The following is a 230686-nucleotide window of genomic DNA, read 5'->3' on the forward strand; positions in this document are numbered from 1 at the left end:
GACCGAGTATCTCGATAAAAACAAGGATGGGACGTTTTTCCTGCTCCACGCTGAGGCGGACAGCCATAGCCATGGACAGGTATGGGTATGGACCGCTGATCCCGTTTCAAAAACCCTAAAAAAATGCCTGGGGTGCAGCTCCGGGGATAAGGCAAGCGGGGAAGGACAGAGTTTTCAGAAAGGGCCCGACAATGGCCAGGCTTTAATACTGCGGTACCACCATTGGATCTGTTTTAATTTTGAAAAAGAGGATTTGATTACCGATGATGAAGGTTTCGCGTATTTCGCCATTGCGTGCACCAATGCGCTGACCTATATCAGCGGCTGGGCAATCGCGAACCGCAATACGGAGTTCTTCTGGACGCCGGTAATTAATCCTGCTTCAAAGCGTTACAGCAACATCGGCGCAATAACATATGAAAACAGCAACTACGCCGGCGTAGGCTTATCCCATCAGGCCCCCGCGACAACCCAGCAATATTATATTCCATATAATAAATCCCGGGAGTTGTATCTTGTTTTTATTGATAACACGATAATGCACAAACCAACCGCAACAATCGAAAATCCCAATTGGGGAGGAGAAGCGCCGGAAATATTAATCAGGAACAGTGTGGGAAATTTTTCCAGCCTGATCACTTATAATGGGCAGCCCTATGTTTTCAAATATTTTAAGCTGACACAGGACTTTGTTGAAAATAACACAGTGGTAAAACAGGGATTAAAGTTGCTTGAAATCAATCTGAAAATTCTCAAATCAGAAAGGGTCTTTCATTTTTCAGGTATTTATACGGAAAATGCATAAGGAACACACTATGGCAGTAATAGATTTAACGTTACGTAATTTTTCTATTCCCAATTTTCCTTCATTAATCCCACCCTTCGGGACAAAAAAACCCGAAGAAGGCGAAGGCCTTTCTTCCATAGAAACCCACCGCAATATTGCCATGGGGTTCCAGCGGCAGCGGCCGGTGACGATTTCGGAAAACTCCGAAACAACGGCTGTTGAAGCGGACGCGACCATTGTTCTGGCCGGCGCCGTATCGGAACTGGCTTTAGGTAACGGCGCGTTCATCGGCTGCAGAGTAATCCTCATAAACAAGTCCGGACACAAAGTAAAACTGATTGGCGGTGATTCTGCACAGTATATATATGCCAATAAAACCCTGGAATTGTTCTGGATGGAATCATCCTGGGAAAGCCTGATACATAGCATTGTCGGCAGCCATGTGTTCACCGCTATATCCGACCCGGTGGAATTATCCCGGCGGCGCTGGCTCCTGCTTGACGGCCGGGTCCTTCCCATTCTTCCTGATTACGATGAACTGGTGGATGTGATCTGGCGCGGCGTGGAGAGCAACGGAACGGTGGAAACCTATTACAGATGCGACGAAGACGGAACACGGAACGCCGGAGGTGGTTATTTTAAATTCCCTGACGGCCGGGGAAGGGTTATACGCTCCGCCGGCCGGGGTGATCCGGTGCCGGATAAGGACGGATTGCCAATTGATATCGCAAATGTTTTGTATGACGGAAAAGACGTGGGAGATCGTATTGATGATGGGATACGAAATATAAAGGCAGGGTTCGGCGGATTGCCTACCATGCATGTGTCGGCAGCTTCCCTTGTAAGCGGGTCAGGAACATTTTCACTTGGGGGTGGTGTGGGATATTCCGGTGTGGATCCCTTTCTATGGGGATTTTTTGGAATTGATACTTCGTTAACATTACCAACCTCTCCCTGGAACCGTGACGCCTCCTTATCGGCGAATATGTGTTTGGTGTATTAATCCGGCAGGGATATCCTGATTCTTATTTTTATTTTATCGAGGTATATATGGCTATTATTGACTTAACCCTTAACAATTTTCTCATTCCGAATTTTCCTTCCCTCAGTCCGTCTTTTGGTACGAAAAAAACAAAAAACGATGAAGGGCTGTCCTCGGTTGAAATTCACCATAACATCGCCATGGCATTCCAGCGCCAGCGGCCTGTGGTGGTTTCAGAGAATTCAGAAACCACCGAGATCGGCGCTGACGCAACCCTTGTTTTTAACGGAACCGTATCGGAAGTATCCCTAGGCTCAGGGACGTTTATGGGCTGCAGGCTGATATTGATTAACAACACCGGACACAAAGTAACAGTACACAGCAGCGATGAAATAAAATACATCTACCGGGATACAATGACGGAACTCTTCTGGTATGGATCATGGGTATCCCTGGTAAAAACAAATGTCGGCAATATTGTCCATACCTCGATTTCCGATGAGGCCGAGCTTGCCCGGCGGCGGTATTTGAAGCTGGATGGAAAATGTATTCCTGTTTCCGATTATGAAGAACTGGTGGACACGGTCTGGCGCGGCTCGGAAACCAACGACGCTGTCCAGGCATTTTTTAAATGTGATGGGGATGGAACCAAAAACGCCGCTGGGGACCATTTTAAATTACCCAATGTTATGGGCAAGGTGCTGAGAGCGGCAGGAAAGGGGGATCCAATCCCGGACAGATTGGGAGCTCCCTCCACAAACAGGTATGACGGAAAAGAAATAGGCGACAGCATTACTGACGCGATACGGAATCTCTACGGCTCCATAAGTTTTAAACCCGATTCGGGTAACTCACCATCAGGGGCTTTTTATGCGGCCGGAGAAGGCAACTGCAGTGGGGACAGCGGCCCTAAGTATGTCCGTTATGTCAACTTTGATGTATCCCGCATTGTCCCCACCGCCCCCTGGAACCGCGACGCCTCCGTATCCGCCAATGTCTGTATTATTTACTAAAAGAGAGCACCACGGTTATATACGAGTATTTATTCTCATGTTTAGAAGTACCCCCTCCGGCGGAAATGACCGGAGGGGAGAAAAAACTTGACAAATCAGCGATAATGAGGTTATCGTATAGAAAACGTTTTCTATTGGAGTTCGGAGTGGCTAAGAAAAACGGGACCATCAAGGATGTGGCCGAAAAAGCGGGGGTTTCAATTTCCACGGTTTCCCGGGTAATCAACGGCAATTATCCCGTTCACGCGGAAACAAAGAAACGGGTCCTCGAGATTATTGACTCGGTAAACTACAAACCCAATTCCATCGCGAAAAATCTCCGCAGCAGCAAATCCAACATGATCGCCCTCATCGTCGCCGATATCAGCAACTATTTTTTCATGCACCTGGCAAAGGGCTTGGAGAAGGTCGTCGCCGAGCATGGTTTTAATATCCTCATCGCCAGCAGTGATGGGGACGTGAACAAAGAACGGGTGCTCCTCAAATCCATGCACCAGGAACGGCCCGCCGCGCTGGTGATTACCTCCTTTGATTCCGACGGAACCCATATCAGGGATTTTACCGACAGCGGTATTCCCGTGGTGATGGCGGACCGTTTTATCGGAGGCATCGACTGCGATTGTGTGTATATGGATGATTTTAACGCGTCCTACATGCTCACAAAACACCTTCTCGATCTGGGCCACCGGAAAATCGCCATCGCAAATGTCCTGCTTTCCATCAGTTCCGGGAGGAGCCGGTATAAGGGCTATCTCAAAGCCCTTTCGGAAAAAGGCCTTAAGCCCCAAAGCCCTTACGTAAGCAGCGGTAATTTCGACGCCGAAAGCAGCCAGGCCTGGGTCCGCGGTTTGTTTAAACAGAAATCTCCAGCCACCGCTTTGGTCTGCGCCAACAATATCATGACCGTGGGAGCCCTTATGGCGTTCCGGGAACTTTCACTGGAAATCCCCAGGGATGTTTCCCTGGTTTCCATCGGGGAAATTCCCCTCCAGGAGCTGATTCATCCGAAGGTAACAAGCTGCCTCCACGACGGGTTCCGGATGGGGGAACTTGCCGGGGGCATGGTTACGGACCGGCTCATCCAGGGATACAGCAGTCCCGGCCGGAAGAAAATCCTGCGGAGTGAATTCATCGACTACGGCTCAACCGCCAAGGTTGGGAGGTAGATATATTTTGCGCTGATAGAAAACGATTTCTATCGGGATTGTTTTCTATAGAAAACGTTGTCTATAGACGGCGTATAGTTTCTATGAAAAGGAGAAACCTATGAAAAAGGTTTGTTTGTTCATGAGCTGCTGTATACTGACCTCGATGATGCTCATTTCCTGCGGCGGCGGATCGGAAAAGGCGTCCGGCGGCGGTTCCGGGGCCGTAACCATGAAGGAGATCACCCTTCCCGAGGGACCGGTCACCATCAATATGATGGGGGGCGCCCACCTGATCACCACCACCCAGGCGGCCCTTAAAAAGTACATGGCCGACCACCCCAATGTGACCATAAACTTCGAGAAATACTCCTACGCCGAATATCCGGTCAAAATGCGGCTCCAGCTTTCCAACGGCGACGCGGTTCCCGATGTCGTCCTGGTGCACGATATTTTTATTCCCCAGTTTGTTAAGTCCGGCTGGCTTCTGGATCTTACGGACATGATTCCCATGGACCAGGTTCTTCCCACCATGGACAACGCCAGCGCCGGCGGAAGGATATACGGACTTCCGAACCAGGCGTCGACGGTATTCGCCTTTATGTACCGCGGCGATGTGTACGATCAGCTGGGACTCGAACCACCGGAAACCTGGGACGAATATTTTGAGCAGGCCCTCAAACTGAAGGACGCGGGATACTACGCGGGAGCCATGGATCCTGCGAATCCCAACGATTATTTCCTCTGGTACATGGGTATGCTCGGGGGAAGTCTCTTTGACCGCCAGGGGAAGGTATCGCTGTACAAGGCGGAGGAAGCTCTGGAAATGCTCAAGAAAGCCTACGACGCCGGGGTCTTCCTCAAGAGCGGCCAGACCTCCACCGAAGGTGATTACTGGACTGTTTTCAACGAAGGCAAAATAGCCGCCTTCCCGGGGATGTCCTACGAAGCGTCCCGGTACCTGACCAACATGGATCCCAAGAGTCCCGCCTACGGAAACCTCAGGCTCGCTCCGGCGATGCGGTTCTCCCAGGACGGGCCCCTCAATTTTTCCGTGGACACCACCTTCTTTTCGGTGAACAAAAATTCAAAGAATCTTGAAGCCGCCCTGCACCTGGTGCAGTACCTCACCCTTTCGGAGGAAGGCTGCCTCGCTTTCGCGAATGTGGACGGCGAGGGGATCAACGCGACCTATACCACCGCGTACATTCCGGGAATCCGGAAAGTGGTTGAGCAGGGAACCACCCCGTGGCCCCAGTTCGGCGGCCAGCGGGTCATCTCCGATGTGGCGAAAATCCTTCTCGATACGCTGCCCTCCATTCCTTACAAGGACGCCCGGTCACCCGAAGCGGAGGACATTGCAAAACGGATTGTGGGGGACATGTTCGTCAACGGTAAAATGACTCCCGCGGAAACCGTCGCCAAACTGAGAACCGAACTGGAACGGCTGTAGCGGGATTCAACGGGAAGAAGCAGTGGTCCCAGGGAACCAAAGGGAGAACAGGGGTATGAAAAATACAATACAGAAAATCGCGAAGAACAAACACTGCTATATCTGGATTTCTCCGTTCTACATCGTGTTCGCGGTATTTACGGTATATCCCATGCTGTATGGCCTCTGGGTCAGTCTGACCAATTCCAACGGGTTCGACGCGCCCCGGTTTATCGGGTTCACAAATTACCTGCGGCTTTTCCAGGATCCCCTGTTCTGGAAATCCCTCTGGAACACCCTGGTCCTCTGGGCTCTCATCGTTCCCCTGCGTACCCTGCTGGCCCTGGTTTTCGCGGCGGTACTCAATTCACCCCATACCGTGGGGCGGCGGGTTTATTCGGTTATTATGCTGCTTCCCTATGTGACCGCGGTTCTCGTTATCGCGAATATTTTCCGGATGCTTTTTACCACCCAGGGCGGGCTTATAAATGTCCTCCTGGGTCACATAGGAATTCCGCCCGTGGGCTGGCTCGATACGGTGCAGATGTCGAAGATATCTATCGCCATAATGAACATCTGGCGGATGACCGGGTACTTTACCATCGTCATGCTCGCGGGGATGCAGAAGATTTCATCCTCCGTAAATGAAGCCGCCAGCCTCGACGGCGCGGGACCGTTCAGAAAGTTTTTCTCCGTAACCGTTCCTTTGATGAAGCCGGAAATATTTTTTGTATTGCTCATCTCCACCATCTGGGTCCTCCAGAACATGGGGGATGTCATGGTGCTCACCCGGGGCGGCCCCCTCAATTCATCCCTGAATCTGGTGTATTACATTTACCAGAACGCGTTCCTGTATTCCAAAGTCGGTTACTCCTCGGCCATGTCCTATGTATTGTTTCTGCTGCTCATGGGATTCAGCGTGCTTTCGGTTAAGCGGAATGTTTCCGGGGACGGCGCAAAATGAAAATCCGGAGGGTAAAAAAATATATCGGAACATTTTTTTCGCTGGCGGCCCTGGCGGTTGTGGCGGTAATAACCTGTTATCCCTTTCTTATGATGATCATGGGGAGCTTTAAGGAAGACTACGAAATATTTACCATGAACCCGTCGTTTTTCCCCAGGGACGGATTCAACTTAAAATTTTACCGGAAGCTTCTGGCGGAGTGGCCCTTTATACGGAACCTGCTCAACAGTGTCATTGTCACCGCCTCGGTAACCGCCATAGGATGTTTCTTCTGTACCCTGGCGGGGTTTACCTTCGCCAAGTACCGGTTCCCCTTTAAAAACGGGCTCTTCCTGGTGATGCTTTCGTCCATGATGATTCCGAGCATCTCCCTGATTGTGCCCACCTATCTCGTGGTCCGGGGCATGGGCGGCCTCAACCAGTACTGGTCGCTGATTCTTCCCGGAAGCATTCCCGCCTTCGGTATTTTTATGATCCGGCAGTTCGCCGTTTCCGGGGTGCCCGACGAGTCCCTGGAATACGCCCGGGTGGAAGGCGCCTCGGAATGGAAGATCCTGATGAAGATCGCCTTTCCCATGCTGTCGCCGGCCATATTTTCCCTGGCGATTCTGACCTTTATGAACACCTGGAACGATTTTCTCTGGCCGATCATCATCACCACGAAAAAGGAAATGCTCACCGTCACCGCGCTGCTGCGTTCCATCGGGGACGCGTCCCTGGCGGGCGGCTTCGGGGTGCTGCTGGCGGCCACCACCCTGAGCACCATACCCATGATCGTCCTGTATCTCCTGTTTCACAAAAAACTGATCCAGGGAATTCTCGACGGCATGGGAAAGGAATAACTGCCGGCGGAAAGCCGGATTGCTGTAAATAAACTGAAAAGGAAAGGCCATGTTGGTACAGGCACGGGAACTATTTCACCATTCCCTCGAGAACAAGTATATGACCGGGGCGTTTAATGTTTTTAATTTCGATACGTTGACGGCGGTTGTCGCCGCCGCCGAAGCGGAGCGGTCTCCGGTAATTATCCAGGTATCCATGGGCGCCAGAAAATACGCCGAGGATTTTCGCTTGTTCCTGGAATGTATACACAAAGTCATCGAAACCTGTGCGGTACCGGTTCTCCTCCAGCATGACCACTGCTCAACCTTTGAAGCCTGCCGGGAAGCAATCGAATGGGGAATCCCCGCGGTGATGTTTGACGGTTCCCATCTGAGGTTTGAGGAAAACATCGAGCGGACCCGGGAGCTTGCCGGTTACGCCCATGCCCGGGGTGTCTGGGTGGAGGCTGAACTGGGTTCCCTCCCGGGATTTGAGGATGAAGTTTTTTCCGCCGAAAACAAATACACCGAACCGGATCAGGCGGCCCGTTTTATAGAAGAAAGCGGCTGCGACGCCCTGGCGGTGGCGGTGGGCACATCCCACGGCGGGGTCCTGTCGGACGAGAGCCTGCCCCTCGCTTTTGACCGGCTCGCGGAAATCCACGCGGCGCTGCCGGACTTTCCCCTGGTGCTCCACGGCGGGGCTTCCCTGGAAAAGGACCTCATCGACGCCGTCAACGCCGCGGGCGCCCGGGTTCCGTATCTGCGCAACGCTTCGGAAGCGGATGTTTCCGAATGCCGCAGGTACGGCGTATGCAAAGTGAATATGGATGTGGACAACTTCATGGCCTACACAACGGCGGTGCTGGAGACCCTCAGGGAAAAACCGGACAAGTACGACCCCCGGGTGTACCTGCGTCCGGCCAGGGATGCCTTTAAAAATCAGGTGCGGCATAAGATGAGAAATGTCCTCCGCAGTTCGGACAAAGCCGGGTTGTTCGCGGGGAGTAAAATTGTATGATACGGGCGCTGTGTCTCAATCCCGCGGTGGACAGGTTTTACAACATCGATAATTTTACCCACGGGTTCCAGTTTAAAAATAATATTCCCCACATCGCGGCGGGCGGCAAAGGCATCAATGTCGCCCGGGCCGCGGCGGGATTGGGCGCGGAGGTTGAAGTCCGGGGATTTATCGGCGGTCCCAACGGAGAATTTATCCGGGATGAAATGGAGCGCTGCGGCTGCCGGTCCGACTGGATAACGGTTCCGGACAATACCAGGGTAACCATCAACATCATCGATAACGCCGGAAAGAAGGAAAGTGAAATTGTAGAAGCCGGTTTTACGGTGCCGGAGGATCTGGCGGAGGAATTCCTGTTCCGCCTCCGCGGGGATACCGTGAAGGGTGATGTCATTATCTGTTCGGGGCTGTCCCTGCCGGGACTGCGGGACAGCATCTACCGGGAAATCAGCGGCCTCTGCGCCGAGGCCGGGGCGTACTGTTTCCTCGATACCAGCGGCGATCTTCTGACCGCCTCCATAGGCGGGAGATACCTGTTCGCGAAACCGAACATGCATGAGCTGCTTGCCCTGTACGGGGAAACGGAATACCGGGATGAGGAACAGCTTGCCGCCCTGGGCCGCCGGATGCGGGACAGCGGCATTGAACAGCTCATGGTATCCATGGGGAGCCGGGGCGCGCTGCTTCTTCTCAATGATAAAACCTACATGGCCGCGGTACCGAAGGTTAAGGCTGAAAAAACCATCGGCTGCGGCGACGCCGCGGTCGCGGGCTACGCCGTGTCGTTCATACACGGAAATGACCCCCCGCGTTCATTGGCCTTTTCCATGGCCTGCGCGGTGGCCAATTCCATGAATCGGGAACTGAAAAGTCTCGATGGGGATATTATCAGGGATTTGCTCCCGCAGATCCACATTACGGAGTTACCATGAAACATGAAGAGCTGAGAAGGGTAAAGCAGGTCTGGACCGGAACCGAGGGGCTGCCGGCGGATAACAACCATGATCCCTCAAATATTCTGTACGTCGGCGGAAAGTACTATCTCTGGATAACCCAGCACGAACACGGAAAACCCTACTGTCCGTTTAAGAACTGTAAAATCATGTATACCACATCCCCGGACGGGTACCGCTGGGAACCGCTTAGGGACGCGCTGCTCCCTTCGGCGAAGGGCTGGGATTCCGCCGGGGTCCTGACCGCGAACGTTCTCTTCTATAATAATACCTACTATATGTTTTATACCGGGGTGGACGCGGGCTACGATGTCAGCCATACCGACCGGTATGTGGGTATTGCCCGGGCGGATTCTCCCGGCGGACCCTGGACCCGGGCCGGAGACACTCCTGTCCTGGGGCCCAGCAGGACAGGTTTCGACGCTGACTCCGCGGACGATGTCACGGTTATTCCCCGGGACGGGAAATTCTGGATGTACTACAAAGGTATGTATCCGGGGCTGGACGGTAATTATTCGGAGGTGGGGATCGCCATGGCCGATTCCATTACCGGACCGTACACACGGTACGGACACAACCCTGTCATGGTAGGCCACGCCTTTGCGGTCTGGCCGTATAAGGACGGGTACCTCTATCTTTCGGGACGGAAGGACACCAATGAAGGAACCGTGTACAACAGCAGTCCCGACTGGCATGACCCAAGGGGAACTCAGAGCCTTTTCTGGAGCGGCGATGGGATCCATTTTGAAGCCTGCTGTCCCTTCGAAAACCGGGCTCCGGGAATCTTTGTCGGTTCCGAGAGCGATATAACGAAATGCTGGGGCGTCAGTGTCAAAACCCGGAACCGCGACCAGGGCCGGTATATAGAACGGTTTGATTTCATTCTTGAGTAAAATACAGCCCTCCGGATAAACCTGTCTTACATCAGCGGAGCTGTTCCGGCTTCGGACCCTCGGCGGTCCGGGGCTTTTTTTATTAACCGGTCTTATTTTTATTGTCCGCTGTTTTTTAGTACATTCCTTCTGCGGATCTAGTCTCCGGGCGCAGCCCGGGACCGGATTCCGTACGGAGGAATTATGATTCCATGTTTGACCCTGCAGGAAACCGCCCGATACCTTGGCGTCGAGGAACGGCACGTTTATTACCTTGCAGAGATGGGTTACCTTGAGGGCTGGAAAATACGGTCGGAATGGCGTTTTTACAAAGGGGCGGTGGAACGGTATGCTGGAGGAACGGACATTAAGCGAATTAACGGAAAATCTTCCCGCTATTCTGACGATAAAGGATACGGCTTCTTTTCTTAACTGCTCATCCCTGACCGTACGGCGGCTGATCAGGGAAAACGCACTCAGGGCATACCAGATTCCCGAAGACCGTAATCAGTGGAATATCAGCCGCCATGATTTTCTTGATTACCTGTCCCGTCATTCCAATTTGTGACAGCTGCGCCGCCCGGATGCCGGACGCATCCTCCCAACCCCTGGACCTGTTTTAACCATGCTTCCGGGGTCAGGAAGTAATTATAATGCGGCTGCCTGACTGCGATACTGTACTTTATCGGGATTTTCTAGTATCACTGTTCCGGTGGGTAATGTATGAAAGAAAACAAGTACGATGACGATACTTTTTTTGCGCAGTATAAGAAAATGCCCCGTTCCGTGGATGGCCTCAACGCCGCCGGGGAATGGCACGAGCTGAAGAAGATGCTCCCGGATTTGCGGGGTAAACGGGTGCTCGATCTCGGCTGCGGATTCGGGTGGCATTGCCGCTACGCCGCCGACCAGGGGGCGTTTTCGGTGGTCGGTGTGGATATCTCCGAAAAAATGCTCGCCGAAGCCCGGGAAAAAACCACCTCTCCCAAAGTTACCTACATCAACAAAGCCATAGAAGACGCGTATTTCGATTCAAATTCCTTCGATGTGGTGCTCAGTTCCCTGGCGTTCCATTACCTTGAATCCTTTGAGGAAATCGCCGGCAGGGTTTCTTCCTGGCTCGACGAAGGCGGCTCCTTTATTTTTTCCGCCGAGCATCCTGTATTTACCGCCCAGGGAAAACAGGCCTGGTACTACGACGATGCGGGGAATATCCTGCACTGGCCGGTGGACCGGTATTTTTCCGAAGGAAGCAGGAAAGCGGTTTTTCTCGGCGAGGAAATCACGAAATACCATAAAACACTCACCACCTACATAACGACGCTTCTGGATCAGGGGTTTACAATTACCGGATTTGCGGAGCCTAAGCCGGAACCGGCGATGCTTAAGCAGATTCCGGAAATGAAAAATGAACTCCGCCGTCCCATGATGTTCCTCGTTTCCGCCAAAATATAACCAATGACCTTTGTAAATATGACATACCGCCGTCAGCTTTGATCTATTATAGTTAATGGTATATATGTCCTGATGGAGGAATACCTAGGGCAATCGTATGCCCCTTCATCTGCGGCAGGGTAACCGCAGTATACTGGGCAGCGGCACAGCAGCATGGTGGAAAAAGGTAGCGTGGGGTGTCTGAGGTAAGGGGAAAGGCGCGACTTTCGAGACCTTTAGGTCGACGAGGAGCCCTTCCACCTTACCTCAGACGGGCCCCCTGGCATTGGTATTTCCATACTGCTGTGGAGAATTCTAACGAAATGCAGTTACCCTGGAGGAAAAAACCATGCTCGAAATTCCCGAAAGCCATACCCTGGCGGCGCAGCTTAACGAAACTGTCGGCGGTAAAACCATTACCCGGGTCATTGCCGCCGCCGCTCCCCACGGATTCGCCTTTTATTTCGGCGACCCCGGAAATTACCCAAAACTGCTGGAGGGTGAAAAAATCCGGAATGCCGCCGCTTACGCGGGCCTGACGGAAATAAGCGCCGGCGGGAAACGGATTCTCTTCGGCGACGGGACCAATGTCCGGTACCTTGAGCCCGGAGCTGAGCCGCCGAAGAAACACCAGCTCCTGGTCACCTTCGGCGACGGTTCCTCGATTGTCTGCACCATCCAGATGTACGGCGGTATATGGGCGTTTCCCGACGGGAAAAACGACAGTCCTTACTATAAGGTTGCCAAAGAAAAGCCCAGCCCCTTGTCCGACGCCTTTGATGAAGGGTACTTCATGACCATCTGCGGCGAAGCGAAACCAACCCTCAGCGCCAAGGCGCTGCTCGCCACGGAGCAGCGTATTCCCGGACTCGGCAACGGTGTGCTCCAGGATATCCTTTTCACCGCGGGGATAAATCCCAAAAACAAAATTAATACCCTGACACAGAAGGATCTCAAGGGGCTGTACAAAAGCATCAGGAAAACCCTCAAAGCCATGACCGACAAAGGCGGCAGGGATACGGAAAAAGATCTCTTCGGAAAAAACGGCGGATACAAAACCATTCTGTCAAACAACACCCTCAAAGATCCGTGCCCGGTCTGCGGCGGGACTATTATCAGGCAGGCGTATCTCGGTGGCAATGTGTATTACTGCCCCGTATGCCAGCCCCTTAAAAAGCAGCCGTAATTCCGGATGGGAGAATAAAAGCGGATGAAGGATTCGGATATAACCATTGTTCATCAGGAGGAAGACCGTACCATCTACGGTCTCTGGATGAAATCCAGCGACCGCCGGATAGCCCGGGATATTCCCGAGCTGTCGAAAAAGTACTCCCTTATTACTGGCCGGCCGGGGCAGGTGCCGTTTTTCGTGGTAACCAAAGGGTACAATCCCGGGGACGGCAGTTTCCAGCTTTTTATCGGCGGCCAAGACGCGGCTCCGAAACTGGAAGTCGCCCTGCTTCCCGGGGGTGACTACGGTATTACCACTGTACGGCCGCTGCTGGGATTTTTATGGGGGGCCGCCATCGGAAGGGCAAAACAATATTTCTATACCCGGTGGCTTCCTGCCAGCGGGTATTCTTCCCATAATATGGAGTTTGAATTCCACAGCAGTAAATCCCTGGGGAGCCATCCTTCGGTGGATTTATATTTCCATATCGGCCCGAAACAATAAGGGGCTGCCATAGCCGGCCTCAAAGCAAACCTCATGGAACCGGCGGGGAATAAAAAAGCCCCGGATCAGGTCCGGGGCTGTGCGGCGGCTATGTCAGTCTTCGTCCTTGATGACCGCCCGGCTTTTGGGGAAAACCAGGTTCAGAACAATACCCACCACCGTGGCAAGGGCCACGCCGGCAAGTTCAAACTCAACACCTCCGGTGATGTTGAACGCCAGCCGTCCGCCGCCGATTCCGATGACGAAAATTACCGAGGAAATAGTTAGGTTCCGTTTGTCCTTGTAATCGACTCCGCTCTCCACAATGGTCCGCAGTCCGCTGGAAGCGATGATACCGAAGAGCAGCATGGAGATTCCGCCCATGACCGCCGTGGGGATAGTCTGTATCAGGGCGCCGAATTTCTGGACACACGACAGGATTACCGCGATGACCGCGGCGCCGCCGATAACCCAGACCGAGTACACATGGGTTATCGCCATGACGCCGATATTTTCACCGTAGGTTGTGTTGGGAGGGCCGCCCCAGAGTGCAGCCCACGCGGTGGCCAGGCCGTCTCCGGCGAGGGTCCGGTGGAGCCCGGGGTTCTTGTAAAAATCCTGGCCCACGACTTTACTCGTTACCAGAGTATCCCCCAGGTGCTCACAGATAGTGGCCAGGGACACAATAACAAAGGTCAGGATCGGCACAAGACTGAACTTGGGTATGCCGAAGCGGGGGAATCCGAACCACGGCGCGTCCCGTACCACCTGAAAATCAATGATGTGATAGGCGGGGAAAAAGAGTCCCATTATCAGGGTAAACAGGTACCCCGACACCAGTCCGATAAGAATGGGAATGGTGCTGAAGAATCCCTTAAGGAAGATGTTGGACACCACGGTTACGCCCAGGGTTACGGTGGCGATGGAAAGCATAACCAGGCTGTAGTTTCCCGCTCCGTCGTACATGGCCATGTTCATGGCGGTGGGCGCCAGGTTGAGCCCGATTACCACGATAACAGAACCGATTACCACAGGGGGCAGGGCTTTATCCAGCCAGGCCGTTCCGGCGAATTTAATTATCAGCCCGACGAGACAGTAAAATATACCCGCCACAAAGGCGCCTCCCAGGGCATAAGCCATCCCGTGGGACGCGCTTATGGCAATGATCGCCGGAATAAACGCGAAGGATGAACCCAGAAACGCCGGGACTTTGGCACCGGTGACAAGAATGTAAATAAGTGTTCCCGTTCCCGCGGTAAAAAGCGCTGTTGAGGGACTCAGTCCGGTCAGCAGCGGCACCAGGATGGTCGCCCCGAACATAGCAAATACATGCTGGATGCTCAAGGGTATCCAGTAACCCAAACGCGGCCTGTCCTGGGGCCCCAAGATTTCATGGTGACTCATGTGCTATAATCCTCCTTAACCGTTTCTGCATAACAGTATAAAGTTTTTTTGATCCGTGTATAGGCCGGCAGGAAAAAACGCCCGGCGGGTCTATGATTTTTGCCGGCCCTTGGATATGATTTTACCGGGTCTGACAGCGGATACTGTACCGCTTAAAAATGGAAAAAACGATTGAAGGAATGCTGCCATGATTTTCCGCGGAACTATATATTCGGAAGTGCTTGCCATGGATACGGCTGTAACCGTGGTGCTGCCGGATGCTTTCGGCAGTACCACTCCTGCCGGGACCGTGTATCTGCTGCACGGGCTCCACGGCAGCAGCGGGAGCTGGCCGGATAATACCATGCTTCCGGTTTTTGTCCGGGAGTACAATGCCGTTTTTATCATGCCCGAAGCGGGCCGGAGTTTTTACACTGATATGAAGTACGGGCCTAAGTTCTTTTCTTATGTGAGCGAAGAACTTCCGGAAATCTGCGCCCGGGTTTTCAGGATATCTCCGGAGCCAGAAAACACCGCGGTTATGGGCGCGTCCATGGGCGGGTACGGTGCCCTCAAATTCGCTTTGTCGAAACCCGGCCGTTACGGGTACTGCGCGGCTTTTTCCTCCGCCAGTCTCGATCTGAAAGAAACCCTTGCGGCAATGAAGGATGATCCCGTCAAAGCCGCCGCCCGTATTCATCAGGGAGAGGAACTGGTCCGGGATTTTTATTCGATTCTGGGACCGGACCTGGAATGGAATGCCGCCGACGATATTACCGAACTGGCTCTTGCGGCGGCTTCGGCCCCCGCAAAGCCCAAGATTTTCTGCGCCTGCGGTACCGAGGATTACCTGTATAAGTCCAATGTCCGTTTCTGGGAAAAAATGAAAAATCTGCCCTTTGATTTTACCTGCGAAGAATGGTCCGGCAGGCATGACTGGTATTTTTTTAATGACGCCCTGAAGAAAGCCCTGGACTGGTGCTTCGGATTCCGGGAATCATAGGAACGGGGTTTGGTATGGCGGACAACAGAACATTCCGGGGCCGCCCGGTACAATGGAGATATTTCTTTCAATATATATATTTCTGCTGGCTCCTCGCGGCCGCGTCCGCCGTCTTTGCCGCGGGTGTGCCCGAAACCGGTGACGGGGTGTTTTTGCCGGATATTCGGATATACGTTACCAATGATATTCATTATCTGGCCCAAAGCCTCCATGACAGCGGACCGCTTTTCCGGCGGATGTCCGGGGAAGGGGACGGGAAAAATCTTGAGGCGGTGGATCCTGTCCTGAGGGCACTCGCCTTTTCTATGGAGAACGATCCGCCGGATATTCTCCTGCTTAACGGGGATCTGACCTACAACGGCGAGCGGGAAAGCCACAGGGAGCTTGCCCAGTATCTCTCCCGGATCGAATCCTTCGGAACAAAGGTATTTGTAATTCCCGGAAACCACGATATCGCGAATCCCTGGGCAAGGGCTTTTTTCAGGGACAATGCCTACCGGACCGATTCCGTTACATCCAAAGAATTTGCCGGAATTTACGATGAATTCGGGTATGGCGAGGCGCTTTCCCGGGACCGGGATACCCTCAGCTATGTAGCGGAACCCTTTCCCGGGCTCCGTCTCCTGATGATTGATACGAATAAGTATTCCCGCAATACGCAGCTGGGGATACCTCAGGCCGACGGCGCGGTTCCGGCCAGTACCAGAAAGTGGATACGGCGCGCGGCCGAGTCCGCGAAAAGGGACGGAGCCGTGCTGGTGACCAGTATGCACCACAGCCTTATGGACCACCATCCCATGGTAAACCAGGGCTTTACGGTGGATGATTCCCGGACGCTGGCGGAGTTATTTTCCGGACTGGGTATTAATTTCGTCCTTACCGGACATATTCACGCCCAGGATATCTCCCAATACGCGGCGCCGTCGGGGGTTGTATACGATATCGCCACCAGCGCCTTGTCGGTCTATCCCCACCAGCACGGGGTGCTTCAGTTTGTTCCGGAAAAGAGCGGCTGGCAGTATTCGGTGCAGTCCGTGGATGTGGAACACTGGGCCGCCGCGACCGGACGGCAGGAAGAGACCCTGCTTAATTTTTCCCGGAATGCCGAGGATTTTTTCAAGAAACGTTCCGAAGGAATGGTCCGGCGCCGCGGTCCGGATGGGGTCCTGACTCAGGAGCAGTTTGACGCTGTGGTTGAGACCGTGGGTACCCTGAACGCCCGGTATTTTGCGGGAACCGAGTACCTCAACGCCGGAGACATCTTCCAGTCTCCGGGATACAGGATCATAGACGAATACCGCCTGGATTTTCTCGCGGATTATCTCCGGTTTATAATGGAAGATACCCCTCCCTGCAACATCGATCTGTTTATTCCGCTCCGGTAGGGATAGAACCGAATCTTTCAAGCCGGAACGCACCGGTGAATTACCGGCACTGCGGGCCCTGGCTTTACCAGTACGGTCCGGGTACATTCCTGTTTAACCGGCTCGGCGCTGCCCTTAAAAGAAGGCTACTTATATCCGAAGGACATGAGCTCTCGTTCCGGCCCCGCTTCGCGCGGCTTCCGCTGCCATGTAAAATGCAGGTGCTCTATTGCGGCGGGGGCCGGGTATGGGAGAAGGCTTCTCCGATCCGGTGCCGGCGGTTGCCGGAGGTTCTGCCCATAGGGTATGATGGCAGCGGAGGCTGAAGGTGTATTATATTCTGGCTATTTTACCCTATTTGATTCAGCTGGCCTGTGTCATCCATGTCTTCAGGACAGGCCGGAACACAACGTGGATCTGGGTTATAATTTTTCTTCCATACATTGGAGGCATCGCCTACCTGCTGGCCGAAATTCTGCCGGATCTCCGCACAAGAAAATCACTCCATGAAATCAGTGACATTGTGGTTTCCACAATAATGCCTTCCCGTAAAATCGATAAGCTCAAAAGTGAAGCCGAATTTACTCCTTCATTCCAGAACCGCAAAGCCCTGGCGGATGAGTACCTTGCTTCGGGATATTTTGAGGAGGCGGTACGGCTCTACGACGCACTGCTTACGGGTCACGAAAAAAATAACCCCTCATGCCTGCTTATGAAGGCAAAAGCCCTGTACGGTCTCAAACGGTATGAAGAAGCCGCCGGTACCGTCAAGGTTCTGGAGGAAACCGGATTTGTTTACAGCCGGGAATCGGAAGTCCTCATAAAACTCAAAATAGCGGAACACATCCAGGACAAGGCATCGGCGGACCTTCTGTATGAGCAGTTCAGAAAGAAATTCAGCAGTTTTGAAATTAATTATTATTACGCTGAATATCTGATAGAACAGGGCGAAACCGGCAAGGCCGAATCCATCATAAACGAAGCGGCGGAAACCAGGGACCACCTGAGGAAAAGCCGGATCAAATTTGAGCGGAAATGGGCGGACAAAACCGTCGCCTTAAGAAGGAAAATAAAAAAATAGTGGCTGTATTGGAAACCCCGCGGCTTTTCCTCAGGGAAATGGTGCCCGGAGACAAAGCCGCGCTCTGCCGGGTCCTGTCGGACGAAGAATCGATGCGGCATTATCCCCACGCTTACAGCGAAGCGGAAGTGGAAAACTGGATCCGGGAAAATACCGAACGCTACCGGGTCAACGGTTTCGGTTTGTGGGCTGTGGTCCTGAAAAGCGACGGGTCCTGCCTGGGGGACTGCGGCATTACCCTTCAGAATATCGACGGGGAAACCCTGCCGGAAATAGGGTTCCATATTATCAGGGAATACTGCGGCCGGGGATACGCCAGCGAAGCCGCGGCCGTGTGCCTTGAATACGCGGTGAAGACCCTGGGGTTTCCGGCGGTCTATTCCTACTCACGGTCTGGTAACGTCGCGTCCCAGCGGGTTTCCGAAAAAATCGGCATGAAAAAAATAAAAACGTACCGCAGAAACGATATAGAATATACCGTGATGGCGAGACTCCCATTGACCTTCCCTTAAGGGGAGGGTCTACAATATCGTATATGAAAAAAGAAACCGTTTGTCCTGAATGTTACTCCGGCGGTCCCCGGGCAACCCCGGTAAAGGGCGCCCGGGAGTGTCTTGAAAAACACCGGCAGTACCGCTGTTCCCGGTGCGGCCGGCTTATCTGTATCGATGTCCGGGGCGAGAAAAAGGCCCGGTGTTTTATGCCCTTCGGTTCCGCGGAGACGGCGCTGCTTTACCTCCGGGCCGCGGAGGTCCTGTCCGGAAAATCCTGCGGTATCTATGAGCTTATCTACAGCCGCGGGGACAAACGGTACCGCATATTTGAAAACGCGGAGGAGCGTGATACTTTTCTGCGGAAAAATCCCCGGGTACGGTGCCTCCGGGATACGCCGGTATTTACCGGGGCCCGGTATAAACCGCCGAAACCGGAACAGCTGATGTATCCCGGCCTGGAACAGATAAACCAATATCTTTTGGAAAAGGATAATCAGGGAGACTGACCGTGCCGCGGCGGGGAAAATCCCTGAATATTGAATTTTTGTGCTTTGCGGGATTTGCGGTCAGCGTATACCGTCAGCCGCCTAGAACGTTTTCCAGCTGAAGCGCCAGGTACAGGGCGCTGAGTTCTTCCTGGAGCAGGGCAACGCGCTGGGCGTACCAGTCCAGTTCCTGGATAAGCACTTCCCGTTCTCCGCCGTACCCGGCGTTCCATTCGTTTTCGGCCTGTTCTTTTTTTGACAGGGCCGCATGCATCTTTAATTCCAGGTATTCCTGCTTGCGTTTCGATACTTCCAGCTGAAGCAGTGTCCGGTCGAGGAATTCCTCCATGTCCCGCCAGCCCTTTTCCTCCTCCAGCCGTGCCTGGATCAGTTCCTCTTCGGTTCCGGCGATGCTGTGGTATATACTGCCGCCGTCAAACAGCAGGCTCCGGATCCCCAGGGTAGCGGTAAAATTTCCGTTGTTGTCCTTCCGCCAGTCATCTTCTATAAAGGGAAACCGCGGCCCAGCGTAGGAAAGCTGGAGGAACACCCCAAGCTCCGGTTTTCCGTAAAACTGGCCTTTCGCGGCGGCGAGTTTTTTTTCATGCGCCTGGGTCTGCAGGGACAGCAGTCTGAGGCCCGGGTTCTGGGCGTGAATCCTGGATAACAGTTCGTCCTTGTGTTCCCGGGTATAGCCAAGGCTTTCCCGGACCGCCGCCGCCTCGGGCAGCCGTACCCCGGAAAGGTCAAGGCCGGGCAGTCCAGCCAGGGTTTTCAGGGCAAGGAAATTCCGGCCCTGGTTTTCCAGAAGGCTGTATTCTCCCAGGGTCACTTCGGCGGCCAGCATCCGGGCTTCCAGAAGATCCGTCCGGAGCAGGAAACCCCCGGCATAGCTTTCTTCTGAAATATGAATGAGACGGTCGGCGCAGATACGCTGCTCTCCGAGGATTGCCTGCATTTCCCGGAGATACGCCAGACCATAGAGATACACGTCCAGCATGGTCTCAAGGCTGCGCCTTTCATATTCAACCTGGATCAACGCCGCCCGGCTTCCCAGTTCCGCGGCCTTGATGGAATTGCTGATCCTGCCCCAGGTAAAAACAGGCTGCTCCAGGGTCACCCCGAATTCGTAATAGGTATTTTCGGTAAGACGGATTTTAAAATCCTCCAGGGGAAGGGCCGGAATATCAATGGGTATGGTCGTTCCCGGCAGGCTGGGTATTGTTACGGGGATTGTGCCTCCGGGGAAAATGGATCCCTGGTCAATGGTAAAGGTCTGGGGATTGGTCATGTAGCTCAGATTTGACATTAAGCGGATGTCCGGCAGCCGGGAGGCTTTTGCCGCGGAATGGAGAGATTGGGCAGCCCGGCTTTTGCTTTCCGCGGAAAGTATCCCGGTGTTACCCCGGAGGGCCGCCTGCAGCAGGCTTTCCCGGTCCCACAGGGAAACCTCGTCCGCCGCGGTTTGGCCCGAGAGATTCATGGAACACAATAAAACAGAAAATACCGCGCAGAAGACGGCTTTTTTCCCGAAGGATTTTTTCTTTTTCATAATCGTTATTTTCCGAAAATAATCCCCCTTACTCCTTCATTTCCGGAGCAATATTCTGTACTATGTACAATAATATATAATAATCCCGCGGAGGAGAAGTGTATTTCTGATTTTTCACCAGAGACGGCGCGGACCCGGTCGGGATAAAGGTACAAAAAGATGAAATCCGGTAAAAACCTGAAGCGTTCTCCGGTTAAAATTGTGATTTTCGCGGTCCTGGCTGTGCTGTTTGCCGCCGCAGTGTGGTCGATACTCCGCAAGGACCGGGAAACAACCCAGGAGTTTCTTGCTCCCGTTATTACCATAAACCCAGTGCTGGGCAGCATTGAAAAAACCATACACATCAGCAGCCAGGTTGAAACCGGCCGGCTCATTACATTGGTCCCCCGGGTCGCGGGAACACTGGTTTTTCTGGACGCCAATCCCGGCGCCCAGGTAACGGCGGATCAGCTCCTTGCCCGCATCGATTCCGCTCCGTACGATCTTACGTTTCTCCAGGCCAAGGCGGCGTATACCACGTCAAAGTCAACCTACGACCGGATAAACGGCTTATACCAGAACCAGGCCGCTACCCGGCAGAATTTTGAGGAAGCCCGGGCGGCCTATGAGGCGGCTAAGGCTCAGTTCGAACTGGCGGAACTCAACCTCGACTATACGAACGTCCGTGCCCCCATGGACGGCATCGTGCTTATGCGTCACGGTACCGAAGGCGGGCTGGTGGACACCGGTATGCCTCTGGTAACCATCGGCGATCTGGGCGACCTCAGGATCAAAGCCGCGGTGCCGGAAATTCACTACCGCTTTTTCGCGGAGAACTGGGAATCCATGGAAGTGCGACTCACCGTCCGGGCCCTGGAAGGGGAGACCTTCATCCTGGAGCCCCTGAGCCTCGCGCCGTACATATCCCCGGAAAACCGGAGTTTCCTGGTGGAGTACGTGATTCCCGAAGGGGCGGAGCGGGGGCTGCGGCCCGGAATGTTCGCCAATGTCTCATTTATCCTGGAACGCCGGGAGGATGTGTATTATCTGCCCTTCCGGGTTCTCGGCTCCCGGGACCGCCTCTGGTACGCGGATGAAAACGGCGAGGCCCAATTCGTCCAGTACAGTCCGGCCTTTTTTAATGAGGATGTTTTTGAAATACCCCGGGAGTTAAGCCGCCGCAGCTATATCCTTGAAGGCCAGCATTTTATTACTCCGGGCCAGAAGCTCAACATCCTTTCCGAAAACCCCGGGGTTTCCGTTCAATGAAAATCGCCGATTTTTCCATAAAGCATCCGAAGATCATTCTTATGGTCCTTATTGTTCTTCTGGTATTCGGCGTTCTGGCCGCGTTCAGCCTCAACAGGAATCTCATCGCCAATCTCAGCCTGCCTACGGTGGTGGTGGTTACCACCTGGCCCGGGGTCGGCCCGGCGGATATTGAGCGTGAAGTCACGGACCCTCTGGAAGATGCCCTGGGCACCTTAACGGGTCTTAAGCAGATGACTTCTGTTTCCAGGAATTCGGTGTCCATCATCACCCTGGAACTCGATTACAATGAGGAGACAGACCGCAGGATTCCGGAAATCCGGGAAAAAATAAACGGCGTCACGGACCAGCTTCCTTCCGATATTCCCGCGCCGCCCAGTATTCTCCAGTACTCCACGGATCTTCTGCCGGTTATGACAATCCTTGTGGAAGGTGAGGGCAGCCGGAGCGAATTGTCGAAGTACTGCAAAGATGAATTGATCCCGACCCTTTCCCGGGTCCCCGGGGTTGCCCAGGTAAATATGAACGGCGACAGCCGCGATGTGGTTGAAATCACCGCGGATATGGACCGGATCAGGGCGCTCCGGCTTTCCCTGCCGGATATCTCCCGGACCATAAGCGCTTCCAATGTATCACTCCCCGGAGGCGACGGGATTTACCACGGGTACAGTCTCAATATCCGTACCGAAGGACGGTACGAATCCCTCCGGGACATCGAGGACCAGGTTCTCGCGTTCAGGGACGGCCAGTATATCCGGCTCAAAGACGCGGCGGAAGTTGCCGTCCGGGAAGACCGGCGGACGAATTACGTTATCGCCGACGGAAACGATTCCCTGGTACTTTCGGTGATTAAGCAGAGCGACGGCGACAGTATCGCCATCAGCGGGAATATCCGCGAGGCCCTCGGTAAGATCGAAGCGGAACACGCCGGCGGGCTTTCCTTTGTGTACCTTAAGGACGACAGTGAAAATATTTCCATGTCCATAAATTCCGTTATTGAATCGGCCGTTATGGGAGCGATTCTCGCGGTGGTTATCCTTTTTATATTTCTCCACAACCGGAATACCACATTCATCGTTGGGCTATCCATACCCCTGTGTATTCTGTTTGCCCTTATCGGGCTGTGGGCGAAAGGTTCGAGTCTCGACCTCATGACATTGGGGGGCCTTACCGCCGCCATCGGTATGATCGTGGACTGTTCCATTGTGGTTCTCGAAAATGTCCAGCGCCATTTTGACGCGGGGATGGACCGGAAGAAAGCGGCTTCCCTGGGGACCGATGAGGTGGGTATGGCCGTGGTCGCGTCAACCACAACGACCCTGGCGGCGTTTTTTCCTTTGCTGTTTATCACCGGCCTGGCGGGGCTCATCCTCAAGGATGTGGCCTGGACCATTATCTTCGCGCTGTTCAGTTCCATGCTGGTGGCCATCATCGCGGTGCCCTTCCTCTGTTCGCTCTTCCTCAAAAAGGATACTAAAAAAACCGTGGGAACCAGAATCGCCCGGCGGGTCGAAGGGTTTATGAGCTCCCTTACCCAGGGATACCAGAATCTTCTCCGGGGCGCCCTGGCCAACAGAAGATCCTTTCTTCTGGGGACCTTTGCGCTGCTGGTCCTGAGCATCCTCTCTTTCCGCCTCCTGGGATTTGAATTCCTCGCCCAGACGGATATGGCGGAACTGGAAATCGATATTGAAACCCCCGGCGGATATACCCTGGAAATGACCAGAGATAAAGTGCTCCGCCTTGATGAGGAAATAAAAAGAATTCTTCCTGATGAAGTTGAATCGTCGTATTTTGTGGTGGGGCAGAGCGGTTCCTTCGGGTCGGGGGTTGAGCATAACCGGGCATACGGTACCCTTAAGCTCACCGGTGTAGGGCAGCGGAAACGCCACGTTACCGAAATCATAAACCAGCTGCAGCATGAGATTCCCCGGATCATCCCGGATATCAACGCGTCGTTCAGGAACGGCGGTGTTTCTAACCTGCTGTCCATGGCTACCGGCGGCGAGGGGTTTGTGGTCAACGTTTACGGGAACAGTATGGATACGGTAATCGCCGCGGCGGAGCAGGTGCAGGAATACATGGCCCGGGATCCAAATGTGGTTGATACGGATATTAACATCCGGTTCAATCAGCAGGAAATGACGGCGAAACTTCTGCATCAGTATCTGGGGACCATGGGCCTTTCATCCTACGAAGCGGCTATGACAAACCGGATCGTTTTCAACGGCGTAAATTTGGGGACCTTTTACGGTGAGGATGATAACTATCCCATTGAGCTCAGGACGAGCCTCTCCAACGGGGAGATTCCCCAGGATGTACTCTACGGTCTCAGTCTGGGTTCCCCGGAAGGAAGCAGCATTTCCTACGCCACCTTCGCCGAGCTCAGGACCGGGGAAACCATGTCCAGCATCAGCCACAGGAACAAATCCCGGTCCCTCACGGTGAGCGCCGCCCTCCGGGACCCCAACGTCAGGGAAACCTCCCGGCGGGTACAGGATCTGCTCAGCACCAGGGGCCTCGTTCCCGGGGCAAGCTGGGAAATCGGCGGGACCACGGCGGAAATGCTGTCATCCTTCCAGTCCCTGGCGGTGGTCCTGTCCATAGCGGTGTTCCTGGTTTACACGGTAATGGTTATCCAGTTTGAACGTTTTACCCAGCCGCTGCTGGTTATGTCTTCGATTCCCTTTACCATGATCGGTGTCAGCGCGGGGCTGCTTATCTTCGGTTCGTCCCTGAGCATTGTGTCGCTCCTGGGCATCGTTGCCCTTGCGGGAGTTGTGGTAAACAACGGTATTGTGCTTATCGATTACATAAACCTGCTCAGGGACCGGGATAAGATGCCTCTGGAAGAAGCGGTCCTTACCGGCGCCGCTTCCAGGCTCAAACCAATCCTTATGACCACCCTGACCACCCTTCTCGGAATAATTCCCCTGGCCATCGGTACCGGGGAAGGGTCGGAGATTTACTCCCCCCTGGGGCAGAGCATTTTCGGGGGACTCTTCAGTTCAACATTCATAACCCTGTTTTTTATCCCCGTGATTTATCTGATCACCGAAAAAAGACGGGAACGGAAACAGCTGGAAAAATCGCGGGAAACCGGGGAAAGCGGCGGCGGGATACAGAGCGATCCGGAGCCCAATCCGGAATGATCGATCGGCGGCCGGGAGCGGCTGCGGTTATTCCTGGGGCTGTTTCGTTTTATATATTGTTATTGCGTCCAGGCTGCCGCGGTATTTAATAAGATCCTTCATGGGAAAAGGCGCTCCGTGGCCTGGGTAAATAGTAACGGCGCCGCTGCCGGTCATTTTGTCCCAGGAATCCCGGTACGCGTCCGGGTCCTCAATCCAGATTATTTTCCGCTTAACACTCGGAACGCCGTTCATTGCCGCGTCACCGCAGAACAATCTGCCGTCAGGAGTTATAAAGCCGATGGAATCCCCGGTGTGTCCTGGCAGGGACAGGATGGTGAAGGGAATCCCCATTTCCCGCAGATGCTGGGTTTTTCCGTCCCAGAGCAATGCTCTGTCCCCGGCGGATACCGCCGGAAACTCGTGGCCGCCGCTGCCCGTCAAAGCCATGGCTCCGACGAAAAACCTGGCAGCCAGGCCCGGGCATCCGCCCCGGTTTTTGTTGTGTCCCAGGAGCAGCCGTTCCGGAGTTTCTTCATGCATGATTACGGGAACGTCCGTGTCCGCCAGGAGATCCCCGAGAAATCCCACATGGTCGTCATGGGCATGGGTTACAAAAATAACCCGAATATCATCCAGGGCTATTCCGGCGTTTATAAGCTTGCGCCGGAACCGGCTATAACCGCCCGGGTACCCCGTGTCTATGATAAGGTATCCGCGGGGCGTTTCGATAATATAATTATTCGCAATTATGTTTCCGAGGTTCAGTATCTTCACGTTCTCTTTTTTCCTTTGATTTTATCCCCATAATTATTTTTTATGAATGTTACCAAACTGTCATATTCTTCTTCGTCCCTCAGGAATCGTTTTTTTATGGCTTTGGCGGTATTGGTTCCCATAAAAAGATAAATAGAATCCTTATCAAATACTATTTTATATATGTTCCCATGATTTAATATGGAGCTGCCGCTTTCCGAAGTAACAAGGATTTGCTCTTCATTGATCGTATACTCACATTCTTCGGCTATCAATTTATTTGTCTCAAAGGATTTTCTGTATATTCTTTTTGAATTAAACATCACCAGCAAGACAATTAATAGAGCCGCAAAACCGACTATCACAACTAATGTTGTCGTGTCTCTCAGAGAAATACCTTTTGTAAAATACTTTAAATAAAAAGTAAAAATGAATAGGATCAGGCAAAAATTAATAATTATTTTTCTCGTGAAAAAAACACTTTTTAACGCAACCCTTTGGGCCTGGACAAAATCATCAAAGTTTAATGCTCCGGTAAATTTATATTCCATAAATCCGCTACTTCATGTATTCTGATTTTCTTATCTGCTCTAAAAGCAAATTGAGATTCATCTCAAGAACTTCAACATCAGACTCTATTATTTGATTGGATTGCCCGTTGTAAATTTTCTCCAGATCCCGTATTTGCTGATTCACCCGTAATGCCATATTAAAATATGCGTCTGTCTGAATGTTTCTGTTGCGGAAATACGATAATTGTTTCAGAATTTCCCCGGTCTTCTGCAGAACGGCATAGTCCTGTATTACCGTATTCATTCCGGCAGCGTATTCTCCGTAATCATCGGTTGAGGCGATTTCAAGGGGAAATGTTTTATAGACGGTTTTTTCTTCATTTAATGAATAATACTGTATTATGCACATGCCGATTGGTATAATTCCCGTTTCGAATATTTCTTTTATCTCATCATTTTCTTCCGGGTTATTTCTGTTGGTTTGAGGATATTGTAATTTTAAGGTTATGGGATGCAGAAACATTCTGTGTTCGTCATAATCCATGTTTTTTATTTCAGCATTATTAATTCTTGGGCTTATCCATGGTTTTAAGATCACGCTGATTTTAATATCCCTGACCGCAGGGTAAATGAATTTATTATAGTCATCGGTAATTATTTCTTTTAATTCCGACGGTGACTGGGCGAAATATGAATTGCCGCCGTATTTTACGAGGGCGCTGTTTATCGCTTCCCAGTTCGGCATGTCGTTATACCGTTTCCGCTCTCTCCGCAGTACGCGCCTGTCATTCAGGTTTCCGTAATCCGGTGTTTCTCCGTAAATAAGATATGAAAAACTGATATTGTTCTGGGAACTAAGTTCCATAAAAAAATTAATCATCTGCCGCTCGCCGGCATCCTTAAACGGGTCACTGTTTGAAATCCAAACTATCCGCGTGAGAAAATCATTGGGCACGCCGCTTCTGTAGTTTATAATCCGGTCAATTATTGCGCTGGTGGTGCTCTGTTTTTTACTTTCCTTCAGCTCCGATATAATATTGCGGACGGATGAAACGGAACTGATTTCTTTAATTCCGGTATCCTCCTCGGTAAATATCCCCAGTACGCCTTCGGCGGGCTGTGACCGCCGGAGTTCGGTTAAAACATCAATAAGGCTGTTTTTCAGTCCGTCATCCCGGAGTAACTCCGGGCTTTGCAGGAAGATTATGTAATTTACAGTTTCTTTCGCGAAGAAATTTTTTTCGTTAACCCGCAGGCCGATAAACAAATTCAGGTTCTCATTGAAGAGGTTGTTTTCTGTTTTTAAGGTCCTGTTCTTTTCTAATTGAACGAAAACAGATACGTCTTCCTGCGGATTAATTTCATACGGAAAGTCATAATCGTTTATCGCCGCTGCCGTATCAATTTGGGAAGACTCGGCGAATTGATTTGTCTCAGCCGCGTTATAACTGGCGCTTCTCCCTGATTCCGCCTGGCCCGCGGAAAATAGATTTGAACAGCAAAAAATCATGACTAAAAATGGGGTTAGAAATTTCAATGTATTCCTCCTCTGTCCGGCCTGTCTCAGCCGGTGTTTATCAGGCGAAGCAAGATATCCGTACATCGTTTTTATTCTTTAATAAATTTATACCAGATGTTTATTAGAAGTAATATTGAAAACAGGGCCACAATGACCGGCGCGGAATAATAGAACGCGGCTTTTTCTTTGAAAAAATTCCGGACGGATGTTCCCAGGGTCAGAACCAGCCCAATTATTATCCCGACAATTCCGCCGATCAATCCGTAGAAAAGCGAGTCGTATCCGTTATTGGCCTGGATATTCACTATCAGAATTATAAAAAACAGCGCCGCTCCGGAAACGAGCGATACCGTAATAATGCTGTTCAGTGTTCCCATCCAGTTGTTGAGAAAATTATCTCTGTGTTTTTCTCTGAGATATACGCATACACAGAAATAACCCGCCGGTATCACAACGGGCATAACTGATTTTTGTATAGCCTCCAGAAGGGCGTAACTCTTTTCCGCCGTCATATTGTTCTACCTGTCCGCGGGAGCTTTAACCGAACAGGGGAGGCCGACCAGGCATTTCCCGCAGACTCCGGCGTCTCCCAGATCCTTATACCGGATCCCGTTTTCTTTGCATGCCGTGCTGCACCGGAACCGGTCAAAGGTGTCCGCGGGATATGCGTCGGCGACACAGCGGCCGCGGCATATCCCGCAGCGGCCGGTTGTTTTATAGATGCACCGTTCCGGCAGAGCCGCCGATTGCTCCGGGATTTTACAGTCCGTCACAATACTGCCGAGCCTTCCGCAGCAGCCGTATTCCGTTATCAGCATATTGTTGATGCCGAATGTCCCGATCCCCGCGATAAAAGCGATATGGCGCTGGGACCAGCTGCTGATGAGTTTTTCCTTGTCATACCCGTGGGCTCCCGGACTTTTTACCCCGCGGTATCCGCCGGCTTCCATGGCTTCGACCAAGCGGTCGTTTATTTCCACGATAACGTTATTCGTGTGGATATACGCCAGAGCCCATTCCTTTGACGCGGCGGCTCCCGCTATATTGCTTTTGGGAATGTACTCTTTGAATGGAAGGAAATAGCTGATAATGGTTTTTGCTTCGGGAAGAAGGTCGCCGGGCAGATAATGGTTTTCGCCGACCAGTGTTTTAAGTTCCCGGAGCCGGGGGTTGTCCGCGGAAACAAAACCGGCGATGGGTTCGCGCCATATATTTCCCAGATCAATACGGCTGCCGTAGTCCGCCATGGTTTCTCTGATAACCTGGATGATTGTTTCTTTCATAATTGTTCTTCCTGGGATAGCCGCATCCCGCAGTACAGGTCTTCACGGATTGAAAAAACGGCGCTCCCCGCATCCTTGACGGCCGTTCAGTTCCGTGATACGATAACTATATCACATCTTTAAGGAGGCTGCTATGAATATATTAAAAACCATTTACCTAACCGCGGCGGCCTCTGCCTGCCGGTAACGGATCCGGTATCTTTTAATATTCCATAAAAATTTATCCGGATACATACCTCCGTAATACTCAGAGGCCGCCGCCTGTTTTTTCCGCGCCGTATTTCTATGACGGCACAGCTGCAACAGGAATTATTATTTTGACGACACTTTGGCTGCATATCAGCTCCGGGACAGGACCGGAGGAATGCGCGTACGCGGCGGCCCGTACAGTCGAGGCCATACTCGCGGAAGCCGCGGCGAAAAAGATCCCGGTTCATATTCTCGAAACCGAAGCCTCGGAAAAAAAGGGAAACTGCCGTTCGGCGCTTCTTGCCCTGGAAGGGCAGGGGGCGGAAACCTTTGCCCGGTCATGGACCGGTACCGTCCAATGGGTTTGGAAAAGTACTTACCGGCCGGACCACAAACGGAAAAACTGGTTCACGGGGGTTGAGTGCATCAGACCGCATCCGGAAGAAACGGTGTGCAGTCTCCGGGATATCCGGTTCGAAACTTTCCGGGCGTCGGGACCCGGAGGACAGAACATCAACAAAACCGAAAGCGCTGTCCGGGCTGTCCACATCCCCACGGGGAAAAGCGCGGTAGCCCGGGAGGAACGCTCTCAGATACTCAACCGCAGGCTCGCCCTGGCCCGGCTTTTTTTGGTTTTTGAAAAAGACCGGGAGGCCGGCCACGCCAAAACCCGGGAAGAACTCCGCCGTTCCCATTACCGGCTGGAACGGGGAAATCCGGTCCGCGTTTTTTACGCCGATACGGTACAATACCGGGAGGTCTCCCATGGCTGAACCTCTCCGTATCCGCGGCCTCCATAATGAAGCCCTGGTTTTCGCCAGGGCGGTGGAAATGAAATGCGAGGACCAGATTCTCCAGTACCTCAACCACGAAGCGTTCGCCGATACCACCGTCCGGATTATGCCCGATGTGCATGCGGGAAAAGGCGCTGTTGTGGGGTTTACCGCGACCAGCAATGAATTCGCGGTTCCTTCCTTGGTCGGCGCCGACATCGGCTGCGGCGTCTGCGCCTACAAACTCGGACGGATACAGCTCCGGGCGGAAAAACTCGACGCTTTTATCCGAAGGCATATTCCTTCGGGGACCGGTATCCGGCCGGCCATGCACGGGCGCGTGGAAGACGCCTGGAACTGCCTGCCGTCCCCGGCGCCGTTTTCCTTCGGCGAATTCAAAGGGAGCCTCCGGGAAATCTGCAAGACCCTGGATCTGTCACTGCCGCGGGTTTTCTGTTCCCTGGGAACCCTGGGCGGGGGAAATCATTTTATCGAAATTGACCGGGACGACCGCCGGGATTATTGGCTCCTTATCCACAGCGGAAGCCGCGGATTCGGGCTCCGGACCGCGAAGTACCACGAGGCCGCGGCGGCGGAAAAAACCGGTCCGGACAGTCCCATAAAGTACCTCACCGATGAAGCCCGGGAGGCGTACATACAGGATACGCGGACAGCCCAGGAATTCGCCCGCCTCAACCGGACCCTTATGGCGCTTCTTATTATAGAAGGGTTTTTCCGGAAACCCATGGATGAAATCGAATGTATCGAAAGTATCCACAATTATATCGATTTTTCCGACGGGATTGTGCGCAAGGGCGCCATCGCCGCCCGGAAAGACCAGCCCGTGGTTATCCCTTTTTCCATGGCCGACGGTGCCGTACTTGGCACGGGCAGGGGTAATGCTGACTGGAACTGTTCGGCGCCCCACGGGGCGGGGCGGAAAATGTCGCGGTCCCAGGCCCGGGGCGGGTTATCCATGGATGAATACCGGAAGCGGATGCGGGGTATCTGGACGAGCTGCGTCAGCGAGAAAACCCTTGACGAGAGTCCCATGGCCTACAAGAAAACCGGGGATGTCCTGGCTTTCCTCGGAGAAACCGTGGACGTAAGCCGGCGGCTTCTTCCGGAATACAATTTTAAGGCAGCCGAGTAATGTAATGGGATCCGGTTTTCGGCGTGACAAAAGTGTTTTTTTCTTGGTTATTTCGATGTTTCCTTCGTATCCTATACAATAAAGGAGAATAATGGAATGAAAAATATTCTTTGGCGTATAGCATGGATTCTTGTGGGGTTAGCCCTGATCGGAATCGGTGTATTCTTTATTTCCAGCCCCAACGCGAATCTCGTGACTCTCTCGGTTCTTATCGGGATCGTTATGCTGATAAACGGAATTATCGATATCGTCGCCTATGCGCGGTACCGTAAGATCATGATCAGTCCCGGGTGGGAATTGGCGGAAGGGATAATTACGGTGATTGTCGCCCTGGTAATTCTGTTCAATTACTGGGTCGCCGCGGCAATACTTCCCTTTATAATCAGTGTATGGGTTCTCTTTGCGGGTATTACCCGGACCGTAACTTCCTTTGATCTGAGGCGGGTAGGCATCAGCAGCTGGGGATGGTCGCTGTTTCTCGGTATCGCCGAAATAGTGTTCGCGGTTCTTTCATTCTTTAACCCCTTTGTTACAGCCCTTACCATCGGACTGCTGGTGGGTATCTTTTTTATTTTCCAGGGAGTTACCGCGATTCTCAAGGGTATCTTCTCCGATAAAATGGTGCTTTGACCCGTCCGGAACTGCTTGTTTTTGATACGGTCTTTTTGTTATAGTGAATCGCTGTCCGGTGAAGTTTTTCCGGACAGCTGAGACAAACGGTAGGTGAGGCTACCCCAGGGATATGGATTGCTGCCGCAAAATAGTGGAGACACTATGCGCTGGCTAACAGGCTGTGTCGGAAACAAGGCATAACCTAACGCAGTTCCAAGGCGGATTTCCGCCGCGCCCTGGGAGGCTAAAGCTTGAACGGCTTGACGAATGAGTTCCCATCCGCTCCGCGGAATCAGTGCTCCCCGCCAAAGCCCAGGCTTCAGCGGGGATTTTTTTGCCCGCCGCAGGTTTCAATGCATATTCCGAAAAAATATAAGGAGGTAATGGAATGGGTTTACGGTGCTCAAGCAGCGGTGAAGCTGATCCGTACAGTAGACGGAAAGAATCCGGGGATGCGCGGCGCCCGTTTCGGAACCTCCGTCTGTAGCCGGCGTTTTGTATCCTTCGCATTAGTACAATCGGGAGGATCACAGCATGATAAGAAAAAAAACAACCAAACAGAACCAGACTCAGGAAAAAATCCGCAGGGACGCGGTTAAGCAGCGCCTCATGGACGCTTCAAAAAAAGAAACCCCGGAACTTATGAATGATATGGGCATATCATTCATAGGATTGACCGAAGATCAGGCCGAAAAACAGCGGGAAGAATACGGGGACAACAAGGTTTCCCATGAAAAAAGAAAACCCCTCTTCGTAAAATTCGTTCAGTCCTTTATCGATCCCTTTACGGGAATCCTTTTTATCCTCGCGGGAGTTTCCTTTGTAACCGACATTGTTCTTCCCGCGGCGGGTGAAAAAAACTATATGACCGTAATTATTATTATGGCCATGGTCCTGATCAGCGGCCTCCTGCGGTTTATCCAGGAAACCCGTTCGGGAAACGCCGCCCGGCGGCTCAGCGATATGGTCAAAACCACAATTACCGTGGAGCGTCAGGGAGAAGGTAAAATTGAAATTCCCCTGGAAGAAGCGGTGGTGGGGGACATCGTGTATCTTTCCGCCGGAGACATGGTCCCCGCGGATCTGCGCATTGTCAAGGCGAAGGATCTTTTTATCAGCCAGTCGGCCCTGACCGGTGAGAGTGATCCCGTGGAACGGATTTCCGGTACCGCGCCGGACGCGGAATACGCCAGCCTCACGGATTATCCCAACCTCGCGTTCATGGGCAGCAACGTAATCAGCGGGGCGGCGGTCTGCATCGTCATTGCCGCGGGGAATGATACCCTTTTCGGTTCCATCGCCCATACCCTGGAAAAAACCCCGGTCCGGACCAGTTTTGAAAAAGGGATTAATTCGGTTTCCTGGATTCTGATCCGGTTCATGCTCATCATGGTTCCGGTGGTGTTTTTTATCAACGGTTTCCATGACGGCGACTGGCTCGAAGCGTTCCTTTTTGCCATCTCCATCGCCGTGGGGCTGACCCCGGAAATGCTGCCCATGATTATTACAACCTGCCTTGCCAAGGGCGCCGTGGCCATGTCGAAAAAGAAAACGATAATTAAGAATCTCAACTCCATGCAGAATTTCGGAGCCATGGATATTCTCTGCACCGACAAAACCGGAACCCTGACCCAGGATAAGGTCGTTCTTGAATACCACATGGATGTCAGCGGAAAGGAAGATATCCAGGTTCTGCGCTACGCCTTCCTGAACAGTTATTACCAGACAGGATTAAAGAACCTCATCGATCTGGCCATCATCGAACGGACCCATGAGGAGGAAACCGAAAAAAACCTTCCCCATATTTCCGGGTTGTACGAAAAGGTTGATGAAGTCCCTTTTGATTTTAACCGCCGCCGTATGAGCGTGGTGGTCGCCGGCCGGGACGGAAATACCTTTATGATTACCAAAGGCGCCGTTGAGGAAATGCTCAAGGTTTGTTCCTATGTTGAATCCGGCGGCACCATAGAGCCCATCACCGAGAAGCTCAAAACGGAAATACTCAGTACCGTTGACGGCCTGAACGGAGACGGCCTGCGGGTGATCGCCCTGGCCCGGAAAACCGACCATGCTCCGGTGGGGACTTTTTCCGTAGCGGATGAATCCGATATGGTGCTCATGGGATATCTGGCGTTTCTGGATCCTCCCAAGGAAACCGCCAAAGACGCCATCGCCGCGCTCCATGAATACGGAGTGGATGTTAAAATCCTTACGGGCGACAACGACCGGGTGACCCGTTCTGTCTGCCGCCAGGTCGGAATCGAGGTAACCAGCCTGCTGCTCGGAGCGGATATTGAAAACATGGACGACAAGGCGCTCCAGAAGGCTGTTGAAAAAACGAATGTCTTTGCCAAGCTTTCCCCGGACCAGAAATCCAGGATCGTAAAACTTCTCAGAGCCAACGGCCATACCGTCGGGTTTATGGGGGACGGGATCAATGATGCCGCCGCAATGAAGGAAGCGGATGTGGGTATTTCCGTGGATACCGCGGTGGATATCGCCAAGGAATCGGCCCATGTGATTCTGCTCCAGAAGGACCTTATGGTTCTGGAGAACGGGATTATCGAAGGCCGGAAAACCTACGCCAACATGATCAAGTACATCAAAATGACCGCGAGCTCGAATTTCGGAAACGTATTCTCCGTGCTCTGCGCCAGTACATTCCTGCCGTTCCTTCCGATGGCACCGATCCACCTGATTCTCCTCAACCTAATCTATGACATATCCTGTACATCCATACCCTGGGACAATGTGGACGCGGATTTTCTCAAGGTTCCCCGGAACTGGGACGCGTCCTCCGTGGGGAGTTTTATGCTTTGGCTGGGACCGGCAAGTTCGGTCTTTGACATTACCACCTATCTGCTTATGTATTTTATAATCTGCCCTGCCATGTGCGGCGGCCTGCGTTACCATGAAATCACCGATCCCGATACCCGGACGTATTTTATTTCTCTTTTCCGGTCGGGATGGTTTGTCGAATCCATGTGGACCCAGACCCTGGTTATACACATGATTCGAACACCGAAGATTCCATTTATCCAGAGCCGGGCCTCCTTTCCGGTGGTTTCCGTTACATTTACCGGTATCACCGTATTGACGGTTATCCCCTTTACTTCATTGGGCAGGGCTATCGGCCTGGCGCCGCTCCCGGGTTTTTATTTTCCCTGGCTGGGTCTCACGGTACTGCTGTATATGGTCCTGGCCACAATACTGAAAAACGTGTATATCCGGCGGTACGGAAGTCTTCTCTGACAGGCCGGCCGCCGTATACCATGCGTATGCGGACAGCGGCGTTTGGTATGCGGCGGCTCTGTCTTTTCCGGTTTTTGGGATTGTTTTTTTCCGGCGTAAATTTGTATGATTACCGGAGAAGCCCCGCCAATGTATTCCGCGCGGGCTGATTATTTTAAAAATTGTAACGGAGCTTTTCAATGTACACACTAGACAACCGGGTTTGCACAAGCCACACCGACGCGGAGGGGCGGCTCAAGCTTGTTTCCGCCATTGATATGATGCAGGACTGTTCCCAGATGTGGATGGAATCAGAACCGGTCCTGGAGCTGTATTTCCGGGATAACCGCATCAGCCAGATGCTGGTCTCCCGGCAGATTGATGTGATCCGTCTGCCTTTGTACGGCGAAAAGCTGCGGGTAAGTACAAGTGTGTATGAGTGCCGGGATTTTTACGGATACCGGAATACCGTAATATACGATGAAAACGGGGAGCCCTGCGTGGTGAGCTGGAGTACCGGTGTTTTTGTCAGTCTTGAGCAGGAAAAAATTGTCAGAATTCCCGGAACAGTGTTTGACCAGGTAGTGATGGATGAAAAGGTTGAAATGGAATATTTAGGGAAGAAAATTTCCCTTCCCGATGTTCCCGCGGAAAACCATCCCCCGGTGCATGTGCGGCGCCACGATATTGATTTCAACCGGCACATGAACAACGCGAAATACGTACAGATTGCCTGGGAATACCTTCCCCGTGATTTTACCGTTTCCCGCATGCGGATTGAGTATAAAACCGCGGCGAAGTACGGCGATGTTCTCCATCCCCGGATGGTGACGGGAATACCGGGGAAAATATTCGTTGTTCTTACGAACAGTGAAGAGTCTCCCTACGCGGTAATGGAATTCTGCGGCGGCTGAAATCCGCTTATTTTGATGACAGCAACATAAATCGTAAAAAAAACAAAAATATTAAAAATATTAAACTTGACAACTCAAAAAAGTAGCCGAATACTGGAACTGCTCTTTCTGTATTGACCGGGTACGTAAAATTTCATCTCCCGCCGGCATCCGCTGCTCCGCCGGTCATGAATATGGTACTTCCCGGTATTTTCCAGGGGAGCATATTCATCTTGTCAGGGGGTGTTTCAAATGGGAAAAAATTCGGCTGCACCGCAGTTAGGAAAAAAGAAATGGGCCTTTCCCAACGCTTTCGTAATTCTGATCATATTCTGCCTCGTTGCCATGGTCATGACCTGGGTTGTCCCGGCGGGACGGTTTGACCGTGTCACCGAAGGATCCATAACCAAGGTCGTTCCGGATTCGTTCCATTTGGTTGATTCAAAACCCCAGAATCCCTGGGATCTTTTCCGGGCAATAGTCACCGGATTCAAACGCCAGGCGAGCCTGATTTACATGACCCTCTTTGTGGGCGCGGCGATTTTTATGCTGGAATCGACCAAGGCCATTGATATTGCCTTCAGAAAACTCGCACGGGCGATGAAAGGCAAAGAAGCCCTGGCGATCTTTGTGGTGATGGCGGTCATGTCCCTGGGGGGCGCCACCGGCGTGTTCGGCAGCGTTACCCTGGTGCTTATCCCTATCGGAATATTCCTATCCCGGGCCATGGGATTTGACAACGGCCTCGGTTTCGCCATGATCTTTTTCGGGTCCTTCTCCGGGTTTAATGTGGGCTGGGCGAATTTCAGTACCATCGGTATCGCCCAGACCATCGCCGAGCTCCCGATTTTTTCGGGATTCGGAGTCCGGGTAATCCTCCATATCTGCAACTTCATCCTGTCGTATTTCTTTGTGCTCATGTACTTCAATAAAATCAAAAAGGATCCCACCAGGAGTCTCAACTATGAAACGGGCATGGCGCTCGGCGATTACATGGGCAGCACCGGTGAAAACGAAGATGTGAGTAAAGTGAAACTCACCGTCAGCCAGATCGTTTCCCTGCTGGCCCTGGTTCTGGGTATTGTCACCGTGGTCATCGGCGCGCTGAAATTCAAATGGGGGGCGGACCACATCTCCGCGACCTTCCTGGTGGTTTCCCTCGTTATCGGACTGGTCAGCAGATTCGGGGCCAACGGTACCGCCGACGGTTTTATCAAGGGCTGCTCCAACGTGGTGTACGCGGCGTTTATCATCGGTTTCGCCAACGCCATTTCGGTGATTATGGAGAGCGGGCTCATTCTCGACACCATCGTGTATTACCTTTCCATTCCGATTAATTACTTCGGGCCTGTGGCGGGGGCGAACTTTATGCTCATCGCCAACAGCATCATAAATATTTTTATCTCCTCCGGTTCCGGCCAGGCCACGGCGGTCATGCCCATCATGGTTCCCATCGCCGATATTACCGGGATCACCCGGCAGGTCGCTGTCCAGGCTTTCCAGTTCGGTGACGGTTTTACCAACTGCCTTATTCCGACCATCGGCTCCCTCATGGGCGGACTCGGATTCGCGAAGGTTCAGTACGGCCGGTACCTCAAATGGGCGACCCCCTTTGTTCTTCTTCAGATTGTCCTTGCCTGTGTAGCCATTACCATTCTCCAGAGCATAGGCTGGACCGGTCTTTAAGGCCCGCATAACGAATTGGAATGCGCCGCTGAATCCTCCGTGGTTTCGGCGGTGTGTTTAGCAGCGCGGAAAACGGAAGGAAAATATGCCTGATATAAAAAAAATGGTATCGGAGATAACCCCGGAAATTACGGAACTCTGCAACCATATCCATGAGAATCCCGAGCTGAGCCTCAAGGAAATTGAGACCTCCCGGCTGCTCGAGGAATATATAGAAAAGAATGTTGTGTATGAACGGAAAAAACGGGTGGCTGAAACCGGTTTGTTTGTGGAAATAAAAGGCACCAAGCCCGGATCCGGCAAGGTGCTCGCCTTCCGGGGTGATATTGACGCTCTGCCGATCCAGGAAGCGGAAGGCATGCCCCATCGTTCGAAGGTTCCCGGGGTTATGCATGCCTGCGGCCATGATGTCCACGGCACCATTAACGCCGGAGCCGCCAGGATTCTCAGTGACTGCCGGGACCAGTTTTCCGGTTCGGTGTATTTCTTTTTCCAGCCGGCGGAGGAAATCCTCAAAGGAGCCATGCTCTTTCTGAATGATCCGGACATCGATATGTCCAGAATCGACGCCGCCGCCGCGGTGCACAGTTCCCCGGAATTCCACGCCGGCGCCATTGGCGTGCGCTACGGCGCCATCCTTGCCAGCGCCGACGAGATACGGATAACCGTCCGGGGCAAAGGCGGCCACGGCGCCCACCCGCATACCTTTATCGATCCTGTGCTTACGGCCTCGAGTATCATTATGAATCTGCAGACCCTGGTTGCCCGGGAAACTTCCCCGGCGGACTCGGCGGTGGTTTCGATCTGTTCAATCCACGGCGGGAACGCCCATAATATTGTACCCGACGAAGTGGTGCTTACCGGAACCTGCAGGACCATCAATCCCGAAACCAGAAACCGGATGGAAGAAAGCATCAAGCGGATCGCGAAAAGTACCGCCGAGGCGCTCCGCGCGTCCGCCGATGTGGAATACATCCGGGGCGTTCCGCCCCTGCTCAGCGAGGACGAATGGGTTGACCGGGCTGTCCGGGTAGGGACCAGACTCCTGGGCGAGGAGAATGTGGTGATGCTTCCCCATCCCTCCATGGGGGGCGATGATTTCGCCTTCATCAAGGAGAACCGGCCCGGTGTTTTTGTCCGGCTCGGCGCCAGAACCCCGGGAGGACCCTACGGGTCGCTCCATTCTTCAACTTTTTACAGTGATCCCGCGGCAATACCCGCGGGGATGCTGACAATTGTCGGTCTTGCCCTGGATTTTTTCGGGGCGGAATACTAAAAATTACAAAAGAGGAACAAAATGCTTAGACCGGTAGGTTCGTGGGTGGCCATGCCCACTCCGTTCACAAAAGATGATGCCATAGATTATCCGGGGTTTGAAATTCTGATAAACCGCCAGATTGAATTCGGGACCAGTGAGCTCTTTGTGCTCGGCTCCGCGGGGGAGACGACCCTGCTTACGCTGGATGAAAAAAAACAGATCGTTAAGGAAGTCATCGCCATGACCCGGGGAAAAATCCCGGTCTTCTTTAACGCGTCGGCGATGACCACCGAGGCGAGCGCCGATTTCGCGCGGTACTGTGAACAGGAAGGCGCCGACGGAGTGATCTTCACTATCCCTCCGTATGTGCTGATTCCCCAGACCTCAGTGATGGAGCATCTGGATTACTGTATGGGGGCGGTGGGGATTCCCTGCGGAATTTACAACAACCCCGCCCGGCTCGGCGTCAATGTGGAGCCCGAAACCATCGCGAAGCTGGTGGAGAAGCATCCCAACTTTGTGGCCGATAAGGAAGCCATGGCTAATGTCCGGCAGCTGGTCCAGATAAAGCGGCTCTGCGGGGACGCTCTTAACATGCTGTGCTGCGACTTCCCGAAATATTCAATCGTCATTCCCACCCTTGCCCTGGGCGGCAACGGCACCGCCAATATCGGCGGCAACATTATCCCCGCGGAAGCGGCGCGGTATTCCCGTCCCTGGACGGATATGAAGATCATGGAGGAATGCCGGGAGGAATACTGCAAATGGTTCCCCCTGCTGGAAATGCTCTACGCCCTTTCCAATCCCATTGTCATCAAAGCCGCCCTTAAGATCCTCGGACTTCCCGGGGGACACCTCCGCAGACCCTACCAGGAGTTTACCGGTCCGAAATACGAACAGCTTGAGCAGATGATGGATGAGATGGGAGTTATAAAGAAGTACGGCAAAAAATGAACCTTCCCGCGGCCTGCCGCGGGGAAGTATGCCGGACTTTCGATTGAATTCTCTTGCCGTCAGGCTTAAGGGGGATATTTATGTCAGAACGTCTTGTGGTTATCGGCGGTACCGCCGCCGGGCTGAGCGCTGCCTCAAAGGCAAAACGGTCATACCCGGATCTGGCGGTGACGGTCTTTGAGAAGACCGGCTATACCAGCTACGGTTCCTGCGGGCTTCCGTATTTTATCGGCGGAATCATACAGAACCCGGGTGATCTGGTAACACTGACCCCCGAGGCGCTGCGGACCGAACGGGGTATCGAAACTTTTATCCGCCACGAAGCCCTTTCCATTGACCGTAACGCCAAAACAGTAACCGTAAAAAACCTCGAGGACCAGACGATCCGTTTAGTTTCCTACGATTATCTTGTCATTGCCACCGGAGCGTATCCGGTAATGCCGAGTATTCCCGGCATTGACAGTACCGGAGTATTCCATCTCCGGTCCGTGGAGGACGGCATAGCCTTCAAGGCAAAAGCCGGTGTATCCAAAGAAGCCCTCATCATAGGCGGCGGGCTGATCGGGCTCGAAGTCGCCGAACAGCTTTCATTAAAAGGCCTTTCGGTAACGGTTCTGGAGGCGGCTCCCCGGATCCTGCCCCACCTCGCGGATGAACTGGCCGCTGATGTTACAGCGGAAATGGAAAAACACGGCGTCGCCATCCGCTGTTCCGCGCAGGTTACGGAGGTGCTCCGGGAAAATGGGGAGGCAAAGGGGGTTCGGACCGGGGACGGTGAAATCTACCGCGCGGACTGCATTCTCGTTTCCGTTGGCGTACGGCCGAACAGCAGTCTCGCGGCGGATGCCGGGATCGAAACGGGATTTTTGGACGGCATTGCAGTGGACCGGTATATGAAAACCAGCGATCCGTCGGTATGGGCCTGCGGTGACTGTGTGGAGATGAGAAACCTCATCACCGGAGAACCGGTCTACGTGCCGGCGGGCACCACCGCGAATAAACAGGGCCGCATCGCCGGGTCCAATATCGCGGGAGAAAACGCTGAATTTAAAGGGGTGCTTGGCTCCCAGGTAACGAAGCTGTTCGGTCTCACCGTTGCTTCCGCCGGCCTCACCGAGGACCAGGCCCGGAAAGCCGGTTTCGCGCCGGTATCGTCGATGATCACAAAGTCCGACCGCGCCTCCTATTATCCCGGAAGCCGGGACGCCAAGCTCCGCCTTACTTTCGATGAAAATACCGGAGTCCTCCTTGCCGCCCAGGGTGCGGGCAGCGAAAGTATTGCCGGACGGATAAATGTCCTTGTGGCGGCGATTACCGCGGGTATGACGGTGATGCAGCTTGAGGAACTCGATCTTGTATACGCTCCCCCGGTCGCTCCGGTGTACGATCCGATTCTGATCGCGGCGTCCCAGGGGATCAAACTGGTAAAACCAAAACAATAGGAGATACCCATGAAAGCAGCTGAAAAACGGGTGCAGGTTCTGCGTAACTATATGGCCGATAAAGGGTTGGATCTCTGTGTTCTTTCCAGTCCGGAGAATATGCAGTATTTCAGCGGGTTCCAGGCGATCACCTATACCCGCCCCATTTTGTTTGTGGTTACCGGTACCGAGACCCATCTCATTGTTCCCGCCCTTGAGGAAGACCACGCCAGCCTCGGTTCCACGGTGGTGGAACATCTCCATGTGTATTACGAACATCCGGAAAAAGCCATCGGAAATCCGTCGGCTTTTGAGATCCTCAAAAGCCTGGGTGCCAAAAAAGCGAATCCTTCGGTGGGCGCGGAGTTTTCCGCCCTGAGCCTTAAGAACGCGGGGATGTACGAAAGCTGGGGCTGGAAACTTCAGGATATTTCCCCCCAGGTCACGGTATGGCGGGCGGTAAAGGATGAGCTTGAAAAAGAATATATCCGGGAGGCGGGAAAGCTATGCCAATTCGCCTTTGGTGTTTCCCTGGATAACGGCAGGGCGGGAATAACGGAACTGGAATTCGAGCAGTTCGGCACCACGGCGCTGTACAATAAGATCTCCGGCAATTATCCCTATGTCTTTTCTTCACCAAACTGCTTTACCCCTTCCGGGGTGGAGCGGACAAATATGCCCCATGTGTTTTCCGGCAACCGTAAATTCGAAAAAGGCGACATGGTGATTCACGTCCGGAAGCCCGCCATCAACGGATACCACGGCGAGCTGGAACGGTCTTTCTTTATCGGAAAACCCAACCCCAAAGCCGAACACGCGTTCCTGGCGATGCTCGAAGCCCAGACCGCGGTCATGGACGCGATCCGGCCGGGGGTTACCTGTTCCCAGATGGACAAGGTCGGCCGGGATGTGCTCCGCAGGCACGGATACGCCGACTACGCCATCCACCGTATCGGCCACGGCCAGGGGCTGGGCCGCCACGAGGAACCCTACCTTATCTACAATTCCGATCTCGTTCTCCAGGAGGGAATGGTATTCACCGTGGAACCGGGAATTTATATCCCCGGAGTCGGCGGGTTCCGGCACTCCGATACCCTGATCATAACCAAAGACGGATACGAGAACACCACGGAATTCAAACGGGAGCTCAGGGATCTTATTCTGGACTGATCACGTACCATCCCATGTCCGTAACTTCCTGCCGGCGCTGTCCGGCAGGTTTTTTATGCCCAGGCAAACCGCCGCCGGGAGAAACCTCCCGGGACGGTTTTTTCATTTTTCCTCAAAATAATTAAAAAAAATCTTGGACTAATCGGTTTAACGGATATATAATATTCTGTCATTGAATGAATTTATTCGGGGGTTATATGGAATTCCTGATAAAGGCGGATCTTAAAACCGGGCGGATGGCCGCCTTTGACAGGGATATCCCCATATCCTGTATGGTACGGAATGAACTCAATCATGAGCGGAAAAGCCATGAACTGGTATACTCCATTCCGGACAAGCATCCCATCCAGCCGCGTCCCTTTCCTCCGGGGAAATGGCGGATCACGGAGCCCAGGGAACGGACCGATCCGTATCTGGCGCCGTTTTACATTCCCTCCGACGCATACCAGATGCTCCCGGTCTGGGAAGTTGAAAACGGCCTGTACAAGGCGCCGACAGACAGTTTTACCAGAGACTGCGCGTATGGTCTGCACTACTCAACGTCCCGGTCAACCCAGGGCTGCATAAAAATTCTTGACCGGGAACACCTGCTGTTCCTGGCAGATACGATCAGTGACCTTCTCAGGGCCGGAAACGAAATATATATAGAGGTAAATTCCTGAAGGCCGCTCTTAAAGGTGATGTAACGGGATAACTGTGTTCCGTTTTGTATACTTCTCAAAAGGATGGTGTAACTATGGCTGATAACATCGTTAATAACTTCAAGGGAATCCCCATGGGGGAACTGATCGGCGCGCCCCTGACCGCCGCGTGCGAAGCACAGATCCGGCTGGCCCAGGCGACCTTCAATTTCGTCAAGCAGATTGCCTTTGAGGATGAAAAAGGAACCCAGACCCGGCTGGTAAAATTCAAACTCCAGCGGCCCACCGAAACTCCCACGGGGTATGATAAGGTGGATATTGAAGTTCAGGCTCCGTTCCTTGGACTTGTACCGATACCCGCATTGCTTATCGAGGATGTCAATGTGGAATTCCAGATGGAAGTTGCCGCCACGGAACAGAGCAAAACCAATACCGCCGCGGAGGTAAACACCACCGCCAAGGCCAGCTGGGGGCTTTTTTCCAAGGCTTCGATAGAAGTCCAGGGCAAGGTTACTTCCAGCAGGGAAAACACCCGTTCCACAAACCAGACCGCGAAGTACCAGGTCAGGGTGAACGCCCGGCAGCAGGTTCCCACCGAAGGGCTGAGCCGGCTCATGGATGTAATGGCCCAGTGCACCGCGCCTTTGCCGAGTTCAAACACGCCGGCAGCACCTGAAAAGAAATAACTAAACCATGGCTGAAAAAAACAGCAGCCGGGCGGAACAGACTTTTTCGGATATTATCCGGGGCATGCAGTACGCGGTCAACACGGCTCAGGAAACTCTCCAGGATCACCAGTTCCGGCTGATGGAACAGTACTTCGACAGCGACGGCAATCCGCACATGATGTACATCATCCTGCCCGACGGCAGGCGGGTGGACTTCCCGAAGATTGCCCTCATTCCTCAGTGCCTTCTGGGCATTGAGGAACTGGAAATGTCTTTTTCGGTGGCGGTGGCCCGTGCGGAGGTTAAGACTTTTGTAAACAAGGCCGAGGAGGTGCTGCCCCCGGAAACGTCCCGGTCGAGTTTCCTGGTCGCCTTTGCCCGTCGAAAACCGTCCCCGGAGCCGGAGAAGAATTCTTCAAAAGGAAAAACGGAGGAGCCCGCGGATACGGACACCATCGAGGTGAAGATCAAATTCAAATCTATCCCCCTGCCGGAAGGGGCCTCCCGGATACAGGATATGCTTAACCTGGGAATCGGAGGGTGAATGGATGGCAATTAAGGCCAGTACTTTTCACCAAGGAGATTACCGGGGAATTGTCAGTGCCATGAGGGACAATTCCCGGGCCAATCAGGTTTACGCTATCGCTCTCCGGGATGGCACAAAAAACATTTCGTTATCAGTAAACTGCGGAACAAATTATTTATTCAACACGTATACTGTAGACCAAACAGTAATAAATAATTTTCAGTACAACTATTCAGAAGGTTATAAAGAAGCGCGTCCTCTTAAAGAAATGTATTCGGTTTTTAATACCCTTTATGCCAGCACGGACGCCGGTAAACGGGTTGGGGCGGAGTATGAAGCCGCCAAAGGCACGGTTATTTTTTATTTCTGCGAGGCTGCCCGGTCAGCAATTATTTATGAATACTGCAAGACATTGAAATTCGACCGGTCCTCTGTAATTCCACCGGATATTTTTTTTCTGGTCAATGATTACGATAAGACCTTATCTCATCGCGATACGGGCCATGCAAAGAATTACGATATACCGTTAAAACCATCGGACTATTACAACTATTATTCTACTTTGGCACAGGCTATACGGGATGGCAGTCTCGCACGGTTAAAAATTGCCTGTGATACCGCCTCGCTCACGTATCCCGCCAGATAGAATCATGAACCGTACTGTTGGACTTCTGTATGCTGCAGCTGTTTTTTTCTTCCTGGCTCAGACGCTTTATTCCCAGCAACCATTGCCGGCCACCGTCAAAGCCGGAGTCCACCTCGATCCGCCTTTTGTCATGGCCGGTGAGGACGGCCGCCTGTACGGGATGGCCGTCGAACTGTGGGAGGAAGCTGCCGCGGCGCTTGGTGTGGAAACCCGCTATGTCCGCTACCGCACAATGCAGGATATGCTCGCTGCCGCCGAAGCCGGAAACATTGATATGGTGATAACGAACCTGACGGTCACCCACGACCGTACCCGGTATCTTAAATATTCCTTCCCCTGGTTTGATTCGGGGCTCAGGATTATGGTGAGCGCCGACAGCGGGATCTCAGTGATCGCCGAGCTGATCCGGACCGGACAATTCAAGACCTACCTGCTGCTCTTTGGTGTCCTTATCCTGCTTGCCGTTCTGGTAACCCTGATCCGGCGGCGTTTTGATCCCGAATTTCCCCGGGGCTGGAAGGAAGGGATAACCTGTTCCTTCCACGATCTTGTCGCCATGGCAAAGTCGGGAAGTATCCCGAAAAGTTCCGATGATACCGATGTAAAGGTTCTGAAAAAACTGAAGGACCGGGAATCGTTTACCGTTTCCGAATTAGCCGGCGCCGTTATTGAAGTCCGGGAAAAGAAAAACCGCTACGGCTGGATCGGTTATGTCCTGTCCGCGGTATGGATGCTTTTCGGAGTCGGTCTTGTCGCCTATGTGACATCCACCGTGACCGCCACGATGACGACGCTGTCCCTCGTATATGAGGAGATCAATTCATTTTACGATCTCCCGGGAAAGCGGACCGGCGTATTTGCCGGAACGGCTTCTGAATACGATCTTCGGTATCTTGGGACGAACATGGTTCCCCTGGCGGACATCGAAGAGGCGGCGGAAGCGCTCAGCGCGGGCAGCATCCAGGCGGTGGTGGCGGACGCGCCTGTTCTCGAATATTATGTGCTCACCCACCCGGAATTCAATTTTACCGTCACGGGGGAGCTTTTCCGCCCGGATAAATACGCCTTTGCCGCCGCGGGGAACGGCGCCGGATTGATCGATACAATTTCCGTGGAACTAATCAAGCTCCACGAAAACGGATATATCCGGTCACTGAAATTAAAATACTTCGGAACCGCGGAATAGTTCGTTTATAAATCAAACATCGCCTTAGCTCCCAATGTTAGGCGTATCCCCGGCATGGGGTAATCGACCACCGTAACATAGGATGTGTTGAGGGCGTTTTTAAGAGCCGCGAATACGGTAACGTTTTTTCCTATCCGCTGGTTTACCGTCAGATTAAGAATGAAAAACGGATCGAGCTTGATGATGTTCTGCGTCTCGGTGTACCGTGTGCTTTCAAAATGTCCGGAGACAATACAGGACCCGCTTTTCCACGGGATTTCCAGGGACACTCCGAAGGTATGCATGGGCTGATAGGGCATCCGGATGTCTGAGGAAAATGACAGTTCCCCGGTCAGCACGTAGGTTAACAGAAAATTATAGGAGAGTTTCAGCACCAGATTTTTGCTGGTATTAAGAAACGGAAACGCAGCATCCACGCTCGTATCCAGCCCGAAGTACGCGGCCTCTCCGACATTTACCGGTTTCCACACTCCATCCGAATTCCGCCAGTGTATGGAATCCCGCATCCAGGTCGTGTACAAGGTTCCCTGGGCTGTCAGGAAATTTTTCCGCCGGTATTCCGCGGTGATATCCGCGCCGATGCCATCCTCGGGCCTGAGGTCGGGATTGCCCTGGGCGGTGGCGTCCCCTGACCAGTACAGATCATTGAAGGCCGGCAGTTTATAGCTTCTGTAGTAATTGTTTTTAAGGCTGAATGAATCCGACCCATGCCATACAAAGCCGAGTTTCGGAACCGGCACCGCGGTGTTTTCACTTAATACCATTTTTACCGAGGGAACAATAAGAACTTTTTTATGTGGCAGAAATTCCGCGGTAAGGTAAATCCCTCCGTCGTGGCGGGTTCTGCCGCCGATATTGGTTGAATCGAGATAGGAGAACCGGTAATCCCCGCCGACGTTGAGGGTTACCTGCGGAATGATGTACCAGGCCCACCGGTTTACCGCCGTTACGGTGTGCATATCGTGAAGGGAATCGGAACCGGCGTCCTCGTAATCCAGGATCGTCCAGTTGTGGTTAACCGCGGTTTCGGTTCCGAATTTTCCGCTTACCGCGAAGGGCATGTCCAGCATAATACCCTGACGGGTGGAAAAATCCTTTTGCTTGCCCACGTTCTGCGAAGTACCCGGACCGGGAATGTTTTTGTCGCCGTAGTAGGCGTCCCCCGTCAGGATGAGTTTTGAGTCCTGGGGCAGGGTCCAGGCAAACGAAGCGTTTGCCCCGGTGTCGTACACTTCATTGTTTTCCCTGCGCCGCGTTACGCCGTAGTAATCCTCGAAAAGAAAATGGTTTGCGGCGCGGTTGGCGAAGAGATTTGCGGACCAGGAAAAATCGCGGAGTCCCTGGCCGGCGAAAACCGAAAGCTTCTGGGCATCGGCCAAATCCTGATATGCCGGTTTTTTCTCGATACCGCCCCGGGCGTTATAGGTCCCCGGCAGGGCGGATGTATTCGAGATGCTTCCGCCTATCCTGAGTCCCGGCTTCTGTTCCTTTACGGTAATAATGTTTATGATTCCGCCCACGGCGCCGCTCACGTTGAACTTTGTATCCGATCCGCCGTACACGACTTCGATTTTCTCAATAGAATTGACATCGATCATGCTGATCTCGAATTCCCCGGATTGGGGGGAATTGACCGGAACCCCGTCTATGAGAATGGCGACCCTGCCGGAACCGAACCCCCGCATGTTGATGCTGGCGGCATTGCCGTACGCGCCGTACCGGGTCACCGGCAGGTTCAGCGTCTGTTCCAGCAGCGCCGCAAGATCCGGGGCATGGGCTTTTTCGATTTCTTCTTTGGTCACGGTTTTTATCTGCTGTGTCGTCTCCGGTATGGATGGGGCGGTAAAAGTCAGGCCTTCGCCTTCCATGACAAAGGGGTACTCATCGCAGAAATCATCTTCATCAATGGTGTCCGCCCGCAGGGAGAAACCCGCGCAGAACAGAAACAGCATACCGGCCAGGAACAGTATCCGGGCCGGCGGGGCCGCAGCAGGTCCCCGGAAAATCTTCATCAGTCAATCTTTCCCAGAGGTGCTATATTACTCCAGTTAACAAAATCATCAATGTTATCAATGGTGAATTTGGCCAACGCTTCTTCCAAAGTTGCGGTCTCTACTGGCTCCCGGTAATTATCCAAGTTAGCAGCATTTGCCATGGATACGCTTGTTTCGGTTAGACCGCGCCAGTAGGTGCCGGAAAATTTTAACGATGGGTCACTGGGCGCCAGATATTCAATAATAATTACACCATAATCATTGGTAAAATCGGGATTATTTTTAATACTGCCTGTAAAAGTATAATCCCACACAGAACCTTCCTCGTATGAATACGTTAATGTATCATTAGTTATGGTGTACACTTCCGTAAAACTCGTTTTATTTCCTTCTTCACCGTAGCTGCCATTTGCCTGCCAGCTTCCGATCAGGGTAGCTCCCTCGCTGGTGGTGCCGTTGTCGCAGGCGGTGAAGAATGAAAGTCCGGCGGCAAGTAACAGGACAAACAGAAGGGCGGGTAATTTTTTGAAAAGGGAACGCGCTGTGTACATGGACTGCTCCTTTCCGAAGAAAAGAGGCCGCGGGAAAAAACACCGGTACGGAAGGTAAACGGCGGTTTTTCCGGACCTTATCCTCGAAGTCCAGAAAAAAATTGATTCGGATCCCGGACGGGACCTTCCGCATACCAAAGTCTCCTGGCTTCCGGGTATTGCCCATGGGGCTTTTCCGTTCCCGCCTGCCTTCCCGGCTTTCTGGGCCAGTGGCTGGACGTTTCCTGCTGGAAACGCCGTATGGCGGGATTGTTCCCGGTTACAGTTACGGGATAGCGGGGGATTTTCACCCCACTTCCTTTGAAATACGCGGATTTTAGTATAAGTCCGGTTTATTGATCCGTCAATATGCGGGGAAGCGCCGAGTATGGCAAGCCGGCAAGTACCCGGGGTACGGTTCTGCGGATCCTGTCATGGAAAAGGGAGAATGGCGGCGCGTCGGCCTGCGGCCTCGAAAGCCGTTTTATACGAAAGACCCGGCGTTACTATCTTAACCGGCTCTGTGCTGTCTGAGATTTGAGTTTTCATGATAGATGTAAAAATACCTATAAAATACCTATTTTTTATTTGACAAATTTTATAAACCGGGCGTATAGTGGGTGAATACCTATTATTCAGGAGGAGTATTTTATGAGGAATCTTAAAAACATCTATGTTTTACTTATTTCCTGTCTTCTCGCCCTGGCCATGACGGCATCCGTTTTTGCGGGCGGTTCAAAGGATTCCGGCACCACGGAAACCTTTGTATACGAAACTAAGGGCCCCAGCGGCGAGTCCCCCACGAGCTACGACGATGTGGTACTTTCCGATGCCGACATGGCCGCGGTCAGACAAAACCGGTACAAAGCCGCGATTCTTATGCATGAATCCACAGACTGGGTCAACGCGGTTATCGCCGGCGCCCGGGATATGTTCGGAAAACTCGGCATCGATGTGGTGGCCGTAACCGACGCCCAGATGGATTCCAACAAACAGCGGACCGATATCGAGACAGCCCTTGCCCTTAAACCGGATATTATTGTGACCCTGGTGGTGGATCCCGTCAGCGGCGCCGTGGCCCTGCGCCAGGCAATCAACCAGGGCGTCAAGGTTGTGCTTATCAGTAATCTTCCTTCGGGCTTTGTCCACGGGAAAGATTACGCGGGGATTGTTACGGATGATCTTTTTGCCATGGGCAAGTCCGTGGCGGAAATGATCGGTGATTCCCTGGGCGGCAAAGGTGAAGTGGCCCTCATGTTCCATGACGCGGACTACTACGTTACCAACCAGCGGGACAAGGCCGTTGAGGCGGTCCTCCGCCGGGATTATCCTGAGATCAAGATCGTTACGAAGCAGGGCATCGTAAATCCCAGCGACGGCGATACTATTACGTCGGCTATTCTTACCCAGTATCCCAGAGTTAACGCGGTGTACGCGCCCTGGGACAGCATCGCCGAAGGCACCGTGGCCGCGGTCCGCGCTTCCGGCCGGAAGGATGTAGGGGTTTTTACCATTGACCTCGGGGCGAACAGCGCCATGGATCTGGTCAAAGGCGGCAGCATGAAGGGCATGGTGGCGGACCTTCCCTACGTACTCGGTGAAACCCTGGCAAAGATGGGCGCTCTCAGCGCCCTGGGCAAGGATACCCCGGCGTTCGTAACCGTACCGGCTATTAAGGTAACCAAGGACAACATCAGAACCGAATGGCAGCGCTCCCTTAACCGGCCCCTGCCGCCGGAAGTACAGCAGGCCATGCAGTAAAAACCAATTGAACTGTAATAGCGCGCTTTTCCGGAGGTATCAGCCGCCGGAAAAGCGCGGAGAAACCTGGGGCGTGTTGTGTCCCGGGTTTCCAAGGAGCGGACATGAGTGAATATTCAATTGAAGCCGAAGGACTGAACATAAGTTTTAACGGCGTACAGGTACTGCACAATGTGGACTTCCGGGTTAAGGAAGGGGAAGTCCATGCCCTGGTGGGAACCAACGGGGCGGGTAAATCAACCCTGGTAAAAATCATCAACGGTGTATATAAACGTGATTCCGGAACCATCGCCATCCACGGAAAACCGGTTAATTATGAAAATCCCGAAGGCGCACTGGAGGCGGGCATCGCCATGGTGTTCCAGGATCTCAGCCTCATCCCCAGCATGACCGTGGCGGAAAATATTTTCCTTAAGACCAACCCCTACCGCAAAGGCCCGCTCATCGATGACCGGGAAAACTCCCGCCGGGCCCGGGAACTGCTGGAGCTTATCGGTGTGGACGCCGAAATCCGGCCCCAGGATCTGGTGGAAGATATGAGTATCGGCCAGCAGCAGCTGGTGGAAATCGCTAAGGCTCTTTCCAACAATCCCAGTATTCTTATTCTCGACGAACCCACGGCCTCTCTATCCAATACGGAAATCGAGCGGCTGTTCACGGTAATCGAAACCCTTAAAAGCAAGGGGATTTCGATTATTTATATAACCCATTACCTGCAGGATATCTTCAAGATCTGCGACGCCATCACCCTTATCCGGGACGGCCGGATTATTTTCCGCAAGGAAACCAATGAGATCGATATGAATTTCCTGATCGATTCCATGACCGGCTCGGAGAGTGAAGCCGTACAGTGGATCCGGAAGCAGGATCTCCGCAAGGGAACACCCCTTCTGGAAATCAAAAACCTGAGTACCGCCAAGGTCACCGGGATCTCCCTCAGCATCTATCCCGGTGAAATCGTTGGCGTCGCCGGACTTCTGGGCAGCGGCCGGACGGAACTGCTCAAGGCGCTTTTCGGAATCGATAAAATCATTTCGGGTGATATTTTTATAAACGGAGAGAAGGTTTCGATTCCTTCCACCACGGAAGCCATCAGTCACGGTATCGCCCTGATACCGGAAAACCGGCGGGAGCAGGGGCTGGTGCTGGATTTCCCCGTAGGGGAGAACATGGTGCTCTCCATATTCAACCGGCTCCGGAAATTCCTTATGATCGACGATAAAAAACGGAACGACCTGGCCAACCATTACATTAAAACCCTCAACGTAAAGACCCGGGGGCCGAACCAGATTGTCCGCTACCTTTCCGGGGGCAACCAGCAGAAGGTGGTGGTAGCCAAGAGTCTGGCCAGCGATTCAAAAATCCTGCTCCTGGATGATCCTACCTTCGGTGTGGACGTCCATGCCAAGCGGGAGATTATGAAGATAATCCACGATTACGCCGCCCAGGGAAACGGAGTGCTTATGGTTTCCTCGGAGTTCAACGAGATCGTGGATTTCTGCGATTCAATTTACGTTATGAAGAAAGGCCAGGTGACGGATTTTCTGGCGGATCATATCAGCGAAGACGACCTGCTGTACAAGGTTCAGTAGACTTGTGAGATAACCCGGTTGGTTATCTCACAAGTCTTGCAGTTTTACAGCCTAAAGGCCATAAAACATGCCTTTTTCAGCGGTAGTTATTCGATAACTGAAGTTATCGAATAACTCTAATAGCACACCGGATATCCAGGAGGAATAAATGAATAGAGTTACCGCAAAACTAAAGGAAGTGCAGTGGCGCAATCACGTAATATATTTTATTTTCGCCGGCATTATCCTTCTTTTTTCCGTACTGCTTTTTGATAAAGGATTCCTGTCGGGTTCCAACCTGATGAATATCGCCCGCCAGACCGCCATGATTTCCATTATGGCTGTGGGCATGACCTTTGTGCTGGCGGCGGAGGAAATAGACCTTGCCTTCGGATCGGTGGTGGCATTATCCGCGATTATTACCGCCCTCCTGCTGCGGTCTACCGGAAACATAGCCCTGGCGGTTCTCTGCGGACTTGGGTCCGGGGCCGTGGTTGGTTTTATCAACGGAATTTTCGTGGCCAAAGTGGGTATCCCCTCATTCCTGGTTACCCTGGGCATGAGCGGCATTATCCTGGGACTGGCCCGGTGGATCAGCAACCTCCAGTCCATCGCCATCAACAACGATACCTTTACGTTTATTTTCGGGTCCGGCGACATCGGCCCGATCCCGGTTCTCTTTATCTGGACCGTGGTGGCTGCCTTCGTCGGCCACCTGGTGCTCAAGAAAACCCCCTTCGGCCGGAAGGTGCTCGCCGCCGGGGGAAACAAAATTTCGGCGCTGTATTCCGGCATCAATGTTCCCCGGATGAAGATCGCCGTAATGGTCATCAATTCCGTGCTGGCCGCCCTGGCGGGTATCCTCTACGCCGGCCGGCTCCACGGAGCCCGGTATTCCCTGGGGGAAAACGACGTGATGATCGTTATCGCCGCGGTCATCATCGGCGGTACCTCCATGTTCGGCGGCAAAGGTTCGGTCATCGGTTCCGTACTGGGCGCCCTGATCATGGGTATCCTCAACAACGGACTCATTCTGTTAGGCCTGTCGGTGGATCAGCAGATGATTTTCAGGGGCCTCATCATAATCGTATCCGTATCCCTGACGATGCGGGAAAAAAGGATATAAACCATGGCAGACAAAACTGAAATCCAGGCAATCATTGACGGAATGAGCGCCGCCCAGAAAGCGGGCCAATTCTTCCTTCTGGCGTATCCGGGCAAGGATCCCAAGGTTATCCAGCCCCTCTTAGAGCAGTACGGCCTGTGCGGCTGCTACATCAGCCAGGATAACGCCGACACCTTCGCGGAGGCGGAGAATTTCACCGCGGAAATCCAGGCCATGAGCATGAAATTCCAGAACCTTCCGCTTCTCCTTGGGGTGGACCAGGAAGGCGCCTGGGGCGTTCTGATTCCCGAGTCCCACCCCGGCCCGGGCAACCTCGCCCTGGGCGCGGTCAGGGATACCGGTCTTGTAAGCGGCATGTACCGCGCACTGGGAGAAGAGATGCTCTCCGTCGGGTACAACTGTCTCCTGGGCCCCTGCGCCGACGTAAACAGCGATCCCCGGTCTCCGATCATCGGGACCCGGTCCTTCGGGGAGTTCCCGGAGCGGGTGGCGGCCTGCGTTGACACCGCGGTAAAGGGCGCGCTTCTCACGGGAACGGTAACCACGGTAAAGCATTTTCCCGGCCATGGCGCCACCGAAGGCGATACCCACCGGGTGATTCCGGAGGTGAACAAATCTCTCGATGAGCTGCGCAAGACGGATCTCCTGCCGTTCCTGGCGGGAATCAAAGCCGGTGTCCATATCGTTATGACCTCCCACATCCGGTATCCCCAGGTTGACAAGGACCATCCGGCGACACTTTCAAAAACCATCCTCCAGGATCTCCTCCGTATGGAGATGGGCTTCCGGGGAATCATTCTGTCGGACAGCATGAACATGGGGGCGATCCGCAAATTCTATGATCCCGCGGAATCGACCCTGCTGGCTCTCAAGGCCGGGGTCGACGTGGTTATGCTTGCGGAGGAGCATTACGACCACAGCGGCGAGTATCTGCCCAAGCAGATCGCTTCTATAGAAATTGTGAAGAAAGCAATTGAATCCGGCGTTCTCAGCGCGGAAGAGGTAAACGAAAAGCTCCACCGTATCCTGGATCTCAAACTCAACCGCATGAAGGTCCGGGGCCCGGCGCTCACCGCCCCACAGAAACAGGCGATTGCCGGCGCGGAGGAAAAAGCCGCCCGGGCGGCCTTTGTGCTGATCCAGAAAAACCTCTGGCCGCTGCCAGCGGAGGGTTCCATTGTCTGTATCAACGCGAACCCCCGGGAGAGCTATAAAAACATCGTGAATCCCCGGGGTATCGGCCCCAACCAGGAAAAACCAGCCTTCGATACATTCAGGGAAAGCTTCGGTGCTATCGAAAAAAATGCCCTCTTTGTCGATTACGAGGATGTCAAAGAAAAAACCGCGGAGATCGAAAAGGCCGCGGCTCTGGTTGTTGTTACCGAGGATTACCCCCTGCCCGGGGAGGATTTCGACAAGGAAAAACAGCAGGCCCTGGCGGCGGACCTCTGCAGACAATATGGCGCAAAGACGGTGATTCTCGGGCTGCGGAGTTCTTATGAATTATCGAACTATCCCGAAACCGTGACCTACCTGTGCGCCTATTCGAGCCGGACCTGTTCCGCCAAAGAGGCGGCAAAAATCCTTGCCGCCCGGGAAAAATCCCCGGAAGGAATGGGAAACCCGCCGGTAAGCGTCAGGATTTAATTCAGTACGAAGCCCTTCGGTCCTGCTGGACCGGAGGCCCCTTGCTGTGTTACAGGAAAAGCCCTCTGCGTCTGCGGCAGATCACCTGCAGGGCAATCGCAGTATACCGGCAATGGCACAGAAGCATGGTGTGTACCGGTAACGCGGGGTGTCCGGGCACTGGGGATATGAGCGGTTTTCTAGGCCGCAGGCCGACGCACCGCCATATCCCCAGTGCCCGGACAGGACCCCTATCTTCGGTATCTCTATGCTTCAGTGCTTAGATCCATTTATACCGTGGTTGCCGTGAGCGTTCCTGTCCACGGTGTTTGCCAAGAGGGACTTTCCTGATAAAATGGATACCATGGAAAAAAACCGGGAAGAACAGCTTAAAGACCTGTTTCAGGAACTCAATCAGGAACAGGAGGAAACCCGGCGGAAAGTTTCCTTCCTGGAATACCTCGTTGCCCGGAACAGCCTGTATTTCCTGGTTTTTCGCGGGGACGAGCGCATCCTGTACCATAATCTTCCCAATCGGAAAAACCTCGATACCCTTTCGGATGCCGAATATATACTGCAGCGGGATACCATAGACCAGATACGGAAATACATATCCGTTACTCCCGCGGGGAATTTTGAGATTACCCTTAAGAGTACGGTCCTGGAATTTATTCTTTTTTCCCAGGAGAATTTCAGCGGGCTCTACTTTCTGCAGATTACATTGTTTAACCAACAGAAACCGGTGCAGCTGGCCCGGGAAGAACAGGAGTATACCCGTACGGAGATCGGTGTGGAAGATCTCAGCGCAGCCCTCCGCCTCCTGGACGAAATCCGGGGTATAGAATCCCTGGAGCAGAAAAAACAGCTCTACCAGGAAATACAGGAAAAATATCTCCCCGCCCTGGAGGAACTTCAGCGCAGCGTCAGCGATCCCATCATCGGGATATGCCTCGATATTATTCACCACAACCTGGAGGAAGTCCTCGCTCCGGCGGGCAGTTTTTCAGCCCTCTACAAGGTTCTCACCCCATCGGAAATAAAAGTCGCCGAATTCATCCGTATGGGCAAAAGCTCCCAGGACATTGCCGAAGCCCTGGACATTGCCAAGAAAACAGTGGAAAATCACCGTAACAGTCTCCGGGATAAACTGGGGATTAAAAACAAAGGGGTTAATCTCCGTTCATACCTGTTAAATCTGGATTCGTAGATGAAAAAAAAACTGCTGATCAAAGGCGCGGTATTTTTCCTGGTCGGGACCGGTCTCATTGTTTTTTTTCTTTTCCGCCCGGTTAAGGGTTTCGGTAATTTCCTGGTGGGTTTCGGCGGCGCTTCCATGGTGGTTGGAATCCTGAATATTTCCAGGGCTCTCAGGATGCGGGAAAACGGGGATTCTTCGGGCTGACTGATATCCCCGGCCGCGGAAAATATCTTTTATTTTCCCGTATAACATTCTTATATTTCCGGTTGTCCGTACTGCTGATAATACCAGGTGCATTTTTTTCGCAGAAAAAATCCCGTAACGCCAATAAAATCATTTTTCACCCTGAATTTTCGCATATTTGGTGTTAGTTTGATGTTGTTATACTTGCATAATACACAAGATATGCCGCCTATTGTGGTATTATAAACAGGAACATCAGCATGAAAGGAGGAGCAGATGAACTGCATCGCGGTTGACGATGAACTATTCGCTCTGAAGGACCTGACTGAGGCGATCACTTCCGCCGCGCCGGATGTATCAATCCGTCAGTTTCTTACACCCATGCAGGCTGTTGAGTATTCGGTACAAAATACGGTGGATGTGGCTTTTCTGGATATCGAGATGGACCGGCTGAACGGTCTTGAGCTCGCGAAAAGATTAAAAGATATTTCCCCTAAAACCAACATTGTCTTTGTGACCGGTTATTCCGAATACGCACTGGACGCTTTTTCCATATTTGCCAGCGGTTATATTCTTAAACCCGTATCCCCGGAGGCGATCGCCAGCGTCATGGATAATCTCCGGAATCCGGTGCCGGTACGGGATGATCCCAGGGTGCGGGTCCAGACCTTCGGCAATTTCGAAGTATTTGCCGGGGACAGGACCGTTCACTTTTCCCGGAGCAAATCCAAGGAACTGTTCGCGTATCTTATTCATAAACGCGGAACGGGATGTACCTCAAAGGAAATAGCCTCCGTCCTTTTTGAAAACCAGCCCTACAGTATTTCCATCCAAAAGCAGGTCCAGACGTGCCTGTCTTCCATGTTAAAGGATTTTAAAGATGCCGGAATTCAGAATATAATTCACAGGTCCTATAACTGTACCTCCGTGGATATATCCATGATCAACTGTGATTATTACCGGTTTATCGGCGGTGATCCTCAGGCGGTGAACGAATACACCGGAGAATACATGTCGAATTACAGCTGGGCTGATTTCATCATCGGGTATCTGGACAGCAAGGTATTGTGAAAATGTTGACTGCGGTTCATTTTGGATGGGCCGTTCCGGCGGAGGTCAGAGGTGAACACCATTGGCAGTATCAATATTTCACTGGAAATATTCAGCAGTATCCTTTCACTGATAATTATCGTCTGCCTGTCGATCAGTGAGAACAGGAATACCCGGTTGAACCGTCTTTTCATAATAATGCTGGCCTTTAATATTGGAGTTCTTCTCAGTGACGCCGTCACCTGGATTCTGGACAGCAATACCCAGTGGTACAGTTATTACCTGATCCGGATCGCTAATTTCTGCGTGTACAGCTTCGGATATATTATTCTGGCGTTTTTTAATGATTATCTTATTACCTACCTTGCGGGAAAAACAAAAATATCACGGATTCCGGTATACGTGATATCCGGACTCTGCGCGGCCGCGGTGCTGCTGGTTTTTATTTCCCAGTTCAACCACATGTATTATTATTTTGATGAAAACAATGTGTATCACCGGAGTGAATGGTATTGGCTGTCCCAGGTGTGGGCCATCATTATCATGCTCACCGATACCGCCATCATCATCCTGTACCGCAAGGCCATGAACCGGCGTGAGTTCATTTCCTTTCTGTCTTATGGCGTACTTCCCGTGGCGGCGATGATTATCCAGATACTTGTTTACGGGCTGACCCTGCTCTATATCGGTACTACCCTTTCTTTGCTGATAATTTATGTCAGTATCCAGGTTGAGCAGACAAAACTGCTTAAAGCAAAAGATCAGGAACTGGCGGAAAGCAGAATCTCGATTATGCTCAGTCAGATCCAGCCTCACTTTTTGTATAACGTCCTGGTGGTGATCAAGCAGCTGTGCGATATTGACCCGCCAAAGGCGAAAGAGGCGGTCATGGAATTTGCCGAGTACCTCCGGGGGAATCTCGATTCCCTGCAGCTGAAGACACCTATTCCCTTTGACAAAGAACTGCGCCACGTAGAAAACTACCTTTCCCTGGAAAAAAAACGGTTCGGTGATCTGGTCTCGCTGGAACTGGATATCCACGTCAGGGATTTCCTGATTCCCTCCCTGACACTCCAGCCGCTGGTGGAAAACGCTGTCCGGTACGGGGTCTCCCGGACGCAGGGCGGTACAATCCGTATCACCGCGGCTGAGGCTGATGAACAGATTGTTATTACCGTCGCCGATGACGGAGCCGGTTTCGATCCTTCCCATACCGGGAGGGACGGCCGCTCCCATGTGGGTATTGAAAACGTAAGAAACCGGCTCGCCGCGATGTGCTGCGGCACCCTGACCGTAAACAGCGCCCCGGGAAAAGGCACAATAGTTACGATAACGCTGCCAAGAAAAAACCTACAAGCCGTCAAAGCGGGAATTCGCCGGTAGTTTGCCGCCCGGCGCCGGCCCGGCTTGACTTCACCGGAAAAAGTAAGTATCTTATATACAGAAGTAAAAGCTGTATATGTACGTATACGGCCATTGTTTTTTATTTTCCTTTAATCGGGAATCCAACAGTCCGCCGGGACTTAATATCGCATGATAGGCCTTAAGCAATGCGCGCTTAAGGCCTTTTTTTGTGCCCCGGGAATTGTGGTTTGGTTTCCGGGGCCGTAAGGAGAAGGAAGTATGAAAATCACGGAAACCAAAACGAGTTTTACCATCCTCCGCTACGTCATCCCCCAGATGATCGGCCTCGTGTTTAACTCAATCTATTTTATTGTGGATGGAATTTTTATCGGGAACCGGCTGGGCAGTACCGCCCTGGCCGCGGCGGGTGTGGCGGTTCCGGTGGTGGAGATCACCATCGCCCTTTCCATGCTTATTTCCGTGGGAACGGGAATTATAATCTCCACCCGGCTCGGGCAGGGTGACGAAAACGGCGCCGTGGCGGTATTCAATTTTTCCAATGTCATAGCCCTGGCCGTGGGCGCCGCCTTCGCGGTTCTGGGAAATATTTTTATTGTTCCCCTTGCCCGGTTCCTCGGCGCCACCGATGTGCTGCTGGGCGATACGGTCACGTATCTCCGGTATTTTATTTCATTCTCGCCGTTCCTTATTTTCAGTTTTGCCCTGGGTACCTACGCCAGGAACGACCAGCGGCCGACCCTCGCCATGGCGGCGCTTACCATCGGTTCACTCTCAAACATCCTCCTGGACTACGTGTTTATGTATCCTCTGAACATGGGTATGGCCGGTGCTGCCCTGGCCACCGGGCTCGGCCCCGTATTCAGCGTACTCATACTGCTTCCCCACTTCCTCCGGAAAAAAGGCAAACTCTTTTTCAGGAGGCCCTCATTCTCCATGAGTACCCTTGTTAAGATCGGGCAGAACGGGACGCCGGCGTTTGTGGCGGAATTCTCCCTGGGGTTTGTGACCCTGATGTACAATATTTTTATTATCCGGAACGGCCTTGGCGAAGACGGCTTGGCCGCGTACATGGTCATCGGATACGCCGCGCTCATTTGTCTGACCGCCTTTCTCGGCGCGTCCCAGGGGGTTCAGCCCGCGGTGAGTTTTTTCTCCGGCGCCGGCGAAAAAGGGAAGATCAGGGAACTCTTCAAAGCGATGCTGCTGTTTACCGCTGCGCTTGGGATTGTATTCTACGGACTGCTGTTTTTCTTCGGGAAAAACTTCTTCAGTATTTTTATCAGGGATAATCCTCCGCTGCTGCAGTTTGCCGCTGACAATGCCAGGATATATTTTCTTAACCTCCTGCCGGCGGGAATCAATATCCTGATGATTTCGTTTCTGCAGTCCATGGAACGGTCCGCCGAATCCCTGGTGATCTCCCTGTCCCGGAGTACCGTTCCGGTGGTGCTGGGGCTGATAGTGCTTCCTCTGCTGTTCCCGGATACCGGCCTCTGGCTCGCGGTGACTTTTGCGGAAGTGCTGACCTTCGCTCTCGGTATCATAGTATGGAAGAAATGGCCCCTCAGAAAACAGCCGGCGCAAAACCGGAAAGCCGCGGCGAAAATGGACGAGGTTTTGCTGTAGCCGCCGCCGTATCCATAGGGTATACTTTACTCCTATGGATACGGTTGAATCGGTCCTAACCAATCTGCGGAAAAACCGGATTCCCGGCAAATGTTTTAAAACTTCCCGGGAGCTTTTCGGATACCTCGGGAGTTTTCTGTTTCCCGGCTGCACCGCCGGGGCCGGGGACTCGGTAACCCTGGAACAGCTCGGGGTCTACGATTATCTCCGTTCCGGAAATTGTGTCTTCCTTGACAAATACACCGAAGGAATTACAAAGAATGAAAAACGGGCGCTGTATCTCGCTAATTTCAGCGCCGATTTTTTCTTTTCCGGAATCAATGCCCTTTCTCAAACAGGAAAAATATTTAATCTCGACGGAAACGGGAGCCGGGCCGCTCCCATTATTTACGGACCGAAAAAAGTATTCCTCCTCTGCGGAACAAATAAAATTGTTCCCGATGATGAGGCGGCGGTCCTCCGCGTCCGGAACACCGCCGCGCCGATGGATGCCCGAAGGCTCGGACGGAAAACACCCTGCGCAAAAACCGGCCGGTGTATGGACTGCGCCGGCCCGGAAAGAATATGCAATTACATGACGGTAATCCAGGGACAGTTCGACGAGAACCGGATTGAGGTTCTCATCGTTGAACAGGATCTGGGTTACTGACCGCCGGACGGGGACGGAATTATGGATATAAAAGAATACAAATATATTCTGACGGTCATCCAATGCGGCAGTATTTCCGGCGCCGCGAAAAAGCTTAATATTTCCCAGCCGTCGTTAAGCATGTACATCCGGGGACTGGAAGACAAATCGGGAATAAAATTTTTCTACAAGGTTGAAGGAAATCTGCGCTTAACTTCCGCGGGGAAACTGTACATTGACTACGCGCAGAAGATTGTTGATCTTGACGCCGCGCTGTCCAGGGACCTGCGGAATATTCAGAACCTGGACGGCGGAGAGGTTACCATCGGAGTTACCGCCACAAGAGGGACTTTCTGCCTGCACGAAATTCTGCCCCTTCTCAAAAAACATTATCCGGCGATAACGGTAAAACTTATCGAGACCGCTTCGGCCCATCAGCTGGAAGAGCTCGTCCACCACCGGCACGTTGACTTCGGTCTGGCGAATTTCCCTTTCCGGCATTTTGCCTTCGATTACGATGAATTGTTCCCCGAAGAAATAGTTATGGCGGTTCCGGCGGATTCTCCGGTTCTGGAACAAACACAGTCCAGGCCGGAATGCTCCCTTCCCTGGATAGATCTGAGAATTCTCAAGGATGAAAATTTTATTCTGCTGAAACAGGGGCAGCGGATGCGCCAGGCGGCGAACGATCTTTTTGCCGCCGCCCGGTATGAACCGAAGATCCGGCTCGAGACCAGCAGCGCGATTACGGCGTGCAACCTGGCTGCCGCGGGGATGGGACTCGCGTTTATTACATCGACGTATTTGACTATCAATCCCGGATCGGGATTAAAACTGCTGTCGGTCGGAGAGCCCCCAATAATCTACAAATTTACCGCCGCCTATGAATCAAAGGAAACGTTATCGCCCTCGGCCCAGGCGCTGATCAATGTGATTAAAGAATTTTATAAACCTGAACGTATGGGCTTGTTATAGGTTTTATCTATATTTTTTATATATTATTAATATTTTACTTATGATATGAGGGGTGCTATGGTTGAATAACGCTATAGCATCCCTTTTTTATGCAAAAAAGGGCAAACCGTCGGAACGGATTATTCAAAATACGAAGGTGGCTGAAATGAACGTATGTAAGGTATTTGTGCCATTCGGTGCCATGGGAACCGGAATAAGCAAGGACGCTTTTGACGGCGGCATCCAGCTTGGCCCTGACATCATTGCCTGTGACGCGGGATCCACGGATTCGGGGCCGTATTACCTGGGGACCGGTCTGGGAAAATACGCCCGGGAATCGGTGAAGGAGGATCTGCGGATGATGGTCCTCGCGGGGCACAGGCTTGGTGTCCCGGTGGCCGTGGGCAGCTGCGGAACCTGCGGCAGCAATATCGGTGTCGATGACATCGCGGCAATGTGCGCGGAAATATGTGAAGAAGAAGGAATTTCACTGCGGGTCGCGAAAATTTATTCCGAACAGAATCCGGAAGTTCTCAGGGAAAAATTCAATAAGGGTAAAATCACCCCTCTGCAGGCCGCACCGGAAATTACCGCAAAAACCTTTGATGAATGTTCCCATATTGTCGCCCTGGCCGGAGCGGAACCTTTTATCCGGGCGCTGGAAGAAAAGGCCGATGTCATTCTCTGCGGAAGGGCAACGGACACCGCGATTATTGCGGCCATGCCCATTCTGCGGGGATGCGATGAAGCCGCCGCCTGGCACGGCGCGAAAATCGCCGAGTGCGGCGCGCTGTGCTGCGTTGACCCCATGGGCGGTGTTTTCCTCACCTTCGATGAGGAAGGGGTCACCGTTGAGGCGACGGCGCCGGGCAATCGCTGCACCGCGTATTCCACGTCGGCTCATATGCTCTATGAGAATTCCGACCCCTTCATCCTGACCGAACCGGGAGTGGCGGTTGCTGTTGAGCACGCCCGCTACACAGAGATTGAAGGAACCAAAGTCCGGATCACCGGCGCCTCCATCGAGAAGAAACCCTACACCATGAAGCTGGAAGGCGCTTCGCCGTCGGGCTACCAGACCGTATCCCTGGTGGGAATCGCGGACCGGCGGATCATGTCGGATCCCTGGCGCTGGATAAACAGCATGAAGGACCATGTCCAGAAGCGGCTCGACCGGATCGGTCTGTCCGGCGGATACAGCTACGCCTTTAAGCCCTACGGATTCAACGCCGTCACCGGCGAGGATCTCGCGCCGGGGAGTTTCGTACCCAAGGAGATTGGGCTTATCTTCATCGTTACCGCGGATACCCAGGAACTCGCCACAAAGGTCGCCAAAGTTTTTAATCCGATGCTGCTGCATTATCCCGTAAACCAGGATGAACAGCTTCCGTCTTTCGCGTTTCCATTCTCCCCGGCGGAAATTGAACGGGGCCTGATTTATGAGTTCAGGCTTAACCATGTGGTGCACCTCGCTGATCCGCTTGAGCTGGTAACCATCGAATATACCGATATCGGGAAAAGAGGGTAAGGGTATGGCAACAATTTATCAGACCGCAAAATACATCCGCTCAAAAAGCGCGGGACCGTTCTGGTTCACCATCGATATTTTCTGTGACGGTCCGGAGCGTTTCGCGGAATTCAAGAACTCAAAAAATATCCGCGCCGAAACCTTCGCCCGGATATACGGCGCGGAACCGGACCAGGTCAAACTGTTTTTCGTTCCCGATATCAACGTAATCAAAATATCGATTCCCCGGAAAAATCCCCAGGGATACCGGTATGAGAAGGACATGCACGGAGGGCAGCAGTATACCCTCATTCTCGATGTGGAACTGTAATCTTTTATTTTTAGGGGGATTCCTATGTTAGCCATTGTCGGATTTATCATGATCGTTGTTATGATCATTCTGCTGACAAAATTTAAAATGCTGCCGGTGACGGTATTCGTAACACTGCCGATTATTTTTTCCCTGATCCTCGGAAAAGGATTTATGCAAACTATGGAATTCGCCGCCTCGGGCATCGGCAAGGTTCTGCCCATCGCGGCGCTGTTTATCGGTTCCATAACCTATTTCGGCATTATGGGAGACGCGGGCCTTTTTGACGGACTTATCAAATGGCTTACGGGAAAAATTAAAAACAACCTGGCAAGCGTCCTGCTGATTACCGCTTTAATCAGTCTGGTCACCCACCTGGACGGCTCCGGAACCACCACCCTGCTGATTACCATTCCGGCAATGCTTCCGGTAATCGACGCGCTCAAAATCCGTCGGGTCACTTTATGGTTCACCGTAACTTCCGTGGTAGCGGTGATGAATATCCTTCCCTGGGCCGGCCCCATGGGCAGGATCGGAACCGTGGTCGGCCAGGATCCGGTAACCCTCTGGAAATCCGTCATACCCCTTCAGATTCTCGGTCTCGTACTGGTCGCGGCCAACTGCGTGCTCATAGCCCGCCAGGAAACGAAACGCGGGTACTTCGACGCGTCCGGCACCGCTTCGGTAAACCTCAGGGAATTTACCGAAGAGGAAAAGTCCCATAAACGGCCGAAACTGATCTGGTTTAATCTGCTGTTAACTGTTGGTGTGCTGGTTCTGCTGTTCCTGGGTGTTCCCTCATACCTTCCCTTCGTCCTCGGCGCCGGTCTCGCTCTGATCGTAAACTACGGCAAAGGCGGCTCAAAGGCACAGACTGCCCGGATCAAAGCCCAGGCTGCGAATATACTACCCATGATTTTTACCATCATCGGCGCGGGTATATTCATGGGTATCCTGGGCGGCACCGGCATGGTAAAGGCCATGGCGGAGGTTATTATTTCCGCGATCCCGAACGCTTTCGGAAGGATCATTCACATTGTTATGGGAATAATCTCGATTCCCCTGGGAATCGTATTCGATACGGACACCAAAATTTTCGGCATCCTTCCGGTACTGATTGAAATCGGTTCACACTTCGGCGTGGATCCCGTAAAGGCGGGGCTCACCATGTCCCTGGCCCACAACTACGGCGTGGGCCTGTGCATGACCAGCGCGACGGTTTATTTCGGCATGGGCCTCTGCGGCATTGAATACGGTGAAGGTCTTAAATACGGTTTTATCCGGCTCTTCGCGATAGGAACAATCGTTATCCTCGCCGGAGCGCTTGTCGGAATATTGTAACTCTAAAGCGGCGGCGGCATGCCGCCGCTTCCTGTCTCACGGCCGCTGCATGGACCCGTCGGGCCGCCGCATCTCGAGCCACGGTGTGAGGATATTCTCGGCGGGATACTTCAGGGCAAGTTTTTCATTGAATTCAATGCCAAGGCCGGGTTTGTCATTGGCGCAGACATACGCGCCTTTCAGTACCGGTGTGCCGGGAAAGATCTCAAAGAGAATTTCCTCCAGATCGGGCCATTCCTGAATCCCGAAATTGTACACAGCCGTATCAAGATGGACGTTGACCGTATGGCCGACCGGAGACATATCGGGGGAGCCATGCCAGGCTGTCCGGATTCCGAACTGTTCGCAGAATGCCGCCGCTTTCCGGGCCGGTGTTATACCGCCGACCTGTGATATGTGTATCCTGATAAAATCAATAAGCCGGTCTTTGACGAGCTCTTCCCATTCCACTGGGTTGGTGAACAGCTCTCCCATGGCCAGGGGGACCGATGACTGGCTCCGGATATGGCGGAACCAGCCGGCCTGATCCGGCGGAAAGATATCTTCCAGAAAAAACGGCCGGTACTGTTCGAGGGTCTTTACCAGCCACGGCGCGGATGAAACGGGTATCCGCTCGTGCACATCGTGGCACAGCTCCACGGTATCCCCCAATTCCTTCCGGACCGCCTCGAACATGGCCGCCGCGTCATAGCCGTACTGAACCGGGTCAAAATAAAATCCCGGCGCGGCGTTTTCCGGGGCCCGGTCACGGGTTTCCTTTTTATTGAAATTGTCCCACTGAATACGGATATACTGGGTTCCTTCCTCTTTGAGGGCCGCCGCCTTTTCGACAACATCCCCAAGGACACTGCCCTGGGCGTAGCGGTAAACCGGAACAGCGTTCCGGGCCTTTCCTCCCAGCAGATCGTACAGCGGCATACCCGCCATTTTGCCTTTTATATCCCACAGGGCAATGTCGATACCGGCGATGGCGTTGTTTGTTACCGGGCCGGTCCGCCAGTAGGACGCGGTGCACAGCATTTGCCAGGTATCCTCGATTTTTGAAACATCCCTGCCGATCAGGAGCGGCTTGTAGTATTCCTCAATAACCGAAGCCACCGCGTTGTACTGGTAAGTAAAAGTGGCGCATCCCAGCCCATACAGTTCCGGTTCCGAAGTGTCGATCCGGACAATTATCAGATTAAAGCCCGCCGGCCGGGTGGTTACTACCCGGACATCCCGTATTGTTACAGCCATGGTTTGTTCCTTTAAGTTTTTACTGCGCCTGACGTAAGGCCGCTGACGAAATATTTCTGCAGGCAGACGAACAGGACAATCAGGGGCACACTGGCTATCAGGGACGCCGCCATCATATCGTTCCACAGTATCTGCTGAAACCCGTTCAGTTCCGCGATCCCCACGGAAATGGTCCGCATCTCCGCCGAATTGGTCAGGATAAACGCGAACATATATTCATTCCACGAGGTAATGAACGAATAAAGTGAAGTCGACGCGATGCCCGGAAGGGTGAGGGGCAGGATAACTTTATAGAAAGTCTGCCACGCGTTGCATCCGTCAATGGTCGCCGCTTCGTCCAGGTCCAAAGGCAGGGATTTGAAGAATCCCATCATCATCCAGGTGCAGAACGGTGTGGTGAATGAAATATACACCAGGATGAGTCCCATGTGTGTATTGATCAGCCCCAGGGAATTGATGACGCTGTAAAACGGAACCAGGAGCATCACCGACGGAAACATCTGGGTTATCAGCACAAAGGCCATCAGGGAATTGCGTCCCCGGAATTTGAACCGGGTCACGCCGTATCCGGCGAGGCATGAGCAGAACACGCAGATGATCATGGAAGCCAGCACGACAATGATGCTGTTTTTGAAAAAAGTCGCGAAGGGGTAGGCGATCCACAGCCGTTTAAAGGAGTTGAAGTCAATATGCTTTGGTATCCATACCGGCGGTACGGTCATGGTTTCGGCATTGCTCTTGAAAGCCGTGGAAACCATCCAGAGGACCGGTATGAGTACCAGCGCCGAGAACGCCAGCAGAACTGCGTAAACCCCAATGTCCCCGATTTTTCTGCGGAGCAGGGCTTTTTGGTTGTTATTCACGGTCGAGTATTCTCCTGTACAGATATCCGAGGATATAGCAGATAAAGAAAACGATAACCGACATTGCCGCGGCTCTGCCGAATTCAAAATTATCGAACGCTTCCTTATAAATAGCGATACTTACAATGGAGGTATCATTTCCGGGGCCGCCGCCGGTCAGCACCCAGACCAGGGTATAATGTTTGAACCACCAGATGGTATCCAGCACCAAAGTGACCATAAGCACCGGCCGCAGGCTGGGGATAACTATTTTAAAAAATGTAGCGCTCCGGGAAGCGCCGTCTATTTTAGCGGCATCGTAGAGGTCCGCCGGAATTGCCTGGAGCCCCGCCAAAATCATCAGCATGATCATGGGGTACCCTTTCCAGATACAGACCGCCGCCACCAGAGGAAAAGCGGTCCCCGATGTCCCGAGCCACGAAGTCGGCCCGTCAATGACGCCGATAAATTCCATAAAATGCGTAAAAATTCCGTACAGGGGATTGAATATCCATTTGAACAGCAGGGCAATGACACTCTCGGGAAAAAGCCAGGGAAGCAGCAGGATAATTCTGAACAGTGTTCTTCCCTTAAACTGCCGGTTCAGCAGGACCGCCAGGATCATGCCGATGGAAAAATGGCCGAGGACGACCCAGAACGTAAACCGGACCGTGGTACCCAGCTGCTGCATAAAATCCGAGCTGGTGAACGCCTCGATATAGTATTTGAGGCCCACAAAATCCCATCGCTGGATAAGATTGGTTTTAAAGAAACTGATATAAAAACCGTAGAGCAGCGGGTACACCACCAGCAGCGCCAGAATGGCTACGGTGGGAAAAATAAAAATATACCCGGTCAGTTCTTTGTTTGAAAGAATCTGTCGTTTCCGGTTCGCCGGTAAAACCGTACCGGCGGAAATGTTCCTGTTTGCCACGCGCCGCTCTCTTTGCCGCTGATAAAATATCCTGCCGCCGCTTTTAAAAAACGGCGGCAGGCGGCTCCCGGAAAAACTTATTCCGGGAGCTCCCCGCAGATGCTAATTATTCTCTTCAAGAATCCTGGTCGTTTTTGTGGTCAGCTTGCTGTATGCGCTGTCCAGGGTTTCGCTTCCCGCCAGAATCGTTGAATACGCTTCCCCTATGGCGTCCAGGAGCGCCGGATACGCGGGGAACGTCTCCATTTCAACACAGTAATCCATGGCTTCCAGGAATCCCGAGAACAGGGGCGAACTGAAGAAGGGATCACTGGCCGCGTCGGTCCGGGTGGGCATCCGGCCGGTCTTTCTGCCGAAATCAATGGCATTCTGCCTGTTAGTGATGAACTTCATATAATCCGCCGCCACATCCTGGTGCTGGCTGGTCTTGGTGATAGTGTAGCCGCCGATACCGGAAATGGAAATATGCTCCTTGTCCCTTGGAATGACGAAGCTTCCCAGTTTCCCGTCAAGGCTTGGATTCTGTTTTGTGATGAAGCCCAGGGAATGGGGGCCGGACAAAATCATGCCGGTCTGTTCCGTTGTAAAGAGGGTCATGGAGCCGGCGTAGTCAACTTCCACCGGACCCGGAGGAACGACGCCGTGTTTGGTATACAGTTCGGTGAACAGTCTGAGGCCGTTTTTAAAGGCCGGGGTGCTGATATCCGAAACCCATTTGCCGCCGGCGCCCTGGTAAATTTCATCCGCGCCGAAGGATTTGCTGATCAGCACAAAGCGCTGCTCGCCGGAATTGTTCCGGGTACCCACCATGCTGAAGGCCCATTTATCGGTGCGGTTGTCGCCGTTGGTATCCCGGGTCATCTTCTTGGCGACTTCAATGAACTGATCCCAGGTTTCCGGAATGGCGAGCCCCAGTTCCTGGAACCAGTCCAGGCGGTAGATTACGGCGTAGGGCGAGGCGTACCAGGGAATGGTCATCATCTTTCCGTTGATTTTCGCGTCCCGCAGAAGGTTCTGGTTGTATCCGTCCAGCCATTCCTTCCCTAAAAGACCTTCCAGGTCGGCCACAATGTCCATGGTGTACAGCTGCGGCATAAAATCATTGGGCACAAAGAACATGTCCGGCAAGTCGTTGCTCGCCGCCAGGGTAACCATGCGCTTTGAGATTTCCGGCGCCGGTGTGGAAATAAACTTAATCGTCACATTGGGGTTGAGCCGCATATACTCATCCGCCAGGGCCTGTTCCAGTCCGCCTTCGGGGTCCTCGGTTACCATGGCGGACGCGATGGTAAGGGTGATCTTGCCATCGGTATCCGCTTTTTTGTTATTTCCGCAGCTGAGCAGACTGACTATACAGAGCATGCCGCAGAGCAACCATAGAGGTCTTTTTTTCATCTCCGTCTCCTTTGTACAATGAATAATAGCCGTATCTGTAAGTCTTAAGACGTAACACATAATACGACTTATGATTTAGCAGAATAAACCAGGAAGACAATTTTGTCAAATTTATTTATACCCCGGATGCATAAATCCTGAATATTATTTGACAAAGGGGATTAAGGAAATTACTATAGCTGTATGCCGTATTACAGGTAAAGGAAAAAAAATGGAAGCTATCCCGAAGCAGCGCATTGACGATATCGTGTATGACCGCCTGCTCGCAAACATACAAGCCGGGACCTGGAAGAGCGGGGAAAAAATCCCCTCAGAGCCGGAGCTCTGCAGAATGCTTAATGTCAGCCGTATCTCCGTGCGCAGCGCCATCCAGCGTCTCAGGGCTATCGGCCTGGTGGAAGTCAAACAGGGAAAGGGTACCTACGTTATCAGCCCGGAGGAAATATTTAGCTTCTCCGATTCAACCCAGGTTCTGGACCTGACGGAAAAGGAATTCAACGAGATCAACGACCTCCGTGAGGCGATCGAAACAAAATCCATTCAGCTCGTTATTGAGCAGAACGGAAAGGCAAACCTGAGCGGCGTTGAGACCGCGTACATGAACATGAAAGAAGCCCTCAGGAACCGCGACTACGAGGAATACACCCGGAACGACTATTTGTTTCATCTGTCCATTGTTATTGCGGCGAACAATGACATTTTCATCCAGATAATGAATATCGTTAAAAAGCAGTACTACAAGTACTTCAGGGAACTGAATAAATTCATGTTCGACGATTCCAAATCAGCGGAGGCGCTGATTAAAAATTCCGGCGGCCCTTCGGACTCCCATACAATTCTGTATAATTACCTCACCGGAAAGCAGGAAGTGGATGGAAAGGATCTGGTAAAGACTTTTACCTCAGGCAACAAGAAGCGGTTCGCCGCGTATCTGCGGAAACGCGGCCAGACCGAAGGGTAAATTCTTTCCGCGGCCACAGGAGCAGGTTATGAAAAAGACGGCAGGATACCTCGGGGCGTATACCGAAGATTCCTACAGCGGCAAAGCCGAAGGAATTTACACCTTCACCTTTGATACGGATACCGGAGAAGCCGGTTCATTTTCCCTGGCCGCCCGGAGCGTTAATCCTTCGTATTTGTGTCTCCATCCGTCGGGAAATTTCCTCTACGCGGTAAACGAACTGGGCGGTCCCGGCTCCGGCGAGGTCAGTGCCTACGCGGTCGGTCCCGGGGCTCAGGAGCTTTCATTTTTAAACCGGGTTCCCAGTGAGGGAGACGATCCGTGCCATTGTATCTGCACCTCCGCCGGGGACCGGCTTCTGGCGGCGAATTATTCCAGCGGCAGTGCGGCTGTATTTCCGGTTAATGCCGGCGGCTCCCTCGGAAAAGCCCTGCAGGTGCTGCGGTTTTCCGGATCGGGTCCGAATAAAAAAAGGCAGGAAACGCCCCACGCCCATTCGGTCTTTTTCGATGCTGAAGGCAGGTTCGCCTTTGTCTGCGATCTGGGAACCGACCGGATCATGGCATATTCCTGTGTTCCCGGACCGCGGCTGACGGCGGCGGAAGTACCGTGGTTCTCCGCGGCTCCCGGCGCCGGCCCCAGGCATGCCGCGTTCCACGGTTCGGGAAAATTCTGTTACCTGTTCAACGAGCTCGATTCAACTATTTACGTTTTGGGATACGAACCTTCCGCCGGAAGCTTCGCGAAGATACAGGAAATTTCCGCTCTCCCGGCGGGCTCCGCCGCGGAAAGCCTCGGCGCGGCCATCGCCGTCTCTCCGGACGGCCGCTTCCTGTACGCCAGCAACCGGGGCCACAACAGTATCGCCGTCTTCAGAATCGATCCCGGCGCCGGAACGCTTTCCGCGGTTGACTGGGTCGCGTCCGGCGGTTTATTTCCCCGGGATTTTACCCTGGACAGTACAGGCCGGTTCCTGCTGTGCTGCAACCGGCACAGCCATAACCTGACGGTCTTCCGGATAAACAGCGGAACCGGTGTGCCTGGGATGCTGAAGTCTTATGAGGTGCCGTCGCCGGTCTGCGTTAAGCTGGGGTAACGCGGTAGTTCTTTTTCAGATACTCGATCGCCTGGGTTTCATGTTCACGGAGGGAACGCAGCAGGTTTTCATCCAGTTCCGCATCGGATGCGCCGGAGAAATCCAGAGTGACGCCGCTGTCCGCGAAAACTTTTTCCGCGATATACCGCGCCCGGGGTACATGGAATTCCGATGTCACAATGATGATGTTTCTGATACCGTATTTAAGAATCAGCGGCCGGGATATTTCCAGATCCTCCACAGTGTTGCCGCTCTCCGCGGCCTCAGGCAGAAACGCTTCCTCCGGAACCGACCGTTCCCGGAGAAGGAAATCCCGGGCGTATTTCCAATGGGGCTGATTGGTTTCGTTGAAATGTTTTCCGAAGCCGCCGGTCAGGAGAATCCGGAATCCGGGATGGCGGTTCAGTTCCCCGGCTCCCCGGGTCAGCCTGGATTCCGCGATCGGAGAAAGGTTTCCTTCATTATCATTGGGAGAACCAAGTATGATAATACAGCCGCGGGCTGTGTTTCCCGCCGGCGTACCGCTTCCGGTATCCGTATCGTGTTCCATGCCGGGTACTGTACCATATCCGCCGGATTTGATGTATCCGATCCGTGAGTGATCTGCCGCTGTCCCGCTTCAAATGCACGGATTGTTTCCCGCGCCGCAGTTTGCATCTCTAGACCCATAGACCGGGAGCTTAAATCATGATATAATTATATATCAGTTAAACAGTTACCCTCCTGACGCAGTTTATTATGTTGCATGAATAAACAATATAGTTTATAATTTGCAGAATATTGTTAGATTAGTAAATGATATTCTGCAGTTTCGCTGCATAAAACCGCAGAATTCGGGGGGCTTATGATCAATAAACAGGAAAAGAATTCCGATCTCGCTGTTTTTTCCCTCCTGTCCCTGATCAAGGAACACGGCTCTATCTCCCAGGTCCGGCTGAGTGAGCTCAGCGGGTATTCCCGGTCTACCGTCTCCATAAACTGCGACAAGCTTCTTTCCGCGGGCTACATAATCAGCGATTCCTCCAGCACCACGAATAAACGGAAAAATATTGAGTTCAGGCTGAATAAAAATCTGGGTTACGTGGTCGGCCTTGGCCTGGGGGGATCAAGCTGCCGGATAGCGCTCTTTGATATTGAAGGAACCATGATTGAATCGAACCGGATCCCCGTGGATCTTATGTGCGGTCCGGAACCGGTTCTCGAAGGTATCTGCGCCGATATTGACGCCATGCTCAGGAAGCACAAAAAAAAGAACACCCCCCTTCTGGGAATCGGCATGGGGCTGCCGTCGCCGGTTCAGTACGAAGAAGGGGTTGCCTTCCATCCGGCGTTTATGCCGGGATGGCATCTTTTTCCGGTAAAAAAATTCCTGAGCGACCGCTACGGCTGCCACGTTTTTATCGATAACGAAGTCAACACCCTTGCCCTGGGGGAATTCGCCGAACTAAAAGACCGGAAGCTTAAAACCCTCCTGTGCGTAAAAGTCGGAACCGGAATCGGCGCGGGTATAATTATTGACGGTAATATCTACCGGGGCGAAAAAGGCGGCGGCGGAAACATTGGCCACATCCATGTTGACCATGACAACACCCCCTGTTCCTGCGGAAAAACCGGATGTATCGAAGCCATCGCGAGCCTGCCGGCGGTGGAGCGGCGGGCGGAACAGCTGGCTGAACGCCATCCCGAATCCCTGCTGGCGGAGGTTCTCCGGAAGCAGAAAAAAATAACCATCACCGACATCCGCCAGGCGGCGGATAAGGGCGACCGGCTTTCTTTGCGGCTCATCCGGGACGCGGGTACTACCCTGGGAAACCTTCTGGGGAAGCTGATAATTTTTATTGATCCCGCCATGCTGATCATTGCCGGCCGCCTGACTGTCCTTGGGCCGACCTACCTGGATTACGTCCGCAAGGCGACCCTCAATGAGGCTGCCCCCTGGGTTGGTGCCGCCTTTGCCATCGAATTCTCAAAACTAAAGGAAGACAGCTCCGCCTCGGGGGCGGCGCTTCTGTGTATCAGCGAACTCTTCGGCCGCCAGCTGATTACGAAAATCGCCGGACGGCCCGTGGGCGCCTGAAAAACGGACACAAAAAAAGGGGCCTCTGGCCCCTTTTTAATTACCTGCTTTCCTTAAATTGTCACCGCATCCATATTCCGGCAGAGTTCCGTTACGGTGTACACCGCGAGGCGGGCTTCTTCCACGCTGATCGGGAAGGGGTCGCCGCTCCGCAGGCAGCCGGTAAAAACGGAAAGTTCCACTTCGTAGGGATCCCGGGAGGCATTCCCGAAGAGATCCGCCACGGGGATGTCCGTTTTTTCACCGGCGGTGCAGAGGAAGACACAGCCCGGTTTGCAGTTGACCGTATTCCATTCCAGGGCGGCCTGTTCAAAAACCAGCCGGTAACTGGCGGTCAGTGGGTAGCCGGTGGGCATCAGATGGTCCGCGACGATGTTGGCGTGGGCGTTCGACGGATAGGATAATACAGAGGTTATGTGGGTAGAGCCGGGATGTTTGACGGAGCTCGTTTCAAATGCCTTAAACGAAACCGGTGTTCCCAGAAACCAGTTAGCCAGATCAATGTCATGAATAGACAGGTCGAGGATCGTCCCGCCGCTCGCCTTTTTGTTGTGCAGCCAGTTGTTCCAGCTCCACTGGGGTGTTTCCGATTCCCTGCATAAACCCGCGGCCAGGAGTTTGCCGTATTTTCCGGATTCGATTGCATTTTTGGCGTAGATATACTGGGGCATAAAACGGCAGGTATGGGCAACCATGAGCCGCCGGCCGCTGTTCTTTTCAGCCTGGATCATGGCGTCGATATCTTCCAGTTCAACGGCGAAGGGTTTTTCCACAAGCACGTCGCAGCCCTGCCCGAGGGCCGTGACAGCCGCGTCTCTGTGGAGGTTGCTCGGAAGGCAGACGTCAACGAAGTCCGGTTTGTTCTGGGCAAAACAGTCCTCCAGCGTTTTAAACCAAGCGCAGCCTCCCTGGCCAGCCAGGGCTTTGCCTTTTTCTTCACTGAGATCAACAATTCCGGTTACATTGACGGAATCAATATTACCGTAGCATTCAAGATGTTTTTTACCCATATACCCGGCGCCGACAATTACGGCAGACAATGTTTCCTTACCCATGATTATCCCTCACTATGTCCGCGTTTTGTGTAAGACTCCGGCAAATCCCCGCGGGAATTTGCCGGCAATTCCAGCAATTACCTATGCGCGTTCAGGTAATCCACCATCCTGCGTATAGCCTCATCCGCCGTCATCTCGCCGGTCCTCCGGTCAAGTTCAATCTCAATGGTCAGAGGTTCGGTATAGCCGATTTCCTTGAGCTTGGCGAGCAGCGCCGGCATATTGACGTGGCCTTCGCCCAGGGTGACTTCGATGCCCAGTTCTTTGCCGTCGGTGGGGTATTTCCCGTCCTTGACGTGGACACCCTTGAGGTACGAGCCGAGTACGATGAGTGAATCCACGGCGCTGCCTTTGCCGTACATGACGAGGTTCGCCGGATCAAGGTTGATCCCCAGGTTGTCCGTTCCGATATCCTGGATGGTCCTGAGAAGCGTTACGGGTGTTTCCTGCCCGGTCTCAAAACAGAAGAACTGGTTGTTTGCCTTGCAGTGCAGGGCAACATCCTTCAGATCTGTAATGAGACCGGTGTACAGCGGATCTTTCATGTTTTCGGGAATGAATCCCGCGTGGGTGGCAATGCGGTCCACATTGATCATCGCGGCGAAGTCCGAAGCCTTCTTCATGATATCGCAGCGTTCCCTGCGGTACTGGAGCGGCACCAGGCCGACCGTATCGGGGCCGCCCACGAAATTCCATTCGCACTTCCCCGGCCATCCGGCCCAGAGCATGGTTACCCGGAGATCGTTCTTGGCGCAGAAATCGTTTATGATGTCCGCCACTTCCCGGGTGTACAGTTCGGGAACGTAGGTTGAAATCTGGCAGGTTTTGAAGTTAAAGGATTTGATCCGTTCCAGCAGGGGAACGATCCCGTCCTTTTCGGTCATTTTGATCAGCAGTCCAAGTTCATTCATACATTCACTCCTTAAAGCAATATTGGTATCGGTTGCTAACGTCTCGTCAATTTATCCCTTGACCGCACCCATGGTCATACCCCGGACGAGGCCTTTCTGCACAATGCTGTAGAAAATCAGGATCGGTACCAGGGCAAGCACCGCGGTCGCGGTAAGGCCGCCCCAGTTTATTTCCTCGTAGCTCACCCAGTTGTAAACCCCCAGCGGAACGGTCTTGGTTTTTATTCCCGTCAGGATCAGCGCGTAGAGGAATTCATTCCATGAATAATTGAAGGAGAAAATCGCCGTTGTCGCCAGGCCGGGGCCGGCCAGGGGCAGAACGATTCTCCTGAAGGCGCCGAAATAGCTGCACCCGTCGATCAGGGCGGATTCTTCCAGCTCAAAGGGAATATCCTGGAAATAACTCCGCATCATCCAGATTCCGAATCCCAGAATAATGGTGAGGTGCATGATGATAATCGAGATATGGGTGTCGATGAGGCGCAGCCGCCGAAAGAAGATGAAGAACGGAATCATAAAGGTTATCTGGGGAACGACCCGGGTACTCAGAACACCGAAGAGCAGGAATTTTGAACCCTTGGGACTGTACTGTCTCCGCGAAAGGATGTACGCCGCGGGGGTCCCCAGGAGCAGGCCGATAACCGTGGCGGATACCGCGATGATGATGCTGTTGAGGCAGTACTGCAGGAAATTGCTGTTGTTCCAGACTTCATAATAGTTCTGGGCTGTCAGCTTTGAGAAAAACTTGGGGGGATAACTGAGGGCATCCACCTGGGTTTTAAAGGACAGCAGAATGGTCCAGATCAGCGGGAACAGGTAAATGAATACGAACACCCAGATTATCAGGGTCCGCAGTATATATAAAAACCGTCTCGCGGCGGGGTTATTTGCTGTCATCGAAGTTAATCCCTCCCGTTTTTATGATCAGAACCGCCGTCAGCGCGATGAAGGCGGACATAACAATCGCCGAAGCGGATCCGTACCCCATTTTGAGGAAGGTAAACGAATTGGTGTACGTGTACACGCTCAGGGTTTCCGATGCCGTTCCGGGGCCGCCCCGGGTGAGGATAAAGGACAGGTCAAATTCCTTGGCCGAGTCGATGGCCTGGAACAGTATCGCCACAAAGAAGAGCGGTTTTATCAGCGGCAGTTTGACTTTCCAGAACTGCTGCCACGCGTTGGCACCGTCAATTTTTGAAGCGTCGATAACATCATCGGAAACCGCCAGAAGGCCGGTATAGAACATCATGATCATGAAGGGCGACTTGCACCATATCAGGACCAGGGCGACCGACATCAGCGCCTGGGTTTCCGAATACACCCAGGTCTGCGGCGGGATGTTTACAAGACTGAGGAAATAATTGAGCACCCCCAGGGTCGGGCTGTACATGATCCGCCACATAAAAGCTGTGGCGATGGGGGTAAGAATAATCGGCAGCAGGAACATAGCCCGGAGGAATTTCGACCCTTTTATTTTGCTGGTCAGGTAGATGGCGATGATCAGGCCGAATACGGTTTCCGCCGCCACCACGGTGACCATAAAAATGATGGTCCGCAAAAACGCCAGCAGGAACCGCTGGTCCCTGAACAGGGCAATGTAATTCCCGAGGCCGATAAAATGGCGCTTGTCCGGCGCGGGGAGATAGTAATCGTACAGACTTGTCCGTAGGGTGTCGAGGATAGGCAGCAGGTTTATGGAAAAGAGCACGATGATTCCCGGGGCAAGCATGGCCCAGCGGAACCTTCGTATTTCCTTGTCCTTAAGTGATAACCCGTTAGTATTGCTTTTTTGTAAGAACATCGGAGCCTCTCAATGGGTAACCGCGGAGCCGGAATCCCGCGCAGCGGTGACTGCAGGCGCAGGGTTCCGGTTCCGCATTCCGAAAGAACTGCCCGGACAGCCGGACAGTTCCCGAAGGTTGTTACTGTTTGCTTTCCTGGAAAAGGATGGTGACCTTTGCCGCCGCGTCATCCAGGACGGGTTTTACATCCCGCTTGCGCAGAATAAGGGAATTGAAAGCGGTCCCGATGGTGTCCAGGTACTCTTCATTCTTGGAAATAATCGGGAAGGTCGTTTCCGGAACTTCCGCCGCGAGACCGTGCTGGTACGCCGCGAGCCAGTCGGCGGGGTATTTGTTAACCAGTTCGGGGTCATTGAGGAACGATCCCCGGGCCGCGATGCCGCCTTCCAGGGCGAGCTGCTTTGAAACTTCGGGTCCGGTTATCCAGGACAGGAACAGGAACGCCGCGTCCTTGTGCTTGGAAGCGGTGCTCATGCTCACCGCCCAGGCGCCGCCGGTGGGTTTGCTTCCCGCGGGGCCGGCGGGCATGGGAGCGTAGCCGACTTTGCCGGCAACCTGCGAGCTGGAAGGATCTTCAAACTGGGACATGAATACGCTCATGTCCAGGTACATGGCGGCTTTGCCCTGCTGGAAATCGGATACACATTCATACCAGGTATAGTTGCCGATCCCGGGGGGGCCGAATTCGCGGGCGAGGGTGGTGTACATGTCCGCTCCGCGGATACCTTCTGGACTGTTGAATACGGCCCGGTTGTACTGGGTCGGATCATCGGCGATTTTTCCGCCGTAGGACCAGATAACGCCGGTGCAGTTGCTCACGGTATGGATCTTCTGTCCCCGGAGCAGGATGCCCGCGGGATATTCCTGTTTCAGCAGTTTCGCGGTTTCGTACAGTTCATCGAATGTCGCGGGAACCTTGAGGCCCTTCTGCTGGAAAACATCCTTGCGGTAAAAGAGAATCTGTTTTTCCCCGGATACGGGAATCGCGTAGAGGCTGCCGTTTACGGTAAAAGCCTGTTTAAAGGACGGGCTGATATCGTTGACGTTATACGCCGCTTTGTCTACCAGGTCACGCCGGTTGAACCAGGGCTCCAGGTTCTCAATCCATCCGGCCAGGGCAGCCTGGGTACAGATTGAATCCATCATGACGATGTCGAAGGTGCCGGCCCCTGAGGAAAGGTCCACGAGCCGTTTCGTCATGAACTCGTCCTGGGCATATTCATCAATGATGATTCTGATGCCCGTCTTCTGTTCAAACTCATTGATAACCGAACGGATTGTGGTGGTATAAATGTGTTTATTCATACCGAGATGCAGGGTCGTGCCGGAGTACTTTTTCCAGGCAATACCGTCTGCGGAGACCGCATTCCGTTCATCATCCGAAATCCCGGAACCTTTGGAATCCTGATTCCCGCCAGCAAAAAGCGGGAACGCCATAATCAAACAAACAAGCAGGATTGGTAAGCGACGCATATGCTCCTCCTAATGATTATTACAAATCATCGTAAATCCATTATCTCTATTTGTCAAACAATTTAATTCATTTTATAAATAATATTATTCAATCATAAAATCTATTGAAATGTGATACAGGCCGGTATCCTTAAGCTTTACCGCCGGCCAGGCGTTTGGGTAAGTTCTTGGATATATGCGCCGTAAAGCCGTGACGCAGTATTGCCGGGAATTCCGAACGGAGATGAACGTATGGGAAAATGGTTATTTTGCTGTAGCGTACGGGAATGAAGTCTGCCGGTTATGCGGGCTCGAGGTTTTCCAGCGGTACCCAGCCCTGACCGGGGGCGTTTTTTTTCTCAGCCCAGACCCAGCCGTTGAGTATCCGCGTTCCCCGGAGGATTTCGCCGGGGTCAACATTCAATTCGGCGGCGGAGTAATCCTCGGCCGCTGCCGCGGTATTTCCCTCACGGCGGATGATCTGGGCCGGCAGCCATCCGGCGTTCGAGCCGTCAAGCTTCGTGCAGAAAACCCAGCCGGGCCAATTCCCGTTTTCATCGGATTTCTCCCCGGGGATGATTTCTTCCCCCGCGGTGACGGTTATCGGATCGGGATACTCCGTGCGGTGGGGTTTTACGGCAATGTACTCCATGGCGGTTCTAATTCCTTTTCAGGGTTTCCAGGAACGCGAAGGACGCGGTCAGGGCTTCCTGGGCCGCGCCGGTGCCGAGTTTAAACTGGTACTCATGGCCGGCCGGCGGTTTCTGGTTTCCGCTGAAGAACAGTGTTTCCACCGCCGCGCCCTGCCGTTCCAGTGTATCCGCTAATACGTATGAATGAACAGCCAGAGGATCACGGTTGCCCGCGGTAATTAAGCTCGGCGGAAAATCGGCGGTCACATGGTTTGTCACGGATAACGCGGCAAAGAAATCAGGATCGCTGCTGAAGTCCCTGGTCCCCAGGTATGCCCAGAGTACTTTTCTGGTCATGCCCGCCAGAAATCCCCCGGGTTCGATCAATGTAAAATCGTAGGCGCCGCAGTGGAGGATCATTCCCGCAATCTGTTCCCGGCGGACCAGCGGGCTGATTCCCAGCAGTTCCGCGTAGGCAGGGTTTGTCAGGATACAGGCGAACTGCGCGCCGATCTGGGCACCCGCCGAATCCCCGGCAATCACGATAAATTCCGGGTCGATATGGAATTCCTCCGCGAATTCCGTCAGAAAAGCGAGAGCCGCATTCAGCTGCTTTACCGGAGTCGGGTAGGATGCCTCCGGGGCAGTGGAGTAGCCCACCGCCGCGACGGTGTATCCCCGTGCCGCGAACAGTTTCGCGTAATTGGATACCGTATTCTTGCTTCCGGAAATCCACGCGCCGCCGTGGACCCAGACAACGGCGGGATACGCGCCGCCGGCGGCTTCCGCCCCGGGAGGGAAATAAACATCAAGGATTGTATCCTCGCAGCCCGGTTCGTACCGGATATTCCTCCGGACCGGAATGTTTCCGGGAACGTATTTTTCCTGGGCGTCTGCCCTGCGCCGGGAATTCCGGTCAAGGTAAAACCGCATCACCATGACCGCCGGCCGGGGGCTCATGCTCAGCAGCGCGAGGCCCGCGGCTACGGCTATGAATATAAGGATCAAAATAGCGGCGGCTTTTTTCAGAATCCTTTTCCGGGGATTTTTTGAATCCTGGAAATTTGTATACATGGAAGAACCTTTTTTAAATTAGCTGCTTATAGTATCGGCCGTTTTACGGATTATCGGGATTTCATATTACAAATAGCAGCGGGCCGGCGGCGCCGTTATTCGCTGTTTTCGTTCCCCAGGCGGTCCAGAAAATCCAGGGATTTTTCCAGAGCCCGCTGTCCGGCGCCGGTGTCCAGATTGAACTGGTATTCATGGCCGGCCGGCGGTGTGAAATCGGCGGCGAAGAACAGTGTTTCCGCGGTGACGCCGAGGCCTGTGAGTTTTTCGGCAAAAGCGTATGAATGGGGCGCCAGGGGATCTCCGTTTCCCGCGGAGATAAAGCTCGGGGGAAAATCCGGGGTCACGTATCCGATCACCGAAGCCGCGGCGAACCGCGGGTCGCTGAGGAAGTCCTTGTTGCCCATATACGCCCAGAGCAGGGTCCGCAGGAAACCCGACATGGGTCCCGAAAAATCGACCATGGATGTATCATAGGTGCCGCAGTACAGGATCGTTCCCGCGAGGGCGGAGGGCTTTATCAGCGGAACAATGCCGAGTTCCTCCGCGTAGGCCGGGGATGTGATTACGCAGGCAACCTGGGCGGCGATATGGGCCCCGGCGGAATCTCCCGCAAGGATAAGAAAATCCGGATCAGCATGGAGGTCCGGCCCCGCTTCCGCCAGAAAAGCCAGGGCCTTGTTTATCTGGATCAGGGGAGTAGGGTAGACCGCTTCGGGGGCAATCGAGTACCCTGCCGCCGCTACGGTGTATCCCGCGGCCGCCAGGATTTGCGCGTAGTTGGATATCTGACCTTTATTCCCCGAAAGCCAGCCGCCGCCGTGGACCCATACAATAGTAGGGTATGTCCGGCGGGTTCCTTCGGCTTCCGAAGGGTAATATACATCCAGGAACGTATCCGTTCCTTCGGGATCATAGCGCAGGTTCAATACCGACGAGACCCCGGCGGGAACGTGTTTCGCCAGGGCTGCCGCGGTCTTATCCGATCCCCGGTCAAAGGACACACGGATCAGCAGCGCCGCGGGCCAGGGACTGACCGAGAACGCGGTTATTCCCGCGGCGATGAGCGCCGCCAAAGTCAGCAGTATGACGGCGGCTCTTTTTTTTTCCGATCGTTTTTTTGTTATTGATTTCTTTTTACTCATCGAATCGTATTTCAAACGCCTGTTTTGAATTTCCGTCGAAGCCGAGGGCTTCGTAAAATTTGTGCGCTTCCTTCCTGCCGCTGCCGCTTTGCAGGACCGCTTTGTAGCAGCCTTTTTCCCGCGCCCTGGCCACGGCGGCCTCGATAACCCGCCGGCCGAGTCCCTTCCTGCGGTAGTTTTCGTCGGTTACCACATTTTCAATAAACCCTATGGACCTGCCGTTTCTGGTAAGGTTGGGAATTATGCAGATGTAGCAGGCGGAAACAATCTTTCCGCTGTCGGCGGCGACGAAATACGTGATGTCCCTTTTTTCCAGGACATCCCAGACAGCCGCCGCGCCGGACAAGGTCAGCGCCTCGTCTCCGGGATTAAGCTGGCGGTACAATTCCAGCAGTGAAGGCAGATCATTCCGTGACGCTTCCCGGAGTTCAATCATTACCGTCCCCGTTTCTTCCACCGGATATACACCTGGCGGCCGGAGCCGTTTTCCTGGGGCCGTTCCTCAATTTCAAACTGGGGTATGGCGCGGAAGAGGTCTCCCAATTTTTTAAAGCCGTAGTTCCGGGGATCGAATTCGCTGGACCGGTTGGTGATCTTCTGGCCCACGCCGCCGAGATACGCCCAGCCCGATTCATCGGCAAGGTCATCCACGGCATCCCGGAGCAGCTTAAGCAGCCGCCGGTCGACCTTGAAGTCCTTCCGGATTTTCGAGATGGGTTTGGAATCGTCGTCGTCGTTTTCCTCGGGGATGTCCCGGAGAATTTCGGTATAAATGAATTTATCGCAGGCCGAGACAAAGGCCTTGGGGGTTTTCTTTTCGCCGAAGCCGTAGACCGTCCGGCCGCTTTCCCTGATCCGGGCGGCAAGCCGCGTAAAATCGGAATCACTGGAAACGATGCAGAATCCGTTGAGGTTTTCCGTGTAGAGCAGATCCATGGCATCGATTATCAGCGCGGAGTCGGTGGCGTTTTTTCCGGTGGTGTAGGAAAACTGCTGAATCGGCTGGATCGCGTATTCCAGGAGCCGGTCCTTCCATGATCTGAGATTCGTACTGGTCCAGTCGCCGTAGATCCGTTTGACACTGGCGATACCGTACTTCGCTACTTCGTTCAGAAGTCCTTCGATTATGGCCGGCTGGGTATTGTCGGCGTCTATGAGTACCGCTAGTTTAGCCTGGCTGGACTCGCTCTGGGGGCTTGAAAATGGCAATAATGGCATAGTTATTCTCCAAAAATAGATTGTTTGATCCGCCTGGCATGGCTTATTTTACCCAGGGGCAGGCGGACCGTTTCGCCCTCCGGGACAGGATTGAGAACCAGAATGGTTTCTCCTTCAGATTTTTCCAGCGCCGCGGGAATACCGATGGCCTGGGTTCGTGTTCCTCCCGATGTGTAGACAATTTCCATGAGGGCTCCCGAAGCGATGGCCTGTTTTACCAGGGTTTGTTTGCCGACATAGTCGAGGCCGGTGGCTTCGAGCTTTTCGTATTTTACCGTTGCCCCCGCCAGCTGCGCGTCACTCAGGATCATCCGCCGCTCAATTCTGGCGGCCAGTTCGTCCCGCTGGTCCTTGGGCAGTTTCATCTTCGCCAGCTGACCGCGGAAATGTTCCCGGTATTGTTCCGCCGCGGCGGCATCCGCTGCGGTCCGGGTCTCGGCGGGGCTGTCCGGAAATTCCGGATGATTCGCCTGACGGCGGTGCCGCCCGGAGGATTCCAGGCTGGGATACGGCGAATGCCGGGTTTCGTTTTTTTTCTCTTCCTCTCCGTCGAATCCCGGCGGCTGGGCGATAATATCGACCCCCGCTTTTTCAAGGGCCTGAACCGCGCCGGATTTACCGTCCGCCTTAAGCAGGTATACCCCGGGCGCCAGAGTTCTGTGGATCAGGGCTTTTATGGCCTCTGTTTCCGCCAGATAGCGCCGGTCCCCGGAAAGGGTCAGGACAATACCCCGGTGCACCGCAATTTCCTGGTACCGGTGCTCCCAGTCGTTGAGGGTCCATTCCAGATTTTTATCCACCCCGGTGCCCGACAGCGCCGCAAGAAGCTCCGTCATGAACTGTACACTGATTCCCCGGTCAAAACCCCGTACCACTGAGCTCCTGGTCAATTCAAAACGGATCGCCGTACCGGCTTCCCGGACGTCGGTAAATTTCGCCAGGGAAAGGGCTTCTTTGAAGGGGATTTCCGGGTACAGGATACATGAAAACGCTGAATCCATGGCAATGCAGCCGGCGGCCGCGGAACCGGCGCTGTCCGCGGGAACAGTTCCGGCGGTATCCGGGGTGCGCTGCCAGAATCCGCTTTTCCGTTCTTCCAGAATACCGGAAAGTTCCAGCGCCTTAAGCAGAGGGTCCAGGGAAACCCCATACTGTCCGGTCTCGGTCTGAGCCTTGTAGCCGGACGGGTCAGGCCCCCATCCGGCTCCGGTGTTTTTCTGAATGATATCCAGAATCCGGCCCAGGGTTGTTCTGGGATACATCCGGTCCGGGGCCAGGGCCGCGGAAAAACCGTGGATGATCCGGGTGATTGTCTGGATCCGTATTCGCTGGAAGTAGCGGGCCGAATTCTCAATGCCCGAAAGAATACCCGCCGCGATATAGTGCTGCCGTTCCTGGGGAGAAAGTTCCGCGAAGAAAGTCAGTTTTACGTCATCCGGCCGGTTTTTTCCGCTGTCGTCCCGCTGGATCAATCCCAGGGCAAGAAAAGCCTCCAGAAATATTTCCACTTTCAGCCCCGGAAAAATCCGTTTGCCGTCGTCGGCCGCTTTTTTCCGGAGACTTCCTTCAGCCTTGAATAATTCATCCTGGCTGCAGGCGAATGAAATCAGGGCCGCTAAAAGCGGATCCGTCAGCCGGGGACCCTGCCGCGGTTTGGCTGTCTGGGCTGGCGCGGAAGGAAAGAGAATATTCCGGTCGCCGATGAAAGATTCCAGCACCGGCGCCAGTACGGGATTCAGCGCCAGCCGGTGGAGATTCCCGTCCTGGAAGCGGTACACAATGAGCCGTTCCTCCAGGTTGAGGAGCATGCCGTGAAGTTCCGCGTAGGAATACTCCCCCCCGAAAAAGCTTTCCAGTTCTCCCAGCGCCGGGGCGCCGAGAACCGCTATGGCCGCGATGATCCGGCGGTCGCCGTCGTCTATGTACGCCCGGATTGTTTCCCGGATTTCCTTTTTCGAAAGCAAGCCTTCGAGGTCATCCAGGAGACGCTGTTTGTTGAAAGGGGTTTTTATGTTCCCGAATATACTCCGCATGAGCTCAAAATAGGAATTGTCCGGAAGGGTCATCAGGGCTGATTTCCATTCCTCCCTGGACCGGAAAAAGTCCTGCTTCATCCCGGGCACCCTCTCAGTCCGCCGGCGAGAGGAGCGTCCCGGAGGATTTCATCCAGGGACCAGTGCTGAATGGAATACTTATACCCCTGTTCCGCCAGGAACTTCTGGCGGTTCGCGGCGAATTCCTCCTCAACGGTATACCGGGACACGACAGTGTAAAAGTACGAATTCCGCCCTTTGGGCCGGAGTATCCGTCCCAGGCGCTGGGCCTCTTCCTGGCGGGACCCGAATGAGCCGGATATCTGGATGGCCATGGAAGCGTCGGGAAGGTCGATAGCGAAGTTCGCTACCTTGGATACCACTATGATCCGGATTTGTCCGGATTTGAAGGCCCGGTAAATTTCCTCCCGCTTGGCGTTGGGTGTTTTGCCGGTAATCAGCGGAGCTCCAAGCATTTTCGCCAGGGATTCGAGCTGGCTGATGTACTGCCCGATAACCAGGATGTAGTCCTGGGGATGGTTCTCGATAAGCTCCCGGACAATGATTTCCTTGAGGGGATTCTCGCTGGCCAGACGGTATTTTTCCCGCTGGGGCGCCACGGCGTAGGGAATTCGCAGGTCCTCGGGCATGTCCAGGCGTATCTCCGTGCACAGTGCCTCGGCTATCCAGCCTTTCGTCTCGAGATCCTTCCAGGGGACATCGTAGCGTTTCGGCCCCACCAGGCTGAAAACCGCGTCCTCGGCGCCGTCTTCCCTGACCAGGGTCGCGGTCAGCCCGAGGCGGCGGACCGCCTGGAGTTCCGCGGTGACCCTGAACACCGGCGCGGGAAGCAGGTGGACTTCATCGTAAATTATGAGCCCCCAGGGCCGCTCCCGGAAAAGCTTGAAATGGGGAAAGTCCGATTCCCGGTCGGGGCGCCAGGTGAGTATCTGGTACGTCGCTATGGTCACCGGGGCGACGGATTTGGAATCCCCGGTGTATTCGGCGATTTCATCCGGCGACAGTTCCGTTTTGTCCAGGAGTTCTTCCATCCACTGATGTACCGCGGCCACATTGGTGGTCAGGATCAGGGTATTGGTATTGAGCAGGGACATGACCGTCATGCCCACCACGGTTTTTCCGGAACCGCAGGGAAGCACCACCACGCCGTATCCCGTACCCGGGCCGTTGTTTCCCAGAACCGACCGGGCGGCTTCGATCTGGTAGTCCCTGGGCGCAAAGGGCCTTCCTGACCGCGTAGTGGTGCGGAAATTTACCGCCAGGGGTTCCCCGGAAATGAGGGGCGCGTCGTCCTGGACAGGCCAGCCAAGCCGGATAAGTTCCTGTTTGACGCTCCCCCGGTCAGTAAACCGGACCCGGAAACCAAGGGCGGTTTTCTGCAGGTATTTTGCCAGTGCCTTTGAGGCGCCGATCTCCGCCAGTATGGCCGGGTCATCGGCAATCAGGAACAGCTCATCCGGAAGCTGCGTGACCGTACCGGCGCCGTTCCCGGAACCAGGAACCAGCTGATCTTCGGCGACCAGACGGATTTTTCCGTACCGGGACATTACATCGGAAAATCCCGCCAGAATGCCCGGCGGAACGGGATAGCGGGAATAATTTTCCAGAATTTCCGCAATGTCTCCGGGCCGCAGGCCGACGCTGGCAGCGTTCCACAGGGACAAGGGGGTTATTTGGTATGTATGTATGTGTTCGGGGGATTTCTCCAGTTCCGCAAAGGGCATTACCGCGGCCCGGGCTTCCTCCGCGAGGGGCGCATGGACATCCAGAAGCAAGGTGCGGTCACTCTGTACAATCAACGGATTTGCAGGATTAATCGGCATATTCTTCAATTGTATAGTAAATATTTTGCCTCTTCAATGATAAGGGGGAGCACCGAGTCTTTCAAGCCGGCAAGCACCCGGGAGTACCGGTTCCGCGGGTCCTGTCATAGAGAAAAGGGTTTGGCTCCTCAGCGGCCTTACGGCCTCGAAAGTCGTTTCATACAAAAGACCCGGCGTTACCATCATGCCCGAGTACTTTCCGGCTTAACCGGCTCGGTGCTACCCCGGTTAAGGAGGGCGGCTCCCCCTGGCTCCAAACCTTCGGTTTTCCGCCACCCCCACTTCTGGTTCCCCGGTGAGTGAAGAAGTTTCCGGGTGATAAAGCACATCCGCACCCCGTATTATCGGTTCGGTATAAGCTACCTGTTCTGCCAAAGGCAAAGAAGCATGGCTGAAAAGACAGCCAAACCGGGGAACCCGAAGTGGGGGTAGTGGAAGACCCGCAAAGCGGGGCTGGAACGAGGGGGAGCAGCCCTCTTTTTGGGGCAGTATCGAGCCGGTTAAGGCGGCAAGCACCCAAGCCGTACTGGCAGCGCCGGGTGTCGGAGAAAAACGGTGTTGAGCGACTTTCGAGGCCACAGGCCGACACGGAGCCAACACCGTTTTTCTCCGACGGGCCCCGCGGCCCCGGTATACACGGGTGCTTGCCGGCTTGTCAGACTCGGTGCTCCCCCTTAATCTTGACCCCGCAGGCTCATTGCCGTATCATCAAAGTGTGGCAACCGGAAAAACTACCGCAAAAAAGAAAACCTCAGGCTCCCCGCAGCGCGGCGGAAGCCGGAAACCTGCCGCTTCAGGGAAAAAAAACCTGGGCTGCCTCTTCTGGATCGCCTTTGTCATTGTGGTAGCGGGTCTTTTTGTCGTTAACTGGGAGCTTATCCAGAAAACGGTCAGGGATTCCCATGTGTTTGACCGTTTTTCCGGCGAGCCGGCCCAGACGCCGCCCCGGGAAGAGGATATTCCGGAGCTTCAGCCCGTGCCGGAGCCTGTCCGGGAAAATCCCACCGCGGGAAATAATCCCCCGGAAACGCCGGCTCCCGGTCCCGCAGAAACCAACCAGCCGGCTCAGCCTTCGGGAACCGGCGGGCAGCCGGCGGTCCGGCCCCCGGAAGGAACTAATCCCCCGGCGGCGGGAACCAATCAGCCGGCTCAGCCTTCCGTGAAACCCCAGGATCCGCCTGCCGCGCCGCCGGCGGAGCAGCTCCGCAGCCGTACTATGTACTTTATGCGGGTTGACGGTGACGGGACCATTGTCAGGACCAAGTCTGAACGAAAACTGCCCGCTTCGGATTCTCCCATGGTTGACACTCTGCAGGCCCTTCTCGCGGGTCCCTCCGCGGAGGAGCAGCGCCGGGGACTGGTTTCCCTGATACCCCAGGGGACCCGCATCCTTTCGGCCACGATCCGGGGCAGCACCGCGTATATAAGTTTCAGTGAGGAATTTCAGTTCAACACCTTCGGGGCGGAGGGATATACGGCGCAGCTCAGGCAGATCGTCTGGACCGTCACGGAATTCCCGAACATCAATGATGTGCAGATCCTGCTGGAAGGCCGGAGGCTCGATTATCTGGGTGAGGGAATCTGGATCGGAAGTCCCCTCAGCCGGGATATGCTTTAGTTAGCCGGCACAGATCTGCCGGGTTTCAGGCCAGCCTGCCGCCGATATAATCGCTGATAAGTTTTTCCGACACAAAAATATCGGCGGGCGACACCCGGTAGCTGTTCAGCTCCGGAATCTGTATCCATTCCGACGCGTCGTGGACCCGCAGCTCAATCCTATGGTCAAGCAGTTCCGATCGTATGGCTATAAGATTAATCGCGCCGGCGCCGTACCGGTGTACGTGTTTGCAGTATATTTCCAGCGCTTTGCAGGGTACGTTGAATTCCTCACGGATTTCCCGTTCAAGGCATTCGAATATGGTTTCCCGCTCTTCCTGTTTGCCTCCGGGGAATTCCCAGAATCCGGCCATCCGCTGGCCGGGGGCTCTTCGGGCGAGCAGCACGGATCCATCCCTGATAAAAACAGCGGCGGCCACGTTTTTCATGTACTATGTAAAAATCCTGATACGTTCTATTGAAACCGGTTTTCCGGTGGAGCTGTCAATTCTGGCGGCTATTCCGTGGATAGCCGCGGGGCCCTTGGCGCATTCCATACGGAAAGGAACCTGGGTGCGGGCACGGTCGAGACATACGGCGATATCCATGCCGATGATGCTTTCCTCCGCGCCAGTCATGCCCAGGTCGGTTATGTACGCGGTTCCTTTGGGGAGCAGGCGTTCATCCGCGGTCTGCACATGGGTATGGGTGCCCGCGACAAGGCTGACCCTGCCGTCGAGGTACAGTGCCAGGGCTTCCTTTTCCTGGGTTGATTCCGCGTGGAAATCCACGAGAATTACGGGGTTATCCTCACCGGCAAAATCCGGGCTTTCCAGGAGTCTGTCCATTGCCGTGAAGGGGCAGTCGATGCTGCCCATAAATTCCCGGCCCTGAATATTTACTGCAATAAAGGTTTTTCCGTTTTTCCGGGTTTTCGCGTAGCCCTTTCCGGGGTTGCCCGGGGGATAATTTGCCGGCCGTATGACCTGCGGATTGGTCTCCAGGGTCGGCCAGAATTCCCTTTTTTCCCATACGTGGTTGCCCGAGGTTACGGTATCCGCGCCGGCATCGAGGATCTTCTGGAAAACCGTGTCGGTCATTCCGAAACCGTCGGCGGCGTTTTCACCGTTTACCGCGATAAAATCGGCATTGTATGTTTTGATGAGATTGGGAAGATGTTGTGCCAGGGCTTCCAGTCCGGGATCGCCGACCACATCCCCGATCATCATCACGGTCAGTGTGTTCATGGTGTACATCCAGGGCACCCGCAGTATAACGATACTGCAATCTCGCAGCATGGATATACCATTACCGCGGGGCCCGTCATATGAAAAAAATCAGCCTGTGGCTGGTTCTGTAAGGTATTGATATAAGGCCGCTCCCGCGGCCTGCGAATCCCGCTAGGGCGAGATTTCTTTTCATCCAAACCTCTGGTTTGAAGACACCCCATGTTACCGTTTTTTTCCCATGTTGCGGGACCAATCTCTTTGAAATACTGCGGGTGCCCTGCCATTGCCAGGTTCTGGGTATGGCAGGACGCTTCCGGCAATCGGCGGGGTCGGATCCCGGGGAGTGGTGCTATACCGCGGTTAAATACTTTTTGTATCGGCACGATTCCTCCAGTTATTCCTACTATGCCTTACAATTTATTCTGTTTCGTTGTAATTATTTGAAAATACCACACTAAAAAAGCTGTCCGAAAAAATATTTCATACTTTTCGGACAGCCCTGGTGTTTTGTTTAGCGGGCGTATTCCACAATCCGGGTTTCCCTGATTATGGTAACCTTGATCCGTCCGGGGTACCGGAGGTCGTCTTCTATCTTCTTGGCGATCTGTTTGGCCAGATCCTTGGACTGGTCCTCACTTACCGCTTCGTTGTTAACGATAATGCGGAGTTCCCGGCCGGCCTGGATGGCAAAAGCCTTATCCACACCGGAGAAACTCTCGGCGATATTTTCGAGGTTTTCCAGCCGCTTGATGTAGTTGTCCAGGGTTTCCCGCCGGGCGCCGGGCCGTGCCGCGGAAATGGCGTCCGCGATCTGAACCAGCACCGATTCGATACAGGATGGCTCCACATCGTTGTGGTGGCTCCCGATGGCGTTGATAACCCGGGCGTCTTCGCCCATCTTGCGGGCCATATCCATGCCGATTTCCGCGTGGTTGAGGTCGGAATCCGATTCAACACCTTTGCCGATGTCGTGGAGCAGGGCACCGCGTTTTGCCAGTTCCCGGTTAGCGCCGATTTCGGCGGCCAGGATGCCGGCGATTATGGCGACTTCCTTGGAATGGTACAGCACGTTCTGGCCGTAGCTCGTCCTGAAGTAGAGCCTACCCAGGGCGCGGATCGCGTCCTGGCTGATGTTGTGGATACCCAGGTCAAAGAGGACTTTTTCGCCTTCCTCAAAAATTTTCTGGGAAATTTCCTTGGTGACCTTGGTAACCACCTCTTCGATCCGGGCCGGATGTATCCGGCCGTCGGTGATGAGCCGTTCCATGGCGACTTTGGCGATTTCCCGGCGGACCGGGTCAAAGCACGAGATCACCACCGCTTCCGGAGTATCGTCAATAATGACGTCCACACCGGTGAGGGTTTCCAGGGTGCGGATATTGCGCCCTTCCCGGCCGATGATGCGGCCTTTCATTTCGTCGTTCGGCAGGGTAACCGTGGATACCGATACTTCACCGGTTACGTCAGTGGCCACCCGCTGGATGGTCGTAACCAGGATATCCCTGGCCTTTTTCTCCGCCGAGAGATTGGCTTCCTGCTCAATCTTGTTGATCAGGGCCTGGGCGTCGTGTTTTGCCTCATTTTCCAGGTCCCGGATGATCAGCGCCTTGGCTTCTTCCTGGCTCAGCCCGGAAATCCGCTCCAGCTCCGACCGGTACCGTTCTTCCTCCCGGTCCAGTTCGTTTTCCCGTTCGGTGATGGCCTTTTCTTTCTGTCCAAGGGCCTGTTCCGTCTGTTCAATCTGAGCCGTCTTTTTTTCTATACCTTCTTCTTTCTGCAAGACACGCCGTTCGTATCTCTGCAGTTCAGCCCTGCGTTCCCGAGTCTCCCTCTCCTGCTGGTTTCTTTCGCGGATAACTTGTTCTTTTGCTTCAAGAAGAATTTCCTTCTTTTTAGCTTCAGCTTCTTTTATCGCATCCTGTTTTATGCGTTCGGCGCGCTGCTCCGACGCGGAAAGTTGGAATCTGGCATACAGCCATCTAATCGTCCAGCCTAAGGTTAACCCGGCAAGAGGGAGGATTATCCAAAGCAATATATGCATCGCTCTACCCCTTACCGTGAATAGTTTACTTACCATTGTAAGGGTATAACGAAGGCTTATCACTTGTCAAGCAAAAAAGCGGCCGGTGGAGCTATAAAATCATGTAGAATATAAAAATAGAGGATGGCATCCCGGTTCCGGAACTATGCCCGGCACCGGATTTCCGGGTATTCTACGGCAGCCTGAAGAGCCGCCGGGCGTTTCCGCTGAGAATAAGGGTTTTTTCCGTGTCTCCGAGGTTCAGGGAATCCAGGATGCCGAGCTGTTCCCGGAGAATCGCGGTCCTGTAGCCCTGGGAAAGCATCCGGGAATCGGAGCCGAAAATGATCCGTTCGGGGCCGAAAGCGAAGAGAGCCTTCTTAAAAACCCAATCGAGCCCGAAGCTGTCCGGGGTGTAATCGAGCCACCGGTTGGTGCCGGAGGTATCGACGTTGATATTGGGGAGGTGATACGCCAGGAAAAGGAGTTCCCGGAGGTATCCCGCGGCAAAATGGGGAATAATAAACTGCAGTTTCGGGAAATCCCGGCCCGGGGCGTGGATCTGGATGGGATTGGCGTAGGCCAGATCCGCGTCATAGGAAAGGGTAATCCCCAGGTGCGCGGTTACCGGAACTCCCAGAGACTGGGCCTCTTCGTAGAGGGGATACACCATGGGATCGGAAAGGAGGTATTTTCCCGTGGTGGGATACAGTTTAAGGCCCCGGTAGCCTTCGTCCTTAACGCGGCGCCGGAATTTTATGGCGCATTCCGGGTCACGGGGGTCCGCCGTGGCAATGGCGAAGAATTTGTCCGGCCGCCGGGCGGTAAATTCCGTCAGATCGTCGCTGTCTGGGTTGACCGCCAGGAAACATCCCCGGGAAACTCCGGCTTCGGCCATGAGTTTTTCCCAGGCCGCGGCCAGGGCTTCGGTATCATCGCCGGGATCTTCCGCAAATGAAGAATTAAACCGGGTTTTAAAACCTTCCTTCCAGACCGCGTGGCCCTCGCGGTAGGATTGATCCGCCCGGGCCAGCCGTTCCTCTTCCGCCCGGTACACCGCCTGTGAATAGAAATGCATGTGGCCGTCTGTAATCGCAATTTCTGCTGCCATGGGGAACCTCTTTTCCTTATAATGACCCTGTCCCGCGGTTTTGTTCAATACGGGAAAGGATGGTATCCGCCGCCTTGAGATTGTCCGCCACAAACTGTTTCCGGGAAGCCGCGGTTATATGTTTCCCGGGTTTCCATTCCGGCTGCCAGTCCCCGATCCGGCCGTCGGAATTATGGGAAAGAAGTATATGTTCCCAGGCGCGGTCCAGGAGGAACCGGTTTTCCGAGTCCAGGGCGGTCCGGTCCAGCGACAGCAGACGCTCCCTGACCGCCAAGGTTTTTTCCCACAGTTCCCGGGACGGGCCATGGGTGAAAGTTTCCAGTTTTGTGATGCCCGGAAAATCCGGCATCCGCAGTTTTTTTCTCTTTTGCGGGATTTTGAGGTAATCTTCTATGGTGGTTAAGGCGAATCCTTCCCGGGGCGCGTTTCGGGTGACCAGTTCGAGAAATTCCTCCAGCCGTTCTTTGGTATGGGTCACGCCGGAGCTGAGCTCATCAATATAAATCGTTTCCGCGTCCCGCTCGAGGATAACAAAGATATCGTCGTACCGGGTTACGAAGGCGAAAAGGGCTTCCGCGGCTTTTGCCGGGGTCAGCTCACCGAGCAGCATCCGTTTGAAGAAGCGCCTGCCCGCGGTGGGCAGATCCGGGGAAATCGGAACCGCCGTCAGGGATTTTCCGCCGCCCAGGTCTATGTCGTAGGGCGCGTACCGTTCCGCTTCGGGCAGTTCCGGATGAGCCTGTTCCAGAAAATTGCTCAGCACAATAGTATATTCCAGACCGCAGTCCAGGAGAATGCGGGACAGTTCATTGGTGCGGGCAAATTCCGGCGGAAAGAAACCCTTCGGGCTGAGTCCGTAATTATTCCGGTCTAAGGTGATGCCCCGCATCACCTGGCGCCGCATTTCCTCCGGGGCCAGTATCTGGGGAATCGGGTGGGTATAGGTATAGGTTCCCAGGGCCAGGCCTTTTCCGAGACGGGCCCGGATAAAATCCGCCAGGGACCGGTCAATGGTATTGATCAGTCCCGTGGAGTAGCCCGTTATGTACAGATCCGCGGGAACGCGGTACGTATCCAGTGTCCTGAGCAGCGGCCAGTATCCCTGTTCCACAATGGGCGCTTCGTCGCCGACTTCAACTTCGCACCGCTGTATGTTGAAGCTGAAGGAAAATCCTATGTATCTCATTGTATGCGGTCCTGTATGGCGGAATTTTTGTCCCTGAGCATCCGGCTGGTTATCAGGGTCACGATGAATATGAGCCCTATCTGGAGTACCCCGTAGGCGCGGTCCTGACCAAAGTTAAACTGGTCCATATTTCCTCCTGTATATGAGCCCTTTTGAATAAAGGGCTATTTACAAACAAGGCAAACTCCGTGGGGGTTTGCCTTTTCTTATGATGGGGAAAATCTATAAAATTTAAAATATGTCTAATATTGATATAGTCTGAATCTGAAACAGGCAATTGTCAATTAAATTCTCCGCGGCGCCTCAGTGGCCCTTCCGGTGTAAAAAGGATATACTTCGGGCACAAAGAAAATGATTCAGGAAACATGAAATGGTCGACGCTGTTTTTTTTGATATTGACGGAACTCTGCTGAGTTTTGAAACCCATAAAATCCCGGATTCAACCTTGGACGCGCTCCATAGCCTGCGGGAAAAAGGGATAAAACTCTTTATCGCCACGGGCCGGCATAAGCTGCAGATGGAACTTATCCCGGATCTCTTCGACTTCGACGGATACGTAACCTTAAACGGCCAGTACTGCTTCAACCGGGAAGGGGTTTTCCGGCGGCACAGCATCAACCGTGAGGATATAGCCGTGGTGGTGGAACAGACAAAAAAGAACCGCTATGCCTGCCATTTTGTCGAAGAAGACAGAATGTACGTAAACACGATTAATGAAACCGTGGAGGCTATCTGCCGGGCCGTTGATTCTCCCCTGCCGCCGGTGGGCGACCCTTCGGATGCGCTCAACGCCGACATTTACCAGCTTTCGGTGTTCCTCGAGAAAGGCCGCCAGAACATGCTCCTGGACAGTCTCCGCCACGTTGAGGCCACCTGGTGGCACCCGCTTTTTTTCGACGCCATCCCTCTGGGCGGCGGCAAGGAAAAAGGTATCGAAGCGGTCCTCGGCCATTACGGTATTCCCCGGGAGCGTACCATGGCCTTCGGGGACGGTGAAAACGACGTCACCATGCTGGAATATGTCCAAACCGGTATCGCCATGGGCAATGCCGGCGACGCGGCGAAACGGGCGGCGGACTACGTCACCGATGATGTGGACAGCAGCGGTATTTACAACGCGCTGAAGCACTTCGGCATTCTCTGAAATATCAGGAGGAATTCCATGGAACTTATACGCTGCCCCTGGTGCGGAACCGATCCGGATTATATTAAGTACCACGACCGGGAGTGGGGCAATCCCCTTAAAAACAACAAGAAACTTTTCGAACTGCTCATTCTTGAGGGCGCCCAGGCGGGGCTTTCGTGGATAACCATATTGAAGCGCCGGGAAGGTTACCGGAGGGCTTTCGACGGCATGGACCCCGAAAAAATTGCCCGGTACACCGAGAAGGATGTCGCCCGGCTCATGGAGGATTCCGGAATTATCCGGAACCGCCGGAAAATTCAATCGGCCATTGAAAACGCCCGGGTCTACCTTACCATGATGGAGGGACCGGGTTCTTTTTCGAAATGGCTCTGGAACTGGGTGGACGGCGTCCCCATAATTAACCGGTATAAAACCATGGAAGAGATTCCCGCCTCAACGGAACTGTCGGAGCGTATTTCCCGGGAACTGAAAAAGAAGGGGTTTTCCTTTGTGGGGCCTACTATTATCTACGCGTACATGCAGTCCGCGGGTCTGGTGAATGACCACCTGACGGACTGCCACCGCCACCCGGACTTTTCGGAAGCATGAACCGGCTCAGCCGGAAGCACCCGGTGACGCCATTACGCCCGGGTGCTTTCCGATCCGGTTAGGGTATGTTTTAGTTCCCGGTGCTGTGTGTTCAGAATAGTCCTTCTCGTTTCAATAGATATTGTCGCCAAAGTTGTCTTTCGCGTCACCTTTTTTGTATTCATTCAGCAAGGCATTAAACTCACCCAGATGAAAAGTGTTGTGCCTGATGATAAAGATAACAACGCTTTCCATGTCAGGCCCTGTCCATGGAAACTCCGTTTGAGGCGCTTTGAAATCAATTTCATGTATCCATTTTTCCATTGCCGCTTTTTGAAGGGTAATATTTTTTAAAATGTCGGCCCGCGATATTTTCTGAGCCGGGACCGGTCCCTCCACGGTAATTGTTTCTCCGTTTTCAAGCTCAAAGGCGCTGTCATCCCGCAGATAGAACTTTGTAGAATCTATAATATGGAACGCCAGTATATATGCGGTCGTTTTTTTATGGCCCATGGTATACCATGCTTCATCGTCATAATCATTCACCATGCAGGTAAACATCCTGTAAAATTGTTCAAATTGCTTCAGCGCAAGTTCTTTCATAAAAACTCCTTTGTTGTCTAACAGTCTGCCGCCGGCTTATATATTCCTGTTTCGCTCTTTTGATGATAGTTCTGTTTTAACTGTTTTGGGAAGTTGATTTTTTTCACCTAAGCACACACTATGCGGCGCAGCGTATGGTGTGTGTTAGATCCCGTGCCCGCTTACCACTGCCGAGGTTTTGTTTCAGAACCTAACCAGATCTGTTCCGTTGGTTTAGTAGAAACACCATACACTATATCTTTGCCGGGTTCTAAAATATACATGTCAACCAAAATGGCACCGTCACCAAAAATAACGTACATCCTGGACCAAATATCATTGTCCGGTTTTTCAGTATTCCAGTCCACTAATTTTGTTCTGCTCCCATCGGAAACCGAAATATTGGTTAAGTCTTTAAGGGACTCTTTAAAACTGCCAATATCAAGAACAACTCCCGTTCTTTCCGTGAAGGTGGTGAGGATGCTGTCAATTTGGTTTGTATAGAATTCGCAGAAGCCTTCGATGGCGGCGTCATCGGTGGTGAAGTAATCCGGGCCAATTTGAAACCCGATTCTGGAAACCTTTACCGGTTCGGATATTTTCGAAACATCAGCTGTTATCTGATCCGGCGCGCCCGCGCATGAAGCAAGGGAAAAGAGCAAAAGACAGACAAACAAAAGATTTGTAATATTTTTCATAATACCTCCAAATTTTCCCAATGGTTCTGCTTTCTTCCGGCGGCAGCCGGATAACTAATATACCCCGATACTAACGCAGTATATACCGGAAATGACACGTACCAAATAATATTCCGAAAATGTTTGTACTTTTCATATCAACTATTCTGCTGCAAATAGAATACTTCCTCATTGCCGGCCTGCGGTATGTTTTCCGGATTGAAAGATTCTGTGTTTCCCTACTGTTTTTTCTCATTCCATGTGGTATTTTATGATGGAATGAAATTTATCAGGAAATACAGAAAGATTTCTTTGTATGCCGTTCTTTTTCTAGGGGTCTCCTTCTCCGCGGCGGCGGATAATACGGTCCGGCAGGCCATTATCGAAACCGCGAAGCAGTACCTGGGGGTTCCCTATGTGTACGGAGCCGAATCCCCCGAAGCCTTTGACTGTTCCGGTTTTGTCAGATATGTGTACCGGACCGCCGCCAATATCACCGTGCCCCGGACCTCTAAAACCATCTGGTCAGGGGGACAGTCCGTCCGGGTCGCGGCGGCCCAGCCCGGGGATATTATTGTATTCGATACCGTGGGCGGCGCCGCGAGCCATGTGGCAATCATCCTGGATAACGAAACCATGATCCACGCGGTATCCTCCGGCCCGAAAACCGGAGTTATTATTTCGCCCCTTCAGGACCGGTACTTTGCGCCGAAGGTCATGGGTGTCCGGTCGTTTATCGCGGCCGCGCCGGAACGGCCCGGAGAAACACCTTCCGTCAGCGCTCCCGCTCCGGCGGGTCCCGCCGCGGAACCGCTCCGGCAGGATCTGGCGGTGGAATCCCTGGGCTTTACCATTACCAACGAACCGGTGATTTTCAGCGATAAAATACCCGCCGCCACGGGAAGCGGGATACAGTTTGTTATAACCAACGGAACGGGCAGTGACGGTACCTTTGAGATTCTTTTTTATAAAATGGATCCGGACCCGTCAAAACACAAAACGCTCCGGCAGATTCGGGTAAGTATAAAAGCCGGCAGGATGGTCGAAATGGCGCCCTTTGTGTTTACCGAACCCGGACAGTACCGGCTGATTCTTAAAACACACAATAATCTCAAGCGGGTAGAACGCACCTGGCAGGTTGTGGAACTGTAAACCGGGATCTGTAATATTGTGTCAGTATTGGGCGGTACCTATACTGCGGGAGCTCTGAGGTTTTGTCCGGCTTCCCGGGCGGAATACATGGCAAGGGCAGTATCGAGTTTGTCCAGGAGTCCGGTATCGGCTTCCGGGAAACCGAATTCACCCATGACCACCGAAGGTTTGGTTTTTCCGTGGAAGTCGCTGCCGCCGGTGACCACCAGGCCGTACCGCTTCGCTATTTCCAGGTAAAAGTCCGATTTTTCCCGGTTATGATACGTGCTGTAGCACTCGATCCCGTCAATGCCCAGTTCAATAATGTACTCAAGCAGCTCTTCCTTTCCGCTGAGATTCTGACCGGGATGGGCCAGCACGGCAACTCCGCCGGCTTCTTTGATTATTTCCAGGGCTTTTTGCATGGAGATATACGATATCGGGATATGGGCTTCCTTTCCCTGGCTGCAGAAATCCCAGTAAAAATTGACATAGGGATTGTCGCTCCGGCTTCCGCCGGGAAGATACGGCTGGAGTAAGGAATTGGACGCGGCTTCGGGTTTGCCGAGCACGATTTCGGCGATAAGTTCTCCGGTTACAAAACATCCGTGAACCGCCCGGGACATGGCTTCTTTTTCATTTACCGGAATACCGAGGTTCCGCAGCGCCGCTATCCGCTCCCTGGCGGCGTTGAATTCCTGGCGGCTTATATCCATATTCACCACAAAGAAAGCCGGGTGGTCCGGGTTTATGCCGTACCCCAGAACATGGAAATCGGACCCCAGGAAGGTACAGTCCAGTTCTATTCCGGGGATTACCCTGATCCCCGCCGCGTATCCCGCGTGTACTGCTTCTTTGACTCCGTTTATTGAATTGTGATCGGTAACCGCTATAGCGGAAAGACCTCGGGATTTTGCCATGGCTACGATTTCACCAGGGCTTAGGTTTCCGTCTGCACTGTACGATGTGTGTATATGCAAATCGAATAATCCCATAAGCTTCCTCATTATTAATCTAATTCTTTGACAGAGAAAGTCAACAATATTATCAATATATGGTAATTTATTGTGGGTTTTTCAGATTTTTGATCAGATATTCAGAAAATAATTCGATTTACGAAGAACCGGTTTTTTTGAGCCATACCGCGAGGCAGCGGAATAATTCCAGGGAATCAATGGGTTTTGTGATATGGTCATCCATGCCCGCGCTGAGGCTTTTTTCCCGGTCATCGCTCATGGCATGGGCGGTCATGGCTATGATAGGAAGATTTTTGAACCGTTCATTTTTCCTGATGAGCTTTGTTGCGGTTAATCCGTCCATTTCCGGCATTTGTATATCCATCAAAACCAGATCGAATTCCCGGGTATCCAGGAGCTCCAGCGCTGTTTTTCCGTTTTCCGCGATGGTAACATCCATGCCGCCCTGACGGAGCAGTTCTTCGGCTACCATCTGGTTTATTTCATTATCCTCCACCAGGAGTATTCTGCTGCCGGCAAATTCCTTGACGAGGTCCATTTCGCGCTGCTGCTCCGCCGCCTGGGAGCTGAAGCTGAGGCTGTTGCCAAATGCCCGGATTATGGTTTCGTACAGGCTCGACTGGCTGACCGCGCTTTCCAGGGTGAATATGGTATCTCCCTGGGGGAGGGCGCGGTCGTCGCCGGGGTCCCGTATGATGATAATCCGGGGCGGATTTTCTCTTCCCTCCCTGATCGCCCCGACGAGTCCGTCAATCTCCATATCCCCGGGGTCGGCGGAAACAACCAGCAGGTCGAAGCGTTTTTCCGGCAAACCGTCGCCCTGCCTGAGCAGTTCCAGGGCTTTGCCGGAACTGTCGGCTGCTTCAATTCTGCGGCATCCCAGGGAATAAATAAGGTCGCAGAGGGTTTCCCTGCGGTATGTATCGGTTTCTGAAACAAGGACCCGTACGTCGTTGAAGCTCCCCGGGGCGGGTCCGTCGGCGGCGGGCGCCTCCGGGAAGACGGCGGTGAAGGTAAATACCGATCCCCGGCCGGGTTCGCTTTCGCACCATATATCTCCGCCCATAAGCAGAACCAATTTTTTGCAGAGCGCCAGACCCAGTCCTGTGCCGCCGTACCGCCGGGTGGTTGATGTATCGGCCTGGGAAAATGGGGAAAACAGTTTTTCCATCTGTTCCTTGGTCATACCGATTCCCGTATCCTGTACCTGGAACATGAACCGTACACCCCGGTCATCCCTGCCTTCAATTGCGGCCCGGATGGTCACGGTTCCTTTTACCGTAAATTTTATCGCGTTGGTACAGAGGTTTGTCAGTACCTGGGAAAGCCGCAGGGGATCACCCAGGTACCGTCCCCGTGCAGCGGGATCGAGATACAGATCCAGGATCAGGTTTTTTTCTTCCGCGCGGTGTTTCACCAGGTCAATGGTTCCCTTAACCGCGCTTTCCACCTCAAAGGGAATGCTTTCGATTTCCATCTTGCCGGCTTCAACCTTGGAAAAATCGAGGATGTCGTTGATAATCCGCAGCAGGGATTTTGCGGCGAAATCCACTTTTTCCAGATATTCCAGCTGGCTCGGTTTGAGGTCGGTCCGCATAACCAGGTGGATGAGTCCGATGATGGCGTTCATGGGAGTCCGGATTTCGTGGCTCATATTCGCGAGAAAATCACCCTTGGCGGCGCTTGCCCTGCGGGCTTCCTCGGCGAGGCTGTTGGCGATATAGACGGATTCCGCAAGCTGGGAATTGGTCTGCTCCAGTTCCTCTGAAGTCCTGCGGAGGTTTTCCTGGGCCTCGTGTATGTCGGTTACATCGTAACTCGTCCCGAAGGCATTTTTAACCGAGCCGTCGCCGTTGAAGATAAACTGGCAGGATGTGCGGATCCATTTGTAGCGGCCGTTTTTTGTGTGGAAGCGGTGTTCAAGATTTCTCCGTATGGGTTCATCCACAGTGGACCGGTTATTGAAATAATCATTTTGGTTTTCCAGGAGGTTTTTGAATTCCGTACCGATAAGCTCCTGGGGCGAATAGCCGAGTACCGCGGTTACCCGGTCGGATATATAGTCGATTTTTTCCCGGGAATCCAGGGACCAGATGACTTCCCCGGTGGCTTCTTCGACTTTTTTGAACCGGGCCTGGGACTCCCGCAGGGCTTCGTTGATACGCTGGTTGTGGATGGCCGTTCCGATAAGCATCCCCGCTGCCCGGAGAATGTTTTCCTCCGGTTCGGTCCAGATGTATTCCGAATGGCAGTCGTCAAATCCGATAAACCCCCACAGTTCCCCATGAAACATAATCGGCGCGGTCATTATGGATATGATGCCCTGGGGCGCGAGCTGCTCCTGCTCGAGCCTAGGCATGTTCCGGACCAGGTTGTTGACGCATTTTCCCGAAAGGAAGGTATCGATCCAGGTGGGGATTGCCTCGGATACGGGGCGGTTGGTGCATATATCCAGGTCCTGCTGGGGTTCCGCGCCCTGGGACCATTCGTACAGCTGGGTGGTATGGAGCTCGGGATTTATTTCCGGATGGGGACTGGGATGGATGCTCCAGACGTACACCCTGTCGACACCGGTGGCCTCCCCCAGGATGGCCAGAACATGGTTGACCGTTGCGTCGAAATCCTCCTCATCGGAGAGGAGCAGCTGGGACGCTTTGCTGGTACTCTGCAGAAGCATGTCCCGGCGGAGCAGGTCTTCTTCCATAAGATGCTGCTCGGACGGCTCCAGGGTTCCGGGGAGGTGCATGGCTATTAGTGCTTCCCCGGCGGCGGAATCCGCGAAGACAATCCGGGCCTCTATGGTTTTCTGCCGGGACGCGGCCGGCGGGGTGCCGGAAATCCAGGGGAGATCCCTTTCGGTCCCTTGCCCGCTGAGCGCCGTATATTGCTCCAGGACCTTCGCTGCCAGTTCTCTGCCGAACCCGAGTTCCCCAAAATTTTCTCCGGCGGACGGTTCTTTTCCGCAGAGCAGCGCGAAGGATTGGTTCCATTCAAGCAGGGTAAAGTCAGGGATACGCACCAGGGCAAGGCCCTGCGCGGAAAGTTCCATTAAAACCCGGTTCAAATTTATCTGATTCATATTTTTAAGGATGTATACCTGTAACTACTATACTGCAATGATCACCAAAAGAAAATAAGATTTGTTATGTATAGGTATACATAAATACATCAAACTTTCTGTTTTTGATCTATAAAAATTACCCAACCTATATCAATTTCTGAAATATTTCAGATTAATTTGTCTTAGGCATTAGCTAACTTGTATACCATAGACTATTTTTATATAATTTTCTAAACAAAGTTCAGGGGAATTTTAACAATAATGCTGTTTAATTCTTATATATTTGTTTTATTGTTTCTCCCGCTGGCTCTTATTGGGTATTTTTGTTTAAATAGATTAAATCCTTTACTATCGTCTAAATTTCCCAAGTTGATAAATCCAGGATATACATTAGGAAAAACCTATCTCCTATTAATGTCCCTTTGGTTTTATGGATATTTCAATATTAAATATTTACCTATCATAGTTCTCAGTATCCTTTTTAATTTTTTATTTAATCAGCTTATCCGGCATGGAAAGACTGTAAATATGCGTAAGATATGGCTCATATTGGCATTGTTTTCGAACTTGGCTGTATTGCTATATTTTAAATATTATGACTTTTTTTTTATAAATATCAACCGAATTTTCGGTTCCTCTTTTGCTTTAAAACATTTGCTTCTGCCTTTGGGAATCAGTTTTTTTACCTTCCAGCAATTATCATATATCATTGATAGCTACAGAGGAGAAGTTCCCGACTATAATTTTTTGGATTATGCCTTGTTTGTTACTTATTTTCCTCAGTTAATCGCAGGACCGATTGTCACTCACGATGAGATGGTCCCGCAGTTTGCCGATGAATCAAAAAAGCGGTTTCAATTTGAACAATTTTCTAAAGGACTTTATGCTTTTGCGTTCGGTTTAGCTAAGAAAGTACTCATTGCCGATACCTTTGGCAATGCGGTTACTTGGGGATATTCTAATGTGGGGCTTCTTAATAGCACTAACGGCATATTATTAATGCTTTTCTACACATTTCAGATTTATTTTGATTTCAGCGGTTATTGCGACATGGCTACTGGTATTGGAAAAATGTTTAATATTGACATCACCATGAATTTTAATTCTCCCTATCGGGCATTAACAATAGTTGATTTCTGGAAACGGTGGCACATAACACTAACGCGTTTTTTTACACGGTATGTTTATATTCCATTAGGCGGAAACCGGAAAGGCCAGGCACGAACCTATTTAAATACAATGATCGTGTTTTTAATCAGCGGGCTATGGCATGGTGCAAACTGGACATTTGTGTTATGGGGTTTTCTGCATGGGGCGTTTTCAATTATTACCCGGATTTTCAAAAATTTTTTCGATAAGCTCCACCCGGCCTTTTCCTGGATAATCACTTTTTTATTTATAAATTTGAGTTGGATTTATTTCAGGGCTGACTCCATCAGCCAGGCAAATGCAATCATTAAAATCATCGGCGGATTGAATTTTGGGAATATAAAGCCCGATTTTATACAGCCCTTTGCATCAAAGTTTGCTATAATGTTTCTATCACAAATTCCATATATTCGGCTATTTGCTAATCCGTCTTATTTAATGATTATTTTTGTCTTTTTTGCTATGACTGCTGTTTTGATTATGAAAAATACGAATGAGAGGATTGAAAGTTTTTACCCCACCAGAGGACGGTTGGTGGTAACAACGGTTTTAGTATTTTGGTGTATTGTATCTTTTGCCGGAGTAAGCGTTTTTCTATATTTTAATTTTTAAACGGACGTTAGGATGGAAAAGGAAAAGACTTATGATTTCATAGCATATAAACGCTGGTCGATATCTGCATTGATTATAATATGCAGCCTTCTTTTTCTCTGTGCTATCACCATTATTGTTGTTGATCCCTTTTTTCAATATCATGGCAGTATAAAACATATTTATTATGGCTTGGATAATCAGTCTTACCAAAATCCCGGTATTGTAAAAAATTTTACCTATGACAGCCTTATAACAGGAACTTCAATGACTGAAAATTTTAAAATTTCATGGTTTGAGAAATTAGAAAATTTAAATACTATTAAGGTTCCTTATTCTGGCGGACACTCAAAAAACTTTGCTGTTATTCTGAATATGGCTTTTAAATCCAATGCTGATATACGGCAGATATATCTGGGGCTCGATGGTCAGTATATTTTTTTTCTTGGTCCAGATACAACCGCAAATCCCCTCCCGTACTATCTATATGATGAAAATCCGTTTAATGATGTCAGTTATATATTGAACAAAACAGTCTTAATAGAAAAGGCTTTTCGTAACATCTTTTGTTCTCTTAAAAATCTTCCCTCAACGACCTTTGATGATTATTCATCTTGGCAAGAATATTATACTTTAGATTTTGATATGCATAAAGTAATAGATATCTATAATTTTAATGTATCGGCTGCAGAAAAAAATAATGATATAAATTACTATTTGATAAATGCAGAAATGAATTTAGACCAGAATTTTCTTCCAATAATTAAAACTCAAGAAAATACTAAATTTGTATTGTTTGACCCTCCATATAGCTTGTTGTATTGGTATAGATTATTACACCATGGTTACCTGAATGATTATATGGAGGCTAAGGAATATGTTGCCAGAACGTTATTGCAGTATGAGAACGTGGAATATTATTTGTTCAACGAAGAACGGATAATAACCAATCTGTACAATTATAAGGATGATACTCATTACAGTCAGGATGTAAACCATTTTATGGCGGAATGTTTTTCCTCTAAACAATACCTGCTTACAACAGAGAATTATCTGAAGGAATTTGCTAATTTGAAGGAAATTCTTGTAAATTTTGATTACAGTTTATTTGATGGAACATTAAATCTTTTCAATACATTTCATTTAGCAGACTATCTGAATTTACTCGATAACGACCAATATGTAATCTATATTGCCTCGCGGTTAAACGAACCCGTGATATTATCAGAGGATCTCAAAAATGCCTTTTCATCGCTTGGATTGACTCCTGATTTTTCTACAGGTTATATTGCCGCTGCATCTGATGGTAAGGTTATACTGGAAACTGCTGATATAAATGACATTGAGGAAATTATTTTTTCTGCATCAGGAAATATGCATTTGATAAGTTCTGTTGCTAATAATACATCATATGTTGAAATATCTATGGAAGATATTCTGCCAAGCCGGATTTCATACACAAATAACAGCCCTGGTATAAATATTGTAGTGTTTGATACAGAATTAGAACGTGTCATTGACACAGCGGTATTCGATCCTTCTAACGGTTTCATCCGAACCAATTTAAATTAATTGCAGAGCTCCGCTTCTTGATTATTTTGCCACTCTTGACATTTTTTTCTATAAAAATACAATAATTTTATGAAGATTTACGTTACCCGGTTAGACGAACTTGTTCCCCCGCGCGGCAGAGGCCGGTGCCGGGGATGGAAAATCTGATTTAATCCTTCCTTTCAAAGGCCTTTGCCTGATCCTGAATTGAATTTAGGAGGGCGACATGGGCTACATAAAAGCAAACGATATATTACCGGACCATCTTTTAAAAGCCATCCAGGAATTTGTGGACGGCCGCTGTATCTATATACCCCGCAGAGACGACTGCCGCAAAGCGTGGGGCGAAAACAGCAGCAGCAAGGAAATTACCGCCGCGCGGAACGCCGAGATTTTCAGCGGGTACACCAATGGCGTATCCGTTAAGGTCCTGGCGGAACAGTATTTTTTATCCGATAAGGCGGTTTATAAAATAATCGGCATGGAAAAACGGCGTATCCCCGGTTTCTGCAAATGATCCACAACGCGGAAACCGGGACAGGACGGTTTTGTTGACACCGGTTATCCCGTAAACTTCAATGCGAAACGAGCCTCCGCTAAAGATATCTCGAACCAAAGGTTCGATAGAGCTCTGCTCCGCAAGCCTTGATGCCGCAGGCAGCAAGGCTGGAGCTGCTCCCACGATGGGATGTTCTAGTTGTTGTTCTTCCAGCCGGCTGGGGTAGTTCCGGTTTCCCAGGTGTGCATGGGATAACCGGTATTGCCCATTTTCCAGACCGCATTGGAACCGGAAAAACTCCAGGTAAGGCTTTCGTAAAAGCTTTGAACTGGCAAAGCACCGGAAATATCCTCGCCGTTTTTGTGGGTAAGTCCTTTGTTTCCGCTGTCTTCTATTGTACTTTCGTTAACAAGCGCGGCTTTATTGGCGTAATTGTTAGTAAGGGTGGGTGTTCCACCAAAATCGCCGGCTATGCGGCCGATGGATGATGCACTGCTCGAAATCCTGCTGCCAAGGAACACTGAATTCTCAAGTTTGATTACGCACCCGGAACCAGTATTGGAAAATTCTCCGATAATACCGCCAACGGTGCCGCTTCCCGATATAGTACCGGTAGAATAGCACCCGGAAATAATGAGCTGGCATTGGTCTGTACTGCCGCTATTGTTTGCCGATCCGGCGATACCGCCTATGGCGGCACTGCTTCCCGATATTGCTCCTGTAGAATAACAGCCGGTAATAGTGCTTTTGCATTGGTCTTTACTGCTGAAATTGACCAGCGCTCCGGCGATACCGCCTATGTGACCGCCTCCCGATACCGCACTGGTGGAATAACAAGCGGAGATAATGTTCTCGCTGCGTTTAGTATAGTTTTCATTTTGTATCACACCGGTGATACCGCCGGTATAATTGCCTCCTGATATGGTTCCGGTGGTATAGCAGCCGCTGATCGTATTGGTAAGATCTTCCTTGGAAGCTGAAATTAAAACCATGCCGGCTATGCCGCCGGTATAATTGCTGCCGGAAGCGGATATATTGCCGGTAAAGGCAGAGCCGGTGATGGTGGTTCCGTCGGCCATAGTTCCAGTGATTCCTCCAACACGAAGAGTCGGTGAGGATATAATATCCAGATTCCCGGAAACCTTTACATTGTTGATAATGGCTCCGTCCGTAAGATATCCCGCCGCCGCGCCAACATAGAATGTACTTCCAGGAGAAAGCTGGGGTGTGTCCAATTCGATATTCAGATTTTTTATTCCCGTACCGCTGCCGCTGACATAGCCAAAGAGCCCGGAATGTTTAACATCGTCGGGCAGTTTTAAACCCTTGATGGTATAGCCGTTGCCGTCAAAAACACCCTTAAATGGTTTGTTATCGGTACCTATGGGAACCCAGTCCATGGCGCCCAAATCCACATCCCTTTCCAGGGTATAGGTCTTACCGCTTTCTCCGGCTTCCGCTTCCGCCCGGATACTCTCCAGGAATTCAATGGCTTCAGCATTGGTTATCTTGTTTTCGGATTCTCCCCCGGTGGGATTCGTACAGGCGATTATTCCCGCCAAGGGAATAATAAAAAAAAGAATAGGGCTTTTTCGAAACATAACCAAAAACTCCTTAGTATTTGCTGTCATAGTAGAATTTATCACATCGGAGGGTAAAAATCTGTTTTTGATAGACATCCGCTTATAGTTACCTTTGGCAGTACCGAGGGAAGAGTGTGTAAGGGAAACCTTCGGATGCCTGCCCCGGCGACTTTGTGCTTCCGCAGAACGAAATAAACGCCAACAGCCTGATTATCCGGGCGGCGAAAAAACGGGAACTCAAGGTCGTGCTCAACCCTTCACCCATGGATGAAAAAGTCCTGCAGCTCGATCTGGAACAGATAGACTACTTGATTCTGAACGAAATAGAAGGCACCATGATTACCGGAACGTAAACCTTGGAAGAAGCGGAAGCGGAACCGGTCAGGAGGTTTCCCGGAGACGCAGTCCGGCGGAGCTGCGAAGCCCAGAGAAAAATATTGTGTATGTACAGCATCAGGTGTCATTGTGAAAATAGTGCAGGAGAAAAAATATGGATTACCACAATAATAAAACTTTGCTTGAGCTGGATGAAACAGTAAATGCGTATCTGTTGTTTCTTGTACATATACAGCAAAGTGTAAATCTGACGATAAAAGAAAAATTGACCGCCTTTGATGAGGCTGACGCTGTATCCGCAGAAATGTACGCCCAGATTCAAAAGATATCATCATTAAAAGTAAATACTTTTAATGATGAAGACGCACGGAAATATTTAGAAAAAAGCGTTACCGGCATATCGGAGAGAATAAAGAATGAAATGTCATTTTATAAAAAGAAGATAGAAATAAACAACGATAGGTTATTCTATTTAAATGATATCATAGACACCGTTAGCGACAGAACCAACGAGATATTTCTCGGGCAGGACAAAATCAAAAAATTATATTCGTATACGGAATTGCTGAAAGACCCGGAAGAAGAAAATAAAATAAAAAAAATTGAGAAACAGGAAGAAGAGGTAAATCAGAAATTTAACAAGGATTTTGATGATATTAAATTCAAAACATTCCAGGGAATGATACGCGGAGTAAATCACAAGAATGAAGATTATTTTTATAAAACCAATTCTTATGTTATAGCAAATTATTTGAATAAGAAAATCGGAGTAATAACATCCGCCCTTAAACATCAGTTTAATCAAGGTGTGTTTTTTATATTAGAAAATAAAAATGAAATAGAGATATGTATAAAAGAAGGCGGTGTCTATATAAATTATTCAATAAAACTCAAAGAAATGGAAGATCTGCTGAGGCTGTTTATACAAGGATTTATACAGCATGGCGATTCAAAAATAGAGTTTTATATTGATGAAACGTATCCGGGTAATCAAATTAACGCGGTTTTAAACGGATACAATATAAAGAGACTAATTGATAAATATAATGAAATATACAGAGAATATTTTAAGGAAATTAAAGAAGAGGATTTAGACGTAAAGAGCAAGAAAACGATAGATGATTTTTTATCCGGAAAAATAATTTGAATGTAATGTATAGATGTATCTGGTACAGGTTCGGGAAAAGCCGGTCACCCCGGTTATACGGGAAAATATAGGGTTGGTATGGGCAGCACGCCGGAAATAAGAACAGAACGTTTGCTGCTCCGCAGATTTGCCGCGGAAGACGCGGAGGCCTTTTTCAGGCTTATGAGTTCCGATGAGGTAAACAGATTCCTTCCGGTATTGCCATTCAAAAAAATTCAGGAAGCGGAAAAATATTTACTGGAAAATTATATAACAACCTATGAGAATCCGGTCGGTTTCCGATACGCGGTCTGTCTGAAATCAGATAATGTGCCCATTGGCTATGCGGCCGTTAGCGATAGCGATAATTACGATTTGGGCTATGGATTAAGCCGGGAGTATTGGCATAACGGAATAATAACGGAAGCCTGCGGCGCGGTGATCGAAGAAGTCCGGAAATCAGGAATACCCTATATAACGGCAACGCATGATGTTAACAATCCAAGAAGCGGCGCTGTCATGAAAAAAATCGGAATGTCCTACCGCTATTCCTATGAGGAATTGTGGCAGCCAAAGAATATATTGGTTTTGTTCAGAATGTATCAGTTGAATCTCGATGGAAATCACGGCCGTGTTTACAGAGGTTACTGGAATAAGTATCCGGTGCATTTTGTTGAAGAAGGTGTTTAAAGTATTTCCGCGTATAAGGTTTATTGAATAACGAAGCACAATTCATATAGTAATACAGAATATCATTCAGGGTGAAGAAGTACCGGAATCGCGGCTCTTTCCGCTGGATTATGAATTAACGGATGAGCCGGAACAGTATTACTTATTCTCATAAAAATATTTCCATAACGGCGCCGCCATTAAGGATTGTTTTATTTTATTCCCTTCGAGTAATTTCAAAACCTGTTCCCGGTCCAGCAGATGCACGGTTAAGCATTCCGTTTCGTCCAGGTTCTGCTCCGAACGTTTTTCCACGCCCGTTGCCAGGTAACAATGGGTAGTGTTGGTATGTGTCCCCGGATTGGCGGAAATTTCCATGTATTTTTTCCACTTCCCGCCGCCGTATCCCGTTTCTTCCAGCAATTCCCGCTTCGCTGAAACCAGCGGGGACGTGTCTTCTTTCTCGCAGACCCCGGCGCACAATTCATAATGTATTCCGCCTATACCCGGCCGGTATTGCCGGATAAATACAAACTTATTTTCCGTGGTTACCGCTATAACATTAATCCAATCGGGGTATTCCAGTATGTAATATGAAGGGATTACACTTCCATTGGGCAGTTCGACGGAATCTTCCCGTACGGTAAGCCATGGTTTTTTAAACAAATACGTACTGTTGAGGGTTTTCCAGTTTTCTTCATGCTTTTTCATTTGCTGTCTGTATCCCGCCGCTGAATTCGCCGCTGTTATTATGGTTAATAAAAGACGCCGGTGATCCGGCGCCTTTTATTGGAATAGATTTCGCCTGTACTGATTCCCGGTACGCGGCCGCTGACGTTAACCGCCGCCGCCTGCCCGGATCCCGCTTTTCCTCAGACCGCCGCGAAGCCCGCCTTAATGGCTTCCACGTTCATGGGCACGAATTTGTGCTTATCCTCGGGGAAGAAGTTTTTGAGGATCGGCTCGACTTCGGTGAGGGCCAGGGCGCCGGTAAGTTTTGCCATGGCTCCCAGGGCCACCATGTTGGCGATCTTTCCGTTGCCGATTTTTTCCGCGATATCCTGGGCTTCGACCTTTACCACCCGGAGGTCGGAACGTTTCGGGTCGTCCTTTACCAGGGATGAATTGATCACCATGAGGCCGTTTTTTTTCACCATCTCCTCACAAAGCGGAAGTGAGTCCGGGTTCATCACCAGTACCGAATCGGGGACGGTCACCAGGGGGCTGGCGATTTCCTCATCCGAAACAATGACGCTCGCCCGGGCAATGCCGCCCCGTTTTTCCGCGCCGTAAAAAGGGAAGAACGTCACATTCTTGCCTTCCTTCATGGCGCAGTACACCCATATCTGCCCCAGAGAAATAATCCCCTGGCCGCCGAATCCGGCGAAAAACGATTTTTCGGTCATCACGAAGCTCCTTCCAGGGTGTTCTTTATTTCACCGAGCTTATAGAACGGCAGCATGTTTTCTTCCAGCCATTCGATGGATTCCCCGGCATCCATGCCCCAGTTGGTGGGACACTGGGAAACGATCTCAACCATGGTGGAGCCGATCCCGCGCAGCTGGGCTTCAAAGGCTTTTTTGATGTAGGTTTTCGTTTTCCGCACATTGGCGGCGTTGTTCACCGCGCCCCGGGCGATGTAGCGGCTGCCTTCGAGCTGGGCCACCAGTTCCGCCACCCGGATGGGATAGCCCATGCCCGCGTAGTCCGCGTCCCGTCCCAGGGGGGCGGTGGCGGCCTTCTGGCCGATAAGGGTGGTGGGGGCCATCTGTCCGCCGGTCATGCCGTAGATCGCGTTGTTCACGAAAATAGTGGTGAATTTTTCTCCCCGGTTGGCGGCGTGGATCATTTCCGCGGTTCCGATGGCGGCCATGTCGCCGTCACCCTGGTAGCAGATAACCAGATGGTCCGGCAGAACCCGTTTGACTCCGGTGGCCGCCGCGGGTGTCCGGCCGTGAGCCGGCTGGACCGAATCTAAATCGAAATAGAGGTCCGCCCATATGGCGCAGCCCACGGGGTTGGTGATCACGGTTTTTTCCCGCATTTCCAATTCGTCGATAAGCTCGGTGATGATCCGGTGGATGATGCCGTGGCCGCATCCGCCGCAGTATTTCGTCTGAACCTTCTTGAGGCTTTCAGGGTATCCGTATAATTGTTTCATGGTTAATTCCTCCCCAGGATGCGCTTCGCTTCTGCAAAGACTTCCTCTTCCGTGGGGATGACCCCGCCGGAGTGGCCCAGGAGATGTACCGGGGCTTTGCCGAGTACCGCGAGTTTTACATCCTCAACGAGCTGGCCGAGGCTCATTTCCACGGTCAGGATGGGCTTGCCTTTTTCCGCGATTTTAGCGAGTTCCCGGTCCGGGAACGGGAAGAGGGTAATGGGCCGGAACAGCCCGAGTTTGATTCCCTCTTTTTCTGCCAGCTGCTTGGCGCCCAGGGCGACCCGGGCGGAGGTGCCGTAGGCGACCATGTACAGGTCCGCGTCCTCACCGGCGAATTCAAACCGCGTTTCCTTGGCTTTCAGTTCATCATACCGCCTGAACCGGGCCCGGGTTTTTTCCTCCAGTTGGGCCGGAACCAGATCCAGGGACGTGATGTGAATCGCTTCCCGGTGGGTCGCGGCCATGCCGCCGACACTCCAGTCCCGTTTGGGGAGTTCTGAAAGTTTCCGCTCCGGGGGGAGGGTTACCCCTTCCATCATCTGGCCGATCATGCCGTCGGCCAGTACAATGGCGGGCATGCGGTACTGGTCCGCCAGGTCAAAGGCGAGATAGGTCAGATCGGCGCATTCCTGCACGCTCTTGGGCGCCAGAACGATACAGCGGTAGTCGCCGTGGCCGCCGCCCCTGGTGGACTGGAAGTAATCGCTCTGGGCCGGGGCGATTGAGCCGAGACCGGGGCCGCCCCGGACAACGTTTACGAGAACCAGGGGTATGTCCGCGCCCGCGGCGTAGGACATGCCTTCCTGTTTGAGGCTTACCCCGGGACTGGATGAACTGGTCATGGCCCGGGCACCGGCGCAGGACGCGCCGTATACCATGTTAATGGCCGCGACTTCACTTTCAGCCTGGATAAAGACCCGGCCCTTATCGATCATATGTCTTGCCATATAGGCGATAATTTCATTCTGGGGGGTAATGGGGTACCCGAAGTACGCGGTACAGCCGGCACGGATAGCCGCTTCGGCGATAGCGTCGTTCCCCTTCATGAGGCGCTTTTCGCTGTTCATGATTCATCTCCTTCCAATTCATACACCGCAATGCATACATCGGGGCATACCTGGTAGCAATTGCCGCAGGCAATGCATTTTTCCAGATGAACTGCCTTTGCCGGGTAGGTTCCGGTTGAGTTGGGTTCGGTATCCTCCGCTAAAACCTTCACCGGACAGGACGCGACGCAAAGGTAGCAGCCTTTGCACAGTTCCCGGTCGATGATTACTTTTCCTCGTCTGGCCATGGGGCCTCCTTACTTGCTAGTGGCAGTATTATATTGTACAGAATATACAAAAAAATCTCTACTGAGGGGGTCAGACAGGGCAAATGCATTTACTTAAAGATATATACACAAAAGTACGGGAAAACTTTTCGTGGGGTCCTGTCAGATGAAACCAAGACCGCGGAGCGGTATTTGTTTCATCTGACACCCCATGCTGCCGGTTCCCGCCGTACTTTTCTGCCTTTACTCTGAGGTATAATACACTTGCCCTACTTTGAAAGAGGCTGGCTTACTCGACCGTAATCGATAGTCTGGACTATTTACCGGCTTTTTTACGCTTTTTTTCCTCGTATTTCCGGCGTTCTTCCTTTGTTTCGCCCCACTGGGAATAGCATACCGCCGCGCGCTGGGCCCTGGCGGGGAATTCTTCGGATTTGTGTTTCGTCAGGTCCTCAATACAGCGGGAAATAAACTCTTCTTTTGTTTCCGTGGCTTTGTCCGGTTTCGGTAACGGCATGGCTTCCTTCCTTTTTAAATCAGATTACCTTTCAAATATACTGAGTTTCCGTCAAATGAAGAAAAAACCGGGAATTTTGCAGGAGCGGGAGCCCTATCCGGGACATGGAAATCCTATTTCCGGAACGGCAGCCGTACCGAGGGACCCGAAGTGGGAGTGATGGAAGCCCCCGGAGCGGCAAAAGAACGTTTTGCCGCGAGGAGGCTGGAATCAGGGGGAGCAGCCCTCCCGCGAAAGGCAGCACCGAGCCGGTTAAGCCGGAAAACACCTGGGTGCTTTCCGGCTTGTCAGTCCCGGTACTCCCCCGCAAGTACCGCCAGGGCAATGGATGCCTGTTTGGTTTCCGCGGAATCCGCCCGGCTGGTGAGAATTACCGGGACACGGGTACCCAGGATAAGTCCCGCGCTTTTTGCCCGGCCCAGGTTCATAAGGGCTTTATACAGAATATTTCCCGCTTCGATGGCCGGGGCTATGAGTATGTCGGCGTCCCCGCCCACGGGGCTGTCGATGCCCTTAACCGCCACAGAACCGGGGCTTACGGCGTTGTCCAGCGCCAGCGGGCCGTCCACGATGCAGCCGGGGATTGCCCCCCGCCGGTTCATCTGGGTGAGAATCGCCGCGTCGGCGGTGCAGGGCATGCGTACGGGATTTACCATTTCCAGGGCCGCCAGGAGCGCAACCTTGGGGACGGCAATGTCCAGGCTGTGGGCCAGAGCCACGGCGTTTTCGATGATCCGCTGTTTTTCCTCAACCCCCGGGGCGATATTGAGAGCCCCGTCGGTCAGAAAAAGAAGTTTATGGTAACAGGGGGACTCAATGACACTCACATGGCTGATGAGTGTCCCCTGGTTGAGACCCATATCCTTCCGGAGCACCGCCCGGAGAAAATCGGCGCTTTCCACCAGACCTTTCATTACCAGGTCCGCCGTACCCTCCCGGATCATGGAAACCGCCGTAAAGGCGGCGGCGGCTTTTTCCTCTTCCTGAATTATCTCAAACGCGGAAATATCCACGGCCCCTTTCCTGGCCGCCGCGGCTATTTTTTCCCGGTCTCCCACGAGAACCGCTTCTCCGAGGCCCAGGTTTCTGGCATCCGCCGCCGCCTTGAGCACCGCCGCGTCCTGGGCACAGGCAATGGCAATCCGGGGCGGCTTTTTGCCGGACCGCTGGACGGTTTCCCGGGCTTTTTCGATTATTTCTTGTATGGTTTTCATCTACAGGGAATTCTAACCCACCGGAAAATTATTCGCAATCAGTAAACTGTAGGGAAAATATATGCCCGGAAACGTTATTTTCCCTCAGATCGGGAAAAAATTGTGGTATGATTTCTGTTAATCATTGTATAGCAGGAAGTTAGGTTTGGGAAAAAAGCAGCATACCGCTTTTATTTTGTGTCTATTCATTACTATTGCCCTCATGTTTTCCGGGGGCTGTGAACTGTTCAACCTTTCTGCCCCAGATTATATAATAGAATACACCAACAACGCCGCGGGAATGCGCTGGGATTTTGAGACCGGGACAACCAACGCCCCACGGTCGGGGAACCTCGTGATACCGCCGGCGGACGCGGATAATCCCGCTATTATCAGGGTGCGCCTCAGAAACCCGCAATCCTATTCGATCATCCCGAACGCGGAAATTGTTTCGGCCGGAGGCCCGGGTGTAATAGATGCCGCCGCGGAATTCTTTGCCCATGATAGTGTCGTGATCTCCCTGTACGATGTACAGGTTAAGGACCGGTTCAGTGTCAGACTGCATCTGCGGACCGCGGACGGATTGAGGAATTTTGAAACCTTTGAGATTCCGCTCATAACCTGCAACACCGCGCCGGAAATGCCTTCGGGCCTTAAGGTCCCGGAAAAAACGGCCCAGGGTTATCCTGTGGCGGCCTGGGAAATGAACGTGACCGATGACCATGATGATGTCAATGAAGTAACGGTCCGGTTTAAGGAAGGCGAGTCCGAGGCTGCTGAAAAAACCTATTACCGGTCCGGAACACCCGGTGAATGGCGTGCCGGAGACGGATCAGTCCTGGAGTATACCGGCAATGCCTTCCGGGCTGTTTTCCCCATGGTACAGCTGGGCGGGACAACGCTGGATGATCATTACCATTTCCACCTTACCCTGACGGATGACGACGGGTTTTCCGAGACCGCCGCTACCGCAGGTTTCGGAGCGGACCAGTCCCCGGTGGTGCTCATCAATTTTGACCCCAATACGTCTGAAGAAACGGCGCTGATAACCATGACCGCTCCGGGCGGAACCGGCGGAACGGTACTCTGGTATACCCTGAACGGCGGTTCGAGGACGAGATATACCGGAGCGTTCCGGACGGAGAACGGCACCGTGATACGGGCGTGGAGCGAAACACCGGATCTTATGAATTCCTACAGCACCACGGTAAAGGTGGTTCTGATCCAGTCGGTATACGTTAAACCGTCCGACGGACCGGACACGGGAACCGAAGATGAAGGCTGGACCCCGGATGAACCGGTACAGACCGTTGCAAAAGCCCTGGAGATCTTCAGAAACAAGGGAATGGCCTACGGCAGAATTGTCCTGATGGAAACCATTTCTCCATCGCCGGAAATCGCCGGCAGCCAGGGCTTTTTCGATCTCAACACTTCCAGTCTGGGCAGCCTCAGCGAACTGGAAATCAGCGGTTACAATACCGGTACAAGAACCATCGTCGACGCGCAGCAGTCAAGACGGGTAATTGCCGTGGATAAGGCGGGAGTGAAGGTAACTTTAAAAAACCTTGAAATCACCGGCGGTAAACTGACGGGTTCAACCAATAACGGGAGCGGAATCCTCTTCGCCTCCGGGGCGGAGCTGGTCCTGGACAACTGCCTCATCCGGGGCAATGCCACGGACGGCGCCGGCGGGGCCCTGTATGTACAGGGAGCGGCCGTGGTTACCATGGTCAGCGGAACGGTCAGCGATAATACCGCCGGGGGATCTAACGGTTCCGCGGTTTACCTGGACGGCAGTTCGGCTCTTAAAACCGGCGGCACCGCCCGGATTCAGGGCGGCGATGTGTATCTCAAATCGGGCAATCCCGTCAGCATAATAAGTAATTTTGACGGAACTGTTCCCGCGGGAAGCATAAGCGTCACTCCGGCTCAATATTCCGTTAATACAGCCCAGCGCATCCTGGCCGCGGCCTCTCCGGCGAGCCTGAGTCCGGCAAATATCGGGAAATTCGCAATCCGGCCGGATTCGGCAAATCCGTCAACCTCCTGGAGTATAGACAGCGCGGGGTACCTGGCCGCCGGACTTTCCGTGACCTGTGAACTTGACGCCGACTTTCCGATTCTCTTTTTTCCCGCAGTAATAAGCCCCCGGACGGCAAGCAAAGGTTCTACGGTTTCCATAACCGTAACGCTGCCGGGCGGGTCCTATCTCCCGGCCGGAACGGTGTGGACGCTTTTTGCGGACGGAACCGCCGTCAGTCTGGGCTCCGCCAGCGGGGCGACGTACACCTTTACCGTTCCCAATACGTATACCGGGGATTACCGGATAGACCTGGAAGTCAAATTCAACAACCGGGCGTATTCTGGCGGATTTATGCTGAGGGTACCTAAGTGAAACATTCAAATTTTGTCATGAATATCCTGTACGCCGCTGTTCTGCCGGTGGCGGCCGCGGTTTTTCTGTTCGTTTCCGCCTGCGGAAACATTACCGCTCCCTCCGACGGCACGGGCACAATCCAGGGAGAATCCCTGACGATCCGGATCACGGGGCCCGGGGCAGACTCCAGGACCGCTATCCCCTCGGACGCCATTGGATTCACCGTGGATAAATACGAAGTGGGATTATACAAAAGTACGACCCCGGAGCTGATCGGGACGCTTGCCACCGTGGAAAATCCCGGAGCGTCCGAATCCCTGACATTATCCGTCAGGGAAGGCGGAACCAGTCTTCAGGTAATTGTCCGGGCTTACCGCGGGAGCACGGTGGCTGCCATTGGCAGGACATCTCTTACCAACGCGGACATCGCGGCGGGAAATTCCGTGACCGTTACGGTCAGTCCCGTAGGGGAAGGGACCGGGTCGGTCCGGCTGGGAGTCACGTTCCCGGCCTCCGCGGAGATCACCAAGGTCACCGCGGACCTGGACTGCGGCGGCGCCTCATTCACGCATACATTCGGGGACGGCAGTACTCTCATAAATCCCCAGAAGATTATTGTGACCTTTTCCTCCGTTGGGGTAGGAGCCGGCCGATTAAAGCTGAGTTTCTATCGATCAGGTGACGTTCCTGCGGCGGTATTTTCCGAAAGTGTCAACGTATGGCAGAACGCGGAAACCGATACCTGGATACTCCCCGGGATGAATATATCGCAGAGCCTGGATCTGTCGGCATCGGACTTTTACGATACCACCGTAAACATTACCGGGCTGACCGCCGCATTTACCAGCGGCGGGAACAATGAGATAACCTTTTCCTCTGAGCAAACAAGCTATACCATAAACAATCCCGGAAGCAGCCAGACAAATCTTTTTGTGTCCTTTGCGCTGCCCATGGAGGGACAGAATTTTACCGTAACCAGGGGCGGTACAACACAGTCTTTTACTTATTCCGGCGGACGGTATACTGGGACAATTCCCCTGACGGGCGGATATAATAATATAATCATTACCGTTACAGCCCCGAATAAGGTCAGCCTGAAAAGGTACTTCATTTATTTTGGTAATTCCGATATTTACGTATCATCAAACGGCAGTGATACTACCGGCTTGGGAACCAGTGCCTCTCCCTTTAAAACCGTGGGGAAGGCGCTGTCAATGGTATCAGGCCAGCGGTCAATTATTCCCACTGCGACAATCCATATTTCGGGGATTTTGAATACCATCGATGAATATTCTTCTTCTACGACCACACCACAAACCAATATATATATCGCGGGTCAATCTACGTATCCCGACCTGACTTTTCAGGGCGGACCTTCGCCGGGAATTATAGACGGCAGCGGAAGCGGTAAGAATATCATGATGATTGCCAACGGAGCCAATGTTACCATGGGTTCAAACCTGACCCTGCAGAACGGAACCTCCAGCACCAGCGGAGGAGGAGTGTACATCTGGGGCGGAAGTACGTTCACTATGACCGGCGGCGTTATTACCGGCAATGAAGCTACCCTGGGCAACGGCGGGGGCGTTTGCATTTCTGGGGCTGGCTCCACATTTACCATGAAGGGAAGTGCGGCAATTTATCGCAACCAATGTATCAGTTCATCCTACGGCGGCGCTGGAATATATGTTGGTTCCGGCGCTTCGTTTTCCATGAGTGAAAACGCGCAAATTTACGGGAATACCGGAGGCAAATTTGGCGGTGGGGTGTTTGTGGTGGATGAGGCTGCATTTACCATGGAGGGCGGGACCATAGGAAAAAACGTCTCTCCTAATACATCTAACAGCGGCGGCGGAGTTTGTGTATACCGAGGCAGTACTTTTACCATGAGCGGGAATGCGCTGATAGCGTATAATGAAGCTGAAACTAACGGCGGCGGCGTCTATGTGTTTTCGGGAAACCCGGATCCCATTCCTTGTGTGTTTACCATGACCGGAAGTGCCAGGATAGAAAATAATAAGGCGGTTCAATATGGCGGCGGCGTTTCTGTAGTTTCAAGGAATGCAAAAATCAGTACCTTTACCATGGCCACTACAAATAGGGTTCAGAACAACCAGGCAGCCTCCGGCGGCGGTGTCCATAATTCCTCTGGAATACTAACTGGTGTTGCTGAAGGTTCAACGGTGATAAACAACACAACCCCACAAATTTATATTGAATAGCGAACGCCGGAAGATGCTGTGCTTCAATTCTGTTTTGGACTGTTCCTCATCCCGGAGTTCCGCGTCCCGGAGGGCTCCGAGTTCAAATTATCCGGCAATCCTAATATTCCCGGGGAATCTCATCACCCCGGAGGACCCGGAGTCCAGCGTCCCGGAGGGCTTCGAGCTCAAATTCCCCGGGATAGGAAGAAACCGGGGCGATCCAGGAAACCTTGGCCCTGATTGCGGCGACGAGTTCCTTCCAGCGGGCAATGCCGCCGGTAATGAGGATCCCGTCGATCATACCGTCCCCGGCGGCGGCCATGGCTCCGATGGCCTTGGCGATATTATAGACAAAGGCCCGGTACACTAGGTCCGCGTCCCGGTCGCCGGCGGCGATCATCTCTTTTACTTTCAATAGATCATTGGATCCCAGGTGGCTCATAAAGCCGCCCTTTCCGGCGAAGAGTTTCACCGTTTCTTCCCTGGTATATTTTCCTGAAAAACACAGATCCGCCACGGCCGCGGCGGGCAGCGCGCCGGACCGTTCCGGGGTAAAGGGGCCTTCACCGTCCAGGGCATTGTTCACATCCGTTACCCGGCCCTGTTTATGGAGCCCGATGGTGATTCCGCCCCCGAGGTGCGCTGCAATGAGGTTCAGCTCCTCATAGGGGACGCCCAGGATCGCCGCGTGCTGCCGGGCAACGGCTTTCTGGTTCAGGGCGTGGAAAATGCTCCGCCGCCGGATTTCTTTGATCCCGGTTATACGGGCAATATCCTCCAGTTCATCCACCGTAACGGGATCGGCGATATATGCGGGAATACCGAGACTGTCCGCCATTTCCCCGGCGATGAGAAGCCCGAACCCCGACGCGTGGCCGCTTGCGGCCGATGCCGTGACTTCGCTGTGCATGGATTCATTGATCCGGTATATTCCCGATTCCATGGGCCGGAGCACGCCGCCCCGGGACATGATGCAGTCAAAACCGCGTAGGTCGATTCCCTGCGATTCGAGGCTGCGGGAAATGGCTTCCTTCTTAATCCGAAGGGTTTCCTCCAGCCCCGCGTTTTTTTCCTCTCCGGAAATTTCCAGTGGAATGGATTCTGAAAAGATTCTTTTCTTATCCCGGTACACCGCTATTTTCGTTGAGGTTGATCCCGGATTAATCACAAAGACGGTCTGGTCCATGGCTTTACCATTATCGCTGATTTGCCGGGTGGCCGCAAGCTGAACCGCCGCATTCACCTTTGATGCCGATTCCGGTATACTCATCCCCGGTATGGACCTTCTGCTCAAACCCTGTACGGCCTCCGATGCCGGCCTGCTCCGGCAGATCAGCCGGGAAACCTATTCCGAAACCTTCGCTCCCTGGACCGGTGCCGCGGTCTTGGCGCAATACCTCGATGAAGCCTACGCCCCGGAAAAACTTCTGCGGGAACTGGAAAATCCCGCGTCCCGGTTTTACTTTCTGTTCCGCGGCGGGGAAACCGCGGGATACCTCAAACTCAACGAGACACCGGCGCAGTCGGATGTTCATGATCCCGCTTCTCTGGAGGTGGAACGAATATACGTCCGGTCGCAATTCAAGGGAATGGGCCTCGGCCGGTATCTTATTGATTTTGCCCTGGACCAGGCGGCTGGGGCGGGCAAAATCTATGTGTGGCTCGGGGTATGGGAAAAGAACCACCCGGCTCTGGGATTTTACCGTAAGATGGGGTTCGCGGAATTCGGGACACACCCCTTCAGAATGGGCGATGAAGTCCAGACGGATCTTCTGATGCGGAAATTCCTGAACCCTTCGGACGGGGAGCCGGACCATGAAGAGCAGTGAAGCCCAGCTCCGGGGGCGCGGCCTCCCGTCCGGCCAGGACCGCGCCCGGTTCGCCGGTCTTCCGGAAGAAAAACTTCCCAGGCTGCTCCGCAGTCCGGAGGCCGCGGAACGTACCATAGCCGCCGAACGTCTCGGCGCGGCGGGCAAAGACGGATACATTCCCCTGCTGTGCGAAGCCCTCAAATCCGAAAAAAAACTCTACACCAAACTGGCGGTCTGCGATGCCCTGGCAGGGTACGGCGCCGCGGCGGTCCCCTGTCTGGTCCCTCTTCTTGGAACCATCGGCTCGAACCAGCACCGGGAACCCGCCATTGCCGACCTGGACAAAAAATGTTACCCCCTGCCGCGGGATATTGTTTCCCGGATACTCATGCGGATCGGTCCGCCGGCGCTGCCGGGGATGATAGATATAATAGAAGGAAGTGACCGGAAAAAAATATCAGAAGCCGTGGATGTGATCGGCCACATTACCTGGAATTTCCGGGATTTTTCCGCGGAGCAGGCTTTGACCGCCCTCCATGAGCGGAGCCGCGGGGATGAACTCATCTTCTGGAAAACCATCCGGGCATTCCAGTCCTTTGAATCGGAACGGGTGCGCCGGCTTCTGGAAAATGTTCTGCAAAACAGCGGGAACGCGGTTTTCGTCAGGGAAGCCCAACGGAGCCTGGCCCGGATCGCCGGGAGAAGCGCGATCTGACCAAGGCTGCCGGCCCTGACGATTCACCCTTTACCGCTGCCGGAAAATGGTGGAAAATATTCTATCGACCTGCAAGGAGCCGTCCCGTGAAAAAAATACTGACAGTATTGGTATTTGCCGCCGTTTTGTTTAATTCTTATGCCCAGGATACAAACGGTCCTTTTGAGGAAATTGACCGCCTTATCGGGGAGAAGCGGTACCTCTCCGCCATTGAAAAAGTGAACAGCCTCGATACGGCTTTATACGGACCGGAGATCCTGTATTACCGGGTTTCCATTTCTACCGGGTATTTTATTTTCAGCCTGAATCACCGGATGTTCGGTTTCCGGGATCTCGAACCCCATGAAGATATTGAGGCCGTCCGGGGCAGTGAAGGGCAATACTCTATGGTTTTCGGGGATCTGGCGGAGGATGTGGAAAAAGCCCTGGAGGAATACCCGGACAATGCCCTGGTTGCGGAGGCTGCCGGGGATTATTACGCCGATGTGATCCGGCGCTACGGTGACCGGATCGGGTATACCATCGAGGAACTGCTGGAACTTATTTTCACCAATTACGAGAAAGCCATATCCCGGGGCCGGACCAATGAGCACATTGTTTCCGAACTGGGTATGTTTTACCTGAGCAGCGGTGACGCGGAAAATGGTATCCGCTGTTACTGGGAAGCCCTGAAGTTCAATCCCGGGGACGCTTCCTACAACTACAACCTGGCCTACGCCCTGGAAATAACCGGCCGGATTGAGGAAGCCCTGGAGTATTCCCGGCGGGCGGCGGACAATTACCCGCCGGGACAGTACCGGGCGGACGCGTACATGATGAACGGTCACCTCAACCAGCAGCTCGGCAATTTTACCGCGGCCCTGGAATCCTACCAAAATGCCCTGGCCCTGGATCCCGGGTCGGACTACACCGTCCAGGGCGTCATCGAGGTGCTGCTGGAGCTGGGCCGCACCAACGAAGCCGCCGACAGGGCGGCGGATTTTCTGGGCAGGAAAGCGCCGGACTTCGGCGCCGCGGTTAAGGTCCTCTCTTTATTCCAGAGCAGGAACCTTGACAGCACCGCTCTGGAAATTCTCGGCACCGCTATTACCGGTACCGATCCGGACGATGCCGTCATTCTCGGTTCGCTTTACTACCACCGGGGTACTTTGGAGTGGGGTATCGACAACGCCGCCGCCCGAGAGGATTTTACCGCCGCCCGGGAGCTTTTCGGCACAGTGCTCCCGCCGGACCACCGGATCTTTTCCATGATCGATGAAGCCCTGGCGAATATCCAGTAGTTTATATTGATTATTCCTCAGGGTTGAGAATTATCGTTCCTTAAATACACGGTCCGCAGTAGCTGACAGACTCATCTCCTTTTGTGTAGCAATAATTTGCCAAATGATAAAAACCGGCGGTCATTTTTTGGGTAAAACCGTTCTGTGACACCATCAATATTGTTTTCAGGTTTAAATGTTGAATCTATAAAATAAATATTTCCATTATCTTCCTTAACAAATAATCCCATGTGTGACGGCTGAGAATAGTCGTCCCCCATGAAAAGTATATCACCGGGTCTGGGATCAGCAGTCGACACAGTCCAGTTAGTATAAAAATGTGTTACCGCCGCGTCCGAGAAGGGTACTATAAATTCTGTGCCCTCCACCGCGTAAACATAGCAATTAACCACAAGCCCGGAACAATCGATCTTTATAGCTCGGAGAAAATCCTGACCACCATATTCGTATTCAGTATCGGAATTTACATACATATAAGCGTATGATAAGGCATCTTCCGCAATAAAATCGGGGACTTCATACAATTCGTTTTCATCCATTTTTATCTGCATTGAGCATGATGTAAGTAACAAAATAGCTAGCAACTTACCAGCCAATATAATGCCTGAACGATACAACATTCGTATTCCCTCTTGTACATTGTACTATCGTAAGATAGTCCGCTGTCATTGTTATGATTGGAAACATATTTAATTCAATTCTATCATTATCCAGTCTTTCAATAAAGCAGAAAATACCCATTTCCCCCTTACCGGTTGTACTGTTATGTACGTTTGCTCCGCCAAAAACATTTAATCGTTTACCAATGGGGATTATGTCTGAAAATACATTAAACCATTGTGCTTGTGTTCTGTTAGTTGTGGCACCCCAATACCAAGAATTGCATATTCCTTTTGTTGTATATATGTTGCCGCTAAATTCTGCTGTTCCTCCGCTAAAGAACTGTGCAATAGGTTTCTTCCTTAATTCGTAGGAAACACTGGAAGATTTTACGGCGGTAAACTGCATGGAATCCGGCATGTTGCTTACCCCAAGAAATTTTACCGCATTGTGGTGAAATACTGTTCCAACTCCAAATATTAAGCAAAAATACCGTTTTGAGTTATACGTTGCGATACCGATTTCTACTTTTTGACTACGAGAAAACGCATGCAGGTTCGTTATTTCATAGGTCGGATTGTACACAGTTGATGAATCTATAAGAATTTCAATATAACAACCCCGTGGAGAAGCTGAAGCATTTCCTCTGTAAAAGCTATAGCGGCCCGAAATTTTAATATCACTTATTTCAGCAAGGAGTACACAGGTTTCATCTGTATTATACCAATCCCAGCCGGTCCATGGAAAAGCTTTATTGATAAACTGGCCATTAACGTTTTTTATTTCATTCCCGGCAATTATATTCCCTTCCACCTCAAAATACGCCCCGCCGTTTACTGCAGATTGTCCGTTTCCCTTCAAGGTTAACCCGTAGGGAGCCCGCTGGGTGTCGTGGTCATTCCAAATCAACTGGCCGCTCTGGGAACCGTCGTCGTTTTTAAATTCAATCTTTGGATTCTGTGAATTATATGCTTTGTTATTTGCAGTGATTCCCTGGATGGTAAGCGGAACGGGATTTTGGTTCATGCCGCCTATGAGTACCCCGGTGTCCCCGGCGGAAAATTTTCCCGCTGCCAGTTTTGAAATCCGTGTTTCTCCGTTGCTTACCTGGAATACGGTGGTTTCACCGTCGGCTGTACCGGAGGAGTTTTTCCTGACCCGGAAAGTTCCCCGTATATCGGTCGCTTCATTGCCCGGAGAGCTTCCGGGATCAATATTAAAGACCGGTGTGGCTGATTCAATTTTATCGCCGTTTTTGAATATCCGGAACCGACCGAAGATGTTTGAAGCGAAGGCGTCCACGAAAAAATGTTTCAGCTTAATCGCCATCTGCCAGACCGAGCCTTCTTTCCAGCGGCGCAGGTACGCGTCATCGGTTACAGATCCAAGCAGGAATGTGCCCCGCGGGTTTTTCATGCCCTCGGAAAATGTGAGGTTGTAATCGGGGCCGTCGCCGACTTCCCCCAGCTGTGCGGTAATCGCGGACAGGGTCGGGGTCTGAATATTCTGGGCAATGATTTTGCCGTCACCGATCCTGTATACCTGGGGATGTATTAGCCGCCACTTGGTTCCTGGGGTTGTGGCATTAAAACCTTGCCTGATCTGGCAGGTCGTATAGGGTGCCGTAAGCTGGAGGCATTTTATTCTATATATTTTATCCGTATAGGTGGGTGCGGGAACCTGGGAGATATTAACATTGTGTCCAAGTATATATGTTTTAAAATATTTTTTTGCTGGTGATTTATAATCTTCAAGAAAATATGAATTAGTGTTTATGGTTCCTCCAGTCCATTCGTTCTTGCCGAAATCATATATCCAGTTTTTGAATTTTTGATTGTATGTTAAACCAATAAATAATCCGCTGGCGGATGTATAATTGGGACACTGCAGACCAAGTTTAAATTCATATATATCATCCGGCAGAACCTCAAAGACATTTGACAAAAAACTTTGTCCCAGTGTTCCGCCCGTTAATTCGAGTACCCTGAGATTAAGTTCCGTATCCAATACCACGACGCCGTCTGTAGTCCACCCTTCTTTCGTACCGTCGATAAATGGATTAACTATATTTTTGGCTAAAACATTGAGATTGGCGGTACTTATGGTGTTCGCTTTTATTTTGTCCGCCGCAACTATGGAACCGTTTTCTATCTTTGCGTTGCTTACCGCGGCATCTTGAATTTGCACGTTGCTGATGGAATTAGCCATTATATCGGTGATCCCAGTCGCCTGGGCCATGGCCGGGCGTGAGCCGGTATAGTTGCTGCGGTACAGAACCGCGCCGCCTTCACCTTTTGTGACAGTCCGGGCGCGGTAGTAGTAGGTCGTATTTTTCGGCAGGCCCCGGCTCTGTCCTTCTAAAGGCAGGGATTGTGTCAGCTGTCCTGACGCGCTGTAAAATACGGAATCTTTAGTACCCCTCCATGCGTCCTCATTTTGATGTACGTCATTTGCTTCAAGTCTTGGCGCGTACCAGGTCGTGCCGTTGTCCCGGTTAATCTGGAACTCCGCGCCGGCAGCGCCGTACCAATCCTGCTGGTCAATGGAAATGGAGACCGTCCGTCCGGCGGACGCCATAACCATCACCGGCACACCGGGAATCCAGGTTTTGTACTCCGAAGTATCAACCGTACCGCAGTAGGTCCAGTTTTCCGAAAGGGTATTGGAAACATTGACCGCCTTTACCCGGTAACGGTAGTTGTCCAGGCTTGTCCATGTTCCGGCTCCGGTTTTTTCCGGGTATCCGTCGACATTCCGGTCGAATTTCCATAGATACTCCTTAGCCGCCGCCGGAGCAAAGCCGTCCTTTTCACCCTGGGAATCAACCCAGGTTTTTCCCTGGTCGGTTGAACGCTGGATAATGTAGGCTTTGATATTGTTCCGTTGTTCCTCCATGTAGGGAAACCGGATTGTTATCCGGATATGGCCCCTTTGCGCGTAGGCTTCAACAGTCTGGACATCATCGGGGGATAGAATGCCTTCTTCGATACATACCCATTGATTGGATCCCGAATTCCACACGTACAGCCGGGATTGGTATACACCGAGCTGTCCGTCTTTTTTTCCGATCACTTCCAGGTTCGGGAGGACCATAATATCCGGCGGGATATTGTTGATCCCTTCGTACAGTTCATCCCTGGTTGCTTTATCGGCATCTACAAGGGCCGGATATTCCCGGGGAATGTCCGTGAGATTTGACTGGTATTCAGGGATAGGTGAACCATCGTCCGCGTATATTGCTTCATTATAATCCACAAGGGTTAGTTCATAGCCGCTTTCCGTAGGATTGCAGCCGTTGATAATCATCTTATTTGTTACCCGGTGAAAGTCGCCGTTTTCCAGCAAACCTACAGATACGTAATTGCCTGTCTGGGGTGCCCGGGGGTCATTTACGGGGACAGGGGTTTCGAATTCAAGAATGTTTTGGTTCTGCCCTGTGGATTTAATCCGTTCCGACCGTACCCGGCGGCCTTCGGGATTGACGGCAAAGATAACCGCTCCGTATTCATTGTCCTGGGTAAGATCCACCGGCGCATCGATTTCTACTGCGGTAATAAAATTGTCCGATTTAATTATCCGCCGGATTTCCCCGGAGCCGATGCCGATTTTTATGGTTTCATCCTGGAGCAGTACCAATGAACCCAGAGGGTAATACGCTCCTTCCTTTCCCACAGAAACAGCCGCGGTCCGCGGGCGGAGCCGTTCCTTGGCCATCATTCTCCTGGTAAGCCAGAAAACCTGGTCTCTGTTTGTGACATAGGGCAGTTCTATTTCTGTGTATGTTGAAAGTCCTGTCTGGCCGCCGGGTCGGTCAACCTTACAAGTATCTTGACGGTACCCTTCCCGGGCGTTGACGTAGGTGACCTGGATACCGGTGGTTTTACGTCCGAAGGTTTTTGAAAATTTAATGTTTCTGCAGTTCTGGGTATTCAGAAGCGCCACCGGATTCGTCCGGTAATCGTCAAATACCACTTCGTATTTTCCGAACTGGTTGACCAGGACCGCGTCCGCGGTGGCAAGGATATCCGCAATGATAGCCGACTTCTTGGAGCCTTTAGTAATAACGCCATTGCATTCCAGCTTATGCCGCTGGCAGAATTCATAGAATTTCCCGAAGGATTCAAGGTCTATTTCTTCATCTGTATATTTTGATGCCGGATGAACTTCCGTTGTGAGCAGTTCCAAGGCTACCGCGGCGGTATTGCTGGTTTCTGATTTTGTAGCTGACCATTCACTGCCGTTCCATATCCTGGCATTCATCTGTGCGATCACATTCAGCTGATCCAGGACATCTTCGGTTTTATTGTTGGCGGCAATTTTTATACCTATCCGGCAGCATTTTTCCCGTTTATCATTTTCCAAAGGCATGACCGGAACTAATTTGTCGCTAACTTTTTCCGGATCGTAACAGGTTGTTTTCAGGGTCTGCCAGTAACAGTTGTCTACAGTATTTGAATCTGTCTGTTTGGATATGCGCTTTACCCGTATTTTGATGGTCTGTTTTCCCATTACTTCCGCTGGGGTAAACGTTTTTTTCGCGGAAAAACGCATCTGTTTCTTGTTATTCCGCGAAAGCCTGTTTGGTTTATCGCCGCCAAAATTGAAAGTAAAAGAATTCCATGTTTTACCATCATCCAGTGAATACGCCGGTTCTATCTCAATATCCGCACTATGCCGTTTGCCTTTGTCATCGTACCGGTGCAACCCACTGGGAAGGAACAGGGTGCATTCAATTTCCATAGGATGTTTTGCGGAGGAAACAATTTTTTCTGTTTGTTCTTCATCGGTGTATCTAATTTCCGTATTGATCCGTTCGGTGATAACTTTTTTGTTGAAACAGCTGTTTGAGAAATTATCACTTTGCCGTATTTCGATCAGGTTTTTTTCATTGTAATATAGCCCCGGGTCAAAACGGTACGTTCCGTTTTGAGGTTTTGAACCGGACAGCACCGCAATCCTGTCGGTGCCGATCCGGACCTCCTTAATCGTAAGATCCCTGAATCCGGTTTCCAGAACTGCGTGAAAATACTCATTTTCACCGTCAACTCCGTCGATCTCGGTATATGGCGGGGTTAGATAATAAGGGGTGAATAAATGTTTTCCCAGTACAAAGGGGAAGGAGTTGCCCGTGGCTAGCTGGTTGGAACAACCCTGGATCTGAGGCACTGTTTTGGTGTCCTCTTTGTTTCTTGAGTTTATTGATCCAAGGAGGTCATCCATTCTTTTCTTCATTTTATAGCTCTGTATAACGGAAATTCCCGCTCCTACTACGGCTGCTATGCCGATAATAATAGCCACAGCTGTCATAGCCTCAGGCAGGATCCTGATCAGTACAATGTCATCATCACCAACTTCAGAATCCCTGGAAAGGTATTCCCCGTTCCGGATAATCACACAATGGTCCCAGTCAAAAGACAAGTAATCGCCAATCCTTCCGTTAAAATTGACCGTCTCCGCGCTGCTGTTTAAATTCCTGTAAATATTAACGGTACCCATATATTCCCCTTATTTCTATCGAGCCGATTCTGTTTATCCGTACACCGGAATTAACGGCATGGATAAACTCTTTTGTATTGATGCAAATTCCGACATGCAGTCTTTCCTGGTATGCCATTTCGAGGATTGCCCCGGGAAAAACCGTATTGATCAAATTCAGATTCAAACACGTTATATAATCTTCGCTGCGGGCGGTTTCCTTGTTATAGAGCAGGTCCGGCAGAAAAAATCCGAATCGCCGGGAGACCTCAATCACAATGCCATAACAGTCGTACCCCGGATCTCCGCGGCCGTTTTCCTGATAGGGCCGGCCGATTAAATCCGATACGTCAATCATGCGTTACCCCGGTTGTTGAACTGGTTGAATACATCCGGAGGGAAAACCATATCCATTTTGTCATCCCCTTCAAGATTCCAGCTGACCACAAACCCGTCGTAATCCACAGAACCATACTGGTGGTAATAGGTGTTGATCTCCTGAATAGTACGGTCCTGGAGCTTTATGCCAGTCACGGTTACGCTGATACCTTCGTCGGAGTTTTCTATAAAACTGATGATCCGGTTGTCTCCGCAGGCAATACTGATTGAACCATTGACCAGCCGTCCATCCTGCCATTTCGGTTCAGTGTAAGAGAACGAAGTAGGGGAATAGTGTTCTCCCTGATAATCAATTCCTTCTCTGTCGTTTATGAAGCGTAATGTTCCCGCGTCAGGATGGCTTATTTTTATCAGATACGGCAATGAATACGATCCTTTGGACCTCAGCAGGGCATCGAAAATATCGCTCATTGTTCCTCCCATTCCATGGTTACGGTTTTCGGGTTTTGCCCGTCACTGGTGAGCCGGGTAATGGTATACTCTGCATAGCCGTGGCTGTTTAGTTTATTGAAATAAAATGTTTCAGTTCCGTATCGCAGATACTTTTCATACCAATCCATAAAGCGGTTGTATTCACACTCAGGAGTATTGTCGTTTGCCAGATCCAGTTTTACCGAGTAGATTCTCCGGGCTGCTGAGTTTTTTAGGTATCGTTTTATTTTACCGCTTTTCATTTCAACAGTTTCGACATTGTCAGAAAACTGAAGCGCCGCATCGTATATTTTTTTTGAAACCCCTTCCATCCACTGGATCATAAAATTCTCATCCCTCCTGTACTGGTATCCCGCCGCCGGAATGAATTGTTGTAATTTCCGTTGCCTATATTTTTCTCGACAATGGCATTGATATACAGTTCCATCTGTCCGGCTGACATAGATGGCTCTGATTCGACCAGGTTAGCCGCGTTGTTGTGGATCACCACATTCATCCCGCTGCCGTTTGTACCGCCGTTAGCCGCTTCCCACAGGGCTTTCTGCTGTTTGTTGTTCAGGACCATCTCGCCGGAATTGGCGTTGATTTCAACGTTGTCGCCGCTGTATGACCGGCCGGGGACAATACCTCCCTGGGCAAAGGATGGCTTCTTTGGTTTGTTTGCCGCGACAATGGCAACCTGGAGAGCCCCGGTTATTCCTGCCAGTATGGCTGCCGGCCAGCCGCCTTGTGCAAACTGTGTGATTACTGCCAGGGCCGCGTTGGCTGTTGCGGTAAGCAGATTGGCTCCCCACATGAACATATCGAGTTTGTATTTTTCTTCTGCGGCCACCTTGTTGAGTTCTTCGATTTTCGCCGCCCGCTCTTCGTCGGTAAGGTTCATGGTATCCAGGGCTGCAATCCGTTCCTCCAGTTCATTCTGGATGAGGGTAGTGGCTAAAGTATGGATTGAGGATAGGATGGAATTCGCTGCGTTGGCATACTCCTGGATCTTCCGGAGTTTTTCTTCATATGCCAGCTGCTCCGCTTCCTGCTCCCGCAGACGGGACTCCTGATTTATCCGTTCTTTTTCATCCGCCGTGTTCTGTATCAGCGCAAGTTCCTGGGCTGTGAATTGTTCCAGCAATGCCTGCCGCTGCATTTCGTCCGCGGCAAACTGTTCAAGTATTGCAGCCTTTTCGTCATCGTCCGATGCGTCTGCAAGAAGTGAATTTTTCAGTGCTTCACTCTGTTCCTGGGCACGGGCAAGTTCTGCCTGGGATTCCCGTATGGAATTAATTTTGGCGGCCAGAGTTTCATCCACCGCATCGAGTTCAAAGTCACGTTCCTTACGGATAGCTTCAATAACGGAAACGCTGTATTCTTCCCTGAGTAACTGCTGTTGTTCGTATTGCTTTCTTGCAAGTTCTGTGGAATCCAAATCTGCCTGATTTGTTCCGATTAGAGTTTCCGCGCCGCCGTAGGCACGTTCTATTTCCGCCCTTGTTTCGGCAGCGAACCGTTCTGCTTCTTCCAGTTTTTTCAGCGCATCAGTTTCCTGCTCAATGCGCTGGCGCCGGGTTTGGGCTACCTGGTTGTTTTCGGTCACCAGTCCGTTGGATTCCGCAATCAAAGCGATGTAAGCGTTTATGTGGGCGTTCAGAACCGCCTGCCGGTCGGCTTCTTCGCCTTTTGCGGCCGCCGCAAGCCGGATGCGCTCCAGTTCCTGCTTTAGGGCTTCTTCGTTTTTCTGAATATATGCTGCGGCCTCTTCATCCCGTTGCCGTGTCTGATTCGTCTTGGCTGCCGACACATCGTCGGCTTTGCTTTTTTTATTTGCGGCTGCCGCAGTTGCCCGATCCTGGTGCTGTTTCTGTTCATCCCATGGAGCGGAAGCGGAGTTTCTGTGAAGATCCTGGAGATCGTACTTTGCCTTGAGTTTTTCCGTTGCCTGTTTAACATCCGCCGCAAGATTTCCATGGGTCAGCAGAAGCTGTGTAACAAAGGCTGCTTGAAAACCTAGTTCCTCGGCGACACGCCGGTACTGGATATCCAGGAATTCCGCAATTGCGTCGATGTCCTTCATGTATGAAAAATCACCGTTCAGTACATCGATAAGATTTGCCTGAATGAGGCCAGTTGTTTTTTTCGCTTCATCACTGTAGTCGGCGATCAGCTCCCCGGGATTTGAAGGACCTTTTTTTGCCAGAGCTTCGAATTCCTTCTGCTTTGCCTGGGCTGTGTTCATTTTTTCTATTATTTCCGTCAACGCCTGCCGGAAGGGACTCACTACCTGTTCCCAGCCTTCGCCGATATTTTCTTTAAGGGTGGTGACAGCATTGTTGAATCTCGCCATTTCCCCTTCCCGGGTTTGAGCAAATTCTTTTCCCATGCCATCAAATTTTCCCCGGACCAGATCCGCCGCTTCCCCGGCCTTGAGCTCCTCCGCAGTCAGCTGCCCAAGCTCGGGAACGATAGCTTTCAATTCTCCGGCAGTACCGGAGAAGGTAATATTGAGGCCTGCTACGGCGGCATCAAACTCCATGGCTGCTCCGGCGGAAAGATCAATGGCTGCAGCGAGGATTTTCATTATCTCCGATTCCGACCGGCCGGCTCGGGCAAGGTTTGCCGCCTGGTCGATAATTACCTGGTCGGCTACGACGGAAATCATCTGAAGTTCATGGGCGTAATTCCTCAGTTTGACCACCGAGGTGTCGTTCAGGTAGGGGTTGTTTTTTGCCGCTGCCGCCAGCCGGTATTCCGCTGCTTCCTGGATACCGTAAAGACGGGCATATTCATTCAGCTCGGTAATTATTTTTTTGAGCCCATCAATGGCCATTTTCATGGCTTTACTTTGAAGAATATTAATGGATTCAATAGAATCCCCGGCTCCGTCGAGCTGCTTCTTTATCTGCTGTGCAAGATTTTTTGCGTCATTTTCAAGTTTTTTGATATCAACCTTCAGCCCTTTGCTGTTGAGGTTAATGTTGATTTTTATATCGCCGTTGACTGTGTCCGCCATGGTGTACCTCAGTTAAAAAGTTCGTCGAATTTCTTTATCGCTTCCGCTTCCGCCGGTGTGATCTCTTGGGGCAGTTCCCACTGAGTCCGGAGATTGCGGAGCTGCCGGTCCTTTCCGGTATACGTCCTGTATCCGATAACATCGGTGAATTTGCATTCCGGCAACGCCAGGAACAGAGCCTTGAACTGGTGCCAGTGCAGTTCCGTTCTGAAAAGATCGAAATGGTAAATCTGCATGAAGGCTGCGTAGATCAGTTCGCTGTCCGTATCGATGTCGTAGATTTTTTCTGAACTGCTCCCTGAAACCCGGGGCAGCTCATTTTTGTTTTGATAAAACGAGATGAGCTCCGCAAATCCTTCTTCCCGGTCCGCCGGGGGCACTTCCTCGTAGAGGAAGTCGAAATCCCCGGCGGTGCAGGATTTAGCAGCCATTCGTTCAAAGACGAGCCACCAGCGGAAGTTCGTCCTGATCTTATAAGCCCTGCCGGCAACGATGACCGAATCCGGCAGGGCGGTTTTGCTTAAATCAAGCATTGAAGCGATTACTACGCGGCGGTGAACACCGGTACCCCGGCGGTAACCGCAGCGGTACCCTTCTGGATTGAGCCGTTCAGGATGAGATCGAAGTTGATCACCGAATTGACCGCGTCCATATCGCTGATGGACATGATGCCTTCGCTTTTCCATGCCCGGTATTTATCGGTTTCCCCGGTTACTTCGTCGAACATAAAGACGATCATCACATCAACCTTGGCGTCGTTGCCGGTGTGGAGGTTGAAGAATTTCTCATAGACAAATTCAAAATCATCCTCACCCTTGTACATGGTCAGGGCCTGGTTGATCTGGGGTGCGTACCGCTGGAGTTCCGTGGTAGGAGCCTCATCGGCGATGTAATCGTATTCCTGGGTCTGGGGATTCATGCTGAGGGTGAGTTCGGTGGTTTTCTTGACCCGCTTCCATGCCGGGGCTTCCCCGGTGCCGGTGTTGATGAAAAGACCGATCCTGTGTTTCTTGACCATTTCTGCCATTGCTGTTGTCTCCTTGTGGGTTAATTTTCCGGCTCCGTAATCAGGTATGGCTGCCGCTGACCGGGCGTCCGGAGTTTCCGCGGAGAATATACACCGGGCTGGTTTTTCCCGCTCAAAATTAGGGTGACCGGAAACTCAATTTTCCAGGGAATTGGAGGTATTTATTAATAGCGATTAAAATATATTATTTTCATTTCTGTCGTATGGTTGTCCCGGAGTACAGAATGCTGCTTACAGTGTCGGAGACAGTCAAAAGAATTAACAACCCCGGTTTTGATGAACAGCATATCTATTATCTCATCAGGATGGGGCTTATCGAGGCGGTTAAAATACGATGGGAATGGCGGGTGTATCTGCCAGGAGGAGACGGTAATGCTCAGCCCCGAACTGGAAAATGAGCTGGAACGGCTGCCGGTGATTTTATCGGTTCCTGAGGTAATGGTTTTTTTATCCGTCTGCAGGAATACGGTCTACCGGATGATTGACGCGGAAGAATTGGCTGCCTATAAGGACGGAACCGGGACATGGAATATTAACCGGTCGGATTTGATTGCCCTGTGCCGCAGAAATTCAAATTTATAGAAAATACCAAATTTAAATAGACAGAAAGCGCGTATTTCTAGCCATATTAAACAATTCGTATTATAATGAAGCGAATTTCTGTTTTGAGAGGCGTGTATGAAAAAGGGTATAGTAACCTTGCTCCTGGTTTTCGGAGTACTTAGTGTTTTGCCGGCTCAGTCGCTGAAAAACAAAACCGTCTATATTGCGGTCAGAAGTACCAATTTAAAAAGCTCCACGGGATTTTTTGCCCGCACGACGGGAACCGCTTCCTACGGCGACACCTTTAAGGTTCTCCAGGAAAAAGGGAAATGGGTGGAAGTTCAGTCCAGCTCCAATTCTTCTCTCAAAGGCTGGGTGGCAACGACAAACGTAACGACGAAACGTATCACCTCATCAAGTTCGTCGGTTTCCGCTTCCGCCGATGAACTGGCGCTGGCCGGGAAAGGTTTTTCCGCCGAGGTGGAAAAGGAATACCGCAGCGCCGAGTCCCTCAATTACGATGCCATTGACCGTATGGAGGTTCCCGTGGTTTCGAATGAGGATGTCTACAGTTTTCTTGTTGAAGGCCATCTGGCCACGGCGGAGGAATAATATGAAAACACAGAAATTATCCGTACAGCAGGTTTGTTTTCTTTTGGCCGCGGTTTTTTCCGTTCTGTTTCTGGGTTCCTGTTCCACCCTGGCGTCGGTGACCAGCGTGGGCGCCCAGATCGCCGGCGGGCTCGGCGTAATCGACCAGAACACCGCGGATGCCATCGCCAAATCGAGCGACGCCATCGGCAAAGCCGCGGAGGAGATCAACCCCGAACAGGAATACTACATCGGCCGGGCTGTGGGAGCCAACATTCTCACCATATACAAGCCGTATACCGCCGATCCTGCCCTGACCCGGTACGTAAATCTGGTCTGCCAGGCTGTGGCGGTCAATTCCCCGAGGCCCGAACTCTTTAACGGATACCGGGTCCTGATACTGGACAGCCAGGAAATCAACGCCTTCGCGACCTCCGGCGGCCATATTTTCATAACCCGGGGCCTTCTGGACTGCGCTAAATCCGAGGATGCCCTGGCGGGGGTTATCGCCCATGAAATCGCCCATATCCAGCTTCAGCACAGCATAAAGGCGATTAAGACGAGCCGGATAACCCAGGCGATTGTGGTAACCGGGACTTCCGCTATCAGTGTCGCAGCGGACGGTACGACCCTGGGTGAGCTGACGGATATATTTGATGAGTCGGTAAATGAGATTATCACCACCTTGGTTAACAGCGGGTATTCCCAGACTCAGGAATTCGAAGCCGATACCCTGGCGCTTTCCCTGATGGCTTTGGCGGGATACCAGCCGTCCTGCCTTGAGGATATGCTTAAGGTGCTTCAGCAGAAGGAAAAAGGCCAGTCCGGCGGGTTTATCAAAACCCATCCCAGCGCGTCCAAGCGGATCGAAAATATCAATAAAACCGTCGGTACCTACCATATGGCGGATACCCGGCAGTACCGCGAAGCGCGGTTCGACGCGTTGTTTTAGTTTATAACCGGGCGGCAGTATGGGAACGAAAAAGAAGTCAAACGTCACCAGGAAAAGAATGGCAGCGGCGGTTATTATCCTTTCGGTTTTTGCCGTCACCGCGCTGCTGTACGGTTTCGGTGTTTTCGAATACCTGGAACAGAAAACCTACGACCTCCGGGTCCGGCTTCTGGCGGATTCCGCCCGGCCCAGCGATGATATCATTATCATCCTTCTCAACCAGGACAGTATCGATTGGGCATACACCCAGCGGGGCTGGTCGTGGCCCTGGCCGCGGAAGGCCTACGCGGAACTGGTGGATTATATGAATCTGTCCGGGGCGGCTTCGGTCGCCTTTGACGTTATTTTTTCCGAACCGTCGCTGTACGGCCCGGAGGATGACGCTGAATTTGCCCGGGCCAGCAGGGATTACGGCAAAGTGGTGCAGACGGTATTTTTCAGCACCCAGTCGGGAAGCGTTTCCCGGTGGCCTGGAGATCTCGATGTTCCGCTGTTTAATCCCGCCGGACTGGGAGGGCTGCTTTCCAGATACATCCTGGCCGCCGGAGACAGTGACCGTCAGATGGGGGCGCAGTTCCCGATTCCGGAACTGCTCTCCGGAGCCGGGGCGGTGGGCAATATCACCGGACGGCCCGACAGCGACGGCTTGTTCCGGCGGACCCCGCTGTTCGCCTATTTTGACGGAAAGGCTGTTCCGGGTCTCTCGGCGGCTTCTATGCTGGCCGCCGGCGAAAGTGAGGATATCCAGTATATCCCGGAAAAACGGGTCATTCTCTGGGGGGATTACACCATCCCCGTGGATGAAAACGGCGCGAGCCTGCTCCGGTTCCGGAGCAGCCTGGACCGGTATATTCCTCTCAGCGCCGGCGATGTGCTCCAGAGCGCCGAGGATTTAAAAGCCGGCCGGGAGCCGCTTCTGATTCCCGAGGATTTTGAGGGAAAGTATATCTTTTTCGGATATTACGCGCCGGGGCTCTTTGATATCTGCAGTACCCCGGTTTCCGCGGTATACCCCGGAGTCGGGATCCATATAACCATGCTGGACAATATTCTCCAGCAGGACTTTATCAGGACGGTTCCCCATTGGATAACCCTGGTGTTTGTCCTTGCGGCGGTGGTGCTTCTTACGGCGGCGGTGCTTTTTTCCGGCCGTATCGCGGCGGCGGTGGGTGTTCTGGGCGGAATGCTCGTGGTGATCGGAGGCGCTTCCTTTGCGGCCTACGCCGGCGGGTTCTGGCTGCCCATGGTAGCGCCCCTGGCGGGAACGGTATTCGCGTTTCTGGCCTCAACCCTGTACAGTTATTCCACCGAAGGCAGCCAGAAGCGGTTTATTAAGTCCGCGTTCAGCCAGTACCTGAGCCCCGCGGTAATAGACCGGCTCCTGGCGGATCCCGAACGGTTAACCCTCGGAGGCGAACGCCGGGAAATCAGCATTTACTTTTCCGATGTCCAGGGCTTTACCACCATTTCGGAAAAACTCGATCCCTCCAAACTCACGGAACTGCTCAACAATTACCTGTCCTTTATGTCGGATATTATCCTCGAATCCGGGGGAACCATCGACAAATACGAAGGCGATGCCATTATCGCCTTCTGGAACGCCCCGGTGGACCTGGAGGACCACGCCGCCCGCGCGCTGGGGGCCGCCCTGGACTGCCAGCACAAACTGGAAGAGCGGCAGGCCGATTTTGAAGCCCGGTACGGCTCCCGGCTGATCACCCGGATCGGCCTCAATACGGGATACGCCGTAGTGGGAAACATGGGTTCAGCCAAACGGTTCGACTATACCATGCTGGGGGATTCGGTCAATCTCGCGGCCCGCCTGGAAGGCCTCAACAAGCAGTTCGGGACGTATACCATGTGTACCCAGGCCACCATGGATAAGGCCAATCTTCAGGGAACGTATTTCGGCCGGGAACTTGCGAAGGTCGCGGTGGTGGGGAAAAAAGAACCCGTCGCGGTGTACGAACCCATGACCGAAGAGGATTACCGGAGACTCCAGCCGGTTCTTGAGGAATTCAGCGCCGCCCGCATATTGTTCTATGAAGGAAAGTTTTCCGAAGCCCTGCCCCGTTTTGAGAAACTGGCGGAGACGGATAAGCCTTCGTATTTCTACGCGGAACAGTGCCGGTATTACCTGAAAAATCCCGGAGAGTGGCAGGGTTTCTGGAAGGCGACAAGCAAATAAGCCGGCCCTGAAATTCGGCCCGGAGGAATATATGAAAATTCCCGTAATTATCGACTGTGACCCCGGTCTTGACGATGCCGTGGCCCTGCTGTTCGCGTTCGGCTGCGCCGGGCTGGATGTAAAAGCCGTCACCGCGGTATGCGGAAACCAGGGGCTCGAGAAGACCTTTCTCAACGCGAGAAAAATCACGGCCTTTGCCGGAATGGATATACCTGTAGCCGGAGGCGCGGTAAAGCCTCTGAGGCGAAGTCCCGTCACGGCCGCTTATGTTCACGGCAGTGACGGCCTCGGCGGTCTTGAGCTCCCCGATCCTCCGCCGGCTTCGTCTCCGGACGCGGTTACCCTCATGGGGAATATTATTGAAAAAAGCCCTGACCCGGTTTCCCTGGTGGCAATCGGACCGCTGACGAATGTGGCGCAGCTCCTTTCTTCCCGCCCCGGACTGAAACCGAATATCAAAGTAATTTCCCTTATGGGCGGCGCGGTGGAAGGCGGGAATGTCACCCCCCGGGCGGAGTTTAATATATACGCCGATCCCGACGCCGCGGCGATTGTTTTTTCCGCCGGGGTTCCCATCGTTATGGCGGGCCTGGATGTAACGAAAAAAGCCTTGATGTTTGAGGCTGACGCGGCGGAACTCCGCCGGACAGGCCGCAGGATCCCGGTCTTCGCGGCGGATATTTTTGAACGGTATTTCCGGTATTACCGGGAGCAGGGGATCGAAGGCTGTTATCTCCACGACCCCTGTTCGGTGGCGTACCTTCTGGACCCATCGCTGTTTACGTCCGGGAAAATGCATGTCTCCGTGGGAACCTCCGACGGAGAGCTTCTGGGCGCGACGGTATGTTCCGGCCCGGACAGCGCGGAAAAACAGGCAAACGCCGAAGTGCTGCTGGATATAGACCGGCCCCGCTTTATCAAAATGGTAAAGGACGCTCTGAATTCATACTGAGTTTTTCAGGGATTCCCGCATTCTCCGGTAACTTATTATCGGAAGATCCCCGCGGATAAGATTTTCGCTTAATTCTTTTTCCGAACTGTCAGGCAATTGTGTCACAACAACCCGCCTGTCCTGCCTGAGGATTTTCAGGCTGAACCGGTACATAACCAGATCCGCGAGTTTTTTAAGGACCGGAATTCTTATGAATTTCTGGTATGTCCGCAGGTAAATCCGCGTATGATTACCGTCGATGGGCGCGAATACGATGGCCACCCTCAGCGAGGGCGCGATCCAGTTCTGCCAGAGATTCGGAAAAATAAAATGAATATGCTGTGATGATTCATCGGGCGCCGGAAAGTCAGCCTGTTTTAACGGCTTCTCTCCATGGTCCTCGGTGTTGCGGGGCCAGAACAGAATTTCGTTTCCCCGTATCTGTTCAATTGGCCCATTGACCAATGTCCGGTTTCCGCGGCCGATTGTGTTGTAGTGGACAAAGGGAAGATGAACAAGATCCAGCTGGTTCTCGATGGTGCGCGAGTAATGCACCGGCCATGTGTCGGTGATGAGGGTATATGAAAACTCTTTTTCCGCCAGATTCTGAAACCGGGGAACATTGGGGTATTCTTCCCGGTGTTCCCCCCACCAGATATAGATAAAACCCTGGCTTTCCCGGGACGGATATGCTTCAACATGGAAATTCTGAGGCACCGGCGCGGTTTTTCCGTTGGCTGGTATGAGACGGCACCTGCCCGAAGAATCGTATTCAAATCCATGAAAAGGGCACTGTACGGCTTCTCTGTCGGTGCAGACTGTACCGGCGGCCAGGGAGGTACCGCGGTGGGCGCATACATCCTTCATGCAGATTATCTGCCCTTTGCTGTCCCGCCAGAATACCAGCCGTTCCCCCAGCCGTGTAACCCCCAGGGGTTTGCCTTTTTTTACTTCATCCGAATCCAGCACTCCGTACCATTGATTCCTGATCATGGTGTATCCTGTTTTTAAATATATAAACAGTATAAACTTTTTTTGACCTGCGGGCAAAAAGAAGCCGTTCCGGCCTAAGCCGGAACGGCGCCTTCCCGGTACGTCCCTGCTTACTGCAGGAGCTGGAGTACGCTTTGGCTTCTCTGATTTGCCTGAGCGAGCATCGCGGTCCCTGACTGACTGAGAATCTGGTTCTTGGTGTAGTCGACCGTTTCGTTCGCCATGTTGACATCACGGATCCGTGATTCAGAGGCCTGCAGATTTTCGGCACCGACATCGATGCCGCGAATCGCGTGTTCCAGGCGGTTTTGGTAGGCGCCAAGATCAGCACGTTGTTTGTTGATGATCTTAATCGCCTCGTCAAGGGTTCCAATGGCACGGTTGGCACTGTCCGGAGCGGACAGTGAAAGAATTGACTCGTCACCGACGTTGCGGACCCCAAGGCCCTTGGCAGTCATGGTGCCGATATATACCCGTTCCCGCTGATCCATATTGGCGCCGATGTGGAACCACATGGAAGCGGTAACAATGTTTTCGCCCACTTCCCGGCCGAAACGTCCGGTCAGCAGGTTCATGCCGTTAAACTGTGCGTGTGATGCAATGCGGTCTACTTCATCAATAAGCTGAGAAACTTCGACCTGGATCATCATCCGGTCTTCCGCTGAGTAGATACCGTTGGAAGCCTGAACCGCCAGTTCACGCATGCGCTGGATGATGTCCTGGGTTTCCTGCAGATACCCTTCCGCGGTCTGGATGAATGAGATACCATTCTGGGCGTTGGTTGACGCCTGGTTCAAACCGCGAATCTGGCTCCGCATTTTCTCGGAAACAGCGAGTCCAGATGCATCATCCCCGGCGCGGTTAATCCGATAGCCACTCGAAAGTTTCTCAATATTCTTGTCCAGATAGTTCTGGGTGACTTTGAGGGACCTGTCGGCAAACATCGCGCTTAGGTTGTGATTAATAATCATAAATATTCACTCCTTTGGCATTTTCAGTACGCTGCCGTCCCATGACGGCATTTGGCACTGCGGCATCCATGCCGTGGAAGAATTGCCAAAGCAATTCTTCCAAGCTCAGTAAAGAAATGTGCCTGAACCCTCGACCCACCCGTTCCCGGAAGGGTGAGGTTACCCGGATTATTTTATTGCCACGGAGGCCCGACGGGCGCATGACAGTAATCCGGTTTCATTATCTATATCGGATTTACCCAAAACCCCCTTTAGGGGAATCATCAAAAAATCGTCAGGACATCTGTATTATGGGTATTATCCGGCACCCGCGCGGCCTTTTCTCCGCCTTGATTCTGTGCCGCCGTTTGAGGGAGGACGCTTCCGCCGCCGGAAACCAGGAGTGGGGGTAAGGGCAGCACCGGGCCGGTTAAGCCGGGAAGCACCCGGCTGTTCCGGTAACGCCGGGTGGCGGATAAAAAGGGGATTGAGCGACTTTCGAGGCCGCAGGCCGCTGAGGAGCCAATCCCCTTTTTATCCGCCAGGACCCGCAGAACTGGTATAAACGGGTGCTTTCCGGCTTGAAAGACTTGGTGCTCCCCCGCATATCTTACAGTCCCGGATGTTTTAGTTTATAGTTTGAACCGGTTTACAATATAGCTATGACGGTGTTTGTTTTTTTTATTATCAGTTTGTCCGCCTCTGTGATCGGCGCCGTCTGCGGGATCGGCGGCGGAGTTATTATCAAACCCTGCCTGGATATTTTTAACCTTGCCGGCATCGCGACAATCAGTTTTCTTTCGAGTTCCACCGTTTTGGCCATGACTACCTATTCGGTGGCCAGGACCTTGATTTCCCGGGACGGGCATCTCAATATGAAGATTGCCACGCCCCTCGCCGCGGGGGCCGCCCTGGGCGGGGTTCTCGGGCAGGAGCTCTTCCGGATGCTCCGGGCATTTTTCGCCGGATCGGACCGGATCGGCGCGGTGCAGGCCGTCTGTCTCGGCATTATGACCCTTGGAACCCTTGTCTATACGGTTAAGAAAAAATCCATCCCCACCCATCAGGTAAAGAATGCCGGGGTCTGCATTCTTATCGGGTTTCTTCTGGGACTTGTTTCAAGCTTTCTCGGGATCGGCGGCGGCCCCATGAACCTGGTGGTTCTGTATTATTTCTTTTCCATGGACACGAAAAGCGCGGTCCACACGTCGCTGTACCTTATTTTTTTCAGTCAGCTCATGAATATACTTTCTACCGTAGTGACCGGCACTGTCCCCGATTTCGATCCCCTGGTTCTCGTTACCATGATTGCCGGCGGCATCGGCGGCGGAATAATCGGAAGGGGCCTGCATAAACGGATACGAGCGGAGGCCGTGGAACGGCTGTTTATTGGTCTTATGGCGGTGATAATCGGAATCAGTGTTTACAATGCAATCCAGTATTCGGGATTGTTCGGCGGCTGACCGCCGAACCGGCGCGCGGGCCGTAAATTTACCGTTTTGACCGGGGACCGCGGCAGCGGCTGCAGCCGATAACGTGCACATGGGACCGGCCGGGTTTGTCAAACATCCGGGCAATGAGTATTTCTTCGGGTTTCAGGGCGTGGCCGCAGACCGGGCATTTCCGCTGCCGTTCGCCTTCGAGACAGTACACGCATCCGCTGATGTGCATGAGCCGGTCCGTGCCTCCCATGGAAGGGAAGGCCGCGGATTTTACCCGCTCTCCCCGTTCCAGCCTGGCGGAACAGACCGGGCACGTCCGGGGCGCGCCGGGAACCCCTTCGCCGGATGATTTTTTCTGTGTTTTGCGCCGTTTTCCCCTGGATTTTCCGCCGGTAAGGCTCCAGAACAGGTTGTACCCGAACCACAGCAGAATAACCGCCAGGATTATAAACAGCAGCGCCTGAAAATAAGACCCCATGGTTTTAAGTATCGGCCGCAGGACCCTTTATTATTCGAAATACTTAGCAAAGCAGCATGGTGTGATACCGGGGCCGCGGGTCCTGCCGCAGGGTATGGGGTATGGCTCCCTGTCGGCCTTCGGCCTCGAAAGTCGTTTTATATGAAAGACCCGGCGTTGCCGATCCGGGCCATACTGCTTTGCCGTTTCTGTATAAATAGGGTCCTGCGGCCGGCTCCTGTTGAGAGGTTGGATGGGTCTATGAGGACGGTTTTGTTCGGGGTGGTGCCTTGGAGAGGGATGTTTTGCCGTTAACCGGACTGCTCTCAATCGCAGCCCCCCTCCCGCTGCCACACCATCACGAAAATGGCCGCCATCCGCCAACACCTCCCCACTGAAATGACACCACAACCCAGTCTCCCCGCCAGAGCAGGGCACCGCAGTATACGGAGAAACGGCACAGAAGCATGGTAGGGAAAAGCAGTGCGGGGTGTCTGATGACTGGGGGTATGGCGGCTTTCGAGGCCGCAGGCCGACGCGCCGCAGGCCGACACGCCGCAGGCCGACACGCCGCAGGCCGACACGCCGCCATACCCCCAGCCATCAGACAGGACCCCCGGACCTTCTCTCCCCATGCTTCTGTGTGTATTTGCACTTAGTACTGCGGTGCCCTGTACTGCCGGTTAAGTACCGTATATACTGTTGTGGTGTCAATTCTATACATTATTGGGACCCCCATCGGAAATTTAGGGGATTTAACGGTCCGGGCGGCGGAAATTCTCGGATCCGTGGACCTGGTGGCCAGTGAGGATACCCGCCAGACCCTTAAACTGCTCAGCCATTTGAATATTCGGGTCAGGATGGTGTCCTGCCGGTCCCAGAACGAGGGGTTTGCCTCGGAAAAAATCGTCCGCGCCCTTGATGACGGCCAGAATGTGGCATATACTAGTGATGCGGGGACCCCTGCGCTGAGCGATCCCGGCGCCGTGCTGGTCCGGGCGGCGGTTAAAGCCGGCCATGAGGTTATTCCCGTGCCGGGGCCATCCGCGTTCGCTTCGCTGGTCAGCGTTGCGGGGGGAACCGATAAAACCGTGGTTTTTGAGGGATTTCTGTCTCCCAAAGCCGGCCGCCGCCGTTCCCGGCTCAAGGAACTGCTGGATTCGGAATCAGCCTTTGTTTTGTATGAATCACCCTTCAGGATCCTTAAGCTTTTCGATGATCTTGCCGATTTAGATAACGAGCGGTATGTCTGCGTGGGGCGGGAAATGACCAAAATCCACGAGGAATACCTCCGGGGTTCGGCTGCTGAAGTCCGGGACGTTTTGGCAGGCAGAGAAAAGCAGCTTGGGGAATTTTCAGTATATATATCTGGAAAGAAAAAAGATTAACTATTACAATGAAAGTGTCGATAATGGAGTATAAGGTAGGATATCAGTATGACGATCGATAGGATAGGTTCCATAGATCCCATTCAGCCCGGCAAGAAACCAGGAAGGACCGGTGAGGTTCAGCCCAACGCAAAGCCCGATTCCATAGCTCTGTCTTCAGAGGCCATGGAGAAGGGTGAACTGTACCAGGCCATTGAATTGGTATCCGCGGCTCCGGATGTGCGGGCCGAGCGTATTGCGGAACTCCGCAGCAAAATTGACGATCCTTCATACATTAATGATACCATCATTAAAGCCACGGCGGACAAGATTATGGACGCCTTTGGTTTATAATCCAGGCATTACAAACATGGGCGGAACCGGCGGTTCCGCCTTTTTTTTCCCCGGACCGCGGGCTGGGAGGTTTCGAAACTTTCTAACGTTTGAGAAACTTTAGAAAATTTCTTTATTGCGGCATTTTTCGCACCGTTTTAATAAAACGGGAGAAAATGCGAGGTGTGTCCCTAAGTGTAACCGACACTTTAGAGACACACCCTAGGAGCGCGTATGGCAGATATTTCATTCAGACTGGACCCGGAAATTATCATTGGTACGGATACCGTCAACCGGGCGGGGGCCATTGCCGCGTCCCAGGGCGGCCGGGCACTGGTGGTTACCGAACAGGTATTGTATGAAAAACGCAGTATCGAACGGCTCGTTTCGGTGCTGGAGAATTCCGGTGTGGAAGCCATTGTCTTTGATGAAATTCCTTCCCAGGCGACCGCGGATGTGGCGGAAGCGGCGGCGGAACTGGCCCGGGGCGCCCGGTGTACCGTTATCATCGGTTTCGGGGGCCTTAAAACCCAGTCCATAGCCCGTCTGGCGGCGATGATCACCGATTCCAGGGCACAGCTCTTCGATCTCCTCGACGGGAAAAATCCCGCCTCCAATTTCCTTCCGTATATCGCGGTGCCTACTACAGGCCGGGATCCCTTTCTTTTTTCCAATTCCTTTATCGCCGTAGATCCCCGGGACCGGTCGGTTAAACTCATCAAAGCCCCACAGGGACTCTGCGTGGCGGCAATCATTGACGGCGGGCTTTCGGAATCCTTATCCGGGAAGTTCGCCTCCACCACGGCCTTTGATGGTTTCTGCGCCGCCGTGGAAGGCTACTGCTCCACCAAGGCCCATTTTCTGTCCGACGCTCTCCTGGAACACGCCATTACCCTGTATTCAAAAATTATGAATTCCTATGTGGAAAACCAGGTCTTTGACCTTGTCGGGGGATCTACCAACGCGGGGCTGCTCATGGCCATGGGCTGCGCCATCAGTGCCCCTGGGATCGGCACCGCCCTGGCTTACGCCCTGAACAGCCGGTTTCCGGTGGCTAAATCCTGGTGCTCCACGGTGGTCCTGCCCTATGTCCTGGAACGGTTCGTGACCGCCCGGCCGGAAAAGATGGCCAAAGCCGCCGCCCTTATGGGAGAGCCCGTGGAAGGCGCTTCCGTGACGGACGCGGCGAACATGGCGGTGGACAGCATCCGGCGCCGAATGGGGCTGCTTAAGGTTCCCGCGCGGCTCAAGGAATTCGACCTTTCCCTGGATAAACTGGTTCCTGTGGCGGAATCCGCCCGGAACCTGGAGTTCGTGGCCTATTCTCCCAGGACTATTTCCACGGAAGACGCCTACGATATCCTCAAGCAGGCCTATTAGCCGTGATTCCCCTGCATAAACTTGAAAAACTCCCCCGTTCGCAGCGTCTGCGCAAGATATTGAAGATCATTGCCGCTGCTGAGATGGAAATATCCCGGCCGGAAAACGGTTTTGCGGCGGATGTTCCCTATCTGACGGCGGTGCTGAGGCTGCTTGCGGAGGATACCGGTTTTTCCGGCGCTTCCGCGGCTGCTCTTTCATCGGCATGGGAGGCTTTCAGGCTGGCTGAATCCCCGGTTTCGGAACTCTCCCGGGGGGAACTCCTGCGCCGGCTGAACGGAACGCGCCATATTCTCCTCGCCGAAATAGGGAAGCATCCCGCGGACTGGGATTTTATTGACCACGGGGGCCGGCTCGACCAGTCCCAGCGCCGGGTTTTCCCGGGGGTCGCGGTATACCTTGAGGATATCCGCTCTCCTTTTAATGTGGGTGCCATGTTCCGGACCGCCGAGTCCTTCGGGGCGGAAACGCTCCTTCTGTCCCCCCTCTGCGCGGACCCCGGCCATCCCCGGGCGGAACGGACCGCCATGGGATGCATCGCGGTTCTGCCCTGGGAGCGGGTACCCCTGGAGGAACTGCCGGGGCCAGTATTCGCCCTGGAAACCGGCGGCACTCCCCTGGCGGATTTCAACTTTCCGCTGCGGGGAACCGCAATCGTCGGTTCCGAGGAACTGGGGGTCAGTCCCGGGGCGCTTGCCCTGGCGGATCAATCCCTGGGCAGGGTCTCAATCCCTGTCTACGGGGCCAAGGGTTCCCTCAACGCCGGTGTGGCTTTTGGTATTGTGATGCAGGCCTGGGCTTTCAGTTTAAGCCAAAGGCGGTCATAAACCGCAGCAGATTATCCACGGTTAGAATTAGGTCATTTTTTGAGCGTTCCCGGGCTTCCTTAAAGGGGACCGCCACACGGTTGATGCTGAAAATGCCCGAAACTCCCTCGGCGTACGCTCCTTCGATAGTGTCGCCGATGTCGCCCACAATGGCCGCGACAGGAACCTTTTGTTTTTTCGCCCGCCGGGCGACACCGATGACCACCTTTCCCCGGAGACTCTGGGAGTCGATTTTTCCCTCTCCGGTAAAAACCAGATCCGTCCCCTTGAGCAGCCCGTCGAAATCCACCGTATCCAGCACGGTCTCTATGCCCATCTGGAGGCGGGAGCCGAAAAAGGCGACCATACCGCCCCCCATGCCTCCCGCGGCTCCGGCCCCGGGCAGGGACGAAACATCCGTACCCAGTTCTTGCTTAACCATCTCCGATACGGCCCGGAGTTCCCGGTCGAGGGTTTCCACCATCTCCGGGTCAGCGCCCTTCTGGGGTGCGAAAACATAGGCGGCGCCGGTTTTGCCGTACAGGGGATTGTCGATGTCGCACATGGTGACGATTTCCATGGCCTTGAGTTCCGGGAGCAGGCCGCTTATGTCAATCCGGGCTATCCGGGAAAGGGTTCCGCCCACGGGGATGAATTCCTTTCCACCGGAATCGAGAAAACGTACCCCCGCGGCGGCGGCCGCGCCGGTCCCGAAATCATTGGTGGCGCTTCCGCCGAGGCCGACGATCATCTTTCTGCAGCCCCGCTTCGCGGCGTCCGCCATAAGCATTCCCACGCCGTAGGTGGTGGTTTTTTCGGCGTGGAGTTTGTCCCCCACCAAAGGAAGCCCGGCGGCGGCGGCCATTTCGATCACCGCGGTGGTTCCGCCGTCAATAAGGCCGTAAAATCCGGTCATGTCTTCCATGTACGGCCCCTTTACGGGGATTTCTATCTTTTCCCCGCCCAGGGCGGCGAGGAACGAGTCCACACTGCCTTCCCCGCCGTCGGCCACGGGTATGGAAATGACCTCGGCCCGGGGAAGGTATTTTTTTATACACTCTTCCATGGCGGAACATATTTCTCCGGAACTCATGGTTCCTTTAAACGAATCCGGAATGAGAATTATTTTTTTCATTATGGCCTGTCTCCTTGGCGATAAAGATTTCCGTTACGCGGCGGATGCCTTTCATCGTAATTATAGAGGTACTTTCATCAGCCGTATATGGTACCGAAACCAGTGTTACAAGGAAAATACTGGCCTTTGAACCAGGGCTGTTTAAAACTTCTTTATATCCCCGAAAAATTGTATAGCCAGATAATACAGCGCCGCGTCGGCCATGTTCCGGGGATTGAGGCCTGTCCGTTCATGCAGTTTGTTCAGGTGGTACTGGAGGGTATTTTTATGAATACACAGCCGTTCCGCGGTCCGGCTGACGGACCCGTTTGTGTCAAAGTAGACACGGAGCAGGTGTATCGGTTTTTCCATTTCCCGGTCGGTATACCCGCCGAAAATGTGGCGGATGAATTCCATTTTCGAGGCCGGGGATACTTCATCCATAAAAATTTCGAGATTTATTTCGCTGTAAAAGCGTATGTTTCCGGGGACGCCGCGGGCCGCGGCTAAAGCTTTTTGGGCTTTTTCCAGAGCCCGGCTCAGTTTTTGGCTGGGTTCGTCGATTCCCGCCGCGATGGACAAGCCGTACTGTTTTTGAATCTGATCCTGAATTTTTTCTGCGACGGACCGCAGTTTTGCGTCGTCGCAGCCCGCCAGGAGGCATATCATAGAGGACGCGGTTCTGACAAAAACACTACCGCTTATTTCTTCGGTAATCCTGCGGACGCTGCGGTTTACGCTGTCAATGATACGCTGGCCCTTAAGATTGTCGCTGTACGCGCTCAGCCCGGAAATTTCCGCCGCCAGGATCCTCCGGGGGATGGTAACGTCGATACCCATGCCCCTGCCGCGTTCAACAAAGGCCTGCTCATAGGGGACCGTTTCATTGCTGAGCCAGTCGCCGAGGAAGCGCTGCCGTATCCGGTCCTCGAGGTTTTTCAGCTCCGCGGAGTAGCTCTCCAGAAGCAGAATTTCGGTCATCCGCCGTATGATCTGGCTGTATTTGCTGACTTCGCTGTATTCCCCGGTGACACCGATGACTCCGGCTATGTCGCCGTTAAGCATCACCGGTACATTGATGCCTTTCCGGGTTCCTTCGTATTCGTCATCGTCGAATATGGTCAGCTCCTGGAGTTTCTCATCGATGATACGGTAGGCTGCGGCGTGGTACGTGCCGATGCGGGCGGCGTCGGTACTGGCAATGATGATACCCTGGTCATTCATCATATTAACGTGCTGATTTATGATGCCGCTGATATCCGATACAATCCGCAGGGCAATTTCTTTGGAAATAGTCATGATCTTTTCCTGCGTTTATCTTTATTTTCCGGCGGGATGTTTGGGGCGTGTCGTTGTAAAATGCCGGTCCCCCGCGGCGGCCGGCAATGCCGTGCGGCGGGGGTAAACCGGTTCCGCCGGATTAGTGGCTGCTTTCCTTCTTGAATCCCGTGGAGAACCGTTCCAGAAGGCTGTCGATCTGTTTTTTCGACGTTATGTGGAAGTTCTCCAGCACCGACGGTTCGAACTGGTCGAAGTAGACGTTGCCTTTTTCGTATTCGCAGAACATGTTCGCCAGGTACACCGTGTCCACGAGATCCTTGATCTCCGCGGGCGCCGCGGTGGGATCGTGATGGTACCTGATGGCAGCCACCAGGTTTTCCGGGAAGTTCCATTTTTCCGCGATCAGGGCGCCGATTTCCGCGTGGTTCATACCGGCGGCCAGGTCCTCAAAGGTGGACGCGGGAAGGTTTTTCTCAACGCAGAACTGCTTGATCTTTTCCAGAAGATCCGGGTGCACATTGGAGAAAACGATTTTCCCCATATCGTGGAGTATGCCTCCGACGTATACGTCGTCCAGAAGGTTGTTGTCCTTCCGGAAATTCTTAACCAGATTGAAGGCGTAGAACGCGGTCCGGTAGGAATGCTCCCAGAGGGATTTTTTCTCCGCCGTATCGTCCCCCAGTACCTTCTGGGTTCCGTATGAGTACAGCAGGTTCTTGATACCCCTGATCCCGACCATTTTTACCGCCTCGGAGATGCTGTCTACTTTTTTAGCCAGCATGTACTGGGCGGAGTTTACGATCTTAAGCAGGTCGGCGGTCAGGGCGGGATCCATGGAAATCTGCCGGGCAATATCGGTCATTTCCGACTTGGGATCGTTTATCAGTTTCTGCACCAGAAGGATATTTTCCGGGAACTGGGGCAGGGAGTTTACGTTTTCTACAATGGTGCTGGCCAGGATAGAAAGGTTTTCCACCCGGGTCTGATCCAGGGGAATAATAATCCGGGCGACGGTTTCCTTTTCCGTGGCCAGGATATCGAAGCAATCCTCATCCAGGCCGATCTTCTTGAGCATGAGCACCAGGATAACCAGGCCAAGCCCGGCGCCTTCGGTATCGTCCAGTACCTGTGAGAGGGCGTCCTCCAGGTTGTTGTACTGCCGGGAGCGGGCCAGTTTGTCATGGATACGGATAAGCTCCGTTTTTGTAACCGCCACATTGTTCCGGACTTCTATATGAATTATATTTTTCTTTATCTGGAGAATGAGCTTGATATAGAGGCCCTTTTCCTTCTGCATCTGCAGGTAATGGGCAATATTATTAAGGGTATCTTCCTTGAAATTGGCCATGCCGGTTTTATAGTCATCGGGGTTGCCCAGATCGAGACCCCGTTCCATAAAATATACCCGTTTCGTATTGGCTTTCTTGGCGTTAACCGCCAGTTCCTGGACACAGTAAACTATATAATCCTTTAACTTTTCCTGCCCCACATTCTTGAGGAACACCTCAAGGACCTGTTCAATATACATTTCGATCTCATGGGGAAGGGTATATGTGGTAATCGTCAGAGGAATCCCGGATTGAACGGCCTTTTTTATTTTACTTTCATCAACGACCAATTCTTGTGCAGCGGCCATAATTCTTTTCCTTCGTTAACAATACTTTATTTATCGAAACAGCTGGTCAATACCTTTGTATCCATTATATTATAACATCCTGATGCATTCACGCAAGGACCAATTGAGCAACAGCCCGCCGGGCACTGATATGCAGGTACTTATCCCTGCTATTGATAGTATGGCAGAAAAACCCGTAAATTTCTATATAATGGAGTTATTTAACCATGTGGGACCTGGTATTTCTTATAGTGATCATATCCGCGTTTGTTTTACTTGCCCTGATCCGCCCTTTCGTTAAGAATCTCCGGAAAATTGAAGGTCTGGTATTTCTGCCGTTTCTGGCGTTCTTAATAACCCTGGGTATTTTTATTGCCTACGGTTTCAGGCCCGAATGCGTGCTGCTTCTGGTATATACGGCGGTTGTTTCCCTGGTTCACATACCCCAGCTTGTTTCCGTACTAGGCGGGCTCAGAAACGGTGAATTCCTGGAACGCAGGCCGCTGCTGAATGGTATTGCCCTGGTTTTTCTCATCGTTTCCGCCGCTCCGGCCCTGATTTTCGCGCCCTACGATGAAGTTCCCATGGCTTCGGAGGGAGTCGCCGTGGTTCCGGTAAGAGATGAGGGCCTTTTTATCCGGATATACCCGGGCACCGGCGAAAATCCCCGCCCGGAGGGTCTAAAAAGGCCGGTTTTCGCGGTAATTCCCCCGATGTACGGCTCCGCCGCCGCTGTGGACCGGCTCTGTCTGGCTCTGGAGGCAAAAGGCTTTGCCGTTCTTACCTATTCCCGCCGGGATTTCGATATGCCCGCCTTTGGAGAAGGGACAAAGCAGTACAATGTTCCCTTTTTCAGGAATTTTTCCTTTTACCGGACCCTCGCCGGGGTTTCAGAATCAGGCAAAGCGGCCCTGCGGGTCAGGTCATGGGAGGAAACCCGGACCCGGGATATTGAAATACTGCTTTCCTATATCGCGGCCTTCGGCGGTTCGCCGGATTCGCCGCTGGCATCCGCCGATACCGGACGGATCATTATGGCCGGCTACGGCGCCGGCGGGGCCGCCCTGTCCCTTTTAGGGGCTTCCCCGGAGTTTGTATCCGGGAATCCCGGGGTTATTGGGTTTGTTTCTGTGGAAGGTGCTCCCGCGTCCCTGGCGGTGCTTGAGGTTTTTCCCTGGGACACGCCCCCGGATGGTTCGCTCCCCTGGTACGCGGCTCTTTGGGAATCGGTAAAACGTTTCTTCCTTAAAATACATTCCCGGGGTATTGCCGGATACGAAAGCCCAAAACCGCTGCTGCTCCCGGGATTGTTCCTTGTTTCCGACCGTGTCACGGATACCGAATACCGCGACGGACGGTACCGCAGTATTCTGGCAATGCTCCGCGCTTCCCGGGCCCCGTCGGCGCTGGCGGCGGTTCCCGGCGCGGGATACGCGGATTATTCGGATATTCCCGTTAAGTATCCCCTCTTAGGTTTTTTTCTTTCCGGGGAGGAAGCGGACGCATGGAACCGGGATTATTATATTGAAGGCACCGCATCCCTGATGGCGAATTTCGGGGATATGGTGATGGCCGGAGGGACCGGCGGTGAGCCGGAGCTTCCTGAGGCTTCAGGTGATCCGGATTTCTCCGGAGATGCTTTACCGCCGGAAACTCCTGAACCGGCCCGGCCGGAAATTACCCGAACCCGGGTGCCGGGGACTATCCATATTGAAAGCGGCGGGGCCTGGAATTTGATGCCTCCGGAGTATATACTGTCCCAATGACCAGCCGTACATTGGATACGTATTTCAGATCCCTTCTGGACATCGACGGATTCAGCTCCCTGGACAGTTCGCTCAACGGCCTCCAGGTGGACAACGACGGTTCGGAAATCACTAAGATCGCCTTTGCGGTGGACGCGAACACCGAAACTTTCCGGCGGGCAGCGGATGCCCGGGCGGGAATGCTCTTTGTCCACCACGGACTGTTCTGGGGCGCTCCGCGTTACGTTGAAGGAACCTTCCGGAACCGGATTAAATTTCTCCTGGACAGCAATATCGCCCTCTACGGGGTCCACCTTCCCCTGGACCAGCATCCCGAACTGGGAAACAACGCCGGCCTCGCCGAATTGGTGGGTATCGAAAATCCTGAACCCTTCGGCGTATACCGGGGCCGGAAGGTCGGGTTCAAGGGAACCCTGGCAAAACCATTAAGTATCGATGAGGCTGTGCGGCGTGTTTCCTTTATGGGACGTCCGCCCCTGGGTGTTTTCCCCTTCGGAAAAGAGGAAAACCGGACCGCCGCGGTAGTATCCGGCGGCGGCGCCGATGACGCTGTCCAGGCCATGGATGAAGGGATCGATCTGTTTATCACCGGGGAGGCGGCCCATCACATATACCATGAAATTCTCGAAGGCCGGCTCAACATGATCGCCGGGGGCCACTATTCGACGGAAGTCTGGGGCGTCCGCAGGGTCATGGCAAAATGCGCCGAAGAATTGGGCCTGGAAGTCGAGTTTATCGACGTGCCCACAGGATTATAGGAGCTTTAATGGGTCATACCACAAAACAGAAACTGATTCCATTCAGTCTTACCGGGCTGATTATTCTGCTGGACCAGCTTACAAAAGGAATTATCGTACATTTCTGGCCCGAAGACGGTACCTTCATAAAAGATGTATTCGGCAATGATTTCCTGTGGATAATCCATGTACGGAACAAAGCCATCGCCTTCAGCCTCGGGGATAACCTGCCGGATGTGGTCAAGCCTATCCTCTTCAGTGTGCTGCCCCTGATTCTTCTGGCCGTTTTGGTATGGTATTATATGAAATCCAGTGAGTTCACCACGCTGCAGCGCTGGGCGCTGACCGGTATCGTCGGGGGCGGAATCGGCAATCTTATCGACAGGATCTTCCGGCCCGATGGGGTGGTGGACTTTATCAGCGTTAAATTCTACGGGATTTTCGGACTTTCCCGGTGGCCTACCTTCAATATCGCCGACGCCAGCGTCGTTGTTTGCGGGGTCATTCTGCTCATAAGTATTATTTTTAATTTCAGACCCAAGGAGGCTCAGTCAAACCATGAGTAAAAAAAGCAATACCATCTGGTTTATGCTCGGGGCAACGGTTTTTAATATCCTGGTGACTATCATCAGCTTTGTGGTGCTCCTCGTTGTCTATGCCCGGTTTTTGGCTCCGCTGCTGCCCGAGGAGACCGCGGCGTGGGGATTTCCCATTATTTTCATCGGTTCCATAGTGCTTTCATTTGTGGTTTACCGCCTGGTTATTAAGCTGCTGTTTAAGAAAATCGATATGGAAAAATACTTTGATCCGATTTTCGGCCCCCGGAAACCCCCGGCCCGGAAGGATTGAGGGCGTACCGCGGCCGGCGGTAAAACCGCTGATCCGGTTATTATATTCATTTTGAATTAAAAGAATATTATTCCTCTTTAGTTTAAAAACTCAATTTGCCGTGATATAATGGTTTCATAAGATCATCCTGAAGGGACAGCTGTCCTAAAACGGAGACCGATATGATAATCAGCGGTATTTCTATTCGGCGGCTTTCCTGCGCCGCTTTTTTTGTTGCCCTATTTTTGGTGATTCTGCCGGGCTGCTCAAACCCTCTTTCTGAACAGATCACCGGCGGTGAAAAGGACCATACCCCCGAAACCGGAACGGTTCCCGGGAAACCGGATACTCCGGCGGTTATACCGGCGGACAAACAGCTGGCGGTGAGCTGGACCGCGGTCTCCGGCGCCGATACCTACGAGCTGTGGTATGCCGAAGGATCGGTTTCGGGAGAGAAAAAACTATACGCGGCGGATATTACCGCTGCTTCCGGAACCATAAAGGACCTTGCCAACGGTACGACGTATTATGTGTGGGTCAGGGCGAAGAACAGTGCCGGCACCGGCGGTTTCAGTGACGCCGCCGAAGGCACACCCTTCGAGCCGCTTACGGCGCCGGCAACCCCCGCACAGCCGGTCATCACAGCGGTTGGGATGGGTTCGCTTAAAGCCGTGTGGACCGCGGTCCCCGGCGCCGTGGTGTACACTGTTTATTATCATACTGTGAATAATTCCGGTATGGCTTCCAAGGCTGAGAATATCACCGGAACCGAAACAATTTTGGCGGGTCTCGGGAATGCCGTGTCCTACTACGTGTGGATACAGGCGGAAAACGAAAAGGGGACCAGCGGTCTCAGCGATCCGGGCCAGGGGACTACGATTCTGCCCGCGCCCGGCAATATCCAGGTCAGCGGAGCCATCGAAAAACTCCAGGTGAGTTGGAACGCCGTCAGCGGGGCCGATTCCTATGATCTGTATTACAACGCCGGCGGTTCTATCCCCGGGACCCCGGCAAAGACCGGAATAACCGGTACCAGTGTGGTAATAACAAATTTGAAAAACAGCACCTCCTACAATATTTGGGTCAAATCCCGGAAAGGCGGCGTGTACAGTACCGCCGGCAGTCCGGTTAACGGGTCAACCGCCGTCGCCGGCGCCGGAACCATGCAGTCCTTTGCCGGCGACTCGGTGGTTTTTAAGATGGCCTATGTGCCCGGGGGTATTACTTTTCCTATAAACACAAACGACTCCGGGAGCGCGGCCGTGGCGGATGCCTACTGGATCGGCGAAACCGAGATCACCTACGAACTGTACTATACTGTCAGGAAATGGGCCGAAGCCAAGGGGTATGTCTTCACCTATTTAAATGGCCTCCCTGCCAGCGGCAGTTCCGGAAGAATCGGGTCTAACGGGGCGTATTATCCCGCGGTTCCCGGTTCTTCGGGAAATCAGCCGGTGACATCCTTCAGCTGGTATGACGCGGTTATCTGGTGCAACGCATTAACCGAATGGTATAAGGAAAAAACAGGAATAGATCTGGGGACCGTATACAATAACAGCCAGGGACAGCCGATTAAAGTAGTCAGTTTGGATGGATCGAGAAAAGATTCTGTTCTGGATGCCGTACAGCCCGCGGCGGGAGCAAAGGGGTTCCGTTTGCCCTTAAACAAGGAATGGGAGCTGGCCGCCCGCTGGCGGGGCGGCGATTCCGCCAATACCGTGACGGGATTCTCAAATCCCTATTTTACAAAGGGAAATTCCACCAGCGGAGCGGTACTGCCCTTTTCTCCAGTAAACAATCCAACCGCGGCCCAAATAACGGAAGCGGACCGGGTCGCTGTATGGGGCAGCAAAACCGCCGCGGCGGATGTAAAGAGCAAGGCAGGGAATGCCCTCGGCCTCTATGATATGAGCGGAAACGTATCCGAATGGTGTTTTGATTGGTCGGCAACGCTTGCCGGCGCGCGGACGAAACGCGGGGGCGATTATTTTACCGCTTACAGAGGTTCTACGACGATCATAGTAAGCTATATAGGGGATTTTCTCCCTAATAATTGGGATTTCAAAGTCGGCTTCCGTATAGTCCGGACCGCGTATTAGTTTTTTCGGGACCCGCGGCTTCAGCCCGGCGCCATGCCGCGGTGTCCGGTTTTATACCACACAAAACATTCCCCGCCACCCAGTACTCCCCAGCCGAAGCCGGGGCATCCGCATTAACTACACAACAGCCAGCAAAGAAGCATGGTGTCCCGCCGGTAACGCGGGGTGCCGGATGAAAGGGTGTATGAGCGGCTTTCGAGGCCGCAGGCCGACGCGCCGCCATACACCCTTTCATCCGGCAGGACCCCCGGACCCGGTTCCTACCATGCTTCTTTGCTGAGTAATGGTAATAAAGTTAGTGCAGATGCCCCGGATTAATACCCGTCGGACATCGACCGGTTGATATCCCGCTGGTACAGCTCCTGGTACACGTAGCTGCGGTTCTTGAGTTTTTCCTTGATAGGCTGGGCAAAGGGAATGTAGCGCCAGAAGATACCCCGGAGTTCCTTTTCCATCCGCTGGATACCGTCGCTCTCTTTGGTAACCCAGGTTATATAATCCTGGATGAAAAATTCCTTTACATCACCTTTGAACTTCTTCGTGGTAAACCACTGGTAGTAATTGCCCGTGAGTCCTTCTTCCATCCAGTAATAGGACGCCTTTTCCTTGGCGACCTGCCAGCGGAGATCCGCCACCGCGGAGAGGACCGCAATACTGAGGTTTTTCGGGTACATGGGCATGGCTATCCGGCCCCGGCTGGTTGCCCTGTTGAAACGGTCGAAGGGTTCCCAGCAGATACCCATATCGCCGTAGGACGGGATCAATATCACGTAGGGAACGATCCGGTTGAGCTTGTTCTTGTATGATCTGCAGTACGCCTCGGGATCGATGCTTTCGACCCAGGCAAGCTGGCTGATAATATTTTCCCGGTACCCAATATCATTGGGGGTGCTGCGGAAATATTCCTTGATAAGCACCGGAAAATGGTTGCCCTGGCGGCCTATGGTCATTTTTGCCATCTGCCGGACCGTATCGAATTCCGTATCAATTGCCCGAACATCAACCTGCACGGTTCCGCCGGCTTCCTCTATTTTATCCCGCAGGGTCTGGACATCCTGTTCCGCCTGGTTGAAATCCCGCATAAAGCTGTCCAGGTCCCGGTCGGACTTGATCAGGTTTTTGATGATATCCTGAATATCCTGAAAAGCCCGTTTCTGGCTTTCGGTATAGCAGGAATAAATATCCGGAAAACCTTCCAGGGGGTAGTGCTCTTTAACCAGATCCACCTTTTCCGTGAGGTGGTTTTCGAGGATCGTCCGTTCCTCGCTTTTTGCCCGGAGCAGGTTTCTGGCTCCGTCCCGCTTCCCCTCGGCTTTGTCCAGGAGCTGCTGGAATTTGATCTGGGTGTTGTTTTTGGCGACCCGTACTTCATCGGTGCTGGAATTTCTGATCACTCCGGTCCCGACGGCTCTGAACCATTCATCAAGGTAATACACCGGCTGGGACAGATAGTTGTCGTCCACCAGCTTGGCGAAGAATTCCTTTGATTCGGGCTCCAGAAAATTGGGATGCAGGAGGCCGAACCGCAGGGTGTATTTCTGGGGGTCGGAAAGTTTGCCCGGGGTCCTCCGGGCAATACCCAGGAGAAAATCCCAGTAGGCGTTAGTCAGCTGCTGGCGGAAAACGCCGCGGTCTTTGGGGTCTTTGGCGTTTACGAATTTCTGGAGAATCGTATGGACCCGCTGGGCCGCGTCGCCTTCACCGGAAAGGACTTTCTTATAGTAGTTGGGGTCTTCAAACGCCGTATGGGGAACCGATTCAAACCGCTTGGTAATTTCCGGGAACCGCTCTTCCATAAGGTCGACTTCCGGAGTTTCGAGCTGTTCCAGTTCTTCGCCGTCTTCGAAAAGGCTTGAATAATCGGGAGGCCGGGGTTGCCCGGGATTCTGGGATGTTCCCAGCAGGGCGGCGATTTCAGGGTCCATTTCGCCCTGAAATATATCATTTTCGCTCATAATTATTGGTATGGAGAGGATATCTGGAGGTGAGGGGAATTGAACCCCTGACCTTTTGAATGCCATTCAAACGCTCTAGCCAACTGAGCTACACCCCCGGATAATGACAGGACTATAGCCTACTGTGCGGATACTGTCAATATCCGCAGGCAGGCTCCATAGGATACTGTAACAGCCGAAATAGGCCGGCTGTGTCTTTTTATTTTGCTTCTGAGTTCCAGTATATGCAAAGTTTTGCCCGGCGTAAAGCCTTGGGAAAGACTTTGGGGAATTTTGCGGCCGGACAGGGGCCGCAAAATCGGGAATCCGGTGTTTTTAGGGGTTATAAATCTGGTATTCCTCGAGTATTATATATGACAGGAATAATATGGCTGAGAGTTTCGGAAAAGACGGCGGCAGAACAAACCATACCCATGATGTCTTTGCGCTCTCGGAATCTCTGGAGCTTTTTTTCGATGCCGCTAAACTTGGGCTGTGGGAATGGCACCCGGCCACGGGCGAATTTCTGTTTTCCAGCCAAATTGAACTGCTCCTGGGATACGATGCCGGGGAACTTCCCCGGGAACCGGCGACCCGGAAAAAGCTGATCTTTCCGGAAGACGCCCCTGAGACAGACCAGAAACTCCGGGAATGCCTCGAGGGAAAAACCCAGCGGTACGAATCGGAATTCCGCTGTTTCCGGAAGGATGCATCGGTTGTCTGGCTCGAGGAAAAGGGCGCGGTCACCGAACGGGATTCCCTGGGAAAGCCCCTGCGGTTTACCGCCATCATCCAGGAAATAACCGACGTTAAACAATCCTTTGAGGAAGCGTCGAAAAACCTAGAAGAGTCCCGCCGGATGAACCGGCTTATTTTTGAAAGCAATCCCCATATCAACCTTATTTTCAATGATAAATTCCAGGCAATCGACTGTAATTCCGCGGCGCAGGAATTTTTTGCCTTCGACACCCGGGAAGCCCTTCTGAAAGGGTTTTACCAGCGGCTCGAGGAATATTTACCCCCATATCAGCCCACGGGTAAACCGACGGACAGCCTGGAAACCCGGCTGCGGTATACCGTGGAACACGGTGTCTACAGTTTTGAGCTTGAATTCGTCATCAACGGCACCGCGGTTCCTATGAATGCCACCCTGAAGAAAATCGACTTCGGGGATTCTTTTGTGATTGTTATTTCCCTGGTGGACCTCCGTCCCATGCGGGAGGCCCGGAACGAACTGCTCCGCAAGGACCGGCTTCTGCAGGCGGTTAACATCGCCGCGGAAATCCTTATGGCCAATGACCGCCCGGATTTCTTCGGCAGTGTCCGCCAGGCCCTGGAAGTTATGGGTGAAACCGTCAGGGCCGACCGGGCGTATATCTGGAAAAATTCCCTTGATGAAGGCCGGCTTGTGTGTACCCAGGTATGTGAATGGGCACGGTCCCGGGAATCGGACCATGGCATCAGCGGAAATCTGGCTATCAGCTACGATGATTTTATTCCCGATTGGCGGGTGCTTGTTTCTTCCCGGACAAGCATCAACAGCCTGGTTAAGGATATGGAAAGAAGCTTCCGGGAATTTCCCGGCATGGCCGATGTCCGTTCACTGCTGATAATCCCGATCATGCTCAACGGAGATTTCTGGGGATTCGTGGGCTTCGACGACTGTACCACGGAACGGCTCTTCCTGCCGGCGGAGGAGAAACTCCTTAAGTCCGGCGGGACCCTGATCGCGTCCGCCATTGACCGCAATGAAATTATCGGGAATCTCATCAGGGCAAAGGAGACCGCCCAGGCAAGCACCGATGCCAAGAGTGAGTTCCTCTCCCGGATGAGCCATGAAATACGGACCCCCATGAACGCGATAATCGGAATGACCGGGATCGCGAGAAAATCCGGTGACCCCGAAAAAATAACCCACTGCCTCGAACAGATTGACCTGTCATCCCGGCAGCTGCTGGGGATCATAAACGATGTTCTGGACATGTCAAAAATCGAGGCGAATAAACTCGAGATCGAATATCAGGAATTCGATTTTGAAAAAATGCTCCGGAATGTATTTAATGTGATCCAGGTAAAAGCGGAAGAAAAAAACCAGATCTTCCGGTTTAATTTTACCAATACCTTCGGCAGGATGGTGATCAGCGACGAACTGCGCCTGTCCCAGGTTCTTATCAACCTGCTGAACAACGCGGTAAAATTTACCGGTGAGGGCGGAACCGTAACCCTCGCCGTTGATGTGAAACCCTGCGGCAGCGACGAATCCACGCTCCATGTGGAAGTACGCGATACCGGTATCGGTATTTCCGGGGAGCAGCAGGCAAAACTTTTTACTTCTTTCGAACAGGCCGAAGTGGGAACCACCCGGAAATTCGGCGGCACCGGGCTCGGGCTGGCGATCTGCAAAAAAATTATCAGCCTCATGGACGGGAATATATGGGTGGAAAGTGAACTCGGCCGGGGCGCTGATTTTATTTTTGAGGTACCCATCCGGTGGGGAAGCGTTTCCGGGCAGGATGATGCGGCCCCGGCCGGCGGCCCCGAAAATTCAATGCCTTCCTGGGAAGGCAGGAATCTGCTTTTGGTTGAGGACATCGCGATTAACCGCGAAATAATAATTTCGGTCCTTGCGGAAACCAATATCGCCGTGACCTGCGCGGGCAACGGCCGGGAAGCTCTGGAATTGTTCCAGGAAAATCCCGCCGCCTTCGACCTGATCCTTATGGATATCCAGATGCCCGAAATGGACGGCCTCGAAGCCAGCCGCAGGATACGTTCCCTGGACACTCCCTATGCCCAGGAAGTCCCTATCATCGCCATGACCGCCAACGCGTTCAGCGAGGATGTGCGGAACTGTATCGAAGCGGGTATGAACAGCCACGTGGCCAAACCGATCGAGGTGGACCAGCTCATACGCACCCTGTCCCTGTACCTCGATAAGTCCGCCGCCGGCCAGCCTCCGGAAGCGCCGTAAAACCGGACCGGCCTACACCGCCCGGAACCGCCGGATTTCGAAGCATTCGATGCGGTTGCGGCCGGCATCCTTGGCAGCGTACAGCGCCTTATCCGCGTCGGCGATGAGTTCTTCCAGAATCCTGTGCCGCCCCGGGTTGATTTCCGCTATACCCATACTCAGGGTGACCCTCAGGGGGGTCCCGTTTATATGCAGGGTGGACTCTTCCGTCATCCGGCGTATTTTCTCCGCGATGGTAAAGGCTCCCTCCAGGGATGTCCCCGGCAGGATAATGCAGAATTCTTCCCCGCCGTACCGGCCCGCCGCGTCGGTATGCCGGAGCCTGTCCGTAATGATTTCGGCAATACATTTCAGAACCTTGTCGCCCGCGGGATGGCCATGGCGGTCATTGACCTGTTTGAAATGGTCTATATCGATCATTATCAGAGACGCGTACCGCTCTTCCCGGAGGGCAAGGTCAAAATCTCTCCGGGCGACTTTAAAAAAGTTTCTCCGGTTAAGCAGTCCCGTAAGATCATCGAAACTCGCCTGGCTCTCAAGCTCGGACATCAGGGTGTGCTGTTCGCTGATGTCGTAGAACAGGATACAGGTACAGACCGGTTTGTCCCGGTACGGGATCGATGTGACCGAAGCCCTGAGGTATATGTTTCCCGCGTCACCGGCAGCGGTAAATTCAAATTCCCCGCCGGATATTCCGGCGTATTCCCGGGGAAAGCCTTCTATTTCAGACACCGGTGTACCCGGCGTGACCGTTTCAATAGAGGGAAAATATTTTTTCGCTATCTGATTGGAATCAAGGTACCGGCCTTCCAGATCAAGGAGCACAAAACCGTCATGTATCTTTTCCACAATACTTTCTCTGGTGTAGGGGAGCCAATCCTGGGCCTGGAAATATACGATGTAGATCCCCAGGATCAGCAATGTAACGACCAGCGACGCGGAACCGAATTGCATGGGAATGGTTGATTTCGTAATGGTGAATATTATTACGGTTATGCTGGGAATTATGGCTGCTGATAAAAAAACGAGGCGTTTTACTTTCTCCCGGAAAACGGCGTGGGGATAATACCGGATTATCTCCGCGATGCTCAGGACAATAAAAATAAAACAGTACACACTGTGGATATAAAAAAACAATCCCCGTTCAACAATGAGATGCGGAAAGGGCTCTAAGGTAAACTCTATGCTCCGGAAGTACAGTCTCGAATAGGGAAATATACTGACCAGAAGTACCGTACAAAAGGGAAGCACCAGAAACAGGGGGCGTATAAACTTCCGGGTTATTCCGCGGTTATTGTAATCCCGTATAAAGAGGTAGAACACGACCGCAAAAAACGCAACCCCGCAGTATTGTACCCGCAGGGCTGTGTACGCCGATCCGAGACTGCGGGAATCGAGTTCCAGCAGGTAACCCCAGGAATAGAAAAACGCGGTCATTGACAGATGGAAAAAATACCGGGATTTCGGGCTGCGGTGCATACGTATAGCCCAGATCAGCAAAAACGCCGATACCAGGCACACCGCGAATTGAATTAAAAAGAATGGATTAATTCTTTCCATCTAGTCAGTATAGTTCCGGCGTATGATGATTCTGTCGAAAGTTTTGTACCTTATTAAGATAAACCGCTTATTTCCGCGGGAAATGACAGGAATACCGTGAAATTTCCAGTTGACGTTAAATTGCAGTACATTATAACCAGAAAGGATAAATGTTTCCCTGAACCCGCAGGGGACGGCGGTACATCGGTATATTTAAAAACACAGAGGAGCCCACTATGAAAAAAGAACAGGCCGATCCCGGCAATATATGTTTCGGTCCGGAAAAATCAAATCTGACTCCGCTCCAGAAAGCGGTTACCAAAGGCGCTACCGAAGAGCCCTTCAACAATGAGTACTGGGACAATTATAAACCTGGCCTCTATGTGGATGTGATTAACGGTGTTCCGTTATTCGCGTCCACCGAAAAATACGATTCCGGAAGCGGATGGCCGAGTTTCTGGCAGCCCATTGATATCGGCCGGCTGGAGCTGATCGAGGACCGGTCCCACGGGATGGTCCGCACCGAAGTCCGTTCCCGGAGTTCCGGCGCCCATTTAGGCCATGTTTTCAACGACGGGCCGGATCCCACGGGTCTCCGCTACTGCATGAACTCCGCCGCTCTCCGGTTTATTCCCGCTTCGGACCTTGAAAAAGAGGGATTATCCGAATATGCTGGTCTCTTCAAATCAGAAACCTGACGTCCCGGTAAAACCTTTGCCGGCGCGCGGGTCCTTTGTCGGCGGTTATTTATGGGAAATTACGATGTTGTATTCATTGATGCGGATGATACCCTGTTTGATTACGCCGCGGCGGAACGGTTTTCCCTGGAACAATCCTTTGGTGAGTGGGAGCTCCCGTACAGCGATTCCGTACTGGAACTCTACGCGGCGGTAAATAAAAAGCTCTGGGCCGAATATGAACAGGGAACCGTTACCCAGGAGGATCTCCGGGTCATCCGGTTTGAGAAAATTTTCGGAGAACTGGGCATCGGCGGCGACCCCGGGGTCTTCAGCAAAGTGTACCTGTCCTGGCTGGCCCGGAGTTCCTTCCTCCTGCCCGGCGCGGAAAAAATCTGCGCCTACCTCAGCGGAAAATACACCACGGCGGTTATTACCAACGGTATCCGGGATGTACAGGTTTCGCGGATCAGGGATTCCGCAATCCGCGATTATATTGGCAGCCTCATCGTTTCCGAAGAGGCGGGCTGCGCCAAACCAAACCCCGCGATATTCGAGTACGCCGCGGAAAAGCTGCGGTACAAAGACAAGGAACGGATGATCATGGTGGGGGATTCCCTTTCGTCGGATATACAGGGCGGGATCAATTACGGCATCGATACCTGCTGGATCAACGCGAAACAACTTGAAGTTCCCGGGAACATCCGGCCGACCTACTGCATCCGTTCCCTGGAAGAAATAACGGATATACTGTAAAAAGTCAGTCTTTGGCGGACCGCTTCTTTTTAAGCAGGGCGTTCAGTTTTTTCTGAAGCGGGGCTTCGTCGAGGCGTTTTATCCGGCGGCAGCAGGTGCCGCCGCTTCCGATATCTTCCAAGTACCGCGGCTCCGCTTCTTTTTCTTCGGGGCACCGGTAATAGGTTGCCGCCGGCAGATACCCCGCGGCAGGTCCCAGTTTGGCGCCGATGTTTTTCCCGCCGTCGCCGCCCTTAAGCAGAACCTCCGAATCCATGAGCACTTCGTAGCAGCAGGGATCATTGGCGATCCGGAGACCGAACTGGTTCGGTTTTTCCAGATCGTAATTGCCGCCGGCTGAGCGGTTGCTGCCGAAATACCGGAGACGGTACCCATAGTTGAAACTGTCGCCCCACCGCCAGATGGTCCTGCAGCCTCCGCCGCAGAAATACTCCCACTCATCTTCGGTGGGCAGGCGGAATCCCGCCGCCGCGGAGCTGCTGATAAGCTCTTTGTAGGAAACGGGTTTATACAGTTCCGCGGTGATTTCCCCGTCTTTTTTCCGGAGCCTGAGAGCTTTAGGGATCACCTTTTCATTCCGTTTTGAATTTATGAATTTTTCCAGGGTTTCCCGGAATACTTTGTTTTTGGAGAATTCCGGATCATCCGGAGAAACCCGATGCCAGCCTATCTCGCGGGGAACCCGTTCTACCAGCATGGGCGGAATGTCCGCGGACCGTACCGGGGACATCCTCGCGGCGAGGTACGCATGCAGGGTTCTGACGCTTTCAAAACCGAAACTTTCCAGCAGCTCCCGGGCGCTCCGGGAATCGATACCTTCGGAAATACTGTTCCACCCCAGGACAACCCTGCCGCCGGGAACAAACACAAACTCATCGCCGTTGTTGAGGTATACCGCGGTTTCGGTGGAGAGACCAAAGCATTCGAATTTCCTGCAGTCCAGGAAAGTAAAGTCGGTGTAATGTCCGGAAAGCGATTCTAGGACGGCCCTGCGGCCGTTTTCGTTAAGGTTATCGTAATCAGGTTTTTTTAGAATCGTCATAGCATACATAAGTATATCATTCATTCATCAAGCAAACAATGAATTCGCGGAGTACCCGCAGTATGGGTAATCCGGCACAGCAGCATGGTGTTACCAGGTCCTGGGGGCCCGTCAGATGAAAAAAATCCCACAGGGCGGTATTTCTTTTCATCTGACACCCCGCGCAGCCGGGGTGTGCCCTGCTGCTATGCCGGCTTTTCTGAAATAATGCGGTTACCCGGCTCTACTTCCGCTGGCGCGTGGTTTCGTAGAACAGTATGCCCGCGGCCACGGAGACGTTAAGGGAATCAATTTTACCCTTGGACGGAACCGCGATAAGCCCGTCGCAGGCTTCCCTGAGGAGCCGGGAAATCCCGGAACCTTCGCCGCCCAGGATAATGGCGATTCTGCCCCTGAGGTCCTTTTTAAAGACCGGCTCCCCGGCCATATCGGCGCCGTAAATCCAGAAGCCCGCTTCCTTGAGATCCTCCACCGCCCGGGGCAGGTTTGCCACCTCGGCGGCGGGCACCCAGGAAACCGCTCCCGCGGATGTCCGGGCGATAATCTCCGCGTGTTTGGCGGTCCGCCGGTTCCGGGTGATTACCAGATCCACCCCGAATTGGTCGCAGGACCGCAGGATGGCGCCGAAATTGTGGGGATCGGTGATTTCATCAAGGATTACCACCAGGGCATCGGAGGTTTCCTCCAGGCCCGCGATAAAATCGCCCACCGTAATCTCCGGTGATTTTCCGGAATCCTCAATTGTCAGTGCGATCCCCCGGTGGTCCGGGGCAATCCGGTCCAGGTCATGGGTCCCGACCCGGTCGATCCGCACCTTGTGCTGGTTCGCCAGATTCATGATTTCCCGGGCCCGGGGGCCGGCCTTGGCCACCAGGAGCGGGCCTTCAGCCCGGCCCGATCTGATCCGTTCTTCTATCGCGTGAAATCCCGTGAGATAGTTCATGGTTATTCCGTCTCGTAGGTCTGTCCGTACCGGACAACTTCCGTATTGGAATACCCGTTTTCCCCAAGGTATTTCTTAAACGCGGTCTGGGCTTTGGGTTCACCGTGGACCAGGAATATTTTCTTGAGCCGCGACGTGTCGATGGCGTCGAGCCATTCCTTGCATTCGGTGTAATCCGCGTGGGCGCTGAAGGCGTTGATTTCCTCCACCGCGGCGTTCCGCTTGTACCACTGGCCGTGGATTTTGACCTCCGGCTCCTTGTCCCTGATCCGGCGGCCGAGGGTATTCTGGGCCATGTACCCCACGGTAAGAACCGTCGTATTCGGGTCCTCAATGCTGTTGATCAGGTGGTGCTGGATCCGGCCGGCTTCGCACATACCGTCTGCGGAAATGATAATCAGCGGCCCGGGATGGTCGTTGAGCGCCTTTGACTCATTGACGCTGGTAGTAAAATGGAGTGAATTGAATCCGAAGGGATTCTTATGGTGTTTGATGAAAGCCTCGTGAATTTCTTCATCATAGCATTCCGGATGAACCTGGAAAATGGTGGTGGCGTTGGTGGCCATAGGGGAATCCACGTAAATCGGGATTTCCGGGATGATCCCCTGGTCCACCAGCATATGGAAGTAGTACACCAGTTCCTGGGTCCGTTCGATGGCAAAGGCGGGAATGAGTATCCGGCCTTTGTTTTTTATCGCCCGTTTGGCAACCTCCGCCAGCCGCTCCATAGCGTCATGGGTGGAATCGTGCCGCCGGTCGCCGTAGGTGCTTTCCATGACAATATAGTCCGCCGCCGGAATCAGGGCGGGGTCCCGGATTATGGGTTTATTCTTGCGGCCCAGATCCCCGGTATAGGCTATTTTTATTTCCTTGTCTCCGTCCTGTATTGTGACGAACGCGATGGCCGAGCCGAGAATATGGCCGGCGTCGTAAAACTCCAGGGTTATACCGTCGCCGATGGTCATGGGGCGGTTGTATGAAATTCCCACAATCTGGTTGGTCGCCTGAATAGCGTCTTTTTCGTTGTACAGAGGTTCCCAGTCGAATATTTCGCCTTTCTTCTGGGCCTGTTTTTTAAGGTACACCGCGTCCCTGGCCTGAATATTGGCGGAATCCATCATAATGAGATTGGCGATGTCCCTGGTGGCGGAGGTGGCGAAAATATTGCCTTTGTAGCCGTTTTTCGGAAGCATGGGAAGCATCCCGCTGTGGTCATAGTGCCCATGGGTCAGAATGGCCGCTTCGATACGGTCGGTTTCGATCCCGAAATTCCGGTTTTTCCGGTCCGCTTCGGCCCGTTTCCCCTGGAACGCGCCGCAGTCGACGAGATATGATTTGCCGTTGACTTCAAATATGTGTTTCGAACCGGTGACTTCCTCGGCAGCGCCGAGGGAATAGAGTGTTACTGCCATATACTATAGGATACCGTATTTTTCAGGGGAAAAGAAGGAAAAAGTACCGTGAATTGGCGTAATCGCATTATATATTGCTCCTTATACGTACATGATGCGATTACACTGGCTTGCATGCGGCCGCCGGGTATGGGAGACCGATTCCGGGCTTTACTCCCCAACAGCGGGCGCCTGGAGGGCGGCTTCTGTTACGGCGCCCTTTTCCGCGGGCCGATCGGTTTTTCCGTAAAGGCCCGGACTGATTTCGGTTTGCACAGGCAGGCTAATACTTCATTCATGCGCCGTTCCTTTTAACAAATAAAATCGGTATGCCGCTGTCCGGAATGCGCAATTCCCCCGGAATCCGCCGGACTTTTCCGGATTCTTAGAATAACCTGTTGGTATAAAAATGATTCCGTTAGTATATTCTATTATAGACAGTGAATTACAGGCTATACGTAACCTTTTTCGTTTTCCGGGAGTTATTTCAATATGTACCGAAACAAAAAAAAACATCTCTTAAACAACTTCGTATTTGCCGCGGTCCTGACTGCCGCGGTTTTTGGTGTCTTTGCATGCGCCTCCGGGGCAAAAACCGGCTCCGACCAGTACGGCGGGCTGGGCAAGGCTTCGGATCCGATGCCGTTTATGACGGAAGCCCGGACCGGGACGCTGCCCAACGGCCTCCGCTATTATATTCTGGAAAACTCCCGGCCGGAAAACCGGGCGTACCTGACCCTGGCGGTCAACGCCGGCTCGGTGCTTGAGGAAGAGAATGAACGGGGCCTGGCCCACTTTGTGGAGCACATGGCTTTTAACGGGACAACCCGTTTCCCCGAGGCGGACCTTATCAATTACCTCCGTTCCCTGGGTATGCGCTTCGGCCCGGAGGTTAACGCCTACACGTCCTATGACGAAACCGTCTACGGCATTGAGGTTCCGGTGGAGCTTGACGCCGCCGGCCGGAAAACCATCCCCGAAAAAGCCCTGGCGGTGATTGACGACTGGACCTATGCCATCACCTTTGACCCCAAGGATGTGGATGATGAACGGCTGGTTATAATGGAAGAATACCGCACCCGGCTCGGCGCCAACGAGCGTGTCCGGCGGCAGATGCTTCCGGTTCTGTTCGAAGGCTCACCCTACGCGGACCGGATGCCCATCGGCCTCCCCGAGGTCATCCAGAACGCCCCGGCGTCACGTCTGGAAGGCTTCTATAAAAAGTGGTACCGGGCGGACAATATGGCGCTTGTTTTTGTGGGGGACTTTGACGGAGCCGCTCTGGAAGCAAGCCTGGCGGCAAATTTTACCGCGCCGTCCCCGGCGGATACGCTGGACCGTCCCTATTACGATCTCCCCTCGCCGCAGAAAGGTAAATTCCGGGCCGAAATTATAACCGATCCGGAGCTTTCCTATACCAGGATCGATATGTACTACAAACGGGCGCCTCAGCCCGTAGAGAATACCCTTGCTGCCTACCGCCAGGGAATAATCGAGAACCTCATCAGCCGAATGCTTTCCCTGCGCTTCGACGAAGCGTCGTATAAACAGGAAACCCCCTATGCCGCGGCCGCCGCCGGCAGTGTCCGGTACGGCTGGTCATCCCGGTTCTATATTTTCTCCGTGGTATCCAAAACCGGGACCGCGGAGGCTTCCCTGGAAGCGGTGCTCCGGGAAAAGGAATCCATGGTCCGGTACGGATTTACCGATGATGAAATTGACCGGGCAAAACGGTCGATGCTTTCGGATCTGGAACGGATGGTTTCCGAGAAGGACCGCCAGCAGTCGAGTTCCTTTGTGGATGAATTTACCTCCCATTTTCTCAGTGATCAGGCGGTGGTTGATATTGAATGGGAACTGGACGCGGTCCGCCGGATTCTGCCGGGCATAAGCTCAAAGGAAATAACCGCCGCGGCGAAGAACTTTTTTGCCGCCGATGATCTTACGGTCTTTGCCGTTGCCCCGGATTCCGAAGCCGCAAGTCTCCCGTCCCCCGAAAAAATACAAACCATGGTAACCCAGGTCCGGAAGGCGAAAATTGATCCCCCGCAGCCGTCGGTTATTGGTACGGATCTTTTGGATAAAAAGCCCTCCCCGGGAACCATCATCTCCGAGCGGCAGGATCCCGCCACGGGAACGATTGTTTGGGAACTGAGCAACGGGAGCAGGGTGATCCTCAAGGAAACCGCCAATAAAAATGATGAAATCGTCCTTTACAGCCTGGCCCGGGGCGGTACCACCAGCTCCCCGGAATCGGAGGATGTGTCCGCGTCCCTGGCGGCGGACATGCTCAGTGTGTCCGGTATGGGACCGTATTCCCGGACGGACCTGACGAAGATGCTGGCGGACAAGCAGGTTTCGGTAGGCTTCTGGCTGTCCAGTTACCTCCGTGGGTTCCAGGGCATGGCCGCGGGAAAGGACGCGGAAACCCTCTTTGAGCTTCTCTACCTCAGGTTTACCCAGCCCCGGATCGACGAAGACGCGGTGGGAGCTATGATGGACCAGTACCGGACATCCCTGGCCCAGCGGAGCGAAAACCCGGAGGCGGTCTTTAATGATGAAATCCAGCGGGTGGTATACGGGGGGAATTCCCGGTTCGCTCCTCTGACACTGGGCGATCTGGAAAAAGCCTCTATTGACGACGCTTTCGGATTCATCCGGAAATCCCTTAATCCCGGGGATTATACTTTTGTATTCATCGGGAACCTCGACATTCCGCTGTTCCGTTCGCTGACCGAAACGTACATCGCCTCCATTCCCCGGGGACAGACCTGGGATCAGTGGGATACGGTTGATTTCAAACGGCCGGGAAAAACCGAGTCTGCTGTCCGTAAAGGCCGGGAGGAAAAAAGTATTGTCTTTATGGGCTGGTACGTTCCCAAGGTGTATACCGAACGGGAAGGTATTGTGGCCGGAGCCCTGAGCGAATATCTCGACATCAGGCTTACCGAGGAAATACGGGAAAAGCTCGGTGGTGTCTATTCCGTCTCGGTCAGCGTCTCCCTGACCCCGATTCCCGTGGGCGAACTTTCCATGGGTGTTTCATTCTACTGTGATCCCGGCCGGGCGGATGAACTCAGCGCCGCCATCGAGGCGGAACTCCGGCTCGTCGCGGACGGTTCAATTAATACGGATACCCTTATCAAAACCACCGAAGCCATGAAGAAAACATACGAGCAGTCCATGCAGAGCAATTCCTACATTGCCCGGAATTACGCCAATTTCTCGGTGCTTCTGGACCTGCCCTTCGGGCGGCTCGACGCGCGGCCGGAACTGTACGAATCGGTTACGGCGGCGGATATTCAGAAAACAGCCCGGGAGCTCCTGTCAGGCGGGCCTGCCCGGGTAACATTATATCCCGAAGGGAGGTAGCGTCAAATAATATAGATTATTTGACTCTTTCCTATTGTAAGTTTTTCTGATGTAAAGAATTCTTTACATCAGAAACTCAAAGTTAAGGAGTATAGTTCATGTACATTGACCCCCTGTATATCATCCTGGTTGTTCCGACACTCATTTTGTCCCTGGTTGCCCAGGTTCTGGTAAAGTCCACTTTTTCCAAGTATTCCCATGTGCAGAGCTCAAAACATATTACCGGACGGGACGCGGCGGCCTTGCTTATGCAGGTTAATAAAATCGGGGATGTTAAAATTGAAGGAGTCAGGGGGTCCCTTACGGACCACTACGATCCGTCAGCCAAGGTGCTCCGCCTTTCGGAACCTGTGTACGACCAAACCTCCATCGCGGCCATCGGAGTCGCCGCCCACGAGACCGGCCACGCCATTCAGCACGCCGTATCCTACGGCCCCCTGAAGCTGCGGAGTGCCCTGGTGCCGGTGGCGAATATCGGTTCATCCTTCGGGCCGTGGCTCGCCATCCTCGGCCTGATTCTTTCGTTTCCGGTACTCTTCGATCTGGGAATTATCCTTTTCAGCGCGGCGGTATTGTTTTACGTGGTTACCCTGCCGGTGGAGTTCAACGCGTCCTCCCGGGCCATACAGATTCTGCGGAGCAACAACGTTCTTACCGAAGAGGAACTCGGGGGTGTTAAGAAGGTTCTCACCGCCGCGGCGCTGACCTATGTGGCATCGGCCCTGACGGCGATTGCCAACCTGGTACGGTTCATCCTGCTCCGGGGCAGCCGCAGAAGGTAAATCCCACCGGCGGCGGTTCCGGTTCGGTTTTATTCCCAGGGAAAATCGCTGCCCCCGGCGACCCAGTCCACGTACTGGACCGCGGTCCGGGGGGATCTCCCGTTGAACCACCGCTCCCAGCGCAGGGCATTCTCCCTGAAACGTTTCCGTTCATCCCCGGACTCGCCGGTTTCCTCCGGCAGCAGTCCCCGGTGTTCCGCGAGGAATTCCGCGATCCGCAGATATTCATCCTGGTCCGGTGCCGTGAATACCACCGTAACCCCGAAACGGTCCGCCAGTGATAGCTGTTCCTGCATGGTATCAAAGGCCCGGACATCGCCGGTGGCATGGGCTTCCGCCGCAGCCGCCATGCTTGGCCGGTCGGAAAACCGTTCCTTGACCAGGTGGCGCCGGTTGCTGGTGGCGTAGACCACCACGTTCCCGGGTTTGGCCTCGATGCCGCCTTCCAGAAGGGCCTTTAGGGTGGTGAAGGAATCATCGGTTTGCTCAAAAGAAAGGTCATCAATAAACAGAACAAAGCGAAGCGCCCGGACCGCCAGGGTGTCCAGTATGGCCGGCAGTTCCAGGAGATCCCGTTTGCGTACTTCCACGAGCCGCAGCCCACGGCGGGTATATTCATTGCAGACCGCTTTGACCGTAGCGGATTTCCCGGTTCCCCGGTCGCCGTAGAGCAGCAGATTGCCCGCGGGTTTTCCCTCAAGAAAACGCAGAGTGTTGGAAACGACCATCGAACGCTGATCCTCATATCCGGAAAGGTCCGCCGGCCGTATCGGGTCGGGGTTCAGCACCGGTATGAGACCGGATTTTCCTGTTTTGTCTTTCTGCCAGTAAAACGCGCCGCCGGCTCCCAGGATCCCGGCGCCGTTGCTGCGGAGGTACTCGGCGAACGCGGGCAGGGCGGCGCCCCAGTCCCGGCCGGGAACAAAAATGTACATGGCCGGATGTTTTTCCCGGGCTGTCTGGAGATTCGCCGCCAGCGCGGCACAGGTTTCATCCGCGGCGTTTTTCTGATCCGCCAGGCCTGCGCTGCCGAGCATCTCCGCGATCCTGCGTCCCAGGGCGGGAATGTCCGCCTGGGCTATTCTGCCCAGGCGCTGGAGGTCGGTCCTTGCGGCGGCGTAGAGAATATTGCTTGAGCAGTCCCGGCCGCAGAGTTCCGCGGTGCGGGTAAATTCATTGTCGTCCGCTGCGGTAAGCAGAACAGTCTTTTCGTAAAAAGACGCTTCCCGGCTGCTGCGGCTGTACTCCCGGATAAAGGCCGCCCAGGAAGCGGATATTTCCAGCACATATTCCCCGGAAAGAATCTCCGGCTCGTCCAGAACTCCGCGGAGAAGTTTCCGCAGTTTCCGTATGAGGATATGTTCTTTAAGAGCGGTAAAGACCGTAAGGCCCTCAAGGTCCGCCAGCAGGGGGAAAAATGGATCCGCAGTATTCATGGTTTCATATTAAAGAAGCTTATGAGGCTTGGGTAGGGGGTCCTGCCGGAGGAGTATGACGCGTGTCCTCCGGGACATCCGGAATTTGCGCCTCACGCTTCTTTGTTTGATAATACATAATATAAAACAGGTACCCTGCGGAGGCTCCCATGAATACCGTAATCCGTCATCTGTACACCCACCTAACCATTTCCTTTGATATGCTCATGGATGAAATCGACCACTGTCCGGATGATCTGTGGAATACGGAAGCCGGCGGCTTCGTCTTTTTCCAGCAGGTTTACCATACCGTTATGGGAATGCTTTTCTGGACCAGAACGGAGAAGACCATTCCGTTTGAAGATCCTTTCAAGGAGCGGAACCTCTATCCGGAATTTGAGCGTAAGCCCCATGGGAGTATTTCCAAAGAAGAAATGAAAAACCTTGGGGAGCGTCTCCGGGGGCTGCTGGAGAAATTCTTTGCCGAAAAGGATGATGCCTGGCTTTTGCTTCCCAATGCGCTTTTCGATAAGATCCTCAATATGGATGTTATCCTCGCGCAGATCCGGCACATCCAGTACCATGCGGGCCACTGCGACAGTATACTCAGGGAGCGGAACCTTAAAGTACCGGAGTACCGCGATTACTTCGGGGACGAACCTTCGGCCTGAAAAGACTTTCCCGGATCAGGGGATACGGTTGACGGGAAAGTATTCCTTGAGGGGCCGTTCCGTTTCCAGGGGTTCCACGGGATTTCCCAGCGCCACCGAAGCGGCGGGATAAAAGTTTTCCGGTATGCCTAATTCCTGGAGCCAGTTGTCTTTGCTCTGGAAAGCCAGTACGGTTCCCAGGATATAGACGCTGCCGATATTGATATCCGTCGCCATAAGCATCATATTCTCCGCGATGCACGCGGCGTTGGCCACTTCAATATGGACCGACTTCGTCTGCCGTGAAGAAATAATAATCAGTGTGGGCGCCCCGTAGAGCAGGTCCTCATCCGTACCGCCCACTGCCTGGGCAATAGCTTTCCGTATGGTGCCCAGGATCCTTTCATTCTGAATCACCGTAATATGTACCGATGTGTAATCGCTTTTCGCCACCGGCGCGGCGCAGCCCGCGTTTATTATCATATTCAGGGCATGGTCGGGAATCTGTCCCGGTTTAAAACTGCGGGTTGACCGCCGCCGCGCGATTGTGCGTAATGTATCCATGGGGCATTTCCTTTTTTCTATTACAAAGTCTAGTATATTATCGGAAAAAATAAAGGTTTCTGAAAAACTGAGGATTTAGGCGGAAACTTTACTATACTATTGAATATGTACAAGTATCTTCTGATAGCAGTCATTCCCCTGTGTGTATCCTGCGGCAATAAAAAGACACAGGAACGGGCCGCTCCGCCGCTCCCTTCTTCGGGGTACAGCGTACCCGCGGATCCGGTACTCCCCGAAATGCCTCCCCGGGCGGGGTTTACCGGGGAAATCAACGACTTTATGCGGAACATGGTTTTTACCAATGCCGTTCCCACGGGATACTATTCGGTTCCTCCGATACGCAACATCATTACCGGTATAGAGGACAGTGAAATTCCCTGGACCGGCATAGAGGAAAATGCCGTGGAACAGATTTGGGGCGGTATCCAGATTCTGCTCCGGGCGGATTCGGATCCGGGCGGCGCGGTCAGCATAACCGCGGAAAACGGCGGCAGAATCTACACGGAAACGGTTGAGCTCACGGAAGCAGTGGATTACAGTAACCCCGATACGGTCCTGGGATTTTACGCGAATATTCCCTTTGAAAATAAATTCTGGCTGGGGACCGGACGGGAATGGAAATTTTCTGTTCGGGCGCGGGACTCTGTTCTGGCGGAAAATACCATCGGGCTTGCGCCCCTGGAGGAGATTTTCTGCGAAACCATTGATGACACACCTTTCAGAATTAACACAATTAAAAACGCGCAGATCGGACGGGATTACATCTTCCGATGTTCCGGGGACATGGCGGATATCGTTGTGGTGTATTACAGCCCGGATTACTCGTTGTATGAACCGGTGGTATACCTTATTCCGGAAACAAAAAAAGAAATAACCGATATCGGGTTCCGCTGGAACAGTGCCGCCGTCTCCGGAGTGTATATAATCAAAGCCTATCCCCTGGAGAAGCTTCCCGCGGAGGAGCAGGTCTATCCTGTTTTTGAGTATATTGCCGTGGGTATGCCGTAAAAAATGTGGCATTGCCGGCGGAGAGATAGTATATTTTAAGTATAGCCGTACGCAAGAAACGGGTAAGAAACCCGAATACATATAAAGGAACCATGTATGTCCAGAACTACCGTTATCATGTGCGCTGTTTTTGTGCTCCTCGGCCTGGTGATGCTCTTCTCTCCTTCGGGCTTTGTGTCCGCTCTGGTGGTGGGGATCGGTATCGCCGCTGTTATCAACGGCATACTCAATCTGGTTAATGTCCGTACCCTGGTAAATGACAAAGCCTTTCAGCGGGCCATTATCATCAGGGCGGTTGTCAGCATTATCGTCGGCCTGATCGCGATCATCGCGCCCCTGGCTTTTGCGGGAACCGTGTGGACCGTGGTCATTTATATTATTGCCGCGGAACTCGTTATTTCCGCGGGGCTCGAATTATACGGAGTCTGGAAAATGCGGAACGCCGGTGTGGCCTTCGGCCCTTACGTAATTGAAGCAATCATCACCATACTTCTGGCGGTGGTGCTTTTTATTATCCCGGCCACCATCGGCCTTACGGTGGTGCGGATCCTCGGCGGGATAATCATCGCCGCGGGTATCGTGGGATTTATCTGGGCTCTCCGGACCCCAAAAGATCCGGTCCCTCCGGGAGTGTGAACCGATCAGGACAACTGTATTTATTCTGGGATATATCAAAGAAGTTCGGAAGGAAATTCCATGGGGTCCTGTCAGATCCCAAAGGCCGTATGCAGCTCTCTTCTCCGGGGGCAGTACGGAGCCGGTTAAGCCGGAAGGCACCCGGCCGTAATGGTAACGGCAGGACCCGCGGCGCCGGTAAAACCGGATGCTTTTCGGATTGAAAAGCCCTGTGTTTCCCCGTATACTGTGTATATTAATTTACCCGTTTAAGGACAAAGAAAAAACACAGCCCGGTAGGTAGTCCGGGCGGCCCGCGGCGGCTTAGTAACCTTCGAAAGATGTCCGTCTTTGTCTCCGGAATCATTGTATTCAGGAGTCAAGGATGGAAGAAACACGATGCACAATTTTATTTGACGGCCAGTTCTGGATAGCCCTGGTGGAAAAAACCGGCGGCGACGGCACTGTTTCGGTTGGTAAATATACCTTCGGCAGTGAACCGGCCAATACGGAGGTCCGGGAGTTTCTCCTGTACCGGCTTGCTTCGGTACGGACCTTCCCCAGTCCGGTCGCGGTCAGAATCAAAACGGACCGGAGCAGAGCCGAACAGGACCGGACAACGAGAAAATCCAGGGATATCTATAAGGATCTCCAGAAAGAGTATTTCGCTGAAAAAAAGAAACAGCTCACCCGGGATGACGCCGCGGACCGGGCTGAAAAATTCCGGTTAAAAAAAGAAAAGAAGAAACAGAAGCGGCGAGGGCATTAGAAGATGGATATACGGATCGAACGTCTGGATGAACAGGATATAAACCGGTTCTCGGATCTGGTCAACACTGTTTTTGACCGTTTCGTGGGGCCGGATTATTCGGACGCGGGGAACAGAACCTTCAAGGAATATACCGACCCCGCGCGCATGGTCCAGCGGCTGCGGGCCGGGGGTGATTTCTTTGCCGCCTGGGACGGAGAGACCCTTGCCGGCGCCCTGGAGATCCGGGACCAGGACCATGTCTCCCTGTTTTTCGTTGACGAGCGGTATCACGGCAGGGGCGTCGGCCGGAAGCTGTTCAGCTATTATACCGGCCTTCTCCGCCGGGAACATCCCGGTATCCGGCAGGTCACGGTTAATTCATCCTTGTACGCTGAACCCGTATACGCGGCCCTGGGATTCGAAAAAACCGGAGAAGCTATGGAACGGGACGGGATACGGTTTATCCCTATGGAATACAATCTTTGATTGTACCGCGCGGGTTTTGTATAAAAAAGGAAGTCAAATGGAATCCCTGAATGAAAGTATTGCCGCCGCCATGGACTGCGGCGGGCTCGACATAATCGAATACCTTCCGTATATACTCCAGGATTTCTGGGATATTGGGTCTTCGCCGGAGGATATCACCGGACTTGTTAAAAAATATAAGAAAAATCCCTCCAGCCTCGAAGTGCTGGACCTGGGATCCGGCAAGGGGGCGGTGTCAATTATTCTGGCGTCGGAACTGGGCTGCCGCTGCCACGGAATCGACGGCATAGGGGAATTTGTTTCCTATTCGCAGGAAAAAGCCCGGGAATACAAAGTTGATTCCCTCTGTACCTTTGAAGAGGGGGATATCCGGACCATGCTGCCCGGCCTCGGAAGGTTCGATTGCATTATCCTGGGCGCCATCGGTCCTGTGCTGGGTGATTATTTCAAAACCCTTTCGGCCCTTGGGGTCCATCTGAATGACGGCGGGATAATTATTGTCGACGACGCGTACACGGAAGATTCCGCCCAATTCGAACGTCCGGGACTGCTGAAAAAGCCGGAACTGCTGGACCAGATAGCCCGGGCGGGCATGGAACTTGTTGATGAGATTGTCGCGTCCGGTCTGGAAGAAACAAAAGAAATCTACGATACGCAGATGGAATTAATTGTTAAGCGCTGCGGGGAGCTTTGCCGAAAGTATCCCGAAAAGAAATCTCTTTTTAAAGCGTACGAAGAACAGCAGGCCCGGGAATATACCGTACTGGATACCGAGCTCATCTGTTCAACCTTCGTGATACGGAAAAAACCGTAAGCCCCGTCCGGAACGGAATGTCCGGACGGGAAGGCTTTACCGTTTGCTGTAGGTCATGTCGTAGGTATGGGGAAAGGTCACGCCGTTGACGACCCAGACATCGGAGAAGTCCGGCTTGCCGTCGGAACCTTCCCGGCATACCAGGTAGTCCCCGACGCCGTGGGGTACTTCGGGCCTGTTGGCGATAAGCACATCCCCCCAGGCGGTGTGGATTTCCACCAGCTTGTCCTTAGGAACGAAACAGGCGAAGTTGCCGCTCCCGGCGATGGTCTGCATCGGGATATACTGGTCCGGTATAAAATCCGCCGCGGAAAGTTTGCTGCCGTCTTTTTTCGTGTAGGTGGTAAGCACCTTGTCCAGGGGCGTCCGCCACAGTTCGCCGCTTACCCCTTTGATCACCACATCCGAGCCGTTGGGCTTTGCGGTGTATTCGGTGCCTTCAAGGTAATTCGTGAAATTCATATCTTTGGAAACCATCATGCCCTCGATGGTGTACGAAAGCTTTCCTGTGGGGAAAAATCCCGACTTGTCGATATCGTCAAACTGAAGCAGCACAGGCGCCTCCTTCTTTCCGGATTCCGCGGAGGCGCAGCCCGCGGCAAAAAGGACCGCGCCGGCTACCAGTACAAATAATACCGCTTGAAATTTTCTTTTCATCATGAAAAACTCCCTTGCAATTTGGTGCATCCCCTACGGGATTCTCTATAATAAAATATACCATTTCTCCAAAATATGGTACCTGGAAGTGCAATATGCAGATACAAACCAAACCAACGTTTTTTATTTTTTCCGGCCTCCCGGGGTCGGGCAAGTCCACCCTGGCAAAACGGCTGGCCCGGGAATTCAACGCGGCGTACCTCAGGGCCGATACCGTGGAACAGGGGCTCAGGGATCTTTGCGGCATAACGGTCACCGGCGAAGGATACCGCCTGAGCTACCGGATCGCCGCGGATAATCTCGCCCTGGGAAACAATGTTGTGGCGGATTCCTTCAATCCTTTTGATTTTGTCCGGAGGGAATGGGAACAGGTCGCCCTGGACAACGGCGCGGAGTATATCAATATTGAAGTCCTGTGTTCGGATCAGGCGGAACACCGCCGCCGTGTATCCGGGCGCCAGTCCGAAATCCCGGGACTGGAACTGCCGGACTGGGATGAGATCCTCCGCCGGGAATACCATCCCTGGACCAGCGGCCGGATCGCGGTCGACACCGCCGGCGAAACGGCGGAGCAAAGCTTCGGGAAGCTGCTGGCGGAAATCAGCGCCCGGATGATCCCCCGCCGTTAAGAGACCAGAAGCGGCGGTTCCGGTCCGGCTCCGGCGGTTTGCATTTTGGCTGCGCGCTCCTTATAGTTTAAATATCGAAAAAAGAACCGCCCCTGCGGTTATGTAAAAACGGAGGAATTATGTACTGGGGATACTATACCATCGGCGGAATTGCGTGGTTTATTCTGTGCCTTCTGGTTGCCTTCGGCGCCAGGAACCGGGGCCGGTCATTTTTAGGCTACTTTCTGCTGTCCTTTTTTCTTTCTCCCATCATCGGCTTTATCGTGCTCATTATCCTTGGGCAGAAACGGGCGTAATTTTTCCGCGTTACGGCGTTAGGGTATTCCAGTCCAGACCGTAACGGGCCAGGTATTTTTTGAGGCGGTCGGTATCATTGACACTGCCTCTTTTAAGGCGGGATACCGCGAAGAGACTTCTTCCCGCTTCTGCCATGGAACCGCTCCGCCGGCAAATTTCCAGGACACCCCTGAGCTGGATCCGGTCGAATTCATCCAATGCCTGCAGTTTTTCCCGCAGTTCCGGCGGAAGGTTTCCGGCGGCGGTTCTGTCCGCGGTCCCGGAAATCCATGATGCCTTGAGCCTGTCCGTTTCGGCGGCTGCGTCGTCCCGGTTGATCCGCGCTCCCCTGGCAAGGGTACACATCCTGGTAACCGCGGCCTTGAGGTCCCGGAAATTGGCGGTCCAGACCGCTTCCGGAGAACGGGCAAAATCAAGGAACCATTCCAGAGCCTCTTTGTTGAAGGTAACCCGGGTCCCGGAATTTTCCTCGTACAGCGCGAGTTCGTACTCGATGTTGGGCAGAATATCCTCGGGCCGTTCCTTGAGACCGGGCAGATTAAACGTCCATAGTTTGATCCGCGCCAGCAGGTCCTCCCTGAACCGCCCTTCCTGAACGTCTCTGATAAGATCCCGGTTGGTCCCGCAGATTATCTGGAAATCACTTTCCGTCTCATGGTCTGACCCGACACTGAAAAACCGTTTCTCTTCAATGGCGTGAAGGAGCATGGCCTGCTCGTCCGGGCCGAGCTCCCCGATCTCGTCGAGAAAAATCATGCCCCTGTTTGCCTGGGCGAGGAATCCTTTGCGGTCGCTCACCGCCCCGGTGTAGGCGCCCCTGGTGTGGCCGAAGAGAGCGGACATGGCGGCGTCGCCCCGCAGCGTGGCGCAGTTGAGTTCCACGAAAGGACCCGCCAGACCGGTACGCTGTTTTTTCAGCGCGTAAATCTGCCGGGCCAGCCGGGATTTTCCGGCGCCGGTGGCACCGGTAAGCAGTATAGGTTCCGTGCTCCTGATGGCTACCCGTTCGATCAGTTCAATCAGTTCGTTGAATGCCCTGTTCTGGGTATCGATGCCGGATTTCAGAAATGCGATATCGTCTTTTGTTTCCCGCCGGAACCGGCTGGCGATCCGGTCGTACCGGGACAGGTCCAGATCAACCACCGAGATGCAGCCGGTATTCTGGTTATCCCTGCCCCGGCCGGGACTCGTCTGCAGCAGTTTTCCCGGGAACCGCCGGGACTCCGCAAGGAGGAATATGCAGATCTGGGCCACGTGGGTTCCGGTGGTAATGTGGAAAAGATACTCCTCCTGTTCCGGATCAAAGCTGCAGGATTCCGTAAGATCCAGCAGCTTGCCGTAGACTTCCTCAAAATCCCAGGGATCGTCAAAAGGGACCAAATGTTCAACTATTTCTGTCTGGGGCGACAGCAGGGCAATGTCGCCGGTTACGATTTTCGCGAGGGATGAAAAGCGATGTGAATAGATTAGGTGGAACCTGTCCGCGCGGAAGTCTTCCTGCTGGAAGATCGAAACCGTGGGCCGCCACCGTTCCCATCGTTTGATACCTTTGCCCATGTCGAGCTGTGTCCCCAGAAGGCCGAATACCACGGTTTTCATAGTGTATTTTCCTATAAAATTATATAACAGTTATATAAAATATTATAGCATAAGCCCTCCGCCGGGGCAACGGGAATAATTGTGTTGTTATGCCGGGTTTTTTTAATATTAGGTAATATAAAGAGTTACAAGAAAAATATCCGGCCGCGGCGTTTTTGGCACGGTTTATGCTTTAATAATAGTGGAGTATGGAAATGAAAGATAAATACGAAACTGCGCCTGACATTATTATTGACGGAAGCCGGGGGGAAGGGGGCGGCCAGATTCTGAGAACAGCGCTGGCCCTGTCCGCCATCACCGGCCGGTCCTTCCGGATCGTGAATATCCGGGCCGGCCGGAACCGCCCGGGGCTGCTCCGGCAGCATCTGGCCTGTGTTCTGGCGGCCCGGGATATCTGCGGCGCCGAACTGCGGGGCGCGGAGCTGGGGTCCGGAGAGCTTACCTTCATCCCCGGGCCTATCCGTCCCGGAACGTACTCCTGGTCCGTGGGATCCGCGGGAAGTACCTCCCTGGTGCTGCAGACCGTGCTTTTCCCTTTGCTGTCTGCGCCGGGGGACAGTTCGGTTTGTATTGAAGGGGGAACCCACAACGGTATGGCCCCGCCGTTCCAGTTTCTCGACTGGAGCTTCCGGCCCATGCTTGAATCCCTGGGATTCGGGTTTTCCCTGGCCCTGGACCGGTACGGGTTTTACCCGGCGGGGGGCGGAAATGTCCGGTCGGAAATACGCGGCACTCCGCGCAGGGATGTACCCCGCGCGGAGTGGACGAAACGGGAAATAACCGGGATGGCGGTGTATGCCTGGTCCAGCGGGATTCCGGAACGGATCGGCAGAGCCGAAGCCGCGGCCGTTGCCGAGGCGCTGGAAATTCCCCGGGAACGCTGTTTCGCGCAGATGGTGTCCTCGCCGGGGCCGGGCAACGCGGTGTCGGCCGTCCTGGATCTGGAGGACGGACAGTTGGTTTTTACCGAATTCGGAAAGACCGGACTGCCCCTGGAAAAGGTAGCCGCCGGCTGTGTCCGGCAGGTCCGGCGTTACTTGGCCAGCGGAGCCCGGGCGGAGGAGCATCTCCAGGATCAGCTGCTCCTGCCCCTCAGCCTCGGCAGCGGCGGGTGTTTTACCGCCACGGAACCGAGCGGGCATACAAAAACGAATATGGAAATTATCCGGTGTTTTCTGCCGGTTCAATTTGAAACAAAGCCGGTCCGGGAGAACTGCTGGGAAATCACGGTACTGCCGGAAAATCAAGGAGAACGAAAATGATTCAGTGGGAAATTAATGGAGAGACCCGGCTTCCGGTTAAATCATGGTGCCGGGATATTGAAGACGGAGCCCTGCAGCAGGCGAAAAACCTGGCCAACCATCCCATGGTTACCGGCCATGTGGCGCTCATGCCCGACGCCCACGTGGGCTACGGCATGCCCATCGGCGGAGTCATCGCCTGCGCCGGAGCGCTCATCCCCAACGCGGTGGGCGTGGACATCGGCTGCGGCATGGGCGCGATACAGACGAACCTCCGGGCGGAGGATCTCGGGGATATGCGCCGGCTGCGGAAAATTATTGAGGATGTGAAGATGCGGATCCCCGTGGGGGAGGGCAAGGCCCGGCCGTATCCCGTTGAATGGGACGGTTTCGGAATGCTTCTTGATTCCCTGGGGAACGCTGAAAAGCCCGGATGGTACACCCAGCGGGGAGCCGAACTGGATGCCTGCAACCTCGGGACCCTCGGAGGCGGCAACCACTTCATCGAAATACAGCAGGATACCGACGGCGGGGTCTGGCTTATGCTCCATTCGGGGTCACGGAATCTGGGATACCGGATCGCCGACTATTACCACAAGGAAGCCCACAGGCTGAATACTGAAATGGGGACAGAGCTTCCCGATCCGGAGCTGGCGTTTCTTCCCATGGGGCATGATCTGTGTTCCGGATATATCCGGGATATGAACCACGCCCTGGCGTACGCCGCGGAGAACCGGCGGGTCATGATGGACCATCTTAAGAAAGTTATGGCTGAGTATTTCAGCACTATAGAATTCCTTTTGGAGGTGAATATTCACCACAACTACGCCGCGGAGGAAACCCACGGCGGCGACGCCCTCTGGGTCCACCGGAAGGGTGCCACCAGCGCCCGGTCCGGTGAGATGGGTATCATCCCCGGCAGTATGGGAACCGCTTCGTACATTGTTGAAGGATTGGGAAACCCCGATTCCTTTGAATCCTGCTCCCACGGCGCCGGCCGGCGGATGAGCCGGGTTGCCGCGTGCCGGGGACTGACACCGGAGGAATGCGACCGCGCCATGGAGGGCATTGTCTTTGACCGGTGGGGTTCGTCCTACGTCAAAGGCCCGGACCGGAAGAAGCTGCCGGACCTGAGTGAGGCGCCCCAGGCGTATAAGGATATCGACGCCGTAATCGAGGCCGAACTGGACCTTATAACGCCGCTGGTAAAACTCCGGCCCCTGGCGGTTATCAAAGGGTAACCGTTCAGGTTCACTGCTGCTGTATTCAGACGCCGTACACAGGGGCGTATCCGCCCCGTGGTGCCCCTGTCCGCTGGGCTGCGGGTATGCCGGCTTGAATAACCAGGGACTTACAATCCCCAACAAGAAAGGTTCGATTCCTTTCACACGTATGGAACGTGCAGATGGTATCTTGGGAAAGCGAAACGCTGTCCCGCCAACCGGAGGGGCGGAAGCTCCTTCACCACTTCGGAGAATCCGGGCCGCTGCCGGAACAGTCCGGAGACCGAACCGGGATTACGGGCGCGGGGTATTCTCCCGTCCGCGGCCCTGGGGCGGTCTGCGGGCAAGTTCCGGGCGGAAGACGGCCCAGCGCAGGGGAGGATACCGCCCGCGGTGTCTCCCGGGACCGGTACTGCCGGAAAACCCGCCGATCACGCGGCGGGGATACGGCGGAGCCTATCCCGGAAGAACCCGGCTCAATCCCGTGCCCGCCGGTTTTTGCCGGCAGCGGGTCCGGATTCTTTTTTATTTGCGCTGCGCGCAGGGAGAATTATAATATGAGAATACTGAGCCATGAACGGGGACTTCTGTACCGCGGCGATCTGTATAAATCGCTGCTCATGCCCGGGACCCACTGGGTTCCTCCGTTCTGCAGGGTTGAAACCTACAGGGTGGACAAGGCCTTTTCACCCCAAAGCACTCCCCTGGAAATACTTCTGGAGGACGCTGCCCTGGCCGGACAGGCTGAAGTTATCAATGTTCCGGACAACCATATCGCCATTCACCGGGAAGACGGCAATGTAAAGGATGTGCTGCTCCCGGGCAAGCACTGTTTCTGGAAGGGCTACACCCGCCGCGAGTTTATCCAGGCGGATCTCAGTGAGCCCGAAGGGACTGCCGCCCTGGACCGGAGTATCCTGGCCCATTCCGCTCTGGCGGGGTATATCGCCGCCGCCGCGGTTGAGCCGCACCAGAAGGGATTGCTGGTGATCGACCGCGCTTTTGTCCGTATCCTTGAACCGGGAACCTACTATTTCTGGAAAGGTCCCCGGCGCGCCGAAATACTGGCCATGGACATGCGGCAGCAGCAGTTTGAAATCACCGGCCAGGAAATCATGTCCCGGGACAAGGTCCCTCTGCGGCTTAACTTTTTCTGCCAGTATCGTATCACTGATGTGATGAAGGCGGGATTTAAGATACAGGACTACGACCGGCAGTTCCATGTGATACTGCAGCTTGCCCTGCGGGAGTATATCGGTTCCCTTTTGTTTGACGATATCATGGATAAAAAGGAATCCATCGGCCCGTTTGTGGCGCAGTCGCTGAAACCCCAGGCGGATGCCTTCGGTATTGAGCTGGGGCATTCCGGGATCAAGGATATTATCCTCCCCGGTGAGATCCGGGAGATCATGAACCAGGTCCTGGTGGCCGAAAAGAAAGCCCAGGCCAACGTGATCATGCGGCGGGAAGAAACCGCCTCCACCCGGAGCCTGCTCAACACAGCGAAGCTCATGGAAGAAAACAAAGTTCTCATGCGGCTCAAGGAATTTGAGTATATCGAACGGATCAGCGAGAAGATCAATCAGATTACCCTTTCCGGGGGAAACCAGATTATCGACCAGCTGGGCCAGCTCTTTATTCCCGGGTCCGGAGAAAAGTAAAAAACAGCGCCCGCCGGATTCTGGAATTATCATGGACCGGAATCCGGCGGGTTTTATCTAATTCAGTTTTTTGAGACCATCATCAGCAATTCGCTGTCGTCTTCGAAAAAGGTGAATGTTATGAGCCAGCTTGAACCGTCATTGCTGTTGGTATACGGCCCTAAGTAGGTTTTGCTCGGTCCGACCACAACCGGGGGTTCGAATAAAAATGAATAATCCGTTTCCAGGGTGGCTCTGTAGGTGTCAAAGTCCGTGGAGGTTATTCCCGAAAAGGTAATGACCTGTATGCCGCTGTTGTCCGCTTCGGCTTTTTCAACCGTGCCTCCCGTGGGGGGCTGGATGTTGGTTAAACCGAACCGGGTCCAAAGCTCAGGCCAGGGCCATTCGTTGGTATCAAACGCCGCCTTCACCGTCAGTTCCGCGCCGTTCCTCGGTACCGTGGTACCGGTGCTGGTGATGTAGTTCTGTCTGACCCAGCTGATGGTCAGGGTATACGGAGCGTTGTTGTATTTGTACACCGCGGAGTACATGTCAACGTATTGTTTGTATTCATTATAAGCGTCCCCGGACGCGTTAAATGTCAGCTGCGGAAACTGAACTTCCAGCGCGGACTTGTAATTCGTAAAGGCGGTTTCCGGCATGGATTTCCATTTCGCGTTGATGCCGTTGTGATCGTTGATTTTCCACGCGCCGGCGAATTCACCCGCCGCGGGCTGCGGAAGGCCCGTCAGGCCGTAGGTCTTCCATACCGAGTCCGGCGGCCAGTTTTCCCAGTCGGCGGAACTGCCTCCGGATCCGCTCCCGCAGGCGGTAACGGCCGCTATGAAACAGCCCATTATCAATGTACAGAATGCAGAAATAGTTTTTTTCATACGTACCTTCTTTTTAAATACTATTCCCAATATTTCCGGTTTAAAGATACTAACAAAACAGCGGGATCGTCAAAAAAATTGCGGTCATGGGTACCCCTCCGGGCCATGCCGGAGGGGGTATCTACTTTTTTACCTGGGTTTACTTTTTTTACTGTCCGGCTCCGGAGCGTCAAAGATAAGCGTAGCGCCTTCCATATTCAGAACATCCCCGGGCCGTAATTCCCGTTTTTTTACCGGCTGATTGTTGACCAGTATTTCTTCCTTGGAAACCACCGTATAGGTTCCGTTTTTTTCGTTATGCTCAATAACCGCGTGGGATTCGCCGAGGCTCGGAATCCCAAGGATCGTCATATCCGCCTTCGCGGAGCTACCGATAACGGTTTTCGCTGTGCTGAGAATCTGGGTTTTTACCAGGGTCTTTCCTGAACCCGCGGGTACGAACTGGAGTTCCGCCCGGCTCGCGGGCCGTTCAAACTTGATGAGGAACAGCAGCAGCCACAGGATAAGGCCGCCCAGAAGGATAATGATACAGAGCCAGTCCGAATCGGTACGGCTGCTCCCGAAGAGCAGGGCCGGCGTGTAGGTCCGGGTGTCCCCGGTTTTCCCGTTGTACCGGGCTTCTATTCCCGGGTGCTCATCGAAACTGATGGGAACCTTAAGGCTCACCCGGTATTCCTGCTGAATTCCCCGGCGGATGTTTTCGTAAACCCGGGTGAGTTCCGTTTCGTTATACGCGTCAAAAACCCGGCCCCCGGATGCAAGGGCAATATCCGCCAGGGGGAGATCCTTCTCCTGGGAAAAGTTAATGGCGTAGAGGGTCACTTCGGAGCCGGAAAGGGCCTCGGAGGATTCCCGGGGCTGGTAATTCCGTTCCCCCAAAACCGGGTGAGGATTTCCGGACCGTTCAAAATAGGGATAGTTTTCTCCGTCCGACAGCAGGATAATCGCCTTTCTTCCTTTAATCCCCGCCATATCCTCCGCTGCTCTGGCTATGGCGTAGTAGAGTTCCGTGTACCCTTCTTCCCGGCCGGGCTGCCGGAGCAGCTGGAGGGACTCGCCCACGGAATCCCTTCCGTTTTTGGGGTTAAGCAGAACTTCGTAATCCCTGCCGAAGACCGCCAGCCCGACCCGGTCTTTTTCGGGATCCAGCTGCGATACAAATTGGCTGATCGCCCGGACCGCCTGACGGTTCCGGGTATCCTGGCTGCCCTGGGTTTCATACATGCTGCCGGAATTGTCCAGCACCAGCAGGAAGGTGATTTTCTCTTCGCTGTCTTCGTTCCGGGTGATGTCCAGGATATCCAGCGGCCTGGGGCCGTTTTCGGAGGTATGGTAAAATGAAAGTTCCCCCATGGGATTCGCAAGTTCCGCGGGGATTCCCGCCCCATCGGTTACGCTGAGAAAGACATCGACCTTGGATGAGAGGAACAGCTTTGAACTGTCCAGCTGGGTTATGGAGAGGTTCTGGGCCCCCAGGCTGAAGCCCTGGAGGAGCAGCACAAAAAGGCAAAGAACAAAGGCATTCCTCGGAAATGCGGCTGTAAAATTTCTTGTCTTCATAACTGATCCCCTATCGTACGGGCAGGAAAAGAAGTTTCAGCGACCCCAGCTCGATCACGTCTTCGTACCGGAGGGTTTTCTTTTCCGCGGGTTTTTCGTTGATGGTTACTTTGCCCCGGAGAGATTCCGCCAGGACACCGTTTTTTTCCGCCCTAAGGAGCAGGTGTTCGTCTTCGATACCTTTGTATCCCCTGAGATCCATGGCGCTCCGCCGTGAAGAACCCAGGATTGTTTTTGCCGAAGCCAGGAGATATTCCTTGCCCCGGATCGTTCCGGTGAGTACCTTGAGAATCCCGAAGGAACGCTGGGCTTCAAAGATTGAATAAAACAGCCCGATGCAGGTTCCCATAACGAGAATCCCGATCCCCCGGGCCGCGAATCCGTTTGACAGGAAACGGCCGGCCAGTTCCAGAAGCAGTCCTCCCAGGAGCCCTCCCAGGGCGCCTCCGGAAATACCGATCCCCGCCCGGCGGGGCGACCGTGACCGCAGTCCGTCAATGGAACCTATCGCGGCGCCCAGGATACACCAGCCCGCGGCCCGTATGAGGGGAAGTACCAGGGACGCCTCGGTTTTTCTGGAAAAGAGTTCCATGTTGAAAAGGGCCGTAAGCAGACCCTGGACGAGGACCGTAACCGCCGCGCCGGCAAGGGCGCCGATGCACAGTCCCGAAAGTCCTCCCTCGAGAGCGCGGCGCTTATCCGATAGCAGGATCCCGTCGGCGCTTCCGAAGACAAATCCGAAAAACAGTCCGATGATTATCCCTTCTATAAGGGAAAGGAGAAAATATCCTCCCGCGGAGTCACCCCAGAACAGCATGATTTCCAGGGAAGCCCATGCGCACAGGGCGCCGGAGAGGCCCAGCAGGCATAATAGTATCTTCTTGATGAAAGCGGTCATGTTCTACCTCTGTTCCTGTTTGATTTGGTTGCGGACAGCTCCGGTACCGGGAGGTCCCAACGGTAATGCTATACAGCTGCCTGAGCCCGGCCGGCCGTCTCGGATTATTCCTCCGGGACTAATCCCGCCTGGAGCAGCAGCACATCCTGCCGGTTATCCACCCGCAGGGAAAATAGTTTTGTTTTGTATCCCGGCGCTTCCACCTGGATGCGGATTACCCCGCCGGTTTTGAGATCCTTGGCGGCTGCCAGGGGGACCCAGCTTCCCCGCTGGGAAACCGACACCACGGCTTCGGCATCCAGGGATTTTCCGGTTATGCTGTCCCTGACCTGGGGCAGCACCATCAGCGGCCGGACTCCCCGGTCCTGAACGAGGCAGGCCGCCCGGTAAATTCTCTGGCCGCTGGGACTCTTCTTCTGCTCCGCCCAGGGTTTGATAACAAAGGACATCCAGAATATTTCCCGGCCCACGGTTACTTTCGCCCGGTACGCTCCGGCGGGAATAAAGGCGGGCATGCTTTTCCGGCTCAGGTACGCGCTGTCTCCGGAGGACAGAAAAATAAGCCCCGGTTTTTTTGCTTCCGGAATGTCCTGGTCGTCATCCTGGAAAAGGCTGATGGTGACCGGTTCGTTCAGGACCTCGCCGTACTCCCGGGCGGCTTTGATATCGAACTCGATACCGCCGTAGGTTCTGGGTGAAAACACAGCCCGGAAAGTCTGCAGATACGCCATGAGGCTGACCGCCGATGCGAGGATAACCGCGCCCGCTCCGGCCAGGACAAAATACAGGATTTTTCTGCTGCTCCTGACCACTGTGGGGACGGCGATTTCCCGGCCCCGGGCCGCGTCGGCGCAGAGGTTCTTAAGTTCCTCCTGGTTCCACCGGGGCAGCAGATTTTCGAGAATCGCGATGACCTGGGAAAGATCCTGGTACCGTTTTTCCTTTTTGGGCTTCATGGCTTTGCGGATAAAGCTCCGCAGGACAGGATGAATCTCCGGAACAATTTTCGCCGGGGGGACGTATTTTCCCCGCTGGATATTGTTGACCAGCTCCGGGGAGAATGACCCGGGGTAGGGTTTCTTGCCCGTAAGCATTTCGTAGGCCAGCACCCCCAGGGAGTAGATGTCCGCCCGCTGGTCAACGGTGCTGGAGTCCAGGAACTGTTCCGCCGGCATATAGCCCGGGGTCCCCAGGGTCATGCCTTCCCGGGTAAGCTGTTCCTCCTCGGTCCGGTCGCTCACGGCGATACCGAAATCCACCAGCTTTACCCGGCCGTTCCGGGAAATCAGCACATTGCCGGGCTTAATATCCCGGTGGATCACTTTCTGGGAATGGGCGTACTGCAGAGCCCGGCTCAGCTCCAGGAGAATATAGGCGGCTACCCCGCTGGGAATGTACCGGTTTTTCCTGAGAATCTGTTCCAGGGAAAGGCCGTCCACGTATTCCAGGACCAGGTAGTAGCTGCTGCCTTCCTTGAAGTGATCATACATTCCCACGATATTGTCGTGGCTGAGGTCCATGAGAATCCGGGCCTCCCGGCGGAACCGTTCGGTGATATCCTTTTTCCCCGACAGGGTAAGGCGTTTGAGGATAACCGGGCGGTTCAGGGTAGGGTGCTGGGCCTTGTAGACCGCTCCCATGCCGCCCTGGGCAATCAGGCTTTCAACCTTGTACTTTCCTATTTCTTCCGGAATTTTTGCCATGTCTAAAACCTATTCACCAAAGTATTTCCGCCCAAGGCGGGTTTATTCGGAAGTCTGGTTTCATACCCCGCAACTATGCCGCACGCTCTTTGAGCCGTGGTAAGCCACGGGATATGAAACCAGACGGTACAATAAAATTCCTCTCGAACGACCTTCCCCGCAGCTTGCCGCGGGGAAGGTCATCCGCATCCGTCAATATATACGATACCATAGTTGTTTTTCATATCCCTGGGATTCCGCAGGTACACCACGGGATATCTGAGGGGGTTGTGAATCTGCACATACCGGCCCCCGGCCCGGAGCTGGTACAGGTCACTCACCGGCCGGTGCCCGCCGTAGTACAGCGCGTCGGGCATATCCGGAAAATAATCCCGGAGGTAGTCCTCGACAACGTGCTCATCGGATTCACCGTTGTCCGTCCAGGTAAAATCAAAAATGATTTCCCGGTTGGAATAGCAGTTTATCACTTCTTCCCGGGTATAATAACGCCTCGGCTCCCCATGGGATACGCAGAATCCGTTTCCCGCCGCCATTATGGGGAGGTTTTTCTCAAAATCGTAGTACCATTCAAAAACTTCCTGGCCGAGGAATTTTTTGAACCACAGGGTGACCATGTCGCCTTCAAAGACAAACTTCCGGAAACTCCGGTTATCTTTGGAATGTTCATTGGCGATGTTTTCGTGGTTGCCCTTGAGGAAATGGAAGTTCGCCGGGTAGTGGATTTTCCAGTCCATGACCAGGAGCATCAGTTTAAGGCTGTCTTCCATTTCCCCGTCCATGGCCTTATGGGTACGGTAGCTCTTCAGGTATTCCTGGTACGCTTCGAGCCAGCGCTTGTATCCCGGGCTTTCGCTGTGAAATCCGTCCCCGACGCACAGAACCTGGAGCGCGTCCTTTTCCATAAGGGCAAGCGCCGGTTCCGTGAATCCGGGGGGGATCCAGGAGGCAAGGGTTTCGAGAAAATGCGGCCGCGCGTGGAGATCCGGTACGATAATTACCGGCAAATCCCGAAGCAGAATCAGCCCGCCGGGCTTTCCGTTCCTGCCCCGGGGCCGTATCTCCGGATCCTCGTTGGCCGTAACCTGCTTGAGCGCCCGCAGCGCCGGGAGGAGAATCTCCTTTCCCGGATAACCGCGGCTGTGCAGGATTCTAGTCATTCTCCCGAAGCCTTTGCCTTGATCCGCCATTTCTTTCAAACTTGTTTTAATCCTGTATTATGGTTTTGTTTATTTCCACAAATTCATCACTGAGCATCTGGGTCATTTCGGCAAGGAGTTCTTCCGCTTCCTCGTCGTCCAGGGATTCCTTGACCAGGGCCAGCTTGTACACCGGCGAACTCTGCTGCAGGGGCCCGTCCTTGAATTTTACCGGAGCGTCGATTTCAATGTCCCCTTCCAGGACCGCGTCGTCCTGCTCAAGACCGTCGGGTACATCCGTGCGGAACCCCACGCTGCTGTATTCAACCTTGCGTCCGTCATCACCCGCGGGGCCGATGGAAAGCAGGGACCCGGAATAGGTCATGATCAGGGCTCCCCGCTCCTCATCGGCCGACAGGGTATCCACGGGCTCAAATTCGTTTTTTTCCAGCTTCTCGTTAAAAAGCTCTTCTTTTTCGAGCCATACCTTGGCAAGCTGTTCCAGGGGTTCTTCCGGGTTTTCAATAAATTTTACCGATCCGGAAAGCTGTTTGAGGTGATTCTGCACCTTCTCTGATACGTTGGAAAAGTATTCACTCATGGTTTGTTCCTCCAAGGGAGAATATATAATACTTTTCCAAAAAAAACCAATATTTCCGCATATTTTTGAAAAAAATATTTTTTGAGCCGTTTTTGAGCAATTTCTTCAATATATGGCCCCTTTAAATTATAGTGAAAAAACTGCATTTTTCATACGCTTCCGGGAAACGGAGGAATTTTGTATTATAGTATTAGTAAGATTATAGTACAGCAGTTATCCGAAATACTGCAGGGAGGAACGTATGGTAATGGAAGATCTTCCGTCGGCGGTACAGGCCCATCTTGAGCACCTGCTAACCCATTCCGGTCTCCCGGATACGAAGGAATTCAGGGAGCGTCTGGCACAGGCGTGGTGTAAAAAATGCGATCTCTTTGAGCAGCAGGCCAAGGTTCTCCAGCTTGAAATGACCGGAGAAGTTGCCCGGAATGATCCCCGGGGATTTATTGTCCTTACCTATTCCGGCTCTATTGTCAGTGTCGGGACCGGAGCGGAAAAACGTGAGGTAGAGTACGCCAGTATCCATCTGCGGGGGGATGTGCCCAAATCCGTGGAGGTTTCCGCCACAGCCTTGGCGGAGGACGTACGCCAGAAGCATCCGGTGACCTTTTCCGGCGGCAAACTCAAGAAAACATCGGCGGTATATTTTATCGCGGTATGTCCCGGGGACTGGAGCGCGGATATCCAGAACGAAACCATCCGGGAAGCCATGATTTACCTCACCAACGGATTCCTTAAAATCAACCAGAGTATCCACATCGACCGGAAGAATATCCCCGATCATTTTACGTCGAAATCCATGGCCCGGTATATCGCCAAGAAACACGACCTAACCGGCGCCGAGGCCCAGCGGATTCTCGATGACTATAACCTGCTGATCGAGACGGGCATGCTTCTGGGAGAATCGGTTCCCCTGGGGAAGATCGGCCGTCTGTCCTTAAAGACAAAGGAAGCCCAGAAGGCGCGGATCGTAAAGCATCCCGAGACCGGCGAGGAAATGGTTATCAAGTCAAAACCCCCGGTGGCGGTTCCGCGGATTTCCTTCAGCAAGCATATCAAGGACAAGGCGGCGGCCCTGCCGGTCCGTACCGACGATACGGAGCTGGGAGAATAAATACGGAGAGCCCGCAGGCACACAGCTCCTGCGGGTCCGGCCGTGGAAAAGCAATACGGGATACGCTCCGGCGCTGCCCATGCCGGGATATTTCTTCCTGCCCCGGGATCATCCTTTCGCTTACAATACACCATTCTGCTGGTCCCGGCTGTTTAACGGCGGTTAATAAAAACGCACAAAACCCGCCCCGCAAAGATCCCGGCCGGCCATAACCAAGGCTCCGCGAAGCCATTTAAGCGGTAGTGGTACGTTTCGGGTACGTATAGGGTACGGAGCGGATGTGATTGACCAGTCAGGACATAGGTAAGTAAATAAGTTCAGGACATGGGTAAGCCGGTGTTTTTTTTAACCGCGGTTTGTATATGTTCCGGTTTTTTCTCAGGTACCATACAGCCTCCCTGGCATTTATGTGCCGGGAGATTTTGCTTTGGAGGCTTGTATGTCCGATTGGATCAGCTGTCCCCTTACATTTCGGTATGCAGAACAGGAAGACCCACAGCTGCAGTATTATTGGTTTAAGATTGGAAAATGTTTGTACGATGCGTATAATGCTCGTACTGTAATTAAAATACAAATATCCGGAGATGAAAATTATAATTATTTCTGTGAATATTTGCTTGTTTATTCAAAATATGGTTTGGGTTCAGACGCACGGTCATTAACTGTACGGGTTGAGCCGTTATCAAGCAGGATTGGAGAAACAGATTTATGTGTTGCCGCAGATAACGATGGGAATGTATATATCCAGACATCGGCAATCTGGTCATCATATTTGCGTTACAGGATCGAACAGGGGGAAAGTAATTCATATTTATCCGCCCCGGAACAAATAGGCTACAAGCCCTTTGGAACTTTGATTAATACCGGGTGGACATTAATCGGGAAAAATATCGGCGCCAAGCGGTACCGTATTTTTGACAATGTCTGGGAGGATAATAGTTCACAGCTAATATTCGATACCGGAAATATTAATAGTATCGGAAAAGGTTCCATGCCTGTGGGGGCTGTATATGTTCAGTTTCCCTTCCAGTCAGAACCGTCCGCTTTGTTCACCGGGACCTGGCAGGAGATTACTTCCACCTATGCCGGCCGCTTCTTTAGGGCTGAAGGCGGAAAGGCTGCGCCCTTCGGGACCGCACAGGAACAGGCTATCCAGAGCCACAGCCATACTTATAAAACAAACAGTGTTTCTGTAGCGGTAAGCAGCGGCTTAATTTCGACACCGCAATACAATTTAACAAACGCCAATACCGGCAGTACCGGCGGCGATGAGACACGGCCAACCAACTATGCGATAAAAATCTGGAAAAGGATAAGCTAAAAAACAATGGGAACACGGCGCCTGACAATTAAGGTACCGTGTTCCCGCACCGCAGCGGTCCGCTTCACAGTTCCTTTTCCATGCAGACCGAATCTTCCATGCCCTTATACTGGCCGTAGTTTTCGATAATCCCGTATCCCAGTGACCGGTAGAGTCCGTTGGCTTCGGTGAGAGGTTTGCCGGTTTCCAGGATAAGTTTGGTATATCCCTGTTCCCGGGCTTTCTCTTCCAGCGCTTCCATAATCCGTTTTGAGACACCCTGTCCGCGGTGCTCCTGTTTTACGAACACCCGTTTAACCTCGGCGGTGCTGCTGCTGTAGTATTTAAAGGCGGCACAGCCCACAGGTTCGGTGCCGCTGTACGCGACAAAGGCGTCATGGATATCGTCCAGGACATTGTAGGGAATATACTCCCGCCGGTTTTCGATGCCCCCGGCGGCTTCATTGAGGTAGTCATCCAGAAGCACACAGAGCTTGATAAAATCGGAATCCCTTCCATCGGTATATGTAATAGTCATGGTATCTCCTCAACTCCCTTCACGGAACAAGCACATCACAGAACGTACACTCGCAAAGGTAACGCGGGGTGCCGGATAAAAACGGTGATAAACGACTTTCGAGGCCGCAGGCCGACACGGAGCCATTCTGAGTTAGTCCGGCAGGACCCCGATTAGTCTGCCGGTGTGCGTTCTGCGACGTGTTTTTTTATGGCCAAACACTGGGGAATGTGCATAAGGTGGTGCCGGGTCAGCGGCAGCATCATGAGTCCCGCGACGGTCTTCTTTCCCCAGAAATCCCTGAGCCAGATGGAGCCTTCTTCTTCGGTAAGCCCGCCCTCGGGAAGGAGCCGGTCCAGGCTTCCCTGTTCCGGTTTGCGGCTGAGGTCCTCAGGGCCGAGGCTTTTCAGGATTTTCTCCGTCTGCCGGCCCACGGCGTTGGTGTAATCATACAGTTCCTGCATGCCGACTTCCGCGCTGAAAGCCGTGACCTGCGTCCTGTCCATGGCGTTGCCGGTATCGGTAAATTTGGTCTTGAGTTTTTTCTGCCAGGTTTTATTGAATACCTGTTTTGAGTCATTTATGAGAATATTGCTTACCAGGTCCTCGATGCGGTTGAGGTGCCAGAGGTACCAGGCGATGGACATGCCTTTTTTCGGCGGAACATAGCGAAATACTTCCTCGCTGAGGCCATCCCATATTTCATCATAAAAAGTTTTGCCGGTATATCCGGACATATCCGAAAAATGTACCAGGCTGTGAAGTTCCAGGGTAAGCCCGATTGTTTCCCTGTAATTTTTCGTGTTCCGGCTGCTTTTTTTAAGCGCTTCGAATTTTGGATTCCAGTCCCGTTCAAGGGTCGCCATCAAGGTACCTCCCATTCCATCATATTCGGTATTTTCTCAAAACCGCATTTTTTATACAATGCCTCTCCGGCTTCGGTGGACCGCAGCTGCAGGCTGCCGATGCCGTTTTTTCCGGCGTAATCCTGGATAAACTCCATGAGCCCCCGGGCGTATCCCCGGTTCCGGAATTCCGGTTTTGTATAGAAGTTGAAAATATAGCCGGTCCTCCGCGGAAGGGGATTCAATATAGGCGGCGTCTCGTATACAAAAAGCCCCGCGGCGCAGGCCACCGCGGCTCCCACGGTCCCGGTAAAGCCGGTATAGGTTCCTTCCTCAATCTGCGCGCGGAGCACCTTCCGGGTCCCATCCCGAAGGGAATCAAGGTGGGCTTCGGAGAAATCCCGGCCCACATGTCTGAGAAAGTCGATGCGCAGCTCTACCAGCAGATCCAGGGATTCCCGGCTTGTTTCAGCATAAATGCAATCCATTGTATGGTCCCCCGGGATTGACTATAATCAAAACTGAAAATTAAAACATCCCGCGGTTCTGCTTCGTTCTCCCCGCCGGGATCGACGCTAAAGGAGAATAGTATGAAAAAAACATGGGTTATCTTTCTGCTGATTTTTTTGGCCGCGGCGGCGCTCTGCGGCTGCAGCGGAAAACGGGCCGCGGCGAATGCCCGGCTGTCCGCTTCGGTGGCCGGCGAAGTAAATCAGGCGGCTGTCCTGAATATGCTTGACAGCTACGCTGCCAGGGATTTTATCTCCGGCGAGGTTAGTTCCGAAAATATATCGGCCATTCTTGAATGCGGCGCCTGGGCTCCCAGCGCCAGGAATGGTCAGCCCTGGCATTTTACGGTTCTTTCGGATCTTCAGCTTTCAAAGAAAATAATCTCCAATATGATAGACGGGAATGTCATCATGATCGTTTCCGCGCCCGCGGCCGAAATTTCCCGTGGCAGCGCGGTTCTCGACTGCGGTCTGGCGACCCAGAACATATACCTTGCCGCCCAGGCCCTGGGGCTTGGTTCCCGGATATACACCGGCCCCATTGCGGACATTAACAAAAACCACAAAGCCGATCTGGGAATCCCTTCTGGGTACGATGCGGTCGCCTTGGTCCGGATCGGCCATATTGAACCACCAGCTGATGGTGTGAGCTCAGCGTCGGGCAGAAAAGAACTTAGCTCCCTGGTAAACTACCGGTAGTTCCGGACTGCTCCGTTTTTCCTGTGCTGTTATCTCTATTTCTACACTTCGTAATCCGAATAATTTGACATCCGAATAATGAGCGTGGTATAATCCGGCTGGTTTAAAATCAGCCGGCAGTATATCCGCTCCTCGGGCCGGTGCGGGAACCGCCGTTATTCCGGAGGTAAAACAATGAAGAACAACAGGAATTTTTTCACTTTAGCTGTGACCGCGGCTTTTCTTTCCTTCCTCATAGCCTGCAGCGGCGGGCCTTCCGCAAAGGACGGCGAGACTTCCCGCAGCCTGACGGGGAACGGCAGCTTTACGATTATCCATACCAATGACGTGCATTCCCACGTTGATGTGGAACCCTATGTAAAAGCCTATGTCCAGAAACTGCGGGAGTCCGGCAGGGAAGTGATCGTTATATCCGGCGGGGATGCCTTCGCGGGGACTTCCTTCGCGTCCCTGTCCCAGGGAACGGATGTGGCGGCCGTTATGAATGATGCCGGTTACGACCTTATGGCCCTGGGCAACCATGAACAGCTGATGAATTGGAACGATCTCCGGGCGGTAAGTGAAATGACGGACTTTCCGATCCTCGCCGCCAACGCCAGTCCCGAACTCAGGCAGGCGGTACCGGAGCTGCGGGATTACGTTATCCGGGATATCGGCGGCGCCCGGGTCGCGTTCCTGGGGATAACCACCAACATGGAGCCCGCCGGGGACGGGGTAAACCGCGGGGATATAACGGTCGGAATCCTTGAGAATCTGAAAGCCGAGACCGAAGCCCGGGGCGCCACGGTCTTCATCGCCGTGACCCACCTGGGCATTACCGAAACAGACGAAACTATACGCAGTACCTATGTGGCGGATAAATGTCCCTGGCTGTCGGTGATCATCGACGCCCACTGCCATACGGCGCATGAACGCGGCCTTGAACGCAGCGGCGTACTGATTGCCGAGACCGGAGAATACGGCAGCAATATCGGCGTTGTGGAAGTGACCATACAGGACGGCGCCGCCGTGGAGCGGACCGCCCGGATTATTCCAATCGCCGGCATTGAAGCTGAAAGCGGAATAATCCCGGACTGGGAGCTTGCCGAAAAGATCGCCGCCGTCCGCGCGAAAAATGAACGGTTCCTCAGGCAGGTCATCGCGCGGATCCCCGCCGGCCTTGAGGGCGACCGGAACATTACCCGGACCAGGGAAACCAACTTCGGGGATATTGTGAGTGACGCCATCCGGTGGAAAACCGGCGCCGATATAGCGGCTATGGATACGCCCTTTTTCCGTTCCAGCATACCCGCGGGAGACCTGACCAATGAACAATTCCTTTCCGTGTTTATCGCGCCCCGGGAGCTGTACCTATGCGAAATGAAGGGCAGTGAAATCCTCGAACGTCTGGAGAGCGGTGTCCAGTCTTATCCCCAGCCGACCTTTATGTTTGTGCAGGTGAGCGGCGTCCGCTTCGTGTTTGATCCGTCCAGGCCGCCGATGAACCGGATTGTGTCCGCGGTCCTTGCGGACGGAACACCCCTTGATCCGGACAGGACCTACACATTCGCCGCGGGAGACGCAAAGCTGACCTTGGGGAAAGACAAGGTTGAAGGGGTTGATTATATCACCGGCTTCGGCACGGTTAACCAGGCGTTTGTGGATTACCTCAACAGCGGAGAACCATTGGCCGTAAAAACCGACGGCCGCATCAGTACGGTCCGGTAGCGACTATCCCCCGGGGATTATTTTTTGCCGAAAAAATCCCCGATCCGGGTTTTCCTGATTTCAATCGCCTTGGCGGGACATATCTCATGGCAGCAGTAGCACCGGATGCATTTCCGGTAATTGAATGAGATTTGTTTTTCTCCGTTCACGTCCCGGAAACTGATTGCCTTCGCGCTGCAGATCCGCATACAGTCGCCGCAGCGCAGACATTCGCTGTGCAGAACCTCCGGCCGCGGAGCGAGGGCTTCCCGGAATTTCCGGTAAGGCCGGGGAAGTATCAGCTCCAGGAGCTGGTTTTTCGCCTTTTTTACCGGGATCTTTTCGAAGTCCGGGATTTTTACCGAAGCGGGATCGAGTCCGGGATATTCAATATCGGAAATACCCTTGAGCCAAATCCCCCGGGAAAGGGCTTCCCTGTTTACGGGAATGTCCAGCGGCGGATAGCCGATAACGGCGCTGGCGGCAATATCCATGGCCAGCAGATTCGGGGATGCCATGACCAGGCCGATCTGCCGGGGGGTACCGGATCCCGGACCGGGGCCTTCCATTCCAATGATGCCATCCATAAAGGCGTAATCCGCCATGACCGCCTCGTTGAGGTCAACGAGCATGGCGGCGAATTCCTCCCTCCCGGGAAACCGTACGTGATAGGGACTCTTCATCAGGGAAGGAATAAGGCCGAAGAGGTTTTTCATGGCCCCGGTAAAAAACATGAGCTGGTGGGTCTTAAGTTTGGGAAGGCTTATAATGCAGTCCGCTTCCAGGACCGCGTCGGTGACAGCAAACTGTTTGGCCGCCTTTCCTCCGGGGCATGAAAGGGTTGTTTTCCCGGCGGTAAAATCAACCCACCGGGCGCCGGCTTTTTCCGCAGCGGGTCCCAGAAGGGAATTTTTCCCGGTGAACCCGGGCTTCTGAAGTCCCGGACTGTCCCCGACGAGAACCCGGCCCGCGCCCAGGTCACGGACCATCCGCACCGCCGCTTCGAGAAATACCGGATGGGTGGTAAGGGCTTTTTCCGGCGGCGCGTCGAAAAGGATGTTGGGTTTGAGAAGAACCGTTTTATCCCGTACATCCGGTTCCCCGGCAAGCTCCGCCGCTTGCCGGAGAGCCCGGTACACCAGGTCCGGGTCGTATTCTCCGCAGGATGTGATACCGACCGCGGTACCCGCGGACCGGTCAGACCGCCGCGGTTCCATAGGATTCGGCGGTTTCCAGGATGGTCACGGTCCCTTTGGTTCCGTTGATGCTGATCAGGTCGCCGGTCTTGATGATCTTTGTGGCATTGGACACATTGGCGACCAGGGGCAGTGAGTATTCCCGGGCCACCACCGCTCCGTGGGAAAGGGCGGACCCAACCTCGGTAACCAGGCCGCCGACAATGCAGTAGTACGGCGACCAGCCGATATCGGTAAAGGCGGCCACCATGATTTCCCCTTCCTGCAGCTCCCGGGCGTCTTCCACAGATTTGACCACCCGGGCCTGGCCTTTTGTTTCGCCCCGGCTGATGGGCGCCCCGGACAGGACCATGCCGTTTTCGGTCTGCACCGATTCCACCGCCACCGGGACGGGCCGGCCCACGTAATATTCCTCAAACTGGACTTCCATCTGTTCGTCCAGGAGACGCCGCCGCTGGATAGCCTTCTTGATAAGTTTCGCCCTGCGCTGGAAGATCAGTTCCCCGATTTCCTTATGGCTCAGGAAGTAAATCAGGTCCCGTTCCGGCAGGGCTCCGGCTTCCACCATCATCCCCGCCAGCCGGTAATAGGCTTCCTTAAAAACATCCACCGCCATGACGAATTTCGATTTCGTGTATTCCCGGTTGTAGACCCCCTGCCGGGCCTGGTTTATGAGGAACCCCAGGGCTTTTCCCATGGAACCTTTTTTGTCCGCCAGGAACGCGTTGATCCGCTCCCGGACGTGGGATTCTTTTTTGGGAGTCTCCACGGCGCCGGACATCATCACGGTTTTAATGTTTTCCATCAGCGCGGTCTCATCGTTCTTCCAGGACTTGTTCCGGAGTTCGGCTTCCCGGATTGACCGGTGGCCGTGGCGTTTGATGAAGTAATCATAGGCTTCCCTGACCGAACCGGTATCGCCTTTTATGTATTCGGCGAGCTTGTCCGCGGAGTAATGCACCGCCCCGGGATTTTTCTTGAGAACCCTGAACGCCAGGGTCCGCATGGACCGGAGTATGTCGACACTTTCAATATTATCGATATCTTCCAGAAAGCCGGCGATAACGCCTTTGGCTTCGTCCTCGCCGGAATAATCACCCTTGATGATCGCCAGAATTGCGCTGCTCATGGCTCCGGAATGGGCGCTGGTTATGTAATGGTAATAGGTCGCGTCGATAAGATCCGGCATGGCCGCGTCGATGTTCTTGTAGTATTTCCCCAGATCATTGGAATGGGGGATGGCCATCCGCGCCGTAAACCGGTCGATTTTTTTGATTGCCTTTTTATTGGAAAATAGGAATTTGAAATACTTGATGCCGTTATAGGCTTTAACGATGACGGGCTTGTCCTTCCAGGGCAGGGGCGGCGTATCCAGGGTTTTGCCGCAGATGCTTGCCTCAACGCTTTCCTTCTGGGCGCCCAGGATCGTGGTCGCCATTTTGTATATTGAAGTCAGGTTGAAAAACAGGTGGTTGGAATACGACGTGATACATTCACCGTCCCTGATCTCCTTCAGATTCCGGTACGCCCCGGCTTTTATGAGCATCATCCGCAGGCCGTGGTCGATTCCCTTAACCGAGGTTGAAAGTGAAAGGGGGGTCACCGCGCCGGGGAGCATCTCCCCGATATTGCAGTTGGTGTACACCGTGGTTTCGTCCCCGTAGGTAGTACCGTCGAGCTCGTCGATGGCCGCCTCGTCAAGGGTGGTCACCGGACGGGCCTGGAGCCAGGTGAGGGCGCCGTCTTTGTCCACGGCCCATTCCATATCCAGTTCATGGCCGAAATAATCGAGCGCCCGGCATATATCGCCGCTGATCGCCGACACAATAGCTTCGGTAAGAATCCCTCCCGCCGATGAATAGTCCGCTTTTTCCGGCAGGGCCCGTTTGTTTTCCCGGTCCAGGGGAACAATGCACCGCTCCGCCTGGGCCTGCCCCGAGACGAGGCTTTCTCCCAGGCCGGCCACCGCTTCGATAAGGAGATCCTTTTTCCCGGTGGCTGGATCCACGGTAAAGCAGACCCCGGCGCAGACCGCGTCCACCATCTTCTGGACCACCACGGCCATGGTAACACTTTTTGCCTGGGAGAAAAACGCCGAGTAACTTTCGGCGTTCCGGTTATGGAGGGACGCCATACATCCCTTTAAGGCGGCGATGAATCCTTCCCTGCCGCTGACATTGAGGTACGATGTATACTGGCCGGCGTTGGAAAAATCCTCCCCGTCCTCTGAGCTGGCGGAGGACCGCACGGCCACAATCCCGAGACCGCTGGTATCGTAATAACCGGCGGCGTCCCGGAAATCCTCTTCGGTTTCGAGGTCTGTGATGACAAAGCCATCCGCCACGGTGAGTTTTGCCCGTATAAGTTCCGCCAGTCCCCTGGCCTTGCCTCCGGCCCGGGGGTAAATTTCTTGGGTTAATTCGCTTAATTTATAAATTTCCATAATTTCTCCGTATTACTTCCGTGTCCACCGTGACGAATCGGCGTTAAAGGCAAATTCCGTAATGCCCCTGCCCTTGATGCCGTCCACGGTAAAATCACTGACTCCTTCGTTGACAAAATACGTTCCGCCGCCGAACACAAAGGGAACGGTAAAATCAAGGCTGCACGAAACCCTGCGGACCGATCCGTCCTCATACGCGACGGTATAGGAAAACTTCTCCGGAACACCCCCGGTGACCGGGAGTTCATCCATGGAGGTGCAGTTTTTTACGCATAGCGTTTTCCCGCCGGTTTTGTAGAATCCCGCCTGGATTTCGGTCACCGCGGGATACCGGATAAGGCTGTTGTGTATAAAGTCGCCGTTTTCCAGGAGTCCCACGAGCCACACGTACCGGTCAAAATAGTTCCAGTCCCGTTTGCCGTAGCTGTGATCCCGGAAGGCGGGCAGTTTATCAAAGACAATTTCCCGGTTTCCCAGTTTAAGGGAACCGGTGACAGTCCCGGACTGTTCATAATGCACCTGGTGGTGTTCCGACAGAGCCGCCCGGAATTCCTTGGTGAATTTTTCCCGTGAGAGCGCCCGGGCTACCGGTTCGGTGGCCATGTGCCGGGAAAACTCGAAGGTATCCGTGAGCCCGCTGAAATTTCCGTCCAGTTCAACCATGGTATCTCCGGAATTCCCGTCGGGAACATATCCCTTATCGGTGAGTCTGCCTTTTTTTACCGGACCAGTATAGGTAAAGCGAAGCTTTTTGCCGCCTTCGACACATTCCACCGCCGCGGGGATGCTTTCGCCCTTGGAGATATGGTCCCGTTCATTCATATAAACGGTTCCGTCCCCGTCCCGGTACACAAACCAGACTTCGGTGGGGGCGCTGCCGCCCCGCAGGGCCAGCCGCATGTAGAGGCTCTGCCGGCTTTTTAAGTCATGGACCGAGAAATAGTGGCTGTTGTTCTGGTCCTCCGCCGCGTCCGGCGGGAGCTGGAAGTTATCGGAATATTCGGGATTAAAGGGATTCGCCGCTTTCCGCTTATCCATGGCCTTGGCAATTATGTTCTTTTTTATATTTTGAATTATTCCCATTTTATATGCTCCAGAAACATTGTATCATTCCAATATAGTCAATACTATGACTTTTCAACAAAAGATGTAAGAATAATTTGTTCATATCAGTATATACAAAACGGGCTGACCCTAAAAGGGGCCCGGCTTTATACCAGGGAGTTTCAGTGGATAAATTCTTTCTTTTTTAGTAATATTTAAAGATTATTCTTAATATAGTGATATATTAATATTTGAATCGGAGGAAAAAATGAATAAAATAAAACCCATTGCGTATATCGCACTTGTACTTACACTCTCCGCGGGATTTATGGCCTGCAGCCAGGCTCTGGGCCCGGAGGAGGGATCCATTACGCTGCAGCTCCCCGGCAGCGCCGGGGGCAGGGCTTTTACCGAAGCCGAAAAAAACAGTTTTACCTACAGAGTAACATTTACCGGCCCGGGGAACAGGGTTGTCAATATCAGCGCCTCCGCCGGCAAAACAGTGACCGCCGGAGCGCTCGCGGCCGGGCGCTGGACCGTGGAAGTCCGGGCCTTAAATGACGATAACGTGCCCGTGGCATACGGTTCGGATACGGTGACCGTTGCCTCCGGAAACAGCCGTGCGGTGGTTACGATGGGGGAAGTTATTTTCAATATGTCCCAGCTGCTCACCGCCATCGCGGGTGCCGAAGACGGGGATACTCTGGTCATCGGTGATGATATAGAAATTACGGTCCCTGTTGAAATACTAAAACACATCTCCCTTTCATCTACGGGAAACCATAGCCTGTACCGGGGAAGTTCCAATCAGAAGGAGTTTTTTACCGTAAACGGCAAATCTCTTACTCTCTCAGCGGAGGGGCGTAACTCCTTGACTCTGGACGGTAAAAACCAAACCGCCGACAGCCCGCTTATTGTTGTCAACACGGGAGCGGCTTTAATCCTCAGTACCGGAGCGGTTCTTCAGAATAACGTAATCAATACCAGCGGAGGACTGCCCGGCGGCGCGGTTTACAGCAAGGACGGTGATGTAACCGTTTCCGGAGGGGTTATCCGCTACAACAAGGATGTGGTCACCGGCAGCGGCGGCGGAATGTATCTGGTGAGATCGAATTTTACCATGACCGGCGGCGCTGTTTACAGCAATACGGCGGTTGCCGGCGGCGGCGCCGGTAACGGCGGCGGGATTTCCATAGATAACTTAGGCCTTTCCGGACTTGACGCGGCCAGGACCGTGACCATCAGCGGCGGTTCGGTGTACGGCAACACAGCGGGAACCGACGGCGGCGGTATCTATATATTTAACTCCTACCGGGCCGTTGATACGGTGGTATTCAGCGGCGGTTCGGTATACGGCAATATTGCCAAAACCGGCAGCGGCGGCGGGATTAACAGCGTTAATTCCGCTGATTTTACCATGACCGGCGGCGCGGTGTATCAAAACAAGGGGAAAACCGGCGCCGGTGTCAGCTTTTCCGTCGGGAGCCTTGCCATGACCGGGGGCCATATCTGCGGGAATATCCTGATCGGCGGCGGCACCCAGGGCGGCGGTCTGTATATTGATACTTCAACCATCAGCGGACTGGGCGCGAAAAACGCGGAAATAAAGGGAAACTCTCCGCCGAATGTCCATAAAGACGTGAGTGTTTCCGGGTCCCTCGCGGGTATCGCCGTAGGCGGCGAGGGCGGAGAAAACGATATTTGTTCCATGGGCTATTAATGGGTTAACCCCATAGCCCTATCGGTAAAGCCGCCTCAGGGCGGCTTTTTTTACGCTGTACCAGCGACCCTGGTTTCCGGTAGTATATAACCATAATTGTCAGTTTTTTTGATATAACAGATTGATGCTTTAAAACAAAGTGATATATTTCTTAATATACTCTGGAGGAGAAATGAGTACAAAAAAATGCCTTTTTGGTATGGCGGTTTTTGCCATTATAGCCATGGGTTTTACGGCCTGCAGCCAGGTTCTGAGTCCGGAAGAAAGCTCCGTCACGGTGCAGCTGCCCGGTGAATCCGGGGGCCGGGCGTACACTGAAGCGGAAAAAAGCGGTTTTGCATATACGGTAACCCTTACCGGTCCGGGCGGCCGGACGGTCACCGCCGAGGCATCCGCGGGTAAAGCGGTGACCTTCGGCGGCCTCGTGAAAGGGCTTTGGCTGGTTGAAGTCCGGGCTTTGAACGGCGACAAAGAATCCGTGGCGTACGGCTCGGACACGGTGACCGTCACCGCCGGGAACAACCGTGCGCTGGTAAAGATGGGCGAGATTATTTATTCGTTAACCCAATTGAAAGGTGCTATCGACGACGCCAAGGCCGGGGATACTCTGTATATCGGCAGTGATATAGAATTTACCGGGTTTATTGAAATACTGAAAAACCTGACCTTTTCGTCCCTTGGCGATTATACCCTGAGTCGGGGAAGCGCCCACCCAAATGAGCTGTTCCAGATAGGCAGCGAGACCGTGACCTTTAAGGCCGAGGGCACCAATACTCTGACCCTGGACGGCAAAAGCAATCCCAACATCAAGAAACCGCTTATCAGTCTCAACTCAGGAGCGACGCTGGTCCTCGGTAATGGATCTGTTCTTCAGAATAACGAAGTTGTCGTCAGTGATCCTTTGGGGGTATCCGGCGGCGCCGTGTACTGCAAAAACGGGAAAGTCGTTGTTTCCGGCGGGATTATCCGCGACAACATAAACCTGGCGAACAACAAAGAAGGCGGCGGTTTCTATCTGGAAGATTCCGAATTTACCATGACCAGCGGCGCAATTTACGGCAACACAGCGGAGACCGGCGGCGGTCTCCATCTGATAAATTCTGGTTTTACCATGACCGGCGGCGAGATTTACGGCAATACGGCGAACACCACCAGTGCCGGTAGAGGCGGCGGCGTCTATATTAAAAATACCGGTCTTTCGGCGGGTGATCCGGCCAGAATTATAACCATCAGCGGCGGTTCGGTGTACGGCAACCATACCTTCGCCAACGGCGGCGGTTTTTATATTGATAACTCAGGCCGGGCCCAGGATGCTGTGGTGATCAGCGGCGGAGCTATTTACAATAATATTGTCGCCGGCAGCTCCGGCGCGGGCGGGGGTATACGGCTTAATAATTCAGCTAAATTTACTATGTCCGGCGGCGCGGTCTACCGGAACCAGGCCGACGAAGGCGGCGGAATGTATGTAACGAATGTTTCCTCCTTCACTATGACCGGGGGGCATATCTGCAGGAATCTCCTGAGCGGCGGCGGTACAACCGGCGGCGGATTGTACATCGCCAGTTCAACCATAAGTATCCCCAGCCCGAAAAAGGGGGAGATTAAGGAGAACTCTTCGCAGAATGTCCGCCTTGATTATGGTGTTACTGGAGACACTACGGGCATCGCCGTGGGCGGTGAAAACGGGGAGAGCGACATCTGTTCCATGGCCCATTGAGATATTCAAAATAAGGGAATTATGAGCCGCCTCCGGGGCGGCTTTTTTGCGCTATGCCTGATACTTCAGAATTGCTATAATATATGGAAATCCGTTCCGGATGCGGTATTATTTATAATACCTGGAGGAGAAATGAAAACCAGAAAAACCGTTCTTGGCATAATCATTGCTGCGGCTTTTGCCGTTGGCTTTATGGCCTGCAGTCAGGTCATGAGTCCGGAGGAAGGCTCCGTCACGGTGCAGCTTCCCGGAAGCGCCGGCGGCAGAGCCTACACCGAAGCGGAAAAAAGCACTTTTACATATACGGTGACCCTTACCGGCCCGGGCGGCCGGACATCCAAGGCCGAAGCTGCCGCGGGCAGGACGGTGACCATCGGCGGGCTCGCCGCGGGACTCTGGACCGTGGAAGTCCGGGCTTTAAATATTGATATGATTCCTCTGGCGTACGGTTCGGATACGGTGACCGTCACCGCCGGAAACAGCCGGGCGCTGGTAAAGATGGGTGATATTATTTATTCACTATCCCAATTGAAAGGAGCCATCAGCGATGCCAAGTCCGGGGATACCCTGTATATCGGCAATGATATAGAAATTGACGTGCCTCTTGAAATACTGAAAAACCTGACCTTTTCGTCTCTCGGCGACTATACCCTGAGCCGGGGAAGCGCCCACTCAAATGAGCTGTTCCAGATAGGCAGCAATACTGTAACTTTTAAGGCTGAGGGGGCCAACACCCTGACCCTGGACGGTACAAATCCTAACCCCGGCACTCAGAAACCGCTTATAACGGTTAATCCGGCGGGGGTGCTCATCCTCGATAAAGGGTCTGTTCTTCAGAATAACGAAAACAGGGGAAGTATAAACAATGGAGGGGCCGTTTTCTGCAAAGACGGTACAGTCGTTGTTTCCGGGGGGATTATCCGCGATAACAGGGACCTTACGAAGGGAATGGGCGGCGGCCTCTATCTGGTAAATTCCGATTTTACCATGACCGCCGGCGAGATTTACGGCAATACAGCGAGCAACGGCGGTTCCGGCAGCGGCGGCGGTATCTGTATTGAAAATAACACCAGTGCGGGCGCGGTCAGAACCGTAACCGTCAGCGGCGGCTCAATTTACAATAACGAAACATCAGGCGGCGGCGGCGGTCTCTATTATTTAGGCAATTCTGTGGGATCGTCCGAAAACAAGATGATCCTCAGCGGCGGCTTGATTTACGGCAATTTTGCCTCAACCGGCCAAGGCGGCGGCCTCTGTATAGTAAATGCCGATTTTACCATGTCCGGCGGCGCGGTGTACCGGAACGAGGCCCTTTTGGGCGGCGGTGTATTTGCTCAGAACGGTGATATCTTTACCATGGCCGGCGGTCATATCTGCAGTAACGAAGCCCTCGCCGTCAGTTCTGCCGGCGGCGGCCTGTATATTGATAACTTCACAAACGCCATCACCACCGGCGCTAGAAACGCTGAAATAAAACAGAACATATCCGACAATGTGGAGAAATCCGCAACCGGCGGAGACTTCAGCGGCATCGCCATCGGCGGTGTAAACGGTGAGAACGATATCTGTTCCATGCACTATTGATGTATAAAAAAGCAGTTATGTCAAAAGCCGTCCCCCGGGGCGGCTTTTTTTATGTTCAGTCTGAAACCTTAGATTTGCTATAATATTATACGAAAATCTATATTATCTGTGATATAATGGGCTATATCCGGAGGAGAAATGAAAACCAGAAAAGCCATTCTTGGCATAACCATTGCCGCGGTATTTGCCATGGCATCCATGGCCTGCAGCCAGGTCCTGAGTCCGGAAGAAGGTTCCGTCACGGTGCAGCTTCCCGGTGGGTCCGGCGGCAGGGCGTATACCGAAGCGGAAAGGAACGGGTTTACCTATAGGGTGACCCTTACCGGGCCTGGAGGCAGGACGGTAAATGCCGAGGGCTCCGCGGGCAATGCGGTGACCATCGGAGGGCTCGCTGCCGGGCTCTGGACGGTTGAAGTCCGGGCTTTAAATGGCGATAAGACACCCATGGCGTACGGCTCGGATACGGTGTCCGTCACCGCCGGGAATAACCGTGCGGTGGTAAAGATGGGTGATATTATTTATTCGTTATCCCAGCTAAATAGCACTCTCGGTGCCGCAAAGAACGGGGATACCCTGTATATCGGCAGTGATATAGAAATTACCGGACCTGTTGAAATACTCAAAGACATCACCATTTCATCCATCGGCAACCACACCCTGAGACGGAGTGGCACATATATAAATGATCTGTTCCAGATAGGCGGCGGGCCCGTGACCTTTACGGCCGAGGGGAATAATTCCCTGATCCTGGACGGAAAAAGTATAAACGCCAACGCCCCGCTTATTACGGTTACGAACGGAACCCTGGTGCTCGATACCGGAGTGGTTCTTCAGAATAATGATAACACAGGGATTTTAAATACCGGCGGCGCTGTCTACTGCAAGGACGGGAAAGTCGTTGTTTCCGGGGGGATTATCCGCGATAACAGGGCAATGACAACAGTGGGAAATGGCGGCGGATTCTTTCTGGCAAATTCCGATTTTACCATGACCGGCGGCGCGGTGTACGGCAATAAAGCTACCACAGACGGCGGCGGGATTTTTATTGAGAATATACTCATCTCAGCGAGTACTGATGCCAAGATCGTAGCCATCAGCGGCGGCTCGATTTACGGCAACGAATCGTTAAGCAACGGCGGCGGGATTTATTGTGAAGGCAGCAGCGCGATTCCGTCTCTGAATACGGTGATTTTCAGCGGCGGTTCGATTTACGGCAACTCCGCATCCATCCTAGGCGGAGGAATCCTTGTGTGGCACTCTAATGTGATCATCAGCGGCGGCGCCGTGTACGGGAATGAGGCGGCGCTTCAAGGCGGCGGTGTGTATCTTCTCAATGGCGACACCTTTACTATGACCGGCGGCCATATCTGCAGAAACACCGCCCCCGGCGGTGTTTCCCCCGGCGGCGGTCTGTATATTGATACTTTTATAAACGTCATCACCACCGGCGCTAAAAACGCAGAAATAAAGCAGAACATCCCCACCAATGTGGATGCATCCTCAGTTGGAGGAGACTTCAGCGGTATCGCCATCGGCGGTGTAAACGGGGAAAGCGACGTCTGTTCCATGCACTACTGATGTGATAAAAAGCAATTATATCGAAAGCCGTCCCTCCGGGGCGGCTTTTTTACGCTATGCCGGTGCCGATGAATTTGCTACAATATACAGTATGAATATCCGTACCGCCATCGATACTCGTATCCGGGAACGTATCCTCATCCTTGACGGCGCCATGGGCACCATGATCCAGCGCCTCGGCCTCGGGGAGGATGATTTCCGGGGGGCCCTGTTTGCCGGCCATCCGGTGCCGCTCCTGGGGTGCAACGATGCCCTGTGCCTGTCCAGTCCCGGGACCATTGTTTCCATCCACGAAGCGTACCTCAAAGCGGGGGCGGATATTGTCGAAACCTGCTCCTTCAACGCTACCTCGGTTTCCCTGGCGGATTACGGACTGGAAGACAGGGCCTATGATATAAGCAGAGCCGCGGCGGAGCTGGCGAAGGCGGCGGCAGGCCGGTTTTCTGCCGATGGCAAACCCCGGTTCGTCGCCGGGGTGATGGGGCCCACCACCAAAAGCGCGAGTATTTCCCCGGATATGAGCGACCCCGGGAAGCGGGGGATTTATTGGGACGAGCTGGAAGCGGCCTATTACGACAACGCCCGGGGGCTCCTGGACGGCGGGGCCGACCTGCTTATGGTGGAAACGGTTTTCGACACCCTCAACGCCAAGGCCGCGCTGTTCGCGGTTTCCCGGCTCATGGAGGAACGGGGTATCGATATCCCGGTGATGGTGTCCGGCACCGTCGCCGACGCCGCGGGCCGGCTCCTTTCGGGCCAGACCGTGGAAGCCTTCTGCGTCTCGGTGCTTCACGCAAAGCCCGTTTCCCTGGGGCTCAACTGCTCCCTGGGCGCGGAAAAGCTGCACCCCTATCTCCGGGAACTGGCGGCCTGCTCCCCGGTGCCGGTGAGCTGCCACCCCAACGCGGGGATGCCCAACCGGTTAGGGGAATACGATGAAACCCCGGAATCCATGGCCGCTTTTATGGGGCAGTTTATGGCCGAAGGGCTGGTCAATATTGCCGGAGGCTGCTGCGGAACCACCCCGGAGCATATCTCCGCCCTGGCTGAGCAGGCTGAAAAATACCAACCGCGGCCGCCCCGGGAAATGCCCCGGCGGACGGTTTTCGCCGGACTAGAGCCGGTGTATGCGGAGCCCGGCAAGGGGCTCACGGATATCGGGGAGCGGACCAACGTGGCGGGGAGCCGGAAGTTCCTCCGGCTCATCAAGGAAAAAAAATACGAGGAAGCCCTGGAGATTGCCCGGGATATGGTCCGCCGGGGGGCGGCGCTTATCGATGTCTGTATGGACGACGCCCTCCTGGACGGAAAAACCGAGATGGTCCGGTTCCTTAATCTGGCGCTTTCGGACCCCGACATTGCCAGGGTGCCGGTCATGGCGGACAGTTCCCGCTGGGAGGTGCTGGAAGCGGCTCTCAAATGCCTCCAGGGGAAGAGTCTGGTCAATTCCATCAGCCTCAAGGAAGGGGAGGCTGAATTCCTGCGTAAAGCCCGGCTCGCCCGGCGGTACGGCGCCGGCGTGGTGGTGATGCTCTTTGACGAGCAGGGCCAGGCCGCCGAGTACGAACGGAAGATTGCCGTGGCGGGCCGTTCATACCGGATCCTCACCGGAGACGGATTCCCCCCTGAGGATATTGTTTTCGATCCCAATGTACTTTCGGTGGCCACAGGCATACCCGAGCACGACTGCTACGGCCTGGATTTTATCAGAGCCTGCGCGTGGATACGGGAGAACTGTCCCCATGCCCAGATTTCCGGAGGCATTTCGAACTTATCATTCAGCTTCAGGGGGAACGAACAAGTCCGTGAGGCCATGCACAGTGTGTTTCTCAAACACGCCATGGATAACGGCCTGGCCATGGCCATTGTCAATCCGGCTGGCCTCGTTCCATACAGTGACCTCGACCCGGAACTCCGGACGGCGGCGGAAGATGTAGTCCTCTGCCGGGGAACCGATTCAGCGGAAAAACTTCTGGCCCTGGCCCTGAAGATAAAGAATGAAGGGGATACGCAGAAAGGCGCCGGAACACCGCCGGCCGGGGACAGCGAAGCCTGGCGGAACGCGGACCCGGAAGAACGGATTGTGTACGCCATGGTCCGCGGTGCTGATACGTATATCGAAACCGATGTACTGGAACTGCGGCGGAAATTCCCCCGGAGCCTCGATATTGTGGAAGGCCCCCTGATGCGGGGTATGAAGGAAGTGGGAACCCGTTTCGGGGAAGGCCGGATGTTTCTGCCCCAGGTTATCCGCAGCGCCCGGGTGATGAAAAAAGCCGTGGCTGTGCTTGAGCCCTTTATCCAGGAAGAAAAAGCCGCCGGTGACGAAGGCCGGTCCGGCGAGAGCCGGAAAATCATCCTCGCCACGGTTAAGGGGGATGTCCACGATATCGGAAAGAATATTGTCGGCGTGGTTCTGGGCTGCAACGGCTACGATGTGCTCGACCTCGGGGTTATGATCCCTTCGGACGAAATCCTCGACGCCGCCCGGCGGGAAAACGCCTGCGCCATCGGACTTTCCGGGCTGATTACGCCCTCCCTGGACGAAATGGTCCGCACCGCCCGGGCCATGGAGGAGCGGGGCTTTACCATTCCCCTTATTATCGGCGGCGCGACCACGAGCCTTGCCCATACGGCCCTGCGCATCGCCCCGGAGTATTCCGGACCCGTGGTGTACGTCCCTGACGCCAGCCGTTCGGCGGAGGCCATGCACGCCCTCCTGTCGGAAACCGAGCGGCCCCGGTTCCTCGAAGACCTCCGCGGGCAATACGGCAAGGCGGCGGAAAACCATGAAACAATCAGCGGCCGCCGGGAACTGGTAAGCATCACCGAGGCGCGGCGTAACCGGATTCCTCCGGAGACTTCGGGCGCTCCCGAACCGCCGGTAAAAGGAATTACGCAGTTCGACGGGTATCCCATTGAACGGGTGGTCCCGTACATAGACTGGGACGGATTTTTCCGGTTCTGGGATCTGAACAAGCGGAAAAATCCCGGCGCCGCCGGTGAGTTTAACCGGGCCCGGGAGGATGTTCTGGACGACGCGAAACGCCTCCTGGACCAAATCTCCTCGGAGGGACTTCTCCGGCTCACCGGGGTGATCGGGTTTTTTCCGGCCTTTTCCCGGAATGATGATGTGGTGCTTTCGGCGTATACGGAAAACGCTTCCGGCTGCGGTTCCGCCGGGGAAGGGCCCGAACTGGGGCGTTTCTGTTTTCTCAGGAATCAGGAACTGAAGCGCGCCGGTTCCCCGAATCCCTGTCTCGCGGATTTTATCCTGCCCCCGGCGGAAGACCAAAACTCGGTCCCCCGTGACTGGGCCGGCCTTTTTGCCCTCAGCGCCGGATCGGGACTACAGGAGCTGCGGGAACGGTTCCGGCGGGAAAATGACGACTACCAGGCGTTCCTCGCGGCGTCCCTGGCGGACCGGCTGGCGGAGGCTTTTTCCGAGGAGATCCATCTCCGGGTGCGGCGGGAATTCTGGGGATACGCTCCGGACGAGAATCTTTCCCCCGGGGAAATCCTCGCCGGGAAATACCGGGGAATCCGTCCGGGGTTCGGGTATCCCGCCTGCCCCGATCACCATGACAAGGAAACGGTCTTTTCCCTCCTGGAAGCCCGGACCCGCTGCGGCTTTGACCTGACCCCTGCGGCCATGATGGTTCCGGCTTCATCGGTCTGCGGAATGTATTTCGCCGCTCCCGGGGCGTTTTATTTCGGCATCGGCGATATCGGCGAGGACCAGCTCCTTGACTGGGCGCGGAGAAAGGGTATTACCCCCGAAGAAGCAAAGAAACGGCTCGGAAGGATTTAACCGGTTACTGGCTGTTCTGTTCCAGGAATTGTATCCGGCCTTCGTACATGTCCTCCAGGGATTCGGTTTTGAAATCCCGGAGAAAAATATACCCGCAGTTGTCCCATATATTGTAAGTAACAATCGACCCGAAGAGCCAAATATCGTTACCCAGGGTATACTCATCCCGCAGATACCCGTCGAACCCGCTCTGCCAGCACAGCAGGTAATCGTAGTCCCCGGCTTTTATAGGGCTGACATGGGTCGTGATTCCGCTCTGCCGGTAAAAGGCGTTTTCGTACGCGGCTATGGTGCTCTTTTCCTTATCCGTCGCCGGCCTGGGGTAATCGGTCAGAACCGTTTTATACCGCACCCTGAACTGCGGATAGAACGTAAACCCCGGGGCTTCCGACGTAACGTGATCGGCTATTCCTATCAGGTCGGCGCTGATATCCTCCGTGGGATTGAAGCTCAGCCAGTTCGTATTTCCCGTGGGAAACAAAAAAGTACTTTCGAACCAGTAGAATCCGTCGTATTCATAGGGTCTATTGCCGCAGTTGATAATTAAATAGGGGTCCGCGGAGCGGGAAAACGTCAGAACCTTGGCAGGTTTCCCGTCCTGTACCCCGACCACATCACCCCGTTTTACCGACGCCGGATCAACGTTATCCGCCGGTATAAAATCAAATACCATCGCATAATACGTCACGGTTTTCGGTGTATTGTACAGGCTGTATTCCGTGGTAAAACGGTATGTCAGGGCATTGCCGAACAGGGCCTGTGCTTTTTCGGACAGGGGGCTTTCCACGATTTCCGTGCTGAAATTGGAATAGACAAGTCCGTCGGGAGCCGAGATTGTAATTATCGGGAATCCGCTCAGTACATCTTCGGTCTGCTCCGCCGCGTCCGGGACTTCCTGCTGTCCGGCGGATTTTCCGCCGTTTGTCGCGCAGGAGAAAACCGATAAAACCGCTGCCAGCAATACTATAGCCTTCATACTGCCTCCATAAGAGAATAATTAGAAATCCGGTTCTTCTTCCTTATTACCGGCTTCCTTGCGTTCCCGCTGTTTAAGGGCGTGCTTGAAGATCGTTTCCGTATCCAGCTTGGTGTCGACCCCGAACAGAGGCATGACACCGTCGCCGTCAACGCTGCGGAACAGCCAGCCCGTCTGTTCGCCGTAGGCCCAGCTGTTTTCATCATTCATGATATGGTCCAGTACCACCGCAGCGGACAGAGTAAAGAAGACCAGGGCGGCGTTGTTTTTCTGTTTCGGGTTTTTGCTTCCCAGCACCGCGTCTATCCGTGTGGAAACCGGATTGGGAACCTGGAAGTTATAGGGTTCCCAGGGATTGTCGATGGCGTCGCAGTGGGCGTTGTTTTCCGCGCCCCCCCGCCGGTTGCCCTGTTCAATGCCCGCGGCCACGGCGGTAAGGTACCGCCGGAGTTTCCGTACCTCCGGGTACACCGCCTTGACGTCCTTTTTCTGCATGGGCGGCGGAAAACTCGATTCAAAACGGTAGTAGGGCAGAAAGTACAGGCGTTTTATCCAGTGGAGTTCGTTGAGAATACGCCGGGCGTAGGTGGATGTCCGGGATTCCGACGCGCTGTCCAGGATGCGGCAGTACTCCGTAAGCCGGGGGAGGTACTCCTTTTCGAATCCAAGTTCTATAAAGGTGTGCCAGTTGGTCATGATGTTGGTGATGATATTGTCGATCCGTTCGGGATTGCCGTCGGGGCCGGCGGTGGTCCCGAATGAAACGTATCTGAGCCCGTAGAACAGTTCCTCCAGAATCCGCATGAGTACTACAATCTGCTGGAGCGGATCGGTGGGCGAAATAAGCTCATATCCTTTCTTGAAATTGAATACGTCGTGGAAATACGGATAGAAATCCGGGTAGGTAGCCATCCGCTCCCATCCGGCCCTGGGAAACAGTATCTCCAGGGTATTCTCGCCCCGGTTAACGGCTTTGTTTTCCGCCTCCAGCGCTTTTTTAAGCTCCCGTTCCTCGGAGGTCAGTCCGTCGGCATCCTTTTCATCGCCGGAATTTTTGTCTTCGCTTTTTTCCTCCTCGGCATCTTCCACCGGAACGGCTACGGAAGAAGGGGAGATATGCTTCGATTCGTTTACCCCGAGGAACACGGCAAAGCGGTTTTTCCGGACGGTAAAAAAATTATCATAAGGAATAAACTGGTCCGACAGCAGTTTGAGGAGCAGCGGGTACATGAGGTACTTGATGTCCCGCTGGATAACCACGTAGGAACTGAGGGCGTTGCGGATCAGATCCTGGTACTTCGCCTTTGCTTCGGTGGGGTTTTCAAGATACAGCACCTTGTAAAGAAGCTTATAGGATTCCCTGATGTGGGTTTCGGGATCGAGTTTTTCCAGCACATATATGGGTTTGTAGATAGCCCTGAGGATATCCGCAAAATCGCCGATTTTGGCGTTCCGGGGTTTCGCCTGTATCTTGGCGAGGTCGCTGGCAATGCGTTCTATGTTCCAGTAGCGGATAGTATCAAGGATGGAATACGCGAAGGGCGAGGCCTTCCTGAGCCGTTCATTCCGCTGGAGATTGTTTCGGGGGAACATGGTCCGGGTGGCGGTTACCAGCAGTTCGATCCGTTTATAGTAGTCGTTCATCCGGCGGTTTACGAAGTCCGGATTTACGTAATCGGGAATATCCCCGAATATGGAGATGACGGAATAAAAAACCTGTCCGGCATTCTTTATTTCGAATTCCGGCTGGGCGGCATAGCGGTCCATTTTTACCCGTTCGCGGTAACTCAGTTTAAGGGGAATTGAAGGATCGTCCCCGGGATCAGTGATAATTCTGGATGACCGCCGCCGTATGCCGTCGGGATCATCCCCGTCAGGGGCAAGTTCCACCCGGCGCTTGGGCTGTTTGTTCCGTCCCGAGGACTTGCCCCCCACCACCACATCAACGGTTTCATTGCGGACCCTGGAGCGGCCTTTGGCTTCATTTTCTTGGTCCCGTTCCCAGCCGACTTCTCCGCCGAGAACTTCGGCCATGCGCCGGGCTTCGTCCGGATTCAGATCCCCCAGTTTCCGGCGTACCCGGTCAAGTTCACCGGGGGCGTAAATTGCTTTCGTTTTTTTTGCCATGGTTATACCCGTAGATAAAGTTTTTCTCCCAGACCCCAGAGATTACGTACCTGTATTTCTTTCCCATCGGAATTCACCAGTACTCCGTTGTAATACCCAAGGGGCGTATGGTACTCCGACCGCGTTACGATCGAACTGAAGGCTGTCCTCATTGGTTCTTTCGGGGAAAAAGTCAGATCCACCATGCCTTCCACATCCTGGATCACCCAGTCGGAGTCAACCCCCCGGGGCATGGTTATACGTACCGGCGGCAGAGGGGTAAGCTTTTCCTCCAGCCACAGGGCGTTCTCATTATTCTGAAAGGTTTCGCGGGCCTGGTTTTCCGCAATGCTGAAACCGTACCGCCGGTTCTCCGGGTCAAATCCGAAGGCGGTGCACCATTTTGCCTGCATCCTGTACGGATAATACCCTTTATAATCGCTGAAAACTCCCAGTGTCCGGTCCGGGTTAAAGGAAATATGCCGGCCGCCGTATACCATATCCCCCCGGACCGCGCCGAATCCTTTGTACACATACATAGGCCGCCGGTCCGCAAAAAGCAGGCTCGCCACCAGGGGGGTGGTTTTTTCCCGGGCCAGATCAAATTCCAGGTGGGCCGTAAAGGACGGCCGCTTCCGGGTGGACTCAATATCGAGGTCCACCTTGACCATATCCGCGTCGAGCCAATCATGGATTCTGAAAAAGAAACCGTAGGATTTGCTTGATATGGAGGAGTTTGAAAGCTCCCGGGGCAGCCGCCAGCCGCCGAAGGGTATGATTTTCCTGAACCGGAGGTGTTCCCTGGTCAGTTTATCGTACAGAAAAACCTGGGCCAGCCGGTAGTACTTTATATTCGACAGTATGGCTTCAAGGTAAAAGTCTTCATCCTGAATAATAAAGGACTGCCATTCTTTGATGCGCAGATCCTTCATCCATTTCGGGATCGGCCACGCATAGGGATGGTGGACGCTGAGAAGGTCCACGTCATCGAATGCCTGATCCCAGGTCCCCTGCAGGGGAATCCCGTGTTCAACGGGGCTTGGCTTGGGATGCTGCAGTTCCCTTTGGTACATTACACCCTGCCGGCGGCATACAGAAGGTAAATAGCCTGAGTTCCCAGATCTCCGCCGTTCCGGGCTTCTCCGGAGAACGACGCGGGGGTCATAGCCTTGGTACTGTCCAGTTCCGCCGCCGCACGGGCCGCCTGTTCAAGGGCGCCGCGGTCCATGGCCGCCAGGGTTTGGTACAGCTGCTCGGCTTTTTCGAGTCCCGGCAGTTTAAGGCCTAGTTCCCGGGCGGAATCCAGGGCTATTCCCATATCCTTTATAAAGTGTTTTACGTAGAATCCGGGGTTTACGTTCCCGTCAAGCATCCGGGGCACCAGATTTGAAAGGGTCCAGCTGCCGGCCGCGCCGCTCTCGATGCTTTTCAGCATGGTCCGGGGATTGAGGCCCGCCTTGAGTCCGTAGCAGAGCGCTTCCGCGACGGCCATCATGGTGGAAGCAATCACAATCTGATTGCTCATCTTGCAGTGCTGTCCCGATCCCGGGCCGCCCTGGAAAACAATGTTTTTTCCCATTCGCTGAAAAACCGGGAGTATTTTATTGAAGGAATCCTCATCTCCCCCAACCATTATTGACAGGGCAGCGTTTTTCGCCCCGGTATCGCCCCCGGAAACCGGGGCGTCGAGACTGTAAAGTCCCTTTTCCCGGGCTTTTTCCGCAATTTTTCCCGCCAGAGCCGGGCTGGAGGTGGTCATGTCAATAAGAACCGCCCCTTTTTTCGCGCTGTCTACAATTCCTCCGGGAGCAAGGTATACTTCCTCCACATCCCTGGGATATCCTACGATGCTGATTACAATGTCCGCACCGGACGCCGCCTGCCCCGGGGTATCCGCCCATTGGGCCTCTTGCCGGATCAGGTCTTCGGCTTTTGCCTTTGTTCTGTTGTATACCGTCAGGGAATAGCCGCCTTCAAGAAGATGGCCGGCCATACTTTTTCCCATGACACCGGTTCCGATAAACGCAATCTTTTCCATGAGAAAAGTATAACCTATAAAAGCTTTTTAATAAAGAAAAGGTAGGGCAGGTACAGGGCCTCCGCGGTATATCTGTACCGGTTCTTCAAATACTGCGAAGTTCTGCCTTTGAAAGGGGCTGAGGCTGGGACGCTTTTCCGGTATGGGGTGGCGCTTGGGAACGGGTTTACCCCGCACTAACCCCTCGGATCAGAGAAGCATGGCTACTTGGTTTTATAGAAATCCCCGGGGAGCAGGTCCATGTGGATGATATCGTGGGCTTCCAGGTTGCGGATCAGGGCTTCCCGGCGGCGGCCGAATGGTTTAAACCCGATCTTTTCGTAGCATTTGACCGCTCGGTCGTTAAAGGCGTAGACCCGGAGCATAATATTGTGGAGATTAAGTTTTTTATAGCCGTAATCGATCAGGAGTGTCAGCGCTTCGGTGCCGTATCCCTTGTCCCAGTAATCCCTGTTTCCGATAAAAATGCCGATTTCCGCGGTCCGCTGAATATAGTCGATATCCATCAGGCCGCAGTTGCCCAGGAGCGTATCCGTAGCGATATCCACAATAGAGTAGCTGTGCTGTTTCCCGAGCTGAGCCAGGAGTTCCCGTTCGGATGTGAGGTCAATGGAGGCGGATGCGAGCCGCAGGGTATTCATAACCTCCATGTCGTTGATCCACGCGGTGTATTGTTCCGCGTCACCGGCATCGATGGGCGACAGGTAACACTTTTTTCCGGTCAGTTTTTTGAAGTACATGGCAAGACTCCTTTCAAAATACTACCGTAAGAATCAGCGGTAAACAATATGGAATTATTGTAAATCTTATATAATACTTTAAATATCATTTAAAAAAAGGAGAAACAATGAAAAAATACTGTGCGGAATTTATCGGTACCATGATTCTGGTTCTGTTCGGCTGCGGATCCGCCGCGGTCGCGGGAAGTACCCTGGGGACTTTGGGAATCGCCTTTGCCTTCGGGCTTTCCATTGTGGCGACGGCTTATGTTATCGGCGGGATTTCCGGCTGCCATATTAATCCCGCGGTGTCCCTGGGGATGCTGCTGTGCAAACGGATGACGGTTAAGGATTTTATCGGGTACTGCATCGCCCAGTTCCTGGGCGGTATTGCGGGGATCGCGGTTCTGTATTTTCTTATCCGCCAAACCGGACTCGGCCAGATCGTTGTGACGGGACTGGGGCAGAACGGATTCGGCCGTGCCTCGGCGGTGCGTCTTTCCATGGGCGGCGCCATAGTCACCGAGATTATCCTGACTTTCGTCTTTGTTTTCACCGTTCTCGGTGTGACCGCCGGGGAATCATTCAGCAAAATCGCCGGGATCGTCATAGGGCTCTGCCTGACCTTTGTGCATATTATGGGCATTCCCCTGACCGGAACTTCGGTCAATCCCGCCCGGAGCCTTGCCCCGGCGCTGTTTATGGGCGGAACCGCCCTTTCCCAGGTCTGGGTTTTTATTCTCGCGCCTTTGGCCGGGGCCGCGGTCGCCGCGGTGGTGTGGATGTGTCTCAATAAGAAAACTGCCTGACATAAAAACGCTCCTTCCGGGCCGCCTTTCCGCCTGCCCGGAAGTAGTTCCGTTAATCCCGGTGATTTTCTATCAGAAATTACCGGCTGCCCTTTCCGAATATTTCCGTAAATGAATAGAATCCCGGTCTGTTTTTTAGTTGCAAATAAAGTTTTTTCCGTATCGGCGGACTTCAGCCCGCCATGCGGCCTGTGTCCGGCTGAGTCAGCCCGGCGCTGCCGCCGTTAATCAGCGGGTTTTCTCATAGGCCTTATCGGCCTGGCCGGTGAACCAGGTCAGCACCGCGTCCGCCCGGGTGGAAAAGGATTTGCCCACCCGCTGGCCGATGCCCGGGATCGACGGCGCCTTGGCCATGGACGAGATATACACCGCGAGGTACGGCCCCGCGTCGAGAACCGCTACCACGGTGCGGAGCTTGTTTTTGCCGACCATGGGAATCGGTCCGCTGTTCATGGTGGTGAGGTTTTCCTGTATGAATATCAGGGCATCTTCCCTGAAGAAATAATCGTACTTGTAAACATTATCCCCGAAAGTCAGATCCTTCTGCCGGGCATAGACGGTCAGTTTTTCCGGCGGGATGCTGTACACAGGATCCGACCGGGGATTTTTTGAATCCGGATTGTCAATGATTGAGGATGTTTCGTAGAAAACCCGCATGGCGCTCCGGGTGGTGGAAAAATATTCGATTCCCGCCAGGGTACTCAAAGCCAGGGTTTCGTTGTACAGAGCGGTACGTTCCTGCTCTGTCCAGGAATCGCGGTTCGCCGTATCGGGTTTTTTATACAAATACAGGCTTTCCGCCATGAGGCTGGGCTCAACGGCTTTTTTATTTTCTTCCAGAAGCTGCCGGATAAAAGCGCTGTCCGGGGCCATCAGGGGCTCCGGATTCTTGTGCTGGGTTTCGGTTATCTGCCCGTCCCTGATAAGCTGCTCCGCCCGTCCCGGGCCGACCAGCTCTTCCAGTGACACGGAATATACCGGCAGCGCCGCCGCAATTCCCGCCAGACAGAGGATCAGTTTTTTATTTAAAGCCATAATTGTTCCCTTTTCCTGATGCTATATTACAAACAATTCTATTAATCAAAGATAACAAAAAAGCGATTCCGAAACTACAGGCAGCCGGGGAATAAAAAAGGCAGTTCCGGAATCCCTCAGGATACCCGGATCTGCCTTTCCTAATAGCGGCCGCTGCGGCGGTTTACCGCATGCTGCCGCGGTAGAATACCCGCACCTGCTTGTACAGGCCTTCGCCTTCGCTTTTCGTTTCCACATCGGAAATATCGTTCAGGGTGGTGTGGATGAGCCGGCGGTCAAAGGGGTTCATGGGTTCCAGAAGAATGGAACCGCGGTTTTCCCGGACCCTGTCCGCCACGGTGTAGGCAAGCCGGACCAGGGATTCCTCCCGCCGGATTCGGTAATTTTCGCTGTCCAGGATAACCCGCATGTCTTCCCGTCCGATCTTGCTGGCGTAGATGTTGGCAAGCAGCTGGAGGGCATCCAGGTTTTTGCCTTTTTTGCCGATCAGAATAGATGAATACTCGGAATCGATTTTGAGCCCGATTTTGTGTTCCTCCCGGAACTGGATTGAAACCGAACCGGGATAGCCCATGTGCTCAATCAGCCCTGTGGCAAAATCAATCATCTGCTGTTCAAAATCGTTTTTTGGTTCCGGGTCGCCGAATACCGCCTGGCGGGAAGGTCTGTCCTGGGAATCAGTATCTCCGGAATTCCCATCCATCTGCGGTCTGGGCGGAGGGGATACGGGTTTATCCGTATGTACCTGGATTTTTACGAATCCTTTTTTAAATAAACCCGATTTTTGGGTCTCAAGAATTTCAACATCAAAGCCGTCCTTCTCAAGGCCCAGTTCTTCCGCCGCACGGTCGATGGCTTCCTTTTCCGTACGGCCTTCAAATTCATATATCATATAGCGCTCCTCGCGATAGAAATTGCGAAGTTATGGTTCCGTTCATAGAGGAAATGAGCGTTACCGTTTCTTTTTTTTCTTCGGTACAATTACCTGCTGCGGGGCCTGTTCGGCAGCTATCTGGGCTTTCCGCTTGGCAAGATATTTGTTGATCGTCAGCTGCTGTACCAGGGTCAGCAGGTTGGACAGAATCCAGTAGAGCAGAAGCCCCGACGGTACATCGTACAGGATGAAGAAGAATACGATGGGCATCACGTACAGCATGAGCTTCATCTGGGTATTCGCCTTCTGGTCCAGAGTCTGGGTGACCTTTCCGTACAGAAGCTGGGATGCCAGGTAGATAAACGGCAGAAGCCGTATCTCGCTCCACCCGAGGATCGGCAGCCTGAAGGGTGCGAAACTGTACACAAATTCAGGCCGGGAAAGGTCGGGGATCCAGCCGGGAATAAACATGGCGCCCCGGAGATCAAAATGGGTGTTGAACAGGTTGTACATGGCAAAGATGATGGGGAACTGGATCAGCATGGGGAGGCAGCCCGACATGGGGTTGTAGCCTTCCTTTTTGTAGAGTTCCGCCATCTCGGCGTTCATCTTGTTGGGGTTGTCCTTATATTTAGTCTGAATTTCCTGGATCTTCGGCGAAAGTGTCTGCATCCGCAGGGTTGATTCCGAGCCCTTTTTGGTCAGAGGGAAGAGGAGAATCTTTACCAGCAGGGTAAGCAGGATAATGGCCACCCCGTAATTCGGGATAATCCGGTAGAAAAGCTGGAGCAGCCATTTCAGCACGAACTCCAGGGGAGCGAGAAAACCGCTGGTGCTTGCGATATCGGAAAGCTGCAGGTCCCGCAGTTTGTACGCGTTGTTGGCATTGTCGTAGATGGCCAGGTCATTCTGGCTTTTGGGGCCCAGGTAAAACCGGTAGGTATCCGTGGTTCTGGAACTGTTAAGGGGCGGCCGGACCATGAAGAAGCGGGACGCGTCGGAGAGCCCCGCTTCCGGGGCGGTGGAGAAGGCCATTTCATACTGGGCCGATTCGGGAATGGCGATAAAGGTAAAGTATTTCCCCGCGATAGCGGCCCAGGTCGCGCGGGAATTGATCACCGTGGGACCGTTGCTGTTGACTTTTTCCTGGCGTTTTTTGCCGTTGGTCAGGGTCAGGTACTGGCGGTATTCGTAACGCTGGTCCAGTTTTTCAAAACTGGGACCGATCTGGGGGCCGAACGCCAGGGTGTAGGCTGCCCCGGAAAAGTTTATCGAAGGTACGGAATTCCCGCCGTCAACGGTAACGGTCAGTTCAAACATGTACTCATCGGGAATAAAATCGTAGCGTTTGGTCAGCCGGAACTGCCCGGCTTCTCCGCCGTTGGCGCCGACCGCAAAATCCCGGTAAAACTCTACCGACGTCGATGACAGGCGGTTCACGTGGAACAGACTCTGCACCGGTTCAGCCTTCATGTCGCCAAAGGCGATGGTAAAAGCGTGGGGTTCCCGGTCTCCGGGAAGGATCATTTCCACCGGTTCACTGCCGTCCTGGTGGTTTTTCAGTTTGTAGGAAATCATATCCCCGCCGGTATTGGAAAGGATAATTTCCGCCAGTTCGGTGTTGATGGTTACCCATTGTTCCTCAATGGGAGCCGCTTCCGCAGTATCTCCGGGTTCGGCAGGTTCCTGGGTTGTATCAACCGTAAGCGCCGGAGGCGGCGAGCCGGTGGTTTCGGAAATAAGGGGCTGTTCTACAGGCGCCGGTTCCTGCCCCGCGGGTTCCTGGGGCATAAAGAATAACGCCTGAACTGTATAAAACACCGATATGACAACGACCGAAAGTACAACGGCCAGCAGGGTTCGCTTTTCCATGGATCTCCTCAGTAAAAATCAAGGTACCGGATCGTAACCGCCCGGATGGAACGGATGGCACCGCAGAACGCGCTTTATTGCCAGAAATAGCCCCCGGAAGGGTCCGTAACGCCGGACCGCTTCATAGGCATAGGCTGAACATGTGGGTACATATCTGCAGCTTGGGGGAAAATGAGGCGAAACAGCGTTCTGGTAGAACCGGATCAATAACAGGACCAGGCTCTGTAAAGGTCTTGCCACTACGTTTCCAAAAATAAACCGGCCCTGGAAAACAGCGTGCTAAGCTGCTCCTGCCGGGCTTCAAACGAGTCCTTTCCGGGATAAACCAGCAGAACGAAATCATAACCGGATCGCAGCTGCTCTTTTATAAGCCGGTACACCTCACGGCTCAGACGCCGTGAACGGTTCCGCTGTACCGCGTTGCCGTATTTGCGGGCAAAGGTAAATACGATACGGTTTACCGGCAAATCATTTTTCAGGATAAACAGTTTCGCCCCGGAACAGGAAACACTCCGTCCGCGGCTAAAAACCTGCCCGATCTGATCCCTTCCCTTTAAGCGTTCTGCCCGCCGAAACCGGAAAGACAGTTTTTACCTCTTGATTTAATAAGGTTTCTTTTCGTCAGAAACACTCAGTTTTGTCCGGCCTTTGGCCCGGCGCCGCTTCAGAATCAAACGGCCGCCCCGGGTTTTCATACGGGCGCGGAATCCGAATTTACGGTTGCGTTTGACTTTACTAGGTTGATAAGTCCGTTTCATGGGAGAATCTCCTTGCATCTATATAAAGGTACTTGTTTTCCATACAGATAGAGGAGACAGTATAGAAAATTTGGAGCCCTTGGTCAAGGATGAGGGGGAGCACTGAGCTGTATATGCACCAAGCACCCATGTTAACTGGATCTGCGGGTCCTGTCATATATAAAGGAGAATGGCTCCTCAGCGGCCTGTGGCCTCGAAAGTCGCTCATTCCCCTTTATGTATGACACCCGACGTAACCAATATGTACGGGTGTTTGGTGCTTTTACCTGCTGGGGGTAACCGTATCCGGCAGGCGGCTCCCCCTGGCTCCAGCCTTGCCGGACCATCCATGGAGTTTTGCTCTGCAAAACTCCTGAAAGACTGAACGCCGCAGGCGGCAAGTCTTACGCCACCCCCACTCCTGGTTCTCAGGAAAAGAGCCTCTCCCAAAGAACCGGCAGGGAAGCATGGTACCGTACCGGCAGGACCCCCGGACCGGGTCCCCGCCATGCTTCCCTGCCGGGTTTGATATATTTGACTTTTCTGGACTTTGGACTGATGATATGGTTTATGGACTATATTAACAGGCTGAAAGATCATCTCCGGGTTATGGCGGATCTCATTTCGGTTTCCGGTATGGAACAGGAAATGGTACGGTATATTGCCGGGACCGCAAAATCCGCTGGCGCCTCGGTTACGGTGAACACAATCGGCAACGTAACCGCCGCCCTGGAGGGTAATTCTCCGGGACCCACCGTTTTTCTGGGAGCCCATACCGACGAAATCGGGCTTGTGGTGCGGGGAATCTCCGAAAACGGGTTCATCGGCTTTGAACGGTTAGGGGGTGTTGCCGACAGTCTGCTGCCTGCCCGGGATGTCCTTGTTTCATTAAAGCGGATTCCCGGGGTGATCGGTTATAAACCCGGCCATCTGCAGTCCCCGGAAGACGCACGCAAGGTGGCGCCGATCACCGATTTTTTCGTGGATGTGGGCGCTTCTAGCCGGGCCGAGGTCACGGCATTGGGTATCCGGATCGGGGATCCCATTGTATTCAAAAGTAGTGTAACCGAATTCCCGCCGTCCTCCAGGGTCGCGATGCGGGGGCTCGATGATAAGCTGGGCTGCGCCGTTCTTCTGGTTCTGCTGGAAGAATTGAAGGACCGGGAATTTCCCGGAATCCTGCACTGCGTATTTACGGTGCAGGAAGAAGTTGGGATGAAGGGCGCCTCCGTCGCGATGCACGGCCTTGAACCCGATTACGCCATAGCCATTGATACAATCCCGGTTGCCGACACTCCGGGATCCGTGCCCAGTGAGATTCTGCCCCTGGTATTGGGAGCCGGTCCGGCGATCGTTACCCAGAACCGTGCCGGGGGCGACTATTTTTTCCAGACCCACCCAGCGGTGGAATCCCTGCTCTGCGGAACCGCGGAACGGATTTCGGTGCCGCTGCAGCGCGCTTCCATGCTGGGGTTCCAGTATGCCACGGATGCCTCGGCGCTCGGTTATGCCAACGGCGGAATCGCCGCCGGAATCCTGGCTTTGCCCCGGCGGTATTCCCATTCCCCGGTGGAATTCGCCGACCTCGCCGACGCCGGCGGGGCCGTCAAAATACTGAAAACGGTAATCCGCGAAACCGGGACCTTCAATAAATCCTTTATCTGATCCCCGCTCCCTGATGCAGAGGCTGGGGGATCGGCTGGTAATCGATATTGATGACCCGGAGCTTTTCATCCGGCTTAGCCAGTTTCGCTGCCGGATTCTTCCTTCCAGTTTTCCTCGGTGAATACCACGATCCGGTTCGCGGTGAGCAGTTCCGCGGTCACGCCTTTTCCCGTCCGGATGGTTCCGGAGAAACTCCCATCGTATATCCGGCCGCAGCCGCAGGACGGGCTCATTGATTTCAAAATGGCCGTGGTAATGCGGTACCGCCGGCAGATCCGCAGGGTTTTTTCGGCTCCCAGGACAAAGGCCTGGGTATACTCATAGCCGTCTCTGCCGATGACCTTGGTTTGTCTGTTCTCAATCCGGATTTCACAGGGGGGTCTGGGGATGGGGAGCCCTCCCAGGACCTCGGGGCAGGCCGCAATGGCTTTGCCGGAATTTACCAGTTCCGAAAATTCCGGCTTGTGAACGCTGGTGCCGTTATACCTGCAGGGAATACCCGCAAGACAGGCGCTGATGAGATACATTCGGACTCCAATACTTCAATAGATCTTACTGTGCCGTTTTCACAGCATATACCATCTCTATTTGCTTTGCCAGGTCAGGAATAGTATCTTTTATATAGAAAAGAAGTTTCCGTGATGAGACTTCGAGGAGGTATTATGGCTGTGGATCCTGTAGGCGATATAGTGGGTATAACCGTTCCGCCCCCGGAACCGGAAGAACCCCCCGTGGTTGTTGATAATACCGAATATACCGAACCGGTTCCCGAAGAAGCTCCTTTGCCTGATTACGAGGGAAATACGGTTGATGAATCGGTATAAAATGGTATATTTCACTTAAGCGGCCTCAAAAACAGCGGAACATTCAGCCTATGTATCCGGTTCTGAATTTCAGTAACCGCGGTATGCTTGCTGATTTCAGCTTCCGGGAGTACACTGGAACTAGAAGGATTACAATGGAATTCAGATCAACCCGTTCCGCAGAACCGCTGGTTTCGTTCAAGGATGCGGTGCTCCGCTGCCTGCCTCCTGACGGGGGACTTTATATACCTGCTTCGGTTACTGACATGCGGCAGTTTTTCCTCTATATGGACGAGGATACCAGTTATCCCGAACTGGTGGCCACCGTTGCTCCTTCGCTGCTCCAGGGGGAACTGAACCCCTTTTCCGCCGCCAGGGTCGCGGAAAGCGCCTTTGATTTTGAGCCGGAGCTGAAAATTCTCGACGATTCCCTTTCCGTATTAAATCTCTATAATGGACCCACCGGGGTTTTTAAGGACTTCGGGATTGCCTTTCTGGCGGCAATCATGGAGGAACTTATCAAGAACAACGGGCGGGCCATGATCCTCTGCGCCGCCCGGAGCGGAGGAACCGGCGCGAGCATTGCCCATTCTTTTTACAAGCGGAAAGGAATGACTGCGGTTATTCTGTATCCCGCCGGGACCGTCCACGGGCTGGATCCGGCGTTATTCGTTCCCCAGGGCGGCAATATTCTCCCCATTCAAATAGAAGGCAATTTTGACGACTGCCAGCAGCTCATCCGCAACGCCATCCATGACCGCCCCTTCGCGGAGCGGTACAGTATAACCAGCGCCAACGCAATCAATGTGGGCCGTCTTCTTCCCCAGGCTTTTTACTACCTCTATGCCTTTGTAAAAATCAAAAAGAAGCTCTGCGGGGATTTATCCTTCAGCGTGCCTTCGGGGAATTTCGGCAACCTAATCGCCGGCCTCTACGCCTGGAAATTCGGTATGCCGGTGAACGGGTTTATCGCGGCCATGAACACCAACAACGCCTTCGGTGAATATATCAGGGGCGAGAAATTCGTTCCCCGGCCGGTGGTTTCGACGATTTCCCCTGCGCTGGATGTGAGCAATCCCGCGAATTACAGCCGGCTGGCGGCATTCTACCAGGAATCCCCCGCGGTGATGCAGAATATGGTCTTTCCCGAAGTCATTGACGACGGAACCACCATCGCCGCCATGGAACAGGCCTGGAAGGATTACGGCATCATCCTCGATCCCCACGGCGCGGTTGCCTTCGCGGCGGCCAAACGCTGCCTCGGTTCCCGTGATTTCGGGGGCCATGTGGTGGTCATGGCCACGGGCCATCCCGCGAAATATGCCGATCTTGTGTTTAAAGTTACCGGACAGCGGGTGGAGGTGCCCGAAAACATCGCGGCGCTTCAGAATGAAGTAGACCCCGTGGCGGTTATTCCCCCGAGCCTCGATTCCCTCCAGGCCGCCATCGCCAGCTGCTGCTGACAATTTTTATGGATAATAATATTTCCCGTTTTTCTTGCCGTCCGCCGACCGGTAGGGGTTTTTCCGGTTCCGCAGGTAAGTCTGGTAGGCGGCGCTGCTTTCGTAATACCCTTCCAGGCCTTTAAAGGATGAGGATTCGTCGCAGCGGTACAATTCCATGAGGACCGGGAAAAGGTCCGATTCCAGTATGTTTTGGGTCCGGGTGAGTGGCAGCCGGGGCAGGGCCGCGGGGAGCATGTGGTTCCGCACGAGGAAACAGACATCCTCGATCAGCTGCGGTTCGTACTCCAGGCGGTTCAGGAATTTTCTGGCCACCGACGCCCCCAGCTCGGCGTGGCCGTCAAACCGGCGGCTGCCGGAAGATTCCGAGAGAGGTTTGCCGGAATCATGGAGGAGCAGCCCCAGGGAAAGCCGCAGGTCGGCGGTTTTCCGGTACCGCAGGGTTTCCAGGGTATGCTGCCAGACATTTCCTTCGGGATGGAATTCCTTGGAATGGTCCACATTGTCCATGGCTGCCAGCTCGGGCCAGAGGGTTTCAACAAAGCCGCATTCCATAAGAAACTGCAGCCCCATTCCGCTTCGGTCCGAAAGCAGCCCCGCGGAGAGCAGCACCCGCAGGGCTTCAGTGTTCGGGGGTGTTCCCCGGGGAAGCCCCGCCACTGACGAGGCAAGGGCGGAGACCGCCTTGGGCAGTGCCGCCTCTTCACCGGCGCGGCTGTACCGTGAAACCAAAACCGCCGCTTCCATGGCAGCGGTATAGAAGATCTCCCCCGGCCCGCCGGAAAGGAGGATGTCCGTACATTGTCCGGAACCGCCGTCCCGTCCGGAGTTTCCCAGACATTGCCAGAGGGATTTCAGGGCCGGGTATATTCCCCGGGGATCCAGGAAATGCCTGTTTTTCCAGTTCCGCCGTATCTGCAGAACGGTAAACGGCGAGTCCTGCCTGCTTCCGGGGGAATCCCGGTCGATACAGCGGAAATACCAGGTACAGTCCGGCGGTTTTCCGGGGGAGGCTTCGTCCAGCGCCGCGTCGGCAAGATCGGGGCCGGGAAAACGCAGACCCTCGAACAGCCGGGCAAGGGCCGCCGGATCCGCGTCGGTCTCGAGGTATCCCGAAGGGAGCCCCGGATAGCCAAGATAGGAATCCAGGGCGGTGAAGGAGTACAGATGCAGGTAGTACCCCGCGGAATCCAGGGCTTCACCGATGGTGTCCAGGCTCATGGTGTTTTGTTCCCCTTTCCGAACTACTGCTGCAGGGTAAATTCTAGGGGCAGCAGCGGCAGAACCCTGCCGTTCTGGGAGATCCGGTACCGGAGATCCCGCACAAAGGGTGTTTCTTCGGGAAGGGAAATCCGGGCAGTGACCAGATTCGCCATTATTGAATCGAACAGGGAAGCGGTTGGATATTCCTCGAATACAATCTGCCGGCCGTCCTGTATCCCCGCCAGGTTCCTGGCGATTTCAATGGCGTCGCTCAAGCCTCCGATGCTGTCCGCCAGCCCCAGTTCCACGGCGCTGAGGCCTGAGTAGATTCTTCCCTGGGCAATGGCTTCCACGGCTTCTTTGGTCATTCCCCGCCCCGCGGCGACTTTTCCCACGAATTCATCGTACATATCCATGATATAGAGCCGGTACCGTTCCTGTTCCGCTTCGCTGAGGTCCCGCCGGGGCATGATAAAGCCCGTGAGCATATCCGCGTGGTCCCCCCTCTGGAGGGTATCCAGGGTTATGCCGAGTTTTTCGTTCAGTCCGTTATCATAAAACCACGATGCTATAACGCCGATGGAACCAGTCATGGTGTAGGGCGCCGCCACAATGTGGTCGGCGTACATGGAAACCCAGTACCCGCCGGAGGCGGCGGCGGATCCCATGGTAACCACCACCGGCACTTGCCTCCGGGCGTCCCTGATTGCCTCGGCCACGTAATCCGCGGCCACTGCGCTGCCCCCGGGGGAATCTACCCGGATAACTATTGCCCGGACATATACCCTCTGAGCGACATCCCTGATCAGCCGGGAAAGCTGCCGGGCTGCCATGCCCCTG

The 230686-nt window shown here is 53.4% G+C and carries 206 protein-coding genes, 1 tRNA gene, 1 pseudogene and 2 riboswitches (2 of these 210 only partly in view); of the genes and pseudogenes, 113 read left to right on the top strand and 95 right to left on the bottom strand.

Annotated elements, in window-relative coordinates:
- The 15 genes from JFL75_RS14560 to JFL75_RS14630 form a co-directional block, all read left to right on the top strand.
- Window positions 1-805, top strand: the 3' portion of a protein-coding gene (locus tag JFL75_RS14560) for a hypothetical protein (protein WP_215627405.1). 335 nt of this gene lie to the left of the window's left edge; the window shows 805 of its 1140 coding nt (coding positions 336-1140); its start codon lies beyond the left edge, outside the window; its stop codon occupies window positions 803-805.
- 10 nt (window positions 806-815) lie between these two features.
- Window positions 816-1790, top strand: coding sequence for a hypothetical protein (locus JFL75_RS14565; protein WP_215627406.1), 975 nt, complete (start codon window positions 816-818; stop codon window positions 1788-1790).
- A 47-nt stretch (window positions 1791-1837) separates the two neighbouring features.
- The gene (locus tag JFL75_RS14570; protein ID WP_215627407.1) at window positions 1838-2782 is read left to right on the top strand and encodes a hypothetical protein; all 945 of its coding nucleotides are present in this window, start codon (window positions 1838-1840) and stop codon (window positions 2780-2782) included.
- Between the two features lie 146 nt (window positions 2783-2928).
- Complete coding sequence (locus JFL75_RS14575) at window positions 2929-3948, top strand: LacI family DNA-binding transcriptional regulator (RefSeq protein WP_215627408.1); 1020 nt, start codon at window positions 2929-2931, stop codon at window positions 3946-3948.
- Window positions 3949-4048: 100 nt separating this feature from the next.
- Window positions 4049-5380 (top strand): ABC transporter substrate-binding protein, encoded by a 1332-nt coding sequence (locus JFL75_RS14580; protein WP_215627409.1) that lies wholly within the window; start codon window positions 4049-4051, stop codon window positions 5378-5380.
- 55 nt (window positions 5381-5435) lie between these two features.
- A complete protein-coding gene (locus tag JFL75_RS14585; protein WP_215627410.1) occupies window positions 5436-6323 on the top strand; it encodes a carbohydrate ABC transporter permease in 888 nt (295 codons plus the stop codon).
- The gene (locus JFL75_RS14590) at window positions 6320-7165 is read left to right on the top strand and encodes a carbohydrate ABC transporter permease (protein WP_215627411.1); all 846 of its coding nucleotides are present in this window, start codon (window positions 6320-6322) and stop codon (window positions 7163-7165) included. The genes JFL75_RS14585 and JFL75_RS14590 overlap by 4 nt, the downstream gene beginning before the upstream one ends.
- A 49-nt stretch (window positions 7166-7214) precedes the next feature.
- The gene (locus tag JFL75_RS14595) at window positions 7215-8165 is read left to right on the top strand and encodes a class II fructose-bisphosphate aldolase (protein WP_215627412.1); all 951 of its coding nucleotides are present in this window, start codon (window positions 7215-7217) and stop codon (window positions 8163-8165) included.
- The gene (locus JFL75_RS14600) at window positions 8162-9097 is read left to right on the top strand and encodes a 1-phosphofructokinase family hexose kinase (RefSeq protein WP_215627413.1); all 936 of its coding nucleotides are present in this window, start codon (window positions 8162-8164) and stop codon (window positions 9095-9097) included. Before JFL75_RS14595 ends, JFL75_RS14600 begins: the two co-directional genes overlap by 4 nt.
- Window positions 9094-10011 (top strand): family 43 glycosylhydrolase, encoded by a 918-nt coding sequence (locus tag JFL75_RS14605; RefSeq protein WP_215627414.1) that lies wholly within the window; start codon window positions 9094-9096, stop codon window positions 10009-10011. Before JFL75_RS14600 ends, JFL75_RS14605 begins: the two co-directional genes overlap by 4 nt.
- A 183-nt stretch (window positions 10012-10194) precedes the next feature.
- The gene (locus tag JFL75_RS20985) at window positions 10195-10422 is read left to right on the top strand and encodes a helix-turn-helix domain-containing protein (protein WP_215627415.1); all 228 of its coding nucleotides are present in this window, start codon (window positions 10195-10197) and stop codon (window positions 10420-10422) included.
- Complete coding sequence (locus JFL75_RS14615; RefSeq protein ID WP_215627416.1) at window positions 10340-10558, top strand: helix-turn-helix domain-containing protein; 219 nt, start codon at window positions 10340-10342, stop codon at window positions 10556-10558. The genes JFL75_RS20985 and JFL75_RS14615 overlap by 83 nt, the downstream gene beginning before the upstream one ends.
- A 155-nt stretch (window positions 10559-10713) precedes the next feature.
- On the top strand, window positions 10714-11445 hold the full coding sequence (locus tag JFL75_RS14620) for a class I SAM-dependent methyltransferase (RefSeq protein ID WP_215627417.1): 732 nt from the start codon (window positions 10714-10716) through the stop codon (window positions 11443-11445).
- Between the two features lie 328 nt (window positions 11446-11773).
- On the top strand, window positions 11774-12610 hold the full coding sequence (locus JFL75_RS14625; protein WP_215628619.1) for a hypothetical protein: 837 nt from the start codon (window positions 11774-11776) through the stop codon (window positions 12608-12610).
- Window positions 12611-12634: 24 nt separating this feature from the next.
- Complete coding sequence (locus JFL75_RS14630; protein ID WP_215627418.1) at window positions 12635-13099, top strand: hypothetical protein; 465 nt, start codon at window positions 12635-12637, stop codon at window positions 13097-13099.
- Window positions 13100-13192: 93 nt separating this feature from the next.
- On the opposite strand, the gene JFL75_RS14635 is transcribed toward JFL75_RS14630, so the two are convergent.
- Window positions 13193-14482: a solute carrier family 23 protein gene (locus JFL75_RS14635; protein ID WP_215627419.1), complete on the bottom strand. Its 1290-nt coding sequence runs from the start codon at window positions 14480-14482 to the stop codon at window positions 13193-13195.
- A gap of 187 nt (window positions 14483-14669) precedes the next feature.
- Here JFL75_RS14635 and JFL75_RS14640 point away from each other — a divergent pair, with 187 nt between their 5' ends.
- From JFL75_RS14640 to JFL75_RS14660, 5 genes are all read left to right on the top strand, one after another.
- A complete protein-coding gene (locus JFL75_RS14640) occupies window positions 14670-15464 on the top strand; it encodes an alpha/beta hydrolase (protein WP_215627420.1) in 795 nt (264 codons plus the stop codon).
- A gap of 14 nt (window positions 15465-15478) precedes the next feature.
- The gene (locus tag JFL75_RS14645) at window positions 15479-16849 is read left to right on the top strand and encodes a metallophosphoesterase (RefSeq protein WP_215627421.1); all 1371 of its coding nucleotides are present in this window, start codon (window positions 15479-15481) and stop codon (window positions 16847-16849) included.
- 307 nt (window positions 16850-17156) lie between these two features.
- Entirely contained in the window at window positions 17157-17909 is a 753-nt protein-coding gene (locus JFL75_RS14650; RefSeq protein ID WP_215627422.1) for a tetratricopeptide repeat protein, read from the top strand.
- A complete protein-coding gene (locus JFL75_RS14655) occupies window positions 17909-18421 on the top strand; it encodes a GNAT family N-acetyltransferase (RefSeq protein WP_215627423.1) in 513 nt (170 codons plus the stop codon). The genes JFL75_RS14650 and JFL75_RS14655 overlap by 1 nt, the downstream gene beginning before the upstream one ends.
- A gap of 23 nt (window positions 18422-18444) precedes the next feature.
- Window positions 18445-18909 (top strand): hypothetical protein, encoded by a 465-nt coding sequence (locus JFL75_RS14660; RefSeq protein WP_215627424.1) that lies wholly within the window; start codon window positions 18445-18447, stop codon window positions 18907-18909.
- Between the two features lie 73 nt (window positions 18910-18982).
- Here JFL75_RS14660 and JFL75_RS14665 read toward each other — a convergent pair whose 3' ends face one another.
- Window positions 18983-20440, bottom strand: a complete 1458-nt coding sequence (locus tag JFL75_RS14665; protein ID WP_215627425.1) for a TolC family protein — start codon at window positions 20438-20440, stop codon at window positions 18983-18985.
- A gap of 159 nt (window positions 20441-20599) precedes the next feature.
- On the opposite strand from JFL75_RS14665, the gene JFL75_RS14670 reads away from it, so the two are divergent.
- Both JFL75_RS14670 and JFL75_RS14675 read left to right on the top strand, forming a co-directional pair.
- Complete coding sequence (locus tag JFL75_RS14670; protein ID WP_215627426.1) at window positions 20600-21688, top strand: efflux RND transporter periplasmic adaptor subunit; 1089 nt, start codon at window positions 20600-20602, stop codon at window positions 21686-21688.
- Window positions 21685-24840 carry an efflux RND transporter permease subunit gene (locus tag JFL75_RS14675; RefSeq protein ID WP_215627427.1) on the top strand — a complete coding sequence of 1052 codons (3156 nt, stop codon included), beginning with the start codon at window positions 21685-21687 and terminating at the stop codon, window positions 24838-24840. Before JFL75_RS14670 ends, JFL75_RS14675 begins: the two co-directional genes overlap by 4 nt.
- Before the next feature lie 27 nt (window positions 24841-24867).
- Here JFL75_RS14675 and JFL75_RS14680 read toward each other — a convergent pair whose 3' ends face one another.
- From JFL75_RS14680 to JFL75_RS14700, 5 genes are all read right to left on the bottom strand, one after another.
- Window positions 24868-25596, bottom strand: coding sequence for an MBL fold metallo-hydrolase (locus JFL75_RS14680; protein WP_215627428.1), 729 nt, complete (start codon window positions 25594-25596; stop codon window positions 24868-24870).
- On the bottom strand, window positions 25593-26126 hold the full coding sequence (locus JFL75_RS14685) for a YcxB family protein (protein WP_215627429.1): 534 nt from the start codon (window positions 26124-26126) through the stop codon (window positions 25593-25595). The genes JFL75_RS14680 and JFL75_RS14685 overlap by 4 nt, the downstream gene beginning before the upstream one ends.
- Window positions 26127-26133: 7 nt before the next feature.
- On the bottom strand, window positions 26134-27624 hold the full coding sequence (locus JFL75_RS14690) for a hypothetical protein (RefSeq protein ID WP_215627430.1): 1491 nt from the start codon (window positions 27622-27624) through the stop codon (window positions 26134-26136).
- A 71-nt stretch (window positions 27625-27695) separates the two neighbouring features.
- Entirely contained in the window at window positions 27696-28118 is a 423-nt protein-coding gene (locus JFL75_RS14695; protein ID WP_215627431.1) for a hypothetical protein, read from the bottom strand.
- A 6-nt stretch (window positions 28119-28124) separates the two neighbouring features.
- Complete coding sequence (locus JFL75_RS14700) at window positions 28125-28889, bottom strand: hypothetical protein (protein WP_215627432.1); 765 nt, start codon at window positions 28887-28889, stop codon at window positions 28125-28127.
- Between the two features lie 317 nt (window positions 28890-29206).
- Between JFL75_RS14700 and prfH the strand changes: the two genes are divergently transcribed.
- From prfH to JFL75_RS14775, 15 genes are all read left to right on the top strand, one after another.
- A complete protein-coding gene (gene prfH, locus JFL75_RS14705) occupies window positions 29207-29851 on the top strand; it encodes a peptide chain release factor H (RefSeq protein WP_215627433.1) in 645 nt (214 codons plus the stop codon).
- Complete coding sequence (locus JFL75_RS14710; protein ID WP_215627434.1) at window positions 29844-31004, top strand: RtcB family protein; 1161 nt, start codon at window positions 29844-29846, stop codon at window positions 31002-31004. The genes prfH and JFL75_RS14710 overlap by 8 nt, the downstream gene beginning before the upstream one ends.
- A 96-nt stretch (window positions 31005-31100) precedes the next feature.
- Window positions 31101-31634: an HdeD family acid-resistance protein gene (locus tag JFL75_RS14715; protein ID WP_215627435.1), complete on the top strand. Its 534-nt coding sequence runs from the start codon at window positions 31101-31103 to the stop codon at window positions 31632-31634.
- Window positions 31635-31712: 78 nt separating this feature from the next.
- Window positions 31713-31884: riboswitch (M-box (ykoK) riboswitch) on the top strand.
- A 266-nt stretch (window positions 31885-32150) separates the two neighbouring features.
- Window positions 32151-34868, top strand: a complete 2718-nt coding sequence (gene mgtA, locus JFL75_RS14720) for a magnesium-translocating P-type ATPase (protein WP_215627436.1) — start codon at window positions 32151-32153, stop codon at window positions 34866-34868.
- Window positions 34869-35047: 179 nt separating this feature from the next.
- The gene (locus JFL75_RS14725) at window positions 35048-35761 is read left to right on the top strand and encodes an acyl-[acyl-carrier-protein] thioesterase (protein WP_215627437.1); all 714 of its coding nucleotides are present in this window, start codon (window positions 35048-35050) and stop codon (window positions 35759-35761) included.
- Between the two features lie 231 nt (window positions 35762-35992).
- A complete protein-coding gene (locus tag JFL75_RS14730) occupies window positions 35993-37426 on the top strand; it encodes a YfcC family protein (RefSeq protein ID WP_215627438.1) in 1434 nt (477 codons plus the stop codon).
- An 85-nt stretch (window positions 37427-37511) separates the two neighbouring features.
- On the top strand, window positions 37512-38702 hold the full coding sequence (locus JFL75_RS14735) for a M20 metallopeptidase family protein (RefSeq protein WP_215627439.1): 1191 nt from the start codon (window positions 37512-37514) through the stop codon (window positions 38700-38702).
- Window positions 38703-38723: 21 nt separating this feature from the next.
- Complete coding sequence (locus JFL75_RS14740) at window positions 38724-39638, top strand: dihydrodipicolinate synthase family protein (protein WP_215627440.1); 915 nt, start codon at window positions 38724-38726, stop codon at window positions 39636-39638.
- 80 nt (window positions 39639-39718) lie between these two features.
- Window positions 39719-41080 carry an FAD-dependent oxidoreductase gene (locus JFL75_RS14745; protein ID WP_215627441.1) on the top strand — a complete coding sequence of 454 codons (1362 nt, stop codon included), beginning with the start codon at window positions 39719-39721 and terminating at the stop codon, window positions 41078-41080.
- Between the two features lie 9 nt (window positions 41081-41089).
- Entirely contained in the window at window positions 41090-42229 is a 1140-nt protein-coding gene (locus JFL75_RS14750; protein ID WP_215627442.1) for a M24 family metallopeptidase, read from the top strand.
- Window positions 42230-42426: 197 nt separating this feature from the next.
- Window positions 42427-42891 (top strand): hypothetical protein, encoded by a 465-nt coding sequence (locus JFL75_RS14755; protein WP_215627443.1) that lies wholly within the window; start codon window positions 42427-42429, stop codon window positions 42889-42891.
- 74 nt (window positions 42892-42965) lie between these two features.
- Entirely contained in the window at window positions 42966-43556 is a 591-nt protein-coding gene (locus JFL75_RS14760) for a DUF2589 domain-containing protein (protein WP_215627444.1), read from the top strand.
- A gap of 7 nt (window positions 43557-43563) precedes the next feature.
- Window positions 43564-44082: a DUF2589 domain-containing protein gene (locus tag JFL75_RS14765; protein ID WP_215627445.1), complete on the top strand. Its 519-nt coding sequence runs from the start codon at window positions 43564-43566 to the stop codon at window positions 44080-44082.
- Between the two features lie 4 nt (window positions 44083-44086).
- Window positions 44087-44710 carry a hypothetical protein gene (locus tag JFL75_RS14770; RefSeq protein WP_215627446.1) on the top strand — a complete coding sequence of 208 codons (624 nt, stop codon included), beginning with the start codon at window positions 44087-44089 and terminating at the stop codon, window positions 44708-44710.
- 4 nt (window positions 44711-44714) lie between these two features.
- Window positions 44715-45896 carry a transporter substrate-binding domain-containing protein gene (locus JFL75_RS14775; protein ID WP_215627447.1) on the top strand — a complete coding sequence of 394 codons (1182 nt, stop codon included), beginning with the start codon at window positions 44715-44717 and terminating at the stop codon, window positions 45894-45896.
- A 5-nt stretch (window positions 45897-45901) separates the two neighbouring features.
- On the opposite strand, the gene JFL75_RS14780 is transcribed toward JFL75_RS14775, so the two are convergent.
- Complete coding sequence (locus JFL75_RS14780) at window positions 45902-47908, bottom strand: TonB-dependent receptor plug domain-containing protein (protein WP_215627448.1); 2007 nt, start codon at window positions 47906-47908, stop codon at window positions 45902-45904.
- The gene (locus JFL75_RS14785) at window positions 47908-48441 is read right to left on the bottom strand and encodes a hypothetical protein (RefSeq protein WP_215627449.1); all 534 of its coding nucleotides are present in this window, start codon (window positions 48439-48441) and stop codon (window positions 47908-47910) included. Before JFL75_RS14785 ends, JFL75_RS14780 begins: the two co-directional genes overlap by 1 nt.
- A 116-nt stretch (window positions 48442-48557) precedes the next feature.
- Window positions 48558-48780, bottom strand: a riboswitch (cobalamin riboswitch).
- Between the two features lie 291 nt (window positions 48781-49071).
- On the opposite strand from JFL75_RS14785, the gene JFL75_RS14790 reads away from it, so the two are divergent.
- The 14 genes from JFL75_RS14790 (at window position 49072) to JFL75_RS14855 (ending at window position 64666) form a co-directional block, all read left to right on the top strand.
- Entirely contained in the window at window positions 49072-50181 is a 1110-nt protein-coding gene (locus JFL75_RS14790; protein ID WP_215627450.1) for a substrate-binding domain-containing protein, read from the top strand.
- A gap of 104 nt (window positions 50182-50285) precedes the next feature.
- Window positions 50286-51773 (top strand): sugar ABC transporter ATP-binding protein, encoded by a 1488-nt coding sequence (locus tag JFL75_RS14795; RefSeq protein ID WP_215627451.1) that lies wholly within the window; start codon window positions 50286-50288, stop codon window positions 51771-51773.
- A 148-nt stretch (window positions 51774-51921) separates the two neighbouring features.
- On the top strand, window positions 51922-52878 hold the full coding sequence (locus JFL75_RS14800; protein ID WP_215627452.1) for an ABC transporter permease: 957 nt from the start codon (window positions 51922-51924) through the stop codon (window positions 52876-52878).
- A 3-nt stretch (window positions 52879-52881) separates the two neighbouring features.
- A complete protein-coding gene (locus JFL75_RS14805; protein WP_215627453.1) occupies window positions 52882-54525 on the top strand; it encodes a glycoside hydrolase family 3 protein in 1644 nt (547 codons plus the stop codon).
- 343 nt (window positions 54526-54868) lie between these two features.
- A complete protein-coding gene (locus JFL75_RS14810) occupies window positions 54869-55711 on the top strand; it encodes a response regulator transcription factor (RefSeq protein ID WP_215627454.1) in 843 nt (280 codons plus the stop codon).
- Complete coding sequence (locus JFL75_RS14815) at window positions 55712-55906, top strand: hypothetical protein (protein ID WP_215627455.1); 195 nt, start codon at window positions 55712-55714, stop codon at window positions 55904-55906. It abuts the gene before it with no gap.
- Window positions 55907-56161: 255 nt separating this feature from the next.
- Window positions 56162-56956 (top strand): LytR/AlgR family response regulator transcription factor, encoded by a 795-nt coding sequence (locus tag JFL75_RS14820; protein ID WP_215627456.1) that lies wholly within the window; start codon window positions 56162-56164, stop codon window positions 56954-56956.
- A gap of 51 nt (window positions 56957-57007) precedes the next feature.
- Window positions 57008-58318 carry a sensor histidine kinase gene (locus JFL75_RS14825; RefSeq protein WP_215627457.1) on the top strand — a complete coding sequence of 437 codons (1311 nt, stop codon included), beginning with the start codon at window positions 57008-57010 and terminating at the stop codon, window positions 58316-58318.
- Window positions 58319-58558: 240 nt separating this feature from the next.
- Complete coding sequence (locus tag JFL75_RS14830; RefSeq protein ID WP_215627458.1) at window positions 58559-59926, top strand: MATE family efflux transporter; 1368 nt, start codon at window positions 58559-58561, stop codon at window positions 59924-59926.
- A gap of 34 nt (window positions 59927-59960) precedes the next feature.
- On the top strand, window positions 59961-60575 hold the full coding sequence (locus JFL75_RS14835; RefSeq protein WP_215627459.1) for a lactate utilization protein: 615 nt from the start codon (window positions 59961-59963) through the stop codon (window positions 60573-60575).
- Between the two features lie 21 nt (window positions 60576-60596).
- Entirely contained in the window at window positions 60597-61529 is a 933-nt protein-coding gene (locus tag JFL75_RS14840) for a LysR family transcriptional regulator (protein ID WP_215627460.1), read from the top strand.
- Window positions 61530-61674: 145 nt separating this feature from the next.
- The gene (locus JFL75_RS14845; RefSeq protein ID WP_215627461.1) at window positions 61675-63036 is read left to right on the top strand and encodes an acyclic terpene utilization AtuA family protein; all 1362 of its coding nucleotides are present in this window, start codon (window positions 61675-61677) and stop codon (window positions 63034-63036) included.
- A 4-nt stretch (window positions 63037-63040) separates the two neighbouring features.
- Window positions 63041-63346 (top strand): DUF4387 family protein, encoded by a 306-nt coding sequence (locus JFL75_RS14850; RefSeq protein WP_215627462.1) that lies wholly within the window; start codon window positions 63041-63043, stop codon window positions 63344-63346.
- 24 nt (window positions 63347-63370) lie between these two features.
- Window positions 63371-64666, top strand: a complete 1296-nt coding sequence (locus JFL75_RS14855) for an SLC13 family permease (RefSeq protein WP_215627463.1) — start codon at window positions 63371-63373, stop codon at window positions 64664-64666.
- Between the two features lie 36 nt (window positions 64667-64702).
- Here the strand turns inward: JFL75_RS14855 and JFL75_RS14860 are convergent, their stop codons facing one another.
- The 4 genes from JFL75_RS14860 to JFL75_RS14875 form a co-directional block, all read right to left on the bottom strand.
- Entirely contained in the window at window positions 64703-65902 is a 1200-nt protein-coding gene (locus JFL75_RS14860; protein ID WP_215627464.1) for an enolase C-terminal domain-like protein, read from the bottom strand.
- 11 nt (window positions 65903-65913) lie between these two features.
- Complete coding sequence (locus JFL75_RS14865; protein ID WP_215627465.1) at window positions 65914-66765, bottom strand: carbohydrate ABC transporter permease; 852 nt, start codon at window positions 66763-66765, stop codon at window positions 65914-65916.
- Entirely contained in the window at window positions 66758-67678 is a 921-nt protein-coding gene (locus tag JFL75_RS14870; protein ID WP_215627466.1) for a carbohydrate ABC transporter permease, read from the bottom strand. The genes JFL75_RS14865 and JFL75_RS14870 overlap by 8 nt, the downstream gene beginning before the upstream one ends.
- 102 nt (window positions 67679-67780) lie before the next feature.
- Entirely contained in the window at window positions 67781-69073 is a 1293-nt protein-coding gene (locus tag JFL75_RS14875; protein ID WP_215627467.1) for an ABC transporter substrate-binding protein, read from the bottom strand.
- A gap of 211 nt (window positions 69074-69284) precedes the next feature.
- Between JFL75_RS14875 and JFL75_RS14880 the strand changes: the two genes are divergently transcribed.
- Window positions 69285-70034, top strand: coding sequence for a FadR/GntR family transcriptional regulator (locus JFL75_RS14880; protein ID WP_215627468.1), 750 nt, complete (start codon window positions 69285-69287; stop codon window positions 70032-70034).
- Window positions 70035-70062: 28 nt separating this feature from the next.
- Entirely contained in the window at window positions 70063-71130 is a 1068-nt protein-coding gene (locus tag JFL75_RS14885; RefSeq protein WP_215627469.1) for a lactonase family protein, read from the top strand.
- Here JFL75_RS14885 and JFL75_RS14890 read toward each other — a convergent pair.
- On the bottom strand, window positions 71117-71680 hold the full coding sequence (locus JFL75_RS14890) for a YdcF family protein (protein ID WP_215627470.1): 564 nt from the start codon (window positions 71678-71680) through the stop codon (window positions 71117-71119). The genes JFL75_RS14885 and JFL75_RS14890 overlap by 14 nt on opposite strands.
- Before the next feature lie 294 nt (window positions 71681-71974).
- Here JFL75_RS14890 and JFL75_RS14895 point away from each other — a divergent pair, with 294 nt between their 5' ends.
- The gene (locus tag JFL75_RS14895) at window positions 71975-73207 is read left to right on the top strand and encodes an ROK family transcriptional regulator (RefSeq protein ID WP_215627471.1); all 1233 of its coding nucleotides are present in this window, start codon (window positions 71975-71977) and stop codon (window positions 73205-73207) included.
- A gap of 53 nt (window positions 73208-73260) precedes the next feature.
- Here JFL75_RS14895 and JFL75_RS14900 read toward each other — a convergent pair whose 3' ends face one another.
- The 12 genes from JFL75_RS14900 to JFL75_RS14955 all read right to left on the bottom strand — a co-directional run bounded on the left by JFL75_RS14900 (window position 73261) and on the right by JFL75_RS14955 (window position 86370).
- On the bottom strand, window positions 73261-74262 hold the full coding sequence (locus JFL75_RS14900) for a Gfo/Idh/MocA family protein (RefSeq protein WP_215627472.1): 1002 nt from the start codon (window positions 74260-74262) through the stop codon (window positions 73261-73263).
- Between the two features lie 77 nt (window positions 74263-74339).
- Entirely contained in the window at window positions 74340-75173 is an 834-nt protein-coding gene (locus JFL75_RS14905; protein WP_215627473.1) for a sugar phosphate isomerase/epimerase family protein, read from the bottom strand.
- Window positions 75174-75224: 51 nt separating this feature from the next.
- Window positions 75225-76070: a carbohydrate ABC transporter permease gene (locus JFL75_RS14910; RefSeq protein ID WP_215627474.1), complete on the bottom strand. Its 846-nt coding sequence runs from the start codon at window positions 76068-76070 to the stop codon at window positions 75225-75227.
- Window positions 76057-76974: a carbohydrate ABC transporter permease gene (locus JFL75_RS14915; protein ID WP_215627475.1), complete on the bottom strand. Its 918-nt coding sequence runs from the start codon at window positions 76972-76974 to the stop codon at window positions 76057-76059. The genes JFL75_RS14910 and JFL75_RS14915 overlap by 14 nt, the downstream gene beginning before the upstream one ends.
- Before the next feature lie 121 nt (window positions 76975-77095).
- Window positions 77096-78448, bottom strand: a complete 1353-nt coding sequence (locus JFL75_RS14920) for an ABC transporter substrate-binding protein (protein ID WP_215627476.1) — start codon at window positions 78446-78448, stop codon at window positions 77096-77098.
- 280 nt (window positions 78449-78728) lie between these two features.
- Window positions 78729-79079, bottom strand: coding sequence for a hypothetical protein (locus JFL75_RS14925; protein ID WP_215627477.1), 351 nt, complete (start codon window positions 79077-79079; stop codon window positions 78729-78731).
- A 7-nt stretch (window positions 79080-79086) separates the two neighbouring features.
- The gene (locus tag JFL75_RS14930) at window positions 79087-80133 is read right to left on the bottom strand and encodes an alpha/beta hydrolase (protein WP_215627478.1); all 1047 of its coding nucleotides are present in this window, start codon (window positions 80131-80133) and stop codon (window positions 79087-79089) included.
- A 95-nt stretch (window positions 80134-80228) separates the two neighbouring features.
- Window positions 80229-81275, bottom strand: a complete 1047-nt coding sequence (locus tag JFL75_RS14935; protein ID WP_215627479.1) for an alpha/beta hydrolase — start codon at window positions 81273-81275, stop codon at window positions 80229-80231.
- The gene (locus JFL75_RS14940) at window positions 81268-81711 is read right to left on the bottom strand and encodes a GNAT family N-acetyltransferase (RefSeq protein ID WP_223292663.1); all 444 of its coding nucleotides are present in this window, start codon (window positions 81709-81711) and stop codon (window positions 81268-81270) included. The genes JFL75_RS14935 and JFL75_RS14940 overlap by 8 nt, the downstream gene beginning before the upstream one ends.
- Window positions 81711-82493, bottom strand: a complete 783-nt coding sequence (locus JFL75_RS14945) for an NYN domain-containing protein (protein WP_215627480.1) — start codon at window positions 82491-82493, stop codon at window positions 81711-81713. Before JFL75_RS14945 ends, JFL75_RS14940 begins: the two co-directional genes overlap by 1 nt.
- 2 nt (window positions 82494-82495) lie before the next feature.
- Window positions 82496-84607 (bottom strand): hypothetical protein, encoded by a 2112-nt coding sequence (locus tag JFL75_RS14950; RefSeq protein WP_215627481.1) that lies wholly within the window; start codon window positions 84605-84607, stop codon window positions 82496-82498.
- Complete coding sequence (locus JFL75_RS14955) at window positions 84604-86370, bottom strand: DNA repair helicase XPB (protein WP_215627482.1); 1767 nt, start codon at window positions 86368-86370, stop codon at window positions 84604-84606. The genes JFL75_RS14950 and JFL75_RS14955 overlap by 4 nt, the downstream gene beginning before the upstream one ends.
- Window positions 86371-87085: 715 nt before the next feature.
- On the opposite strand from JFL75_RS14955, the gene JFL75_RS14960 reads away from it, so the two are divergent.
- On the top strand, window positions 87086-87988 hold the full coding sequence (locus JFL75_RS14960) for a GerMN domain-containing protein (RefSeq protein WP_215627483.1): 903 nt from the start codon (window positions 87086-87088) through the stop codon (window positions 87986-87988).
- Between the two features lie 25 nt (window positions 87989-88013).
- Here JFL75_RS14960 and JFL75_RS14965 read toward each other — a convergent pair whose 3' ends face one another.
- From JFL75_RS14965 to JFL75_RS20885, 6 genes are all read right to left on the bottom strand, one after another.
- Window positions 88014-88415, bottom strand: coding sequence for a (deoxy)nucleoside triphosphate pyrophosphohydrolase (locus JFL75_RS14965; RefSeq protein ID WP_215627484.1), 402 nt, complete (start codon window positions 88413-88415; stop codon window positions 88014-88016).
- 3 nt (window positions 88416-88418) lie between these two features.
- Complete coding sequence (locus JFL75_RS14970; protein ID WP_215627485.1) at window positions 88419-89213, bottom strand: TIGR00282 family metallophosphoesterase; 795 nt, start codon at window positions 89211-89213, stop codon at window positions 88419-88421.
- Between the two features lie 493 nt (window positions 89214-89706).
- Window positions 89707-91236: a ribonuclease Y gene (gene rny / locus JFL75_RS14975; protein WP_215627486.1), complete on the bottom strand. Its 1530-nt coding sequence runs from the start codon at window positions 91234-91236 to the stop codon at window positions 89707-89709.
- A 172-nt stretch (window positions 91237-91408) separates the two neighbouring features.
- Window positions 91409-92326, bottom strand: coding sequence for an amidohydrolase family protein (locus JFL75_RS14980; RefSeq protein ID WP_215627487.1), 918 nt, complete (start codon window positions 92324-92326; stop codon window positions 91409-91411).
- 16 nt (window positions 92327-92342) lie between these two features.
- Complete coding sequence (locus JFL75_RS14985; protein ID WP_215627488.1) at window positions 92343-93512, bottom strand: polysaccharide deacetylase family protein; 1170 nt, start codon at window positions 93510-93512, stop codon at window positions 92343-92345.
- Window positions 93509-93640 (bottom strand): hypothetical protein, encoded by a 132-nt coding sequence (locus tag JFL75_RS20885; RefSeq protein WP_285291951.1) that lies wholly within the window; start codon window positions 93638-93640, stop codon window positions 93509-93511. Before JFL75_RS20885 ends, JFL75_RS14985 begins: the two co-directional genes overlap by 4 nt.
- Window positions 93641-93882: 242 nt before the next feature.
- Here JFL75_RS20885 and JFL75_RS14990 point away from each other — a divergent pair, with 242 nt between their 5' ends.
- The gene (locus JFL75_RS14990) at window positions 93883-94656 is read left to right on the top strand and encodes a Cof-type HAD-IIB family hydrolase (protein ID WP_215627489.1); all 774 of its coding nucleotides are present in this window, start codon (window positions 93883-93885) and stop codon (window positions 94654-94656) included.
- An 18-nt stretch (window positions 94657-94674) separates the two neighbouring features.
- The gene (locus JFL75_RS14995; protein ID WP_215627490.1) at window positions 94675-95247 is read left to right on the top strand and encodes a DNA-3-methyladenine glycosylase I; all 573 of its coding nucleotides are present in this window, start codon (window positions 94675-94677) and stop codon (window positions 95245-95247) included.
- Between the two features lie 111 nt (window positions 95248-95358).
- On the opposite strand, the gene JFL75_RS15000 is transcribed toward JFL75_RS14995, so the two are convergent.
- Window positions 95359-95829: a DinB family protein gene (locus JFL75_RS15000; protein ID WP_215627491.1), complete on the bottom strand. Its 471-nt coding sequence runs from the start codon at window positions 95827-95829 to the stop codon at window positions 95359-95361.
- 161 nt (window positions 95830-95990) lie between these two features.
- Window positions 95991-96506, bottom strand: a complete 516-nt coding sequence (locus tag JFL75_RS15005) for a hypothetical protein (RefSeq protein ID WP_215627492.1) — start codon at window positions 96504-96506, stop codon at window positions 95991-95993.
- Window positions 96507-96764: 258 nt separating this feature from the next.
- Between JFL75_RS15005 and JFL75_RS15010 the strand changes: the two genes are divergently transcribed.
- A complete protein-coding gene (locus tag JFL75_RS15010; RefSeq protein ID WP_215627493.1) occupies window positions 96765-97637 on the top strand; it encodes a C40 family peptidase in 873 nt (290 codons plus the stop codon).
- 38 nt (window positions 97638-97675) lie between these two features.
- Here the strand turns inward: JFL75_RS15010 and JFL75_RS15015 are convergent, their stop codons facing one another.
- Together JFL75_RS15015 and JFL75_RS15020 are read right to left on the bottom strand one after the other, a co-directional pair.
- On the bottom strand, window positions 97676-98623 hold the full coding sequence (locus JFL75_RS15015; RefSeq protein WP_349629688.1) for a PHP domain-containing protein: 948 nt from the start codon (window positions 98621-98623) through the stop codon (window positions 97676-97678).
- A 106-nt stretch (window positions 98624-98729) separates the two neighbouring features.
- Window positions 98730-101672 (bottom strand): response regulator, encoded by a 2943-nt coding sequence (locus JFL75_RS15020; RefSeq protein ID WP_215627495.1) that lies wholly within the window; start codon window positions 101670-101672, stop codon window positions 98730-98732.
- Window positions 101673-102182: 510 nt separating this feature from the next.
- Between JFL75_RS15020 and JFL75_RS15025 the strand changes: the two genes are divergently transcribed.
- From JFL75_RS15025 to JFL75_RS15035, 3 genes are all read left to right on the top strand, one after another.
- On the top strand, window positions 102183-103415 hold the full coding sequence (locus JFL75_RS15025; protein WP_215627496.1) for an MBOAT family O-acyltransferase: 1233 nt from the start codon (window positions 102183-102185) through the stop codon (window positions 103413-103415).
- Window positions 103416-103427: 12 nt separating this feature from the next.
- On the top strand, window positions 103428-104966 hold the full coding sequence (locus JFL75_RS15030) for a hypothetical protein (protein WP_215627497.1): 1539 nt from the start codon (window positions 103428-103430) through the stop codon (window positions 104964-104966).
- 205 nt (window positions 104967-105171) lie between these two features.
- On the top strand, window positions 105172-105462 hold the full coding sequence (locus tag JFL75_RS15035; RefSeq protein ID WP_215627498.1) for a CD3324 family protein: 291 nt from the start codon (window positions 105172-105174) through the stop codon (window positions 105460-105462).
- A gap of 176 nt (window positions 105463-105638) precedes the next feature.
- On the opposite strand, the gene JFL75_RS15040 is transcribed toward JFL75_RS15035, so the two are convergent.
- Window positions 105639-107045, bottom strand: coding sequence for a M26 family metallopeptidase (locus JFL75_RS15040; protein ID WP_215627499.1), 1407 nt, complete (start codon window positions 107043-107045; stop codon window positions 105639-105641).
- A 155-nt stretch (window positions 107046-107200) separates the two neighbouring features.
- On the opposite strand from JFL75_RS15040, the gene JFL75_RS15045 reads away from it, so the two are divergent.
- The 3 genes from JFL75_RS15045 to JFL75_RS15055 all read left to right on the top strand — a co-directional run bounded on the left by JFL75_RS15045 (window position 107201) and on the right by JFL75_RS15055 (window position 109179).
- Window positions 107201-107380 carry a hypothetical protein gene (locus tag JFL75_RS15045; RefSeq protein WP_215627500.1) on the top strand — a complete coding sequence of 60 codons (180 nt, stop codon included), beginning with the start codon at window positions 107201-107203 and terminating at the stop codon, window positions 107378-107380.
- A gap of 137 nt (window positions 107381-107517) precedes the next feature.
- Window positions 107518-108510 carry a hypothetical protein gene (locus JFL75_RS15050; protein ID WP_215627501.1) on the top strand — a complete coding sequence of 331 codons (993 nt, stop codon included), beginning with the start codon at window positions 107518-107520 and terminating at the stop codon, window positions 108508-108510.
- Between the two features lie 78 nt (window positions 108511-108588).
- Window positions 108589-109179: a GNAT family N-acetyltransferase gene (locus JFL75_RS15055; RefSeq protein WP_215627502.1), complete on the top strand. Its 591-nt coding sequence runs from the start codon at window positions 108589-108591 to the stop codon at window positions 109177-109179.
- 138 nt (window positions 109180-109317) lie between these two features.
- On the opposite strand, the gene JFL75_RS15060 is transcribed toward JFL75_RS15055, so the two are convergent.
- The 7 genes from JFL75_RS15060 to JFL75_RS15090 all read right to left on the bottom strand — a co-directional run bounded on the left by JFL75_RS15060 (window position 109318) and on the right by JFL75_RS15090 (window position 114326).
- Complete coding sequence (locus JFL75_RS15060) at window positions 109318-109869, bottom strand: NUDIX hydrolase (protein WP_215627503.1); 552 nt, start codon at window positions 109867-109869, stop codon at window positions 109318-109320.
- 161 nt (window positions 109870-110030) lie between these two features.
- The gene (locus tag JFL75_RS15065) at window positions 110031-110564 is read right to left on the bottom strand and encodes a 2-oxoacid:ferredoxin oxidoreductase subunit gamma family protein (RefSeq protein ID WP_215627504.1); all 534 of its coding nucleotides are present in this window, start codon (window positions 110562-110564) and stop codon (window positions 110031-110033) included.
- Complete coding sequence (locus tag JFL75_RS15070; RefSeq protein WP_215627505.1) at window positions 110564-111319, bottom strand: thiamine pyrophosphate-dependent enzyme; 756 nt, start codon at window positions 111317-111319, stop codon at window positions 110564-110566. Before JFL75_RS15070 ends, JFL75_RS15065 begins: the two co-directional genes overlap by 1 nt.
- Window positions 111320-111321: 2 nt before the next feature.
- Window positions 111322-112389, bottom strand: coding sequence for a 3-methyl-2-oxobutanoate dehydrogenase subunit VorB (gene vorB / locus JFL75_RS15075; protein ID WP_215627506.1), 1068 nt, complete (start codon window positions 112387-112389; stop codon window positions 111322-111324).
- Entirely contained in the window at window positions 112386-112616 is a 231-nt protein-coding gene (locus JFL75_RS15080; RefSeq protein WP_215627507.1) for a 4Fe-4S binding protein, read from the bottom strand. Before JFL75_RS15080 ends, vorB begins: the two co-directional genes overlap by 4 nt.
- A 295-nt stretch (window positions 112617-112911) precedes the next feature.
- Complete coding sequence (locus tag JFL75_RS15085) at window positions 112912-113112, bottom strand: hypothetical protein (protein WP_215627508.1); 201 nt, start codon at window positions 113110-113112, stop codon at window positions 112912-112914.
- Window positions 113113-113399: 287 nt separating this feature from the next.
- On the bottom strand, window positions 113400-114326 hold the full coding sequence (locus tag JFL75_RS15090) for a bifunctional enoyl-CoA hydratase/phosphate acetyltransferase (protein ID WP_215627509.1): 927 nt from the start codon (window positions 114324-114326) through the stop codon (window positions 113400-113402).
- A gap of 145 nt (window positions 114327-114471) precedes the next feature.
- On the opposite strand from JFL75_RS15090, the gene JFL75_RS15095 reads away from it, so the two are divergent.
- Window positions 114472-116700, top strand: coding sequence for a hypothetical protein (locus JFL75_RS15095; RefSeq protein WP_215627510.1), 2229 nt, complete (start codon window positions 114472-114474; stop codon window positions 116698-116700).
- Window positions 116697-118904, top strand: coding sequence for a hypothetical protein (locus JFL75_RS15100; RefSeq protein ID WP_215627511.1), 2208 nt, complete (start codon window positions 116697-116699; stop codon window positions 118902-118904). Before JFL75_RS15095 ends, JFL75_RS15100 begins: the two co-directional genes overlap by 4 nt.
- A gap of 100 nt (window positions 118905-119004) precedes the next feature.
- Here JFL75_RS15100 and buk read toward each other — a convergent pair whose 3' ends face one another.
- Entirely contained in the window at window positions 119005-120156 is a 1152-nt protein-coding gene (gene buk / locus JFL75_RS15105; RefSeq protein WP_223292664.1) for a butyrate kinase, read from the bottom strand.
- Between the two features lie 7 nt (window positions 120157-120163).
- Here buk and JFL75_RS15110 point away from each other — a divergent pair, with 7 nt between their 5' ends.
- The 3 genes from JFL75_RS15110 to JFL75_RS15120 all read left to right on the top strand — a co-directional run bounded on the left by JFL75_RS15110 (window position 120164) and on the right by JFL75_RS15120 (window position 122692).
- A complete protein-coding gene (locus JFL75_RS15110) occupies window positions 120164-120715 on the top strand; it encodes a GNAT family N-acetyltransferase (protein ID WP_215627512.1) in 552 nt (183 codons plus the stop codon).
- Window positions 120702-121412 (top strand): hypothetical protein, encoded by a 711-nt coding sequence (locus tag JFL75_RS15115; protein WP_215627513.1) that lies wholly within the window; start codon window positions 120702-120704, stop codon window positions 121410-121412. The genes JFL75_RS15110 and JFL75_RS15115 overlap by 14 nt, the downstream gene beginning before the upstream one ends.
- 86 nt (window positions 121413-121498) lie before the next feature.
- Entirely contained in the window at window positions 121499-122692 is a 1194-nt protein-coding gene (locus tag JFL75_RS15120) for a tetratricopeptide repeat protein (protein ID WP_215627514.1), read from the top strand.
- 71 nt (window positions 122693-122763) lie between these two features.
- On the opposite strand, the gene JFL75_RS15125 is transcribed toward JFL75_RS15120, so the two are convergent.
- From JFL75_RS15125 to JFL75_RS15160, 8 genes are read right to left on the bottom strand one after another with little or no spacing between them, the layout of a single operon-like run.
- Window positions 122764-123231 (bottom strand): NlpC/P60 family protein, encoded by a 468-nt coding sequence (locus tag JFL75_RS15125; protein ID WP_215627515.1) that lies wholly within the window; start codon window positions 123229-123231, stop codon window positions 122764-122766.
- A gap of 46 nt (window positions 123232-123277) precedes the next feature.
- The gene (locus tag JFL75_RS15130) at window positions 123278-128788 is read right to left on the bottom strand and encodes a phage tail protein (protein ID WP_215627516.1); all 5511 of its coding nucleotides are present in this window, start codon (window positions 128786-128788) and stop codon (window positions 123278-123280) included.
- Window positions 128775-129125, bottom strand: coding sequence for an NlpC/P60 family protein (locus tag JFL75_RS15135; protein ID WP_215627517.1), 351 nt, complete (start codon window positions 129123-129125; stop codon window positions 128775-128777). The genes JFL75_RS15130 and JFL75_RS15135 overlap by 14 nt, the downstream gene beginning before the upstream one ends.
- Window positions 129122-129577: a hypothetical protein gene (locus JFL75_RS15140; RefSeq protein WP_215627518.1), complete on the bottom strand. Its 456-nt coding sequence runs from the start codon at window positions 129575-129577 to the stop codon at window positions 129122-129124. Before JFL75_RS15140 ends, JFL75_RS15135 begins: the two co-directional genes overlap by 4 nt.
- On the bottom strand, window positions 129574-129921 hold the full coding sequence (locus JFL75_RS15145; RefSeq protein ID WP_215627519.1) for a hypothetical protein: 348 nt from the start codon (window positions 129919-129921) through the stop codon (window positions 129574-129576). The genes JFL75_RS15140 and JFL75_RS15145 overlap by 4 nt, the downstream gene beginning before the upstream one ends.
- Entirely contained in the window at window positions 129918-132599 is a 2682-nt protein-coding gene (locus JFL75_RS15150) for a coiled-coil domain-containing protein (RefSeq protein WP_215627520.1), read from the bottom strand. The genes JFL75_RS15145 and JFL75_RS15150 overlap by 4 nt, the downstream gene beginning before the upstream one ends.
- Window positions 132600-132607: 8 nt before the next feature.
- Window positions 132608-133132 carry a Gp15 family bacteriophage protein gene (locus JFL75_RS15155; RefSeq protein ID WP_215627521.1) on the bottom strand — a complete coding sequence of 175 codons (525 nt, stop codon included), beginning with the start codon at window positions 133130-133132 and terminating at the stop codon, window positions 132608-132610.
- Window positions 133133-133143: 11 nt separating this feature from the next.
- Window positions 133144-133626, bottom strand: a complete 483-nt coding sequence (locus tag JFL75_RS15160) for a hypothetical protein (RefSeq protein ID WP_215627522.1) — start codon at window positions 133624-133626, stop codon at window positions 133144-133146.
- Between the two features lie 372 nt (window positions 133627-133998).
- Between JFL75_RS15160 and JFL75_RS15165 the strand changes: the two genes are divergently transcribed.
- From JFL75_RS15165 to JFL75_RS15185, 5 genes are all read left to right on the top strand, one after another.
- Window positions 133999-134208, top strand: coding sequence for a helix-turn-helix domain-containing protein (locus JFL75_RS15165; protein ID WP_215627523.1), 210 nt, complete (start codon window positions 133999-134001; stop codon window positions 134206-134208).
- 96 nt (window positions 134209-134304) lie between these two features.
- Window positions 134305-134781, top strand: a complete 477-nt coding sequence (locus JFL75_RS15170; RefSeq protein ID WP_215627524.1) for an SH3 domain-containing protein — start codon at window positions 134305-134307, stop codon at window positions 134779-134781.
- Between the two features lies 1 nt (window position 134782).
- On the top strand, window positions 134783-135712 hold the full coding sequence (locus tag JFL75_RS15175; protein WP_215627525.1) for a M48 family metalloprotease: 930 nt from the start codon (window positions 134783-134785) through the stop codon (window positions 135710-135712).
- Window positions 135713-135731: 19 nt separating this feature from the next.
- Window positions 135732-137900, top strand: coding sequence for a CHASE2 domain-containing protein (locus JFL75_RS15180; RefSeq protein ID WP_223292665.1), 2169 nt, complete (start codon window positions 135732-135734; stop codon window positions 137898-137900).
- Window positions 137901-137931: 31 nt separating this feature from the next.
- Window positions 137932-138852, top strand: coding sequence for a nucleoside hydrolase (locus JFL75_RS15185; protein ID WP_215627526.1), 921 nt, complete (start codon window positions 137932-137934; stop codon window positions 138850-138852).
- Here JFL75_RS15185 and JFL75_RS15190 read toward each other — a convergent pair.
- Complete coding sequence (locus JFL75_RS15190; RefSeq protein WP_215627527.1) at window positions 138844-139824, bottom strand: aromatic ring-hydroxylating oxygenase subunit alpha; 981 nt, start codon at window positions 139822-139824, stop codon at window positions 138844-138846. The genes JFL75_RS15185 and JFL75_RS15190 overlap by 9 nt on opposite strands.
- Before the next feature lie 110 nt (window positions 139825-139934).
- A complete protein-coding gene (locus tag JFL75_RS15195) occupies window positions 139935-140795 on the bottom strand; it encodes a flagellin N-terminal helical domain-containing protein (protein WP_215627528.1) in 861 nt (286 codons plus the stop codon).
- A gap of 641 nt (window positions 140796-141436) precedes the next feature.
- Between JFL75_RS15195 and JFL75_RS15200 the strand changes: the two genes are divergently transcribed.
- On the top strand, window positions 141437-142237 hold the full coding sequence (locus tag JFL75_RS15200; protein WP_215627529.1) for a sulfite exporter TauE/SafE family protein: 801 nt from the start codon (window positions 141437-141439) through the stop codon (window positions 142235-142237).
- 28 nt (window positions 142238-142265) lie between these two features.
- On the opposite strand, the gene JFL75_RS15205 is transcribed toward JFL75_RS15200, so the two are convergent.
- Window positions 142266-142694, bottom strand: a complete 429-nt coding sequence (locus JFL75_RS15205) for a hypothetical protein (RefSeq protein WP_215627530.1) — start codon at window positions 142692-142694, stop codon at window positions 142266-142268.
- A 686-nt stretch (window positions 142695-143380) separates the two neighbouring features.
- Here JFL75_RS15205 and rsmI point away from each other — a divergent pair.
- The 4 genes from rsmI to JFL75_RS15225 all read left to right on the top strand — a co-directional run bounded on the left by rsmI (window position 143381) and on the right by JFL75_RS15225 (window position 146580).
- The gene (rsmI, locus tag JFL75_RS15210) at window positions 143381-144061 is read left to right on the top strand and encodes a 16S rRNA (cytidine(1402)-2'-O)-methyltransferase (protein ID WP_215628623.1); all 681 of its coding nucleotides are present in this window, start codon (window positions 143381-143383) and stop codon (window positions 144059-144061) included.
- 48 nt (window positions 144062-144109) lie between these two features.
- On the top strand, window positions 144110-144394 hold the full coding sequence (locus tag JFL75_RS15215; RefSeq protein WP_215627531.1) for a flagellar biosynthesis anti-sigma factor FlgM: 285 nt from the start codon (window positions 144110-144112) through the stop codon (window positions 144392-144394).
- Window positions 144395-144607: 213 nt separating this feature from the next.
- On the top strand, window positions 144608-145753 hold the full coding sequence (locus JFL75_RS15220) for an iron-containing alcohol dehydrogenase (RefSeq protein ID WP_215627532.1): 1146 nt from the start codon (window positions 144608-144610) through the stop codon (window positions 145751-145753).
- Between the two features lie 2 nt (window positions 145754-145755).
- Window positions 145756-146580: a TrmH family RNA methyltransferase gene (locus tag JFL75_RS15225; RefSeq protein WP_223292666.1), complete on the top strand. Its 825-nt coding sequence runs from the start codon at window positions 145756-145758 to the stop codon at window positions 146578-146580.
- Here the strand turns inward: JFL75_RS15225 and JFL75_RS15230 are convergent.
- From JFL75_RS15230 to JFL75_RS15240, 3 genes are all read right to left on the bottom strand, one after another.
- Window positions 146555-147694, bottom strand: coding sequence for a glycerate kinase family protein (locus tag JFL75_RS15230; protein ID WP_215627533.1), 1140 nt, complete (start codon window positions 147692-147694; stop codon window positions 146555-146557). The two genes, JFL75_RS15225 and JFL75_RS15230, sit on opposite strands and share 26 nt — an antisense overlap.
- Before the next feature lie 141 nt (window positions 147695-147835).
- Window positions 147836-148972: a CdaR family transcriptional regulator gene (locus tag JFL75_RS15235; RefSeq protein ID WP_215627534.1), complete on the bottom strand. Its 1137-nt coding sequence runs from the start codon at window positions 148970-148972 to the stop codon at window positions 147836-147838.
- A 121-nt stretch (window positions 148973-149093) separates the two neighbouring features.
- The gene (locus JFL75_RS15240; RefSeq protein ID WP_215627535.1) at window positions 149094-150590 is read right to left on the bottom strand and encodes an HDOD domain-containing protein; all 1497 of its coding nucleotides are present in this window, start codon (window positions 150588-150590) and stop codon (window positions 149094-149096) included.
- 206 nt (window positions 150591-150796) lie between these two features.
- Between JFL75_RS15240 and JFL75_RS15245 the strand changes: the two genes are divergently transcribed.
- From JFL75_RS15245 to JFL75_RS15265, 5 genes are all read left to right on the top strand, one after another.
- A complete protein-coding gene (locus JFL75_RS15245) occupies window positions 150797-152335 on the top strand; it encodes a hypothetical protein (protein ID WP_215627536.1) in 1539 nt (512 codons plus the stop codon).
- Window positions 152332-153093 (top strand): Nif3-like dinuclear metal center hexameric protein, encoded by a 762-nt coding sequence (locus JFL75_RS15250; protein WP_215627537.1) that lies wholly within the window; start codon window positions 152332-152334, stop codon window positions 153091-153093. The genes JFL75_RS15245 and JFL75_RS15250 overlap by 4 nt, the downstream gene beginning before the upstream one ends.
- Window positions 153094-153101: 8 nt before the next feature.
- Entirely contained in the window at window positions 153102-153638 is a 537-nt protein-coding gene (lspA, locus tag JFL75_RS15255) for a signal peptidase II (protein ID WP_215627538.1), read from the top strand.
- Entirely contained in the window at window positions 153631-153921 is a 291-nt protein-coding gene (locus JFL75_RS15260; RefSeq protein ID WP_215627539.1) for a leader peptide processing enzyme, read from the top strand. Before lspA ends, JFL75_RS15260 begins: the two co-directional genes overlap by 8 nt.
- Window positions 153922-154082: 161 nt before the next feature.
- A complete protein-coding gene (locus tag JFL75_RS15265; RefSeq protein WP_215627540.1) occupies window positions 154083-155999 on the top strand; it encodes an SUMF1/EgtB/PvdO family nonheme iron enzyme in 1917 nt (638 codons plus the stop codon).
- Between the two features lie 314 nt (window positions 156000-156313).
- Here the strand turns inward: JFL75_RS15265 and JFL75_RS15270 are convergent, their stop codons facing one another.
- Together JFL75_RS15270 and JFL75_RS15275 are read right to left on the bottom strand one after the other, a co-directional pair.
- Window positions 156314-157954 (bottom strand): DUF8510 domain-containing protein, encoded by a 1641-nt coding sequence (locus JFL75_RS15270; protein ID WP_223292667.1) that lies wholly within the window; start codon window positions 157952-157954, stop codon window positions 156314-156316.
- Window positions 157955-157978: 24 nt separating this feature from the next.
- Window positions 157979-158052 (bottom strand) — tRNA-Ala (locus JFL75_RS15275).
- Between the two features lie 269 nt (window positions 158053-158321).
- Between JFL75_RS15275 and JFL75_RS15280 the strand changes: the two genes are divergently transcribed.
- The gene (locus JFL75_RS15280; protein WP_215627541.1) at window positions 158322-160904 is read left to right on the top strand and encodes an ATP-binding protein; all 2583 of its coding nucleotides are present in this window, start codon (window positions 158322-158324) and stop codon (window positions 160902-160904) included.
- 12 nt (window positions 160905-160916) lie between these two features.
- Here the strand turns inward: JFL75_RS15280 and JFL75_RS15285 are convergent, their stop codons facing one another.
- Window positions 160917-162464: a histidine kinase N-terminal 7TM domain-containing diguanylate cyclase gene (locus tag JFL75_RS15285; RefSeq protein WP_215627542.1), complete on the bottom strand. Its 1548-nt coding sequence runs from the start codon at window positions 162462-162464 to the stop codon at window positions 160917-160919.
- Window positions 162465-162679: 215 nt separating this feature from the next.
- Between JFL75_RS15285 and msrB the strand changes: the two genes are divergently transcribed.
- Together msrB and JFL75_RS15295 are read left to right on the top strand one after the other, a co-directional pair.
- Window positions 162680-163141 (top strand): peptide-methionine (R)-S-oxide reductase MsrB, encoded by a 462-nt coding sequence (gene msrB / locus JFL75_RS15290; protein ID WP_215627543.1) that lies wholly within the window; start codon window positions 162680-162682, stop codon window positions 163139-163141.
- A 51-nt stretch (window positions 163142-163192) separates the two neighbouring features.
- Window positions 163193-163876, top strand: a complete 684-nt coding sequence (locus tag JFL75_RS15295; protein WP_215627544.1) for a YjjG family noncanonical pyrimidine nucleotidase — start codon at window positions 163193-163195, stop codon at window positions 163874-163876.
- Window positions 163877-163880: 4 nt separating this feature from the next.
- On the opposite strand, the gene JFL75_RS15300 is transcribed toward JFL75_RS15295, so the two are convergent.
- The 3 genes from JFL75_RS15300 to JFL75_RS15310 form a co-directional block, all read right to left on the bottom strand.
- Window positions 163881-164918, bottom strand: coding sequence for a formylglycine-generating enzyme family protein (locus tag JFL75_RS15300; RefSeq protein WP_223292668.1), 1038 nt, complete (start codon window positions 164916-164918; stop codon window positions 163881-163883).
- A 223-nt stretch (window positions 164919-165141) separates the two neighbouring features.
- Window positions 165142-165861 carry a 23S rRNA (guanosine(2251)-2'-O)-methyltransferase RlmB gene (gene rlmB, locus JFL75_RS15305; RefSeq protein WP_215627546.1) on the bottom strand — a complete coding sequence of 240 codons (720 nt, stop codon included), beginning with the start codon at window positions 165859-165861 and terminating at the stop codon, window positions 165142-165144.
- Window positions 165862-165863: 2 nt separating this feature from the next.
- Window positions 165864-167273: an MBL fold metallo-hydrolase RNA specificity domain-containing protein gene (locus JFL75_RS15310; protein ID WP_215627547.1), complete on the bottom strand. Its 1410-nt coding sequence runs from the start codon at window positions 167271-167273 to the stop codon at window positions 165864-165866.
- 471 nt (window positions 167274-167744) lie between these two features.
- Here JFL75_RS15310 and JFL75_RS15315 point away from each other — a divergent pair, with 471 nt between their 5' ends.
- Both JFL75_RS15315 and JFL75_RS15320 read left to right on the top strand, forming a co-directional pair.
- Window positions 167745-170624, top strand: coding sequence for a M16 family metallopeptidase (locus JFL75_RS15315; protein ID WP_215627548.1), 2880 nt, complete (start codon window positions 167745-167747; stop codon window positions 170622-170624).
- A 98-nt stretch (window positions 170625-170722) separates the two neighbouring features.
- The gene (locus tag JFL75_RS15320) at window positions 170723-171406 is read left to right on the top strand and encodes a zinc metallopeptidase (RefSeq protein ID WP_215627549.1); all 684 of its coding nucleotides are present in this window, start codon (window positions 170723-170725) and stop codon (window positions 171404-171406) included.
- Window positions 171407-171435: 29 nt separating this feature from the next.
- On the opposite strand, the gene JFL75_RS15325 is transcribed toward JFL75_RS15320, so the two are convergent.
- Complete coding sequence (locus tag JFL75_RS15325; RefSeq protein WP_215627550.1) at window positions 171436-172842, bottom strand: ATP-binding protein; 1407 nt, start codon at window positions 172840-172842, stop codon at window positions 171436-171438.
- Between the two features lie 149 nt (window positions 172843-172991).
- On the opposite strand from JFL75_RS15325, the gene JFL75_RS15330 reads away from it, so the two are divergent.
- Window positions 172992-173492, top strand: a complete 501-nt coding sequence (locus JFL75_RS15330; RefSeq protein ID WP_215627551.1) for a hypothetical protein — start codon at window positions 172992-172994, stop codon at window positions 173490-173492.
- A 15-nt stretch (window positions 173493-173507) separates the two neighbouring features.
- Here the strand turns inward: JFL75_RS15330 and JFL75_RS15335 are convergent, their stop codons facing one another.
- On the bottom strand, window positions 173508-174035 hold the full coding sequence (locus JFL75_RS15335; RefSeq protein WP_215627552.1) for a nitroreductase family protein: 528 nt from the start codon (window positions 174033-174035) through the stop codon (window positions 173508-173510).
- Window positions 174036-174140: 105 nt separating this feature from the next.
- Here JFL75_RS15335 and JFL75_RS15340 point away from each other — a divergent pair, with 105 nt between their 5' ends.
- From JFL75_RS15340 to JFL75_RS15360, 5 genes are all read left to right on the top strand, one after another.
- Window positions 174141-175043, top strand: coding sequence for a hypothetical protein (locus JFL75_RS15340; protein WP_215627553.1), 903 nt, complete (start codon window positions 174141-174143; stop codon window positions 175041-175043).
- Window positions 175044-175139: 96 nt separating this feature from the next.
- Entirely contained in the window at window positions 175140-175679 is a 540-nt protein-coding gene (locus tag JFL75_RS15345; RefSeq protein WP_215627554.1) for a DUF308 domain-containing protein, read from the top strand.
- 364 nt (window positions 175680-176043) lie between these two features.
- On the top strand, window positions 176044-176427 hold the full coding sequence (locus JFL75_RS15350; protein ID WP_215627555.1) for a DUF2992 family protein: 384 nt from the start codon (window positions 176044-176046) through the stop codon (window positions 176425-176427).
- Between the two features lie 3 nt (window positions 176428-176430).
- Window positions 176431-176895, top strand: coding sequence for a GNAT family N-acetyltransferase (locus JFL75_RS15355; protein ID WP_215627556.1), 465 nt, complete (start codon window positions 176431-176433; stop codon window positions 176893-176895).
- A gap of 37 nt (window positions 176896-176932) precedes the next feature.
- On the top strand, window positions 176933-177709 hold the full coding sequence (locus tag JFL75_RS15360) for a class I SAM-dependent methyltransferase (protein ID WP_215627557.1): 777 nt from the start codon (window positions 176933-176935) through the stop codon (window positions 177707-177709).
- A gap of 36 nt (window positions 177710-177745) precedes the next feature.
- Here the strand turns inward: JFL75_RS15360 and JFL75_RS15365 are convergent, their stop codons facing one another.
- Window positions 177746-178369, bottom strand: coding sequence for a hypothetical protein (locus JFL75_RS15365; protein WP_215627558.1), 624 nt, complete (start codon window positions 178367-178369; stop codon window positions 177746-177748).
- 92 nt (window positions 178370-178461) lie between these two features.
- Between JFL75_RS15365 and JFL75_RS15370 the strand changes: the two genes are divergently transcribed.
- Both JFL75_RS15370 and JFL75_RS15375 read left to right on the top strand, forming a co-directional pair.
- A complete protein-coding gene (locus JFL75_RS15370) occupies window positions 178462-178995 on the top strand; it encodes a P-loop nucleotide/nucleoside kinase family protein (protein ID WP_215627559.1) in 534 nt (177 codons plus the stop codon).
- Between the two features lie 119 nt (window positions 178996-179114).
- The gene (locus tag JFL75_RS15375) at window positions 179115-179291 is read left to right on the top strand and encodes a hypothetical protein (RefSeq protein ID WP_215627560.1); all 177 of its coding nucleotides are present in this window, start codon (window positions 179115-179117) and stop codon (window positions 179289-179291) included.
- Between the two features lie 10 nt (window positions 179292-179301).
- Here JFL75_RS15375 and rtcR read toward each other — a convergent pair whose 3' ends face one another.
- Complete coding sequence (gene rtcR, locus JFL75_RS15380) at window positions 179302-180891, bottom strand: RNA repair transcriptional activator RtcR (protein ID WP_215627561.1); 1590 nt, start codon at window positions 180889-180891, stop codon at window positions 179302-179304.
- Between the two features lie 194 nt (window positions 180892-181085).
- On the opposite strand from rtcR, the gene rtcA reads away from it, so the two are divergent.
- From rtcA to JFL75_RS15395, 3 genes are all read left to right on the top strand, one after another.
- The gene (gene rtcA, locus JFL75_RS15385; RefSeq protein WP_215627562.1) at window positions 181086-182153 is read left to right on the top strand and encodes an RNA 3'-terminal phosphate cyclase; all 1068 of its coding nucleotides are present in this window, start codon (window positions 181086-181088) and stop codon (window positions 182151-182153) included.
- Window positions 182150-183373 carry an RtcB family protein gene (locus JFL75_RS15390; protein ID WP_215627563.1) on the top strand — a complete coding sequence of 408 codons (1224 nt, stop codon included), beginning with the start codon at window positions 182150-182152 and terminating at the stop codon, window positions 183371-183373. The genes rtcA and JFL75_RS15390 overlap by 4 nt, the downstream gene beginning before the upstream one ends.
- 539 nt (window positions 183374-183912) lie before the next feature.
- Window positions 183913-185016, top strand: a complete 1104-nt coding sequence (locus JFL75_RS15395; protein ID WP_215627564.1) for a slipin family protein — start codon at window positions 183913-183915, stop codon at window positions 185014-185016.
- A 62-nt stretch (window positions 185017-185078) separates the two neighbouring features.
- Here JFL75_RS15395 and JFL75_RS15400 read toward each other — a convergent pair whose 3' ends face one another.
- The 6 genes from JFL75_RS15400 to JFL75_RS15425 all read right to left on the bottom strand — a co-directional run bounded on the left by JFL75_RS15400 (window position 185079) and on the right by JFL75_RS15425 (window position 191786).
- Window positions 185079-185888, bottom strand: a complete 810-nt coding sequence (locus tag JFL75_RS15400; RefSeq protein WP_215627565.1) for a hypothetical protein — start codon at window positions 185886-185888, stop codon at window positions 185079-185081.
- 129 nt (window positions 185889-186017) lie between these two features.
- Complete coding sequence (locus JFL75_RS15405) at window positions 186018-187448, bottom strand: VWA domain-containing protein (protein ID WP_215627566.1); 1431 nt, start codon at window positions 187446-187448, stop codon at window positions 186018-186020.
- A gap of 10 nt (window positions 187449-187458) precedes the next feature.
- Entirely contained in the window at window positions 187459-188346 is an 888-nt protein-coding gene (locus JFL75_RS15410) for an FHA domain-containing protein (RefSeq protein WP_215627567.1), read from the bottom strand.
- Between the two features lie 104 nt (window positions 188347-188450).
- Window positions 188451-190049 carry a serine/threonine protein kinase gene (locus tag JFL75_RS15415; RefSeq protein WP_215627568.1) on the bottom strand — a complete coding sequence of 533 codons (1599 nt, stop codon included), beginning with the start codon at window positions 190047-190049 and terminating at the stop codon, window positions 188451-188453.
- Between the two features lie 179 nt (window positions 190050-190228).
- On the bottom strand, window positions 190229-191206 hold the full coding sequence (locus JFL75_RS15420) for a metallophosphoesterase (RefSeq protein ID WP_215627569.1): 978 nt from the start codon (window positions 191204-191206) through the stop codon (window positions 190229-190231).
- Window positions 191207-191252: 46 nt separating this feature from the next.
- Window positions 191253-191786, bottom strand: a complete 534-nt coding sequence (locus JFL75_RS15425) for a hypothetical protein (protein WP_215627570.1) — start codon at window positions 191784-191786, stop codon at window positions 191253-191255.
- A 241-nt stretch (window positions 191787-192027) separates the two neighbouring features.
- Here JFL75_RS15425 and JFL75_RS15430 point away from each other — a divergent pair, with 241 nt between their 5' ends.
- Both JFL75_RS15430 and JFL75_RS15435 read left to right on the top strand, forming a co-directional pair.
- Entirely contained in the window at window positions 192028-192897 is an 870-nt protein-coding gene (locus JFL75_RS15430; protein ID WP_215627571.1) for an HU family DNA-binding protein, read from the top strand.
- A gap of 439 nt (window positions 192898-193336) precedes the next feature.
- A complete protein-coding gene (locus tag JFL75_RS15435; protein WP_215627572.1) occupies window positions 193337-194218 on the top strand; it encodes a hypothetical protein in 882 nt (293 codons plus the stop codon).
- Window positions 194219-194282: 64 nt separating this feature from the next.
- On the opposite strand, the gene JFL75_RS15440 is transcribed toward JFL75_RS15435, so the two are convergent.
- The 3 genes from JFL75_RS15440 to JFL75_RS15450 form a co-directional block, all read right to left on the bottom strand.
- Window positions 194283-194735, bottom strand: a complete 453-nt coding sequence (locus JFL75_RS15440; protein ID WP_215627573.1) for a GNAT family N-acetyltransferase — start codon at window positions 194733-194735, stop codon at window positions 194283-194285.
- Between the two features lie 152 nt (window positions 194736-194887).
- Entirely contained in the window at window positions 194888-195580 is a 693-nt protein-coding gene (locus JFL75_RS15445) for a DinB family protein (protein WP_215627574.1), read from the bottom strand.
- The gene (locus JFL75_RS15450; protein WP_215627575.1) at window positions 195580-196047 is read right to left on the bottom strand and encodes a GNAT family N-acetyltransferase; all 468 of its coding nucleotides are present in this window, start codon (window positions 196045-196047) and stop codon (window positions 195580-195582) included. The genes JFL75_RS15445 and JFL75_RS15450 overlap by 1 nt, the downstream gene beginning before the upstream one ends.
- A gap of 102 nt (window positions 196048-196149) precedes the next feature.
- Here JFL75_RS15450 and JFL75_RS15455 point away from each other — a divergent pair, with 102 nt between their 5' ends.
- Together JFL75_RS15455 and JFL75_RS15460 are read left to right on the top strand one after the other, a co-directional pair.
- A complete protein-coding gene (locus JFL75_RS15455; RefSeq protein ID WP_215627576.1) occupies window positions 196150-196767 on the top strand; it encodes a nitroreductase family protein in 618 nt (205 codons plus the stop codon).
- A gap of 174 nt (window positions 196768-196941) precedes the next feature.
- Window positions 196942-198474, top strand: coding sequence for a bifunctional metallophosphatase/5'-nucleotidase (locus JFL75_RS15460; protein ID WP_215627577.1), 1533 nt, complete (start codon window positions 196942-196944; stop codon window positions 198472-198474).
- Window positions 198475-198491: 17 nt separating this feature from the next.
- Here the strand turns inward: JFL75_RS15460 and JFL75_RS15465 are convergent, their stop codons facing one another.
- The 3 genes from JFL75_RS15465 to JFL75_RS15475 are packed head-to-tail and all read right to left on the bottom strand — an operon-like array spanning window position 198492 to window position 203175.
- Entirely contained in the window at window positions 198492-199670 is a 1179-nt protein-coding gene (locus JFL75_RS15465) for a DUF362 domain-containing protein (protein ID WP_215627578.1), read from the bottom strand.
- Window positions 199651-202092, bottom strand: coding sequence for a PEP/pyruvate-binding domain-containing protein (locus tag JFL75_RS15470; RefSeq protein WP_215627579.1), 2442 nt, complete (start codon window positions 202090-202092; stop codon window positions 199651-199653). Before JFL75_RS15470 ends, JFL75_RS15465 begins: the two co-directional genes overlap by 20 nt.
- 12 nt (window positions 202093-202104) lie before the next feature.
- Window positions 202105-203175 (bottom strand): DUF7064 domain-containing protein, encoded by a 1071-nt coding sequence (locus JFL75_RS15475; RefSeq protein ID WP_215627580.1) that lies wholly within the window; start codon window positions 203173-203175, stop codon window positions 202105-202107.
- A 229-nt stretch (window positions 203176-203404) separates the two neighbouring features.
- Here JFL75_RS15475 and JFL75_RS15480 point away from each other — a divergent pair, with 229 nt between their 5' ends.
- From JFL75_RS15480 to metH, 5 genes are all read left to right on the top strand, one after another.
- Window positions 203405-204856 (top strand): hypothetical protein, encoded by a 1452-nt coding sequence (locus tag JFL75_RS15480; protein WP_215627581.1) that lies wholly within the window; start codon window positions 203405-203407, stop codon window positions 204854-204856.
- A 172-nt stretch (window positions 204857-205028) separates the two neighbouring features.
- The gene (locus JFL75_RS15485; RefSeq protein ID WP_215627582.1) at window positions 205029-206573 is read left to right on the top strand and encodes a right-handed parallel beta-helix repeat-containing protein; all 1545 of its coding nucleotides are present in this window, start codon (window positions 205029-205031) and stop codon (window positions 206571-206573) included.
- Between the two features lie 132 nt (window positions 206574-206705).
- Window positions 206706-208157, top strand: coding sequence for a hypothetical protein (locus JFL75_RS15490; RefSeq protein WP_215627583.1), 1452 nt, complete (start codon window positions 206706-206708; stop codon window positions 208155-208157).
- A 138-nt stretch (window positions 208158-208295) separates the two neighbouring features.
- A complete protein-coding gene (locus tag JFL75_RS15495; RefSeq protein WP_215627584.1) occupies window positions 208296-209735 on the top strand; it encodes an autotransporter outer membrane beta-barrel domain-containing protein in 1440 nt (479 codons plus the stop codon).
- A 91-nt stretch (window positions 209736-209826) separates the two neighbouring features.
- On the top strand, window positions 209827-213546 hold the full coding sequence (metH, locus tag JFL75_RS15500; protein WP_215627585.1) for a methionine synthase: 3720 nt from the start codon (window positions 209827-209829) through the stop codon (window positions 213544-213546).
- 4 nt (window positions 213547-213550) lie between these two features.
- Here metH and JFL75_RS15505 read toward each other — a convergent pair whose 3' ends face one another.
- From JFL75_RS15505 to JFL75_RS15525, 5 genes are all read right to left on the bottom strand, one after another.
- Complete coding sequence (locus JFL75_RS15505) at window positions 213551-214522, bottom strand: hypothetical protein (RefSeq protein WP_215627586.1); 972 nt, start codon at window positions 214520-214522, stop codon at window positions 213551-213553.
- Between the two features lie 21 nt (window positions 214523-214543).
- On the bottom strand, window positions 214544-216649 hold the full coding sequence (locus JFL75_RS15510) for a hypothetical protein (protein WP_215627587.1): 2106 nt from the start codon (window positions 216647-216649) through the stop codon (window positions 214544-214546).
- Between the two features lie 2 nt (window positions 216650-216651).
- Entirely contained in the window at window positions 216652-217701 is a 1050-nt protein-coding gene (locus JFL75_RS15515; RefSeq protein WP_215627588.1) for a DUF2804 domain-containing protein, read from the bottom strand.
- Complete coding sequence (locus JFL75_RS15520) at window positions 217701-218666, bottom strand: NAD(P)-dependent oxidoreductase (RefSeq protein ID WP_215627589.1); 966 nt, start codon at window positions 218664-218666, stop codon at window positions 217701-217703. The genes JFL75_RS15515 and JFL75_RS15520 overlap by 1 nt, the downstream gene beginning before the upstream one ends.
- 203 nt (window positions 218667-218869) lie before the next feature.
- On the bottom strand, window positions 218870-219406 hold the full coding sequence (locus JFL75_RS15525; RefSeq protein WP_215627590.1) for a GNAT family N-acetyltransferase: 537 nt from the start codon (window positions 219404-219406) through the stop codon (window positions 218870-218872).
- Window positions 219407-219510: 104 nt separating this feature from the next.
- On the opposite strand from JFL75_RS15525, the pseudogene JFL75_RS15530 reads away from it, so the two are divergent.
- Window positions 219511-220194 (top strand): annotated as a pseudogene (locus JFL75_RS15530) (MIP family channel protein); the annotation flags it as partial.
- Between the two features lie 228 nt (window positions 220195-220422).
- Here the strand turns inward: JFL75_RS15530 and JFL75_RS15535 are convergent.
- The 6 genes from JFL75_RS15535 to rpmH form a co-directional block, all read right to left on the bottom strand.
- Entirely contained in the window at window positions 220423-221229 is an 807-nt protein-coding gene (locus tag JFL75_RS15535) for a DUF6675 family protein (RefSeq protein WP_215627592.1), read from the bottom strand.
- Between the two features lie 163 nt (window positions 221230-221392).
- Complete coding sequence (jag, locus tag JFL75_RS15540) at window positions 221393-222121, bottom strand: RNA-binding cell elongation regulator Jag/EloR (RefSeq protein ID WP_215627593.1); 729 nt, start codon at window positions 222119-222121, stop codon at window positions 221393-221395.
- Window positions 222122-222181: 60 nt separating this feature from the next.
- Window positions 222182-223975: a membrane protein insertase YidC gene (gene yidC, locus JFL75_RS15545; protein WP_215627594.1), complete on the bottom strand. Its 1794-nt coding sequence runs from the start codon at window positions 223973-223975 to the stop codon at window positions 222182-222184.
- 18 nt (window positions 223976-223993) lie between these two features.
- Window positions 223994-224215, bottom strand: coding sequence for a membrane protein insertion efficiency factor YidD (gene yidD, locus JFL75_RS15550; RefSeq protein WP_215627595.1), 222 nt, complete (start codon window positions 224213-224215; stop codon window positions 223994-223996).
- Window positions 224215-224562, bottom strand: a complete 348-nt coding sequence (gene rnpA / locus JFL75_RS15555) for a ribonuclease P protein component (protein WP_215628626.1) — start codon at window positions 224560-224562, stop codon at window positions 224215-224217. Before rnpA ends, yidD begins: the two co-directional genes overlap by 1 nt.
- A gap of 15 nt (window positions 224563-224577) precedes the next feature.
- Window positions 224578-224733, bottom strand: coding sequence for a 50S ribosomal protein L34 (gene rpmH / locus JFL75_RS15560; RefSeq protein ID WP_215627596.1), 156 nt, complete (start codon window positions 224731-224733; stop codon window positions 224578-224580).
- Between the two features lie 549 nt (window positions 224734-225282).
- Here rpmH and JFL75_RS15565 point away from each other — a divergent pair.
- Window positions 225283-226377 carry a M42 family metallopeptidase gene (locus JFL75_RS15565; protein WP_215627597.1) on the top strand — a complete coding sequence of 365 codons (1095 nt, stop codon included), beginning with the start codon at window positions 225283-225285 and terminating at the stop codon, window positions 226375-226377.
- A gap of 74 nt (window positions 226378-226451) precedes the next feature.
- Here JFL75_RS15565 and JFL75_RS15570 read toward each other — a convergent pair whose 3' ends face one another.
- On the bottom strand, window positions 226452-226904 hold the full coding sequence (locus JFL75_RS15570) for a 2-thiouracil desulfurase family protein (RefSeq protein ID WP_215627598.1): 453 nt from the start codon (window positions 226902-226904) through the stop codon (window positions 226452-226454).
- Window positions 226905-227039: 135 nt separating this feature from the next.
- Here JFL75_RS15570 and JFL75_RS15575 point away from each other — a divergent pair, with 135 nt between their 5' ends.
- Together JFL75_RS15575 and thrC are read left to right on the top strand one after the other, a co-directional pair.
- A complete protein-coding gene (locus JFL75_RS15575) occupies window positions 227040-227201 on the top strand; it encodes a hypothetical protein (RefSeq protein WP_215627599.1) in 162 nt (53 codons plus the stop codon).
- A 134-nt stretch (window positions 227202-227335) separates the two neighbouring features.
- Window positions 227336-228643, top strand: coding sequence for a threonine synthase (gene thrC, locus JFL75_RS15580; RefSeq protein WP_215627600.1), 1308 nt, complete (start codon window positions 227336-227338; stop codon window positions 228641-228643).
- A gap of 6 nt (window positions 228644-228649) precedes the next feature.
- Here the strand turns inward: thrC and JFL75_RS15585 are convergent, their stop codons facing one another.
- Together JFL75_RS15585 and sppA are read right to left on the bottom strand one after the other, a co-directional pair.
- Window positions 228650-229864, bottom strand: coding sequence for an HD domain-containing protein (locus JFL75_RS15585; RefSeq protein ID WP_215627601.1), 1215 nt, complete (start codon window positions 229862-229864; stop codon window positions 228650-228652).
- Window positions 229865-229887: 23 nt separating this feature from the next.
- Window positions 229888-230686 carry the 3' end of a signal peptide peptidase SppA gene (gene sppA / locus JFL75_RS15590; RefSeq protein WP_215627602.1) on the bottom strand. The gene runs 1658 nt beyond the window's last position, so 799 of the gene's 2457 nt are visible here — the last part of the coding sequence; the start codon falls outside the window, past its right edge; the stop codon is at window positions 229888-229890.

This window comes from Breznakiella homolactica (genome assembly GCF_016616095.2).
GTDB classification, from domain to species: Bacteria; Spirochaetota; Spirochaetia; order Treponematales; family Breznakiellaceae; genus Breznakiella; species Breznakiella homolactica.

What these genes read in the sequence shown, in the direction of transcription:
- JFL75_RS14565 (WP_215627406.1), top strand. Translation starts at nt 816, where the DNA reads ATGGCAGTAATAGATTTAACGTTACGTAATTTTTCTATTCCCAATTTT.
- JFL75_RS14570 (WP_215627407.1), top strand. Translation starts at nt 1,838, where the DNA reads ATGGCTATTATTGACTTAACCCTTAACAATTTTCTCATTCCGAATTTT.
- JFL75_RS14580 (WP_215627409.1), top strand. Translation starts at nt 4,049, where the DNA reads ATGAAAAAGGTTTGTTTGTTCATGAGCTGCTGTATACTGACCTCGATG.
- JFL75_RS14585 (WP_215627410.1), top strand. Translation starts at nt 5,436, where the DNA reads ATGAAAAATACAATACAGAAAATCGCGAAGAACAAACACTGCTATATC.
- JFL75_RS14590 (WP_215627411.1), top strand. Translation starts at nt 6,320, where the DNA reads ATGAAAATCCGGAGGGTAAAAAAATATATCGGAACATTTTTTTCGCTG.
- JFL75_RS14595 (WP_215627412.1), top strand. Translation starts at nt 7,215, where the DNA reads ATGTTGGTACAGGCACGGGAACTATTTCACCATTCCCTCGAGAACAAG.
- JFL75_RS14600 (WP_215627413.1), top strand. Translation starts at nt 8,162, where the DNA reads ATGATACGGGCGCTGTGTCTCAATCCCGCGGTGGACAGGTTTTACAAC.
- JFL75_RS14605 (WP_215627414.1), top strand. Translation starts at nt 9,094, where the DNA reads ATGAAACATGAAGAGCTGAGAAGGGTAAAGCAGGTCTGGACCGGAACC.
- JFL75_RS20985 (WP_215627415.1), top strand. Translation starts at nt 10,195, where the DNA reads ATGATTCCATGTTTGACCCTGCAGGAAACCGCCCGATACCTTGGCGTC.
- JFL75_RS14615 (WP_215627416.1), top strand. Translation starts at nt 10,340, where the DNA reads ATGCTGGAGGAACGGACATTAAGCGAATTAACGGAAAATCTTCCCGCT.
- JFL75_RS14620 (WP_215627417.1), top strand. Translation starts at nt 10,714, where the DNA reads ATGAAAGAAAACAAGTACGATGACGATACTTTTTTTGCGCAGTATAAG.
- JFL75_RS14625 (WP_215628619.1), top strand. Translation starts at nt 11,774, where the DNA reads ATGCTCGAAATTCCCGAAAGCCATACCCTGGCGGCGCAGCTTAACGAA.
- JFL75_RS14630 (WP_215627418.1), top strand. Translation starts at nt 12,635, where the DNA reads ATGAAGGATTCGGATATAACCATTGTTCATCAGGAGGAAGACCGTACC.
- JFL75_RS14635 (WP_215627419.1), bottom strand. Translation starts at nt 14,482, where the DNA reads ATGAGTCACCATGAAATCTTGGGGCCCCAGGACAGGCCGCGTTTGGGT.
- JFL75_RS14640 (WP_215627420.1), top strand. Translation starts at nt 14,670, where the DNA reads ATGATTTTCCGCGGAACTATATATTCGGAAGTGCTTGCCATGGATACG.
- JFL75_RS14645 (WP_215627421.1), top strand. Translation starts at nt 15,479, where the DNA reads ATGGCGGACAACAGAACATTCCGGGGCCGCCCGGTACAATGGAGATAT.
- JFL75_RS14660 (WP_215627424.1), top strand. Translation starts at nt 18,445, where the DNA reads ATGAAAAAAGAAACCGTTTGTCCTGAATGTTACTCCGGCGGTCCCCGG.
- JFL75_RS14665 (WP_215627425.1), bottom strand. Translation starts at nt 20,440, where the DNA reads ATGAAAAAGAAAAAATCCTTCGGGAAAAAAGCCGTCTTCTGCGCGGTA.
- JFL75_RS14670 (WP_215627426.1), top strand. Translation starts at nt 20,600, where the DNA reads ATGAAATCCGGTAAAAACCTGAAGCGTTCTCCGGTTAAAATTGTGATT.
- JFL75_RS14675 (WP_215627427.1), top strand. Translation starts at nt 21,685, where the DNA reads ATGAAAATCGCCGATTTTTCCATAAAGCATCCGAAGATCATTCTTATG.
- JFL75_RS14685 (WP_215627429.1), bottom strand. Translation starts at nt 26,126, where the DNA reads ATGGAATATAAATTTACCGGAGCATTAAACTTTGATGATTTTGTCCAG.
- JFL75_RS14695 (WP_215627431.1), bottom strand. Translation starts at nt 28,118, where the DNA reads ATGACGGCGGAAAAGAGTTACGCCCTTCTGGAGGCTATACAAAAATCA.
- JFL75_RS14700 (WP_215627432.1), bottom strand. Translation starts at nt 28,889, where the DNA reads ATGAAAGAAACAATCATCCAGGTTATCAGAGAAACCATGGCGGACTAC.
- JFL75_RS14710 (WP_215627434.1), top strand. Translation starts at nt 29,844, where the DNA reads ATGGCTGAACCTCTCCGTATCCGCGGCCTCCATAATGAAGCCCTGGTT.
- JFL75_RS14715 (WP_215627435.1), top strand. Translation starts at nt 31,101, where the DNA reads ATGAAAAATATTCTTTGGCGTATAGCATGGATTCTTGTGGGGTTAGCC.
- mgtA (WP_215627436.1), top strand. Translation starts at nt 32,151, where the DNA reads ATGATAAGAAAAAAAACAACCAAACAGAACCAGACTCAGGAAAAAATC.
- JFL75_RS14725 (WP_215627437.1), top strand. Translation starts at nt 35,048, where the DNA reads ATGTACACACTAGACAACCGGGTTTGCACAAGCCACACCGACGCGGAG.
- JFL75_RS14730 (WP_215627438.1), top strand. Translation starts at nt 35,993, where the DNA reads ATGGGAAAAAATTCGGCTGCACCGCAGTTAGGAAAAAAGAAATGGGCC.
- JFL75_RS14735 (WP_215627439.1), top strand. Translation starts at nt 37,512, where the DNA reads ATGCCTGATATAAAAAAAATGGTATCGGAGATAACCCCGGAAATTACG.
- JFL75_RS14740 (WP_215627440.1), top strand. Translation starts at nt 38,724, where the DNA reads ATGCTTAGACCGGTAGGTTCGTGGGTGGCCATGCCCACTCCGTTCACA.
- JFL75_RS14745 (WP_215627441.1), top strand. Translation starts at nt 39,719, where the DNA reads ATGTCAGAACGTCTTGTGGTTATCGGCGGTACCGCCGCCGGGCTGAGC.
- JFL75_RS14750 (WP_215627442.1), top strand. Translation starts at nt 41,090, where the DNA reads ATGAAAGCAGCTGAAAAACGGGTGCAGGTTCTGCGTAACTATATGGCC.
- JFL75_RS14755 (WP_215627443.1), top strand. Translation starts at nt 42,427, where the DNA reads ATGGAATTCCTGATAAAGGCGGATCTTAAAACCGGGCGGATGGCCGCC.
- JFL75_RS14760 (WP_215627444.1), top strand. Translation starts at nt 42,966, where the DNA reads ATGGCTGATAACATCGTTAATAACTTCAAGGGAATCCCCATGGGGGAA.
- JFL75_RS14765 (WP_215627445.1), top strand. Translation starts at nt 43,564, where the DNA reads ATGGCTGAAAAAAACAGCAGCCGGGCGGAACAGACTTTTTCGGATATT.
- JFL75_RS14770 (WP_215627446.1), top strand. Translation starts at nt 44,087, where the DNA reads ATGGCAATTAAGGCCAGTACTTTTCACCAAGGAGATTACCGGGGAATT.
- JFL75_RS14775 (WP_215627447.1), top strand. Translation starts at nt 44,715, where the DNA reads ATGAACCGTACTGTTGGACTTCTGTATGCTGCAGCTGTTTTTTTCTTC.
- JFL75_RS14780 (WP_215627448.1), bottom strand. Translation starts at nt 47,908, where the DNA reads ATGAAGATTTTCCGGGGACCTGCTGCGGCCCCGCCGGCCCGGATACTG.
- JFL75_RS14785 (WP_215627449.1), bottom strand. Translation starts at nt 48,441, where the DNA reads ATGTACACAGCGCGTTCCCTTTTCAAAAAATTACCCGCCCTTCTGTTT.
- JFL75_RS14790 (WP_215627450.1), top strand. Translation starts at nt 49,072, where the DNA reads ATGAGGAATCTTAAAAACATCTATGTTTTACTTATTTCCTGTCTTCTC.
- JFL75_RS14795 (WP_215627451.1), top strand. Translation starts at nt 50,286, where the DNA reads ATGAGTGAATATTCAATTGAAGCCGAAGGACTGAACATAAGTTTTAAC.
- JFL75_RS14800 (WP_215627452.1), top strand. Translation starts at nt 51,922, where the DNA reads ATGAATAGAGTTACCGCAAAACTAAAGGAAGTGCAGTGGCGCAATCAC.
- JFL75_RS14805 (WP_215627453.1), top strand. Translation starts at nt 52,882, where the DNA reads ATGGCAGACAAAACTGAAATCCAGGCAATCATTGACGGAATGAGCGCC.
- JFL75_RS14810 (WP_215627454.1), top strand. Translation starts at nt 54,869, where the DNA reads ATGGAAAAAAACCGGGAAGAACAGCTTAAAGACCTGTTTCAGGAACTC.
- JFL75_RS14815 (WP_215627455.1), top strand. Translation starts at nt 55,712, where the DNA reads ATGAAAAAAAAACTGCTGATCAAAGGCGCGGTATTTTTCCTGGTCGGG.
- JFL75_RS14820 (WP_215627456.1), top strand. Translation starts at nt 56,162, where the DNA reads ATGAACTGCATCGCGGTTGACGATGAACTATTCGCTCTGAAGGACCTG.
- JFL75_RS14830 (WP_215627458.1), top strand. Translation starts at nt 58,559, where the DNA reads ATGAAAATCACGGAAACCAAAACGAGTTTTACCATCCTCCGCTACGTC.
- JFL75_RS14835 (WP_215627459.1), top strand. Translation starts at nt 59,961, where the DNA reads ATGGATACGGTTGAATCGGTCCTAACCAATCTGCGGAAAAACCGGATT.
- JFL75_RS14840 (WP_215627460.1), top strand. Translation starts at nt 60,597, where the DNA reads ATGGATATAAAAGAATACAAATATATTCTGACGGTCATCCAATGCGGC.
- JFL75_RS14845 (WP_215627461.1), top strand. Translation starts at nt 61,675, where the DNA reads ATGAACGTATGTAAGGTATTTGTGCCATTCGGTGCCATGGGAACCGGA.
- JFL75_RS14850 (WP_215627462.1), top strand. Translation starts at nt 63,041, where the DNA reads ATGGCAACAATTTATCAGACCGCAAAATACATCCGCTCAAAAAGCGCG.
- JFL75_RS14855 (WP_215627463.1), top strand. Translation starts at nt 63,371, where the DNA reads ATGTTAGCCATTGTCGGATTTATCATGATCGTTGTTATGATCATTCTG.
- JFL75_RS14860 (WP_215627464.1), bottom strand. Translation starts at nt 65,902, where the DNA reads ATGGCTGTAACAATACGGGATGTCCGGGTAGTAACCACCCGGCCGGCG.
- JFL75_RS14875 (WP_215627467.1), bottom strand. Translation starts at nt 69,073, where the DNA reads ATGAAAAAAAGACCTCTATGGTTGCTCTGCGGCATGCTCTGTATAGTC.
- JFL75_RS14880 (WP_215627468.1), top strand. Translation starts at nt 69,285, where the DNA reads ATGGAAGCTATCCCGAAGCAGCGCATTGACGATATCGTGTATGACCGC.
- JFL75_RS14885 (WP_215627469.1), top strand. Translation starts at nt 70,063, where the DNA reads ATGAAAAAGACGGCAGGATACCTCGGGGCGTATACCGAAGATTCCTAC.
- JFL75_RS14890 (WP_215627470.1), bottom strand. Translation starts at nt 71,680, where the DNA reads ATGGAACACGATACGGATACCGGAAGCGGTACGCCGGCGGGAAACACA.
- JFL75_RS14895 (WP_215627471.1), top strand. Translation starts at nt 71,975, where the DNA reads ATGATCAATAAACAGGAAAAGAATTCCGATCTCGCTGTTTTTTCCCTC.
- JFL75_RS14900 (WP_215627472.1), bottom strand. Translation starts at nt 74,262, where the DNA reads ATGGGTAAGGAAACATTGTCTGCCGTAATTGTCGGCGCCGGGTATATG.
- JFL75_RS14905 (WP_215627473.1), bottom strand. Translation starts at nt 75,173, where the DNA reads ATGAATGAACTTGGACTGCTGATCAAAATGACCGAAAAGGACGGGATC.
- JFL75_RS14910 (WP_215627474.1), bottom strand. Translation starts at nt 76,070, where the DNA reads ATGACAGCAAATAACCCCGCCGCGAGACGGTTTTTATATATACTGCGG.
- JFL75_RS14915 (WP_215627475.1), bottom strand. Translation starts at nt 76,974, where the DNA reads ATGTTCTTACAAAAAAGCAATACTAACGGGTTATCACTTAAGGACAAG.
- JFL75_RS14920 (WP_215627476.1), bottom strand. Translation starts at nt 78,448, where the DNA reads ATGCGTCGCTTACCAATCCTGCTTGTTTGTTTGATTATGGCGTTCCCG.
- JFL75_RS14925 (WP_215627477.1), bottom strand. Translation starts at nt 79,079, where the DNA reads ATGGAGTACATTGCCGTAAAACCCCACCGCACGGAGTATCCCGATCCG.
- JFL75_RS14930 (WP_215627478.1), bottom strand. Translation starts at nt 80,133, where the DNA reads ATGTATACAAATTTCCAGGATTCAAAAAATCCCCGGAAAAGGATTCTG.
- JFL75_RS14935 (WP_215627479.1), bottom strand. Translation starts at nt 81,275, where the DNA reads ATGAGTAAAAAGAAATCAATAACAAAAAAACGATCGGAAAAAAAAAGA.
- JFL75_RS14940 (WP_223292663.1), bottom strand. Translation starts at nt 81,711, where the DNA reads ATGATTGAACTCCGGGAAGCGTCACGGAATGATCTGCCTTCACTGCTG.
- JFL75_RS14945 (WP_215627480.1), bottom strand. Translation starts at nt 82,493, where the DNA reads ATGCCATTATTGCCATTTTCAAGCCCCCAGAGCGAGTCCAGCCAGGCT.
- JFL75_RS14950 (WP_215627481.1), bottom strand. Translation starts at nt 84,607, where the DNA reads ATGAAGCAGGACTTTTTCCGGTCCAGGGAGGAATGGAAATCAGCCCTG.
- JFL75_RS14955 (WP_215627482.1), bottom strand. Translation starts at nt 86,370, where the DNA reads ATGCCGATTAATCCTGCAAATCCGTTGATTGTACAGAGTGACCGCACC.
- JFL75_RS14965 (WP_215627484.1), bottom strand. Translation starts at nt 88,415, where the DNA reads ATGAAAAACGTGGCCGCCGCTGTTTTTATCAGGGATGGATCCGTGCTG.
- JFL75_RS14970 (WP_215627485.1), bottom strand. Translation starts at nt 89,213, where the DNA reads ATGAACACACTGACCGTGATGATGATCGGGGATGTGGTCGGCGATCCC.
- rny (WP_215627486.1), bottom strand. Translation starts at nt 91,236, where the DNA reads ATGCATATATTGCTTTGGATAATCCTCCCTCTTGCCGGGTTAACCTTA.
- JFL75_RS14980 (WP_215627487.1), bottom strand. Translation starts at nt 92,326, where the DNA reads ATGGCAGCAGAAATTGCGATTACAGACGGCCACATGCATTTCTATTCA.
- JFL75_RS14985 (WP_215627488.1), bottom strand. Translation starts at nt 93,512, where the DNA reads ATGAGATACATAGGATTTTCCTTCAGCTTCAACATACAGCGGTGCGAA.
- JFL75_RS20885 (WP_285291951.1), bottom strand. Translation starts at nt 93,640, where the DNA reads ATGGACCAGTTTAACTTTGGTCAGGACCGCGCCTACGGGGTACTCCAG.
- JFL75_RS14990 (WP_215627489.1), top strand. Translation starts at nt 93,883, where the DNA reads ATGGTCGACGCTGTTTTTTTTGATATTGACGGAACTCTGCTGAGTTTT.
- JFL75_RS14995 (WP_215627490.1), top strand. Translation starts at nt 94,675, where the DNA reads ATGGAACTTATACGCTGCCCCTGGTGCGGAACCGATCCGGATTATATT.
- JFL75_RS15000 (WP_215627491.1), bottom strand. Translation starts at nt 95,829, where the DNA reads ATGAAAGAACTTGCGCTGAAGCAATTTGAACAATTTTACAGGATGTTT.
- JFL75_RS15005 (WP_215627492.1), bottom strand. Translation starts at nt 96,506, where the DNA reads ATGAAAAATATTACAAATCTTTTGTTTGTCTGTCTTTTGCTCTTTTCC.
- JFL75_RS15010 (WP_215627493.1), top strand. Translation starts at nt 96,765, where the DNA reads ATGAAATTTATCAGGAAATACAGAAAGATTTCTTTGTATGCCGTTCTT.
- JFL75_RS15015 (WP_349629688.1), bottom strand. Translation starts at nt 98,623, where the DNA reads ATGAGGAAGCTTATGGGATTATTCGATTTGCATATACACACATCGTAC.
- JFL75_RS15020 (WP_215627495.1), bottom strand. Translation starts at nt 101,672, where the DNA reads ATGAATCAGATAAATTTGAACCGGGTTTTAATGGAACTTTCCGCGCAG.
- JFL75_RS15025 (WP_215627496.1), top strand. Translation starts at nt 102,183, where the DNA reads ATGCGTAAGATATGGCTCATATTGGCATTGTTTTCGAACTTGGCTGTA.
- JFL75_RS15030 (WP_215627497.1), top strand. Translation starts at nt 103,428, where the DNA reads ATGGAAAAGGAAAAGACTTATGATTTCATAGCATATAAACGCTGGTCG.
- JFL75_RS15035 (WP_215627498.1), top strand. Translation starts at nt 105,172, where the DNA reads ATGGGCTACATAAAAGCAAACGATATATTACCGGACCATCTTTTAAAA.
- JFL75_RS15040 (WP_215627499.1), bottom strand. Translation starts at nt 107,045, where the DNA reads ATGTTTCGAAAAAGCCCTATTCTTTTTTTTATTATTCCCTTGGCGGGA.
- JFL75_RS15050 (WP_215627501.1), top strand. Translation starts at nt 107,518, where the DNA reads ATGGATTACCACAATAATAAAACTTTGCTTGAGCTGGATGAAACAGTA.
- JFL75_RS15055 (WP_215627502.1), top strand. Translation starts at nt 108,589, where the DNA reads ATGGGCAGCACGCCGGAAATAAGAACAGAACGTTTGCTGCTCCGCAGA.
- JFL75_RS15060 (WP_215627503.1), bottom strand. Translation starts at nt 109,869, where the DNA reads ATGAAAAAGCATGAAGAAAACTGGAAAACCCTCAACAGTACGTATTTG.
- JFL75_RS15065 (WP_215627504.1), bottom strand. Translation starts at nt 110,564, where the DNA reads ATGACCGAAAAATCGTTTTTCGCCGGATTCGGCGGCCAGGGGATTATT.
- JFL75_RS15070 (WP_215627505.1), bottom strand. Translation starts at nt 111,319, where the DNA reads ATGAAACAATTATACGGATACCCTGAAAGCCTCAAGAAGGTTCAGACG.
- vorB (WP_215627506.1), bottom strand. Translation starts at nt 112,389, where the DNA reads ATGAACAGCGAAAAGCGCCTCATGAAGGGGAACGACGCTATCGCCGAA.
- JFL75_RS15080 (WP_215627507.1), bottom strand. Translation starts at nt 112,616, where the DNA reads ATGGCCAGACGAGGAAAAGTAATCATCGACCGGGAACTGTGCAAAGGC.
- JFL75_RS15085 (WP_215627508.1), bottom strand. Translation starts at nt 113,112, where the DNA reads ATGCCGTTACCGAAACCGGACAAAGCCACGGAAACAAAAGAAGAGTTT.
- JFL75_RS15090 (WP_215627509.1), bottom strand. Translation starts at nt 114,326, where the DNA reads ATGAAAACCATACAAGAAATAATCGAAAAAGCCCGGGAAACCGTCCAG.
- buk (WP_223292664.1), bottom strand. Translation starts at nt 120,156, where the DNA reads ATGAGTATACCGGAATCGGCATCAAAGGTGAATGCGGCGGTTCAGCTT.
- JFL75_RS15110 (WP_215627512.1), top strand. Translation starts at nt 120,164, where the DNA reads ATGGACCTTCTGCTCAAACCCTGTACGGCCTCCGATGCCGGCCTGCTC.
- JFL75_RS15115 (WP_215627513.1), top strand. Translation starts at nt 120,702, where the DNA reads ATGAAGAGCAGTGAAGCCCAGCTCCGGGGGCGCGGCCTCCCGTCCGGC.
- JFL75_RS15125 (WP_215627515.1), bottom strand. Translation starts at nt 123,231, where the DNA reads ATGGATGAAAACGAATTGTATGAAGTCCCCGATTTTATTGCGGAAGAT.
- JFL75_RS15130 (WP_215627516.1), bottom strand. Translation starts at nt 128,788, where the DNA reads ATGGGTACCGTTAATATTTACAGGAATTTAAACAGCAGCGCGGAGACG.
- JFL75_RS15135 (WP_215627517.1), bottom strand. Translation starts at nt 129,125, where the DNA reads ATGATTGACGTATCGGATTTAATCGGCCGGCCCTATCAGGAAAACGGC.
- JFL75_RS15140 (WP_215627518.1), bottom strand. Translation starts at nt 129,577, where the DNA reads ATGAGCGATATTTTCGATGCCCTGCTGAGGTCCAAAGGATCGTATTCA.
- JFL75_RS15145 (WP_215627519.1), bottom strand. Translation starts at nt 129,921, where the DNA reads ATGATCCAGTGGATGGAAGGGGTTTCAAAAAAAATATACGATGCGGCG.
- JFL75_RS15150 (WP_215627520.1), bottom strand. Translation starts at nt 132,599, where the DNA reads ATGGCGGACACAGTCAACGGCGATATAAAAATCAACATTAACCTCAAC.
- JFL75_RS15155 (WP_215627521.1), bottom strand. Translation starts at nt 133,132, where the DNA reads ATGCTTGATTTAAGCAAAACCGCCCTGCCGGATTCGGTCATCGTTGCC.
- JFL75_RS15160 (WP_215627522.1), bottom strand. Translation starts at nt 133,626, where the DNA reads ATGGCAGAAATGGTCAAGAAACACAGGATCGGTCTTTTCATCAACACC.
- JFL75_RS15165 (WP_215627523.1), top strand. Translation starts at nt 133,999, where the DNA reads ATGCTCAGCCCCGAACTGGAAAATGAGCTGGAACGGCTGCCGGTGATT.
- JFL75_RS15170 (WP_215627524.1), top strand. Translation starts at nt 134,305, where the DNA reads ATGAAAAAGGGTATAGTAACCTTGCTCCTGGTTTTCGGAGTACTTAGT.
- JFL75_RS15175 (WP_215627525.1), top strand. Translation starts at nt 134,783, where the DNA reads ATGAAAACACAGAAATTATCCGTACAGCAGGTTTGTTTTCTTTTGGCC.
- JFL75_RS15180 (WP_223292665.1), top strand. Translation starts at nt 135,732, where the DNA reads ATGGGAACGAAAAAGAAGTCAAACGTCACCAGGAAAAGAATGGCAGCG.
- JFL75_RS15185 (WP_215627526.1), top strand. Translation starts at nt 137,932, where the DNA reads ATGAAAATTCCCGTAATTATCGACTGTGACCCCGGTCTTGACGATGCC.
- JFL75_RS15190 (WP_215627527.1), bottom strand. Translation starts at nt 139,824, where the DNA reads ATGATCAGGAATCAATGGTACGGAGTGCTGGATTCGGATGAAGTAAAA.
- JFL75_RS15195 (WP_215627528.1), bottom strand. Translation starts at nt 140,795, where the DNA reads ATGATTATTAATCACAACCTAAGCGCGATGTTTGCCGACAGGTCCCTC.
- JFL75_RS15200 (WP_215627529.1), top strand. Translation starts at nt 141,437, where the DNA reads ATGACGGTGTTTGTTTTTTTTATTATCAGTTTGTCCGCCTCTGTGATC.
- JFL75_RS15205 (WP_215627530.1), bottom strand. Translation starts at nt 142,694, where the DNA reads ATGGGGTCTTATTTTCAGGCGCTGCTGTTTATAATCCTGGCGGTTATT.
- JFL75_RS15215 (WP_215627531.1), top strand. Translation starts at nt 144,110, where the DNA reads ATGACGATCGATAGGATAGGTTCCATAGATCCCATTCAGCCCGGCAAG.
- JFL75_RS15220 (WP_215627532.1), top strand. Translation starts at nt 144,608, where the DNA reads ATGGCAGATATTTCATTCAGACTGGACCCGGAAATTATCATTGGTACG.
- JFL75_RS15230 (WP_215627533.1), bottom strand. Translation starts at nt 147,694, where the DNA reads ATGAAAAAAATAATTCTCATTCCGGATTCGTTTAAAGGAACCATGAGT.
- JFL75_RS15235 (WP_215627534.1), bottom strand. Translation starts at nt 148,972, where the DNA reads ATGACTATTTCCAAAGAAATTGCCCTGCGGATTGTATCGGATATCAGC.
- JFL75_RS15240 (WP_215627535.1), bottom strand. Translation starts at nt 150,590, where the DNA reads ATGGCCGCTGCACAAGAATTGGTCGTTGATGAAAGTAAAATAAAAAAG.
- JFL75_RS15245 (WP_215627536.1), top strand. Translation starts at nt 150,797, where the DNA reads ATGTGGGACCTGGTATTTCTTATAGTGATCATATCCGCGTTTGTTTTA.
- JFL75_RS15250 (WP_215627537.1), top strand. Translation starts at nt 152,332, where the DNA reads ATGACCAGCCGTACATTGGATACGTATTTCAGATCCCTTCTGGACATC.
- lspA (WP_215627538.1), top strand. Translation starts at nt 153,102, where the DNA reads ATGGGTCATACCACAAAACAGAAACTGATTCCATTCAGTCTTACCGGG.
- JFL75_RS15260 (WP_215627539.1), top strand. Translation starts at nt 153,631, where the DNA reads ATGAGTAAAAAAAGCAATACCATCTGGTTTATGCTCGGGGCAACGGTT.
- JFL75_RS15265 (WP_215627540.1), top strand. Translation starts at nt 154,083, where the DNA reads ATGATAATCAGCGGTATTTCTATTCGGCGGCTTTCCTGCGCCGCTTTT.
- JFL75_RS15270 (WP_223292667.1), bottom strand. Translation starts at nt 157,954, where the DNA reads ATGAGCGAAAATGATATATTTCAGGGCGAAATGGACCCTGAAATCGCC.
- JFL75_RS15280 (WP_215627541.1), top strand. Translation starts at nt 158,322, where the DNA reads ATGGCTGAGAGTTTCGGAAAAGACGGCGGCAGAACAAACCATACCCAT.
- JFL75_RS15285 (WP_215627542.1), bottom strand. Translation starts at nt 162,464, where the DNA reads ATGGAAAGAATTAATCCATTCTTTTTAATTCAATTCGCGGTGTGCCTG.
- msrB (WP_215627543.1), top strand. Translation starts at nt 162,680, where the DNA reads ATGAAAAAAGAACAGGCCGATCCCGGCAATATATGTTTCGGTCCGGAA.
- JFL75_RS15295 (WP_215627544.1), top strand. Translation starts at nt 163,193, where the DNA reads ATGGGAAATTACGATGTTGTATTCATTGATGCGGATGATACCCTGTTT.
- JFL75_RS15300 (WP_223292668.1), bottom strand. Translation starts at nt 164,918, where the DNA reads ATGACGATTCTAAAAAAACCTGATTACGATAACCTTAACGAAAACGGC.
- rlmB (WP_215627546.1), bottom strand. Translation starts at nt 165,861, where the DNA reads ATGAACTATCTCACGGGATTTCACGCGATAGAAGAACGGATCAGATCG.
- JFL75_RS15310 (WP_215627547.1), bottom strand. Translation starts at nt 167,273, where the DNA reads ATGGCAGTAACACTCTATTCCCTCGGCGCTGCCGAGGAAGTCACCGGT.
- JFL75_RS15315 (WP_215627548.1), top strand. Translation starts at nt 167,745, where the DNA reads ATGTACCGAAACAAAAAAAAACATCTCTTAAACAACTTCGTATTTGCC.
- JFL75_RS15320 (WP_215627549.1), top strand. Translation starts at nt 170,723, where the DNA reads ATGTACATTGACCCCCTGTATATCATCCTGGTTGTTCCGACACTCATT.
- JFL75_RS15325 (WP_215627550.1), bottom strand. Translation starts at nt 172,842, where the DNA reads ATGAATACTGCGGATCCATTTTTCCCCCTGCTGGCGGACCTTGAGGGC.
- JFL75_RS15330 (WP_215627551.1), top strand. Translation starts at nt 172,992, where the DNA reads ATGAATACCGTAATCCGTCATCTGTACACCCACCTAACCATTTCCTTT.
- JFL75_RS15335 (WP_215627552.1), bottom strand. Translation starts at nt 174,035, where the DNA reads ATGGATACATTACGCACAATCGCGCGGCGGCGGTCAACCCGCAGTTTT.
- JFL75_RS15340 (WP_215627553.1), top strand. Translation starts at nt 174,141, where the DNA reads ATGTACAAGTATCTTCTGATAGCAGTCATTCCCCTGTGTGTATCCTGC.
- JFL75_RS15345 (WP_215627554.1), top strand. Translation starts at nt 175,140, where the DNA reads ATGTCCAGAACTACCGTTATCATGTGCGCTGTTTTTGTGCTCCTCGGC.
- JFL75_RS15350 (WP_215627555.1), top strand. Translation starts at nt 176,044, where the DNA reads ATGGAAGAAACACGATGCACAATTTTATTTGACGGCCAGTTCTGGATA.
- JFL75_RS15355 (WP_215627556.1), top strand. Translation starts at nt 176,431, where the DNA reads ATGGATATACGGATCGAACGTCTGGATGAACAGGATATAAACCGGTTC.
- JFL75_RS15360 (WP_215627557.1), top strand. Translation starts at nt 176,933, where the DNA reads ATGGAATCCCTGAATGAAAGTATTGCCGCCGCCATGGACTGCGGCGGG.
- JFL75_RS15365 (WP_215627558.1), bottom strand. Translation starts at nt 178,369, where the DNA reads ATGATGAAAAGAAAATTTCAAGCGGTATTATTTGTACTGGTAGCCGGC.
- JFL75_RS15370 (WP_215627559.1), top strand. Translation starts at nt 178,462, where the DNA reads ATGCAGATACAAACCAAACCAACGTTTTTTATTTTTTCCGGCCTCCCG.
- JFL75_RS15375 (WP_215627560.1), top strand. Translation starts at nt 179,115, where the DNA reads ATGTACTGGGGATACTATACCATCGGCGGAATTGCGTGGTTTATTCTG.
- rtcR (WP_215627561.1), bottom strand. Translation starts at nt 180,891, where the DNA reads ATGAAAACCGTGGTATTCGGCCTTCTGGGGACACAGCTCGACATGGGC.
- rtcA (WP_215627562.1), top strand. Translation starts at nt 181,086, where the DNA reads ATGAAAGATAAATACGAAACTGCGCCTGACATTATTATTGACGGAAGC.
- JFL75_RS15390 (WP_215627563.1), top strand. Translation starts at nt 182,150, where the DNA reads ATGATTCAGTGGGAAATTAATGGAGAGACCCGGCTTCCGGTTAAATCA.
- JFL75_RS15395 (WP_215627564.1), top strand. Translation starts at nt 183,913, where the DNA reads ATGAGAATACTGAGCCATGAACGGGGACTTCTGTACCGCGGCGATCTG.
- JFL75_RS15400 (WP_215627565.1), bottom strand. Translation starts at nt 185,888, where the DNA reads ATGAAAAAAACTATTTCTGCATTCTGTACATTGATAATGGGCTGTTTC.
- JFL75_RS15405 (WP_215627566.1), bottom strand. Translation starts at nt 187,448, where the DNA reads ATGAAGACAAGAAATTTTACAGCCGCATTTCCGAGGAATGCCTTTGTT.
- JFL75_RS15410 (WP_215627567.1), bottom strand. Translation starts at nt 188,346, where the DNA reads ATGACCGCTTTCATCAAGAAGATACTATTATGCCTGCTGGGCCTCTCC.
- JFL75_RS15415 (WP_215627568.1), bottom strand. Translation starts at nt 190,049, where the DNA reads ATGGCAAAAATTCCGGAAGAAATAGGAAAGTACAAGGTTGAAAGCCTG.
- JFL75_RS15420 (WP_215627569.1), bottom strand. Translation starts at nt 191,206, where the DNA reads ATGACTAGAATCCTGCACAGCCGCGGTTATCCGGGAAAGGAGATTCTC.
- JFL75_RS15425 (WP_215627570.1), bottom strand. Translation starts at nt 191,786, where the DNA reads ATGAGTGAATACTTTTCCAACGTATCAGAGAAGGTGCAGAATCACCTC.
- JFL75_RS15430 (WP_215627571.1), top strand. Translation starts at nt 192,028, where the DNA reads ATGGTAATGGAAGATCTTCCGTCGGCGGTACAGGCCCATCTTGAGCAC.
- JFL75_RS15435 (WP_215627572.1), top strand. Translation starts at nt 193,337, where the DNA reads ATGTCCGATTGGATCAGCTGTCCCCTTACATTTCGGTATGCAGAACAG.
- JFL75_RS15440 (WP_215627573.1), bottom strand. Translation starts at nt 194,735, where the DNA reads ATGACTATTACATATACCGATGGAAGGGATTCCGATTTTATCAAGCTC.
- JFL75_RS15445 (WP_215627574.1), bottom strand. Translation starts at nt 195,580, where the DNA reads ATGGCGACCCTTGAACGGGACTGGAATCCAAAATTCGAAGCGCTTAAA.
- JFL75_RS15450 (WP_215627575.1), bottom strand. Translation starts at nt 196,047, where the DNA reads ATGGATTGCATTTATGCTGAAACAAGCCGGGAATCCCTGGATCTGCTG.
- JFL75_RS15455 (WP_215627576.1), top strand. Translation starts at nt 196,150, where the DNA reads ATGAAAAAAACATGGGTTATCTTTCTGCTGATTTTTTTGGCCGCGGCG.
- JFL75_RS15460 (WP_215627577.1), top strand. Translation starts at nt 196,942, where the DNA reads ATGAAGAACAACAGGAATTTTTTCACTTTAGCTGTGACCGCGGCTTTT.
- JFL75_RS15465 (WP_215627578.1), bottom strand. Translation starts at nt 199,670, where the DNA reads ATGGAACCGCGGCGGTCTGACCGGTCCGCGGGTACCGCGGTCGGTATC.
- JFL75_RS15470 (WP_215627579.1), bottom strand. Translation starts at nt 202,092, where the DNA reads ATGGAAATTTATAAATTAAGCGAATTAACCCAAGAAATTTACCCCCGG.
- JFL75_RS15475 (WP_215627580.1), bottom strand. Translation starts at nt 203,175, where the DNA reads ATGGGAATAATTCAAAATATAAAAAAGAACATAATTGCCAAGGCCATG.
- JFL75_RS15480 (WP_215627581.1), top strand. Translation starts at nt 203,405, where the DNA reads ATGAATAAAATAAAACCCATTGCGTATATCGCACTTGTACTTACACTC.
- JFL75_RS15485 (WP_215627582.1), top strand. Translation starts at nt 205,029, where the DNA reads ATGAGTACAAAAAAATGCCTTTTTGGTATGGCGGTTTTTGCCATTATA.
- JFL75_RS15490 (WP_215627583.1), top strand. Translation starts at nt 206,706, where the DNA reads ATGAAAACCAGAAAAACCGTTCTTGGCATAATCATTGCTGCGGCTTTT.
- JFL75_RS15495 (WP_215627584.1), top strand. Translation starts at nt 208,296, where the DNA reads ATGAAAACCAGAAAAGCCATTCTTGGCATAACCATTGCCGCGGTATTT.
- metH (WP_215627585.1), top strand. Translation starts at nt 209,827, where the DNA reads ATGAATATCCGTACCGCCATCGATACTCGTATCCGGGAACGTATCCTC.
- JFL75_RS15505 (WP_215627586.1), bottom strand. Translation starts at nt 214,522, where the DNA reads ATGAAGGCTATAGTATTGCTGGCAGCGGTTTTATCGGTTTTCTCCTGC.
- JFL75_RS15510 (WP_215627587.1), bottom strand. Translation starts at nt 216,649, where the DNA reads ATGGCAAAAAAAACGAAAGCAATTTACGCCCCCGGTGAACTTGACCGG.
- JFL75_RS15515 (WP_215627588.1), bottom strand. Translation starts at nt 217,701, where the DNA reads ATGTACCAAAGGGAACTGCAGCATCCCAAGCCAAGCCCCGTTGAACAC.
- JFL75_RS15520 (WP_215627589.1), bottom strand. Translation starts at nt 218,666, where the DNA reads ATGGAAAAGATTGCGTTTATCGGAACCGGTGTCATGGGAAAAAGTATG.
- JFL75_RS15525 (WP_215627590.1), bottom strand. Translation starts at nt 219,406, where the DNA reads ATGTACTTCAAAAAACTGACCGGAAAAAAGTGTTACCTGTCGCCCATC.
- JFL75_RS15535 (WP_215627592.1), bottom strand. Translation starts at nt 221,229, where the DNA reads ATGGCTTTAAATAAAAAACTGATCCTCTGTCTGGCGGGAATTGCGGCG.
- jag (WP_215627593.1), bottom strand. Translation starts at nt 222,121, where the DNA reads ATGATATATGAATTTGAAGGCCGTACGGAAAAGGAAGCCATCGACCGT.
- yidC (WP_215627594.1), bottom strand. Translation starts at nt 223,975, where the DNA reads ATGGAAAAGCGAACCCTGCTGGCCGTTGTACTTTCGGTCGTTGTCATA.
- rpmH (WP_215627596.1), bottom strand. Translation starts at nt 224,733, where the DNA reads ATGAAACGGACTTATCAACCTAGTAAAGTCAAACGCAACCGTAAATTC.
- JFL75_RS15565 (WP_215627597.1), top strand. Translation starts at nt 225,283, where the DNA reads ATGGACTATATTAACAGGCTGAAAGATCATCTCCGGGTTATGGCGGAT.
- JFL75_RS15570 (WP_215627598.1), bottom strand. Translation starts at nt 226,904, where the DNA reads ATGTATCTCATCAGCGCCTGTCTTGCGGGTATTCCCTGCAGGTATAAC.
- JFL75_RS15575 (WP_215627599.1), top strand. Translation starts at nt 227,040, where the DNA reads ATGGCTGTGGATCCTGTAGGCGATATAGTGGGTATAACCGTTCCGCCC.
- thrC (WP_215627600.1), top strand. Translation starts at nt 227,336, where the DNA reads ATGGAATTCAGATCAACCCGTTCCGCAGAACCGCTGGTTTCGTTCAAG.
- JFL75_RS15585 (WP_215627601.1), bottom strand. Translation starts at nt 229,864, where the DNA reads ATGAGCCTGGACACCATCGGTGAAGCCCTGGATTCCGCGGGGTACTAC.